200 protein-coding genes, 4 tRNA genes and 5 pseudogenes (2 of these 209 cut by a window edge) are annotated in these 227,414 nt (G+C 68.2%); 87 read left to right on the forward strand and 122 right to left on the reverse strand.

What is annotated here, in order from left to right:
* Positions 1–97, forward strand: the 3' portion of a protein-coding gene (locus tag ISN38_RS02015) for an endonuclease/exonuclease/phosphatase family protein (protein ID WP_241753978.1). The gene continues 806 nt to the left of window position 1, outside the view; only the last 97 of its 903 coding nucleotides appear in the window; its start codon lies beyond the left edge, outside the window; it ends in the stop codon at positions 95–97.
* Between the two features lie 86 nt (positions 98–183).
* Here the strand turns inward: ISN38_RS02015 and ISN38_RS02020 are convergent, their stop codons facing one another.
* Entirely contained in the window at positions 184–795 is a 612-nt protein-coding gene (locus tag ISN38_RS02020) for a superoxide dismutase (protein WP_003467895.1), read from the reverse strand.
* A 334-nt stretch (positions 796–1,129) separates the two neighbouring features.
* On the opposite strand from ISN38_RS02020, the gene ISN38_RS02025 reads away from it, so the two are divergent.
* Together ISN38_RS02025 and ISN38_RS02030 are read left to right on the forward strand one after the other, a co-directional pair.
* Positions 1,130–1,600 carry a guanyl-specific ribonuclease gene (locus ISN38_RS02025; protein WP_206712038.1) on the forward strand — a complete coding sequence of 157 codons (471 nt, stop codon included), beginning with the start codon at positions 1,130–1,132 and terminating at the stop codon, positions 1,598–1,600.
* Complete coding sequence (locus ISN38_RS02030) at positions 1,597–2,097, forward strand: barstar family protein (RefSeq protein ID WP_003467891.1); 501 nt, start codon at positions 1,597–1,599, stop codon at positions 2,095–2,097. The genes ISN38_RS02025 and ISN38_RS02030 overlap by 4 nt, the downstream gene beginning before the upstream one ends.
* A 344-nt stretch (positions 2,098–2,441) precedes the next feature.
* Here ISN38_RS02030 and ISN38_RS02035 read toward each other — a convergent pair whose 3' ends face one another.
* On the reverse strand, positions 2,442–4,328 hold the full coding sequence (locus tag ISN38_RS02035; protein WP_003467889.1) for an ATP-binding cassette domain-containing protein: 1,887 nt from the start codon (positions 4,326–4,328) through the stop codon (positions 2,442–2,444).
* Between the two features lie 132 nt (positions 4,329–4,460).
* Between ISN38_RS02035 and dbpA the strand changes: the two genes are divergently transcribed.
* Entirely contained in the window at positions 4,461–5,837 is a 1,377-nt protein-coding gene (gene dbpA, locus ISN38_RS02040) for an ATP-dependent RNA helicase DbpA (protein ID WP_058364183.1), read from the forward strand.
* A 90-nt stretch (positions 5,838–5,927) separates the two neighbouring features.
* On the opposite strand, the gene ISN38_RS02045 is transcribed toward dbpA, so the two are convergent.
* The 3 genes from ISN38_RS02045 to ISN38_RS02055 form a co-directional block, all read right to left on the reverse strand.
* Complete coding sequence (locus ISN38_RS02045; protein WP_003472070.1) at positions 5,928–6,485, reverse strand: adenine phosphoribosyltransferase; 558 nt, start codon at positions 6,483–6,485, stop codon at positions 5,928–5,930.
* Between the two features lie 80 nt (positions 6,486–6,565).
* Positions 6,566–9,679, reverse strand: coding sequence for an efflux RND transporter permease subunit (locus ISN38_RS02050; protein WP_003472072.1), 3,114 nt, complete (start codon positions 9,677–9,679; stop codon positions 6,566–6,568).
* A 6-nt stretch (positions 9,680–9,685) separates the two neighbouring features.
* On the reverse strand, positions 9,686–10,840 hold the full coding sequence (locus ISN38_RS02055) for an efflux RND transporter periplasmic adaptor subunit (protein WP_003472074.1): 1,155 nt from the start codon (positions 10,838–10,840) through the stop codon (positions 9,686–9,688).
* A 128-nt stretch (positions 10,841–10,968) separates the two neighbouring features.
* Between ISN38_RS02055 and ISN38_RS02060 the strand changes: the two genes are divergently transcribed.
* Positions 10,969–11,607 (forward strand): TetR/AcrR family transcriptional regulator, encoded by a 639-nt coding sequence (locus ISN38_RS02060; RefSeq protein WP_003472077.1) that lies wholly within the window; start codon positions 10,969–10,971, stop codon positions 11,605–11,607.
* 117 nt (positions 11,608–11,724) lie between these two features.
* On the opposite strand, the gene ISN38_RS02065 is transcribed toward ISN38_RS02060, so the two are convergent.
* Positions 11,725–13,278 (reverse strand): protein adenylyltransferase SelO, encoded by a 1,554-nt coding sequence (locus tag ISN38_RS02065; RefSeq protein WP_047324822.1) that lies wholly within the window; start codon positions 13,276–13,278, stop codon positions 11,725–11,727.
* Between the two features lie 221 nt (positions 13,279–13,499).
* On the opposite strand from ISN38_RS02065, the gene ISN38_RS02070 reads away from it, so the two are divergent.
* On the forward strand, positions 13,500–14,396 hold the full coding sequence (locus ISN38_RS02070) for an alpha/beta hydrolase (protein WP_003472081.1): 897 nt from the start codon (positions 13,500–13,502) through the stop codon (positions 14,394–14,396).
* A 47-nt stretch (positions 14,397–14,443) separates the two neighbouring features.
* On the opposite strand, the gene ISN38_RS02075 is transcribed toward ISN38_RS02070, so the two are convergent.
* From ISN38_RS02075 to ISN38_RS02085, 3 genes are all read right to left on the reverse strand, one after another.
* Positions 14,444–15,139 carry a glutathione S-transferase family protein gene (locus ISN38_RS02075; protein WP_047324821.1) on the reverse strand — a complete coding sequence of 232 codons (696 nt, stop codon included), beginning with the start codon at positions 15,137–15,139 and terminating at the stop codon, positions 14,444–14,446.
* A 200-nt stretch (positions 15,140–15,339) separates the two neighbouring features.
* Complete coding sequence (locus tag ISN38_RS02080; RefSeq protein ID WP_003472086.1) at positions 15,340–15,549, reverse strand: cold-shock protein; 210 nt, start codon at positions 15,547–15,549, stop codon at positions 15,340–15,342.
* Positions 15,550–15,980: 431 nt separating this feature from the next.
* Positions 15,981–16,886, reverse strand: coding sequence for a pseudouridine synthase (locus ISN38_RS02085; protein ID WP_047324820.1), 906 nt, complete (start codon positions 16,884–16,886; stop codon positions 15,981–15,983).
* Positions 16,887–16,928: 42 nt separating this feature from the next.
* On the opposite strand from ISN38_RS02085, the gene ISN38_RS02090 reads away from it, so the two are divergent.
* The 3 genes from ISN38_RS02090 (at position 16,929) to ISN38_RS02100 (ending at position 20,947) form a co-directional block, all read left to right on the forward strand.
* Positions 16,929–17,474, forward strand: a complete 546-nt coding sequence (locus ISN38_RS02090; protein WP_003472089.1) for a YaeQ family protein — start codon at positions 16,929–16,931, stop codon at positions 17,472–17,474.
* Positions 17,471–18,667, forward strand: a complete 1,197-nt coding sequence (locus ISN38_RS02095; RefSeq protein WP_003472091.1) for a BaiN/RdsA family NAD(P)/FAD-dependent oxidoreductase — start codon at positions 17,471–17,473, stop codon at positions 18,665–18,667. Before ISN38_RS02090 ends, ISN38_RS02095 begins: the two co-directional genes overlap by 4 nt.
* Positions 18,668–18,874: 207 nt before the next feature.
* A complete protein-coding gene (locus ISN38_RS02100; RefSeq protein WP_206712039.1) occupies positions 18,875–20,947 on the forward strand; it encodes a GGDEF/EAL domain-containing response regulator in 2,073 nt (690 codons plus the stop codon).
* 100 nt (positions 20,948–21,047) lie between these two features.
* Here the strand turns inward: ISN38_RS02100 and htpX are convergent, their stop codons facing one another.
* Complete coding sequence (gene htpX, locus ISN38_RS02105) at positions 21,048–21,932, reverse strand: protease HtpX (protein WP_003472094.1); 885 nt, start codon at positions 21,930–21,932, stop codon at positions 21,048–21,050.
* Positions 21,933–22,035: 103 nt separating this feature from the next.
* Between htpX and gluQRS the strand changes: the two genes are divergently transcribed.
* From gluQRS to phaR, 3 genes are all read left to right on the forward strand, one after another.
* A complete protein-coding gene (gene gluQRS / locus ISN38_RS02110; RefSeq protein ID WP_003472097.1) occupies positions 22,036–22,944 on the forward strand; it encodes a tRNA glutamyl-Q(34) synthetase GluQRS in 909 nt (302 codons plus the stop codon).
* Between the two features lie 58 nt (positions 22,945–23,002).
* Positions 23,003–23,743, forward strand: coding sequence for an acetoacetyl-CoA reductase (phbB, locus tag ISN38_RS02115; protein WP_003472098.1), 741 nt, complete (start codon positions 23,003–23,005; stop codon positions 23,741–23,743).
* Positions 23,744–23,957: 214 nt separating this feature from the next.
* Positions 23,958–24,491, forward strand: coding sequence for a polyhydroxyalkanoate synthesis repressor PhaR (gene phaR, locus ISN38_RS02120; protein ID WP_003472105.1), 534 nt, complete (start codon positions 23,958–23,960; stop codon positions 24,489–24,491).
* Between the two features lie 113 nt (positions 24,492–24,604).
* On the opposite strand, the gene ISN38_RS02125 is transcribed toward phaR, so the two are convergent.
* The 6 genes from ISN38_RS02125 to ISN38_RS02150 all read right to left on the reverse strand — a co-directional run bounded on the left by ISN38_RS02125 (position 24,605) and on the right by ISN38_RS02150 (position 32,199).
* Positions 24,605–25,570 carry a TraB/GumN family protein gene (locus ISN38_RS02125; protein WP_058361271.1) on the reverse strand — a complete coding sequence of 322 codons (966 nt, stop codon included), beginning with the start codon at positions 25,568–25,570 and terminating at the stop codon, positions 24,605–24,607.
* Positions 25,571–25,586: 16 nt separating this feature from the next.
* Positions 25,587–26,513, reverse strand: coding sequence for a DUF1684 domain-containing protein (locus tag ISN38_RS02130; protein WP_206712040.1), 927 nt, complete (start codon positions 26,511–26,513; stop codon positions 25,587–25,589).
* Entirely contained in the window at positions 26,513–28,381 is a 1,869-nt protein-coding gene (mutL, locus tag ISN38_RS02135; RefSeq protein ID WP_003472119.1) for a DNA mismatch repair endonuclease MutL, read from the reverse strand. Before mutL ends, ISN38_RS02130 begins: the two co-directional genes overlap by 1 nt.
* Positions 28,382–28,540: 159 nt before the next feature.
* Positions 28,541–30,163, reverse strand: coding sequence for an N-acetylmuramoyl-L-alanine amidase (locus ISN38_RS02140; protein ID WP_047324816.1), 1,623 nt, complete (start codon positions 30,161–30,163; stop codon positions 28,541–28,543).
* A gap of 81 nt (positions 30,164–30,244) precedes the next feature.
* A complete protein-coding gene (tsaE, locus tag ISN38_RS02145) occupies positions 30,245–30,724 on the reverse strand; it encodes a tRNA (adenosine(37)-N6)-threonylcarbamoyltransferase complex ATPase subunit type 1 TsaE (protein WP_206712041.1) in 480 nt (159 codons plus the stop codon).
* Positions 30,721–32,199, reverse strand: a complete 1,479-nt coding sequence (locus ISN38_RS02150) for a bifunctional ADP-dependent NAD(P)H-hydrate dehydratase/NAD(P)H-hydrate epimerase (RefSeq protein ID WP_047324815.1) — start codon at positions 32,197–32,199, stop codon at positions 30,721–30,723. The genes tsaE and ISN38_RS02150 overlap by 4 nt, the downstream gene beginning before the upstream one ends.
* Positions 32,200–32,222: 23 nt before the next feature.
* On the opposite strand from ISN38_RS02150, the gene queG reads away from it, so the two are divergent.
* The 3 genes from queG to ISN38_RS02165 are packed head-to-tail and all read left to right on the forward strand — an operon-like array spanning position 32,223 to position 35,150.
* Positions 32,223–33,350, forward strand: a complete 1,128-nt coding sequence (gene queG / locus ISN38_RS02155) for a tRNA epoxyqueuosine(34) reductase QueG (RefSeq protein WP_003472129.1) — start codon at positions 32,223–32,225, stop codon at positions 33,348–33,350.
* Between the two features lie 28 nt (positions 33,351–33,378).
* Positions 33,379–34,710, forward strand: a complete 1,332-nt coding sequence (xseA, locus tag ISN38_RS02160; protein ID WP_047324814.1) for an exodeoxyribonuclease VII large subunit — start codon at positions 33,379–33,381, stop codon at positions 34,708–34,710.
* Positions 34,711–34,754: 44 nt separating this feature from the next.
* Entirely contained in the window at positions 34,755–35,150 is a 396-nt protein-coding gene (locus ISN38_RS02165; RefSeq protein WP_003466716.1) for an antitoxin Xre/MbcA/ParS toxin-binding domain-containing protein, read from the forward strand.
* A 38-nt stretch (positions 35,151–35,188) separates the two neighbouring features.
* On the opposite strand, the gene ISN38_RS02170 is transcribed toward ISN38_RS02165, so the two are convergent.
* From ISN38_RS02170 to ISN38_RS02180, 3 genes are all read right to left on the reverse strand, one after another.
* Complete coding sequence (locus tag ISN38_RS02170; protein WP_003466714.1) at positions 35,189–35,731, reverse strand: lipocalin family protein; 543 nt, start codon at positions 35,729–35,731, stop codon at positions 35,189–35,191.
* A gap of 308 nt (positions 35,732–36,039) precedes the next feature.
* Positions 36,040–36,276, reverse strand: a complete 237-nt coding sequence (locus ISN38_RS02175; protein ID WP_230939630.1) for a hypothetical protein — start codon at positions 36,274–36,276, stop codon at positions 36,040–36,042.
* A gap of 391 nt (positions 36,277–36,667) precedes the next feature.
* Positions 36,668–36,743: transfer RNA gene (locus ISN38_RS02180), tRNA-Phe, on the reverse strand.
* 581 nt (positions 36,744–37,324) lie between these two features.
* On the opposite strand from ISN38_RS02180, the gene ISN38_RS02185 reads away from it, so the two are divergent.
* The 6 genes and pseudogenes from ISN38_RS02185 to dxs all read left to right on the forward strand — a co-directional run bounded on the left by ISN38_RS02185 (position 37,325) and on the right by dxs (position 43,590).
* Entirely contained in the window at positions 37,325–37,801 is a 477-nt protein-coding gene (locus tag ISN38_RS02185) for an LEA/WHy family protein (RefSeq protein WP_003466712.1), read from the forward strand.
* 328 nt (positions 37,802–38,129) lie between these two features.
* A complete protein-coding gene (locus ISN38_RS20075; protein WP_003466700.1) occupies positions 38,130–38,333 on the forward strand; it encodes a hypothetical protein in 204 nt (67 codons plus the stop codon).
* A gap of 156 nt (positions 38,334–38,489) precedes the next feature.
* A pseudogene (locus tag ISN38_RS02195) lies at positions 38,490–38,798 on the forward strand (efflux transporter periplasmic adaptor subunit); the annotation flags it as partial.
* 187 nt (positions 38,799–38,985) lie between these two features.
* Entirely contained in the window at positions 38,986–40,770 is a 1,785-nt protein-coding gene (locus tag ISN38_RS02200) for an acyl-CoA dehydrogenase C-terminal domain-containing protein (RefSeq protein WP_058358618.1), read from the forward strand.
* A gap of 102 nt (positions 40,771–40,872) precedes the next feature.
* Positions 40,873–41,538 carry an HNH endonuclease gene (locus ISN38_RS02205; RefSeq protein ID WP_038236856.1) on the forward strand — a complete coding sequence of 222 codons (666 nt, stop codon included), beginning with the start codon at positions 40,873–40,875 and terminating at the stop codon, positions 41,536–41,538.
* Between the two features lie 138 nt (positions 41,539–41,676).
* On the forward strand, positions 41,677–43,590 hold the full coding sequence (gene dxs / locus ISN38_RS02210; RefSeq protein WP_003466688.1) for a 1-deoxy-D-xylulose-5-phosphate synthase: 1,914 nt from the start codon (positions 41,677–41,679) through the stop codon (positions 43,588–43,590).
* 366 nt (positions 43,591–43,956) lie between these two features.
* Here dxs and ISN38_RS02215 read toward each other — a convergent pair whose 3' ends face one another.
* The 25 genes from ISN38_RS02215 to ISN38_RS02335 form a co-directional block, all read right to left on the reverse strand.
* Positions 43,957–44,427: a cupin domain-containing protein gene (locus ISN38_RS02215; protein WP_038236853.1), complete on the reverse strand. Its 471-nt coding sequence runs from the start codon at positions 44,425–44,427 to the stop codon at positions 43,957–43,959.
* A 102-nt stretch (positions 44,428–44,529) separates the two neighbouring features.
* Complete coding sequence (locus ISN38_RS02220; RefSeq protein ID WP_038236850.1) at positions 44,530–45,291, reverse strand: WecB/TagA/CpsF family glycosyltransferase; 762 nt, start codon at positions 45,289–45,291, stop codon at positions 44,530–44,532.
* A complete protein-coding gene (locus tag ISN38_RS02225) occupies positions 45,278–46,069 on the reverse strand; it encodes a polysaccharide pyruvyl transferase family protein (RefSeq protein WP_206712042.1) in 792 nt (263 codons plus the stop codon). The genes ISN38_RS02220 and ISN38_RS02225 overlap by 14 nt, the downstream gene beginning before the upstream one ends.
* A gap of 54 nt (positions 46,070–46,123) precedes the next feature.
* Positions 46,124–47,311, reverse strand: coding sequence for a GumK N-terminal domain-containing glycosyltransferase (locus ISN38_RS02230; RefSeq protein ID WP_003466679.1), 1,188 nt, complete (start codon positions 47,309–47,311; stop codon positions 46,124–46,126).
* Between the two features lie 52 nt (positions 47,312–47,363).
* Positions 47,364–48,869, reverse strand: coding sequence for a lipopolysaccharide biosynthesis protein (locus tag ISN38_RS02235; protein WP_058358620.1), 1,506 nt, complete (start codon positions 48,867–48,869; stop codon positions 47,364–47,366).
* Complete coding sequence (locus ISN38_RS02240) at positions 48,866–49,915, reverse strand: glycosyltransferase (RefSeq protein ID WP_003466677.1); 1,050 nt, start codon at positions 49,913–49,915, stop codon at positions 48,866–48,868. The genes ISN38_RS02235 and ISN38_RS02240 overlap by 4 nt, the downstream gene beginning before the upstream one ends.
* Positions 49,912–51,045, reverse strand: coding sequence for a glycosyltransferase family 4 protein (locus ISN38_RS02245; protein ID WP_003466676.1), 1,134 nt, complete (start codon positions 51,043–51,045; stop codon positions 49,912–49,914). The genes ISN38_RS02240 and ISN38_RS02245 overlap by 4 nt, the downstream gene beginning before the upstream one ends.
* A gap of 43 nt (positions 51,046–51,088) precedes the next feature.
* Positions 51,089–52,186, reverse strand: coding sequence for an acyltransferase family protein (locus ISN38_RS02250; protein ID WP_038236862.1), 1,098 nt, complete (start codon positions 52,184–52,186; stop codon positions 51,089–51,091).
* Positions 52,183–53,439 (reverse strand): hypothetical protein, encoded by a 1,257-nt coding sequence (locus ISN38_RS02255; RefSeq protein WP_038236859.1) that lies wholly within the window; start codon positions 53,437–53,439, stop codon positions 52,183–52,185. The genes ISN38_RS02250 and ISN38_RS02255 overlap by 4 nt, the downstream gene beginning before the upstream one ends.
* Before the next feature lie 241 nt (positions 53,440–53,680).
* Complete coding sequence (locus tag ISN38_RS02260; RefSeq protein WP_003466670.1) at positions 53,681–55,141, reverse strand: undecaprenyl-phosphate glucose phosphotransferase; 1,461 nt, start codon at positions 55,139–55,141, stop codon at positions 53,681–53,683.
* A 314-nt stretch (positions 55,142–55,455) separates the two neighbouring features.
* Positions 55,456–56,883 carry a GumC family protein gene (locus ISN38_RS02265; protein WP_170873947.1) on the reverse strand — a complete coding sequence of 476 codons (1,428 nt, stop codon included), beginning with the start codon at positions 56,881–56,883 and terminating at the stop codon, positions 55,456–55,458.
* Positions 56,865–57,563, reverse strand: a complete 699-nt coding sequence (locus ISN38_RS02270) for a polysaccharide biosynthesis/export family protein (RefSeq protein ID WP_003466665.1) — start codon at positions 57,561–57,563, stop codon at positions 56,865–56,867. The genes ISN38_RS02265 and ISN38_RS02270 overlap by 19 nt, the downstream gene beginning before the upstream one ends.
* Before the next feature lie 606 nt (positions 57,564–58,169).
* Positions 58,170–58,246 (reverse strand) — tRNA-Pro (locus tag ISN38_RS02275).
* A 97-nt stretch (positions 58,247–58,343) separates the two neighbouring features.
* Positions 58,344–58,700: a MerR family transcriptional regulator gene (locus ISN38_RS02280; protein WP_003466663.1), complete on the reverse strand. Its 357-nt coding sequence runs from the start codon at positions 58,698–58,700 to the stop codon at positions 58,344–58,346.
* Entirely contained in the window at positions 58,681–58,980 is a 300-nt protein-coding gene (locus ISN38_RS02285; RefSeq protein WP_003466661.1) for an integration host factor subunit alpha, read from the reverse strand. The genes ISN38_RS02280 and ISN38_RS02285 overlap by 20 nt, the downstream gene beginning before the upstream one ends.
* Positions 58,981–59,001: 21 nt before the next feature.
* Complete coding sequence (gene pheT, locus ISN38_RS02290) at positions 59,002–61,377, reverse strand: phenylalanine--tRNA ligase subunit beta (RefSeq protein ID WP_047324812.1); 2,376 nt, start codon at positions 61,375–61,377, stop codon at positions 59,002–59,004.
* 117 nt (positions 61,378–61,494) lie between these two features.
* On the reverse strand, positions 61,495–62,490 hold the full coding sequence (gene pheS, locus ISN38_RS02295; RefSeq protein ID WP_003466655.1) for a phenylalanine--tRNA ligase subunit alpha: 996 nt from the start codon (positions 62,488–62,490) through the stop codon (positions 61,495–61,497).
* A gap of 206 nt (positions 62,491–62,696) precedes the next feature.
* Entirely contained in the window at positions 62,697–63,056 is a 360-nt protein-coding gene (rplT, locus tag ISN38_RS02300) for a 50S ribosomal protein L20 (RefSeq protein ID WP_047324811.1), read from the reverse strand.
* A 10-nt stretch (positions 63,057–63,066) separates the two neighbouring features.
* Positions 63,067–63,264: a 50S ribosomal protein L35 gene (gene rpmI, locus ISN38_RS02305; protein ID WP_002811096.1), complete on the reverse strand. Its 198-nt coding sequence runs from the start codon at positions 63,262–63,264 to the stop codon at positions 63,067–63,069.
* Between the two features lie 377 nt (positions 63,265–63,641).
* Positions 63,642–64,181 carry a translation initiation factor IF-3 gene (gene infC, locus ISN38_RS02310; RefSeq protein ID WP_080603146.1) on the reverse strand — a complete coding sequence of 180 codons (540 nt, stop codon included), beginning with the start codon at positions 64,179–64,181 and terminating at the stop codon, positions 63,642–63,644.
* A 48-nt stretch (positions 64,182–64,229) separates the two neighbouring features.
* The gene (thrS, locus tag ISN38_RS02315; RefSeq protein WP_003466606.1) at positions 64,230–66,134 is read right to left on the reverse strand and encodes a threonine--tRNA ligase; all 1,905 of its coding nucleotides are present in this window, start codon (positions 66,132–66,134) and stop codon (positions 64,230–64,232) included.
* Between the two features lie 130 nt (positions 66,135–66,264).
* Entirely contained in the window at positions 66,265–66,543 is a 279-nt protein-coding gene (locus ISN38_RS20755; protein ID WP_139115863.1) for a hypothetical protein, read from the reverse strand.
* An 850-nt stretch (positions 66,544–67,393) separates the two neighbouring features.
* The gene (locus tag ISN38_RS02325) at positions 67,394–67,648 is read right to left on the reverse strand and encodes a DUF6587 family protein (RefSeq protein WP_003472006.1); all 255 of its coding nucleotides are present in this window, start codon (positions 67,646–67,648) and stop codon (positions 67,394–67,396) included.
* Between the two features lies 1 nt (position 67,649).
* Positions 67,650–69,509 carry a ferrous iron transporter B gene (gene feoB, locus ISN38_RS02330; protein ID WP_003472009.1) on the reverse strand — a complete coding sequence of 620 codons (1,860 nt, stop codon included), beginning with the start codon at positions 69,507–69,509 and terminating at the stop codon, positions 67,650–67,652.
* Positions 69,506–69,757: a FeoA family protein gene (locus tag ISN38_RS02335; protein ID WP_087960527.1), complete on the reverse strand. Its 252-nt coding sequence runs from the start codon at positions 69,755–69,757 to the stop codon at positions 69,506–69,508. Before ISN38_RS02335 ends, feoB begins: the two co-directional genes overlap by 4 nt.
* Before the next feature lie 125 nt (positions 69,758–69,882).
* On the opposite strand from ISN38_RS02335, the gene ISN38_RS02340 reads away from it, so the two are divergent.
* The 5 genes from ISN38_RS02340 (at position 69,883) to ISN38_RS02360 (ending at position 73,645) form a co-directional block, all read left to right on the forward strand.
* Positions 69,883–70,671 (forward strand): enoyl-CoA hydratase-related protein, encoded by a 789-nt coding sequence (locus tag ISN38_RS02340; protein ID WP_003472015.1) that lies wholly within the window; start codon positions 69,883–69,885, stop codon positions 70,669–70,671.
* Between the two features lie 159 nt (positions 70,672–70,830).
* Positions 70,831–71,724, forward strand: a complete 894-nt coding sequence (locus ISN38_RS02345; RefSeq protein WP_003472017.1) for a hydroxymethylglutaryl-CoA lyase — start codon at positions 70,831–70,833, stop codon at positions 71,722–71,724.
* A 212-nt stretch (positions 71,725–71,936) separates the two neighbouring features.
* Positions 71,937–72,707 carry an SDR family oxidoreductase gene (locus ISN38_RS02350; RefSeq protein WP_003472018.1) on the forward strand — a complete coding sequence of 257 codons (771 nt, stop codon included), beginning with the start codon at positions 71,937–71,939 and terminating at the stop codon, positions 72,705–72,707.
* Positions 72,708–72,810: 103 nt separating this feature from the next.
* Positions 72,811–73,377, forward strand: coding sequence for an elongation factor P-like protein YeiP (gene yeiP, locus ISN38_RS02355; RefSeq protein ID WP_003472019.1), 567 nt, complete (start codon positions 72,811–72,813; stop codon positions 73,375–73,377).
* Positions 73,378–73,381: 4 nt separating this feature from the next.
* Positions 73,382–73,645 (forward strand): hypothetical protein, encoded by a 264-nt coding sequence (locus tag ISN38_RS02360; protein ID WP_003472020.1) that lies wholly within the window; start codon positions 73,382–73,384, stop codon positions 73,643–73,645.
* Positions 73,646–73,988: 343 nt separating this feature from the next.
* Here ISN38_RS02360 and ISN38_RS02365 read toward each other — a convergent pair whose 3' ends face one another.
* The 3 genes from ISN38_RS02365 to ISN38_RS02375 form a co-directional block, all read right to left on the reverse strand.
* On the reverse strand, positions 73,989–75,881 hold the full coding sequence (locus ISN38_RS02365; RefSeq protein WP_051036348.1) for a DUF7844 domain-containing protein: 1,893 nt from the start codon (positions 75,879–75,881) through the stop codon (positions 73,989–73,991).
* A gap of 56 nt (positions 75,882–75,937) precedes the next feature.
* Positions 75,938–76,255, reverse strand: a complete 318-nt coding sequence (locus ISN38_RS02370) for a DUF2388 domain-containing protein (RefSeq protein WP_047324808.1) — start codon at positions 76,253–76,255, stop codon at positions 75,938–75,940.
* A gap of 125 nt (positions 76,256–76,380) precedes the next feature.
* Complete coding sequence (locus tag ISN38_RS02375) at positions 76,381–77,769, reverse strand: FAD-binding oxidoreductase (RefSeq protein ID WP_003472046.1); 1,389 nt, start codon at positions 77,767–77,769, stop codon at positions 76,381–76,383.
* A 299-nt stretch (positions 77,770–78,068) separates the two neighbouring features.
* Between ISN38_RS02375 and serA the strand changes: the two genes are divergently transcribed.
* Positions 78,069–79,310 carry a phosphoglycerate dehydrogenase gene (serA, locus tag ISN38_RS02380; RefSeq protein ID WP_058361482.1) on the forward strand — a complete coding sequence of 414 codons (1,242 nt, stop codon included), beginning with the start codon at positions 78,069–78,071 and terminating at the stop codon, positions 79,308–79,310.
* A gap of 170 nt (positions 79,311–79,480) precedes the next feature.
* On the opposite strand, the gene ISN38_RS02385 is transcribed toward serA, so the two are convergent.
* Positions 79,481–79,762, reverse strand: a complete 282-nt coding sequence (locus ISN38_RS02385) for a hypothetical protein (RefSeq protein WP_087960529.1) — start codon at positions 79,760–79,762, stop codon at positions 79,481–79,483.
* Between the two features lie 116 nt (positions 79,763–79,878).
* On the reverse strand, positions 79,879–80,430 hold the full coding sequence (locus tag ISN38_RS02390) for an NUDIX hydrolase (protein WP_003472053.1): 552 nt from the start codon (positions 80,428–80,430) through the stop codon (positions 79,879–79,881).
* 169 nt (positions 80,431–80,599) lie between these two features.
* Between ISN38_RS02390 and ISN38_RS02395 the strand changes: the two genes are divergently transcribed.
* From ISN38_RS02395 to ISN38_RS02420, 6 genes are all read left to right on the forward strand, one after another.
* Positions 80,600–82,072 carry an amino acid permease gene (locus ISN38_RS02395; protein WP_003472055.1) on the forward strand — a complete coding sequence of 491 codons (1,473 nt, stop codon included), beginning with the start codon at positions 80,600–80,602 and terminating at the stop codon, positions 82,070–82,072.
* A 109-nt stretch (positions 82,073–82,181) separates the two neighbouring features.
* A complete protein-coding gene (locus ISN38_RS02400) occupies positions 82,182–83,618 on the forward strand; it encodes an amino acid permease (protein WP_003472057.1) in 1,437 nt (478 codons plus the stop codon).
* A gap of 9 nt (positions 83,619–83,627) precedes the next feature.
* Positions 83,628–84,269 carry a methylthioribulose 1-phosphate dehydratase gene (locus tag ISN38_RS02405; RefSeq protein WP_003472058.1) on the forward strand — a complete coding sequence of 214 codons (642 nt, stop codon included), beginning with the start codon at positions 83,628–83,630 and terminating at the stop codon, positions 84,267–84,269.
* A gap of 102 nt (positions 84,270–84,371) precedes the next feature.
* Entirely contained in the window at positions 84,372–84,938 is a 567-nt protein-coding gene (locus ISN38_RS02410; RefSeq protein ID WP_003472059.1) for a 1,2-dihydroxy-3-keto-5-methylthiopentene dioxygenase, read from the forward strand.
* Between the two features lie 3 nt (positions 84,939–84,941).
* Complete coding sequence (gene mtnC, locus ISN38_RS02415) at positions 84,942–85,640, forward strand: acireductone synthase (protein WP_003472061.1); 699 nt, start codon at positions 84,942–84,944, stop codon at positions 85,638–85,640.
* A gap of 60 nt (positions 85,641–85,700) precedes the next feature.
* Positions 85,701–86,693: a C13 family peptidase gene (locus tag ISN38_RS02420; RefSeq protein ID WP_047324807.1), complete on the forward strand. Its 993-nt coding sequence runs from the start codon at positions 85,701–85,703 to the stop codon at positions 86,691–86,693.
* An 890-nt stretch (positions 86,694–87,583) separates the two neighbouring features.
* Here ISN38_RS02420 and ISN38_RS02425 read toward each other — a convergent pair.
* The 11 genes from ISN38_RS02425 to hisS all read right to left on the reverse strand — a co-directional run bounded on the left by ISN38_RS02425 (position 87,584) and on the right by hisS (position 98,594).
* Positions 87,584–89,170, reverse strand: a complete 1,587-nt coding sequence (locus tag ISN38_RS02425; protein ID WP_047324806.1) for a calcineurin-like phosphoesterase C-terminal domain-containing protein — start codon at positions 89,168–89,170, stop codon at positions 87,584–87,586.
* A gap of 78 nt (positions 89,171–89,248) precedes the next feature.
* Entirely contained in the window at positions 89,249–89,902 is a 654-nt protein-coding gene (gene hisIE / locus ISN38_RS02430) for a bifunctional phosphoribosyl-AMP cyclohydrolase/phosphoribosyl-ATP diphosphatase HisIE (RefSeq protein WP_003469607.1), read from the reverse strand.
* The gene (gene hisF / locus ISN38_RS02435) at positions 89,892–90,668 is read right to left on the reverse strand and encodes an imidazole glycerol phosphate synthase subunit HisF (protein WP_003469606.1); all 777 of its coding nucleotides are present in this window, start codon (positions 90,666–90,668) and stop codon (positions 89,892–89,894) included. The genes hisIE and hisF overlap by 11 nt, the downstream gene beginning before the upstream one ends.
* Positions 90,662–91,396, reverse strand: a complete 735-nt coding sequence (gene hisA / locus ISN38_RS02440; RefSeq protein ID WP_003469604.1) for a 1-(5-phosphoribosyl)-5-[(5-phosphoribosylamino)methylideneamino]imidazole-4-carboxamide isomerase — start codon at positions 91,394–91,396, stop codon at positions 90,662–90,664. The genes hisF and hisA overlap by 7 nt, the downstream gene beginning before the upstream one ends.
* Complete coding sequence (gene hisH / locus ISN38_RS02445; protein ID WP_003469602.1) at positions 91,393–91,995, reverse strand: imidazole glycerol phosphate synthase subunit HisH; 603 nt, start codon at positions 91,993–91,995, stop codon at positions 91,393–91,395. Before hisH ends, hisA begins: the two co-directional genes overlap by 4 nt.
* Positions 91,996–92,023: 28 nt before the next feature.
* Positions 92,024–93,151 (reverse strand): bifunctional histidinol-phosphatase/imidazoleglycerol-phosphate dehydratase HisB, encoded by a 1,128-nt coding sequence (gene hisB, locus ISN38_RS02450; protein WP_003469600.1) that lies wholly within the window; start codon positions 93,149–93,151, stop codon positions 92,024–92,026.
* Complete coding sequence (gene hisC / locus ISN38_RS02455) at positions 93,148–94,257, reverse strand: histidinol-phosphate transaminase (RefSeq protein ID WP_003469599.1); 1,110 nt, start codon at positions 94,255–94,257, stop codon at positions 93,148–93,150. The genes hisB and hisC overlap by 4 nt, the downstream gene beginning before the upstream one ends.
* The gene (gene hisD, locus ISN38_RS02460; protein WP_058361556.1) at positions 94,254–95,549 is read right to left on the reverse strand and encodes a histidinol dehydrogenase; all 1,296 of its coding nucleotides are present in this window, start codon (positions 95,547–95,549) and stop codon (positions 94,254–94,256) included. The genes hisC and hisD overlap by 4 nt, the downstream gene beginning before the upstream one ends.
* Entirely contained in the window at positions 95,546–96,460 is a 915-nt protein-coding gene (hisG, locus tag ISN38_RS02465) for an ATP phosphoribosyltransferase (RefSeq protein WP_003469596.1), read from the reverse strand. Before hisG ends, hisD begins: the two co-directional genes overlap by 4 nt.
* 9 nt (positions 96,461–96,469) lie before the next feature.
* Entirely contained in the window at positions 96,470–96,796 is a 327-nt protein-coding gene (locus ISN38_RS02470) for a YerC/YecD family TrpR-related protein (RefSeq protein WP_003469594.1), read from the reverse strand.
* Positions 96,797–97,196: 400 nt separating this feature from the next.
* Entirely contained in the window at positions 97,197–98,594 is a 1,398-nt protein-coding gene (hisS, locus tag ISN38_RS02475) for a histidine--tRNA ligase (protein WP_003469592.1), read from the reverse strand.
* A 112-nt stretch (positions 98,595–98,706) separates the two neighbouring features.
* Between hisS and ISN38_RS02480 the strand changes: the two genes are divergently transcribed.
* A complete protein-coding gene (locus ISN38_RS02480) occupies positions 98,707–99,462 on the forward strand; it encodes a Crp/Fnr family transcriptional regulator (protein WP_038238193.1) in 756 nt (251 codons plus the stop codon).
* A 293-nt stretch (positions 99,463–99,755) separates the two neighbouring features.
* Positions 99,756–100,076 carry a hypothetical protein gene (locus tag ISN38_RS02485; protein WP_003469590.1) on the forward strand — a complete coding sequence of 107 codons (321 nt, stop codon included), beginning with the start codon at positions 99,756–99,758 and terminating at the stop codon, positions 100,074–100,076.
* 108 nt (positions 100,077–100,184) lie between these two features.
* Here the strand turns inward: ISN38_RS02485 and thrC are convergent, their stop codons facing one another.
* The 8 genes from thrC to ISN38_RS02520 all read right to left on the reverse strand — a co-directional run bounded on the left by thrC (position 100,185) and on the right by ISN38_RS02520 (position 110,094).
* A complete protein-coding gene (gene thrC, locus ISN38_RS02490; RefSeq protein WP_206712043.1) occupies positions 100,185–101,486 on the reverse strand; it encodes a threonine synthase in 1,302 nt (433 codons plus the stop codon).
* A gap of 513 nt (positions 101,487–101,999) precedes the next feature.
* Positions 102,000–103,637, reverse strand: coding sequence for a tannase/feruloyl esterase family alpha/beta hydrolase (locus tag ISN38_RS02495; RefSeq protein WP_047325580.1), 1,638 nt, complete (start codon positions 103,635–103,637; stop codon positions 102,000–102,002).
* A 214-nt stretch (positions 103,638–103,851) separates the two neighbouring features.
* Positions 103,852–105,108: a lytic murein transglycosylase gene (locus ISN38_RS02500; RefSeq protein ID WP_230811677.1), complete on the reverse strand. Its 1,257-nt coding sequence runs from the start codon at positions 105,106–105,108 to the stop codon at positions 103,852–103,854.
* Between the two features lie 326 nt (positions 105,109–105,434).
* The gene (locus ISN38_RS02505; protein ID WP_399507494.1) at positions 105,435–106,394 is read right to left on the reverse strand and encodes a homoserine kinase; all 960 of its coding nucleotides are present in this window, start codon (positions 106,392–106,394) and stop codon (positions 105,435–105,437) included.
* Between the two features lie 5 nt (positions 106,395–106,399).
* On the reverse strand, positions 106,400–108,907 hold the full coding sequence (gene thrA / locus ISN38_RS02510; protein ID WP_003469585.1) for a bifunctional aspartate kinase/homoserine dehydrogenase I: 2,508 nt from the start codon (positions 108,905–108,907) through the stop codon (positions 106,400–106,402).
* Positions 108,908–108,996: 89 nt separating this feature from the next.
* Positions 108,997–109,131 carry a hypothetical protein gene (locus ISN38_RS20555; protein WP_256045725.1) on the reverse strand — a complete coding sequence of 45 codons (135 nt, stop codon included), beginning with the start codon at positions 109,129–109,131 and terminating at the stop codon, positions 108,997–108,999.
* 238 nt (positions 109,132–109,369) lie between these two features.
* Entirely contained in the window at positions 109,370–109,687 is a 318-nt protein-coding gene (locus ISN38_RS02515; protein ID WP_003469584.1) for a hypothetical protein, read from the reverse strand.
* Between the two features lie 330 nt (positions 109,688–110,017).
* Positions 110,018–110,094 (reverse strand) — tRNA-Arg (locus ISN38_RS02520).
* A gap of 165 nt (positions 110,095–110,259) precedes the next feature.
* Between ISN38_RS02520 and amaB the strand changes: the two genes are divergently transcribed.
* Genes amaB through ISN38_RS02550 form a run of 6 tightly spaced genes read left to right on the forward strand, consistent with a single transcriptional unit; the run spans position 110,260 to position 115,908 of the window.
* Positions 110,260–111,792, forward strand: coding sequence for an L-piperidine-6-carboxylate dehydrogenase (amaB, locus tag ISN38_RS02525; protein WP_003469583.1), 1,533 nt, complete (start codon positions 110,260–110,262; stop codon positions 111,790–111,792).
* Between the two features lie 58 nt (positions 111,793–111,850).
* Entirely contained in the window at positions 111,851–112,132 is a 282-nt protein-coding gene (locus tag ISN38_RS02530) for a DUF4190 domain-containing protein (protein ID WP_003469582.1), read from the forward strand.
* Between the two features lie 4 nt (positions 112,133–112,136).
* Positions 112,137–112,904 carry a class I SAM-dependent methyltransferase gene (locus ISN38_RS02535; protein WP_003469580.1) on the forward strand — a complete coding sequence of 256 codons (768 nt, stop codon included), beginning with the start codon at positions 112,137–112,139 and terminating at the stop codon, positions 112,902–112,904.
* Between the two features lie 9 nt (positions 112,905–112,913).
* On the forward strand, positions 112,914–113,969 hold the full coding sequence (locus ISN38_RS02540; RefSeq protein ID WP_003469576.1) for a quinone-dependent dihydroorotate dehydrogenase: 1,056 nt from the start codon (positions 112,914–112,916) through the stop codon (positions 113,967–113,969).
* Positions 113,966–115,006, forward strand: coding sequence for a UDP-N-acetylmuramate dehydrogenase (murB, locus tag ISN38_RS02545; RefSeq protein ID WP_003469571.1), 1,041 nt, complete (start codon positions 113,966–113,968; stop codon positions 115,004–115,006). The genes ISN38_RS02540 and murB overlap by 4 nt, the downstream gene beginning before the upstream one ends.
* A 32-nt stretch (positions 115,007–115,038) precedes the next feature.
* Positions 115,039–115,908: a DMT family transporter gene (locus tag ISN38_RS02550; protein WP_399507492.1), complete on the forward strand. Its 870-nt coding sequence runs from the start codon at positions 115,039–115,041 to the stop codon at positions 115,906–115,908.
* 407 nt (positions 115,909–116,315) lie between these two features.
* Here ISN38_RS02550 and xopF1 read toward each other — a convergent pair whose 3' ends face one another.
* A complete protein-coding gene (gene xopF1 / locus ISN38_RS02555; protein WP_187829033.1) occupies positions 116,316–118,334 on the reverse strand; it encodes a type III secretion system effector XopF1 in 2,019 nt (672 codons plus the stop codon).
* The gene (gene hap3, locus ISN38_RS02560) at positions 118,331–118,777 is read right to left on the reverse strand and encodes an Hpa3 family type III secretion system protein (RefSeq protein ID WP_038238192.1); all 447 of its coding nucleotides are present in this window, start codon (positions 118,775–118,777) and stop codon (positions 118,331–118,333) included. Before hap3 ends, xopF1 begins: the two co-directional genes overlap by 4 nt.
* Positions 118,778–119,086: 309 nt before the next feature.
* On the opposite strand from hap3, the pseudogene ISN38_RS02565 reads away from it, so the two are divergent.
* Positions 119,087–119,291 (forward strand): annotated as a pseudogene (locus ISN38_RS02565) (transposase); the annotation flags it as partial.
* Between the two features lie 294 nt (positions 119,292–119,585).
* Here ISN38_RS02565 and ISN38_RS02570 read toward each other — a convergent pair.
* Positions 119,586–120,311: a phosphatase PAP2 family protein gene (locus ISN38_RS02570; protein ID WP_206712044.1), complete on the reverse strand. Its 726-nt coding sequence runs from the start codon at positions 120,309–120,311 to the stop codon at positions 119,586–119,588.
* Positions 120,292–121,557 (reverse strand): flavodoxin-dependent (E)-4-hydroxy-3-methylbut-2-enyl-diphosphate synthase, encoded by a 1,266-nt coding sequence (ispG, locus tag ISN38_RS02575; protein WP_003469560.1) that lies wholly within the window; start codon positions 121,555–121,557, stop codon positions 120,292–120,294. Before ispG ends, ISN38_RS02570 begins: the two co-directional genes overlap by 20 nt.
* Before the next feature lie 126 nt (positions 121,558–121,683).
* Here ispG and ISN38_RS02580 point away from each other — a divergent pair, with 126 nt between their 5' ends.
* The 3 genes from ISN38_RS02580 to ISN38_RS02590 all read left to right on the forward strand — a co-directional run bounded on the left by ISN38_RS02580 (position 121,684) and on the right by ISN38_RS02590 (position 125,404).
* Positions 121,684–122,907, forward strand: a complete 1,224-nt coding sequence (locus tag ISN38_RS02580) for an ATP-binding protein (protein WP_047324801.1) — start codon at positions 121,684–121,686, stop codon at positions 122,905–122,907.
* The gene (locus tag ISN38_RS02585) at positions 122,904–123,470 is read left to right on the forward strand and encodes a response regulator transcription factor (protein WP_003469557.1); all 567 of its coding nucleotides are present in this window, start codon (positions 122,904–122,906) and stop codon (positions 123,468–123,470) included. Before ISN38_RS02580 ends, ISN38_RS02585 begins: the two co-directional genes overlap by 4 nt.
* A gap of 143 nt (positions 123,471–123,613) precedes the next feature.
* On the forward strand, positions 123,614–125,404 hold the full coding sequence (locus ISN38_RS02590) for a sensor domain-containing phosphodiesterase (RefSeq protein WP_206712045.1): 1,791 nt from the start codon (positions 123,614–123,616) through the stop codon (positions 125,402–125,404).
* Between the two features lie 63 nt (positions 125,405–125,467).
* Here ISN38_RS02590 and ISN38_RS02595 read toward each other — a convergent pair whose 3' ends face one another.
* Positions 125,468–127,030 carry a sodium/sugar symporter gene (locus ISN38_RS02595; protein WP_003469553.1) on the reverse strand — a complete coding sequence of 521 codons (1,563 nt, stop codon included), beginning with the start codon at positions 127,028–127,030 and terminating at the stop codon, positions 125,468–125,470.
* Positions 127,031–127,262: 232 nt separating this feature from the next.
* Positions 127,263–129,863 (reverse strand): glycoside hydrolase family 3 protein, encoded by a 2,601-nt coding sequence (locus ISN38_RS02600; RefSeq protein ID WP_206712046.1) that lies wholly within the window; start codon positions 129,861–129,863, stop codon positions 127,263–127,265.
* Positions 129,864–130,555: 692 nt separating this feature from the next.
* Here ISN38_RS02600 and ISN38_RS02605 point away from each other — a divergent pair.
* The 16 genes from ISN38_RS02605 to ISN38_RS02680 all read left to right on the forward strand — a co-directional run bounded on the left by ISN38_RS02605 (position 130,556) and on the right by ISN38_RS02680 (position 143,821).
* The gene (locus ISN38_RS02605) at positions 130,556–133,363 is read left to right on the forward strand and encodes a type VI secretion system Vgr family protein (protein ID WP_241753979.1); all 2,808 of its coding nucleotides are present in this window, start codon (positions 130,556–130,558) and stop codon (positions 133,361–133,363) included.
* 1 nt (position 133,364) lies between these two features.
* Positions 133,365–134,333 carry a DUF4123 domain-containing protein gene (locus tag ISN38_RS02610; RefSeq protein ID WP_108085042.1) on the forward strand — a complete coding sequence of 323 codons (969 nt, stop codon included), beginning with the start codon at positions 133,365–133,367 and terminating at the stop codon, positions 134,331–134,333.
* A 60-nt stretch (positions 134,334–134,393) separates the two neighbouring features.
* Entirely contained in the window at positions 134,394–134,864 is a 471-nt protein-coding gene (locus tag ISN38_RS02615) for a DUF3304 domain-containing protein (protein WP_108085043.1), read from the forward strand.
* 1 nt (position 134,865) lies between these two features.
* Entirely contained in the window at positions 134,866–136,584 is a 1,719-nt protein-coding gene (locus ISN38_RS02620) for a T6SS phospholipase effector Tle1-like catalytic domain-containing protein (protein ID WP_146169995.1), read from the forward strand.
* 30 nt (positions 136,585–136,614) lie between these two features.
* Positions 136,615–136,749 carry a hypothetical protein gene (locus tag ISN38_RS20560; protein WP_269844756.1) on the forward strand — a complete coding sequence of 45 codons (135 nt, stop codon included), beginning with the start codon at positions 136,615–136,617 and terminating at the stop codon, positions 136,747–136,749.
* A gap of 14 nt (positions 136,750–136,763) precedes the next feature.
* On the forward strand, positions 136,764–137,720 hold the full coding sequence (locus tag ISN38_RS02630; RefSeq protein ID WP_004426188.1) for a DUF4123 domain-containing protein: 957 nt from the start codon (positions 136,764–136,766) through the stop codon (positions 137,718–137,720).
* The gene (locus ISN38_RS02635) at positions 137,717–138,256 is read left to right on the forward strand and encodes a DUF3304 domain-containing protein (protein WP_108085044.1); all 540 of its coding nucleotides are present in this window, start codon (positions 137,717–137,719) and stop codon (positions 138,254–138,256) included. Before ISN38_RS02630 ends, ISN38_RS02635 begins: the two co-directional genes overlap by 4 nt.
* Positions 138,253–138,408 (forward strand): hypothetical protein, encoded by a 156-nt coding sequence (locus tag ISN38_RS20090; RefSeq protein WP_004426185.1) that lies wholly within the window; start codon positions 138,253–138,255, stop codon positions 138,406–138,408. Before ISN38_RS02635 ends, ISN38_RS20090 begins: the two co-directional genes overlap by 4 nt.
* Positions 138,409–138,479: 71 nt before the next feature.
* Complete coding sequence (locus ISN38_RS02645) at positions 138,480–139,049, forward strand: DUF3304 domain-containing protein (RefSeq protein ID WP_108085045.1); 570 nt, start codon at positions 138,480–138,482, stop codon at positions 139,047–139,049.
* A complete protein-coding gene (locus ISN38_RS02650) occupies positions 139,046–139,198 on the forward strand; it encodes a hypothetical protein (RefSeq protein WP_176717211.1) in 153 nt (50 codons plus the stop codon). The genes ISN38_RS02645 and ISN38_RS02650 overlap by 4 nt, the downstream gene beginning before the upstream one ends.
* 53 nt (positions 139,199–139,251) lie before the next feature.
* Positions 139,252–139,836, forward strand: a complete 585-nt coding sequence (locus tag ISN38_RS02655) for a DUF3304 domain-containing protein (RefSeq protein ID WP_206712048.1) — start codon at positions 139,252–139,254, stop codon at positions 139,834–139,836.
* Positions 139,833–139,985 carry a hypothetical protein gene (locus ISN38_RS02660; protein ID WP_155616952.1) on the forward strand — a complete coding sequence of 51 codons (153 nt, stop codon included), beginning with the start codon at positions 139,833–139,835 and terminating at the stop codon, positions 139,983–139,985. Before ISN38_RS02655 ends, ISN38_RS02660 begins: the two co-directional genes overlap by 4 nt.
* 53 nt (positions 139,986–140,038) lie before the next feature.
* Positions 140,039–140,626 (forward strand): DUF3304 domain-containing protein, encoded by a 588-nt coding sequence (locus ISN38_RS02665; RefSeq protein WP_206712049.1) that lies wholly within the window; start codon positions 140,039–140,041, stop codon positions 140,624–140,626.
* Complete coding sequence (locus ISN38_RS02670) at positions 140,623–140,778, forward strand: hypothetical protein (protein WP_004426180.1); 156 nt, start codon at positions 140,623–140,625, stop codon at positions 140,776–140,778. Before ISN38_RS02665 ends, ISN38_RS02670 begins: the two co-directional genes overlap by 4 nt.
* A 71-nt stretch (positions 140,779–140,849) precedes the next feature.
* The gene (locus ISN38_RS02675; RefSeq protein ID WP_206712050.1) at positions 140,850–141,416 is read left to right on the forward strand and encodes a DUF3304 domain-containing protein; all 567 of its coding nucleotides are present in this window, start codon (positions 140,850–140,852) and stop codon (positions 141,414–141,416) included.
* Positions 141,413–143,821 carry a T6SS phospholipase effector Tle1-like catalytic domain-containing protein gene (locus ISN38_RS02680; protein ID WP_206712051.1) on the forward strand — a complete coding sequence of 803 codons (2,409 nt, stop codon included), beginning with the start codon at positions 141,413–141,415 and terminating at the stop codon, positions 143,819–143,821. The genes ISN38_RS02675 and ISN38_RS02680 overlap by 4 nt, the downstream gene beginning before the upstream one ends.
* A gap of 141 nt (positions 143,822–143,962) precedes the next feature.
* Here ISN38_RS02680 and pgi read toward each other — a convergent pair whose 3' ends face one another.
* The 6 genes from pgi to pcnB form a co-directional block, all read right to left on the reverse strand.
* Positions 143,963–145,477 carry a glucose-6-phosphate isomerase gene (gene pgi / locus ISN38_RS02685; RefSeq protein ID WP_058362526.1) on the reverse strand — a complete coding sequence of 505 codons (1,515 nt, stop codon included), beginning with the start codon at positions 145,475–145,477 and terminating at the stop codon, positions 143,963–143,965.
* Positions 145,474–145,854 carry an aspartate 1-decarboxylase gene (gene panD / locus ISN38_RS02690; protein WP_003470181.1) on the reverse strand — a complete coding sequence of 127 codons (381 nt, stop codon included), beginning with the start codon at positions 145,852–145,854 and terminating at the stop codon, positions 145,474–145,476. Before panD ends, pgi begins: the two co-directional genes overlap by 4 nt.
* A 581-nt stretch (positions 145,855–146,435) precedes the next feature.
* A complete protein-coding gene (panC, locus tag ISN38_RS02695) occupies positions 146,436–147,275 on the reverse strand; it encodes a pantoate--beta-alanine ligase (RefSeq protein ID WP_058364728.1) in 840 nt (279 codons plus the stop codon).
* A complete protein-coding gene (gene panB, locus ISN38_RS02700) occupies positions 147,272–148,090 on the reverse strand; it encodes a 3-methyl-2-oxobutanoate hydroxymethyltransferase (RefSeq protein WP_206712052.1) in 819 nt (272 codons plus the stop codon). Before panB ends, panC begins: the two co-directional genes overlap by 4 nt.
* Before the next feature lie 31 nt (positions 148,091–148,121).
* Positions 148,122–148,634 (reverse strand): 2-amino-4-hydroxy-6-hydroxymethyldihydropteridine diphosphokinase, encoded by a 513-nt coding sequence (gene folK, locus ISN38_RS02705; RefSeq protein ID WP_003470176.1) that lies wholly within the window; start codon positions 148,632–148,634, stop codon positions 148,122–148,124.
* Positions 148,631–149,974, reverse strand: coding sequence for a polynucleotide adenylyltransferase PcnB (gene pcnB, locus ISN38_RS02710; protein WP_003470175.1), 1,344 nt, complete (start codon positions 149,972–149,974; stop codon positions 148,631–148,633). The genes folK and pcnB overlap by 4 nt, the downstream gene beginning before the upstream one ends.
* A 103-nt stretch (positions 149,975–150,077) precedes the next feature.
* Here pcnB and ISN38_RS02715 point away from each other — a divergent pair.
* Positions 150,078–150,152: transfer RNA gene (locus ISN38_RS02715), tRNA-Glu, on the forward strand.
* Positions 150,153–150,233: 81 nt separating this feature from the next.
* On the opposite strand, the gene ISN38_RS02720 is transcribed toward ISN38_RS02715, so the two are convergent.
* From ISN38_RS02720 to ISN38_RS02755, 8 genes and pseudogenes are all read right to left on the reverse strand, one after another.
* The gene (locus ISN38_RS02720) at positions 150,234–150,794 is read right to left on the reverse strand and encodes a gamma carbonic anhydrase family protein (RefSeq protein WP_003470173.1); all 561 of its coding nucleotides are present in this window, start codon (positions 150,792–150,794) and stop codon (positions 150,234–150,236) included.
* Positions 150,791–151,738 carry a GTP cyclohydrolase FolE2 gene (gene folE2, locus ISN38_RS02725; protein ID WP_171815531.1) on the reverse strand — a complete coding sequence of 316 codons (948 nt, stop codon included), beginning with the start codon at positions 151,736–151,738 and terminating at the stop codon, positions 150,791–150,793. The genes ISN38_RS02720 and folE2 overlap by 4 nt, the downstream gene beginning before the upstream one ends.
* 49 nt (positions 151,739–151,787) lie before the next feature.
* Entirely contained in the window at positions 151,788–152,954 is a 1,167-nt protein-coding gene (locus ISN38_RS02730; RefSeq protein ID WP_003470169.1) for an N-acetylmuramoyl-L-alanine amidase, read from the reverse strand.
* Positions 152,955–153,323: 369 nt separating this feature from the next.
* Complete coding sequence (locus ISN38_RS02735) at positions 153,324–154,751, reverse strand: sugar porter family MFS transporter (RefSeq protein ID WP_003470167.1); 1,428 nt, start codon at positions 154,749–154,751, stop codon at positions 153,324–153,326.
* Positions 154,752–154,842: 91 nt separating this feature from the next.
* Positions 154,843–156,183 (reverse strand): xylose isomerase, encoded by a 1,341-nt coding sequence (gene xylA, locus ISN38_RS02740; RefSeq protein WP_003470165.1) that lies wholly within the window; start codon positions 156,181–156,183, stop codon positions 154,843–154,845.
* A 39-nt stretch (positions 156,184–156,222) separates the two neighbouring features.
* On the reverse strand, positions 156,223–157,716 hold the full coding sequence (gene xylB, locus ISN38_RS02745) for a xylulokinase (RefSeq protein ID WP_058358598.1): 1,494 nt from the start codon (positions 157,714–157,716) through the stop codon (positions 156,223–156,225).
* Positions 157,713–159,234 (reverse strand): annotated as a pseudogene (locus ISN38_RS02750) (glycosyl hydrolase family 95 catalytic domain-containing protein); the annotation flags it as partial. The pseudogene ISN38_RS02750 and the gene xylB, both read right to left, overlap by 4 nt.
* A gap of 821 nt (positions 159,235–160,055) precedes the next feature.
* Positions 160,056–162,902: a TonB-dependent receptor gene (locus tag ISN38_RS02755; RefSeq protein ID WP_155617048.1), complete on the reverse strand. Its 2,847-nt coding sequence runs from the start codon at positions 162,900–162,902 to the stop codon at positions 160,056–160,058.
* A 550-nt stretch (positions 162,903–163,452) separates the two neighbouring features.
* On the opposite strand from ISN38_RS02755, the gene ISN38_RS02760 reads away from it, so the two are divergent.
* The gene (locus ISN38_RS02760; protein WP_206712053.1) at positions 163,453–164,364 is read left to right on the forward strand and encodes an IS3 family transposase; all 912 of its coding nucleotides are present in this window, start codon (positions 163,453–163,455) and stop codon (positions 164,362–164,364) included.
* A 301-nt stretch (positions 164,365–164,665) separates the two neighbouring features.
* Here the strand turns inward: ISN38_RS02760 and ISN38_RS02765 are convergent, their stop codons facing one another.
* The 12 genes from ISN38_RS02765 to ISN38_RS02820 all read right to left on the reverse strand — a co-directional run bounded on the left by ISN38_RS02765 (position 164,666) and on the right by ISN38_RS02820 (position 177,276).
* On the reverse strand, positions 164,666–165,913 hold the full coding sequence (locus tag ISN38_RS02765; protein ID WP_003470158.1) for a glutamate-5-semialdehyde dehydrogenase: 1,248 nt from the start codon (positions 165,911–165,913) through the stop codon (positions 164,666–164,668).
* A 176-nt stretch (positions 165,914–166,089) separates the two neighbouring features.
* Complete coding sequence (gene proB / locus ISN38_RS02770) at positions 166,090–167,280, reverse strand: glutamate 5-kinase (protein ID WP_047324794.1); 1,191 nt, start codon at positions 167,278–167,280, stop codon at positions 166,090–166,092.
* 16 nt (positions 167,281–167,296) lie between these two features.
* Entirely contained in the window at positions 167,297–167,554 is a 258-nt protein-coding gene (locus ISN38_RS02775; protein ID WP_047324793.1) for a YciI family protein, read from the reverse strand.
* 88 nt (positions 167,555–167,642) lie between these two features.
* Entirely contained in the window at positions 167,643–168,440 is a 798-nt protein-coding gene (locus ISN38_RS02780; protein ID WP_047324792.1) for a hypothetical protein, read from the reverse strand.
* 51 nt (positions 168,441–168,491) lie between these two features.
* Positions 168,492–169,790: an argininosuccinate lyase gene (gene argH / locus ISN38_RS02785; protein WP_047324791.1), complete on the reverse strand. Its 1,299-nt coding sequence runs from the start codon at positions 169,788–169,790 to the stop codon at positions 168,492–168,494.
* Positions 169,791–169,932: 142 nt separating this feature from the next.
* On the reverse strand, positions 169,933–170,901 hold the full coding sequence (argC, locus tag ISN38_RS02790) for an N-acetyl-gamma-glutamyl-phosphate reductase (RefSeq protein WP_058358595.1): 969 nt from the start codon (positions 170,899–170,901) through the stop codon (positions 169,933–169,935).
* A complete protein-coding gene (locus ISN38_RS02795) occupies positions 170,898–171,509 on the reverse strand; it encodes a GNAT family N-acetyltransferase (RefSeq protein ID WP_038238438.1) in 612 nt (203 codons plus the stop codon). The genes argC and ISN38_RS02795 overlap by 4 nt, the downstream gene beginning before the upstream one ends.
* Positions 171,510–171,514: 5 nt before the next feature.
* Positions 171,515–172,831, reverse strand: coding sequence for an acetylglutamate kinase (locus ISN38_RS02800; RefSeq protein WP_003470142.1), 1,317 nt, complete (start codon positions 172,829–172,831; stop codon positions 171,515–171,517).
* Positions 172,832–172,890: 59 nt separating this feature from the next.
* Complete coding sequence (locus tag ISN38_RS02805) at positions 172,891–173,979, reverse strand: acetylornithine deacetylase (protein WP_003470138.1); 1,089 nt, start codon at positions 173,977–173,979, stop codon at positions 172,891–172,893.
* Positions 173,980–174,096: 117 nt separating this feature from the next.
* Entirely contained in the window at positions 174,097–175,341 is a 1,245-nt protein-coding gene (locus ISN38_RS02810) for an argininosuccinate synthase (protein ID WP_003470135.1), read from the reverse strand.
* Positions 175,342–175,401: 60 nt separating this feature from the next.
* Positions 175,402–176,436, reverse strand: a complete 1,035-nt coding sequence (locus ISN38_RS02815) for an N-acetylornithine carbamoyltransferase (RefSeq protein WP_003470132.1) — start codon at positions 176,434–176,436, stop codon at positions 175,402–175,404.
* A 303-nt stretch (positions 176,437–176,739) separates the two neighbouring features.
* Complete coding sequence (locus ISN38_RS02820) at positions 176,740–177,276, reverse strand: hypothetical protein (RefSeq protein ID WP_003470129.1); 537 nt, start codon at positions 177,274–177,276, stop codon at positions 176,740–176,742.
* 194 nt (positions 177,277–177,470) lie between these two features.
* On the opposite strand from ISN38_RS02820, the gene cysS reads away from it, so the two are divergent.
* The 3 genes and pseudogenes from cysS (at position 177,471) to ISN38_RS02835 (ending at position 180,656) form a co-directional block, all read left to right on the forward strand.
* On the forward strand, positions 177,471–178,880 hold the full coding sequence (gene cysS / locus ISN38_RS02825; RefSeq protein ID WP_003470124.1) for a cysteine--tRNA ligase: 1,410 nt from the start codon (positions 177,471–177,473) through the stop codon (positions 178,878–178,880).
* A 94-nt stretch (positions 178,881–178,974) separates the two neighbouring features.
* Entirely contained in the window at positions 178,975–179,412 is a 438-nt protein-coding gene (locus ISN38_RS02830) for a SufE family protein (RefSeq protein ID WP_003470122.1), read from the forward strand.
* Positions 179,409–180,656: pseudogene (locus ISN38_RS02835) on the forward strand (MFS transporter). Before ISN38_RS02830 ends, ISN38_RS02835 begins: the two are co-directional and overlap by 4 nt.
* A 25-nt stretch (positions 180,657–180,681) precedes the next feature.
* On the opposite strand, the gene ISN38_RS02840 reads toward ISN38_RS02835, so the two are convergent.
* The gene (locus ISN38_RS02840; RefSeq protein WP_003470120.1) at positions 180,682–181,806 is read right to left on the reverse strand and encodes an alpha/beta hydrolase; all 1,125 of its coding nucleotides are present in this window, start codon (positions 181,804–181,806) and stop codon (positions 180,682–180,684) included.
* A 621-nt stretch (positions 181,807–182,427) separates the two neighbouring features.
* Here ISN38_RS02840 and ISN38_RS02845 point away from each other — a divergent pair.
* The 9 genes from ISN38_RS02845 (at position 182,428) to ISN38_RS02885 (ending at position 192,599) form a co-directional block, all read left to right on the forward strand.
* Positions 182,428–183,702, forward strand: coding sequence for a beta-barrel domain-containing protein (locus tag ISN38_RS02845; protein ID WP_003470118.1), 1,275 nt, complete (start codon positions 182,428–182,430; stop codon positions 183,700–183,702).
* Positions 183,699–185,912 (forward strand): peptidase domain-containing ABC transporter, encoded by a 2,214-nt coding sequence (locus ISN38_RS02850; RefSeq protein WP_338402668.1) that lies wholly within the window; start codon positions 183,699–183,701, stop codon positions 185,910–185,912. Before ISN38_RS02845 ends, ISN38_RS02850 begins: the two co-directional genes overlap by 4 nt.
* Positions 185,913–186,031: 119 nt before the next feature.
* On the forward strand, positions 186,032–186,607 hold the full coding sequence (locus ISN38_RS02855; RefSeq protein ID WP_003470112.1) for a 2OG-Fe(II) oxygenase: 576 nt from the start codon (positions 186,032–186,034) through the stop codon (positions 186,605–186,607).
* 26 nt (positions 186,608–186,633) lie between these two features.
* Positions 186,634–187,533, forward strand: coding sequence for an alpha/beta hydrolase family protein (locus ISN38_RS02860; RefSeq protein ID WP_003470107.1), 900 nt, complete (start codon positions 186,634–186,636; stop codon positions 187,531–187,533).
* Positions 187,530–189,230, forward strand: a complete 1,701-nt coding sequence (locus ISN38_RS02865) for an outer membrane protein assembly factor BamB family protein (RefSeq protein ID WP_230811767.1) — start codon at positions 187,530–187,532, stop codon at positions 189,228–189,230. The genes ISN38_RS02860 and ISN38_RS02865 overlap by 4 nt, the downstream gene beginning before the upstream one ends.
* 47 nt (positions 189,231–189,277) lie before the next feature.
* Entirely contained in the window at positions 189,278–190,222 is a 945-nt protein-coding gene (locus ISN38_RS20095) for a hypothetical protein (RefSeq protein WP_241753980.1), read from the forward strand.
* 73 nt (positions 190,223–190,295) lie between these two features.
* Positions 190,296–190,682, forward strand: coding sequence for a hypothetical protein (locus ISN38_RS02875; RefSeq protein ID WP_003470100.1), 387 nt, complete (start codon positions 190,296–190,298; stop codon positions 190,680–190,682).
* A gap of 352 nt (positions 190,683–191,034) precedes the next feature.
* Entirely contained in the window at positions 191,035–191,856 is an 822-nt protein-coding gene (locus ISN38_RS02880) for a hypothetical protein (RefSeq protein WP_206712055.1), read from the forward strand.
* A gap of 68 nt (positions 191,857–191,924) precedes the next feature.
* Complete coding sequence (locus tag ISN38_RS02885; RefSeq protein ID WP_003470093.1) at positions 191,925–192,599, forward strand: hypothetical protein; 675 nt, start codon at positions 191,925–191,927, stop codon at positions 192,597–192,599.
* Between the two features lie 296 nt (positions 192,600–192,895).
* On the opposite strand, the gene dksA is transcribed toward ISN38_RS02885, so the two are convergent.
* Positions 192,896–193,984, reverse strand: coding sequence for an RNA polymerase-binding protein DksA (gene dksA, locus ISN38_RS02890; RefSeq protein ID WP_206712056.1), 1,089 nt, complete (start codon positions 193,982–193,984; stop codon positions 192,896–192,898).
* A gap of 130 nt (positions 193,985–194,114) precedes the next feature.
* On the opposite strand from dksA, the gene yidD reads away from it, so the two are divergent.
* From yidD to ISN38_RS02920, 6 genes are all read left to right on the forward strand, one after another.
* Positions 194,115–194,387, forward strand: a complete 273-nt coding sequence (gene yidD / locus ISN38_RS02895) for a membrane protein insertion efficiency factor YidD (protein ID WP_080627678.1) — start codon at positions 194,115–194,117, stop codon at positions 194,385–194,387.
* On the forward strand, positions 194,388–195,722 hold the full coding sequence (locus tag ISN38_RS02900) for a dihydroorotase (RefSeq protein WP_206712057.1): 1,335 nt from the start codon (positions 194,388–194,390) through the stop codon (positions 195,720–195,722). It abuts the gene before it with no gap.
* Positions 195,722–196,585 (forward strand): M23 family metallopeptidase, encoded by an 864-nt coding sequence (locus ISN38_RS02905; RefSeq protein WP_003470082.1) that lies wholly within the window; start codon positions 195,722–195,724, stop codon positions 196,583–196,585. The genes ISN38_RS02900 and ISN38_RS02905 overlap by 1 nt, the downstream gene beginning before the upstream one ends.
* Before the next feature lie 541 nt (positions 196,586–197,126).
* Positions 197,127–198,308, forward strand: coding sequence for a putative acyl-CoA thioester hydrolase (locus tag ISN38_RS02910; protein ID WP_206712194.1), 1,182 nt, complete (start codon positions 197,127–197,129; stop codon positions 198,306–198,308).
* Positions 198,309–198,407: 99 nt separating this feature from the next.
* A complete protein-coding gene (locus ISN38_RS02915) occupies positions 198,408–200,084 on the forward strand; it encodes a glycoside hydrolase family 28 protein (protein ID WP_003470076.1) in 1,677 nt (558 codons plus the stop codon).
* A gap of 147 nt (positions 200,085–200,231) precedes the next feature.
* The gene (locus tag ISN38_RS02920) at positions 200,232–201,191 is read left to right on the forward strand and encodes a pectinesterase family protein (RefSeq protein WP_058361193.1); all 960 of its coding nucleotides are present in this window, start codon (positions 200,232–200,234) and stop codon (positions 201,189–201,191) included.
* 28 nt (positions 201,192–201,219) lie between these two features.
* Here ISN38_RS02920 and ISN38_RS02925 read toward each other — a convergent pair whose 3' ends face one another.
* The 6 genes from ISN38_RS02925 to efp form a co-directional block, all read right to left on the reverse strand.
* A complete protein-coding gene (locus ISN38_RS02925; protein WP_047324778.1) occupies positions 201,220–201,924 on the reverse strand; it encodes an isoprenoid biosynthesis enzyme family protein in 705 nt (234 codons plus the stop codon).
* A 21-nt stretch (positions 201,925–201,945) separates the two neighbouring features.
* Entirely contained in the window at positions 201,946–202,656 is a 711-nt protein-coding gene (locus tag ISN38_RS02930; RefSeq protein ID WP_058358592.1) for a phosphoglycolate phosphatase, read from the reverse strand.
* The gene (ubiG, locus tag ISN38_RS02935) at positions 202,646–203,383 is read right to left on the reverse strand and encodes a bifunctional 2-polyprenyl-6-hydroxyphenol methylase/3-demethylubiquinol 3-O-methyltransferase UbiG (RefSeq protein ID WP_058361195.1); all 738 of its coding nucleotides are present in this window, start codon (positions 203,381–203,383) and stop codon (positions 202,646–202,648) included. Before ubiG ends, ISN38_RS02930 begins: the two co-directional genes overlap by 11 nt.
* A 52-nt stretch (positions 203,384–203,435) precedes the next feature.
* Positions 203,436–204,770 (reverse strand): TRZ/ATZ family hydrolase, encoded by a 1,335-nt coding sequence (locus tag ISN38_RS02940; protein WP_003466099.1) that lies wholly within the window; start codon positions 204,768–204,770, stop codon positions 203,436–203,438.
* 25 nt (positions 204,771–204,795) lie between these two features.
* Positions 204,796–205,443, reverse strand: a complete 648-nt coding sequence (locus ISN38_RS02945) for a TMEM175 family protein (protein WP_003466098.1) — start codon at positions 205,441–205,443, stop codon at positions 204,796–204,798.
* A 172-nt stretch (positions 205,444–205,615) separates the two neighbouring features.
* A complete protein-coding gene (gene efp, locus ISN38_RS02950; RefSeq protein WP_003466096.1) occupies positions 205,616–206,182 on the reverse strand; it encodes an elongation factor P in 567 nt (188 codons plus the stop codon).
* A 100-nt stretch (positions 206,183–206,282) separates the two neighbouring features.
* On the opposite strand from efp, the gene epmB reads away from it, so the two are divergent.
* Positions 206,283–207,314 (forward strand): EF-P beta-lysylation protein EpmB, encoded by a 1,032-nt coding sequence (gene epmB, locus ISN38_RS02955; RefSeq protein ID WP_003466095.1) that lies wholly within the window; start codon positions 206,283–206,285, stop codon positions 207,312–207,314.
* A 183-nt stretch (positions 207,315–207,497) separates the two neighbouring features.
* Here epmB and ISN38_RS02960 read toward each other — a convergent pair whose 3' ends face one another.
* The 3 genes from ISN38_RS02960 to ISN38_RS02970 form a co-directional block, all read right to left on the reverse strand.
* Positions 207,498–209,642 carry a putative bifunctional diguanylate cyclase/phosphodiesterase gene (locus ISN38_RS02960; protein WP_003466093.1) on the reverse strand — a complete coding sequence of 715 codons (2,145 nt, stop codon included), beginning with the start codon at positions 209,640–209,642 and terminating at the stop codon, positions 207,498–207,500.
* On the reverse strand, positions 209,639–210,529 hold the full coding sequence (locus ISN38_RS02965; protein WP_003466090.1) for a phosphate/phosphite/phosphonate ABC transporter substrate-binding protein: 891 nt from the start codon (positions 210,527–210,529) through the stop codon (positions 209,639–209,641). Before ISN38_RS02965 ends, ISN38_RS02960 begins: the two co-directional genes overlap by 4 nt.
* Positions 210,530–210,756: 227 nt before the next feature.
* Positions 210,757–211,515, reverse strand: a complete 759-nt coding sequence (locus tag ISN38_RS02970; RefSeq protein WP_003466077.1) for an RNA methyltransferase — start codon at positions 211,513–211,515, stop codon at positions 210,757–210,759.
* A 115-nt stretch (positions 211,516–211,630) separates the two neighbouring features.
* Between ISN38_RS02970 and ISN38_RS02975 the strand changes: the two genes are divergently transcribed.
* Positions 211,631–212,458 (forward strand): inositol monophosphatase family protein, encoded by an 828-nt coding sequence (locus ISN38_RS02975; protein ID WP_003466074.1) that lies wholly within the window; start codon positions 211,631–211,633, stop codon positions 212,456–212,458.
* A gap of 228 nt (positions 212,459–212,686) precedes the next feature.
* Here ISN38_RS02975 and secF read toward each other — a convergent pair whose 3' ends face one another.
* The 6 genes from secF to ISN38_RS03005 all read right to left on the reverse strand — a co-directional run bounded on the left by secF (position 212,687) and on the right by ISN38_RS03005 (position 219,121).
* Positions 212,687–213,652 (reverse strand): protein translocase subunit SecF, encoded by a 966-nt coding sequence (secF, locus tag ISN38_RS02980; RefSeq protein ID WP_003466071.1) that lies wholly within the window; start codon positions 213,650–213,652, stop codon positions 212,687–212,689.
* 95 nt (positions 213,653–213,747) lie between these two features.
* On the reverse strand, positions 213,748–215,592 hold the full coding sequence (gene secD, locus ISN38_RS02985) for a protein translocase subunit SecD (protein WP_206712058.1): 1,845 nt from the start codon (positions 215,590–215,592) through the stop codon (positions 213,748–213,750).
* A gap of 56 nt (positions 215,593–215,648) precedes the next feature.
* Positions 215,649–215,993 (reverse strand): preprotein translocase subunit YajC, encoded by a 345-nt coding sequence (gene yajC, locus ISN38_RS02990; protein WP_047324774.1) that lies wholly within the window; start codon positions 215,991–215,993, stop codon positions 215,649–215,651.
* Between the two features lie 287 nt (positions 215,994–216,280).
* Entirely contained in the window at positions 216,281–217,423 is a 1,143-nt protein-coding gene (tgt, locus tag ISN38_RS02995; RefSeq protein ID WP_206712059.1) for a tRNA guanosine(34) transglycosylase Tgt, read from the reverse strand.
* 72 nt (positions 217,424–217,495) lie between these two features.
* On the reverse strand, positions 217,496–218,548 hold the full coding sequence (queA, locus tag ISN38_RS03000) for a tRNA preQ1(34) S-adenosylmethionine ribosyltransferase-isomerase QueA (RefSeq protein WP_003466034.1): 1,053 nt from the start codon (positions 218,546–218,548) through the stop codon (positions 217,496–217,498).
* A gap of 141 nt (positions 218,549–218,689) precedes the next feature.
* Positions 218,690–219,121, reverse strand: coding sequence for an Lrp/AsnC family transcriptional regulator (locus tag ISN38_RS03005; protein WP_003466031.1), 432 nt, complete (start codon positions 219,119–219,121; stop codon positions 218,690–218,692).
* Positions 219,122–219,249: 128 nt separating this feature from the next.
* Here ISN38_RS03005 and ISN38_RS03010 point away from each other — a divergent pair, with 128 nt between their 5' ends.
* From ISN38_RS03010 to upp, 4 genes and pseudogenes are all read left to right on the forward strand, one after another.
* Positions 219,250–220,746, forward strand: coding sequence for an aminotransferase class III-fold pyridoxal phosphate-dependent enzyme (locus tag ISN38_RS03010; protein ID WP_003466030.1), 1,497 nt, complete (start codon positions 219,250–219,252; stop codon positions 220,744–220,746).
* Positions 220,747–220,759: 13 nt separating this feature from the next.
* Positions 220,760–221,059: a hypothetical protein gene (locus ISN38_RS03015; RefSeq protein ID WP_003466029.1), complete on the forward strand. Its 300-nt coding sequence runs from the start codon at positions 220,760–220,762 to the stop codon at positions 221,057–221,059.
* Positions 221,060–221,133: 74 nt separating this feature from the next.
* Positions 221,134–221,295: pseudogene (locus ISN38_RS20100) on the forward strand (alpha/beta hydrolase); the annotation flags it as partial.
* Between the two features lie 62 nt (positions 221,296–221,357).
* Positions 221,358–221,990, forward strand: a complete 633-nt coding sequence (gene upp, locus ISN38_RS03020) for a uracil phosphoribosyltransferase (protein ID WP_047324773.1) — start codon at positions 221,358–221,360, stop codon at positions 221,988–221,990.
* A gap of 19 nt (positions 221,991–222,009) precedes the next feature.
* On the opposite strand, the gene ISN38_RS03025 is transcribed toward upp, so the two are convergent.
* The 5 genes from ISN38_RS03025 to ISN38_RS03045 form a co-directional block, all read right to left on the reverse strand.
* Positions 222,010–223,740 carry a glycoside hydrolase family 9 protein gene (locus ISN38_RS03025; RefSeq protein WP_058358590.1) on the reverse strand — a complete coding sequence of 577 codons (1,731 nt, stop codon included), beginning with the start codon at positions 223,738–223,740 and terminating at the stop codon, positions 222,010–222,012.
* Between the two features lie 53 nt (positions 223,741–223,793).
* Complete coding sequence (locus tag ISN38_RS03030; RefSeq protein ID WP_003466023.1) at positions 223,794–224,702, reverse strand: MBL fold metallo-hydrolase; 909 nt, start codon at positions 224,700–224,702, stop codon at positions 223,794–223,796.
* Between the two features lie 67 nt (positions 224,703–224,769).
* The gene (gene ggt / locus ISN38_RS03035) at positions 224,770–226,512 is read right to left on the reverse strand and encodes a gamma-glutamyltransferase (RefSeq protein WP_038236628.1); all 1,743 of its coding nucleotides are present in this window, start codon (positions 226,510–226,512) and stop codon (positions 224,770–224,772) included.
* On the reverse strand, positions 226,509–226,793 hold the full coding sequence (locus ISN38_RS03040; RefSeq protein ID WP_003466018.1) for a YfhL family 4Fe-4S dicluster ferredoxin: 285 nt from the start codon (positions 226,791–226,793) through the stop codon (positions 226,509–226,511). Before ISN38_RS03040 ends, ggt begins: the two co-directional genes overlap by 4 nt.
* Before the next feature lie 295 nt (positions 226,794–227,088).
* Positions 227,089–227,414: the 3' portion of a hypothetical protein gene (locus ISN38_RS03045; RefSeq protein WP_003466015.1), read on the reverse strand. It continues 169 nt past the right edge of the window; 326 of the gene's 495 nt are visible here — the last part of the coding sequence; its start codon lies off the right edge, out of view; its stop codon occupies positions 227,089–227,091.

Here is a 227,414-nt window from a genome sequence, read left to right on the forward strand (position 1 = left end):
CGCCGCGCGTGGCAGCGACCCGAGCGGCCTGCTGGTGGCGCTGCAACCGCTGGATCCGCTGCCGGTCGAGGCGCTGCCACCGCTGCCGCCGCGCTGACCGCGTGCCTGTCAGGGGCATGCATGTCTGCGAAAAACAAAGGCCGGGCAAGCCCGGCCTTCGGTGCGACAGTGACGCCGCTGCGATCAGGCGATCGCGGCGTGGTAGCGGCGCTCGACTTCGTTCCAGTCCACCACGTTGAAGAACGCGCCGATGTAGTCCGGGCGGCGGTTCTGGTACTTCAGGTAGTAGGCGTGTTCCCACACGTCCAGGCCCAGGATCGGGGTGTTGCCCTCGAACAGCGGGCTGTCCTGGTTGGCAGTGCTTTCGACCACGATCTTCTTGTCCGGAGTCACGCTCAGCCACGCCCAGCCGCTGCCGAAGCGGGTCAGCGCTGCCTTGGTGAAGGCGTCCTTGAACTTGTCGAAACCGCCCAGTTGGCTGTCGATCGCCTTGGCGACCTCGCCGACCGGGGTGCCGCCGGCGTTGGGCGCCATCACCGTCCAGAACAGCGAATGGTTGGCGTGGCCGCCGCCGTTGTTGCGCACAGGACCCTGCAGGTTCTCCGGCAGCGACTTCAGCTTGGACACCAGCGCTTCGACCGGCAGCTCGGCGTACTCGGTGCCTTCCAGTGCGGCGTTGGCGTTGGTGATGTAGGTCTGGTGATGCTTGGTGTAATGGATTTCCATCGTCTGCGCATCGATGTGCGGTTCCAGCGCGTCGTAGGCGTAGGGCAGCGTGGGGAGGGTGTAGGCCATGTAGTTCTCCTGGACGTTCGCCCGCCGGAAGGACGGACGTTGCGTGATCAATGGTAGGGACGACCGGCGACCATACCAAGACCGGCGTTGCGGAAACATCGTCCCATCGCGCAGCGGCCGTGCCGGGCGCCGCCGCGGATCGGCGGCTACGATGCGCCCGCCCCCGGTTAGTCGAATGTGAATCGCGTGTTGCAGCGGCATCGGCAGCGCCGCTGCGATGCCAGGCCAGCGTTGCCGGCGCCTGGTTAAGAGCACGAACAGCCCCACTCGCCCATACTGTGCCGCTGCTGCGCCAGAACGCGGCGTCCGCCGTTCTCGCTGGAGCTCCCCCTCGATGCGCAAGCCCGTGTTACTGATCGTCGCGATCGCGCTGCTCGCCGCCGGGCTGTGGGGCATCCGCGCCTTGCAGCAGCCGCCACATCCGCAGTTCGCGCCGGCGCTCACCAATCCCGCGCCGCTGCCTGCACCGGCACCGCCGCCGGCCGCGGACGCGGACGCGGACGCGGACGACACGCTGCCACCGTTCCTGCCGCCCGAAGCGCGCGCCACCATCGCGCTGATCCAGCGCGGCGGTCCGTTCCCGCATCGCCAGGACGGCAGCGTGTTCGGCAACCGCGAAAACCGGCTGCCGTCACGCCCGCGCGGCTACTATCACGAATACACCGTCGACACGCCGGGGCTGGAGCAACGCGGGACGCGGCGCATCGTCACCGGCGGCGACCCGCCGGACGTCTGGTACTACAGCGACGACCACTACGCCAGTTTCCGCAATTTCAGCATCGCCTCCGGGAGGCCGTCGCCATGAACACTTTCAATTTTTCGCTCAACCTGGCCGAGCCGGCCGCCTCCGGCGTCTACCGCGTCGCCAACAGCGACCTGGACAGCATCGCCGCGCTCGGCCGCGACGCCGGCCTGCGGCTATGCCGGATCGACCTGCAGGGCTGCAGCAGCAAGCCGATGCTGCTGATGCGGCTGGCCGCGCAGCTGGACTTCCCGATCGGCTTCGGCCGCAACTGGGATGCGTTGATGGACGGCCTGCGCGACCTGTCGTGGCTGCCGGCCAAGGGCGGCTACGCGCTGCTGCTGGAAGACGCGGCCGAACTGCAATCGGTGGCGAAGAAGGATTTCGACGTACTGCTGGAACTGCTCGACGACGTGGCCAAGGAATGGGCGCAGGACGGCATCGCTTTCGTCGCCTTCGTCGGCCTGCTGACCGGCGACGAGGCCGAACCCGACGAGCGAACCAGCCAGGCCGATGATCTGGATGAAGACGACGACGAAGAGGAAGCCGCTTCGCGCTGAGCCAACGCCGGCTGCGCCGTCGCGCCGCTGGCGCCTGTTCGACCCTGAAGTCCCGCCCACAGTGCACCCAGCACGCTGGCCTCAAGACCTTTGAGGAGCGGCTTCAGCCGCGACGAACGAAGCGGCGAAGTCGCCGCAACCGGACCGCGTCGGGACCGAAGCTCCTCCCACACTGCACCTAGCCAACTCGGCGCGAGCTCCCTATGGGAGCGACTTCAGTCGCGACGAGCGAAGCCGTGGACTGTCCAACTTCGGACGCTGTCGGGACTGAAGTCCCTCCTACAGTGCGCCAGGCCATCCAATGGCGAGCGTCTGCAGCAGAGAACGCCGCGCCAACCGGGCCGCTAAGCGTCCAGTTCGCTCCAGCGCGCATACGCCGCGTCCAGCTCGGCCTGCGCCTGGGTCAGCGCCTGCGTATGCGCGCTCACCGCCGCCGCATCGCGCTGGTAGAACGAGGACTGCGTCATCGCCGCGGTCAATGCCGCGACCTGCTGCTCCAGGGTCTCGATCCGCGCCGGCAATTGCTCCAGTTCGCGCGCGTCCTTGTAGCTGAGCTTGCGCTTGGCGGCCGGCGCGGCAGCGGCCGCCGCCGGCGCGGTGGCCGCTGCAGTGGCCGAGGCCTTGGCCACCGCCATCGCACTGGCCGGCGGCGCGGCGCGCTGGCGCACCCAGTCGCTGTAGCCGCCGACGTATTCGCCGATGCGGCCGTCGCCTTCCATCACCATGGTCGAAGTCACCACGTTGTCGATGAAGTCGCGATCGTGGCTGACCAGCAGCAAGGTGCCGGTGTAGTCGCCGAGCAGCTCTTCCAGCAGCTCCAGCGTCTCCACATCCAGGTCGTTGGTCGGTTCGTCCATCACCAGCAGGTTCGACGGCTGAGCGAACAACCGCGCCAGCAGCAGGCGGTTGCGCTCGCCGCCGGAAAGGCGGGTGATCGGCGCGCGCGCGCGTTCCGGCGTGAACAGGAAATCCTGCAGATAGCCGTGCACGTGCTTGCGCTTGCCGTTGACCTCGATGAAATCGCGGCCCTCGGCGACGTTCTCGATCGCGCTCCAGTCCTCGCGCAAGGTGGCGCGGTACTGGTCGAAATAGGCCACCTGCAGGTTGGTGCCGGTGCGCACCTCGCCGCTGGCCGGGGTCAGTTCGCCCAGCAGCAGCTTCAGCAGCGTGGTCTTGCCGCTGCCGTTGGGGCCGATCAGGCCGATGCGGTCGCCGCGCAGGATGGTGCTGGAGAAATCGCGCACCATGGTCCGCGCGCCGAAGGCGAAGCTCAACTCCTTGGCCTCGATCACCTTCTTGCCCGAGGACTCGCCCTGCGCCGCCTCCATGCGCACGTTGCCGCCGAGCTCGCGGCGCTGGGTACGCTCGTTGCGCATCGATTCCAGGCGCCGCACGCGGCCTTCGTCGCGGGTGCGGCGCGCCTTGATGCCCTGGCGGATCCACACTTCTTCCTGCGCCAGCATCTTGTCGAAGCGCGCGTTCTCCTGCGCCTGCGCGTTGAGCCGTTCCTCGCGGCGGCGCTCGTAGTTGGCCCAGTCGCCGGGCCAGCTGGTGACCTGGCCGCGGTCGATTTCGACGATGCGCGTGGCCAGGGCACGCAGGAAGCGCCGGTCGTGGGTGACGAACACCACGCTGCCGTTCCAGCCTTTCAGGAACAGTTCCAGCCAGTCGATCGCCTCGATGTCCAGGTGGTTGGTCGGCTCGTCCAGCAGCAGCAGGTCCGGCGCCGAGACCAGCGCGCGCGCCAGCAGCACGCGCCGCTTCATGCCGCCGGACAGCCGCGCGAACTCCGCGTCGCCGTCCAGGTCGAGCCGGGTCAGGGTCTCGTTGACCCGCTGGTCCAGCGCCCAGCCGTTGGCGCCGTCGATCTTGGACTGCACCGCGCCCAGCGCATCGCCGTCGAACTCGGCGGCATGGCTGAGCCGGTGGAACTCGGCCAGCCAGTGGCCGAGCTCGCCCAGGCCATCGGCGACCACGTCGAACACGCTGCCGGCGGCGCCGTGCGGCACCTCCTGCTCCAGCCGCGCGATGCGCACGCCCTGCTGGACGCGGATCTCGCCGTCGTCGGGCTTGAGCTCGCCGGCGATCAGTTTCATCAAGGTCGATTTGCCGGCGCCGTTGCGGCCGATCAGGGCGATACGCTCGCCCGGCTCGATCGACAATTCGGTCTTTTCCAGCAACAAGGGGCCGCCGACGCTGTAGTCGACGTTCTGTAGGGTGATAAGAGGCATGGGGGGAATTGTACGGGACTCGGGACTCGGGACTCGGGACCAAGCGCGCAGACAGCCGCGGTTGGCGCCGCGCATTGCTCTGGATTTGCCGAGTCCCCGGTCCCGAGTCCCCAGTCCCGGCTAAAATGCGCCATGAACGATTTCGACACCCTGTCCCTCTCCCCGGCGCTGGCGCCGGGCATCGACGCGCTCGGCTACACCACGATGACCCCGGTGCAGGCGCAGAGCCTGCCGCCGATCCTGGCCGGCAGCGACGTCATCGTGCAGGCGCCCACCGGCAGCGGCAAGACCGCCGCGTTCGGCCTGGGCCTGCTGCACAAGCTGGATCCGGCGCTGACCCGCGCGCAGGCGCTGGTGCTGTGCCCGACCCGCGAACTGGCCGACCAGGTCGGCAAGCAGCTGCGCAAGCTGGCCACCGGCATTCCAAACATGAAACTGGTGGTGCTGACCGGCGGCATGCCGCTTGGCCCGCAGCTGGCCTCGCTGGAGGCGCACGACCCGCAGGTGGTGGTCGGCACGCCCGGGCGCATCCAGGAACTGGCGCGCAAGCGCGCGCTGCACCTGGGCGGGGTGCGCACGCTGGTACTGGACGAGGGCGACCGCATGCTCGACATGGGCTTCGAAGAGCCGATCCGCGAGATCGCCAGCCGCTGCGACAAGCACCGCCAGAGCCTGCTGTTTTCGGCCACCTTCCCCGATGCGATCCGCACCCTGGCGCGCGAGCTGCTGCACGAACCGGTCGAGGTGACCATCGAAGGCGCCGACAGCGCGCCGGAGATCGAGCAGCAGTTCTTCGAAGTCGATCCGAGCTACCGGCAGAAAGCCGTGGCGGGGCTGCTGCTGCGCTTCACCCCCGAATCCAGCGTGGTGTTCTGCAATACCCGCAAGGAGGTCGATGAAGTGGCCGGCTCGCTGCAGCAGTTCGGCTTCTCGGCGCTGGCGCTGCACGGCGACATGGAACAGCGCGACCGCGACGAGGTGCTGGTGCGCTTCGTCAACCGCAGCTGCAACGTGCTGGTCGCCAGCGACGTGGCGGCGCGCGGACTGGACGTGGAAGACCTGGCCGCGGTGCTCAACTACGAACTGCCGACCGATACCGAAACCTACCGCCACCGCATCGGCCGCACCGCGCGCGCCGGCAAGCGCGGCCTGGCGCTGAGCCTGGTGGCGCCGCGCGAAGTAGCGCGCGCGCAGGCGCTGGAGGCCGAACAGGGCCAGCCGCTGCGCTGGTCGCGCGCACCGCTGGCCACCGCGCGCCCGGCGCAGTTGCCGCAGGCGGCGATGGTCACGCTGCGCATCGACGGCGGCAAGACCGACAAGCTGCGCGCCGGCGACATCCTCGGCGCGCTGACCGGCGACGCCGGCCTGTCGGGCGCGGCGATCGGCAAGATCGCGATCTACGCGACCCGCTCCTACGTCGCCATCGCCCGCGAGCACGCCGGCCGGGCGCTGGGCCAGCTGCAGGCGGGCAAGATCAAGGGCCGCCGGTTCCGGGTCAGCAAGCTGTGACCGCGCTGGCGCAGAAGGACGCGCTGCGACCACTGCTGCCGCCCCTGTGCGCTGGCGGCCGCGCGTGACGGCCGCCGCACCGCGTCGCCCTCAATAGGTCAGCGTCGCCAACAGCGGCACGTCCTCGCTCCAGCGCTCGCGCCCCTGCAGCGCCTGCAGCTCGACCAGCACCACCGCACCGACGATCTCCAGCTGCAGTTGCCGCGCCAGCGCCAACGCCGCGCGCAAGGTGCCGCCAGTGGCGAGCACATCATCGACGACCAGCACCCGCGCGCCGGCCGGCAGCGCGTCGGCGTGCATCTCGATGCGGTCGCTGCCGTATTCCAGCGTGTAGTCCTGGGTCACCGTCCTGCCCGGCAGCTTGCCCGGCTTGCGGATCGGCACGAAACCGGTGCGCAGTTCATGCGCCAGCGCCGCGCCCAGGATGAAGCCGCGCGACTCGATGCCCAGCACCGCGTCCAGCGGCGTGGTGCGCCAGGGACGCGCCATCTCGTCCAGCGCCGAGGCGAAATCCGGGCCGTCGGCCAGCATTGGGGTGATGTCCTTGAACACGATGCCCGGCTTCGGGAAATCGGCGATATCGCGGATGCGCCCGGACCAGTGGGCCGGTGCGTCGCTGGGCCCGCCGCAGCAGGAGGAATCGTTCATCGGCACATCGCAGCGTGGGGAAACGCCCATTTTAGGCGCAATGCGGCCCCGTGCAGCGGCACCGCATGCGCATCAAGCGCCTACCCCGCCGGCGTGTGCACCGCCTGGCCATGCAGCAGGCGCCGCACCAGCACGAAGAACAGCGGCACCAGCAGCACCGCCAATGCGGTGCCGGAGAGCATGCCGCCGATCACGCTGACACCGATCTCGCGGCGGCTGGCCGCGCCGGCGCCGGTGGACAGCGCCAGCGGCAGCACGCCGGCGACGAACGCCAGCGAGGTCATCACGATCGGCCGCAGGCGCAGCCGCGCGCCTTCCAGCGCCGCCTCCAGCAACGGCCGCCCGGCACGTTGCTCGGCCTCGGCGAACTCCACGATCAGGATCGCGTTCTTCGCCGACAGACCGATCGTGGTCAGCAGGCCGACCTGGAAATAGATGTCGTTGACGAAGCCGACCAGGGTGGTCGCGACCACCATACCGAGCACGCCCAGCGGAATCACCAGCAGCACCGCCAGCGGGATCGACCAGCTCTCGTACAGCGCCGCCAGGCACAGGAAAATGAACAGGATCGAGGCGGTGTACAGCCACAGCGTCTGGTTGCTCGACAGCTGCTCCTGGTAGGACAGGCCGCTCCACTGCAGGTCGAAGCCCTTCTGCTTGGCGACCAGTTTCTGCATCCGCTGCATCGCCTCGCCGGAACTGCTGTCGGCCGCCGCGCCGCCCTGGATCTGCGCCGCCGGCAGGCCGTTGAAACGCTGCTGCAGCTGCGGCCCGCGGGTCCAGTGGGTACTGGCGAAACTGGCGAACGGCGCCATCTGCCCGTCCTTGCCACGCACATACCACTGGCCGATGTCTTCCGGCAGCGAGCGGTACGGCGCATCGCCCTGCACATAGACGCGCTTGACCCGGCCGCGATCGACGAAATCGTTGACGTAGCTGCCGCCCCAGGCGGTGGACAAGGTGCCGTTGATGTCGCCCTGCGCCAGGCCCAGCGCGCTGGCCTGGGCCTGGTCGATATCCACCTGCAGCTGCGCCTTGTCGCCCAGGCCGTTGAGCCGCACCGCGGTCAGCTGCGGATCGTCGCCGGCGTCCTGCAGCACCTGCTGCTGCGCCTTGAGCAGGGCCGCGCGGCCGGTGCCGTCGCTGTCGCGGATCCACAGCTCGAAACCGCTGGACTGGCCAAGGCCGCGCACCGCCGGCGGCGACAGCACGCTGACCTTGGCGTCGGCGGTGCCGCGGAAATACGCATTGGCGCGGTCGATGATCGCCTGCGCGGTGTTGTCGCGGTTGCGCTCGCCCCATGGCCGCAGCGCGACGAAGGCCTGGCCGGCGTTCTGCCCGGTGCCGGCGTTGTTGCGGCCGATCACCATGAAGACCGCGGTGATGTTGTGCTTCTCGTGGGCCAGGAAGTAATCGTTGATGCGCCGGCCCAGCGCCTCGGTCCTGGCCAGCGGCGTGCCCTCGGGCGTGGTGAACTGGATCTGCACCTGGCCCTGGTCCTCCACCGGCAGGAAGCCGGTCGGCATGCGCGCGTACAGCGCCGCCATCGCCAGCACGATCAGCACATACAGCACCATCCAGCGCCGCGGCTGCCGCAGCAGCGTGCCGAGCCGACGCTGGTAGGCCTGCTGGCTGCGCTCCACGCCGCGGTTGAACCAGCGGAAGAAGCGTCCGAGCTGGCGCTCCTTTTCCACCGGCTTGAGCAGGGTCGCGCATAGCGCCGGGGTCAGGGTCAGCGCGACCAGCGCCGACAGCGCCATCGCCGAGGCGATGGTGATCGAGAACTGGCGGTAGATGATGCCGGTGGAGCCGCCGAAGAACGCCATCGGCAGGAACACCGCGCCCAGCACCACGGTGATGCCGATCAGCGCGCCGGTGATCTCGCCCATCGATTGCTGGGTCGCCTCGCGCGGCGGCAGATGCTGCTCGTGCATGATCCGCTCGACGTTCTCCACCACCACGATGGCATCGTCCACCAGCAAGCCGATCGCCAGCACCATCGCGAACAGGGTCAGCGTGTTGATGGTGAAGCCGGCCGCGGCGAGGATGCCGAACGTGCCCAGCAGCACCACCGGCACGGTGATCGCCGGGATCAGCGTGGCGCGGCCGTTCTGCAGGAACAGGAACATCACCACCACCACCAGCACGATCGCCTCGATCAGGGTGTGCACCACGCCCTTGATCGAAATCCGCACGAACGGCGTGCTGTCGCGCGGATAGGCGACCTCCATGCCCGGCGGGAAGGTCGGCTTGAGCCGCTCGATGGCGGCACGCACCGCATCGGAGGTGGCCACCGCGTTGGCGCCGGAGGACAGCGTCACCGAGAAGCCGGACGCCGGATGGCCGTTGAGCGTGGCGCTGTTCTGGTAGTTCTCCGCGCCGATCTCCACACGCGCCACGTCGCCCAGGTGCACGCTGGAGCCGTCGGCCTGGGTGGCCAGGATGATGGCGCGGAACTGCTCCGCGGTCCGCAGCCGCGACTGCGCGGTGACCGTGGCGTTGAGCGCCTGCTCGGCGCCGGTCGGCAGCGCGCCCAGTTCGCCGGCGGTGACCTGGGTGTTCTGCGCCTCGATCGCGCTGCGCACGTCGCCGGGCATCAGTTTGTAGGCGTTGAGCTTGTGCGGGTCTAGCCACACGCGCATCGCGTACTGCGCGCCGAACACGTTGATCTCGCCGACGCCGTTGATGCGGCTGATCGGATCCTGCAGGGTGCTGATCAGGTAGTCGGAGATATCGACGTTGTCCAGGCGGTCGGTGCTGTCGTACAGCGCCACCGCCATCAGGCTGTCGCCCTGCGACTTGGCCACGGTCACGCCCTGCTGCTGCACTTCCTGCGGCAACCGGTTGAGCGCCTGGTTGACCGCGTTCTGCACCTGCACCTGGGCGATATCGGGATTGGCGGCCTGGTCGAAGGTGATGCTGATCCGCGCCTGCCCGGACGAGGAACTGGTCGAGGAGAAGTACAGCAGATGATCGATGCCCTTGATCTGCTGCTCGATCACCTGGGTGACGCTGTCCTCCACCGTCTGCGCCGAGGCGCCGTTGTAGGTGGCGGTGACGTTGACCGTGGGCGGGGCGATGTCCGGGTACTGCTCCACCGGCAGGGTGACCACGGCGATGGTGCCGGCGGCCATGATGCAGATCGCCAGCACCCAGGCGAAGATCGGGCGGGCGATGAAGAAGCGCGCGAGCATGCCGGCTCAGCCTTTGCCGGCGGCAGCGGCGGCCGGCTTGACCGTGACCTTGGCGCCGTCGCTGAGTCCCTGCCGGCCTTCCACCACCACCCGCTCGCCGGGCTTGAGCCCGTCGCCCACCAGCCAGCGGTCGCCGACCGCGCGCAGCGTGGTGAACTGGCGCTGGCGCACGATGTTGTCGGCGCCCACCACCCAGGCCTGCGCGTCGCCGCGCGGCGTACGGTCCACCGCCGCCTGCGGCACCAGCAGCGCCTGCTGGCGGATGCCCTGGCCGACGATCGCGCGCACGTACATGCCCGGCAGCAACTGCGCGTCGGGATTGGGAAAGCGTGCGCGCAGGGTCACGCTGCCGGTGGTCTCCTCCACGTCCATGTCGGCGAACTGCAGCGTGCCAGGCAGTGGGTAGTCGCTGCCGTCGGACAGCTTCAGGCGCACGTCGGCGGTCGCCGGCTGCACCCCGCCAGCCGCGATCGCGCGGCGCAGCGCCAGGAACTGGCTGCCGGACTGAGTGATGTCCACGTTCATCGGATCCAGTTGCTGGATCTTGGCGATCGCATCGGCCTGGCTGGCGGTGACCAGCGCGCCAGGGGTCACCCGCGCGCGGCCGATGCGGCCGCTGATCGGCGCCTCCACCGTGGCGAAGCGCAGCTGGGTGCGCGCGGTGTCCAGCGCGGCGCGGTTGGCGTCGCGGCCGGCCAGCGCTTCCTTGTAGGTGGCCTGGGCGTCGTCCACGTCCTGCTGCGCGGCCAGCCGGGTCTTGCCCAGTTCGCGATAACGCTCGGCACGCAGCTTGGCGGTGGCCAGGGTGGCCTCGGCGGTGGCCAGGTTGGCTTGCGCCTCGTTGGCCGCGGCCTGGTACAGGACCGGCTCGATCTGGAACAGCGGCTGCCCGGCACGCACCATCGCGCCCTCTTCGAACAGCCGCTTGCGCAGGATCCCGCCGACCTGCGGGCGCACTTCGGATTCTTGGGAGGCGGCGGTGCGCCCGGCCAGTTCGGCGCTGAGCGGCACGCTTTGCGGCTGCAAGGTCAGCACCCCCACGGTCCTGGCCTGCGCTGGCGGCGCGGTGCGTTCGCCTTTGCAGCCGGCGAGCGTGACGAGGGCGAGGCACAGCAGCAACGACAGCGTGCGGCGGGAACGCTGGACGAAAGGCGCGGACATGCGCTTGATCCTGGGAGCTGAGAGGAGGATCATTTAATTTACTTAAAGACAAATAAATAAGCATGAAGGATCGCACAATCGCCCGCGCGACGCCGCCTCACCCTGTCGCAGCAGCAGCCGAGACAGGCGTGGTTGCGCCGGCCGGCCGCCAGCGCGGGCGTCCGGCGCTGGCGCGGCCGCGGTTGTTGCGCGCCGCGCGCGAACTGCTGCTGGAGCACGGCCTGGAGGTCTCGCTGGAGCAGATCGCGCTGCATGCCGGGCTCACCCGGCAGAGCCTGTACAACCATTTCTCCAGCAAGGCCGACCTGTTGATGCAGGTGTTCGAGGTGCTGAACGAGGAACTGCAGGCGCAGTTGGAGAACATCGGCGATGCGGCCTCGCAGGACCTGCCGCGCACGCTGCAGCAGATCGCGCTGACCGTGCAGACGCACCTGTACGCGCCGTCCTCGCTGCGCCTGCATCGGCTGCTGGTGCAGGCCAGCGCGCAGATGCCGGACCTGCTGCAGTCAATGCACCAGCGCCGCACCGGGCGCCTGCGCCAGCGCCTGAGCGACCTGCTGCAGAGGCTGGATGCGCGCGGTGACGTCAGCGTGGCCTCGCCCATGCTGGCCGCCAGCGCCTTCATCGGCGCGGCGATCGGCTACGCCTACCCCGGCGCGATGCTCAATGGGCAGGCCCCGGATCGCGATAGCCAGCAGGCGCTGGCCGCGGAAGTGGTGGCCACGTTCCTTGCCGCCTGGCGCTATCGCGCAGCTGCGCCGCGCTGACGTCCTGCACGTCGCTTGCGCTGCCCGCGCCGCGCTTTTCACGGCGGGGTTTCAGCCCAGACGCGTTGCCGGCAAGGCGTCGCGGCTGCAGCTCCTGCTACAGCACGTCGCGCCTGGTCAGGAACTGCACGACAGCATCGAACAACCGGCGCGTTCGCGCGCCCAGTCCGGGCGCCGCGCCGCGAACCCCTCGCGTCCCGGCTGCTCGTCGTAGGGCCGGCGCAGCACGTCCAGCAATTCGGCGATGCCGTCGGCGTCGCCCTGCTCGGCCCGGTCGATCGCCTGCTGCGCCAGGTAATTGCGCAGCACGTAGCACGGGTTGGCCGCGCGCATCTTCGCCTCGCGCGCGGCCGCCGGCAGTGGATCGTCTCGCAGCCGCTGCGCGTAGCGCGCCAGCCAGGCCTCGAACGCCGGCGCCTGCGCGGCCAGCTTGGCCGGGTCGTAGAACGCATCGGCCAGGTCCGCCAGCATCGGCAGCTGCGCCGCGCTCAGCCCGCGGAACCATAAGGTCATGTCCACCTCGCCCTGCTGCAGCAACTGCAGCAGGTCCTGCAGCAGCGCCAGGTCGGCCGCGCCGCATTCGGCCAGGCCGAGCTTGGCGGCGGCGCTGTCGCGTTCGGCCTGCGCGTATGTGTCACGGAAACGCGCCAATCCGGCCTGCAGCGGCGCCACGTCGGCGAACAGCGGCGCCAGCGCCTGCGCCAGGCGCGTCAGGTTCCAGTACGCGATCTGCGGCTGGGTGCCGAAACGGTAGCGGCGGCCCTGCGCATCGGTGGTGTTCGGCGTCCAATCCGGATCGTAGTCGTCGATCCAGCCGTAAGGGCCGTAGTCGATGGTCAGCCCCAGGATCGACATGTTGTCGGTGTTCATCACCCCGTGCACGAAGCCGACCCGCATCCACTGCGCGACCATCGCCGCGGTGCGCGCGCAGACCTCGCCGAACCAGTCAGCGTAGCGACTGGCGCCGCACGTGCGCAGCGCGGGGAAATCGCGGTCGATCACGAAGTCGGCCAGTTGCCGCAGCAAGGCCGTGTCGCCGCGCGCGGCAGGCAGTTCGAAACTGCCGAAGCGCACGAACGACGGCGCGACCCGGCACACCACCGCGCCCGGCTCGGCACGCGGATGGCCGTCGTAGAACATGTCGCGCACCACGCGCTCGCCGCTGGCGACCAGGCTCAGCGCGCGCGTGGTCGGCACACCGAGATGGTGCATCGCCTCGCTGCACAGGAATTCGCGGATCGACGAGCGCAGCACCGCGCGGCCGTCGGCGCCGCGCGAATACGGCGTGCGCCCGGCGCCCTTGAGCTGCAGTTCCCAGCGTCGTCCGTCCGCGCCCAGCGCCTCGCCCAGCGCGATCGCGCGGCCGTCGCCGAGCTGCCCGGCCCAATGCCCGAACTGGTGGCCGCCGTAGTTCGCCGCATACGGCCGCATGCCCGGGTAGAGCGCGTTGCCGGCGAAGACCTCGGCGAACTGCGCCGCGAGCACCTCCTGCTCCGAGAAGCCCAGCATCGCCGCGACCTCGCGCGAGTGGGCCAGCAGCTGTGGCGCGGCCACCGGCGTCGGCGCGACCTCCGACCACAGCGCGCCCAATACCTCGCGCAGGCGCGGGCCGCGCTCGGGATCGCCGGGCAATTCGGCGGTAAAACGGTTGTCTAAGCGCAATGGCGGCATATGCGCCAGCTTACAGCCCTCTCCCGTCGGGAGAGGGGTTGGGGTGAGGGTCCGGCGCGAAGCGGCTCGCGGAGCGAAGTACACAAGACTGCGCCTGCAGCCGACACAGCGCATCCGCAGCCTCATCTCCCGCGTAGTTGCCTGCAGGACCGCCACACCATGCACTCGCTGCCGACATGCGCATGCGGCATGCTCCTGCTCCTTTCCCACAGGTACCGCCTATGTCCGAACGTTCGCCGTTGCCGCCGCGCTGGCCGCGCCACCTGCTGGTCGCGCTGTCCTCGCTGCTGGTCTCCGCCTGCAGCAGCGTGTTCTTCGCCGGCCTCAATGCCGGCTCCGGGCGCCACGGGCTGAGCGAGCAGCGCGGCATCGTGTTCGATGCAGCGCACGGCTTGAAGCTAGACGTCTACCGCCCGGCCGCAGCCAACGACGCGCCGGTGGTGGTGTTCTTCCACGGCGGCACCTGGAAGACCGGCAACCGCCAGCAGTACCGCTGGGCCGGCGAAGCGCTGGCGCGGCACGGCGTGGTCGCGATCGTGCCGGATTACCGCAAATACCCGCAGGTGACCCTGGACGGCTTCATGCACGACGCCGCCGCCGCCGTGGCCTGGAGCCAGCGCCATGCCGCTGAGCACGGCGGCGACCCGCAGCGGCTGGTGCTGATGGGACACTCCGCCGGCGCGCACATGGCCGCGCTGCTGGCCAGCGACGGCCGCTGGCTGCAGGCGCAGGGCCTGTCACCGCGGCAGCTATGCGGCCTGGTCGGCCTGGCCGGTCCCTACGACTTCCTGCCGCTGACCGATCCCGACCTGATCGGCATGTTCGGCCGCGACCCGGCACAGCAGCGGCGCTCGCAACCAGTCGCCTTCGTCGATGGCGACGAACCGCCGGCGCTGCTGCTGCACGGCGCCGACGACCGCGTGGTCGAACCGCGCGACAGCCAGTCGTTGCAGGCGGCCTTGCAACGCGCCGGCGTGCCCGCCGAACTGAAGCTCTATCCCGGCGTCGGCCACCTGCACCTGGCGTTGGCGCTACGCAAGGACGATCCGGCGCTGCCGGTCATGGCCGACAGCATCGCCTTCGTGCGCCAGTGCCAGCCACGCATGCCGCCGCCGTGAATCCGGCGCGGCGTGTCGAGCGCCCGCGCCGCGTGCAACGCCCGGCCTCAGCCGGCCTTGACGCTGCCGAGCAGCTCGAACGGCCCGCCCTGCTGCAGCGCGCGCCGGTAGGCCGGGCGCTGCTCGATGCGTTGCACGAAGCCGGCCAGGTTTGGATAGGCCTGCAGCCCGGCGCGTGCGGCCGCAGCCTGCACCGGGAAGCTCATCTGCACGTCGGCGGCGGTGAAGCGCTCGCCGGCGAACCAGCCGGTGGCGGCCAGCTCGCGCTCCATCCAGTCCAGGTGCAGCGTTAGCTGCGGGCCGACGAAGCCGTGCATCGCCTTGTCGACGATGGCGCGGGCGATCGGCCGCGCGAAGAACGGCATCTTCGCCGAACGGATGCGCCCGAACACCAGGCTCATCAGCAGCGGCGGCATCGCCGAGCCTTCGGCGTAATGCATCCAGTAGCGGTAGCGCAGGCGCTCGGGCGCCTCCAGCGGCTGCGGCGAAGGCGACAGCGCGCGCACGGTGTCGTAGCGCTCCACCAGGTAATCGAGGATCGCGCCGGATTCGGCCAACACGTGGCCGTCGTCGGCCAGCACCGGCGACTTGCCCAGCGGATGGATCGCGCGCAGTTCCGGCGGCGCCAGCATGGTCTGCGGGTCGCGCTGGTACTTGACCACCTGGTAGGGCAGCGCCAGTTCCTCCAGCAGCCACAGCACGCGCTGGGAACGGGACTGGTTGAGGTGATGGACGGTGATCATGGCAACGGCTCCGGAGGACGCGTGGCCGGCAATGGTAGCCGTACCCGGCGGCAGGCCGCGCATGCAACGCAGGCGCGGCTACGCCCCGATGCGACCGCGGGCCGATCGTGGCAACCGCGGCTCCACAGCGCACAAATGAAAAACGCCGAAAGCTTGCGCTCCCGGCGTTTTGGCAACCTTGATGCAGCTGGCGTCTAGATTTAGACGGCCTGCACCTGGTCAGCCTGCATGCCCTTCTGGCCCTGGACGGCGACGAACGTCACCTTCTGGCCTTCCTGCAGCGACTTGAAGCCGGTACCCTGGATGGCACGGAAGTGCACGAACAGGTCGGGGCCGCTTTCCGGGGTGATGAAGCCGAAGCCCTTGGCATCGTTGAACCACTTCACGGTACCACACTGACGATCGCTCATTTACTAACTCCTGAAACATTGAATTGAAAAAAATCGCAGCCACCGGGTATCGGGGCCGAGACTGAGTTGCAGGCGTTGGTAAAGCGGAACGATGAAGCGGATCGCGAGATCAACTGCACCAGGCCACGATTCACGGTGACCCTAGCAAACACAGTGGGGCCTACCATACGCGGGTCGTCCGCAAAAAGCGACAATTTTTATGTAGACAAACCGAGATCGCCCACAAAGATGCTGAACCTAGGCCTAAAGTTCGCGGCAGTGCCGTCGATACACCTGCTGCCTTACACAAATCGTGCAACCTCCCTGCCTTGCCGTGCATTTGACTGGATAGGGTGGCGGCGCACGCAATCACTGAAAGTCCCTCTCCCACCGGGAGAAGAGTTGGGGGTGAGGGTCCGGCGCGAAGCGTCTCACGGAGTTGGGGCGCATCGTCACGCCGGCGACCAGGCCAAGGTCTGCGCACTGGCGAAGTGGCGCGCCTGCCCACTGAGCGGATCGTCGAACGCCAGTCCGCACGCCAACAGCTGCAGCACACAGGCGCAGGCGTCATCCCCCTCCGCGCGCAACTGCGGATACAGCGTATCGCCCAGGATCGGCGCACCCAGCGCGGCCATGTGCACACGTAATTGGTGCTTGCGCCCGGTCACCGGCGCCAGCGCATAGCGCCACAGCGGTCCGTCGGGCGCGTCCAGCACCGCGATCCGGGTCAGGCTGTTGGCCTCGCCGTCGGCCTCGGCCATGCGGAAGAACGGCTCGCCGCGCACCAGCCGGCTCGCGCGCACCAGCGGAAACACCTGTCCCGGCAAGGCCGGAGCCAGCGCCTGGTAGGTCTTGGCGATGCGCCGCTCGCGGAACAACGCCTGGTACGCGGCGCGGCTGCCCGGATCGGCCGAGAACAGCACCAGCCCGGCAGTGGCGCGGTCCAGCCGGTGCAGCGGCACCAGCGCCGGATTGCCCAATCGCGCCACCAGCCGCGCCAGCAAGGTCTCGCGCAGATAACGCCCGGACGGAGTGACCGGCAGCCCATGCGGCTTGTCGGCCACCACCAGGTGCGCATCGGCGTGGACGATGCGCTCCACCGCGGCGATCGGCGCCTCGTCGGCAACCTCGCGAAAGTAGCGCACTTCCAGCCCAACCCGGTACGGCAGCGCCGCCGGCAGCGGCTGCCCGCGCGGATCCTGTACCCGGCCGCGATCGCAACGCTCCTGCCACTGCGCCCGCGACACCTGCGGGAAGCGCGCGCACAGCCCGTCCAGCAACGTCGGCCACGGCCCGGGCGGCAGCTGCCAGCGGCTCGGGGCCGGAACCAATGCGGACGGTGGGCGGGGATCGGACATCGCCACGCATTATCATGGCCGCCCTTTGATCCCGGTAGCCGCATGGCCCTCACCGCCACCCTCCGCAAGGCCGAGCTGCAGATTTCCGACATGGACCGCGGCTACTACGCGGCGCATTCGCTGACCCTGGCCCAGCACCCGTCCGAGACCGACCAGCGGCTGATGGCGCGGCTGCTGACCTTCGCCCTGTTCGCCGAGGAACGCCTGCTGTTCGGCAAGGGCCTGAGCAGCGACGACGAGCCGGACCTGTGGCGGATGGACTACACCGGGGCGATCGAGCAATGGATCGAGGTCGGCCAGCCCGACGAATCGCGCATCCGCAAGGCCTGCGGCCGCGCCCGCGAGGTGGTGGTGGTCAACTATGGCGGCCGCCTCGCCGACATCTGGTGGGAGAAGAACGGCTCCGGCCTGCTCAAGCTCAAGCCGCTGCAGGTGCTCGACCTGCCTAGCGACGCGGTCTCGGCGGCGGCCGAACTGATCCAGCGCAGCATGCGCTTCGACGTGGTGATCCAGGACGGCGAAGTGCAGTTGCTCGGCGACGAGGCCAGCGTCACCTTCACCCCGACGGTGCGCAAAGCCGCGGCATGAACGCGCGCGCCGAGCCTCTCCGCGTCGATGTCGCCGTCATCGGCGCCGGCGCCGCCGGGCTGATGTGTGCGCTGACCGCCGGCCGCCGCGGCCGCCGCGTACGGGTGATCGAGCACGCCAACAAGGTCGGCAAGAAGATCCTGATGTCCGGCGGCGGGCGATGCAATTTCACCAACACCGGTACCGGCCCGGGCAATTTCCTGTCTTCCAACCCGCACTTCTGCAAGTCGGCGCTGGCGCGTTACCGCCCGGCCGACTTCGTCGAGATGGTTGAGCGCCACGCCATCGCCTACCACGAGAAGGAACTGGGCCAGCTGTTCTGCGACATCTCCTCCAAGCAGATCGTGCGCATGCTGGTGGACGAATGCGAGGCGGCCGGCGTCAGTATCCAAACCCAATGCGGCGTGCGCGGCGTGGAACGCGGCAGCGAAGGGTTCCGCATCGACAGCGACGACGGCCCGCTGCACGCCACCTCGCTGGTGGTGGCCAGCGGCGGGCTGTCCATCCCCAGCCTGGGCGCCAGCGGCTTCGGCTACGAACTGGCCCGCCAGTTCGGCCACGCGGTGCTGCCGACCCGCGCCGGACTGGTACCGCTGACCCTCAGCGGCAAGCACCAGGAACGGTTGCAGGACCTGTCCGGACTGGCGCTGCCGGTGGAAGCCAGCTGCAACGGCGCCAGCTTCCGCAACTTCATGCTGATCACCCACCGCGGCATCAGCGGCCCGGCGATCCTGCAGATCTCCTCGTACTGGCAGCCGGGCGACGACCTGCGCCTGGACCTGCTGCCCGGGCAGAACGCGGCCGCGTGGCTGCGCGAACAGAAGCGCCTGCGCGGCGCCTCCGAACTGCGCACGGTGCTGGGCGAGGCGCTGCCGCGCCGCTTCGCGCAGCGCCTGTGCGAGGTGTGGTTGCCGGACAAGCCGGTGCGCCAGCTCGACGAACCGCAGTTGCGCGCCGCAGCCGCCTTGCTCGGCGCCTGGCCGCTGGTGGCCAGCGGCACCGAGGGCTACCGCACCGCCGAAGTCACCCTGGGCGGGGTGGACACCAATCAGGTGTCGTCGGCGACGATGGAATCGCGCCAGGTGCCCGGTCTGTACTTCGTCGGCGAGGTGCTGGACGTCAGCGGCTGGCTGGGCGGCTACAACTTCCAGTGGGCCTGGGCCTCGGGGCATGCCGCCGGCTCGGTGGTTTGAGGGCCGGGATGAGCAGCCATTCGGCTGTTGAAAGCGGGGATTCGGGATTGGGGATTCGCACAAGCGCGTTTCGGTGTTTGCACGCCGCCTCGGGGGGCCGCGAACGTTCAGACAAGCCGGCCCCGGGTTTGCGAATCCGCCATCCCTGCACCCCACATGGACGGCACAGTGGGCATCGTGTATTAAACCCCGTCTCAGGGAGGCTTCATGCAAACAGGCAAAGACATCACCCTACGTCTGATGATCATCGACGACAGCGGTGAAAACGCCGAAGCGATCGTCAGCAGCCTGCGCAACAGCGGCATCGCGGTGCGACCGTCGCGCCCGCAGCACGCCGAGGAGCTGGGCGCGATGCTCGCCGCGCAGCCGATCGACCTGGTGCTGAGCGCGCGCTCGCAGACCATCCCCCTGCCGCAGGTGCTGCAGCGGGTAGGCGCCAGCGGCAAGGACATCCCGGTGATCCTGCTCGCCGACAGCATCGACGAGAACGAATGGGTCGAGGCGGTGGCCGGCGGCGCCCGCGCGATCGCCCTGCGCCAGCGCCCCGAGCACCTGCTGTCGGTGCTGCGCAACACCTGGGCCGACCTGCAGGCGCGCCGCGGGCTGCGCCGGATCGAGGCGCAGATGCGCGAGACCGAGCGCCGCTGCGACGCGCTGATCGCCTCCTCGCGCGATCCGATCGCCTACATCCACGAAGGCATGCACATCCGCGCCAACGACGCCTACCTGGAGATGTTCGGCTTCGCCTCGTTCGACGACGTCGAAGGCGTCTCGCTGCTGGACATGGTCGCGCCGCAGCATGTGGAGGAATTCAAGCGATTGCTGAAGTCACTGGGCAAGGGCGAACCGCCGCCGGCGCAGTACCAGGTCGATGCGCGCACCATGGAGGGCGAGAGCTTCCCGGCGACGATGGAGTTCGCCACCGCCAGCTATGAGGGCGAGGCCTGCGTGCAGGTGGTGTTCCGCCGCCGCGAGGAATTCGATCCGGAACTGGCGCGCGAGGTCGAGGACCTGCGCCAGCGCGACCAGGTCACCGGCCTGCTCAACCGCCCGACCTTCATGCTGGCGCTGGAGAACGCGGTGGCCCAGGTCGGCCGTGGCGACGGCCACTACGGCTTCCTACTGGTCGAACCCGACCACTACACGCGGCTGCTGGCCGACATCGGCCTGGACTCGGCCGACGCGCTGGTGGCAGCGCTGGCCCAGCATCTGGCCGCGGCGATCGACGGCGACGTGCAGGCCGCGCGCTTCGGCGAGCACAACTTCGCGCTGCTGCTTCAGGGCGACTACGGCCGTACCGCGGCGCAGGCCGAACACCTGCTCAACGCCTACGCGGCGCACGTGTTCAGCGTCGGCGAGCGCTCGGCCACGGTCACCGTCAGCATCGGCGGCGTGCAGATCGGCGAGAAGATCGCCACCGTCGGCCAGGTCCTGGCCCGCGCCAGCGAGAACGTGCAGGCCACGATCGAACTGGGCGGCAACGCCTGCAAGATCTTCGACCCCGGCGCGGCCGACCGGGTCGAGGAACAGCGCATCCAGCGCTGGGTCCAGCAGCTGCGCGAGGCGCTGGCCGGCGACGGCTTCCTGCTGCACTACCAGCCGGTGCTGAACCTGCAGGGCGAGCCGCACGAACTGTACGAGGCCTACCTGCGCCTGGAGCGCAACGACGAGATCATCGGCCCGACCACCTTCCTCGGCATCGCCGCCGAACATGGACTGATGGCCGAGATCGACCGCTGGGTGGTAGCGCGCGCGATCGCGGTGATCGGCGAGCGCCAGCGTGCCGGCCACGCCACCAGCCTGCTGGTCAATATCAGCCCGGATGCCTTCGCCGATCTGCAGATGGTGGAATTGATCCGGCGCGAATTGGCCGCGCACGGCGTGCCCGGCGAGCGGCTGTGGCTGCAGACGCCGGAAGCCAAGGTGTTCACCCACCTGCGCAACGCGCAGCAGTTCCTGGCCGAGGCCACCGGCCTGGGCTGCAAGGTCGGGCTGGAGCAGTTCGGTTCGGGCCTGGACTCGTTCCAGCTGCTGGCGCACTTCCAGCCCTCGTTCCTGAAACTGGACCGCGGCTTCACCCAGGAGTTGACGCAGACCCGCGAGCACCAGGACAAGATCCGCGAGATCACCGAGCGCGCGCAGTCGGCCGGGATCCGCAGCATCGCCGAGTTCGTCGTCGACGCCACCTCGATGAGCCTGCTGTTCAGCGCCGGCGTGGATTACGTGCAGGGCGAGTTCGTCGGACTGGCCGGGCCGGGGATGACGTTCGATTTTGCTTGAACGTTGCGGGACTCGGGACTCGGAAAAGCGGTTGACTGACGCCGACATGCTGCGGGTGGAAGCGGGTGATGAGCCGCTGCGTTCGGTTCGTGCGGTGGCTTTAGCTCACCGTGGCGCTGTTGTGCGACGCGCGCAGCGTGGCGATGCGCTCGGACAGCGGCGGGTGGCTCATGAACAGCTTGCGCACGCCCTTGCCCAGGCCGCCGGCGATGCCGAACGCCTGTACCTGCGACGGCAGCGTGCTCTGCCCGTGGTTGAGTTCCAGCCGCTGCAGCGCCGCGATCATCTTGTTGCGCCCGGCCAGGCTGGCGCCGCCGGCATCGGCGCGGAACTCGCGGTAGCGCGAGAACCACATCGCGATCATCGTCGCGAACAGGCCGAACACCAGTTCCAGCACCATCACGATGGCGTAGTAGGCCAGGCCGCGGCGGCCGTCGCGGTTGCCGGACAGGTAGCCGTCCACCACCCCGCCGACCACCCGCGCCAGCACGATCACGAAGGTGTTCAGCACGCCCTGCAGCAGCGCCATCGTCACCATATCGCCATTGGCGACATGGCTGATCTCATGGGCCAGCACTGCTTCCGCTTCGTCTTCGGTCATGTTCTGCAGCAGGCCGGTGGACACCGCGACCAGCGCGTTGTTGCGGTTGGCACCAGTGGCGAAGGCGTTGATCTCCGGACCATCGTAGACGGCGACCTCGGGCATGCCGATGCCGGCAGCCTGCGCCTGCCGCCGCACCGTCTCCAGCAGCCAGCGCTCGGTGTGATTGCGCGGCTCGGCGATCACCTGCGCGCCGGTGGCGCGCTTGGCCATGAACTTGGACAGCAGCAGCGACACCAGCGAGCCGCCGAAGCCGAACAGCGCGGCCATCACCAGCAGGCCGCCCATCCGGTTGGGATTGATGCCGAACACGGACATGACAATGCCGGCCAGCACCAGCACCGCCAGATTGGTGATGAGGAACAAGGCGATTCGATTGAACATGTGAGCGTGGACTCCGCACCAGGAAACATGAAGGATTGGTTCGGATCTGCGGCGCGTACAGCTTGAATTCAAGCGCATACCTGACCGACGATTCAGCTTGCCCATGTCCTCGCCTCCCTACCGCGGCCGTTTCGCGCCCTCGCCCACCGGCCCGCTGCATCTGGGCTCGCTGCTCGCCGCCTTCGGCAGCTGGCTGCTGGCGCGGCATGCTGGCGGCGAGTGGCTGCTGCGCATCGAGGACGTGGACCGGCCGCGCAGCGTGCCCGGCGCGGCCGCGCGGCAACTGGCCAGCCTGCGCGCCTGCGGGCTGGAGGCGGACGGGCCGGTCCTGCGCCAAAGCGACCGCGGCGCGGCCTACCAGGCCGCGGCGCAGCGCCTGCTGCAAACCGGCCAGGCGTTCACCTGCAGTTGCAGCCGCAGCGAACTGGCCGCGCAGGGCGGCGCGCATCACCGCTGCGTGGCGGCGCAGACCCGGCCGCAGCCAGCGCTGCGCCTGCGGGTCCCGCCAGGCAGTGCAATCGCGTTTCGCGACGGCGTGCGCGGCGACATCGCACAGGATGTGCATGCCGAGGTCGGCGACTTCGTGCTGCTGCGCGCCGACGGCTGCTGGGCCTATCAGCTGGCGGTGGTGGTGGACGATGCCGCGCAAGGCATCAGCGACGTGGTCCGCGGCGCCGACCTGCTCGACTCCACGCCGCGGCAGATCCTGCTGCAGCGCGCGCTGGGCTTGCCGACGCCGCACTACCTGCACCTGCCGCTGCTGCTCGGCCCGGACGGCCGCAAGCTGTCCAAGTCGCATGCCGCGCTGCCGCTGGACGACGCCGATCCGCTGCCCGCGCTGCGCCTGGCCTGGGCGCTGCTGGGGCAGGCCCCGGCGGCGCTGGCCGGGGCCGGCTCGGTGGCCGCGCTGCTGGCCGCGGCGCTGCGCGCATTCGAGCCGGCAAGGCTGCCGGCGCAGGATCGGACGCTGGCGGATGCGGCCGATATCCCCAGCGACGCCAAGGCTGACTAGAATCGAAGGTTGGGCCGCAGCGGCCCTCCCTTCTTTCTTCCCTATCCGGAGCGAATCCATGACATCACGCGTTGCGCTGGTCACCGGCGGTACCGGCGGCATCGGCACTGCGATCTGCGAGCGGCTGGCCGCGCTGGGCCATCGCGTGGCCAGCAACTACCGCGACGCGGCCAAGGCGCGCGCCTGGCAGCAGCGCATGCGCGAACGCGGCCACGAGATCGCTATCGTCGCCGGCGATGTCGGCTCGCCCGACCACGCACAGGCGCTGGTACAGGAGGTGGAACGGCAGCTCGGCCCGATCGAGGTGCTGATCAACAACGCCGGCATCACCCGCGACACCACCTTCCACAAGATGACCGCCGAGCAGTGGCACGAGGTGATCAACACCAATCTCAACTCGGTGTTCAACGTCACCCGTCCGGTGATCGAAGGCATGCGCAAGCAGCGCTGGGGCCGGGTCATCCAGATCAGTTCGATCAACGGCCTCAAGGGCCAGTACGGCCAGGCCAACTATGCCGCAGCCAAGGCCGGCATGCATGGTTTCACCATTTCCCTGGCGCGCGAGAACGCCGGCTACGGCATCACCGTCAACACGGTATCGCCGGGCTACGTGGCCACCGACATGGTGATGTCGGTGCCGGACGAGGTCCGCGCCAAGATCATCGCCGACATCCCCACCGGGCGCCTGGGCAGGCCGGAAGAGATCGCCTACGCGGTCGCGTTCCTGGTTGCCGAGGAGGCGGCCTGGATCACCGGTTCCAACCTGGACATCAACGGCGGCCACCACATGGGCTGGTAACGGCAGGCGACTGAACCGCTCAGGTCGATGCGCGGCGTGGCCGAGGTAACGCTATCGAAAATGCTGCAGCTGGCGCTGAGTGCTGTGCATTCATGCTGCGCGCCTGCTGCGCAGCATTTTTTTGCCGTTCGGCCCGAGTTCAGGAGCGTGTGGCGGTTGCAAGCCCTGCTGCGCTGCGCCATGCTGCGCGCCTACCGTCAAGAGCGACCGCTTCATGGCTGAGATTCGCATCATCAAGAAGTATCCCAATCGCCGCCTCTACGACACCGAGATTTCCAGCTACATCACCATCGAAGACGTCCGCCAGCTGATCATCGACGGCGAAGAATTCGAAGTCCGCGACGCCAAGACCGGCGAAGACCTCAGCCGCGCGGTATTGCTGCAGATCATCGCCGACCAGGAGCAGGACGGCGAGCCGATGCTGTCCACCCAGTTGCTCAGCCAGATCATCCGGTTCTACGGTGATTCGCTGCAGGGCTTCATGGGCAACTACCTGGAGCGCAGCATGCAGGTGTTCCTGGACCAGCAGCAGCAGTTCCGCCAGCAGATGGGCAACCTGCTCGGGCAGACCCCGTGGACCATGATGAACCAGCTGACCGAGCGCAACATGGAGTTGTGGCAGGAATTCCAGCGCAACCTGGGCACCGGCTTCGGCCGCCCCGCCGCCGGTGGCAGCAGCAAGCCGAGCGAGCCGCCGCCCGCTGCCGGCGCCGCACCGAAGTCGCGCGCGCGCCGAGCCGAGCCGTAAGCCGTAGCGCGCCTGCGCGGCGCGCGCCCTTTGTAGGAGCGGCTTCAGCCGCGACAGGCTCTACGGGTAGATTCTGTCGCGACTGAAGCCGCTCCTACAAAATTGCCGCTACCTCAGCGCGAACGCGGCGCTGGCGACGCCCGGCAGCCGGCACAGATCCGCTCGACCTTGTAGCCGCGCGCGCGCAGCGCCTCGACCACGCCGTCGGGGCCGAGCAGGTGCAAGGCACCGACCACCACAAGCGTGTCGCCCTGGCCGTCGCGCAAGCGCTGCTCCAGCCGCGGCACCCAGGCCTGGTTGCGATCGACGTTGATGCGCTGGTACAGGCGCGGATAGTCGCGCTTCATCTCCATGCCCATGTCCTGCCACAGCAGGCGCTCGTCGCCGCGGCGCCAGGCCACGTACAGGCGCTGAGTCTGCGCCGCGCCCTGCTCGGCATCGTCCAGCGCTTCGATCAGCATTTGCTTCTGCTCCACCGGCTGCATGCCGTCGAGCATCGCGATCTGCGCCTGCGCGGTCTCCAGGCCCTCGGCGGTCTTGCCAGCCTGCGCCGCCATGTCCATGAAATGCCGGTCAAGACCGGCATCGGCCTGCAGCCCCTGCGCCTTCATCTCGGCGATGCTGATGCTCAAGCCGACGAACCACGGTTCGAATCCGCCCATCTGCTCCAGCGGCAGGCCGTGGCCGGCGGCGTAGCGGCGCAGGCGCTGCCAGGTGGCCGCGTCCAGATCGTCCTGCAGGCGCTTGCCATCCTTGCGCTGCGCCGCCTGCAGCATCTGCGCGCCCAACTGCGGCGACTCCACGTCCCGCGGCGACAGCTCGAACAGCAGCCGCGACGACGCAGCGTAGGCCGCATCGACCTCATGCGCCAACGGATAGTCCTGCGGCTTGAGCAGATGGAACGAACCGAGCAGGTACAGCGCGCCGCGCGGCCCGCTGACTTTCCACAGCAGCGGCGTCGGCGGCGCGGGCGTCGCGCTGGGCATTGCCGGCGGCGGCGGCGTGCGCGCCGGCACCGGCGCGGCGGCGAACAGGGTCAGACACAACAGCAGGCTGCGCAGCAGGCGCGGGATCGGCATCATGGGGGCTCTCGGTTCAGTGTGCGGCGTAGGTCTGCTCGCCGGCCTCCACCGCCAGATCCAGCCGGTTCTCGGGCGGCGGCAGCGGACAGGTCGCGAACGGGGTGAACGCGCACGGCGGGTTGTAGGCGCGATTGAAATCCAGCACCACGCTGCCGTCGGCGCTCGGCGCCGGCACATCCAGGAAGCGCCCGGCCGGATAGCTGCCGCGGCCGCTGCTGCGGTCGGCGAACACCACGAACAGCGGCCCCCCGGGTTCGCCGATCGCTTGCAGGCGGAAGCGCCTGCCGTCGCGCTCGAACTCCAGCGCACCGGCGTTGGGCGATGCGGTGGTGACGCCGATGATGTCGACGATCGGCAGGGTCTTGCCCGGCGGGTTGGGCACGAAGCGGCCGCGGATGCGCCAGGAGTCGGCCGTCGGCCAATAGTGCAGCCCGGCGAAGCCGAGCCGGGTCGGCGCATCGGCGTGCTTGACCCGCAGCGCATAGCGCCCGCCACGCTCGATCAGGCTCAGCTTGCCCTTGCCGCCGTCGAAGTCGATCACGCTCGGCGTCGCGTCGTGGTCGCTGTACATGCGCGTGCGCCGCTGCAGCGGCGTGCCGTCCACGCTCAGCGCCGCGCCGGGTTCAGGGGTCAGGAATACCTGTCCGTCCACGCGCGACACCAGCGCCATCCGCGCCGGCCCCACCGCCAGGTGGATGCCGCTGCCGGGGCCGCTGCCGATGTAGTGCTCCTTCAGTTCCAGCCAGTGCAGGCCGACCAGGCTGGTCCAGCCGTCGGCCGCGAGCAGCGCCTGTTTGCGCTGCGCGCGCCAGCGCTGCTCATCGGCCAGGAACGCCTTGTCGGCGACCGCCGGCGCGGCCGGTGCCGGCGCATGCCTGCCGCATGCAGCCAACGCGAGCAGCGCTGCCAGTAGCGCCGCCGCCCTTCCCCGCTTGCCCATCAGCGCCCCCGTAAGAACCAACGATCGATCTCGCCCAGCGTGAAACGCGCCCAGGTCGGACGCCCATGATTGCACTGCCCGGAGCGCTCGGTGGCTTCCATGTCGCGCAGCAGCGCGTTCATTTCCGGCACGGTGAGGCGCCGGTTGGCGCGCACCGCGCCATGGCAGGCCATCGTCGACAGCAGTTCGTCGCGCGCGCCGGCGACGCGGCGGCTGTGGCCGTGTTCGCGCAGGTCGGTCAGCACGTCGCGCAGCAAGGCTTCCGGTTCGGCCTGGGCCAGCAACGCCGGGATGCTGCGCACGTGCAGCGACTGCGGGCCGCTGCGGGTGATCTCGAAACCGAGCGCGGCCAGCGTTTCCGCCTCGCGCTCGGCGGTGTCGGCGTCGCGCTCGCCCACCGCCAGGGTGATCGGCACCAGCAGCGGCTGCGCATGCAGGCCGATGCCGTCGTGCGCGTTCTTCAGCCGCTCGTAGCCGATGCGCTCGTGCGCGGCATGCATGTCCACCACGATCAGGCCTTCGGCGTTCTCGGCCAGGATGTAGATGCCGTGCAGCTGCGCGATGGCATAGCCGAGCGGCGGCACGCCGCTGTCGGCCGAGGTCGCCGGCAGGCCGCCGGCCGCATCCTGGTCCTGCAGCGGCATGCCCGCTGCAGGATCGGCGGCGCCTGCCGGCGCGGCGTACAGCGCAGCGTAGGCGGCCGGCGCCTCGTTGACGCGCAGGCCGAGCGGCGACTGCGCCGGGCGCCATTGCGCGCCATAGCCCTGGCCGCTCGAGCCACCGCTGCCGCTCGGGTTGCCGGACATCGGCAACGCGCCGCCGGCATACCCCAGCGGCGCCGCCTGCGCGGCATCGCCGGCGGTCGGCGTGCTGCCGGCGCGGGTCTGCGCCAGCGCATCCTGCAGCGTGCGATAGACGAAATCGTGGATCAGCCGCGCATCGCGGAAGCGCACCTCGTGCTTGGCCGGATGCACGTTGACATCGACCCGCGCCGGCTCCAGTTCCAGAAACAGCACATAGGCCGGCTGCCGGCCATGGAACAGCACGTCGCCATAGGCCATCTTCACCGCATGCGCCACGCTGCGGTCGCGCACCGAACGGCCGTTGACGTACAGGTACTGCTGGTCGGCACTGGCCCGCGAATAATGCGGATGGGCGATCCAGCCATGCAGGCGCAGCCCGGCGCCGCTGTGGTCCACGCGCAGCGCCTGCCGCGCGAAGTCCTCGCCCAGGGTTTCGCCCAGCCGCGCGTCCGAATACAGGTCGCCCGGCTTGTAGCGCCGCGACGGCTTGCCGTTGTGCGACACGCGCAATTCCACGTCCGGGCGCGCCAGCGCCAGCGAACGCAGCCATTCCTCGATATGGCCGAGTTCGGTGCGCTCGGCGCGCAGGAACTTGCGCCGCGCCGGCACGTTGTAGAACAGCTCGCGCACCTCCACCGTGGTGCCCGGCGCCTGCGCGCGCGGCTGCACCTGCCCGACCTTGCCGCCATCGACCTGCAGCGCGGCGCCGTGCTCGTCGCCGGGACGGCGCGAGGCCAGGGTGAAGCGGCTGACCGAGGCGATCGACGGCAGCGCTTCGCCACGGAACCCGAGCGTGCCGACCGACTCCAGGTCGTCGAGCGAGGCGATCTTGCTGGTCGCGTGCCGCGACACCGCCAGCGGCAGTTCCTCGGGCGGGATGCCGCCGCCATCGTCGCGGATCCGGATCAGGCGCACGCCGCCTTCTTCCAGGTCGATGTCCACCCGGCGCGCGCCGGCATCCAGCGCGTTCTCGACCAGCTCCTTGACCACCGAGGCCGGGCGCTCGACCACTTCGCCGGCGGCGATCTGGTTGATCAGGATCTCGGGCAATTGGCGGATGCTCATGCCGGCTCCCGCCCGCGCAGCGGCGTGCACGCGCAATGCGCGCGCCGCGCGATCGCGCGGAATTCGGAAAAGGGAGAGCAGAAACGGTTACGGGACATCGGCACGGCTCACGGCGCGGACGCCGCCATCGGGTTCAGCCGGCGATGATAGCCGAGCGCCTCAGCGGCTGCCGCCGGCCACGGTGCTGGCCGCTTCGGCCTCGGCCTGCGCGCGCGCCGCGAACAGCGTGCCTGGCGGCGGCTGGCGGGTGAAGAAGGTATTGACCCCGTCCAGCACCGCGCCGGCCAGGCGCCGCTGGTAGCCAGGATCGGTCAGCCGGCGCTCTTCGTCCGGATTGGAGATGAAAGCGGTCTCGACCAGCATCGCCGGCATGTCCGAGGTGCGCAGCACCGCGAAGTTGGCGCGCTCCAGCTCCGGCTTGTGGTTGTTGCCGATCCGCTTGAGCCCGCCCAGTACGTGGCCGGCGGCGTCTTCGGAGGACTTCATGTGGCCGCTCTGGGCCAGGTCCAGCAACACGCTGGCCAGGGTGCTGTCGGTCTTCTGCAGGCGCACGCCGCCGACCAAATCGGCCGCGTTTTCCTTGTCCGCCAGCCAGCGCGCGCGCTGCGAGGAAGCGCCCTTGGTCGACAGCACGTAGACCGAGGAACCGGTCGCGCTGCGGTTCTCGGCGGCGTCGGCGTGGATCGAGATGAAGATATCGGCCCTGGCCGCACGCGCCTTCTGCGCGCGCATCGGCAGCGGGATGAACACGTCGGTATCGCGGGTCATATAGGCCTTCATGCCCGGCGTGGCGTTGATCTGCCGCGCCAGTTCGCGACCGATGGCAAGGGTCACGTCCTTCTCGCGCTTGCCGCTCGGCCCCATCGCGCCGGGATCCTGGCCGCCATGGCCGGGATCGATGGCCACGATCAACGGCCGCATGCCCGGCTTCATCCCCACCCGCGACGGCGCGCTCGGCATCACCGGGCGCGCTTCGGCAGCGGCGGCGACCGCCGCGTCGTCGCTGCTGGCCACGTCGGGCCGATCGGGCATCGGCGCTGGCGCGACGGTGCCCTGCTGCGCCGGCACGGCGGCGCCGACCGACGCGGACGCGGATGCGGTCGGCGCCATCGAGCTAACGGCGCTGGCGGGCGCAGCGGCCGGCGCCGGCACCACGCCCGGGCGAGCCGCCGCGGTCATGGGCGCTGTGTGTACTGGTGTCGGCGGCGGCGGCGCTGCGCGTTGCAGCACCGACGACGTCAGGGCCGCGGTCGCGCGCGCCGCTTCCTGGCGCGGATCGGGCGTCGGCTTGGGTTCGACCGCCACCGCGGCGGGCGCCGCGGATGGCGTCGGCGCGGGCGTGGCCGCGCCATTGCCGGCACTGGCCAGCGGCTTGGCCGACGACGCATCGCCCGGCCACTCGATCACCAGCACCGAACTGCCGGCCACGGTCTGCATCTGCGGCTTGAATGCCACCACCGGGCTGCTCAGGTCGAACACGATGCGCAAGGTGCCCGGGACCGGATGACCGGTGCGCACCGCCGTGACCACGCCGGTGCCCGCAGGCAGCTTCAAGCCCTGCGCGGCAGAGGATTCAGGAAGATCGACGACCAGCCGGTTGGGGTTGGACAGGGTCAGCGTGGTGAAGCCGCCGCTGCCCTGCAGCCGGATCTCGGCACGGGTGCCGGTGGCGCCGTTGCCGACCGACACCGTCTGCACCTGGCCCGCAAACGCCGATTGCGCCGCCAGGCAGCAGCCTGCGGCGATAACGGAACAAGCGAAAAAATGGATCCCCAGGCGCATGGAGGCGATTCAAGCATCACCGGGACATAAACACAAGCGGTTTTCCCTTAATAATCCATAACCTGCCTGCACTTCCTAGTGTCAGCTGGCAGAAAAACCCCGCAAGTCATCGCGTTCGGCCATCCGCGACAACCAGGCCGCGCCCACCGCCGTGCCGGCCTGCAATTGCACTGCGCGCCCCGCGTCACGCAGCGCCAGCGCGACGACCAGGTCGGCCGGCGGCAGCAGATCGCCGCCGCGTTCGGGCCACTCCACCAGCCACAAGGTCGCCGCGGCCTCGTCCAGCCCCAGGAAATCCAGCTCGCCGGCAGCGCCGATGCGGTACAGGTCCATGTGCCAGGCTTCGCCATCGGCCAGCGGATAGCGCTCGACCAGGGTGTAGGTCGGGCTGCGGATCGCACCCTGCACGCCCAGCGCGCGCAGCAGCGCCCGTGCCAGGGTCGATTTGCCGGCCCCCAGATCGCCGTGCAGGTGCACCGTCGCCTGCGCCGGGCGGGTGGCGGCCAACGCCTGGCCGAGGCGCTCGGTGGCGTCGCTCTCTTCCAGGTAGAGCCGCATCATCGCCTTGTTTCCGGATTGGCCAGGTGGCGCAGCGCGGGCAGCAGATCGGAGGGCAGCAGGCCGCGCTGGCCTTCGGCGGCGGCGCGATCGCCTGCCGCCGCATGTAGCAGCGCGCCGACACTGGCCGCCTCGAAGGCGGCCAGGCCTTGCGCGCGCAACGCCGCGATCACCCCGGTCAGCAGATCGCCCATGCCGCCGACCGCCATGCCCGGATTGCCGGCGGCGATGACCCGCGGCACCTGTCCCGGCGCGGCGACGATGCTGCCGGCGCCTTTCAATACCACCACTGCCTGGTAGCGCTTGGCCAGTGTGGCGGCGGCGGCGAAGCGGTCGCGCTGCACCTCGGCGGCGGCAATGCCGAGCAGGCGCCCGGCTTCGCCCGGATGCGGGGTCAGCACCGCGTTCGGCAACACGCGCGGCGCCTGTGCCAGCAGGTTCAGCGCATCGGCGTCGATCACCACCGGCAATTCGGCCGCCAACGCCAGCCGCCATAGTTCCTGCGCCCATCCGTCCTGGCCCAGTCCGGGTCCCAGCGCGAGCACGCTCGCCTTGCGCAACAGCGGCGCCAGCGCGGCGCCGTCCTCGACCGCGTGCGTCATCGCCTCCGGACATCGCGCTAGCAGCGGCGCGACATGCGCGGCGCGGGTCGCCACGCTAACCAGCCCGGCACCGCTACGCAATGCCGCTTCGGCAGTGAGCATGACCGCACCGCCGCTGCCGAGGTTGCCACCGATGCACAGCACATGCCCGGAATCCCCCTTGTGGCTGTCGCGCCGGCGTGGCGCCAGGCGCGCGGCCAGCGCCGCGCTGGTCCAGGCCTGCGCCTGCACCACGCAGCCATCGAACGCAGCGGCCGGCACCTCCAGCGTCGCCAGCGCAGTAGCGCCGACCTTGTTCAGCGCCGCTCCGGTGTGCAAGCCGGCGTGGGCGACGATGAATTGCACAGTCAGCGTCGCCGGCAATACCGCACCGGGCACGCTGCCGTGTTCGGCATCCACGCCGCTGGGCACGTCCAGCGCCAGCACCGGCGCGCCGAGTCCGGCAAGCGCGCCGAGCAAGGCGGCCAGTTCGGCGTCCGGCGCGCGGTTGAGACCGATGCCGAGCAGCGCATCGACGACCACGTCGGCCCCCGCCAGCGCCGCATCGAACACCTCGATGCGGCCGCCGACACCGATGTAGTCGGTGCAGGCGCGCTGCGCCAACGCCGATTGCGGGCCGGACAACTGCAGCACGCGCACGCGGCGCCCGGCGCAGTGCGCGAGCCGTGCCAACACATAGCCGTCGCCGCCGTTGTTGCCGCTGCCGCAGGCCACCAGGATGCGCTGCGCCTGCGGCCAATGCTGCAGCAGCGTCTGCCAGGCGGCTTGGCCGGCGCGCTGCATCAGGGGGTAGCCATCGCCGCCGAGCAAGGCCGTGGCCTGCGCATCGATGCGCCGCGCGGCGGCGGTGTCGTAGAGATCGAACGAGTTGGACATGCGCGAGATTCTATACTTGCGCCATGTCCAGCAACGTCGCCCCCGCCGATCCCCGCACCGCTGCTGCGCGCATCCGTGCGCTGGCGCGCGAGTTCGGCTTCCAGCGCTGCGGCATCGCCGGCATCGAACTGCAACAGGACGAAGCGCATCTGCGCGACTGGCTGGCGCAAGGCCTGTACGGCACGATGCAGTGGATGGCGCAGCACGGCGACAAGCGCGCGCGTCCGGCCGAATTGATTCCAGGCACGCTGCGGGTGATCTCGGTCGGCCTGGACTACGGGCGCAACGACGACGATTCGGCCTGGGAGACATTGCGCGACGGCGAACGCGCCTACGTCGCCCGCTACGCGCTGGGCCGCGACTACCACAAGCTGATGCGCAACCGCCTGCAGAAGCTGGCCGAGCGCATCCAGGCCGAGATCGGCCCGTTCGGCCATCGCGTGTTCGTGGATTCGGCACCGGTGCTGGAGCGCGCCCTGGCGCGCGACGCCGGCCTGGGCTGGATCGGCAAGCACACCTGCCTGATCGACCGCAACGGCGGCTCCTGGTTCTTCCTCGGCGAAATCTACGTCGATCTGCCGCTGCCGATCGATCCGCCGGCCAGCGCGCACTGCGGTACCTGCACGCGTTGCATCGAGGTGTGCCCGACCCAGGCGATCGTCGCCCCGTACCGGCTGGACGCGCGTCGCTGCATCGCCTACCTCACCATCGAGCACGAGGGCGCGATTCCCGAGGAACTGCGCCCGGCGATCGGCAACCGCATCTTCGGCTGCGACGACTGCCAGTTGGTATGCCCCTGGAACAAGTTCGCCAAGCGCAGCGACGAACCCGACTTCCGCGCCCGCAACGCGCTCGACCGGGCCACGCTGGCGCAGCTGTTCGCCTGGGACGAGGACGAGTTCCTGCGCCGCACCGAAGGCAGCGCGATCCGCCGCAGCGGCCACGAGCGTTGGCTGCGCAACCTGGCGGTGGCACTGGGCAATGCGCCGACCACGCCGCAGGTACTGGCCGCGCTCGACGCGCGCGCGCAACATGGCTCGCCGCTGGTGCGCGAGCACGTGCAGTGGGCGCTGGCGCAGCATGCGGACCAAGCGTCCGTGAGCGAGGCCGCATTGCCGCGACCGGCCGCTCACGGCGACGTGCGAGGATAGGCGACCCGCACGCCCACGCACCGCCCGCATGCCCGATCGCGACGACCAGATCCTCAGCCCCAGCCAGCTCAACACGCTGGCGCGCGACCTGCTGGAAAGCGCGTTCCCGCTGGCCTGGGTGGAAGGCGAGCTGGGCAACGTCACCCGGCCCTCGTCCGGCCATCTGTACTTCACTTTGAAGGATGCGCGCGCGCAGGTGCGCTGTGCGCTGTTCAAGCCGAAAAGCCAATGGCTGAAGTTCGTTCCGCGCGAAGGCCTGCGCGTGCTCGCGCGCGGCCGGCTGACCCTGTACGAAGCGCGGGGCGACTACCAACTGGTGCTGGATCACCTGGAGGAAGCCGGCGAAGGCGCGCTGCGCCGCGCGTTCGAGGAACTCAAGGCCAGGCTCGCCGCCGAGGGCCTGTTCGCCAGCGAGCGCAAGCGCGCCCTGCCCGCATTCGTGCGCCGCCTGGCGGTGATCACCTCGCCCAGCGGCGCGGCGGTGCGCGACGTGCTGAGCGTGCTCGGCCGGCGCCTGCCGCTGCTGCAGGTGGATATCCTGCCAAGCCTGGTCCAGGGCGACAGCGCCGCCGCGCAACTCACCTCGCTGCTGCAGCGCGCCGATGCCAGCGGCCGTTACGACGCGATCCTGCTGACCCGCGGCGGCGGCTCGCTGGAAGATCTGTGGGCGTTCAACGACGAACGCCTGGCGCGGGCGATCGCCGCCGCGGCTACGCCGGTGGTGTCGGCGGTCGGCCACGAGACCGACGTGACCCTGGCCGACTTCGCCGCCGATCTGCGCGCGCCGACGCCGTCGGTCGCCGCGGAACTGCTCGCCCCCGACCAGCGCGACCTCGCCGCGCGCCTGCGCGGCCAGCACGCGCGGCTGCTGCAGTGGCAGCAGCACCGCCTGCGCCAGGCGATGCAGCGCGCCGACCGCGCCTTGCTGCGGCTGCAGGCGCAGAGCCCGCAGGCGCAACTGCAATTGCTGAAGCGCCGCCAGCAGGATGCGGCGCGGCGGCTGCTGGCGTTGTGGCGGCAGCAGCACGAACGCCGCGGCGCACGCCTGCGCCATGCCGCCGCAGTGCTGCGCGCGGCACAGCCGCAACGGCGCCTGGCCGCACTGCGCGAGCGCCTGCTCGCGCTCGGCAGGCGCCCGCAGGCGGCGATGGCGCGGCAACTGCAGGCCGACACGCAGCGCCTGCGCGCACTGGCCCGCGCGCTGGAAACGGTCAGCCCGCTGGCCACGGTGACCCGCGGCTACGCGATCCTGACCCGGGTCGACGACGGCACGCTGGTGCGCTCGACCGCGCAGCTCGCGCCCGGCGACCGCCTGCGCGCGCGGGTTGCCGATGGCGAGGTGACGCTGCGTACAGAATGAATGCGGTACACCTACACGCCATCACGCATGGTCACCGCATCCGCATGTCGCCGCCCACCTCCAACGAACAACGTATCAAGGCGGTGCTGCAGGGCATGCGCCGTGCCGAGCGCGCCAGGGCCGGCCAACTGGCGCGCTCGACCAACCTGCTGTCCCTGATCGACGGCGCCACCTACGGCTCCACCGCAGACGCGCAGCGCGTGATCGACTGGCTGGCGCGCGATGCGGACACGCTGGCGCAGTTGCGCAAGGAGCACCTGCTCGATGTCGGCGAGCTGATCTGCCTGGTCTGGAACGGCTGCGGCGGCGACAGTGCCGCGCTGTCGCAGTGGCTCAACAGCAGCCACGCGCAGCTCGGCGGGCATACGCCGCGCCAACTGCTGATGGACGGCGCCAGCGCGCGACTGCTCGATGCGGCCCGCGTCTGCTTCGCCAGTTAGCGGCCCCGCGCCGCGCATGCACGCAGACGGCAGGCGGTTCAGTCCAGCGGCGCAACCACCAACAACCGATCCAGGTCGTAGCCCATCGCCGTTGCCGTGGCCTTGATCTGCTCGAACAGCGCGCGCGGCATCCGCGGCGAACGCGACAGCACCCACAGATACTTGCGGTCCGGCTCGCCGATCAGCACCCACTGATACTCCGGATCCAGCGCGATCACCCAGTAGTCGGCCCACACCAGCGGCACCCAGGCCAGCCAATCCGGCGCGAACCGCACCTGAAGCCGCCCGGGATGGCCCGCCACCCGCCGCGCTACGCCCTCGGCGGCAAGCAGGTCGCCCTTGCCGGTGCGGCAGACATTGCGCACGCCGATCAGCCCGTCCTCGCGCAGCACATAGGCGGCGGTGATGTCGGCGACGCACTTCTTCTGGAACGACACCGGCAGGTGCGCGATTTCGTGCCATTGCCCGGCGTAGCGGCCAAGATCGAACTCGGCGACGGAGCGCACCGGCTGCGTAGCCCGCGCCGGCAGCGCCAGGCACAGCAGGCAGGCCAGCAGCACCGCGATCGATGGATGACGCATGCGAACGGCCCTGCAAAAATTTAGAGAAGACCAGACTTATGCAGCAGCGGCGCGGCGATGTAAAGCGCAGCCTTCGCGCAGGCCTGCGGACAACGGCCGCTGCGGCGGCACGCCATGTCGCACGCGACGGCCAGGCCGTTACGACAGGCCAACACTACGCAAGCAAGGTGCGGATGGCCCATGCCGGGCAAAGCGCGGCGGCAATGCATGCAACGCGGCGCACCCGGCCGCGAGCGCAACAGGCCTCGCCCGGTGCGGCGGCAATCGCCGAAAATGAGCAACCCGCCAGCGTGCCAGGCCGACGCTTGCTAGTTGGACACGTGGGCCACGGCAAGATCCTTGCCCTGGTTGCCGTTGCTGCATTCCACCGGCTCGCGCAGGATGACCTGTTGGGCGACACCGTCGCGCTGCTCTAGGTACACGTTGACCATCACGCACTCGGAGCCGACCTGCTCGATATACGGCGCGCCTGGATTGAGACCGCCCTGATAGGGAGTAGCATCCGGCCTGCTCGCCGTCGGCGCGGCGCTAGCGCCAGCGGCCACAGCCAATGAAAAGGCCAACACACACCCCCGCGTGAAGTTCCTGTGCATTAGCTCACTCCCAGATTAACCATGTGCTAATGATTACGACATCCGCGCCGCATAGTTGAGCGCTACATCCCGACAAAGCCCAAATTCATGCTCTTGTCTACGAACGTGCACACGACCACGGCCGCCAGCGATAGCATGAACAGACCAGCCTGGATGCGGAAATCGGCACACAATGCGGTATCGGCGATGGCCCGTCACAGTTCCGGCATTCCGTTGACGCATGGCGCGCCGGGTGCGACCTGCGTGGCAGCACTGCGGTCATCGCACCACGACGGATCGGTGCAAATTCGGTGCAAGCCAAAAAAGACAAAGGCTCTGCATCGCTGTAGAGCCTTGATAAATATGGTGGCCGAGGACGGAATCGAACCGCCGACACGGGGATTTTCAATCCCCTGCTCTACCAACTGAGCTACTCGGCCACTGCGCAACGCGGCAGTACCGGTGCGGGGACGCGCATCATAGCGATGCGCTCGGGATTGGGCAAGTGTGGCATTGCGGATTCCCCCTACCGGCCGGCATGGCTAGCAGCGACTGCGCCAAGCGGCGGCGCCGCGCATGCTGATGGCGTCCTCGGCGGCCTGGGTCCACGCACGGACACGGATGCCGCTGGCGATGGTCATGGGCCAGGCCGCCGCGGGCCCGGCGACGCAACCAGCGCAGCAGCGTCGTGGCTGCTGCGCCGATGACGTTGTCGGCACAGGCGTCCGATCCGGACACCTGGCCAGCGCCAGCATCGGCGTGTCCCGCGTGCCAGTCGCGTCTCACAGATCCCGGACACCACCGACCCACGGGAAGGCAAGGGGAATGGGGCACGGAGGCCGGGCCGGACACAGCTGCGGCAACGGGTCGCCAGCGACCCGATGCCGCGGCCTGGCTGGACCCGCGCAAACCGCAGCTGCACGGCAGCGCGGGCGCGGATGTCCAGCTGGGCGCCGGCCCCACGCTGGGTACGCTGGCGCCGTAGTATTCTTCGCCGGTCTTCACGTCCTGGAATCCGGTCATGCGTCAGCGGCTTCGCTTCGGCTTGCTCGTGTTGTGCGCTGCACTGCTGGCCGCCTGCGGCGACGGCATGGTGCGCCGCGTGTCCGACCCCGCGGCCAGCCTGCAACAGCTCACCGTCAACATGGACGGCAGCTGGAAAGTGGAACTGCGTCTGCAGAACTACAGCAGCATCACGATGCGCTACGACCGCGTGCGCCTGGACCTGGGCGTGGGCGGCGAAGCCGCCGGGACCCTGCAGCTCGCGCCCGCGATCTCGATCGGACCTGAAACCGCGGACGTGGTCAGCGCCGCGCTGCGCCCGAGTTCGGCTGCCCGCCTCGCCGTCGCCGATGCGCTGGCCGGCCGCCGCAGCCTCGACTACACGCTCAAGGGCAGCATCGACGCCACGCCGGAACAGAAGAAGCAGCGCAAGTTCGAAATCGATACGCGCAATATGCTCAACCCCGCGCCCGGGCTGGACGGCGTCCTGCGCTAGCCTCATCCCACCGCGCCAACGCGGCGCGGTGCTGCCCTCGCTTCGTGCGCCCGCTGTGACCTAGATATGTAATAGATGTCCAACCAGCCATGAGCCGCTTCGCTGCCACCGAGCAACGCCTGGACGTCACCGGCCAGAAGCATCCGGGTTTCCCTCATGCCCGACGTGTTCGTGCACCTCAGCGCCTACACGCAGCACCTGCAGCGCGCCGAACTGACGCAGCTGGAAGCGCTGCTGAAGAAATTGCTGCGCAGCATGGAGGACCCGGCGTGAACGCACACGGCGCCGATGTCGCCGCCACACGCCCGGCACGGCAGCCGCGCCGCGGTTGCGCACGCTGCTGGCCTCCAAGCCGGCGCTGTTCGGTTTCGCCACCGGCACCAATCTGGCCTTCATCTCGATCCTGGCGGTGCAGCCGACACCGAGTTTCAATGCCGTCGCCACCTTCAACAGCGTGGTGCCGCTGCTGCTGGGCACGCTGGCGGTGAGCGTGGCGTTCGTGTTCGTGCCGCCGGTGATCGGCACGCGCTGACATCGCCGGCGCCTGCTGGAGCAACTGCGCCGACAGACCACACTGGGTGCGCGCGCGCCGCTGCCCGGTCTGCATTTGCGACTGGAAAGCGTCAACCGCGATCTGTTCCAGCAGATCGTCGCGCATACCCCGCCGGGCAGCGACGATCTGCGCGACCTGTGGATCTATGGCTATTTCGAGGAAACCAAGCTGCCGCGGGTGCACGTCGGCGACCGCGCCGACATCCGCCTGATGAGCGGCGGGGTGCAGCTGCACGGCAAGGTCGAAGGCATCGCCCGCGGCATTGGCGACAGCGACAACCCGACCAGCGCCTCCCTGCTCGCCGACGTCAGCCCCACCTGCAACTGGATCCGTCTGGCGCAGCGGGTGCCGGTGCGGGTACGCATCGATCCGGCCAGCGTGCCGCCGAATACGATCCTGGGCGCCGGCATGACCGCGACAGTGACGGTAAGTGGGGAGCCGTGATTCAAAGCCGGGATTCGTAATTGGGATTGGGGATTCGTAAAAGCCAACGGCGGGCCTCCGATCCATCCACTCCAAGCGACGGCCGTTACGAATCCCCATTCCCCAATCTCGAATCCCCGCCCCACATCCATACGCCGTAGTATCCTGCACACCTCGGCCGCGCCGCGGCCTCTGTTCGAGCGACCGCATGAGCACCTACCAAGCCCCGCTGACCGACCTGCGCTTCGCGCTGCACGACGTGCTGCAGGTGGAAGCGCTGTTCGCCCGCCTCGGCTATGCCGAGGCCACCACCGACGTGGTCGATGCCGTGCTGGAGGAAGCCGCGCGCTTCACCGGCAGCGTGCTGGCGCCGCTGAACCGGGTCGGCGACGAGCATGGCTGCACGCTGGACACCGCAACTGGCGCCGTCACCACCGCGCCCGGTTTCCGCGAGGCCTACCGGCAGTTCGCCGAGGGCGGCTGGACCGGGCTGACCGCGGCCACCGAGTTCGGCGGCCAGGGCCTGCCGCATACCCTGGGCGTGCCACTCAACGAGATGGTCAACGCGGCCAACCTGGCCTGGGGCAACTTCCCGCTGCTGTCGCATGGCGCGGTCGAGGCGCTGAAGCAGCACGGCGAGGCCTGGCAGCAGGAGGTGTTCCTGAAGCCCTTGGTGGACGGACGCTGGACCGGCACCATGTGCCTGACCGAGCCGCACTGCGGCAGCGACCTGGGCCTGCTCAAGACCCGCGCCGAACCCAATGCCGACGGCAGCTGGTCGGTCAGCGGCACCAAGATTTTCATCACCGCCGGCGAGCACGACTTCACCGACAACATCGTGCACCTGGTGCTGGCGCGGCTGCCGGATGCGCCGGCCGGCGCCAAGGGCATTTCGCTGCTGGTGGTGCCGAAGTTCAAGGTCGCCCGCGACGGCAGCGTCGGCGAGCGCAATGCGGTGCGCTGCGGCTCGCTGGAGCACAAGATGGGTATCCACGGCTCGGCCACCTGCGTGATGCACTTCGATGGTGCCGAGGGCTACCTGGTCGGCCAGCCGCACAAGGGCCTGCAGGCAATGTTTACGATGATGAACACAGCACGGCTCGGCGTCGGCCTCCAGGGCATCGGCCTGTCCGAGCGCGCCTACCAGAACGCCCTGCGCTATGCGCGCGAGCGTCTGCAGTCGCGCTCGCTAACCGGCGCCAAGCTGCCGGACAAGCCGGCCGACCCGATCCTGGTGCACCCGGACGTGCGCCGCATGCTGCTGACGGTGAAGGCGCTGACCGAAGGCAGCCGCCTGCTGGCGCTGCACGCCGCGACCCTGATCGATATCGCCCACCACGCGCAGGATCCGGCCGAGCGCGAGCAGGCCGATGTGCTGGTCAGTTTCCTGACCCCGATCTCCAAGGCCTGCCAGACCGAATGGAGCGTGGAGAACACCTATCACGCGCTGCAGTGCTTCGGCGGCCACGGCTACATCCACGAGCACGGCATGGAGCAGCTGGCGCGCGACGCCCGCATCACCACGCTGTACGAAGGCACCACCGGCATCCAGGCGCTGGACCTGATCGGACGCAAGACCGCGTCCAGCCAGGGCGCGGGGCTGAAGCTGTTCCTGGCGCAGATCGAGGCCTTCGCCGCCGAACATGGGGACAACCCGGCGCTGGCCGAGTTCGTCGGCCCACTGCGTGCGAAGGCCGGCGAATGGGCGGCGCTGACCAAGCGCATCCTGCAGCGCGCCGCCGGCAACGCCGACGAACTGGGCGCGGTCAGCTACGACTATGTGTTCTATTCCGGCTACGTGGTGCTGGCCTACTGGTGGGCGCGCAGCGTCGCCGCGGCGGATGCATCGGCGCACAGCGAGACGTTCAAGCAGTCCAAGCGCGAGACCGCGCGCTTCTACTACGCCAAGCTGCTGCCGCGCACGCTGACCCACGCCGCGGTGATCGAGGCCGGTGCCGAACCGCTGATGGCGATGTCCGACGCGCACTTCTGAGCAGCGCGCGCTGCGCGACCGGCGGCGCAACGCGCCGGTCGCACGGATCGGTCCTGCTTGGATACACAAATCGTCAACAATCGGGTATAAGCTGTTTTCCCGATGGAGACAGACACAACAACGCTTGGTCTGATCGATACCGGAGCCTTTGCCGCTTCGGCCGGCGACGCGTCGTTGCCGCCTCCCCCTGTTCACGCCCATCTGCCTTCGGTGCGACTGCTGTCGCTGGATGCGCATGGCCGGGTACTGGACTGGATCAACTGGCAATCGGCCGCCTGCCTGTATGCGCGCGGCGCGGTGGCCTGGACCCTGGGCGAGCCGTGCATGCACATCCATGGCGGCATGTCGCGCGCCAGCGGCGAGCGCAGCGTGCTGCACCTGCATCCGATCATCGCCGCGCGCGGCCATGCGCGCTCGCGTGCACTCGATCCCACGCCCACCTTGACCAACACCGCGCTGTTCGCCCGCGACGCGCAGCTGTGCCTGTACTGCGGCCAGCAGTTCAGCCGCCCGCACCTGACCCGCGACCATGTCATGCCGGTGTCCAAGGGCGGCCGCGACACCTGGGAGAACGTGGTCACCGCGTGTTTCCACTGCAATTCGCGCAAGGGCAACCGCACCCCGCAGCAGGCCTCGATGCCGCTGCTGGCGGTGCCTTACCGGCCGAGCTGGATCGAGCACCTGATCCTGTCCAACCGCAACATCCTCGCCGACCAGATGTCGTTCCTGAAGGCGCAATTGCCCAAGCGCTCCAAGCTGTCGCTCTGAACCGCACGCCGCCGCGCACTGCGACGGATTGCCGCACCTCCCGTCCAGCCTGGCCCGCGCCCGTGCGCAACTGAATGGGTTGCTTGCCCGTGCCCGGAATGGGGAGGAAAATGGACGGTCCGCTGAACCCGAATCCCGATGATCGACCCCACCCGCTATCCGCGCCTTGCGCGCATCCAGATCCCCGCAGAACTGCGCCGCTTCGAGGAGTCGGAACTGCCGGCGATCGCGGAGGAACTGCGCGCCTACCTGATCGAGTGCGTCGGCAAGAGCGGTGGCCATTTCGGCGCCGGGCTGGGCGTGATCGAACTCACCGTGGCCCTGCACTATCTCTACGACACCCCGGTCGATCGATTGGTGTGGGATGTCGGCCATCAGACCTATCCGCACAAGATCCTGACCGGGCGCCGCGACCAGATCCATTCGGTCAAGCAGGCCGGCGGCGTGGCGCCGTTTCCCAAGCGCGATGAGAGCGAGTACGACACCTTCGGCGTCGGTCATTCCTCCACCTCGATCTCCGCGGCGCTGGGCATGGCCATCGCGCTGCAGCGCGCCGGCGACGAGCGCAAGGTGGTGGCGGTGATCGGCGACGGCGCGATGACCGCCGGCATGGCCTACGAGGCACTGAATCACGCCGGCGGCATGGACCCGGAACCGAACCTGCTGGTGATCCTCAACGACAACCGCATGTCGATCTCCGAAGCGGTCGGCGGGGTCACCAAGATGCTTGGCCGGATGAGCGGCAGCAAGACCCTCAATGCGATCCGCGAGGGCGGCAAGAAGATCCTCGGCGACAAGAAGAACAATCCCACCGCGCGTTTCGTGCGCCGCTGGGAGGAGCACTGGAAAGGCATGTTCGTGCCGTCCACGCTGTTCGAGGAGATGGGCTTCCACTACACCGGGCCGATCGACGGCCACGACCTGCCGGCGCTGATCGGCGCGCTGAAGACCCTGCAGACGTTGAAGGGTGCGCAGTTGCTGCACGTGATCACCACCAAGGGCAAGGGCTACGAGCTGGCCGAGGGCGACCAGATCGGCTACCACGCGGTTGGCCCGTTCGATCCCAGCAAAGGCCTGGTGTCCAAGCCGGGCGCCAAGGCAACGACCTATACCGACGTGTTCGGCGACTGGATCTGCGACATGGCCGCGGCCGAACCGGCGCTGCTGGCGATCACCCCGGCAATGCGCGAAGGCTCGGGCCTGGTGCGCTTCAGCAAGGAATACCCGCAGCGCTACTTCGACGTGGCGATCGCCGAGCAGCATGCGGTGACGCTGGCGGCGGGCATGGCCACGCAGGGCGCCAAGCCGGTGGTGGCGATCTACTCGACCTTCCTGCAACGCGGCTACGACCAGCTGGTGCACGACGTGGCGGTGCAGCAGCTCGATGTGCTGTTCGCGATCGACCGCGGCGGCGTGGTCGGCCCCGACGGCGCCACCCATGCCGGCAACCTGGACCTGAGCTTCCTGCGCTGCGTGCCGCACCTGGTGCTGATGGCCCCGGCCGACGAAGCCGAGTGCCGGCAGATGCTCAGCACCGGCCTGCGTCACGCCGGCCCGGCCGCGGTGCGCTATCCGCGCGGCATCGGTCCCGGCGTGGCGCCCGGCACCGCCCTGGAGACGCTGCCGATCGGCAAGGCGCAACTGCGCGTCCAGGGCGCCACGCTGGCGCTGCTGGCATTCGGATCGACCGTGGCCGCGGCCGAACAGGTCGGCCGCGAGCTGGGCCTGAGCGTGGTCAACATGCGCTTCGTCAAGCCGCTGGATCGCGCGCTGCTGCTCGAGCTTGCGCGCAGCCACGACGGCTTCGTGACCATCGAGGACAACGTGGTGGCCGGCGGCGCCGGCGCCGGCGTGGCCGAACTGCTCAATGCCGAAGGCGTGCTGCGCCCGCTGCTGCACCTGGGACTGCCAGACGCGTTCCAGCACCATGCTAGCCGCGAGCAGTTGCTGGCCGAAGCCGGCATCGACGCCGCCGGCATACGCGCGGCGATCCTGGCGCGCTGGCCGCAACTGGCGGCCGGCGCCAATCCGCCGTGCACCGCGGCCGGCTGAGCGCAATCCGCGTTGGTGGTGCGGCATGTGTGGCGTCGCCGGGCAATCGGCACGCCGCACATCGCGCGCTCAAGGCGCGATCACCTCTTTTGCACGTTGGCGTCGCGGGCCAGATAGCATGCCTTTGGGCAGCGGCGACAGCGTGCCCAGGATCCACGGCATGTGGTCGCCGCGGCGCACCTGCCACAGCCGCCTGGCTGGCGCCCGGTCACCAACACCCGATCCAGGTCGACTACCTGCGCCACTGACGGTACCGCCAACACCAGCAATAGCGCCCCCGATGCCTCTCAACGCGTTCGCCAACGGCATCGCAGCACTCCTCAGCAACATGGCGCGACGCCGCAGATCGCGCGGCGCCAGTGATGTTCAGCCTGCCAGCTTGGGCAGGTATGCGACCAGCGGATCGGTGGCGGGCAGCAATTCGAAGCGTTCCCACAGGAAGCCTGGCGTCACCACGCAGCGCACCAGGCTGTAGTCGTCCAGCGGCCGTGCCGCCTGCCAGCTGCCGGCCGGGATCACCACGGCGGGCAGGCCGCCGCGCTCGCTGGCGTCCATCCGGTAGCGCTGCAGGCCATGCTGCGGATCGAAGCTCAGCAAGTCCAGCGCACCGCCCTCCTCCCATTGCCAGGTTTCGTCGGCATCGATCCGGTGCCAATCGCTGCACTCCCCGCGCACCAGCAGGAAGCGGATCGCAGTGCAGGCCGGGCGCGTGGTGCCCCCGTGCTGGACCTGCAACGCGGAGGTGTGCACGCGCGCATAGCGCCCGCCTTCCGGGTGCGGCAGCAGCGACAGGTCGCGCAGCAAGGTAGCGATGCGAATGGACGATTTCGTAGACATGGCGCATTTTAATGCCTGCCGGCGGGCTTGGGCTAGACCACCGACGCGTTGGCCGTCCCGGCGATCGATACGCGCCGGCGGCCACCGGCTAGCCACGGCTGCCTAGCCCAGGTGCCGGCCGTTGCGCAGGCAGACGCCGAAGAACACCAGCAGGTCCCAGCTATAGCGCTTGAGCAGGCGTCGCGGTTCGCGCAACAGGCGGTACATCCACTCCATGTGCAGCCGGCGCACCCAGGATGGCGCGCGCTGGGCGTTGCCGGACAGGAAATCCAGCAACGCGCCGACCCCGAACAGCAAGCGCGCATCCAGCTGCGCTGCATGCTCGAGGATCCAGCTTTCCTGCAGCGGATTGCCGAACGCCACCAACACCACGTCGGCGCCGCTGGCGTTGATGCGCCCGGCCAGGGCGGCGCCCGCGGCGGCGAACTCGGCATAGCCGTCGCAGGTCCCGACCACGTCCTGGCCCAGCGTCTGCCGCAGCGTCTGCGCAGCGGCCTGGGCCACGCCCGGACGCCCGCCCAGCAGGAAGAAGCGCAGCGGCCGCCGGCTGTGCCGGCACAGGTACGGAATCAGGTCGGTGCCATTGAGGTTGCCGGCGAAGCGGCGGCCATGCACCAGCAGCGCGCCCAGGTCCATACCAATGCCGTCGTTGACGATGCGCACGCCCGGCGCGCGCAGCCGCGCGCGCAGCGCCTGACACTGCACCACGAAGTTGGTGTTGGCGAAGAACACCAGGCGCTGCTCGCCATGCGCCTGCGCCTGGAACAGCGCATCGGCGAACGCCGCTTCGGTGGTGCGTAGGATCGGATAGCCGCCCAGCGCCATCACCTCCCGGGGTTCGGCTTGTGGGTCACCAGAGGTCATGAGGAAAACTGTCCAACAGGCCGCGCTGCACGGCATTCAGATCGAATGGGACATTGCCGCCCAGGGCCAGGCACTCCTCCACGCTGTGGCCGGCATGCCACTGCATGCGCCCGGTGCCGTGGTAATAGTCGTCGTACTTGAACCGATCCTCGCCGTTGCCCCAGTCCAGGTACACCGACGGCACGCCATAGGCTTCGGCCAGGATCAGGCCGTGCAAGGAACTGGAAATCACCAGTTCCGCGGCCAGCAATTGCCGCACGAACCCGGCCGGCTGCCGGTTCGGCAGCACCAGCTGGTGATTGTAGCGCGCATATTTGTCCGACGGCTCGTTGAAGTGCGGCACGATCAGGAACGGCTGCCGCGCGGTCGGCGGCGCCAGCGCTTCGCGCGGGAAGAACAGCGGCATCAGCAGCCCGGGGTCGCCGTAGATCTCCGGCACGTCCAGGCCGCGCTCGCACAGGAAGGCGCGGGTCCTGGGTCCGCGTACGGCGCGCACGTCGAGCGTGCGGAAGGTATGGCGGTCGGCGCGGATCTTGCCGTTGACGCCACTGCCCCACACCGTGTCGCCATCGCTGGCGAAATGCAACACCGAGCCGATCGCGATCAGACGCTTGCGCTTGTCGCGCTTGTCCAGCAGGGTCCGGTCGCGCTGCCCCAGCACGTTGGACACGATGATCTTGGACAGGTGATCGCCCACGTTGATCTCCCCGTTCTTCGGCTTCCACCAGAACAAGGCGCGGCGCTCAGTGTAATCGATCCATTTTTGTAATGCGGACAATGCAAGACCCTCCTGTTGGTGCGCGCATGGCGCTCGACGGCGAATCGGTACTGATCAGGCGGCATCGCCTGCGAAAAGCCGGGTTTCCGGATACGCCGACGGATCCAGGACGCGGTCGGTGGTTTCGGACCAGCTCAGGCATTGGCGGTGGCGCACGTGCGGCGCGTGCAGCGCTTTCCCGATCGCCGCGACGATCGAAGCTTCGTCGCCCGGCGTATAGCCGAAGCGCGACTGGTAGCTGCCCACCACCGCGTTCGGGCACACCGCCGGCAGGCCGAAGAAATCGTACTGCAGCAGCTTCATTGAGCTGTCGGCCAGATACACCGGCACCTGCTCGGAGGCATACGGCGCGATGCCGAAGCGCGCGTGTTTGATGTAGCCGATGGTCTCGGCGTGCTTCATTTCGCCGTACACCACCACGTTGTCGCCGTAGCCCGGCGCGCGGCCCATGCCAGAGCCGATTACGTGGAAAGTCACCTGCGGGAAGGCGCGGCTGGCGACGACGAAGAATTCCGGATCGAACAGCATCGAGCCGACCGCCACCGCATGGATGCCCTCGGCGTACGGCGACGGATCGCCGAGCGTGTCCAGGTTGTGGTCCACCCCATGCCCGACATGGAACACGTTGTGGCGGCTGGAAATCTCCTCGGCCATCGCCGGCGACACCAGCGCGATCACGTCCAGGCTCGGCGCCACGCGCGCGAACTCGCGCTCGATGTAGTCGGCGACGTTGATCGTGCTCAGGCCGTCGGAAGCGCGGTAGACCTTGCGTGCGGTCGGGTTGATGCGTGCCGCCAGTTCGATGAAGGCCACCGCGATGCCGCTTTCGAACACGATCACGTCCGCCTCGCGCATCCAGCGCAGCAGCGTGGCCGGCGGCTTGGCCGCGTACAGCTTGAACATCAGGTCTTCCAGCGGTCGCAGCCAGCGCCGCCGCGTGTTGAACGGGTGCAACGGCGCGCGCCACAGGTAGCACTCCACGCCGTTGTGCTCGACCACGCTGTTGGCGGTGGCGTCCAGCGGTAGCCGCAGGTCGCCCTTGAGCCGCGACAGCAGGCTGTAGCGCAGCGAGAAGAAGCGCGTGGTGCCGCGCTTGGCAAGCTCGTCGGCGATGAAGTGGATATTGGCGCGGCGCGGCGTGCGGTAGTCGTGCGCGGACAGCACCAGATAGCACGGCGGACGTCCGGCAAGGGACGCCGCCGGTGCCGCAGCGAGCGTCGCCGACGCGGAAGAATCGCTCATGCCATCGCTCCTTTGCGGGAAGGGTGTTCGGGGAAAATCGACTGCGCGCACGTCATCGCTTGGCCCTGGCATCGCGCAACAGGGTGCGCATGTTGAGGATCGCCATCACGTCGCGGCGGAATGCCGGCCACAGCGCGAACACCAGCACGCAGCCCAGCGCCATGGCCAAACCGCCCACCGCCAGTTGCTGCCACAGCGAACTGCCGCCCCACTGTTGCGCGGCGAAGTACGCCGCCGCGCCTGCCGCGCCATAGCCGAGGATCGCGCGCAGGGCGTTGTTGAACAACTCCATGGCCGGCACCTGCGGCGCCACCTTGGCGATCCAGATGACCGACAGCGGCCACATCACCAGCAGGCCCAGCGTGTAGCCGATGGTCACGCCCATCACCCCCCAGACCGAGCCGGCGAAGATGCAGACGATCAGCATCACCCGCCCGACCACCGAATACACCAGCTGCTGGCGCATCAGGCCCTGCGCCAGGAACACCCAATAGGTGGCGTAGGACGCGGTCTGGAAGATGCCGCCCAGGGTTAGCACCTGGAACAGCGGCACCGCCGGCCGCCATTGTTCGCCGAGCACCAGCACGATCAGCGGCAACGCCAGTGCGCAGGCGAAGGAGAACAGCGCCACGATCAGGTGCACCATCACCGTCTGCCCGCGCAGCAGGAAGCTGCCGAAGCGCGGCGGGTCGTCCTGCAGCTGCGACAGCACCGGCAGCGCCACCGACGTGGCCGGCGCATTGATCTGGTTCAGCGGCATCATCAGCAGCTGGAACGCGCGGTTGTACAGGCCCAGCGCCTCGGCGCCGATACGGTGGCCGATGATCACCTGGCCGACGTTGCGGCTGGCGTAGCCGAGCAGCTGCGCGGCCATCAGGTTCCAGCCGAAGCTCAGGAACGCGCGCATCGGCGCGTCGCGACGATAGCCGCGCGGCAGCCAACGCGCGCAGACGCCGGCGATGGCCAGGTTGACCAGCGCCTGCACCACCTGTTGCCACACCAGCGCCCAATAGCCGTAGCCGGCCAGGGCCACGCCGACGCCGGCGATCAGGCCCATGACCTGCGCGCCGACATCGCTCAGCGAGACCTGACCGAAGCGCAGCCCGCGGCTGAGATGCGCGCGGTACTGGGTGGTCATGCCATTGAGCAGGAAGGTCACCGCCAGCGCCTGCGAAATGCCCAGCAGCGCCGGCTCGCGATAGAAGCGCGCGATCCACGACGAGGACAGGAACACCACGATCGCCAGCACCAGGCCGATGCCGCTGTTGATCCAGAACAGGTTATCGCGCTGCTCGCGGCTGACGTGCTTGGCCTGGATCGCGGCCGAGGACAGGCCGAAGTCGCGCAGGATCTCGGCCATGCCGACGATCGCGGTGACCATCGCCATCAGGCCATAGTCGTAGGGCGTCAGCAAGCGCGCCAGCAGCACGATGCCACCGAACTGCACCACCATCTTCGCCAGCTGCCCGGCCATGGTCACCGCCGCGCCACCGGCCGCGCGCGCGCCGAGGCTGCGCTGCGGCGGCGTGGCGGAACCTGGGGTTTCGGTCGCGCTCATGCCCGTGCCTCGTTGCGTACGCCGCATGCATCCAGATAGCTGCGGTAATGCTGCAGGCCGATCGCGCACCAGTCACGCCGCGACAGGTCCGGCACCGCGTCGGCGGGCAGGCGCCGTGCCTGCGCCAGCGCGTCGGCCAGTTGCGCCGCATCCAGCTCGCCCTGGTACAACAGCACCCAGCCCGGCCCGACCTCGTCGGCGATCGCCGCATTGGCCGCGCTCCACGGCGCCAGCACCGGCCGCGCCAGCGACAAGGCCAGCAGCAAGGTGCCGGAGTTGTGCATCTGCCGATACGGCAGCACCACCAGCTCGGCCTCGGCGACCTCGCGCGCCAGGACGTCGTCTTCCACATACTGCAGGCGCGCGCTGATCCGCGGATCGGCGGCGCAGGCCTGTTCGACCACGGCGCGGATCTGCGCATCGATCGGATTGCCGGCGATGCGCAGGCTCAGTGCCGGATCGGGCAAGGCCTGCAGCGTCGCGAGCAGGGTTTCCACGCCCTTGTAAGGACGCAGCAGGCCGAAATGCAGCAAACGTCCCGGCACCCGCGGCGGCTGCGGCATCGCCGCGTACCAGTCGCGGTAGTGCCCGTGCAGGATGGTGTCGGTGGCCGGCGCGCGTTCCGGCGTGGTCGCATTGATGCGGATCCAGCGTGCGGTCAGGCGATCGGTCCAGCGCAGCAGCAGGCGCTCGCGCCAGCCCTTGTCCTCGTGCGGCGCCACGTTGTGCAGCGTGCGCACCAGCGGCACCCCGCCGAGCTTGAGCCGTAGCAGCAGCAGCGCCATGCACGCCTGCTTGGCCAGCGTGCCCAAGGCAGTGGGATGCCGCATCATGTATTCCGGCCAGTGCACGTGCAGCACGTCGTAGCGCGACAGCAGCGCCGCGCGCATCGAGAAGAAACGCAACTGCACCTGCTGCGGCAATGCCGCATACAGCTGGGTCAGATAGGGATTGGTGGTCGCGGTCGGCCGTTCGGTCGACAGCAGCACGCTGATCGGCGGACCGGGCACGCGCGCATCGCCGCTGCAACGCGGTTCGCCGCTCATCGCCCCCCCTCCGTCTTGCCCAGTACCGCGCGGTATTCGTCCAGATAGGCGCCGACCACGTGCTCCCAGTCGTAGCGCTGCGCATAGGCCATGGCCGCTTGCCGCTGCGCGGGGAACGTCGTGTCGGTGGCGGCGGCATAGGCGTGTACCGCCGCGGCGGCGCGCTGCGGATCGGCCGGATCCAGCAGCACGCCTTGCGCCGATTCGCGCACCAGGCGCGCGAACGGCGGAATGTCGCTCAGCACCGGCAACAGGCCGGCGCTCATCGCTTCGACCGCGGCCAGGCCGAAGCCTTCGTGACGCGACAGGCACACGAAGTACTGCGCGCTGCCGAGCAGCTGCGCCAGTTCCTCCTGCGACGGCGCCACGCGCAGCTGCACGCGGTCCTGCAGGCCGCGTTCGGCGATCGCCTGCAGCAGATCGGATTGGGTGAAGTCGTATTCGCGCCCGGCCACGATCAGCTGCCAGGCAGGATCCTGCGCCGCCAGCGCGCGCAGCAGGTCCAGCGTTTCCAGCAAGCCCTTGTTGACCGACCAGCGCCCGAAATAGATCAGCGTGCGCCCCGGCGTGGCGCTGCCCTGCCCGGCGAACTTGCTCACGTCCACGCCGTTCTCGATCACCCGCAGGCGCTGCGGCGCGACCACCGCCGAGAACACCTGGCCATCGTTCTCGCTGGTCGCCACGACCCGCGCGTAGGCCCAGGCCGAGGCCCGGGTCAGCGTCTTGAACCACAGCATCTTCAGCCGCGAGGCATAGGTGGTATGGAAGAAACCGCCGTGGGTGGAGACGATCATCGGCGTACCGTGCAGGACCCGGGTCAAGGCCAGGAAGTCGTAGAAGAAATCGATCCCGTGCACGTGCACCAGGTCGGCGCCGCGCAGCGCCGCAAGCACCGTCGGCGCCAGCGGATAGCGCGAGGAACCGCGGAATGGCAGGCGCACGATCGGCACGCCCTGGTAGGCATCGCGCGGCGCGAGCCGCTCCTGCGGCCGGGTAAAGACCCGGTCCAGGGTCACCACTTCGACCTGGTCGCGGCCCTGCTGCAGATGCCGCCGCGCGATATTCAGCACGACCTCTTCCATGCCGCCCACGGACGGATGGAACTGGCGCACCACGTGGACCACCTTCATTGAACACTCCCGTGCGCCAGCGCACCGCATTGCGACGGCGCCATCAGGACGCCTCCGGCCGTGCCGGCTCGCGCCGCACCCCGATCATCCACGGCGCCACGCGCACGATCACCGCGCGCATTGGCACGCTGGCGAGCACCGCGAACACGCTCACCGACACCGCCCAGGCCGGCCCCCAGGCATCGCCGCGGACCAGGCCGGTGCGACTGGCAACGCCGGCCATGACCGAGAACAGCAGCGTATGCGTGCACAGGATCAGCAAGGTATTGCGCCCGATCCACTGCACCCACGCCCACTCCTGCACCAGCCGCGCCGCGCACAGCGCCATCGCGCTGCCGAGCAGGCTAGCGGCCAGGAACCCCAACGGCGAATGGCCGAACTTCATCATGTTCACGTCCACGCGGCCGTTGTTCCAGGCGATCGCGAACCACGCCGCCGCCAGCAGCAACGCCGCCACCGCATTGCCGGTGCGACTGGTCGGCAGCCAGCCGCTGCGCTTGGCCGCAGCCGCGCCGAGCGCGAAGAAGCACAACGACACCGGCAATACATCCAGCGCAAACGGAAGCCGGTAATCCTGGGTCGGGAACCAGATCGCCCAGCCCCAGGCCAGCAGCAGCGACAGCACCGCCAGCACGTCCAGCGACAGGTGCCGGCGCAGGTACAGATAGCCCAGCGTGGTCACGAACAGCGCCGGCAGGAACCACAGCGCCGGCATCACGTACAGCTTGGGTCCGATGCCGCTGACCAGGCCCAGCAGCGGCTCCCACCACGGCCGGTCGCCCCACAGCTGCGCCTTGGAACCGATGTGGCGGGTCAGCATCCAATACGCGTAAGCGACCAGGAAGAACCCCAGGTACGGCAGCAACAGGCTGCGCGCCAGTTTGGTCCAGGTCGCCACGCCCAGCGGCCGCTTGCCGAACGCCTCGCCGACCCAGCCGGACAGCACGAAGAACATGGGCACGTGGAAGCTGTAGGCCAGGATCACATAGGCATGCGGGATGCCCTTGGCATGGCCAAACACCACCAGCAGGATCGCCAGCGCCTTGGCCGCATCGATCCGCGCATCGCGCGTGCCGCGCACGCCGGCGCGGGCCGGCTGCTCGGCCAGCACCGTCTGCACCGCCTGCGTGTGCGCGCTCATGTCGCCACCGCCGCACGCGGCGGCGTGTCGCTTGCCGGCGGCAACGCATCCGGCGCTGCGCGCCTCGGCGCCATCTGCCACAGGCAGCCGCAGACGAACCACCACAGCGCCGCGGTCTTGATCGAGAAGTAGCCGTTGGACACCAGCAGGCTCAGCGCGAAGGCGAAGATCAGCAGGTTCTTGAACAGCTGGCCCTCGATCGTGCGCATCAGCATCGCGAACGAATAGGCGAGCAGGAATGCAAGCACCAGCACCACCGACTGGGAGGAGATGAAATAAGCGATGCCGCTATCGAAGTATTTGTACGGCATGTCGAAATCCAGGCCCAGCCACGACTCGGCAGTCATGTTGCGCATCGAATAGACGGTGAAGAACACCCGCCCCAGCGTGGTGTCCTCGTAGCTCTGGATGCCCGACGCCCACACCATCAGCCACGCGCCCAGCAGCACGCCGAAGAAGATCAGGAACCCCAGGCGCTGGTCCATGCGCAGCAGCAGCGGCGTCAGCGCCACCATCATCACGCAGGTGCCGGCGGCCAAACGCCCGTCCGATGCCACGATCAGGAAGCCGATCATCGCCACCGACACGGCGATGCCCACCGGCCGCATCCAGCGCCAGAAGGTCAGCAGGATCGCGGTGAAGAAGATGATGAAGTTGCCCATCGTCACCGGCTCGATGAACACCGAGGACGCACGCGGCAGGTTGGAAGACGGCAGGAAGTTGCGCGCGCCCGGCCGGGTCGCGCTGACGAACAGGTTGCTGTCCTGGTTCCAGAAACTCGACGCGCTGGCGCCGCGCGCATTGACGAAGTAGCTTTTGGGATTGACCACGTCGCCGTATACATTGGGCAGCGCCAGCTCGAACGCCGCCACCAGCGACACGACCAGCGCCATGCGCAGGAACAGCTTGGGCAGCGAACCGGTATAGGCCGCGCCCAGCACCAGGAACGCGAACGGGATCAGCGCGTCGCGGAAGAACTTGGGATCGATCGACCAGACCAGGAACAGCCGCACGAGCATCAGCACCGCCAGCAGGCCGATGCCGGTGAACACCATCGCCGTGCGCTTGCGGTCCAGCGACCACAGCCCGATCAGGAAACAGGCGCCGTAGATCGCCACTTCCACCACATAGGTCATGGCCGGGCTGACCCGGAACACCTTGGCGTTCACCACCGCGAGCAGGAAGTTGTAGCCGATGGCGAACAGCAGCACCAGCTCGATCAGCAGGTTGTGGCGCTGCTCGCGCAGCGTCATCGGCGGGGCATCGATGGCGGTGTTCAGCACGCGGCACCTCGCTGCGCCACGCGAGGCGCCACACGCTGCGACAACGGCCGCCGCCACGCAGCCAACGCGGCACGCCCCGCGCACACGACACGGCGGCAAACGAACTCGATGGCGCTGCGGCACGCGGCCCAGCCGACGCCGCCGCCGCTGCCGACGACGGGGCAGCGCCGGCAGTGGGGACGGTCGGCGCGATATCGGTACATCGGGCCCATCAGTAGGCTGTCTTCTGCCCGAGCACCTTCACTGCGGTGAGCACGATGATCCGCGTATCCAGCCACAGCGACCAGCGCCGGATGTAGTCCAGATCGTACTGGATGCGCTTCTTCATCGTCCGCAGTTCGGGCGTCTCGCCGCGGAACCCGTTGACCTGGGCCCAGCCGGTGATGCCCGGCTTGACGTAGTGCCGCTGCATGTAATGGTTGATCAGCTTTTCGTAGTGGGTGTTGTGCTGCGCCGCATGCGGCCGCGGCCCCACCACCGACATGCTGCCACCAAGCACGTTGAACAGCTGCGGCAGCTCGTCCAGGCTGCTGCGGCGCAGAAACGCGCCGAACGGCGTGACCCGGCTGTCGCCGCGCTTGGCCTGCACCACCACGTCGTTGGGTTCCTGCTGCACGCGCATCGAGCGGAACTTGTACATGTAGAACTCGCGCCCACCCAGGCCATGGCGGCGCTGGCGGAAGAACACCGGACCTGGCGAACTCAGCTTCACGCCCACCGCGATCGCCAGCATCACCGGCCACAGCATTGCCAGCGCGGCCAGCGCGACCAGCTTGTCCTGCAGCGCCTTGGCGACCACGAAGTAGGTGTTGCGGTCCACCCCGCCTTGGCGCAGGTTGATCACCGGCACGTTGCCGATCTGGTCGCCGGACTGGTTGAGCATACCGAAGTCGAACAGGTCCGGGATCAGCCTGACCTGGATCGGGTAGCGGTCCATCTGCTGCAGCAGTTGCTTGATGTGGTCGCGCTCGCCCAGCGGCAGCGAGATCCACACCTGCTCGACCTCGTTGTTGTTGAGGTAGTCGATCAGCGATTCCGGCGTGCCTGCTCCCAGGCACTGCAGCTTCTTCGGGTGGTCGGCCACTGACAAGTCGTAGTCGCTGCTGAAATAGCCGACCAGCTGCATGCCGACCCACGGATTGCGGCTCAGGTAGTTGTGGATCTTGACCACAGGATGGCGCAGGCCCACCACCACCACGCGCTGCACATCCACGCCTTCCGAGCGCAGGTGGTTCAGCACGCCGCGCACCATGGTGCGCGAGACCAGCAACGTGGCCAGGCTGGTGACGAACCACAGGCCGATCCACAACCGCGAGACCTGCTGCCCGAACTGCACCACGAACGCATGCACCGCGAACAGCGCGAACACGCCGCCGCAGGCCAGGCTCAGCACCATCATTTCGCGCAGCAGGCCGCGTCCGCGCCAGCTGCGGTACAGCGGGAACAACGCAAAGCAGATCACCGCGTACAGCAAGGTGGTACCGATCGCGACCCGATAGGACGCTTCCGGCAGCCAGCTGGAGAACAGCAGGCGGTGGGTCAGCAGCGCGCCCGCGACGATGACCGTCAGATCCGACACGCGTAGCAGGATGTCCGCGGCGGCTGCATATTTGGACAGCAGGCGGGGGGACGATGTCGTATAGGTGGCGCTACTCAGGTCTGCAAGAAGCATGGCGGGATTCCCATCCAAACTCGGTCGGTGGCATGCGGGGGAACATGCGACGTATGCGAGCCTCGATCTCATCTGCCAGTGGACCGCTGCGGTGACTTCCTCACCGACCCCAGGTCCACGGCAGCCCGTGTTAATTCAAGACAAGGACGACTGCGTACAACTGGTCAGGAAAATAATGGAGCACCTCCTTACTTAGCTGAATCACGTATCACCTCGCTGAAGAATTTGCGTAGAAAAAAGACGATGTGCCTGCGTCGTCGCATCCGCCGCGATCGCGATCAAGCCGCATCGCCCCAGGCTGTGCGCCATGCGCTTCATGCCACGGCCGCCGCATTGGCTTCGCGCAGGAAATAGCGGATCAAGGCGATGGCGATGGCCGAGAACAGGCCGAACACGAACGCCAGCGCCAGGTTCAGCAAGATCTTCGGCGAACTCGGCTTGCCCGGCACGTCAGCGCGGTCGATGATCGACACATTGTTGGTGCCCACGTTGCCGGCCACGCCGATCTCCTTGTAGCGCTGCAGCAGCGCGTCGTAGAGCTGGCGGTTGGTGTCGGCTTCGCGCCTGAGCATGTTGTAGCGGATGCTGCGGGTCTGCAGATCCAGCTCGTCGTTCTTCAGGGTAGAGATGCGTTCGGACAACAGGGTCTCCTGCTGCCGCGCCGCTTCGTAATCGTTCTTCAGCGCGCTGCGGATGTTGGCGATCTCGTTACCGATCTGGCGCTTGGTCTCGGCGATCTGGTTCTGCAGGCGCTGCATCTCCGGATAGCCGGGCTGGAAGGTGGCCAGCTTCTGTTGGTAGTCGGCCTCCAGCTTGGCCTGCTCGGTGCGCAGGCCCTGGATCAGCGGGCTGCTGATCACCTGTGGCAAGCCCATGCCGTCGCCGATCCCGGCCTGGCGCCAGGCCGACTCGGCCTTGATCCGCGCATCCTGCGCGGCCGCCAGGCGCACGTTCAATTCGCTCATGTTCTGCGTCGGCAGCGACGGCTTGTCGTCGCCCAGCGACACGATCTGCTCCTTGCTGGAGTAATCGACCGCGTTCTTCTCCGACTCTTCCACCTTGGCGCGCAGTTGCTCCAGACGCTCGGACAGGTACTTGGCGGCGAACGAGGACGCCTGCAGGCGCCGCTCCTGGGTCGAGGCGATGAACATGCGCGCGTAAGTGTTGGACACGCGCGCGGCCAGCACCCGATCCGGCGAATCGAAGTTGATCCGCACCAGCCGCGAATCGCGCACCGGCTCGATCATCAACGCGTCCAGCACCGGACCGACCAGCGCGTTCTCGGCGGCGGCGGCGCGCGCCTGCGGCGACGGCGCGCGGCCATCGCCATTGCCTTGCAGCTTCTCCAGCGCCTCATCGATCAGCGGCTTGAACGTCGGCTCCTGGGTCAGGTGCGCCTCGCGGATCACCGCCCGCGCCAGCGAGCGGCTGCCGAGCAGTTCGTACTGGGTCTGGTAGAAGTCGCGATCCTGCGGCGATTCCACCGGCATCAGGTTCGCCACGTTGGTCACGTTCAAGGACTCGCGCTCGATCTGCAGCACGCTGGTGGCGCGGTACTTGGGGGTCATCAGTAACGTTACCAGCAGCGCCAGCAACACCACCGCCGCGGTGATGCCGACGATCAGCCAGCGCTGCCGGTACAGGGCGTTCCAGTAGTCCAGCAGGCTGATGTCGGCAGGACTAAGCGGCGCGGAAGAAGTACGGGTGTGCATGCTCGAGAGACTCATCGGTATGCCCGCCAGACCATGACGAACGGGGTCAGCTGCACCATGGTGCGCAGCACTACAAGCGCATCGGAGCGATACACCACGACGATGTCGCCGCCGTAGATTTCAGGATCCGGCGAGATGCCCTTCTGGATATCGCGCAAATCGAAACGGGCCAGCATCTTCTGCCCGCCGACGTTGCGGAACACCACCACGTTGCCGCGGCTGGCCACATCGCTGACGCCCTTGCCCAGCGACAACGCCTGCTGCAGGGTCAGTGCCGACCCGGCGATCGGATAGATTCCCGGCTCGCCTACCGCGCCGGTCACGGTGACCCGGTTGCCGGTGAACTCGTTGACCAGCACCGACACCTGCGGGTTCTGCAGATAGCCGTTGCGGTAGCGTTCGGTGATGTCCTTCTGCAATGCGTTGACGCTGAGCCCGGCCGCCTTGATGTCGCCGACCAGCGGCAGCGAGATGCGGCCTTCGTTGTCGACCCGCACCTGGCGCTCGAGGTCGTCGACCTGGAACACCTTGACCGTCAGCAGATCGCCAGGACCCAGCAGATATTCCGGCTGACCCATAGAGCCGGCCAGCGGATCGCCAGGCGGCAGTTCCGTCCGCATCTTCGGCCCGCTGCTGCAGGCGGACAGGAAGACCAGACTGGAAAGGGCCAGGCACCATGCCCAGTTGAACGTACCGGAGAGTTTACCCATGTGCGATGCAGATGCCCTCTGTCGAGTGATTTTGGGAACGCCGCACTCATCTAACCAGACGGCGCTCCATCACCGTTCGGGGCAAGACGATTGCAGTGTCATTTCATGCCCGGGGCGACGGCCCGGAGCAACAGCGAAGCCTCGTGTTGCAGTGCACTATGGCACAGCTATCGGCCCCTACCAAGACATCTTCCGACATTTTTTTGACGCCATACCGCGCGGATTCAACTACATGTCCACGCATTCAGCATGGGCAGCGAAGACGCGTATCAAAATACACGACGTTAACGTGACGCATGTCAAGGCATTGACGGCTCTGTTCTGCAGTTCACTGCCGGATTTCCGTCCCGCTCGCCGGCAGGTTACGCACGCATGACGCCAGCGCCGACGCCTTTGTCTACCCCTTCGTCCGAGCCGCTGCGCGCCCGCTGCCGTGTGGCTGGAAAGGACGCGCAAGAACACCCGGCCGCCATGCCGCGAATACCGGACCCAGGCAACGCCATGCCTGCCGAATCGTGCGCGGGCCTCGGCTGCGCGCCTGCGATCGGGCTGCGCAAACCCCGCAAAACGAAAAAGGCCCATGTCACTGACATGGGCCCTCGAAGATGGTCGGGGTAGCCGGATTCGAACCGACGACCACTAGTCCCCCAGACTAGTGCGCTACCAGGCTGCGCTATACCCCGGTAAAAACATCCGCCGTTGGGCGGTCCCGCCTCGCGGCGAGCTGGCGATTATAGCGGGATTGGGGCGGCCATTCCTAGCAGGTCGCGCCGTTGCCGCTCAGCGCCGCAACAACTGCAGCACTTCTTCCAGTTCCTGCCGCACCTGCTTGATGATCTGGTTGCTCAGCGCCGACTCCTGCTTGGCACCCTCGCCCTCCAGGCGCAAGCGCGCCCCGCCGATCGTATAGCCCTGTTCGTACAGCAGGCTGCGGATCTGCCGCACCATCAGCACGTCGTGGCGCTGGTAGTAGCGACGGTTGCCGCGGCGCTTGACCGGCTCCAGGCTGGGAAATTCGGTTTCCCAGTAGCGCAGCACGTGCGGTTTGACATCGCACAGCTCGCTGACCTCACCGATGGTGAAGTAGCGCTTGGCCGGAATCGGCGGAAGTTCGCGGTTACTGCCCGGGTCCAGCATAAGCCTCCACTCGCTCCTTGAGCTTCTGTCCTGGGCGGAAGGTGACTACCGTCCGCGCCGAAATCGGGATTTCTTCGCCGGTCTTTGGATTGCGACCGGGCCGTTGGTTCTTGCGGCGCAGATCGAAGTTGCCGAAACCGGACAGCTTCACCTGCCGACCCTGCTCCAGCGCATCGCGCAGCACATCGAAGAAAGCATCGACGAATTCCTTGGCCTCGCGCTTGTTCAGCCCGACTTCGTCGAACAACCGTTCGGCCATTTCCGCTTTGGTCAACGCCATTGCCCTGCTATCCCCTACGTCTCAGCCGCGAATCCGCGCATCGTGTTCGCGCGCCAGCACCGCCACTGCATCGGCGACCACCGCCTCCACATCGCAATCCGTCAGAGTGCGCGAGTTGTCCTGCAAAATCAAGCCCATAGCGAGACTCTTGAAACCCGCCTCGACCCCCGGCCCGACGTAGCGATCGAACAGCACCACCTCGCGCAACAGCGGCCCGACCGCGCCGCGCACGCTGCCCACCAGCGCCGACCAGGCCACCGCCTCCGGCACCAGGAACGCCAGGTCGCGGCGCACCGACGGGAATCGCGACAGCTCGGCGGCACGCGGCAGCGCGCGCGCGGCCAGCGGCGCCAGATCCAGTTCGAAGCCGAGCACCTCCACGTCGATCTGCAGCGCCTGCAGCAAGCGCGGATGCAGTTGGCCGATCCAGCCGATCCGCGCGCCGTCGCGGTACACGTCGGCCGACCGGGTCGGATGCGCGAACGGCAGTGCCGACGGATGGTAGTCCAGGCGTGCGCCGGTGGCGCTGGCCAGCGCGTCCAGGTCGCCCTTCAAATCGTGGAAATCGACCTTGCGTGCCGGCAGGCCCCACTGCAACGCGTCGGCGTCGCCGCACACCGCGGCCGCCACGCGCTGCGTCTCGATAGGCGCAGCAGCGGCCACCGCCGCCTCGAACACCTTGCCCAGTTCGAACAGGCGCACCCGCCCAGCCTGGCGGGCGACGTTGCGGCCCAGCGCCGCGACCAGCCCCGGCAACAGCGACGGACGCATCACTGCTAGTTCGGCGCTGAGCGGATTGGCCAGCGCCACGCGCCCGGCATCCAGGCCCCACTGATCCAGCAACGCCGCATCGACGAAGGCGTAGTTGATGGTTTCCAGCATCTCGCGCGCCACCAATTGGCGGCGCACGCTCAGTTCGTCCAGCTGCGTCTCGCTGCCCATGGCGATGCGCGAGGCGCCGCCTGGCAGCGTGGTCGGCAAGCGGTCGTAGCCGTGGATGCGCGCCAGCTCCTCGATCAGGTCCTCTTCCAGGGCGATATCGAAGCGCCGGCTCGGCGCAGTGACCTGCCAGCCATTGGCGGCAACCGCGACCTCCATGCCCAGCGCGCGCAGGATGCGCTCGACCTCGGCGTCGGCGATCTCGATGCCGAGCACGCGCACGATGCGCGCGCGGCGCAGCGCGATCGGCGTCGGCGCCGGCAGGTGCTCGGGCAACTCGGCCTCGACCACCGGACCGGCACGGCCACCAGCCAGTTCCAGCACCAGCCGCGTCGCCAGTTCCAATGCCGGCCGCGGCAGCGCCGGGTCCACGCCGCGCTCGAAACGGTGGCCGGCATCGGTGTGCAGGCCGAGCTTGCGACCGCGGCCCATGATCGCGGCCGGCGCGAAATGCGCGGCCTCCAGGAACACATGCCGGGTCGCATCGGTGACGCGGGTGGCGTGCCCGCCCATCAGGCCGGCCAGGGCGACCACGCGGTCGCCGTCGGTGACGGCCAGGAAGCCGTCGTCGAGCGTCGCGTCGCGGCCGTCGAGCAGCTTCAGCGTCTCGCCGGCACGCGCGCGGCGCACGCCGACCGGGCCGTGCAGCGTGTCCAGATCGAAGGCATGCATCGGCTGGCCCAGTTCCAGCATCACGTACTGAGTGATATCGACCAGCAGCGACACCGGACGCACGCCGCAGCGGCGCAGGCGTTCGGCCATCCACAGCGGCGTCTTCGCCGCCGGGTCGAGATCCTCGACGACGCGCCCGCAGTAGCGCGGCGCATCGGCGCCCGCCTTCAGGCGCACCTCGAGGCAGCGCTCGCTGGCGACAGCGACCGGCGCGGCCGCGAACGGCAGCACTTCGCTGGCGCAGGCCGCGGCCACGTCGTAGGCGATGCCGCGCACGCCGAAGCAATCGGCGCGATTCGGGGTCAGCTTGATCTCGATGCTGGCGTCGGGCAAACCGAGATACTCGCTCAGCGCCTGGCCGATCGGCGCATCGTCGGGCAGCTCGAACAGGCCCGACGCATCGCTGTCCAGGCCCAGCTCCTTGGCCGAGCACAGCATGCCGTTGGACTCCACGCCGCGCAGCTTGGCTGCCTGGATCGCGATGCCGCCTACCTGGGCGCCGACCAGCGCCAGCGGCGCGACCAGCCCGGCGCGCGCATTCGGCGCGCCGCAGACGATCTGCAGCAAGCCACCCTGCCCGGCATCGACCTGGCACACCTGCAGCCGATCGGCTTCCGGGTGCCGCACCGCCTCGACGATGCGCGCCACCACCACCTGCTGCAGCGACTCGCCGAGCGGCGTGACCTCTTCGACCTCGAGACCGATGGCGGTCAGGGTCGCAGCCAATTCATCGCGCGAGGCCTGGGTTGGGACGTGGCTGCGCAGCCAGTTTTCAGAGAATTTCATGAATTTTCCGGGACTCGGGACTCGGGACCCGGGACTGGGATACCAGGACGCGCGGACACGTGGAACGCTGACGCTTCCACGAGTCCCGAGTCCCGAGTCCCGAGTCCCGAACAGAACTCAAGCAAACTGACGCAAGAACCGCACATCGTTCTCGAAGAACGCGCGCAGATCGTTGACGCCATAGCGCAGCATCGCGAAGCGCTCCACGCCCATGCCGAAGGCGAAGCCGGTGTAGCGCTCCGGATCGATGCCGACGCTGCGCAGCACGTTCGGATGCACCATGCCGCAGCCGAGCACTTCCAGCCAGCGGGTGCTGCCATCGGGCTGCTGCCAGGCGATGTCCACTTCCGCGCCGGGTTCGACGAACGGGAAATAGCTGGGACGGAAGCGCATCTCGAAGTCGCGCTCGAAGAACGCGCGCACGAACTCGGACAAGGTGCCCTTAAGGTCGGCGAAGGTGGAATGCTCGTCGACCAGCAGGCCTTCGACCTGGTGGAACATCGGCGAGTGGGTCTGGTCGCTGTCGCTGCGGTAGACCTTGCCGGCGGCGATCATGCGCAGCGGCGGCGCATGCTGCCCCATGTAACGCACCTGCACGCCAGAGGTATGGGTGCGCAGCAGGCGCCCGTCGCCGAAGTAGAAGGTGTCGTGCATCGCCCGCGCCGGATGGTGCGGCGGAAAGTTCAGCGCTTCGAAGTTGTGCCAGTCGTCCTCGATCTCCGGACCGTCGGACAACTCGTAGCCGAGCCGCGCGAAGATCTCGGTGATGCGCTCCAGCGTGCGCGTGACCGGATGCAGCGCGCCGCGCTCGCCGCGCCGGCCCGGCAGGGTCACGTCGATGCGCTCGGCGGCCAGACGCGCATCCAGCGCCGCGCCTTCCAGCAGCGCCCGGCGTGCGGCCAGCGCCGCGGAGACCGCATCGCGCGCCTGGTTGATCGCCTCGCCGGCAAGCTTGCGCTGCTCGGGCGGCAGCGCGCCGAGCTGTTTCAGCTGTGCGGTGATGCTGCCGCTCTTGCCCAGCAGCGCAACGCGCAGCTGCTCCAGCGCTTCGGGACTGGCCGCCGCGGCGATGTCCGCCAGCGCCTGCCCGCTCAGGGATTGGATATCACTCATTCATTAGCACTCGCGCCTCACTTCAGCCGACCACCCCGACCCGGATCCTGCGCTCGGGAGACACCCCGCGACAGGACCGATCCCGCAATCGGGATGCACAAAACGCAAAAAGGGGAAGGACTCGCGCCCTTCCCCTGCATGTTGGCGATGGCTCCCTCGTTGAACACCCGCACATGGATGTGCGGGCTCCTGCGAGGGACTCGCACTTATGCCGCCAGCGCGCCCTTTGCCTTCTCCGCCAAGGCGGCAAAGCCCTGCGCGTCGTGCACGGCGATGTCCGCCAGCACCTTGCGGTCCAGGGTGATGCCAGCCTTGAGCAGGCCATTCATGAAACGGCTGTAGCTCAGGCCGTTGGTGCGGGCCGCCGCATTGATGCGGGTGATCCACAGCGAACGGAACACGCGCTTCTTCTGCTTGCGGCCGATGTAGGCGTACTGCTGCGCCTTGATCACCGCCTGCTTGGCGACGCGGAAAACCTTGCGACGGGCGTTGTAGTAGCCCTTGGCGAGGTTCAGAACTTTCTTGTGACGACGGCGTGCCTGGACGCCACGTTTTACTCGAGCCATGGTTCAGTCCTCAGAGGTAAGGCAGCATACGGTCAAGACGGCCAGCGTCCTCGGCACGAACATGGTTCGTCTGCCGCAGGTTGCGCTTCCGCTTGGTCGCTTTCTTGGTGAGGATATGGCTACGGTTGGCGTGGCCGCACTTGTATTTGCCGGAGGCGGTCTTGCGGAAACGCTTGGCCGCCGCCCGGTTGGTCTTGATCTTGGGCATTGCAATGTCCTTGATGGTGTTTTGTCACTGGTCAGGGCGGTGGCTGCGCCACGCTTTCCGTCCGTGCCCGTACCGGCTTGTAAGCCCTTGATCCTCAAAGAATCAGGGCGGGTCCTATTGCCGCGTTGACGGCAAACCCGATGCACTGGGCCGCGCATTATGCCAGGGCTTGGAATGCCTTGCAAATCATGTATTTCGATCCGGGCGCCTGCGCGTCGGGACTCGGGACTCGGGACTCGAACAGGCTGCGCGATGCGCGGCCACGCGGCAACAGCGCGACGGCGGAGCGCGGCGACGGGACACACGGAGGGAGCCGACAGGCGCCCGTGGCGACCGCGCTCCCGCGCATGGACGGGGGCGCGATCCGGAGCGGCTGGTCAGCGCTTCTTCGGCGCGATCATCATCACCATCTGCCGGCCTTCCAGGCGCGGGCGCGATTCGATGACGATGTCTTCGCCGAGGTCGGCCTCGATCCGCGACGCCATTTGGCGCCCGAGTTCCTGGTGGCTCATCTCGCGGCCACGGAAGCGGATATTGACCTTGACCTTGTCGCCCTCTTCGAGGAAGCGGCGCATGTTGCGGAGCTTGATCTGGTAATCGCCCTCGTCCGTGACCGGACGGAACTTGATTTCCTTGATCTCGACCTGCTTGGTCTTCTTCTTGGCTTCGTTCGCCTTCTTCTGCTGCTCGAACTTGAACTTGCCGAAGTCCATGATCTTGCACACCGGCGGATCGGCCTGCGGCTGGATCTCGACCAGGTCGAGGCCATCCTCTTCTGCCAGCGCCAACGCTTCGTCGCGGGTCAACACGCCGACCATCTCGCCGTCCTTGCCGATCACGCGAACGCGCGGGACACGGATCTCTTGGTTCTTGCGGTTCTGTTTGTTGTCAGGGGTACTGATGTTGCAATCTCCCAGGGGAATCGGACCGACGCGGAAGGAGGCTCCGCCCGCATCGGGGTTGTCTTACGCCAGTTGCTCGGCGCGCAGCCGGTCGGCGAAGGCGGCAACCGACATGGTCCCCAGATCCTCCCCCGATCGCGTGCGGACTGCAATGGCGCCGTTTTCCTTCTCGCGGTCGCCCGCCACCAGCAGATACGGCACCCGCTGCAGCGTGTGTTCGCGAATCTTATAGCCGATTTTTTCGTTCCGCAAATCGGCCTCGATGCGGAACCCTTGATTTGCAAGGAGTTTCCGCACGCTCTCCACATAGTCGGCCTGGGCATCGGTGATGTTCATCAGCATTGCCTGCACCGGCGACAGCCAGGCAGGGAACGCGCCGGCGTGGTGCTCGATCAGGATGCCGATGAACCGCTCCATCGAACCGACGATGGCCCGGTGCAGCATGACCGGGGTTTGGCGCTGGCTCTGCTCGTCCACGTACTCGGCGCCAAGGCGCTCGGGCATGAAGTAGTCGACCTGCATGGTGCCCAGCTGCCAGGTGCGGCCGATCGCATCCTTCAGGTGGTACTCGATCTTGGGCGCGTAGAAGGCGCCCTCGCCCGGCAGCTCCTCCCACTCCACGTTCACCGCGCGCAGCGCGCGGCGTAGCGTCTCCTCGGTGCGATCCCAGAATTCGTCGGTGCCGATACGCTTGTCCGGGCGCAGCGCCAGCTTCACCGAAATGTCGGAGAAACCGAAATCCGCATAGACCTTCAGCGCCTGCAGGTGGAAGGCGGTGACCTCGGCCTCGATCTGCGCTTCGGTGCAGAAGATGTGGCCATCGTCCTGGGTGAAGCCGCGCACGCGCAGGATGCCGTGCAGCGCGCCGGACGGCTCGTTGCGGTGGCAGGCGCCGAACTCGCCGTAGCGGATCGGCAGGTCGCGGTAGCTGTGCAGGCCCTGGTTGAACACCTGGACGTGGCCCGGGCAGTTCATCGGCTTGACCGCGTAAGTGCGCTTCTCCGACTCGGTGAAGAACATGTTGTCCTGGTAGTTGTCCCAGTGGCCGGATTTCTGCCACAGCGACACGTCCAGGATCTGCGGGCAACGCACCTCGCCGTAGCCGCTGGTGCGGTACACATTGCGCATGTACTGCTCGACCACCTGCCAGATCGACCAGCCCTTCGGATGCCAGAACACCAGCCCCGGACCTTCTTCCTGCAGATGGAACAGGCCCTGCTGCTTGCCGATCTTGCGATGGTCGCGCTTGTCCGCTTCCTCCATGCGCAGGATGTAGGCATCCAGCTGCTTCTTGTCGGCCCAGGCGGTGCCGTAGATGCGCTGCAGCTGCTCGTTCTTGGCATCGCCGCGCCAGTAGGCGCCAGAGATGCGGGTCAACTTGAAGGCCTTGAGAAAGCGCGTGTTGGGCACGTGCGGGCCGCGGCACATGTCCACGTATTCCTGGTGGTAGTACAGGCCCATCGCGGTGACGTCGTCGGCCATGTCCTCGATCAGACGCAGCTTGTAGTCCTCGCCACGCTGGCGGAACAGCGCGATTACCTCGGCGCGCGGGGTGACCTTCTTGACCACATCGTAGTCCTGCGCGATCAGCTCCTGCATGCGCTTTTCGATCGCCGCCATGTCCTCGGGGGTGAACGGGCGCTCGCTGTAGATGTCGTAGTAGAAGCCCTCGGCGATGATCGGGCCGATCACCATCTTGACCTCGGGGTACAGCTGCTTGACCGCATGGCCGACCAGATGCGCGCAGGAGTGGCGGATGATCTCCACGCCTTCGGCGTCCTTGGCGGTGACGAGGCGCAGGTTGGCGTCGTGCTCGATGGGGTCGCAGGCGTCGACCAGGCGGCCATCGACCTGGCCGGCGATGGTCGCCTTGGCCAGGCCCGGGCCGATGCACTGGGCCACGTCCATGGGACTGACGGGGTGTTCGAATTCGCGGCGGCTGCCGTCGGGGAGCGTGATCGTGATCATGGGAGTCGGCAAGAAGGAAAGCGAGGCGGGGCGGACGTTTCCCGCCGCGCGTCGGAAGCCGGCGGCGCAAGGCGCGGGATACAAAGAAGGCGCCGCAAGGGCGCCTGCTCGGACAGCCTTGGACGGGGTTTCATGCTGGGGCGATGGTAGTGCTCATGTCGCACGCTCGGCCGGCGTTGCCGCGGGCCACCCGTAGTTCCGCATTCAATAATGACCAAATGGTAACCCATTTGGCGGGATTGTGAAGTCGCACCGTCGGCAACGCCGCAGCCGCAGGTTCCCGAATGCCTCGGCCTACGTGCGACGCAGCCGGACCCGCCATGCCCAGGCCCGAGAACATCCGCGCCCGATCTTTCTCTTTGTCACGCTCTAGATCCCCAGCCGTATTGATCTGGTCGATGATCGTCATCCCCACCTGCATCAACGCCAGGTTCTTGTCGACGGGCTGTCCGAACTCCCCGTCACCGTCTTCACGATCGCGCTGCTCAGACCGCCCGTCGCCCTCCAGTAGAGGCTGGTCTCGTCTCCATGCGGCTTGGCCGCGGACACCATGCCCATCGCCACTGGCCTGGCAAGTCAGCGAAGACGCGCGGTGCCGCGGCGTGGTGCAATACGCGTTTTACGTGCGTCATAGCGCCCAGTCCGCTTGCCGGATCACGCTGCATGTCGCAGCACCTGCATCGCGCGATGTTGGATCAGCCCTGCCCTTGTTCATCATGCGATCGTGGCTGACGCATCCGCAGCGATACCTCTGTGGTGCCTGTGATCGCCGTTTCAACGCAAGCAGTTCGCTACTCAATCACTGGTCGATGGGCGCCACGTCGATGCCTAGGTAAACCATCGAATGCTGCGCCGTTCGGATGCTACGAGAATGGCTGGTGCCTAATACGAAGCCACCTGAAACGGGTCGAGCTGAAGTTGATAGGGCAGCGAGACCAGGTTCATGATCCGTTTCACCACTGGTCAGCTAGTCGAAGATGCACTTGACCTGGTCGGGGGTGAACGCCTGCGAGCCATGGCTCTTCGCGCGCTGCTTCTTCAGCTTCCTGATCGCGCTGGCATGACTGGAGCACTGCGAGGCAGCGGCAGCGTAGAGCACACCATGCCGGCAGACGCTGCGGCGATGCCGCCCCAGGGCGTGTCATCCCTCCCCCGAGCAGCTCGCGCCATTGCCGCGCAGCGTGTTCACGTCAGCGCTGGCACGGCAGCGTACACGCGCAACAATGCCCCTATGGGTTGGGCCTGTCAGGCCGCCAGACTCAATGCCGCTGCGGCGGAGTGGGACCGCAACTGTCGCAACCGCCGCAGGCACCGCCGCCGGCGCTGGCCGCCGGCGCGATCTTCCTGCCCAGCGCCTGCAACCAGGTCGCACGGCCCGGCTTGAGCAAGCGCAGGGCGATCGCACTGCGCAGCGTGCGCGCAGTGCCGGGAAACTGCTTCTTCAGCACCACCCAGGCGCTGAGCAGCACCGCCAGCGCGATCACCAGGTACTGCAGCAGCAGCGACGTGCTCATCTCAGCCGGCGCCCAGCGCCGCCGCAACCTGGTAGGTGAGCAGCGAGGCCAGATACGCCAGCGCGAACAGGTAGAAGGCCGCGAAGCTCATCTGCTTCCACGAGTTGGTCTCGCGCTTGATCGTGGCAAGGGTGGAAATGCACATCGGCGCATAGATGTACCAGACCAGCAGCGACAGCGCGGTGGCCAGCGACCAGCCATTGTGAATCAGCGGCGATAGCGCCTGCGCCGCGGCATCGTCGTCGGCCGCCGACAACGCGTATACCGTCGCCAGCGACGCCACCGCCACCTCGCGCGCGGCCAGGCCGGGGATCAGCGCGATGCAGATCTGCCAGTTGAAGCCCAGTGGCGCGAACACCGTGGTCATCGCGTGGCCGATGCGGCCGGCGAAGCTGTAGTCGATCGCCGGTAGCGTGGCGTTGGCCGGCGCGGCCGGGAACGACAGCAGGAACCACAGCAGGATGGTCAGCGCCAGGATGATGCCGCCGACGCGCTTGAGGAAGATCGCCGCGCGCTCCCACAGGCCCAGCGCCAGGTCGCGCAGGTGCGGCACGCGGTACGAGGGCAGTTCCAGCAGCAACGGATGCTCGCCCTTGTCGCGGCGCCACTTCTTCATCGTCCACGACACCGCCAGCGCGCTGGCGATCGCGGCGAAATACAAGCCGAACAGCACCAGGCCCTGCTGGTTGAACACGGCCCAGACCTGTTTCTGCGGGATGAACGCGCCGATCAGCAGCGCATACACCGGCAACCGCGCCGAGCAGGTCATCAGCGGCGCGACCAGGATCGTGGCCAGACGGTCGCGCGGGTCCTGGATGCTGCGCGTGGACATGATCCCGGGCACCGCGCAGGCGAAGCTGGACAGCAGTGGGATGAACGAGCGCCCCGACAGCCCCGCCGCGGCCATCATGCGGTCGAGCAGGAACGCCGCGCGCGGCAGGTAGCCGGATTCCTCCAGCGCCAGGATGAAGGCGAACAGGATCAGGATCTGCGGCAGGAAGATCACCACCCCGCCGAGGCCGGCGATGATGCCGTCGACCAGCAGGCTATTGAGCGGCCCGGCCGGCAGCGTTGCACCGACCCAGGCGCCGAGCCCCTTGCTGCCGGCATCGATCAGATCCATCACCGGCTTGGCCCAGGCAAACACCGCCTGGAAGATCAGGAACATCACCACCGCCAGGGTCAGCAACCCGGCGACCGGATGCAGCAGCCAGCGGTCCAGCGCGTCGTCGATGCGCGAAGTGCGGCTCGGCATCGATACCGCGGCGGCGAGGATGCGCCGTACCTGCTGGTGGTAGTCGCCCTGCCCTTCGGCCGGCGCCACCGCCGGCGGCAGCGCCGGGGCCATCGCGTCGAGCCGCTCGACCAGGGCTTTGGCGCCGTTGCGGCGCACCGCCACGGTCTCGATCACCGGCACGCCGAGCGCGTCTTCCAGCGCCTGGCGGTCGATCCGGATGCCGCGGCGCTGCGCGGCATCGACCATATTCAGCGCCACCAGCATCGGCTTGCCCAGCTCGCGCAGCTCCAGCGCGAAGCGCAGGTGCAGGCGCAGGTTGGTGGCATCGATCACGCACACCAGCACGTCCGGCGCCGGCTCGCCCGGATAGAAGCCGCGGCACAGGTCGCGGGTGATCGCCTCGTCCAGGCTGGCCGGCTGCAGGCTGTAGGCGCCGGGCAGGTCGAGCACGGCGAAGTCGCGCCCGGACGGCGCGCGGAAGCGGCCTTCCTTGCGCTCGACGGTCACACCGGCGTAATTGGCTACCTTCTGCTTGCTGCCGGTGAGTTGGTTGAACAGCGCGGTCTTGCCGCAGTTCGGATTGCCGACCAGGGCCAGGCGCAGCGGGACCACGTCTGCGCTCATGACTGCATCTCAGCGCTGACGCTGACCTGCACCCGCGCCGCTTCGCTGCGGCGCAGCGCGAAACGCGTATAGCCGACCTGCACCAGCAACGGCTCGCCGCCGACCGGACCGCTGGCCAGCACCTGCACCTGCTCGCCGGCGACGAAACCCAGTTCGCGCAGGCGGCGCGCGATGGCGTCGTTGGGCTGGCGCTCGTGCACGGTCTCCACGGTGGCGGTGCTGCGCAACGGCATATCGGACAACGTCACGGAACGTTCCGTCGATAAGAATGGTTATCAATTGTAGCATCGTCGCATCGCATCATGGCGCGGCCGGCACGGCCCGCTATCATCAGCCGTATGGCTGCCGTTATCCCTTCGCGAGAGAACTGCCGATGAGCGATGCACTGTTGCTGGAGCGCTCAGGCAAGGTCCTGACGCTGCGGCTGAACCGACCCGAGGTACGCAACGCGTTCGACGCCGCGCTGATCGCGCAGCTGACCGAAGCGCTGCACGCGATCGGCGCCGATCCGAAGGTCAAGGTAGTGGTGCTGGCGGGGGCCGGCGCGGCGTTCTCGGCCGGCGCCGACCTGCAATGGATGCGCTCGATGGCGAGCGCCAGCGAGGCGGAGAACATGACCGATGCGCTGGCGCTGGCGCAGCTGATGCGCACCCTGAACGAACTGACCAAGCCGACAGTGGCGCGGGTGCATGGCGCGACCTTCGGCGGCGCGGTCGGGCTGGTCGCCTGCTGCGACATCGCCGTGGCCTCCACCGACGCCCGCTTCGGGCTCAGCGAGAGCCGCCTGGGCCTGTTGCCGGCGGTGATCTCGCCGTATGTGATCGCCGCGATCGGCGCGCGCCAGGCGCGGCGCTGGTTCGCCAGCGCCGAAGCGTTCGATGCGGCCACCGCTACCCAGATCGGCCTGGTGCACCAGACCGTGGCGCCGACCGCGCTGGACGCGGCGGTGCAGCGCCAGGTGGAACTGCTCGGCCAGGCCGGCCCGCTCGCCACCGCCGGCGCCAAGGCGCTGGTGCGCCGGGTCGCCGCAGGCGGCGACAACGCCATGCTGGACCGCGACAACGCCGCGCTGATCGCCCGACTGCGGGTCTCGGCCGAAGGCCAGGAAGGCCTGAGCGCGTTTCTGGACAAACGCGACCCGAACTGGCTGGGATTGTGGTGAGCGCGCTCGACCACATCGGGATGCGCTGGGTCGATCTGGAGCGCAGCTTCGCTTTCCACTCCAAGGAATGCATGTGACCGCCAATTCACCGTTTCCGCCCTGCCCCGCCCGGCCTCTCTTGGCCGCGCCCGCTTGCGCGCCCCGCTGCAGGCGCCGCCGATGAGCGACTTCGTGCGCCTGGTGGAAGTGGGACCGCGCGACGGCCTGCAGAACGAGAAGGCCTGGGTCGCTACCGCCGACAAGATCGAACTGATCGCGCAGCTGTCGCGCACCGGCCTGCGCAGCATCGAGGCGACCAGTTTCGTCAGCCCGAAATGGGTGCCGCAACTGGCCGACGCGGCCGAGGTCTATGCCGGCATCGTGCCGGCGCCGGGCGTGGACTACCCGGTGCTGGTGCCGAACCTGCAGGGCTACGAGCGCGCGGCCGCGGTGGGGGTGCGCGAGGTCGCGGTGTTCACCGCCGCCTCGGAAACCTTCAACCGCACCAACACCAATGCCGGCATCGACGAATCGCTGGCGCGCTTCGCGCCGGTGCTGGCACGCGCGGCGGCCGATGGGGTCAAGGTGCGCGGCTACGTCTCCACCGTGCTCGGTTGCCCCTACCAGGGCGCGGTGCCGCTGGCCGACGTGGTGCGAGTGGCGCGGCAGCTGCACGCCATGGGCTGCTACGAAATCTCGCTGGGCGACACCATCGGCGTCGGCACCCCGGCCAAGGCGCGGGCGATGCTGCGCGCGGTCGCCGCCGAACTGCCGATGGCGGCGCTGGCGGTGCATTTCCACGACACCTACGGCCAGGCCCTGGCCAATATCGCCGCGTGCCTGGAAGAAGGCGTGCGCGTGGTCGATGCGGCGGTATCCGGCGCCGGCGGCTGCCCGTACGCCAAGGGCGCCAGCGGCAACGTGGCCAGCGAGGACGTGGTCTACCTGCTGCACGGCAACGGCGTGGCCACCGGCATCGATCTGCCGGCCCTGGCCGCGACCGGGCGCTGGCTGGCGCAGAAGCTCGGCCGCGCGACCGGCAGCAAGGTCGGCCAGGCGCTGGCGGCGGCGTAACCGCAAGCGACCGGTGCGCCGGCAGCGCTCGGCCGCGCGTGCCCTGCTGCCCCACGCCACCCACCGTGCACGACGGCGACGCATGCACGTCCCGACCTTAGCGACAAAGAACGAAGCCTTCCCGAGAGACGTTCTTCGAGTCTCGAGTCCCGAGTCCCCGGTCCCGACGTCCAGCCAGCTAAACTGCACGCTTCCCTGGAAAGGAGCACCTCATGCAGCTTGCCGATCTCCGCGCGGTGGTCACCGGCGGCGTGTCCGGCCTCGGCCTGGCGGTCGCGCAGCGCATCGTCACCGAGGGCGGCAAGGTCGCGCTGTTCGACCTCAACGACGACAAGGGCGCGGCCGCGGTCGCCGCGCTCGGCGCCGCGCAGGCGCGCTATTTCCGCACCGACGTCAGCGACGAGGCGCAGGTGGCAACGCACCTGAGCGCGGCGCGCGACTTCCTCGGCGGGCTCAACGCCGCGATCAACTGCGCTGGCATCCTCGGCGCCGGCCGCGTGCTCGGCAAGGAGGCGCCGATGGCGCTGGCCACCTTCCAGGACACGGTGATGGTCAACCTGGTCGGCAGCTTCAACGTCGCCAAGGCCGCCGCCGATCTGATGCAGCACAATGCGCCGGGCGAAGACGGCGAGCGCGGCGCGATCGTCAATACCGCCAGCGTCGCCGCTTACGAAGGCCAGATCGGCCAGGCCGCGTATGCCGCCTCCAAGGGCGGCGTGGTGGCGATGACCCTGCCGATGGCGCGCGAACTGGCGCGCTTCGGCATCCGCGTCAACACCATCGCCCCGGGCATCTTCTGGACGCCGATGGTGGACGCCATGCCCGAGGCGGTGCAGCAGTCGCTGGCCGCGTCGATCCCGTTCCCGCCGCGGCTCGGCCGCCCCGAGGAATTCGCCGACACGGTGCTGTTCCTGCTGCGCAACCGCTATCTCAACGGCGAGGTCATCCGCCTCGACGGCGCGGTACGCTTGGCGCCCAAGTAGCGGGGAGTCGGGAATGGGGAATCGCAAAGCGCATCCCTGTCACTGATTCCCGCCCGCCTGCTTGACGCTTTTCCTATTCCACAATCCCGATTCCCAGCCCCCTATGAAAGCCAACGAAATCAAGAAAGGCAACGTCGTCGAGTACAACAACGGCGTCTACCAGATCCGCGACATCGAGCGCAGCTCGCCGCAGGGCCGTGGCGGCAACGTGCGCTTCCGCTTCGTGATGTACAGCGTGCCGGGCGGCAACAAGCTCGATGCCAGCTTCGACGGCGACGACGACCTGCGCGAAGTCGACCTGCTGCGCCGCCAGGCCACTTTTTCGTACAAGGACGGCGAGGCGTTCGTGTTCCTCGACGACGAGGACTACACCCCGTACACCCTCGATGCCGACGTGATCGGCGACGACGCCGGCTACATCACTGAAGGCCTGACCGGCCTCTACGTGCAGGTCATCGACGACCAGCCGGTGGCGGTGCAGTTGCCGCAGAGCGTGACCCTGGAAGTGATCGAAACCCCGCCGGAGCTGAAGGGCGGCACCGCGACCAAGCGGCCGAAGCCGGCCAAGCTCAGCACCGGGCTTGAGATCATGGTGCCGGAATACATCGGCAACGGCGAGCGCGTGCTGGTCAACACCACCACCGGCGAGTTCGCCGGCCGCGCGGACTGAGTCGGTGCGTGCACGGCGCGCGCTCGCGCTGGCCGTGCTGCTGATCCTGCCGGGCTTGGCGGCGGCCACGCCTGCTGCCGCGGAGCAGGCCTGTGCCGGCTGCGCGATCCCGGCGGAGGTGGATCCCGAGCACCACGCCGGCTTCTGCGCGCTGCCGCAGGAGATCCGCGCCTTCGTCGCGCGCCAGGACGTGTGCAGCCACTTCGCCGGCGAAGAAGCCGACGATGCCGCGCGCCGCCGCGCGCTGGAAAAGGCGATGGCGAAGTAGTGCGACGGCAACGAAGCGACCTGGGCCAGGCTGCGCGCGAAGTAGCGGCAGGATCCTGCGCGCCATGCTTGGTTGGATCGCCATGGCGAAGACGTGGGTCGCGATTTGCCGTAATGGCGGCTGGTTGAGCGAGTTGCGCCGATGGTCCTGTCGCGGCTGAAGCCGCTCCTACAGCGGGCAGCCAGCTCTTATAGGAGCAGCTTCAGCCGCGACAGACCGTGCCAGGAATGCATTAGCGTCCGCTGGCGTCAAGATGCCTTTGGTCGCTCTGACATGCCCTGTCGTGACCGGAATCGAATCATCACGCGGCGCGCGTCAGCCTCGAACCACCTTACCAGCGCCGTCATTTCGTGTCCGCAGGCTGCAGCCGCGACGGCGACAGCAACTGCAGCCCCCCACCTTCGCGGTTGAGTTCGCGCAGCCGCGCGCCCAGCGCCGCCAGATTCGCGTCGATCTGCGGCAGTTCCGCGCGCAGCTGTGGCGGCAGCAAGGCGTGCAGGCGCGCCTGCAGCACTGCGCCGTCGCGGCGCAGCGCGTCGATCCGCGGTTGCCCCTGCTGCTGCAGCCAGGCACGCTCCTGCGCTTGCGGCAGCCCATAGCCCGGCTGGCCCTGCAGCAGCGTCGACGGTTGGCTCAACAGGCCTTGCTGCGCCAGCACCGCGCGCACTGCGGCAGCGGCATCCTGGGTCTGGACAGCCGTCGCGTCGGCGACCGTGGTGGCAACACTGGTACCAACATCGACGCCGGAGCCGGCCGCGGCAGGCAGATGCGCCCTGGCTAGATAGCGCCGTTTCAACGCATCGCGACCGCGCTGCTCCTGACGCCGGCGCGCGGCGTTCTCCAGCAACAACAGTGCGGCGCTGGCGCGCAGGTCGCCGCGCTGCAGCCAGGGCGTGCGCTGCGCCGCCGGCAAGTCCAGCCAGGCTTGCGCAGTGCGCGCCGGCAGTGCCAGCTGCGCGCGCGCCACCGCGAACATCGCCGCGTAGTGCGCGCTCGCCGGTGCGAAGTAATAGCCCTGGCGTGTGGCCGCATCCGCATCGTCCAGCACCGCGGTGTCGGCGATGCCGGCGCGGGCCAGGCGCCGCAGCAGCCCGGTGGGGCTGATCCCGGACAAGCGCGCGCCGGCCAGGCGCGGCACGCCGTCGTGCAGCAGCTTGTAGGTTTCCACCGCGCAGTTGTTGCTGAGGAAGTAATAGCGCCCGTCGTAGCTCCAGTGCAGCTGCGCGGCGCGTTCCAGCAGTGCCGCGATCTCCTCAGGCTTCAGCCGCAGCGGAATTGACTGCAGGCCGCGCAGCTGCACCTGGGTGTAGTCGTCCACCACCTGGCGCAGCGGCAGCACGAACAGCCGCGACGGATACGAACCGAGCAGACCGCGCAGGTTGGAGATCTGCACGTCGTCGACGAACGCGCGGAACGACAGCACCTTGTGATACGCCAGGTCCAGGCGGCAATCAGGACCGGGCGCGCGTCCCGGCGCGCAGATCACCAGCCGCAGCATGCTGTGGCCCCAATGGCTCATCGGCTGCGCGTTGCCCTCGGCCAGCAGGTAGTCCACCGCGTAGACCCGCGCCGGATCGACTTGCAGCAGCGCCGCCTCGTCGGCCAGCGGATCCTGCAGGTAGGCCAAGCCGGGCGCGCAGGCCGTCGCCGACGGCGACCAGGCCAGGCGCTGCGCGAAATACCGCGCCAGCGCCGGGCGCCGGCAGGCGTAGTCCGGATCGAGCAGGAAGTGCTCCAGGTTGACCGCGACGAATTCCGCCGGAGACGCCAGTTCGTAGCGGTCCGGACTGCGCTCGCGGAAGGCGTTGCGACCCCGGCGCAGGCCCAGCCGCATCGGGCTGACCTGCCAGCCGGCCAGATCCAGCAGGCGCGGATCCGACGACAGCCGGCCCGCCGCGGAACGATCGTAGAAATGCGCCAGTTCGTGCAGCAGCGCGGCGACCGACGGCCGCCGCGCCGGATCTGCTGCGCCAGCGTCGGCGGCACCGGTGGCGGGCGGCGCCATCCACGCGCGCAGCACGGCCTTGTTCAATAGCAGCTGCCGCGCCTGCGCCCGTCCGTGCACCTGCTCGGGCAGGTCGTCACGCCACTGCAGGGTCGGCGGTGCCGCGATCGCCGCGCTCCAGGCCGGTGGCAGCGTCGGCAGGGTCGCGTCGAGCAGCGCCTGGCTGGCCGCGCGTTCGGGCGCGCTCAATCCGCTCGGATCGACCTGCAACTGCAAGGCCTGCGCCGGCATTGCGCAGGCCAGCCCCAGCAGCGCCAGCCATGCCAGCCGGCGCCGCCGGCGCGGTGTCACAGCGCCAGGATGGCCTGCGCCAGCTGCAGGTCGCTGGCCTGCTGCGCCTGCGGGTTGCGCTCGCGCAGTACGCGCAGCGCCGCTTCCAACTGCGCGCCGCGGAGGCGGCCGGCGCTGGCGACGAAACCAGCCGCGTCGTCGCGCGCCTGCAGCACCAACTTGTCGTTGCCGGAGCTGCTGTCCGAGGACGCCGAACTGCCGGCCGAACCGACCGAGGCCGAGCCGGCGGAACTGCCGGCGAAGCTGGATGCCTGCGCGAACGCCGGGACGGTCAGGATCAACAACAGCGCGCAGCGCGCGGTCACTCGGTTCATCGCATCGGTTCCAGCGGGATCGGGAAAGAGGGGACGGCCGTGGCCGCCTCGGCATAGCCTAGCCGGCCGCCGCCGCGAGCGCGAGCATCGCCGCGGCACCCGTGCCTGCGTGGCCTGCGCACGGCTCAGGGATCGAACAGCTTGCCTGGATTGAGCAGCCCGGCCGGATCGAACACGCGCTTGACCGCGCGCATCAGCGCGATCTCCTCGGCGCTGCGGGTGCTCTCCAGATACGGCTTCTTGACCAGGCCGATGCCGTGTTCGGCGGAGATGCTGCCGCCATGCTCGGCCAGCACCTGCGCCAGCAGCTTGGTGACCTGCTCGCAGGCGGCGATGAAATCGGCGTCGGCGGTGGCGTCGGGCTTGAGCACGTTGATGTGCAGGTTGCCGTCGCCGATATGGCCGAACCAGACCACGTCGAACTGCGGGTAGGCTTGGCCGAGCAGCGCCTGGGTCTGCGCCAGGAACGCCGGCATCGCCGAGATCCGCACCGACACGTCGTTCTTGTATGGCGTGTAGCGCGCCACTGCCTCGGTGATGCCTTCGCGCAGGCGCCACAACTGCGCGGCCTGCGCATCGCTCTGGCTGATCACCCCGTCCAACACCCAGCCCGGCTCCATGCAGGCCTCGAACGCGGCCAGCGCCGCGGCTTCCTGCGCCTCGTCACCGCTGGCGTACTCGGTGACCACGTAGTACGGATAGACCGTGTCGAACGGCGCCTGCGCGCCGTGCGCCAGCACATGCTGCAGCGCGCGGTCGGTGAAGAATTCGAACGCCTCCAGCTGCAGGCGGCTGCGGAACGCGGCGAACACCTGCATCAGCACTTCGAACGAAGGCAGCGCCAGTAGCATCACATTGCTCGGCGGCGGCGGGTCGGTCAGCCGCAGCGTGGCCTCCACGACGATGCCGAGGGTGCCTTCCGAGCCGATCAGCAGTTGGCGGAAATCGTAGCCGCTGGAATTCTTGATCAGTCCGCGGTTGAGTTCGAGCAGCTCGCCGCTGCCGGTCACCACGGTGAGCCCGGCGATCCATTCGCGGGTATTGCCGTAGCGGATCACGCGGATGCCGCCGGCATTGGTGGCGATGTTGCCGCCGATCGAACACGAGCCGCGCGCGGCGAAATCCACCGGATACACCAGCCCGTGCTCGCGCGCCGCGTTATGCACCGCCTCCAGCGGCATGCCGGCCTGCACGGTGAGGGTGCGATCGACCGCATCGAACGCCAGCGCCTTGTTCATCCGCTCCAGGCTCAGCACCAGTTCGCCGTGCGCGGCCACCGCACCACCGGACAGGCCGGTGCGGCCGCCCGACGGCACCACCGCCACCGCGTGGTCGTTGGCCCAGCGCAGCACCGCCTGCACCTCCTGCACCGTGGCCGGCAGCGCGATCGCCAGCGGCGCCGGCGTCCAGCGCCGGGTCCAGTCGCGGCCGTAGTGCTCCAGGTCGGCGGGGTCGGTCTTCAGGCGCAGTCCGGGAACGGCATGCGTAAGGGCGTCCAGGCGCGGGTCGGTCATGGGCTCAGAGGTCGGGGCGAAGGCAAGCGTTCAAGCGTGCCAGCGTTGTGCGGTGGCGTCTAGTTTTGTTCGGGACTCGGGACTCGGGACTCGGAAAAGCGAAGGGCCACCGGCTCGAAGCAAGGACGGCTGTCAGGCGCACGCTCGCTCCGAGTCCCGAGTCCCGAGTCCCGAACAAGATGCAACTGAAACCGTCGCCACTGTTGCATCCGCGCCCTCCCGGCATCCTATTGCGGCGCACCAAAGCGCGGATCCATCTGGCATAGTGACCGCCCCTTTCGCCAGGCCTCGTCGCCGCAATGTCGCCCAAGAAAACCTCGTTTCCGAAGCAGGATATCCGCGTGCTGCTGCTCGAAGGCATCAGCCAGACCGCCATCGACGTGTTCCGCGCCGCCGGCTACTCGCAGATCGAACTGCACGCCAAGTCGCTGCCGGAAGACGAACTGAAGGCGCGCATCGCCGAGGCGCATATCGTCGGCATCCGCTCGCGCAGCCAGCTCAGTGCCGAGGTGCTGGCGCAGGCCAAGCGCCTGATCGCGGTCGGCTGCTTCTGCATCGGCACCAACCAGGTGGACCTGGACGCGGCCGAGCTGGCCGGCATTCCGGTGTTCAATGCGCCCTACTCCAATACCCGCAGCGTCGCCGAGCTGGTCATCGCCGAGGCGATCCTGCTGCTGCGCGGGATTCCGCAGAAGAACGCCGAATGCCACCGCGGCGGCTGGTCGAAGTCGGCCGCCGGCAGCCACGAGACCCGCGGCAAGGTGCTGGGCATCGTCGGCTACGGGCATATCGGCACCCAGGTCGGCGTGCTGGCCGAGTCGCTGGGCATGCAGGTGATCTTCCACGACATCGAAGCCAAGCTGTCGCTGGGCAACGCGCGCGTGGCGACCGACCTGGACGAGCTGCTGGCGCGTTCGGACGTGGTGACCCTGCACGTGCCGGAAACGCCGTCGACCAAGGACATGATCGGCGCGGCGCAGATCGCGCAGATGAAGCCGGGCGCGCACCTGATCAACGCCTCGCGCGGCACCGTGATCGACATCGCCGCGCTGGACGCGGCGCTGCGCTCAGGCCACATCGGCGGCGCGGCGGTGGACGTGTTCCCGGTCGAACCGAAGGGCAACGGCGACGCATTCGAATCGCCGCTGACCGCGCACGACAACGTGATCCTGACCCCGCACGTGGGCGGCAGCACGCTGGAAGCGCAGGACAACATCGGCGTGGAGGTGGCGGCCAAGCTGGTGCGCTACAGCGACAACGGCAGCACCGTGTCGGCGGTGAACTTCCCCGAGGTCACCCTGCCCGAGCACGCCGAGAGCCTGCGTCTGCTGCACATCCACCGCAACGTGCCGGGCGTGCTATCGCAGATCAACGAACTGTTCTCGCGCCACAACGTCAACATCGACGGCCAGTTCCTGCGCACCGACCCCAAGGTCGGCTACGTGGTGATCGACGTCGCCGCCAGCGAGCAACTGGCGGCGGTGCTGAAGGACGAGCTGGGGCAGATCGCGGGAACGGTGCGGACGAGGGTTCTTTACTGAGTGCGGGACTCGGGACTCGGAACAGCGGCGACGCCGGCGAGTCCGTTCTCCGACTGCGATCAGGCTTGGATGGATCGCGGTGACGCAAACGCACGAATGCAACAGAGGCAGGAAACAAGCGTGGAAAAGCAGATCACGCAACCCACGCTTTTCCGAGTCCCGAGTCCCGATCAAGGCTGCAATTCGCCGCGCAACCCCTCGCTCAACAGATAATCGTCGGCCTTCAGGTACCACCGCTCCGGGCCGGTGGTGACGGCCTCCATGTACAGGCCGGCACCGTCCTCGCGCGGCGGGCGCTGCAGGCTGACGATCGTCACGCCATGCGGCGGCCCGCTCAACGCCAGCAGCGCTCGGTGCACGGTGCGCGCCAGTTCGGCCGACGCCATCCGTTCGTCGAGCGGGCGGAACGCCAGGCGGTAGGTGAAGGCAGCAGCGGTGCGGGACATGGGCATGGACAGGTAACGGGCGCCCAAGGGTACCCAATCCCGCAATGCACGCCCAGCCAGCGGCGGATGCTCAGCGCCCGCGCACGCCAGTCAGGCAACGCCCGTCACCCGTCACCCGCGCATCAGCGGCCGCGCTGCGCCAGCCACTTGCCGGCCATGCGCCGCAGCGACGGGTCCAGGTCCGGCTCGGCCAGCAGTTCGGCGATCGGGCGCCAGGCCAGGGCCAGCGACTCGGCGCTGACCGCGAACGCCTCGTCGGCGCCGGCGCGCACCACGTAGCGCGCGTCGAAGTGCCAGTGTCCGGGCACGTCGCTGCGCTCAGGAATCCAGTGCCGGTCCAGGTCGAACAGGGCGCCGTCCTCCAGCGCCAGCCCGGACAGCCCCGATTCCTCCTCGGCTTCCTTCAGTGCCACCCGCGCCAGGTCGCGCTCGCCGTCGGCATGCCCGCCCAGTTGCAGCCAGCGCTGCAGCTTGCGGTGGTGGGTCAGCAGGGTGCGGGTGCCGTCGGCGCTGACCAGCCAGGCCGAACCGGTGAAGTGGCCGTCCAGGCGTGCGCGCACGAACGGGTCCTGCGCATCGTCCAGCACTGCCAGGAATTGCGCGGCAACCTCGGCCTGCTGCGGCCAACGGGTGGCATAGGCGTGCAAATGGCGGCGCAGGGAAAGGTCCGGCATGGGCGGTTCTCGCGATCGGGGCCGGCCATTATCGCCGCCGACGGCGCAGCGCTGCTTGTGGCGGCCGCCCGGCTTTGGCATGGTACGACGCTTGCGTGGCCTGCTTGGGCCTAGCGCACCATCGTTACCGGGGCGAGACCGCTCCGATCGCCACTGGGAAATGCACCGCATGCTGAAGTCTCTGTTGAGGGTCAAGCCGATCGAGCCTGCCGGCCACGTCGATGCCGGCGAACCGTTCGAAGGCAGCCTGGAAGGCGAAGCCACGCTGCAACGGACCCTCACTGCGAAGCATCTGATCATGCTCGGCATCGGCGCGGTGATCGGTGCGGGCATCTTCGTGCTGACCGGTCAGGCCGCAGCCAACCACGCCGGACCGGCGGTGATGCTGTCGTTCGTATTCGCCGGCGTCGCCTGCGCCTTCGCCGGGCTGTGCTACGCCGAGTTCGCGGCGATGATGCCGGTCTCCGGCAGCGCCTACTCCTACTCCTACACCACCCTGGGCGAAGGCGTGGCCTGGTTCATCGGCTGGTGCCTGGTGCTGGAATACCTGTTCGCCGGCTCCAGCGTCGCGGTCGGCTGGTCGGCCTATCTGATCAGTTTCCTCAGCGGCACTCTGGGCCTGCCGTTCCCCGCCGAACTGGCCGGCGCGCCGCTGGTCTGGGACGGCGATGCCTTCGTCGCCTCCGGCAACATCGTCAATCTGCCGGCGGTGCTGATCGTGGTCGCGGTCAGCGCGCTGTGCTACGTCGGCGTCACCCAGTCCGCGTTCGTCAACGCCATCGTGGTGGCGATCAAGGTCGCGGTGATCTGCCTGTTCGTCGGCTTCGGCATTTCCCATATCGATCCGGCCAACTGGCACCCGTTCATCCCCGAGAACACCGGGCCGGGCCAGTTCGGCTGGAGCGGCATCTTCCGCGCCGCCTCGATCGTGTTCTTCTCCTACATCGGGTTCGACGCGGTCTCCACCTCGGCCGGCGAAACCAAGGACCCGCAGCGCAACATGCCGATCGGCATCCTGGTGTCGCTGGCGGTATGCACGGTCATCTACATCATCGTCTGCGCGGTGCTGACCGGCCTGCTGCCCTACACCCAGCTCGGCACCGCCAAGCCGGTGGCCACCGCGCTGGAGCACTACCCGAGCCTGGCCTGGCTGAAGACCGCAGTGGAGATCGGCGCGATCGCCGGCCTGTCCTCGGTGGTGCTGGTGATGCTGATGGCGCAGCCGCGCATCTTCTACACCATGTCCCGCGACGGCCTGCTGCCGAAGCTGTTCGGCAAGGTCCACCGCAAGTTCCACACGCCCTACGTCGGCACCCTCTTCGTCGGCGTGGTGGCCGCGCTGCTGGCCGGCCTGATCCCGTTGGACGTGCTCGGCGAACTGGTGTCGATGGGCACCCTGCTCGCCTTCGCCACGGTCTGCATCGGGGTGATGGTGTTGCGCTTCACCAAGCCCGACCTGGCGCGCCCGTTCCGGGTGCCGCTGGCGATGGTGATCTGCCCGCTCGGCGCACTGGCTTGCCTGTTCCTGTTCCTGCAGGCGTTCCAGGAACACTGGAAGGTGTTCGTCGGCTGGACTGTGATCGGCCTGTTCATCTATTTCGGCTACGGCATCCGCCACAGCCGTCTGGCCACCAAGGCGTAATTGCGCGTCCCTCGCAAAAGCCCGCACGTCCATGTGCGGGTATTCAGATCTCGCGTCCCTCATGCAAGAGCCTGCACCTCCATGTGCGGGGATCAACAGGAACCGCTCCATGTTCAAACAACTCTGGGCCACCAAACATCCCCACGCCGCCCACGAGGACGCCGGCGGCCTGGGCCTGCAGCGTGCGCTCGGTCCCTGGGGCCTGACCGCACTGGGCATCGGCGCGGTGATCGGCGGCGGCATCTTCGTCATCACCGGGCAGGCCGCGGCCAACCACGCCGGGCCGGCGATCATGCTGTCGTTCGTGCTGGCCGCGCTGTGTTGCACGTTCTGCGCGCTGGCCTACGCCGAGTTCGCGGCGATGGTGCCGGTGTCCGGCAGCGCCTACACCTACACCTATGCCACCTTCGGCGAACTGGCGGCCTGGTTCATCGGCTGGATGCTGGTGTTGGAATACGGCGTGTCGTCCTCGGCGGTGGCGGTGAGCTGGACCGGTTATTTCCTGAGCCTGCTCGACCATTTCGGCATTCACCTGCCCGCGGCCCTGGTCAATGCGCCGCTGGACGGCAAGCTGCAGCGCACCGGCGCGATCGCCAACCTGCCCGCCGCCGGCATCGTGCTGCTGCTGACCTGGCTGTGCTACGTCGGCATCCGCAAGTCCTCGGCGATGAACATGGCGATGGTGGCGCTGAAGACCGGGTTGATCCTGCTGGTGGTCGCGGTCGGCTGGAAGTACGTGGACAGCGCCAACTGGCACCCGTTCATCCCGGCCAACGCCGGCCCCGGCAAGTACGGTATGGAAGGCGTGCTGCGCGGCGCGGCGATGGTGTTCTTCGCCTACATCGGCTTCGAGGCGGTGTCGGTGGCGGCGCAGGAATCGCACCGGCCGCAGCGCGATCTGCCGATCGGCATGATCCTGTCGCTGGTGATCTGCACCGTGCTGTACATCGCCATGGCGGCGGTGATGACCGGGCTGGTGCCGTACACCCAGCTCGGCACCGACGAGCCGGTGGTGACCGCGGTGGCCGCGCATCCGCAGCTGGCCTGGCTGCGGCTGGTGGTCGAGGTCGGCGCGCTGATCGGGCTGTCCTCGGTGGTGCTGGTGATGATCATCGGCCAGCCGCGGATCTTCATGATCATCGCCCGCGACGGGCTGCTGCCTCCGCTGTTCACCCGGATCCATCCCAAGTACCGCACCCCGCACATCAACACGGTGATCACCGGCGTCGGCATCGCGCTGCTGGCGGCGCTGTTCCCGCTGGACGTGCTCGGCGAGCTGACCTCGATGGGCACGCTGATCGCCTTCGCCGCGGTCTGCGCCGGGGTGCTGATCCTGCGCCGCACCCAGCCGGACCTGCCGCGCCCGTTCCGCATTCGGTTCGCCTGGCCGATCTGCATCGCCGGCGTACTCAGCTGCCTGGCGCTGCTGTCGGCGATGACCGCGCACAACTGGCTGCTGATGGGCGGCTGGACCGCGCTCGGCCTGCTGATCTATTTCGGCTACGGCTTCCGCCACAGCCGTCTGCGTGCCACACAGGCTCGCTAGAATACGGGCATGAACGCACAGCCCTACGATACCGAACGCCTGCGCACGCTGGCGCAACTGCTGATCGGCAACATCCGCGAACTGGCGGAGGCCGGCTGGACCCCGGCCACCAGCAGCAACTTCTCGCACCGGCTCGACGCCGCGCATGCCGCGATCACCGTGTCCGGCCGCGACAAGGGCCGCCTGGTCGAGGCCGACATCATGGTGGTGGACTTCGACGGCAAAGCCGTCGGCAGCGATCACCGGCCCTCGGCCGAGACCCTGCTGCACACCCAGCTGTATCGCCGCTTCCCGGAGGTCGGCTGCGTGCTGCACACGCATTCGCCGGTGCAGACCATCGCCTCGCGGCTGTACGCCGACGCCGGCCACGTGCGCCTGGAAGGCTACGAATTGCTGAAGGCGCTGCACGGCAACCAGACCCACGAAACCGCGGTGGAGCTGCCGGTGTTCGCCAACACCCAGGACATGACCGTGCTGGCCGCGCAGGTGGACGCGTTGCTGGACCGCACCCCGCTGTGGGGCTACCTGATCGACGGCCACGGCCTATACGCCTGGGGCCGCGACATGGCCGAGGCGCGCCGCCACCTGGAAGCCATCGAGTTTCTGCTGCATTGCGAACTGGAACTGCGCAAGCTGCGCGCGCTGGGCTGAGCCCGGCACGCGACGCGCCTACAGCGTTCCAGCGCCGCAACGGCGGCTTCCCCGCCAGCTGCTACCCTTTTCCTCCCCTCCACGACGCCCTCGCCCGCCACCATGAGCCGACTCCGCATCTTCGCCGAAACCACTCCCGACGCGCTGCTGTTCGACAGCCGCGATGGCGACGCGATCGCCGCCGAGCTGCGCAAGATCGGCGTCACCTTCGAGCGCTGGCAGGCCGACCAGCCGATCGAGGCCGGCGCCACCCCGGAAGCGGTGATGGCCGCCTACAAGAGCGACATCGATCGGCTGGTCGCCACGCACGGTTTCAAGACCGTGGACGTGGTCAGCATCGCCCCGGACCACCCGCAGCGCGAGGAGATGCGCAAGAAGTTCCTCGACGAGCATTTCCACAAGGAGGACGAAGTGCGCTTCTTCGTCGCCGGCTCGGGCCTGTTCACCCTGCACGTGGACGGCAAGGTCTATGAGATCGAATGCGTGCAGAACGATCTGATCGCGGTGCCGGACGGCACCCACCACTGGTTCGACATGGGCCCGGAGCCGCGCTTCATCGCGATCCGCTTCTTCACCGAGCCGGACGGCTGGGTCGGCCATTTCACCGGCACCGACATCGCCCGGCGCTTCCCGCGCTACGAAGCGGCGCTGCGCGGCGAGGCGAACTGAGCGATGGCCAGCCCGCGCGTGATCCTGACCGATATCGAAGGCACCACCAGCAGCATCTCCTTCGTCAAGGATGTGCTGTTCCCCTACGCGCGCCGCGCCCTGCCCGAGTTCGTCCGCACGCACGGTCGGCAGCCGCAGGTCCGCCAGTGGCTGGACGCGGTGGCCAACGAATGCGGCGGCATCTGCAACGACGCGGTGATCGTGGAGACGCTGCAGGGCTGGATCGACCAGGACCGCAAGCATACCGCGCTGAAGGCGCTGCAGGGCATGATCTGGGAGGCCGGCTACCGCGACGCCGACTTCGCCGCGCACATCTACCCCGACGCCGCGCCGGCGCTGCATCGCTGGCATGCCGACGGCCACCCGCTGTACGTGTACTCGTCCGGCTCGGTGCCGGCGCAGAAACTGTTCTTCGGCCATAGCGACGCCGGCGACCTGAGCGGACTGTTGTCCGGCTGGTTCGACACCGAAGTCGGCGCCAAGCGCGACGCGGCCAGCTATGCGCGCATCGCCGAGGCGATCGGGGTGGCGGCCGCGCAGATCGTGTTCTTGTCCGACGTGGTCGCCGAACTCGATGCCGCGCGCGAGGCCGGGCTGGACACGGTGCTGGTCGATCGCCGCGAGGACTATCCCGAACCGCGCCTGGGCGATGCCTGCAACGGGCACCGGCGCGTGGAGAGTTTCGCCGAACTGGCGTTCTGAGTGCCCCGCGGCATCGCCACGCACTGCCGCGTCCTTCCTCCGTCGCATCCGCCGCCGCCCATGCCTTCGTTCCTGCGCAACAGCAGCCTGCCGTACCGCCGCCTGGCCCTGGCCCTGCTGCTGGCGCTGCTGCTGCCGGCTTGCCATGCGGATGCCGGCGCGGCGCAGGCACAGGCCGATGCGCCGGCGCCGGTCGATCCGATCGACCAGGCGCAACTGCGCAAGGCGTTGGCCGCGCTGCAGCCGCAGCGGCCGGGCACGACCGACCTGTACGTGGTCGGCTTCGCCGGCGACGCCAGCGAGGACGTGTTCCGCAACGAAACCCACTACCTGCGCCAGCTGTTCGCGCAGCGCTTCGGCGCGGCGGGGCGCATCGTCACCCTGATCAACCACGCCGACAATCTCGGCGCCCACGCCTACGCGCCGCAGGCCTCGTACGACAACCTGGCCGATACGCTGCAGCGCATCGGCAAGCTGATGGACCGGCGCGAGGACGCGCTGCTGCTGTTCCTGACCAGCCACGGCACCGAGCAGCACGAACTGTATGTGCAGTTCGGCCCCGGCGAGGACGCCGACTACGACACCATCACGCCCAAGGAACTGCGCGGGCTGCTCGACGACGCCGGCATCCGCAACCGGGTGATCGTGCTGTCGGCCTGCTACTCGGGCGGCTTCGTGCCGGCGCTGAAGAGTCCGGACACGCTGATCATCACCGCCGCGCGCCGCGACCGCTCCTCGTTCGGCTGCGGCAACACCGCCAGCGCCACCTATTTCGGCCGCGCCTGGCTGATCGACGCCCTGGCGCGCACCACCGATTTCGTCGAGAGCTATCGCCTGGCCACGGCCGAGATCAGCGCGCGCGAACGGGCGCAAGGCGAAGCGCCGTCGTACCCGCAGCTGTACGTCGGCGCGCGCATCGCGCCGCTGCTGCAGCGCTGGCGCGCGCCGCTGCAGCCGGTCGCGGCGCCGGCGTATCCCTATCCGGAACCGGAGGCGCAAACGCAGACGACAACAGCGCCGGCCACCGCGGCCGACGGCAAGGCCGGACACTAACCAGGCCGGACGAGGCTGCGGATCCGAATGCTGAGGCCGAGGCCGAGACGGCAAGTTGGGTGCGTGGGTGACAGCATGCGACAGGATGACGAGGTGGCTTCGCCCCGACCCTCGCTCCACCCCCTCTCTCCCACGCGGACTTCCTTCGGTCGCCGGAGGGAGCGAGGGGCTTCGGTATGGGCCCTGGGTATCGCCTTGCGCGGCCGCGCCTACCATGTGGGTCGCGCGACGACAGCCGCTCAAGACGATCCGGCGACGCGCGTAGTGCGGCATCGAGCGCATGTCTTTCGTGCGCCGCCTTGCGAGAAGATGCGAGTGAGTCGCGTTCGATCGCCACATCCTGGCGCTCGCTAGACTTGACCCCGCAGCAAGCCCGCCAGCCTCACGCCAGCCAGCTGCGCCCGATCCTTCCGCCCGCTCGCCTTCGCTCGCCAGCCAGGATCATTCGCTTTCGACAGCCTCCCGCGTGGAGGCGTTTTTGTTTTCGGGATTCGGAAATCCACCTGCTGCTCTTGTGTCTTGTGGCCAGCGGTGCCGACAGATCCGCGGGCTCTGAAGGGTTTGCTACTCGCGCTCGTCGCGGCTGATGGCCCGAGGCCAACCAGACTCGCGCCCACAACACTTGCGGCAAGCCAACCGTGGTGCACTGTAGGAGTGGCTTCAGCCACGACCGTTAGCCTGCACAGCCGACCAGGTTGCCGGCGCATCTGTCGCGGCTGAAGCCGCTCCTACAGGAACTTGCGGCCTGTTCGCCGGGTGCACTGCGGGAGGGACTTCAGTCCCGACTGCATGCGTAGCCGGTTGGCCTCCTCGCTCCGTTCGTCGCGGCTGAAGCCGCTCCTTGCATCTGCCAGGAACCTGTTGCATCGACGCGCCGATGCGCGGCCCGCTCAGGGCATCGCGTCCTGCAGGCGATAGCCGGTGCTGGCGCGTTGCTCGCCGCGCCAGCGGTCGAAGGCGCGGACCTCGATGCGGTGCGCGCCGGCACCCAGGTCGGTCGGCAAGGCGCCGCGCCACAGGTGCTGCGACGGGATCGCTTCCGGCGAGCGGTCGTAGCCGCGCAGTGCGTCGGCAGCGTCGTCGCGCGCGTTCTCGGCGAGCAGGTCCGGATCCGGCTGCTGCACGCGCGCCATCGGCTTCCACGCGCCGTCGTCGATGCGGTATTCCACGCGGCTGTCGTCCTCGCCCATGAACACGTTCGCATACACCGCCCAGGCCGGATACGCGCCGCGGCGCAGCACTTTCGGCGCATGCAGAACCATCGGTGCATCGTCGTGGGCACGCGCGGCGTGATAGGCCAGCGCATAGCGGCCATCGCGCTGCACGGTCAGCAGCGCATAGCCGTTGGGGGTGCCGTCGGCCATCGTCGCCGCGGGAATGCCGTCGGCGTCCTTGGCCCCGGACCAGAACGCGCCGCAGGCCGCGCCCACGTTGTATTCGTGCAGCGGCTGCGCGCCGTGCCAGCCATCGCCGGCACCGTGATAGTAGTGGCGCTGGGTATGGCTGTGGCCGCTGAGCACCAGCACCTGCGCGAACGGTTGCAGCAGCGCGAACAGGCGCGCGCGGTCGGCATGGCGGAATGTTTCCTTGCCCGGCGCGGCGTCGAACAGCGGGATGTGCATGCCCAGCACCAGCAACCGCTGCTTCGGCAGCGTGGCCAGGTAGGCCTGCAGGAACGCGAACTGGTCCTCGCGCAGGCCGCCGATGTAATTGGGTTGCTTCTGCGGCTGGTAGACCACGTCGTCGAGGAACACGAAGCTGGCGCCGCCCTCTTCCGCCGCATAGGTATCCGGCCCGTAGACCGCGCGCCAGCTGGACAGCGAGCCGGCATCGTCGGCCGCGTCGAAATTCAGGTCGTGGTTGCCGGGCACGTGGAACCACGGCACGCCGAGCTTGGCGGTCTCGGCGTTCAATGCGGGATACAGCGACAGGTCGTCGCTGACCACGTCGCCCAGGGTGGTGCCCAGGCGCGCACGGGTCTTGCCGAGCAGCGGCGCGACGATGTCGCGCGCGTAGTAGCCGACGTCGGTCGCCGAGGCGGTCTGGGTGTCGGCGAACACCAGCACTTCGGTACTGGCCGCGGCCGGTTGCGCACGCAGCGCGAAATCCCAGCCGTCGCTGGCGCCACTGGTCGGCGCGATGCCCGGGTAATTGAGCTTGGGCGATCCCGCCGGCGCATAGTGCCGCCAGTAGGCCGGCAAGCCGTTGCCGGCGCTGGCGAAGGCGTAGCCGTCGGGCTTGATCACGAACACCGTGCGCCCCGGCTCCACTTCGAGGCGGTAGCGGCCCTGCGCATCGGTGCGCACGATCTGCACGCCGTCGGAGACCTGCACGCCGGCGATACCGCGCTCGCCGGTGCCGCGGCCCGCGTGGCCGTCGCGTTCCTGGTAGACGCTGCCGCTGATCGTGGCGGTCTGTGCCAGCGCAGGCGCAGCGGCGGTCAACAGGCAGAAAAGCACTACGGCGCGCAGCGACATGCGTGAAGTCCGGCATCGAGGGAATGCCGCGATTGTAGCCATCCGCCACGACACGGCGCCGACCGCCGTCGCGCGAACCTACTTGTGCCGCGCTTCCAGCACCGCGACCGCGTCGGCCAGCGCCAGGCCGCGCGCGCGCAGCAGCACGGTCAGGTGGTACAGCAGGTCGGCCGATTCGCCGAGCAACGCTGCATCGTCCTGCGCCACGCCGGCCAATGCAGTCTCCACGCCTTCCTCGCCGACCTTCTGCGCGATGCGCCGCGTGCCCTTCTCGAACAACTGCGTGGTGTAGCTGCCCGGCGGACGCTCGCGTTCGCGCTGTGCGACCAGGCGGTCGAGCGCGCCCAGGAACTGGCCCGGCGCCTGCGGAAAGCAGCTGCTGCGGCCGAGGTGGCAGGTCGGCCCATGCGGGTGCGCGGTGACCAGCAGCGTGTCGCGGTCGCAGTCGGTCTCGATCGCCACCAGCTCCAGGGTGTTGCCCGAGCTTTCGCCCTTGGTCCACAGCCGCTGCTTGCTGCGGCTGTAGAAGGTGACCTTGCCGCTGGCGCGGGTCGCGGCCAACGCTTCGGCATTCATGTAGCCGAGCATCAGCACGCGCAGCGTGGCCGCGTCCTGCACCACCACCGGCAGCAGGCCGTCGCCCTTGCTCCAGTCCAGCGTGCTCCAATCCAAGGTGTCCCCAGCAAACGCCGCATCCGCGGGCGCGGCGGCGGCTTCGTGCTCATGCGCCATCGCGCACCTCGATCTGTCGTTGGCGCAGAAAGCGCTTGAGGTCGGGAATCGGAATCGCGCCGCTGTGGAACACGCTAGCGGCCAGCGCGCCGTCCACGTCGGCCTGTTCGAACACGTCGGCGAAGTGCTGCAGTTCGCCGGCGCCGCCGGAGGCGACCAGCGGCACCTTGCACAGCGCGCGCACCTCGAACAGCTGGGCGATGTCGTAGCCGCGGCGCACGCCGTCGTTGTCCATGCAGTTGAGCACGATCTCGCCGGCGCCCAGCTGCTGCGCCTCCACCACCCAGTCCACGGTGCGCACGCGCAGCGCCTGGGTCTTGTCCGGGTCGCCGGTGAAGCGGCGCACGCGCCACTGGCCGTCGTCCTCGCGGATCGAATCGATGCCCACCACCACGCATTGCACGCCGAACGCTTCGGCCAGTTCGGCGATCAGCGCCGGCCGCTCCAGCGCTGGCGAGTTGATTGAGATCTTGTCGGCGCCGGCATGCAGCACCGCGCGCGCGGTGGCCACGTCGCGGATGCCGCCGGCCACGCAGAACGGGATGTCGATCAGCCGCGCCACGCGCTCGACCCAGGCGTAGTCCACCGAACGCCCTTCCGGGCTGGCGCCGATGTCGTAGAACACCAGTTCGTCGGCGCCCTGGTCGCGGTAGCGCAAGGCCAGCTCGACGATGTCGCCCATGTCGATGTGGTCGCGGAACTTCACGCCCTTGACCACGCGTCCATCGCGCACGTCCAGGCACGGGATGATGCGCCGGCTCAGCATGCCAACGCCTCGTCCAGCGCCAGCCGGCCTTCCAGCAGCGACTTGCCAAGCACTGCGCCGGCGCAGCCGACCTCGCGCGCGGCGCGCACGTCGGCGGCGTCGCGGATGCCGCCGGAGGCCTGCACGTGCACGCCCGGCGCGATCCGGCGCAGGTAGGCGTACAGCTCCAGGTTCGGCCCGGACAGCATGCCGTCGCGGGCGATGTCGGTGCACAGCAGGTGTTTCAGCCCGGCCGCGGCGTACTCGACCGCCAGCGCTTCCAGGGTCAGCGAGGAGGTCTCGGTCCAGCCAAGCACCGGCAGCCGCCACACGCCGTGCGCGTCCTGGCGCGTGTCCAGCGCCACGGTGATGCGTTCGGCGCCGAACTCGGCCAGCCATTTCAGCACCGATTCGCGGTCGCGCACCGCCAGCGAGCCGATCACCACGCGCGCAGCGCCGGCGTCGAGCATGCGCTGCACGTCGGCGCGCGAGCGCACGCCGCCACCGGTCTGCACCTGCAGCCGGGTCTGCGCGCGGATCTGGCTCAGCAGCGGTGCCAGGGTGTAGCCGCCGGCACGCGCCGCGTCCAGGTCCACCAGGTGCATCCAGTCTGCGCCGGCATCGGCGAAGGCCTGCGCGCGCGGCAGCGGATCGTCGCCGTAATGGGTTTCGCGGGCGTAGTCGCCTTGCGCCAGCCGCACCACGCGGCCGTCGCGGATGTCCAACGCGGGATAGACGATGAAGCTCATCGGAAATCGGTCTCGAGGAAGTTGCGCAGGATGCGCGCGCCGGTGCTCGCCGAGCGCTCGGGATGGAACTGCGCGCCGCAGCGGCGGCCGCGCTGCACCACCGCGGTGAACAAGCCGCCATGATCGCAGGCGGCCACGGTGTCGGCAGTGACCGGCGCGGCGTAGCCATGCACGAAGTAGGCGGTGACGGTGTCGGGAAGGCCGTCCAGCAGCGGCGAAGCGCGCATCGGCAGCAGCCGATTCCAGCCCATGTGCGGGACGCGGATGCCCAGCGCCGGCGGCATGTGCCGCACCACGCCGGTCAGCAAGCCCAGGCAATCGACGTCGCCTTCCTCGGAATGCTCGAACAACAGCTGCATGCCCAGGCAGATGCCGATCAGCGGCACCTGCAGCGCGCGCAGCGGCTCGATCAGCCCTTGCTCGCGCAGCCGCGCCATCGCATGCGGCGCGGCGCCGACGCCGGGCAAAATCACCCGGTCCGCGCCCTGCAGACCGGCCGCGTCGCGCACCAGCCTGGCTTCCACGCCCAGGCGCTGCAGCGCGTAGCGCACCGAGCCGAGGTTGGCGCCGCCGGCATCGATCAGGACGATATCGCTCATCGCAGCCTCCCTGCGCAAGCGCCGCGCATCACAGCACGCCTTTGGTCGAAGGCAGCGCGGCACCCTCGCGGCGCAGCGCCTGGCGCAAGGCGCGCGCCAATGCCTTGAAGCAGGCCTCGACCTTGTGGTGGTCGTTGTCGCCGTGCACGCGCAGATGCAGGTTCAGGCCCGACGCGTCGCACAGCGAGCGGAAGAAATGCGGCACCAATTCGGTCGGCAGGTCGCCGACGCGCTCGCGCTTGAACTCGCCTTCGAACACGAAATACGGGCGGCCGCTGAAATCCAGCGCGGCGCTGGCCAGGGTCTCGTCCATCGGCAGGGTGAAGTCGAGGCGCGCGTCGCCGCCGGCGGCCAGCCACGGGCTGTCCGGCGGATCGAAGCCGTAGCGGCCGATGCCGCGCTTGTCGCCCAGCGCCTGGCGCAAGGCCTGGCCCAGCGCCAGGCCGGTGTCCTCGATGGTGTGGTGTTCGTCGATATGCAGGTCGCCCTCGGCGCGCACGTCCAGGGCGAAGCCGCCGTGCTTGCCGATCTGCTCAAGCATATGGTCGAAGAACGGCAGGCCGGTGGCGCAGTGCGGGTCGCGCGCCAGGTCCAGATCGATCTCGACCGCAATCCTGGTTTCCTTGGTGTCGCGCTGCACCCTGGCGCGGCGCGGCGCATCGGCCAGTTCGTGGGCGATGCCGGCCCAGTCCCAGTCGCCGCCGAACTGTTCGGTCTTCAGCTGGAAGCCGCGGATGCGCAGATTCTCGGCGAACTGGACGTCGGTGAGGCGGTCGCCGACCATCGCCGAGCGCGCCCAGTCGATGCTGCGGTCCTGCAGGTACGGCAGCATCAGGCCGATGCCGGGCTTGCGCGTGGGTGCGTTGTCGGCCGGCCAGCTGCAGTCGATCAGCACCTCGCGGAAGGCGATGCCCTGGCTGGCGAAGATCTGCAGCATCAGGTCGTGGGGGCCGTCGAACGCGGCCTGCGGAAAGGCTTCGCTGCCCAGCCCGTCCTGGTTGGTGACGATGACGAACTGGTAGCCGGCGTCGCGCAGCTTGAGCATCGCCGGGATCACGCCCTGCACGAAGCGCAGCTTCTCGTAGGCGTCGATCTGGAAATCGGCCGGCTCCTCGATCAGGGTGCCGTCGCGGTCGACGAACAGGATCGGGGTCATGCCGCCGCCCTCCCCGCTTGCAGCGCGCCGAGCACGCGCTGGTTCTGTTCCGGGGTGCCGAGGGTGAGGCGTAGCGCATCGCCCAGGGTCGGCGCGGCGCGCTGGTCGCGCACCACCACGCCGGCAGCCAGCAGCGCACGGAATGCGCCTTCGGCATCGTCGAAGCGCAGCAGCAGGAAGTTGCCCTGCGAGGGATACACCCGGCGCACGCCGGGCAGCGCGGCCAGCGCGGCGGTCATGCGCTCGCGCTCGCCGCGGATCTCGGCCACGCGCAGCGCGGTCTGGCGCAACGGCTCGGGCTGCAGTGCGGCCAGCGCCAGCTGCGTGCACGGCGCCGGAATCGGGTATGGCGCCTGGCAGCGGCGCAGCACCGCGATCAGCGCCGGATCGGCGATCACGCAGCCGATCCGCGCTGCGGCCAGCGCATGCGCCTTGGACAGCGTGCGCAGCACCGCCAGGTTGGCGTGGCGCGCCAGCAGCGTGCTCGCCGAGGGCACGTCGGAGAATTCGCCATAGGCCTCATCGACCACCAGCAAGGCGCGCCCATGCAGGCGCTCGGCGGCACGTTCGATCTCGGCCAGCGGGATCGCCGCCCCGCTGGGATTGCCGGGCGAACACAGGAACACCAGCTTGGCCATCTGGCTCAGCGCTGCCTCCACCACCGCATCGATGTCGGTGACCAGCCCAGCCGCGTCTTCGCGCAACGGCACTTCGACGATGCGCGCATTCTGCAGCCGCGCGCACACCGCATACATGCCGAATACCGGCGGGGTGATCACGATCGCGTCGCGGCCCGGCTCGCACAGCGCCCGCAGCAGCAGGTCGATGGCCTCGTCGCTGCCGCGGCCGAGCAGCACCTGCTCCGGCGCGCAGGCGTACAGCGACGCCAGCGCCGCACGCAACGCCGGCGGCTGCGGATCCGGATAGCGGCGATTGCCGGCGTCGCGGTCGGCGGGATTGGCCCAGGCCGATTCGTTGGCGTTGAGCCAGATCTCGCCGCGCAGCGCGCTGCTGCGCGCCGAGGAATAGCCGGCGAAGTCGCGCAGGTCGTGACGGACCAGCGCCAGCATCGAGCCCGGCGCCGGTGCTTCGAGCGGCGCGCTCATGCCGCCCTCTCCATCCGCAGCGCCACCGCATTGGCATGCGCGTCCAGGCCCTCGGCACGGGCCATGGTCACCGCGCAGGCGCCGATCGCGGCGATGCCGGCGCGGCTGGCGCTCTGCACGCTGACGAAGTTCTGGAAACTGGCGACGCTGACCCCGCTGTAGGCGCGCGCCGCACCGTTGGTCGGCAGCACGTGATTGGTGCCGCTGCAATAGTCGCCCAGCGCTTCCGGGGTGTAGTCGCCGAGGAACACCGAGCCAGCCGCCTCGACCCGCTCCAGCCAGGCGCGCGGCTCGCGCAGCGCCAGGATCAGGTGCTCGGGCGCGTAACGGTTGCTGATCGCGAACGCGTCCTCGAGCGTGCCGACCTGGATCAGCCGCGACGCGGCCAGCGCCTGGCGCGCGATCGACGCACGCGGCAGCGTCGCCAGCTGGCGCTCGATCTCGTCCTCGACCGCCTCGATCAGCTCGGCGCTGTCGGACAGCAGCAGCACCTGCGAATCCGGGCCATGCTCGGCCTGCGACAGCAGGTCGGCGGCGACGAACGCGGCATCGGCGCCGACGTCGGCGATCACCAGCACCTCGGACGGCCCGGCCGGCATGTCGATCGCCGCTACGCCGGACTGCGCCAGCTGCTGCTTGGCCTCGGTGACGTAGCCGTTGCCCGGACCGAACAGCTTGTCGCAGGACGGCACCGAGGCAGTGCCGAAGCCCATCGCCGCAATCGCCTGCGCGCCGCCCAGCTTGAACACGCGATCCACGCCGGTCAGCGTGGCGGCGACCAGCACCGCCGGATCGGCCGAGCCGTCGGCGCGCGGCGGCGTGCACAGCACCACCTCGCGGCAGCCGGCCAGCGCCGCCGGCACGCACAGCATCAGCGCGGTGGACGGCAGCGGCGCGCTGCCGGCCGGCACGTACAGGCCGACCCGGCCGATCGGCCGGACAACCCGCTCGCAGACCACGCCCGGCGCGGTTTCCACCGCATAGGGTTGGGTCATGCCAGCGCGGTGGAAGGTCTCGATCCGCGCCGCGGCCTGCGCCATCGCCTCGCGCAGCACCGTCGGCACCGCCGCTTCGGCGGCGGCGAACTCGTCGGCGCCGACTTCGAAACGCTGCAGCACCACGCCATCGAAACGCGCGGTGATCTCGCGCAAGGCCGCATCGCCGCGACCGCGCACCTCGTCCAGCAACTGCGCCACCGCAGCGCGGGTCTGCGCGGCCACAGTCTGCGCCGGCCGGGTCAGGGCCTGCGTGCGCGCCTGCGCGTCGAGCGAATTCCAGTCCAGTCGGTTCATGCCAGCGAGCGCTCCACGGTCAACACCATCAGCCCCTGCGCACCGGCACGCTCCAGTTCCTCCATGCGCTGCCAAGTGATCGCGCCATGGCACATGGTCTGCAGCTGCAACGGGCCGTCGCCGTCGCCGGGCAGTTGCACCAGCGGATCGGCGTCGGGCAGCAGCCGGGTCAGTTCGGCGACGTGGTCGCGCGTGGCGCGGAACATCAACAGCTTGCTGTCGCGCAGCTTGAGCACGCCGTCGAGCCGGCGCAGCAGCATCGCCGCCAGCCCGGCGCGGGCGTCGCCCGGCTCGCGCACCGGCCCGGCCAGCACCGCTTCGCTTTCCAGCAGCGTTTCCACCGGCTTGAGCTGGTTGGCGGCCAGGGTCGCGCCGCTGGACACCAGGTCGCAGATCAGGTCGGCGGTGCCCAGGCGCGGCGCGATCTCCACCGAGCCGGACAGCTCCACCACCTGTGCGTCGAGGCCGCGCGCCTGCAGCCAGTCCGCCAACACCGCCGGATAGCTGGTGGCGATGCGTTTGCCCTGCAATTGTTCCGCGCCGGTCCATTCCCAGGTCTCGGGCACCGCCAGCATCAGCCGGCACTGGCCGAAGTTCAGCCCGCGCAGCGCGCGGTGGGCCTCGGGCAAGCCGTTGCGGCGGCGCTCGCCGGCCTGCTCTTCCAACTCGTTGCGGCCGACGATGCCGAAGTCGCAGACGCCGTCGGCGATCAGCCCAGGGATGTCGTCGTCGCGTACCAGCAACAGGTCCACCGGCAGCGATTCGCCGTAGCAGAACAACTTGTCGCGGCTCTCGCGCCAGCTCAGCCCGCAGGCGGCCAGCACCGCCCGCGCCGGCTCGGCCAGGCGGCCGCTCTTCTGGATCGCGATACGCAGCCGGTCACGCGCCGGCGCTGCCAGGGAAGCACTCATCAGGACATCTCAATGGGAATCGGAGGGGCGCGCCGCTTGCCGGCGCAGCGCCGTGGCATAGCCGCCGGCGCCGTATTCCATGGTCCGCGCGACGCGGCCGATGGTGGTGACGCTGACCTGGGTCAGCTCGTGGATTTCGCGGTACGGCACGCCCTTGAGCAGCAGCGGCACCACCCGCCAGCGGTCGGACATCGCCTCCAGCTCGGCCGGCGTGCACAGGTCCTGCAGGAACGCGGCAACCTCCTGCGGCTTGCTCAGGTGGGCCAGGACGCGCGACAGCGCCTTGAACGAGGGGTCGCTGTCGCGATCGGGTTGCGTGGAAGGTCGTTGTTTCATTGCGACAATGTAATAGCGTGTTAGTACATTAGCGCGACTGGACAGGCCGGGTCAAGCCGCGGCGGGCGGGCGTTGCGTGGAGGTGTTCGATCGCTGATGGGCACGAGGCGGCCATGCCTTCTGTCGCGGCTGAAGCCGCTCCTACAAAAGCGCACGCGCCCCCCCTGTAGGAGCGGCTTCAGCCGCGACAGGCACTCACACCCATCGCATAAGGTTCAATGGCGCCGGCACCGCTCCGGTCGCCTGATTGCAGGCGGCGAACGCGCATTGCGCTCATCGTTGCGCGAGCGGCTTCAATAGCGGCAGGCTCTGGTCATCCGCGTCGCGACTGAAGTCGCTCCCACAAGGGACACGCAGCGCGGCCGTCCAGGTTGCGCCACACCCAGCCCTGCATCCCCGCTCAGGGCATGACCTTGGCCTGCTCCAGCTCGACCAGCAGGGTGCTGGCCAGTTCGTCGCGGGCGACCTCGAACTGCTGCTCGCGCACCAGGTCCTTGACCGCGACCACGCCGCGCGCCAGCTCGTCGTCGCCGGCCAGCACCACGAAGCGGATGCCGGCGCGCGCGGCGTACTGGAACTGCTTGCCGACCTTCTTCGGCTCCATCTGCACTTCGGTGTTGATGCCGCCGACGCGCAGGCGCCGGGCGATGTCCAGTGCGTCGTCCAGCTTGGCCTCGTCCATCAGCGCCACCATCGCCTGCACGCTGCTGGAGGCGATGCCGTCGATCAACCCGGCCTCGCGCAGCTGCCAGAACAACCGGGTCAGGCCGATGGAAATGCCCACGCCCGGCAGCCTGGATTTGCTGTAGTGGCTGGCCAGGTCCTCGTAGCGTCCGCCCGAGCAGATCGAGCCGATCTGCGGGTAGTCGGTCAGCAGGGTCTCGTAGACGGTGCCGGTGTAGTAGTCCAGGCCGCGGGCGATGGAGAAGTTCAGGCAGTAGGCGGTTTCCGGCACGCCAAGCGCCTTGACCAGGGCCAGCGCCTCGCGCAGCTCGGCCACGCCCTCGCGCAGCGTGGCGCTGGCCTCGGCCGCCGCGGCCAGCGCATCCAGGCGCGCCAGCGCGTCGTCATGGCCGCTGGAGCGTACCGCGACGAAGGCCAGGATCCGCTCGACCTGCTCGGCCGGGATGTCGAAACCCTCTCCGGCCAGCGTCTCGCGCACGTAGTCGGCGCCGCGCTTGTCGAGCTTGTCGACCTCACGCAGCACCGCCAGCTGGCGCTCGCCCTCGGCCACGCCCAGAATCTCGAAGAAACCGCGCATCAGCTTGCGGTTGTTCAACTGCACCGCGAACGCGCCGATGCCCAGTTCGGCGAACACCGCGTGGATCACCGCCAGCACTTCGGCGTCGTAGCGGATGCTCAACGCGTCCTTGCCGATCACGTCGATGTCGCACTGGTAGAACTCGCGGAAACGGCCTCGCTGGGCACGCTCGCCGCGGTACACGCGCTGCATCTGATAGCGGCGGAACGGGAAGCTCAGTTCATGCTCGTGTTCGGCCACGTAACGCGCCAGCGGCACGGTCAGGTCGAAGCGCAAGGCCAGCTCCGGCAAGCCACCCTCGCCGCTGGCCTCGGCATTGGCCAGCGCGCCGGTGGATTGCACGAAATACACCTGGCGCTCGGTCTCCCCGCCGGACTTGGTCAGCAGCACGTCGGACAGTTCGAACACCGGCGTCTCCACCGGCAGGAACCCGAACCGCTCGTAATTGCGGCGGATGACGTCCAGCATGCGCTGGAACGCGATCTGCTCGCGCGGCAGCAATTCCATGATGCCGGGCGGCGTACGGGGCTTGATCACTTGCAAAACTCCTGCGTCTTGGGGGCAAACAGACGCCAATTCTAGCCGTACTGGGATGCCGGCGATCGTATCGGCGTATCATCCGGGGGTGCCAACTCCGCCCGTCACGCGCATGCACCGGACCGTCCCCGGCTTCGCCATGCCCTATGTCGAAACGGCCGCGGCCCGCGATCCGAACGCGCACGAGTGCCTGCATTGCGCCGTGCGCCACCTGGCGATCTGTTCGGCGCTGGCCTGCGACGAGGTGCAGGCGCTGGAGCGGGTGACGACCTCGCTGGCTTACGCGGCCGGTGCCACCCTGGTCCGCAGCGGCGAGGCGCGGCAGTCGGTCTATACCGTCACCTCCGGCGCACTGCGCCTGGTCCGCACCCTGGCCGACGGCCGCCGCCAGGTGGTCGGCTTCGTGCTGCCGGGCGACTACGTGGGCCTGAGCGAATCGGCGAAATACCGCAACGACCTCGAAGCGATCGCCGACAGCCGCGTGTGCCGGGTTTCGGTTGTGCAGATGCGGCTGCTGCGCACGCAATACCCGCAGCTGGAGCGCAAGCTGTTGCAGCGCGCCTGCCTGGAGCTGGACGCGGCACAGGATGCGGCACTGTCGCTGGCACGCCTGCAGCCGATGGAAAAGCTCGCCGACTTCCTGCTCAAGCTGGCGGCGCGCACCGCCAGCCGAGGCGATCCCGGCAACACGGTGACCTTGATGATGGGCCGCGGCGACATCGCCGACCATCTCGGCCTGACCATGGAAACGGTCAGCCGCAGCTTCACCAAGCTGCGCCAGCAAGGCCTGATCGCGCTGCCGCAGCTGCACGTGGTCGAGATCCGCGACTTCGCCGCCTTGCACCGGCTGGCTTCCGACGAAGCGTGAGCCTGCGACGGCGACGCCGGCGATTTTTTCGCCAGCCCCTGTCCACGCCTTGCACCACCGCGCCCGCAGCGACTTATCCACACCTTTCCAGGGCAACGCTCCACATGCGCTGTGGACAACCCCGCTGCCGAGGCGGCGGCAGGCCGACGCGCCAGCGACGCCCACTGGCGTAGCCGCTGAATGCTTCAGACTGTGGCCGCACCCTACCCCGCGTCCAGGCATAGACTTGCAGCCGCAACACACCTGCGGCGCCGCCGCGGTGCCGGTGGGGGGAACCATACGGGAGTGCAACCATGCTCGTCGCCATCGATATCCTGCACGACACGCGCGCCTGCGTGATGCTGGATCGCGAAAGGGAACTGGACTACTGGAAGGCGCATTTCACCCAGGCTCCGTTCCATCAGCCTGGACATGCCTTCACCGACTACGAGCCGGCGCTGAAGCTTGCCTACGACGCCTACCTGAAGTACCACGGCCAGCGCTTCGAGGACGTGGTGCCGCTGCTGCGCGACGTGTTCCTGCGCGATCACCCGCGCTCGCGCCTGGACTGGCTGCAGGTGCGCAGCGTGGTGCAGGCCGCCTGGCAGCGGATGCAACCGCAGGACCAGGCGTAAGCCTGCACGCCTGAGCGTGCGCGCCGCCATGCCTGGCGAACGCAGGCGGCACCGCGGCATCCCGGGCGGCGGCAGCGCCGCTGCCCCGTCCAATGGCAGCCGCCGGCCTCAGCCGGCCAGCAGACGTGCGCGCAACGCCGCGTAGTCCGGTGCGATCGGCTCGGCCTGCGCCGGCCGCTGCAGCAGAGCCGCCAACGCCGGCGGCACCGGCACCGGCTGGCCGATCAGCGGCTCCACCACTGCCTCGAACTTGGCCGGATGCGCTGTCGCCGCCAACGCCCAATCGCCCGCATCGGCCTCGGCGCCCTCGGCGCGGATCTGCTGCAGCACATGCAATGCGGTGGCGGTATGTGGGCAATGCACCTCGCCGTAGCGGCGGAAGCGCTCGCCGATCAGTTGGCGGATCTGCGCATCGTCCACCGAATAGGACTGGAACTGCGCGCGCAGCGCGGCATCGTCGCCGCGGTACAGCCATCGCAGGCGCTCGAAATTGCTCGGCGCGCCGACGTCCATGGCATTGGCCACAGTAGCCACGCTGGGCTGCGGCGCGTAGTCGGCGCCGGCGAAATAATCCGGCAGCACATGGTTGGCGTTGGTGGCCAGCACGATGCGGCCCAGCGGCACGCCCAGGCCGCGCGCCAGGATCGCCGCCAGCGCATTGCCGAGGTTGCCGGTCGGCACCACCAGGTTCAGCGCCTGCGCATGCGCCGCGTAATGGACCAGTGCGCTGTGCGCGTAATAGCTCATCTGCGGCAGCAGCCGGCCCAGGCTGATGCTGTTGGCCGAACTCAGCGGCGCCTGCGCCTGCAGTTCGACATCGCGCAAAGCCTGCTTCACCAGCGCCTGGCAGTCGTCGAACGAACCAGCCACGCGCAGCGCCTGGATGTTGTCGCCGAAGCAGCCGAGCTGATGCGCCTGGCGCGGCGACACGCGCCCGTCCGGATACAGCACCACCACGCGCAGGCCGGGCTGGCGATGGAAGGCCGCCGCCACCGCCGCACCGGTATCGCCGGAGGTGGCGACCAGGATGGTCAGCGGCGTGGCGGCATCGCGGCGCAGCCGCGTCAGGCAAGCGGCGAGGAAGCGCGCGCCGAAATCCTTGAACGCGGCGGTCGGCCCATGGAACAGCTCCAGCGCGTGGTCGCCGGGCGTGGCCAGCGGCTGCAGCGGCGCGTCGAAGTCGAAGGCCTCGGCGCAGATTGCCGGCAGTTCGGCAGCGAGCGCGTCGCCGTCGAAGAATGGCGCCAACAGGTCCGCTGCGGTTTCAGCCAGATTGGCGCCGGCCCGCAATGCGCGCGCTGGCGGCATGCGCTCGGGAACGTAAAGCCCGCCGTCGGGCGCCAGGCCGGCGGCGATGGCCTGGCTGAGCGTGGCGGCGGGAGCGGCATGACGCGTGGAAATGAAGTTCATCGTTGATCCATGACGGTAAGAATGCGCCCCACCGCCGCCGTTTCGCCCTCGCCTTGCGCGGAGTCGTGCCGGCACCGCGAGCGGGACAACGCGCCTTGGCGAGCGAAGCGCGTGGTTACCCGGCGGCAGTGGGCCGGAGCCGGCGCCGCAACCACTGCCCGAGCGAGGGAAGTGGCGCATGCGCATCGACACCTGCCGGTGGCGAACGTTACCAGATGACGCGCGGTGCGTCCTTTCCAGGACCCGGCGCGGATATCGCACGCCGCTCCTAGCGCCAGCGCTTGCACAGCGACTGGCGACGCCATCGGGGCATGTCCTGCGCACGCAGGATCGTGCATGGCGCTGCGGCGAGCGCAATGTATCCGGCCGCAATGGACCGAGTGGTGACGCGCGTGCGCTGAATTCTCGGCTGGATGGCACACCTATTCGACGCAACGGCGCCGTCGTGCGGCGCCGCCTATCGCCTGTTGTGCCAGACGAACGGCCGCAAGCCCACGCTTGCGACCGCCCGACTTATCGGCCTTGCGCCGCGCCTGGCAACGCCGCGCGCGCAGGCGCAGCACCGTCGAGGTAGGCACCGCGCGGACTGTCCACACAGATGAAGTTCTGCGCATCGTCGGCGCTGCCCTGGCCGATCCATAGCGCCGATTGCGGGTAGTGGCACAGCGGCCGGGTGCGGGCCACGCCCTTGGCCGGGTCGTCATTGACGTATTTTGCCGCGACGATGCGCTCCGGTGCGATGCCTTGCTCGACCCACGCCACCATCGCCGACAACACGTCGTGCTGGCGATCGATGGCCAATGGGGGCGGCCCATAAAGCGCGCCGAAGGCCGACGTGCCGGGTCCGCCGGTGAAGTGGCCCATGCCGGGCACCATGAACAGGCGGAAGAACTGCTGGGTCTGCGCAAGCGCATCCTGGGACCTGGTGATCTGCGGGTTGTCCAGCCATTGCCTGGCCACGACCGATTCGTAATAGCTGATCGCGCCTCGCGGCGGAACCACCGGATCTTCCCAGCCGATATACAGGATCATCTTGCCGCTGCGCGCGCGAAACCCGCTCAGATCCACGGAGGTGGCGTCGATGACGCTGACCAGCGGCTCGCCCATGACCGGCTTGGCTTCGGCGCGCACGACATCGGTATCGAAGTTGACCTGGGTAGGGTCGAACGCGGCGCTGCCGGTATCGAACACCATGTTGGCGAAGAACTGGTTGGCGAGCACCGTATGGCCGCCACCGGGAACGGCGGCGTTGCCGGTGACCCACTGGTCCCATATCCCCGGAGTGGCGACCGCGAACGGCTCTAAACCGTAGTAGATGCGTTCGCCGGTGCGCGGGTTGATCGGGCCGGTAAGGATGGCGGCGAGCGCCTGCAGCTGCGGCGCAGTGAGACAAGCGTCGGTCTCGGCGCCGCTGCACAACAGCACGCGCGGATCGAAGCGGCACCGGCGTGGGTCGTTGACCACGCCGTCGGGCGTGTGGTCCTTCGCATCGCATTGGGCGAGCGCGGCGGCCTGGATCGCCGGCAGCTTGGCCGCCGAGATGGTCGCCGCCGGACTGCCGAACTGGGCGTCCTCCGACCACAGCCAGGAAAACGCGTTGTGCACCCAGGCGCTGGACGGCGCATCGACAATGATGCCATCGAAGGCGCCCGGATAGCGCTGCGCCGCCATCAACGCATCACGGCCACCATTGGAGGCGCCGAAAAAGTACGAATAGCGCGGCGCGCGATGCGTATAGGCGGAAACCAGCGCCTTGCCGTTGGAGATCGTCGCGCCCAGCGCCCGATAGCCCCAGTCGACGATCTTCTGCGGGTGGCCGAGCGCAAAGCTCGCATCGCCGATCGACGCCCGGTGACCGCCGTCGGTGGTCGCGGTCGCATAGCCGCGGCGCAAGGCGAAACCAAGCGAACTGTATTGAATGTTGCCGGCGAAAACGACTGTGCCGACCTGCAGGTAGTTCTGGTTCCAGCCCGCGGACGGAATCCAGACCTCGAACCCGATTTCCGAATCGCTGGCCGGCCGCGACACGCCGACGACGCGACAGAACGCCGGCAGTCCGTCGAGCACGGTACCGTCCGGCGCAGTGAAGCTGCCGGCGGGCACATCGGTAGCGCTGCTGATCGTGGTGGACGGCAGCGGCAGCGCGAGCATGTCGGCGCAGGCGGCCGACGCCGAGGCCGTTGTCAGCAAAGCGCCGGTTGCCGCCAGCGCGCGTAGCAACACAGGTAACCCGTTCAATCGAAACATGCGCAGTTCCTTGGTTGAAAAAACAGCTGCAACGGACCTGCAACCGACGCGCGCAGCGATGAAAGGGATGGCGTGGGTGGATGCCGCAACAGCGCCTGCTGCACTGCGGCGGCCATGCTTATTGGCGCAGGCGCTGCAGCAGCGAGATGCTGGCATATCCGTCCGCTGGCAGATGCAGATCCTGCTGGTAGGCGCGGATGGCGGCACGTGTCATCGACCCCAGCACGCCGTCGGCGGTGCCGGGCGAGTAGCCCTTGGCGGTCAGCCGCTGCTGCAACTCGGTGATCTGCGCGACGCTGCTCAATGGCGGATCATCGGTCGGCCATGCGTGGGCCACGCTGCCAGCGCCCGCATAGCCGTCGGCCAGCAAGCCGATCGCCAGCGCGTAGGCTATGGAGTTGTTGTAGCGCAGGATGCTGCGGAAATTGCGCAGGACCAGAAAGGCCGGACCGCGATAACCGGCAGGCAACACGATGGCGGCTTGCTCCTGGGCGAGCGCGTCGGGAATGGCGAGCGTGGCGCCCATCACCCCGAGGCGTTGCCATTCGGCAACCGACTTCTCGGTCGAAAGGTCCGCCTGGGTGTAATCGAAACTCGCCGGTAGCTGCACTTCCTGGCCCCAGGGCGTGCGCGCGTTCCAGCCGCTACGCTGCAGATAGGAGGCCGTGGACGCCAGCGCATCGGCGCGGGACGTCCAGACGTCGCGCAGATGGTCGTGATCGAAATCGACCGCATAGTCCAGATAGGTGCTTGGAATGAATTGGGTCTGTCCCATGGCGCCGGCCCACGAACCAACCAGCTGGGTGCGTGCGGCGTCCTTGTTTTGCAGGATATGGAGCGCGGCCATCAATTGCGTGGCGCCGTAGTGCATGCGCCGCCCGCTGTAGGCGAGCGTGGCCAGCGAACGAATCACATCGCGGCTGCCGATGTCCTTCCCGTAGCCACTCTCCACGCACCAAATGGCCGCCACGATCCCGGCATCGACGCCATAGGCGCGCTCCACCTCGGGCAGCACCGGTTCGCTGCGCAGCAGTTGCTGGCCCTGCTGGATATTCTCCGCGCTCACGCGCTTGGCCAGATATTCCCAGATGGGGGTGGTGAATTCCGGTTGCGCGATATCCAGCTGGTGCACCGAAGGATCCGGCGTGACGCCGCGGAAGGCGAGATCGAGCGTGCTTTGGTCGATGCCCTGGGCACTGGCATCGCTGCGGAACGTCGCCAGCCATTGCTGGAAATCCGCCTGGGAGGCGGCGTCGGCCGGCGCGCTGGACGTCGCATCTGCGGCAAAACAAGCAGGAGCGGCCGATGCAGATGCAAGCGCAACGACCATCAGCGATGTAGCGAGAATAGTGGAACGCATGGGCTGTATATCCATAAATGGCGTTAATCAGACGCCGCGTGGTGGAGATCAATCGCAGCGTTTACTTTCGAAATGAAACACACCCCCCCTTGGGACCGATCATCGGTCGCCACCGCAGCCGGCGTCGAGCGCAAGAAGCGAACAACCCACCGCGCAAGCGAAGATCCCCGTAGACAGCGCAGCGCTTGCCGCGCCGGCCGATTGGCCGCATCTATGACGGCCATCCAGGAACGATGCCGCCCCGGGAGCGCTGGCGACGGCACCCGATCGGGAAGGCATGGCAGGGCGTTGCCGCGGAGCGCCCCCGCAGCGGCGCAGCGGAACGCCGGCGCGAACGCAAGCTACAGCAACCTGGCGCCCTGGCAATTCAGCGAAGACACCCAGTGCTGGCTGGCGAAACCGGCCGCCGCGAACGCCGCCTGCACCGCCGGCGCGGCCGCTTCCGCCGCTGCGCGCGTCGTGAACCACGCGAAAATACTGGGACCGGCGCCGGAAATGCTCGCGCCCATCGCGCCGGCGTCCAGCGCGGCTTGCTTGGCCGCATCGAAGCCGGCGATCAACGGCGCACGCCGCGGCTCGATCAGCACGTCGCGCAAGCCCGCGCGCACCAGCGCCTCGTCGCCGGCGTGGCAACCCGCCAGCACCAGCGCCAGATTGGAACTCTGCGCCACGAACTCGCCGAGCCGGTAGTCGCCGGCCAGCGCCTCGCGCGCGCGACGTGTCTCCAGTACCGCGTCCGGATGCACCAGCAGACTGTGCCAGGCCGCCGGTACCGGCAGCGGCACCATCCGCTGCAACGTGGACAGCACCAGCCCGCCCAGGAACATCGGGCCGAGGTTATCGCCATGGCGGCTGCCGCTGGCCACCGCCTCGCCCTCCAGCGAATACAGATACAGCTGCTGGCGCGACAACGGCGCGTCCAGCAGCGCATTGGCCGCCACCAGCGCGGCCACGCACGAGGCCGCCGACCCGCCCATGCCGGAACTGAGCGGGATGCCCTTGTCGATCTCGAGTTCGAAACCGAACGGCAGCGCCAGCGCCTCGCGCAAGGCGATCAGCGCCGCGCCGGCGGTGTTGCGCGCGGCCTCCAGCGGCAGTGCCACGGTGGTGCCGCGGATCGCAGCGATGCGTACCTGCGGCGCATCGATGCGACGCACCGTCACCGTGTCGCCGACGCCTTCCACCGCATAGCCGAGCAGGTCGAAGCCCACCGCCACGTTGGCCACCGAAGCCGGCGCGAAGGCGCGTGCCTCGCGCGGCGCGGTGCGGGTATGGGAGTGCGGCGCCGGCGACGTGTACACCTGGCTCACAGCCGCGCGCCCTCGCCCGCCGCCACCCGCAACAGGTCGGCGAACACGCCGGCGGCGGTGACTTCCGGACCGGCGCCGGGACCCTGCACCACCAGCGGATTGTCGCAATAGCGACGGGTGGTGAACTGCACCACGTTGTCGGTCAGGCGCAGGTTGGCGAAGGCATGCTCGGCCGGCAGTTCCACCAGGCCGACGCTGGGCGCGCGCTCCGGGGTCAGCTGCGCCACGTAGCGCAGCACGCAGCCGCGCGCCCTGGCCGCCTGCAGGCGCTGCGCGAACGCCGCGTCCACTTCATGCAGGCCCGCCATGAAATCCTCCACGCTGGCCTGGCGCAGCGCTTCCGGCACCAGGCTCTCCACCGCCACGTCCTCCAGGCTCAACTCGCGCCCGGCCTCGCGCGCCAGGATCACCAGCTTGCGCGCCACGTCGGTGCCGGACAGGTCGTCGCGCGGATCCGGCTCGGTATAGCCCATGCCGCGCGCATCGGTGACCAGCTGCGAGAACGGCACGCTGCCGTCGTACTTGTTGAACAGCCAGGCCAGGGTGCCGGAGAAGATGCCTTCGATCGCGGTGACCACGTCGCCGGTATCGACCAGGTCGCGCAGCGTGGTGATCACTGGCAGGCCGGCGCCGACCGTGGCTTCGTAGCGGAAGCGCGCGCCGCTGCCCGCGGCGGCGGCGCGGATCGCGTGGAAACGCGCCAGCGGCCCGGCCCCGGCCTGCTTGTTCGGGGTGACCACGTGGATGCCGGCGGCGAGCCAGCCGGCGTAACGGTCGGCGACGTCGGCGCTGCCGCTGCAATCGATGATGACCGCATGCGGCAGGTGCGCCGACAGCAGGTGCGCGGTGAACGCGTCCAGGTCGGTGGGCTGCTGGCCGCTGGCGAAGGCCTGCCGCCAGTCGCCGGTGATCGCGCGGGTTTCCAGGCACATCGCGCTGCGCGAGGCGATCGCGCGCAGGCGCAGGTCGAGGTTGGCCTTGGCCAGCAGCTGCGGCTGAGCTGCGCGCAGTTGGTCGAGCAAGGTCTTGCCGACGTTGCCCGGGCCGATCACCCCGACCGAGAAGGTCTGCGGCGACAGCCAGAAGCCGGCATGCGCCGCGCGCAGCGCCTTGGTCGCATGCGCGCTGTCGATCGCCACCGAGATATTGCGCTCCGAGGAACCCTGCGCGATCGCCAGGATGTTGACCTGGGCGCGGCCCAGCGATTCGAACAGGCGCGCGGCCACGCCCGGCTGCCCGGCCATGCCGTCGCCGACCGCGGCCAGCACGCTGATGCCGGTGGTCAGCTGCACGCGCTGTACCTGGCCGAGCACCAGTTCGTGCGCGAACGCCGACAGCAGCGCGTCGCGCGCGCGTTCGCATTCGTTCTGCCGCACCACGCAGCAGATCGAATGTTCAGAAGAGCCCTGCGAGATCATCACCACCGACACCCGCGCATTGCGCAGCGCGGCGAACACGCGCTCGGCGGTGCCAGGCACGCCGATCAGGCCGGTGCCTTCCAGGTTCAGCACCGCCAGGTCCGGGCTCAGGGTAAGACCCTTGATCGGCCCGCTGGTGGCGCTGCTGGCGGTGATGCGGGTGCCCGGGTGTTCGGGCTGGAAGGTGTTGCGGATGATGATCGGCAGGCCGCGCTCGATCGCCGGCGACATGGTCTGCGGATGCACCACCTTGGCGCCGAAATAGGCCAGTTCGCAGGCCTCGTCGTAGCTCAGCGTTTCCAGTTGCACCGCTTCGGGCACCACCCGCGGATCGGCCGACAGCACGCCGTCCACGTCGGTCCAGATATGCAGTTCGTCGGCATCGAACAACGCGGCGAAGATCGCGCCGGAGTAGTCGCTTCCGTTGCGGCCGAGCGTGGTGATGCGCCCGGCGCGGTCGCGGGCGACGAAGCCGGTGACCACGATGCGCTGCTGCGGGTGCTGCGCGCGCCAGTCGGCCAGGCGCGCCGCGCTGGCCTCCCAATCCACGTCCACGCCCAGTTCGCCGCGGTCCACCACCAGCACCTCGCGCGCGTCCAGCACCGCGCACTCCTCGCCCAGCGCGCGCAGGTGCTCGCCGAGCAGTTGCGCCGAATACACCTCGCCCAGGCCCTGCACCCGGTCCAGCACCTCGCGCGGCAACTCGCCGATCACCGCCAGCGCGCCGAGGATGTCTGCCAGGTGCGCGAAGCGCGCATCCAGCCATTCCACCGTGGCGCCGGCATGCTCGCCAAGCAGCGACACCGCCGCGGCGCGGTGCCGCGCGCGGGTCTCGTGCCAGCGCTCGCGCCAGTCGCCGTTCTCGCTGGCGGCCAGTTCGGCCAGCCCGATCAACGCATCGGTGACGCCCTTCATCGCGGAGACCACGGTGATCTGCAGGGTTTCCGGGCGCGCCAGCAGCAGCTGCGCGACATGGCGATAACAGTCGGCGTCGGCCACCGATGTGCCGCCGAACTTGTGGACGGCGGTGCGCGCGGCGAGCGCGGGATCTGCGGTGAGTGCGGAAGCGACAGCGGGGGACGGCATGGGAGACCTCGGAGTAGAGGCCCCGCTCGCATCAGGCCGACGGGTTCCCCCGCAACCTGATCCGGGTGCGGGGCCGTGGGTTTCGAAAGTTACGCGAAAACGACGGGCCGCACCGGGCGAATGGTGTGGATGGTAATACCGGTATTAATGCCCGCGCAGAGCACCGCCGTGCGCCGCAGCGCGGGCGGAAGAACACAGCTGGCAAAGGCGAAGGCGTGGTGCATGGCGGCAAGGGGACATCATGCGCCGGGCTGCTGTCAAGGGCCGCACGCGACCCGGCCGCGAATGCACTGCGGCCGGGTCGATCGGTTGCAAAAGTTACTATCGGCGCGGCACCCGGGATCGCGCGCCATCGGGCGCTGCCGCCGGTGGCGCCGGCACCGCCGCGAGCGCATGGCCAGTGGCCTGGCGCATGCGCCGCGGACGCACGCAGATTCCGCTGCTGCGTGCGCGGCCTGGCGCTCAGTGCTGCGGTTTGTCGGTGGTCGGCTGCTGCTGCGGATCGCTGGTGGGTTGCTGCGGATCGGTGGCCGGCGGCGTGGCGGGCTGTGCGCCCTGGGTTGCGTCGCTGCCCATCGCCGCATCCCCGGTGGTGCCGGCTGCCGGGGGCGTGGCTGCGTCCTGACCGGCGGCCGGGGCGGTGCTGCCATCGGCGGCAGGTGGCGGCGTTGCGGTCTGTTCGTGCGTGGGCTGGTCGCCATCGCGGTGGCAGGCGACCAGGGCGGCCAGAACCGAACCGATCAACGCGACTTTCAACGTCTTGCTCATGTGCTTGCGCATGTGGCTGACTCCTGCTTTGGCATTCGTACGGTGCCGAGTGGGTGCGGCCGCGCTCGGGCGACCGGAGGAACGAGCCCGCATCTGCAATGCCGCCGTCAGGTCGCGTACGCGATCCAGGCCAGCAGCGGCAAGCGCGGCGCAACGAAGGCGTTGCGGCATTGGCGGGCTTGCACAGGCTACGCAATACGGCGCTCAGATCGCGTCGGCATAGGGTGTAGAACGCGTTATCCGCAGTCGCGGCATTTCGCCTGCATCGACGGCGCTGCTGCCGATGGCGCGCGCAGCGAACGTCGGCAGCGAACGCGCCGGCTGCGCGATTGCCACTGTGTGTGGTGACCCCGGCGCGATTCGAACGCACGACCTGTCCCTTAGGAGGGGACCGCTCTATCCAGCTGAGCTACGGGGCCTTGGCCGGCGCATTGTCGCACGATCGTCGCGCTTGCCAAGCCCGGCGCGGCGCGCGGCGGCTGCGGCCGGACCCGCCCGGTCTGCTAAAGTCGGCGGCTAGCCGCGTCCCGCGTCCCACCGCCTGCGGTCGCCTTCCCTGTCGCAACGATTTTCCAGGAGATTCCATGTCCGCTGACCTGCTCAAGGCGCTCGGCCTGACCGCGTCCAATTCCGGCACCTACCTCGGCAACGGCGAATGGTCCACGGCCACCGGCGCCGGCGTGCTGCAGCCGCTGAATCCGTCCAGCAACGCGGTCATCGCCGAGGTGCAGGCGACCACCATGCAGGATTACGAAACCGTGGTCGCCCGCGCGCAGGCCGCGTTCAAGGTCTGGCGCACCACGCCGGCGCCGCGCCGCGGCGAGGCGGTGCGGCTGTGCGGCGATGCGCTGCGCAAGCACAAGGACGCGCTGGGCTCGCTGGTCGCGCTGGAAATGGGCAAGAGCAAGCCCGAAGGCGACGGCGAAGTGCAGGAGATGATCGACATCGCCGATTTCGCGGTCGGCCAGAGCCGCATGCTGTACGGCTACACGCTGCACTCCGAGCGTCCCGGCCACCGCATGTATGAGCAGTACCAGCCGCTGGGCCTGGTCGGCATCATCAGCGCGTTCAACTTCCCGGTCGCGGTGTGGGCGTGGAATGCCTTCCTGGCCGCGATCTGCGGCGACATCTGCCTGTGGAAGCCGTCCAACAAGACCCCGCTGACCGCGATCGCGTCGATGAAGATCTGCAACGCCGCGCTGCGCGATGCCGGCTTCCCGGACATCTTCTTCCTGATCAATGACGCCGGCACCGAACTGGCCGAAACGCTGGTCGAGGACACGCGCATCGCGCTGATCAGCTTCACCGGCTCGACCCAGGTCGGGCGCAACGTCGCCGAGAAGTGCGCGCGGCGCCTGGGCCGCTGCCTGCTGGAGCTGGGCGGCAACAACGCGATCATCCTCGACGAGAGCGCCGACCTGAAGCTGGCGATCCCCGGCATCGTGTTCGGCGCGGTCGGCACCGCCGGCCAGCGCTGCACCACCACGCGCCGGCTGATCGTGCACGCCTCGATCTACGACACCGTGCTGGCGACGCTGCTCAAAGCCTACAAGCAGGTCGAAGGCAAGATCGGCGACCCCACCGACCCGGCCAACCTGATGGGGCCGCTGAACAGCCGCGGTGCGGTCGAGCAGTTCCTGGCCTCGATCGCCAAGGCCAAGGCCGCTGGCGGCACCGTCGAGACCGGCGGCACCGCGCTGGACCGTCCCGGCAACTTCGTGCTGCCGGCGATCGTCACCGGCCTGCACAACAGCGACGAAGTGGTGCAGCACGAGACCTTCGCGCCGATTCTGTACGTGATGAAGTACGACACGCTGGACGAGGCCATCGACATGCAGAACGGCGTGCCGCAGGGCCTGTCCTCGTCGATCTTCACCCAGAACCTGAAGGCGGCGGAGAAGTTTCTGTCGGCGGCCGGCAGCGACTGCGGCATCGCCAACGTCAACATCGGCACCTCGGGTGCGGAGATCGGCGGTGCGTTCGGCGGCGAGAAGGACACCGGCGGCGGCCGCGAATCCGGCTCGGACGCGTGGAAGGTGTACATGCGCCGGCAGACCAACACGATCAACTACTCCGACTCGCTGCCGCTGGCGCAGGGCATCAAGTTCGATCTTTGACACAATGCGCGCGGCGCGCTGCCGCACGCTCCACCCTTGCCTCCAGGAGTCCGGCCCGATGAGCAACGTCCGCGAAACCAATTCCCTCGCCGTGGTCAGCCTGGTCGCCGGCATCCTCGGCTGGACCCTGATGCCGCTGCTCGGCAGCCTCGGTGCGATCATCACCGGACACCTGGCACGCGCAGAGATCCGCCGCCAGCCGCAGCGCTTCCAGGGCGACGGGCTGGCGGTCGGCGGGCTGATCCTGGGCTGGACCGCGGTGATCGTCGCGATCCTGTCGGTGCTGGCGTTCGTGCTGTTCTTCGGCGGGCTGGCCTGGTTCGCCAGCACCCAGGCCTGAGCCGATGGACGCCTCCGCTCCGCGCGAACGCTTCAGCGACCGCGTCGCCGACTACGTCCGCTACCGCCCCAGCTACCCGCCGGCCTTGCTGGACTGGGTGCACGGGGAACTCGGCGTGGCACGCGAGGCGCAGGTCGCCGACATCGGCGCCGGCACCGGCATTTCCACCCGCATGTTCCTGCAGGCCGGGCATCCGGTGCTGGCGGTGGAGCCGAACGCGGCGATGCGCGCCGCCGCCGAGAGCTGGCTGCGCGACGTCCCCGGCTTCGCCGCAGTCGACGGCAGCGCCGAGGCCACCACCCTGCCCGCCGCCAGCGTCGATCTGATCAGCGCCGCGCAGGCCTTCCACTGGTTCGACCTGGACGCGGTACGCCGCGAATGGGCGCGTGTGCTGCGTCCAGGCGGGCTGGCGCTGGTGTACTGGAACTCGCGCCTGCTCGACAGCACGCCGTTCCTGCAGGACTACGAACAATTGCTGCGCGACTACGGCACCGACTACAGCGCGGTGGCCGAGCGTTACCACGACGATGCGACGATGCAGCGCTGGTTCGGCGCCGGGCTGCGCGGCACCGCGCAGTTTCCCAACGTGCAGCAGCTGGACTACGACGGCCTGCGCGGGCGCCTGCTGTCCTCCTCGTATGCGCCGCTGGCCGGGCATCCGCGCCACGAGGCGATGCTGGTCGCGCTGCGCGCGCTGTTCGATCGCCACCAGGTGGATGGCCTGGTCGATGTCCACTACCGTACCCGTGCCTTCGCCGGCACGTTGAACTGAGCTGTGCCCATGTATTCCCTCGCCCGCCCGTTCCTGTTCGCCCTCGACGCCGAACGCGCCCATGCGCTAGGCTTGCGCGCGATCGAGATGGCCTACCGCACCGGCACCAATCCGCTGCTGGCCAAGGCGATCGCGCCGATGCCCACGCGCGCGTTCGGCCTGGAGTTTCCCAACCCGGTCGGGCTGGCCGCGGGCCTGGACAAGAACGGCGAGCACATCGACGCGCTGCTGGCGCTGGGCTTCGGCTTCGTCGAAATCGGCACCATCACCCCGCGCCCGCAGCCGGGCAATCCGAAGCCGCGCATGTTCCGGCTGCCGCGGGAACAGGCGGTGATCAACCGCATGGGCTTCAACAACCTCGGCGTGGACGCGCTGGTGCGCAACGTCGAACGCGCGCGCCGCCGCCGCGGCCTGCTCGGCATCAACATCGGCAAGAACAAGGACACGCCAAACGAGGACGCCGCGTCGGATTACCTGCATTGCCTGGAGAAGGTCTATGCGCTGGCCGACTACGTGACCGTCAACATCTCCTCGCCGAACACCGCCGGCCTGCGCGAGCTGCAGGAGGAACAGGCGCTGCGGCAGCTGGTGTCGCAGCTGCGCGAGGCGCAGGAAGCGCTGGCCGCACGCCATGGCAAGCGCGTGCCGATGCTGGTCAAGGTCGCGCCGGACCTGAGCGACAGCGACATCGACGCGGCGGCGCGGGTGCTGTCGGACCTGCAGGTAGACGGGGTCATCGCCACCAACACCACCATCGCCCGCCCCGGCCTGGAGCACGACGCGCTGGGTGCCGAAGCCGGCGGCCTGTCCGGCGCGCCGCTGTTGGAGCAGTCCACGCTGGTGCTGCGCCGGCTGCGCGCGCGCCTGCCCGAGGCGATCCCGTTGATCGGGGTCGGCGGCATCCTGTCCGGCGCCGATGCGGTGGCGAAGATGGCCGCCGGCGCAGCGCTGGTGCAGTGCTACAGCGGGCTGGTGTTCCGCGGCCCGGCGCTGATCGGCGAATGCGTCGAGGCGATGCGCCGGCGCCGCGAAGCGCCCAGCCGCGGCGCGGTCGCTGCACTATGAGCAACGCCTGGTCGCTGACCGCGAATGCGCCGCTGCAGGCGCTGAACACCTTCCATGTGGCCGCGCAGGCGCCGTGGCTGCTGCAGATCTTCGCCCCCGAGGCACTGCCCGAGGCACTGCTGGCGCCGCAGCTGGCCGGCGCGGCGCTGCTGCCGCTGGGCAGCGGCAGCAACTTGCTGTTCGCAGGCGACGCGCCCGGCGTAGTGCTGGCCTTCGCCAACCGCAGCATCGACACGCTCGAACACCGCGTGGACTACGCCATCGTCCGCGCCGGCGCCGGGGTGGGCTGGCACGAGCTGGTGATGTGGTCGCTGGCGCAGGGCCTGTCGGGCCTGGAGAACCTGGCGCTGATCCCCGGCACGGTCGGCGCCGCGCCGATCCAGAACATCGGCGCCTATGGCGCGCAGGTCGGCGAGTTCGTGCACGTGGTGGAGGCCTACGACCGCGCCGACGCGCGCTTCGTGCGGCTGGACGCGGCCGCCTGCGAGTTCGGCTACCGCGACAGCCTGTTCAAGCGCCAGCCCGACCGTTATCTGATCGCCGCGGTGGAATTCAACCTGCCGCGGCTGCATGCGCTGCGCCTGGACTACGCCGGCATCGGCGAGGAACTGGAGGCGCTCGGCATCGCCATGCCCGGCGCGCCCGACGTGGCGCAGGCGGTGATCAACATCCGCCGCCGCAAGCTGCCCGACCCGGAGGTGCTCGGCAACGCCGGCAGTTTCTTCAAGAATCCGCTGCTGCCGGCCGAACAGGCGCAGGCGCTGCAGCACGCGTACCCGGCGCTGCCGGTATTCCCCGGCGACGGCGAGGACCAGCGCAAGCTGTCGGCGGCATGGCTGATCGAGGCCTGCGGCTGGAAAGGCCACCGCGACGGCGACGCCGGCGTGTCCGCCGCGCACGCGCTGGTGCTGGTCAATCACGGCCAGGCCAGCGGCGCCGAGCTGCTGGCGCTGGCGCGGCGCATTTCCGCCTCGGTGCTGGAGCGCTTCGGCGTGATCCTGGAGCCGGAACCGCGCATCGTCGGCGCGCACTGGTGAACCAGGCCGTCTCATTGCGTGCGGCCGCGCTGATGCTGGGCAGCACGCTGTCGTTCGGATTCATGGTGGTCGCGATCCGGCTGGCCTCCGCGCACCTGTCCACGGTGGAGATCGCCTTCTTCCGCAACCTGTTCGGCCTGCTGTTCCTGCTGCCGATGCTGCTGCGCCCGGGCCAGCCGTTGCCGCGTACCGCGCAGCTGCCGCGCTACCTGCTGCGCACCGCGATCGGCCTGGTGTCGATGCTGGCCGGGTTCTGGGCGATCGGCCACCTGCCGCTGTCGCAGGCGATCGCGCTGTCCTACTCCACGCCGCTGTTCGTGACCCTGGCCGCGGCGTTGTGGCTGGGCGAGAACGTGCGCCTGCGGCGCTGGATGGCGGTGCTGTGCGGCTTCGCCGGCGTGCTGATCATCCTGCGCCCCGGCGCGGCCACGTTCAACGCCGGCACCCTGGTCGCGCTGCTGGCGGCAGTGATGGGCGCGCTGGTGGCGATCCAGATCAAGCAGCTGGCACGGGTGGATGCGGCCAATACTGTGGTGTTCTACACCTACGCGTTCTGGGTGCCGATGTCGCTGCTGCCCGCGCTGTTCGCCTGGACCTGGCCGCAGGGCATCGACTGGCTATGGCTGCTCGCCACCGGCCTGTTCGGCACGCTCGGGCAACTGCTGTGGACGCGGGCGCTGCGCATCGGCGAAGTCTCGGCGCTGACCCCGATCAGCTTCATGCAGCTGCCGTTCGTGGCGCTGCTTGGCTGGTGGCTGTTCGCCGAGGCGATCGCCGCGCATACCCTGCTCGGCGCGAGCATCATCGTCGCCGCCAACGTCTACATCGCGCATCGCGAATCGGTCCTGGCCAAGCGCGCCGCCACGTGCGCGCCGCTGGAAGGGGCAAAACCGGGCGAATAAGGGTGCCGCCACGTCTGCGCAAACACCATCCATGGGCGCACGATCGATTCCATCAGCGCCGATACGGCGCCTGTGCTTGCGTGGCATCGTTGCGTCGCCTGTTGCTGCGGCCGGCACCGCCCGCCTGCGCCATCGAGGTTCCCGCGTCTACACCGCCCCGCATGCGCCAGCGCATGGGCGTCGTGGCCGCGACCAGCCCGTGTCGCAATCTGGCCGCGGCCGCGGCACTCGACATCCTCGTTCACGGCGACGATCGAGCGGCAGTCCACAGTCAACGCCCATCTTTTCGGTGTGTGCCGGATGCCAAGCGCGGTGGTGTCGCCGCTAGCGCGAGAAGCCTGCGTGCAGCCAGGCTGCGACCCGCAAGCGGCCACCCTTCAACCACCTGCAAGCGTCCGGCTGCATGCTCAGGACCTACCGTGTTGCCACTGCCGCAGCTGTTCCTTGTCAGCATAGGCAGTTTTAACCGTCTGCAACTGTGCGATCAACTCGGCGGTCAACGCGGGGTCAAGCAGTCGCTCACCGTCACTGGCCTCTTGCAACATGGCCAGCCGATCAAGTGCATTTTCGACAGCCGCAAGCAAGACCGACGGCGTGCTTTTTTGGTCTTTTAGCTGCTGCAAATCGTCGCGTAATGGGCCAGCGCCAGGGCTGAGCGGCACCGGCACGCCAGCGCCTTCTTCCATCGAGCGCGCAACATCGGCCTCCACTGGCGGCGAAAGCAACGCGATCGTCGTGTCCAGAATCTTGGCGATATCCTGCGGCGTGCACGAAATCGTCCTGTCCTGCTCGGCTACCGCAATGGCACGCTCCTGGTCCAGTCGTGTGGCCTGGGTCGCGTTGGTACCGTTCTTGGCTTTGAACGCATTCCAGACCAGGTCGTTGAAGAACATCTGCGTTCCTTGCTGCAACATCCATGCTGGCGAATTGTCGGCCTCTCCCGGCAGGCTGCCACCGCCATACCCGCCGCGCAGGGTGGACGCGATCAATCTGGTGGCCCCGAGCGAGGCAATATTGGACAGCACGTTGCCGACCATATGACGTCCCAGCACGTCGCGTAGTGCCGTCGTTGCCGCATTGGCCGTGCTGAAGGCCTGACCGGCCAGCGCCATCGCTTCCTTACCGGTCTGCAGAACATAATCGGGAAAATGCACGGCGTCGGACCACGTGGCCGGAGGACGTGTCTTGTCCGGCAATGCCAGGGCGAACAGATTCAAGCGCTGATGCCCACCAAACAGATCGGGAACCGTCACCTGACCAGTGCGCCCCATGACCTTGGCGGCGTCCAGCAGCGCCTTGTGCAAAGCGCCTGCGCCGCCAATGGCGAGCGCGCTCAAGCCGACCTCGGCAGCGGCCGTACGGGTTGCCGGATCGCCTGAGGTGCGCCGGGCGGCGTTAAAGACGCCGCTGATCGATGGCCTAAACAGCATCGTGTCCAGCGCCGTATCGTCAAGTGTGGATTGGCGCTGGGATATCCCCGCACGGAGGTCGTAAGCCTGTGCCGTGAGGTCAGCGCGCGTCGGCGTGCCGTTCTCACCGGGACGCATGAAGCGTTTGCTTCCGTCCGAAGCGATTTCCAACAGGACCGGAGGCGGGTCTGGCACCAGGATTTTGGGGTCGACCGCCTGGAAACGCGGCAGGTTGGCGACCCGGGCACGCCGGTCCATCGAGGGGAGCAACAGCGTATCGCAAGTATACGATCCCATTCCCGATATCACCCCGGCAAGCATCGCCGTACTCACCGGCTCGGATGCGGGAGCGTGACTGCTCTGATAAGCGGCGGCCGCCGAAATTCCGAGTGGCGTGCGCAGTGCGCCAACGAGAAATGATCTGAGACATTCGTAGGCAATGGGCAGCGATGCTTTTTTGCCCAAGGCCTTCATATCCCCGGCAACTTCGTAGGCGGCGTCCGGTCCGAACGCATCGGCACGTTCCTGGAGACGGGCATCGGCCCATTGCAAGTAGCGCGCCTGCAATTCCTCCTGCTCTTTCGAAGGCTCGGCAAACGGGCGCTTCTTCAGATCGGCACGCAGCTGCGCCTTCAGGCGGTCGGTAGTAGCCGAACGACGCTCTGCAGAGGAACCCGGCTCAGCCGAGGGGATGACCATCTGCTGGCCGCCTCGCGGCTGTCCAGCGCGATGGCTGCTGTCCGCGCGCTGAGATGCAGCGTGGGAAGATTCTCCGAATTCTGGGTGCCGCTGTCTCATTTCGGTGGAGGATGCTTCGCCCCCAGTTGGGTTGGCGTTGGTCTTTGCGCGCGCACCCGAGCGCAAACGCGCGCTTGGTGGAGATAGGCCTTCCAATGGCGCGGGGCGCGACGGCTGCGTTGCCGGCACGAAACCATCGCTCTGATGCACTGCGTTGGCATGCCCGGACGACGCACTCGGGATAGACGCTGGAGCGCTGTTCTGGCGTGTGAGCTTCATACGGTCGCTTCCTTAGCGCTGCCGGCCTGTGTGACCAGCGCATCCAAGACGACACGCGCGATGACCTGTCCGCGCTCAAGGGTGGCTGCCACGTCTTCAGGCGTCTGCGCGAGCAACAACGGGCAGATACAGAGCAAGCCGAGATTGGACATCGTCAACCGCCAACCGTATTCGGTCAGCAGTTGCTCCTGTAGCGCCAGCAGTGTCACCACCTCGTCTCCACCCAATTCGCGTGCGGCCAACGGCAGGATCACTTCCGGAAAACCTGCCACACCGTCGTCCTGCACCCGCGTATACACGCGGCACAGCATGCCTGCAGGTCCGAGGACGGTCTCGCCTTCGCGCAGCCGCTGCACCAGCGCATCGGTTAACCCGAGGCGTATGCCGAGGCTGGAAAAAAACGCCGTGCCCATGGAATCGTGATGAGTTTGATCAGACGTCATTGAGATACCTCAAAGTGAGAATTTCGACATGTTTTATGTGTCAACTTGCCCCGCTGGGCAATATTTTGACAGCCATGGACGAACGATCGGGATGACAGCGCGAATCACCGTCGCAGCGCACGAAGCGCGCCGGCGTTACTTTCAAAAACGCATTCGACCAACGCACTCTGATTCGAGAAAAACCAAGAAACTTCGTGGAAGCGATACAGCCTTGGAGCAACCAACAAACCATCTTGCACTACCGAACACAATGGCAAAAATGCCAGCATGGCCCGTCGCGAAGATATTCCGATTGCGCCGTGAAAGCGCATTGAGCCGCTGATTCCGCACGTGAAGCCCTCGTGCCCAAGGGCGATCGGCCGCGCATCAGCGATCAGCAACCCTCAACGCCATCCTCTACGTCACGCGCACCTGCATTGCCCGGGAAGATCTGCCGCTGGAGTTAGGCTATGGCAGTGGCATGATCTGCTGGCGGCGTCTGCGCGACTGGCACGCCGCCGGTGTGTGGAATAGATCGAGCGCGATGATCGGCTGGGGGCGACATCGCTGGGTGGTGGCCTGCGCGACCATCTGTTTTCGTCGTCTTTGGGGTTTGTCAACCGCTCCACGCGTGAGCGCTTGCGCAGGCAATCAGCACTGGCTGGGCGTTTTTCATTTGTCTGCGAGGGAAAGGCCGCTCGATGCGTCAGAAAGGAAGCATGGCGCTGTGACAGCGAGGACTCACACAGGCAGAGTCATCCAGCGCTGCGCGGACCGGTTGCCAACCACAGCATTGCCGAGATGTCGCGGATGGACCACGACCGAAAGCTCACCACGCACCGCAATCGGGCGCCGCGCGCCGAGAGCGCCAGCGCGGCCGCCGTTCGCCTAGGAACAGTAGCAAATACAGCCCGACCACCCACACCAGCGCCGCACACCAGCCGCCGAGGATGTCGGAGGGGTAATGCACGCCCAAGTAGATCCGCGACACGCCGACCAGCAGCGCGAACGTGCCTGCCAGCAGCAGCACCGGCCAGCGCCAGCGGGTGCGCCAGGCCAGCGCGACCAGTACCGCGGCCAGGGTCATCGAGCCCATCGCGTGGCCGCTGGGAAAGCTGAAGGTGTGCTCCGGCGCGATCGACTCCCACAGGCTGGGCCGGTCGCGCTGGAAGAACTGCTTGGCGCTCATGTTCAACAGCGCCGAACCGACGAACGAGAAGCCGGCGAACATCGCCTCGCGCCAGCGCCGCAGGCCCAGCAACAGCAGCACGATCAGCGTGTCCAGCGGGATCACCCCGTACTGGTAGCCGGCCTCGGTGACGACGGTAAAGAACCGGTCCCAGCCCGGCGAGGCCAGGCCGCGCATGCTCCACAGCAACGGTTCGTCGAAGTAGAGGTTCTCCAGTGCGTGGACCTCGTCGGCCAACGCCACGAACACGCCCATCGGCAGCAGCACGCCGGCGAACAGCAGAGCGATGCGCCAGGCGTTGCGGCACAACCAGTGACGCAAGCCGGCGGCTTGCTCGGCCGGGGTTTCACCCGGCGCGGCGGACATACTTGGTCTGGACGTAGTCGTCGATCAGCGCGACGAACTCGTGGGCGATGTTCTCGCCGCGCAGGGTCACCGTCTTTTCGCCATCGACGAACACCGGCGCCGACGGCGCCTCGCCGGTACCCGGCAAGGAAATGCCGATGTTGGCGTGGCGCGATTCGCCCGGCCCGTTGACCACGCAGCCCATCACCGCCAGGGTCATGTTCTCGGCGCCGGGATGGCTCACCTTCCACTCCGGCATCTTCGCGCGGACGTGGTTCTGCACCACCTTGGCCAGTTCCTGGAAGAACTCGGAGGTGGTGCGGCCGCAGCCCGGACAGGCGGTGACCAGCGGGGTGAAGGCGCGCTGGCCGGTGGTCTGCAGCAATTCCTGGGCGACGATCACTTCCTGCGTGCGCGACTGCCCCGGCTCGGGGGTCAGCGAAATGCGGATGGTGTCGCCGATGCCTTCCTGCATCAGCACCGCCAGCGCCGCGCTGGACGCGACGATGCCCTTGCTGCCGATGCCGGCCTCGGTCAGGCCCAGGTGCAGCGCGAAATCCGAGCGCTGCGCCAGGTCGCGGTACACCGCGATCAGTTCCTGCACGCCGCTGACCTTGCAGCTGAGCACGATGCGGTCGCGGCCCAGGCCCAGTTCCACCGCACGTTCGGCCGAATCCAGCGCCGAGCGGATCAGCGCCTCGCGCAGTACCCGGCCGGCGTCCCACGGCGTGTCGCGGCGCGAATTCTCGTCCATCAGCTGCGCCGCCAGCGCCTGGTCCAGCGAGCCCCAGTTGGCGCCGATGCGCACCGGCTTGTCGTACTTCAGCGCGAACTCGATCAGCTGCGCGAACTGGGTGTCCTTCTTCTTGCCGAAACCGACGTTGCCGGGGTTGATCCGGTATTTGGCCAGCATCTCGGCGCAGGCCGGTTCGGCGGCCAGCAGCTGGTGCCCGTTGTAGTGGAAATCGCCGATCAGCGGCACCTCGATGCCCATCATCCGCAGCTTGTCGACGATACGCGGGATCGCCGCGGCCGATTCGGCGTTGTTGACGGTCAGCCGCACCAGCTCCGAGCCGGCGCGCCACAACTCGGCCACCTGCTTGACCGAGGAGGCCACGTCGGCGGTGTCGGTGTTGGTCATCGACTGCACCACGATCGGCTGGCCGCCGCCCACGACGACGCCTCCGACGCGGACCGGCTGGGTGGAACGGCGCGCCCAGGGCGCGGCGTCGCTGGGGGGGGTGGGTCGGCTGACGGCGTCGTACATGCGCGCATTTTAGCGTGTACGGGCGTCCGCGCCCCAGCCCACCGCGCTGCCGGGTTCAGCGGTCCGCCGGACACTGCGACGGTTTGTCGCAGACAGCCGCGTGCGCCAGCGCATACGATGCGGGCCATGACTTCCACCGATGCCTCGTTCCTGCGCACCCTGTGCAGCCTGCGCTGGCTGGCCACCGCCGGGCAGGCGGCGACGATCCTGGTCGCGACCTGGGCGATGCGCCTGCCGCTGCCGCAGCTGCCGCTGTGGTCCGGCGTGGCAGCGTTGACCCTGTTCAACCTGTATGCGCAGCTGCGCCTGCGCCATGCCGACACCGCCGCGCCGGCCACCGCCTTCGGCCACATCCTGGTCGACGTGACCGTCCTGACCTGGATGGTCGGCTGGAGCGGCGGCATCGGCAACGCCTTCGGCTCGCTGTTCCTGGTGCTGATCGCGCTGGCGGCGCTGGCCCTGCCGCTGCGCTGGGCGCTGGCGGTCGCGCTGGCCTGCGTGGCCGGCTACGCGGTCAGTGCGCTGTTCGGGCTGCCGCTGCCGCGCGGCCCGCACCAGGCCCTGGACCTGCAGCGCTGGGGCATGGCCGCCAATTTCCTGCTGTCCACCGTCGTGGTGCTGGTGTTCTCCACCCGCCTGGCGCTGTCGCTGCGCGAACGCGAACGCGAGCTGGCGCTGCTGCGCGAGCGCTTCACCCGCAACGAAGGCATCGTCGCCCTGGCCACCCACGCCGCCTCGGTCGCGCACGAGCTGAACACGCCGCTGGCGACGATGACCCTGCTCACCGACGACATCGTCGAACAGAGCGATCAGCCGGAACTGCGCGAGGACCTGGAAACCCTGCGCGAACTGCTGGTGCAGTGCCGCGAACGGGTGCTGGCGCTGGCCGCGCCGGCGCAGCGCCCCGGCGGCGGCACGGTGGCGCTGGCGCACGTGCTGCACCGGTGGCAACTGGTGCGGCCGACCGTGCAACTGTGCCGCAACGACGACGCGCCGCTGCAACTGCGCCTGGAGAGCGCGATCGGCCACCTGCTGCAGGTGCTGCTGAACAACGCCGCCGATGCCGGCGAACGCGCCGGCCATCCGCAGGTGGACCTGAGCGTGCGGGTCACCGGCAGCGAACTGGTCGGCGAGGTCCGCGACTACGGTGGCGGCTTCGACGCCAACCAGGTCGCCCTGCCGGCCACCCTGTTCCGCAGCGGCAAGCCCGACAGCATGGGCGTTGGCCTGGCGCTGTCGCATGCCACCATCGAACGCCTGGGCGGCGAACTGTGGACCCAACCGGCGCCGGACCACGGCGCACGGGTCGGTTTCCGCCTGCCGCTGCTCGCCCTGGAGACGCCCGCATGAGCATCGACGCCCCGCTGGGCCTGCTGGTCGACGACGACCCGCTGTACCTGCGTACCCTGCAACGCACCCTGGCCCGCCGCGGGCTGGAGACGCTGACCGCCGACAGCGGCGCCGCGGCGCTGGCGCTGGCCACGGCGACGCCGCCGGACTACGCGCTAATCGACCTCAAGCTCGGCGATGAGTCCGGCCTGGCGCTGATCCAGCCATTGCGCGCGATCCGTGCCGACATGCGCATCCTGCTGGTCACCGGCTACGCCAGCATCGCCACCGCGGTGGAGGCGATCAAGCTCGGTGCCGACGACTACCTGCCCAAGCCGGCCACGGTGCAGATGATCCTGCGCGCGCTGAGCCTGGAGGCGGAGCCTGCGGACGAGGACGACGGCATCGATCTGCCGGACGCGATGACGCCGCTGAGCCGCCTGCAGTGGGAACACATCCAGCAGGCCATGCACGAGACCGGCGGCAACGTCTCGGCCGCCGCGCGCCTGCTCGGCATGCACCGCCGCTCGCTGCAGCGCAAGCTGGCCAAGCGCCCCAGTCCGCAGCGCGAGCCGCCGCGCTGAGCAGGCGCGAGCGGCATGTGCGGCAGCGTGATTGCCTCGGCGGCCTCCACATCGCCCTCACTTTCCCGGCCGGAAGGTGTTGGCCGGGCGCGCATGTCGCCGCCAACGGTTCAAGTCGTGCGCCCGCGCGCCGCTAACCCGGCATGACTCCATCCTCTCCGCCATTGCCGCCCGACGAATCGAAGAGGCTGGCCACGCTGCGCCAGCTATGCCTGCTCGATACCCCGCCCGACCGCGTCTTCGACCTGATCACCCAACTGGCCTCACGCACCCTGCGCGCCCCGATCGCGCTGGTCTCGCTGGTCGACGAGCAGCGCCAGTGGTTCAAGTCGCGGGTCGGCCTGGACGCGGCGCAGACGCCGCGCAGCCAGGCCTTCTGCGCGCATGCGATCCACAGCCCGGAGCTGTTGGTGGTCACCGACGCGCGGCAGGATCCGCGCTTTCGCGACAACCCGCTGGTCACCGGGCCGCCGTTCATCCGCTTCTACGCTGGCGCGCCGTTGATGCTGGCCGATGGCACCGGCCTGGGCACGCTGTGCGTGATCGACAACGAACCGCGCAGCGAATTCGATGCGCCGTCGCGGCAGACCCTGCAGCAATTGCGCGACCTGCTGCTGCTGCGGATCGAGACCCTGCGCAACACCGGCTTCGTCGATGCGCTGACCGGCCTGCCCAACCGCAGCGGCTTCAACGAAGACTTGACGATGTGGCTGTCGCTGCAGGCCGTGAACCAGCACGACGCCTGCGTGGCGATCGACGTCTGCGGCACCGAGTACTTCCGCGACATGGTCAAGGCATTGGGCTGGGAATACGCCGAGGGCTACCTGCTGGCCACCCGCGACCGCCTGCTGCAAGCCCTGGACGGGCTGCCGGCCTACCGCATCGATACCAGCAGCTTCGCCTTCGTCGTGCAGGGCAACGACCCCGCGCAGCTGGCATTGCATTGCGAGCGCGTGTGCAGCGCCTTCGCCGAGCCGATCGAGCACCAGGGCATTCCGCACGCCGCAACCCCGTCGCTCGGCGCGGTGAGCCTGGACGGTGCGCTGAGCGCCAACCATACGCTGCGCTCGCTGACCACCGCGGTGGACATAGCGCGCCAGCGCGGCCTGCCGTGGAGCCTGTACGAGCGCAGCCACGACGCCAGCCAGCGCAACGCGTTCCGCATCCTGGCCGCGTTGCCGGAGGCGCTGGACGCACGCGAGCAGTTGAGCCTGCACTACCAGCCGCGGGTCAGCCTGCGCAGCGGCGAATGCGTCGGCGTGGAGGCGCTGCTGCGCTGGCAGCATCCGCTGCTCGGCAATGTCGCGCCCAACGACTTCATCCCGCTTGCGGAAAAAACCGCGCTGATGAGCCGGGTCACCACCTGGGTGCTGCAGGCCGGCATCGCCCAGGCCGCGCTGTGGCAACGGCAAGGGCATCGCTTCAGCGTCTCGCTGAACGTGTCGGCGGTGGATCTGGAACGGGCCGACCTCATCGCCACGCTGCGCGAACTGCTGGCGCAACATGCGCTGGAACCGGGCCGCATCGAAATCGAGTTCACCGAAAGCGCGATGATCCGGCATCCGCAGCGCGTAGCCGAACAGCTGCAGGAGATCAGCGCGATGGGGGTGAAGATCGCCATCGACGATTTCGGCAGCGGCTACAGCAACCTCAGCTACCTCAAGCGCATCCCCGCCAACGCACTGAAGATCGACCAGTCGTTCGTCCGCTCGCTGCCGGACAGCCGCAAGGACTGCATGATCGTGCCGTCGATGATCCGGCTCGGCCACGACTTCGGCCAGCAGGTGGTAGCCGAAGGCATCGAGAGCGAGCAGATCTACGACATGCTGCGCGAATGGGGCTGCGACGAGGGCCAGGGCTACTGGATCGCACGGCCAATGCCGGCGGCAGCGCTGGAGACCTGGCTGGCCACGCCCTGGCGCGACCCCGCCTGAGCGCGCGGGCGAACCCGCCGCGGCCGCAAACGCACGGCCGCTGCGGCCACGCTCAGGCCGCGCTCACCAAAACACCGCGTACAGCGCGATCAGGATCGCGACCACGCCCACCGCCCCGATCTTAAAGCCGAGCGTGGTGGCATAGCCGACGTCGTCGGTGCGGATCAGGTCGCGCGCCTGCGTGGCCGGGGTCAGCAGCGACACCACCACCGCCAGCACCAGCGCCGCCACGAACACCACGCCAATGCGGTCCATGAACGGCAATGCCGGCCAGGCGAACTTGAGCGCGAACGACAGCACCACCGAGCCGATCGCCGCGGTCAGCGCGCCGGCCTCGTTGGCGCGCTTCCAGAACAGGCCGAGCATGAAGATCACCACCACGCCGGGAGTGAAGAAGCCGGTGAATTCCTGGATGAACTGGAAGCCCTGGTCGAAGTTGCCGAGCAGCGGCCGCGCGGTGAGGATGCCGACCAGCACCGACGTCACCGCGGCGATGCGACCCACCCGCACCAGGTGCTTCTGTTCGGTCTGCGGGCGGAACTTGGCGTAGAAGTCCAGGGTGAAGATCGTCGCCACCGAATTGATCTTCGACGCCAGCGAGGCCACGATCGCCGCCACCAGCGCGGCGAACACCAGGCCGAGGATGCCGCTGGGCAGCAGCTGCATCATGGTCGGATAGGCCTGGTCGGGCTTGGCCAGGGCCGGCGCCAGCACCACCGCGGCGATGCCCGGCACCACGATCACCAACGGCATCAGCAGCTTCAGGAACGCGGCGAACACCATGCCCTTCTGCGCCTCGCCGATGTTCTTGGCGGCCAGCGCGCGCTGGATGATGTACTGGTTGAAACCCCAGTAGCTGATGTTCATCACCCACAACCCGCCCAGCAGCACGCTCAGGCCCGGCAGGTCCTTGTAGAACGGGTTGTCCTTGCTCAGGATCATGTGGAAGTGCTCGGGGTGCGCGGTCCACAGGTGCTTGAACCCGGCCAGCACGCCGGCACCGGCACCGATGCGCGACAGGGTCAGCCCGGCCACCAGCAATCCGCCCAGCACCAGCAGGGTGACCTGCACGATGTCGGTCAGCGCCACCGCCTTGAGCCCGCCGTACAACTGGTAGACCAGCGCGAACACGCCGATCAGGGCCAGCGCCAGAGTCTGGTCCATGCCGGTGACCTGGCTCACCGCGATCGAGCCCAGCCACAGGATCGAAGTCAGGTTGACGAACACGTACAGCAGCAGCCAGAACACGGCCATCAGCGTGCGGATCCACTTGCCGTAACGCTGCTCCAGGAACTGCGGCATGGTGTAGATGCCGTTGCGCAGGAAGATCGGCAGGAAGAACTTGCCGACGATCAGCAAGGTCAGCGCCGCCATCCATTCGTAGGACGCGATCGCCAGGCCGATCGCATAGCCGGAACCGGCCATGCCGATGATCTGCTCGGCGGAGATGTTCGCCGCGATCAGCGACGCGCCGATCGCCCACCACGGCAGGGCCTTGCCGGCCAAGAAGTAGTCCTCGGCGCTCTTGCTATGCCCGGCCTTCTCCCGCGATACCCATTGCGCGAGCACGAAGATGCCCGTCAGGTAGACCACTACGATCGCACTATCCAATATCGCCAGACCCACTGCATTTCTCCCACGGGCCGCGGCCCTTTCGCCTGTGTCTCGATGCGCCCATCCGCACAGGACGGGCGTTGTCTTTGTAATGGCCGAGCGCGACCGCGAGCGGTTTGCGCAGCGACTGGCGCTATCCGCCTTCGCCGCAGTCCCGGCATCCCGCCCTGCGCCGCTTGCGTCCGTCTCGGTCGCAGGCGACGCCATCCGGCGACGGTGCCAGTGCACTCTCCTCAGGCGCGCATCAGCGCACCGGGCAATCGACCACGCTCTGCGCGTCGTTGCTGGCGCCCAGCGCGACCCGCGACAGCGACAGATCCAGCGTGCCGTCGCTCTCGATCACCGGCAGCCGCTCCAGCCTGGACACATCGGCGCCGGCGACGCTGAAGCACTTCAACGGCACGCCCAGCGTGCGCCATTCGCCCTTGGGCAGCGCGGCCAGCGCCTTGCCCAGATCGACCTGCGCTGGCGTACAGCCATTACCGCAGGCCACACCGATGCGCGCGCTGCCGCTCGGCGCCGCGTCCACCTTCAAGGTCAGGATCAGCTGCACGTCGCCGTTGCTTTCGCGCGACACGTCCAGCGGCCGGGGCAGCACCAGCGCCATGCCCGCCTTGCCCTTGCCCGACCACTTGAGGCGGCGCGCATCCTCCTGCGCCTTGTGGTCGACCGAAGTCATCCTGAGCGAACCGTCGGCCAGCGCCGCCGGCGTCGTCACCGCCGGCAGATTGGCCTGGCTGGCGCCTTGCAGGATCATGGTGATGCCCGCCGCCGGCTTGCCGCGCTCGAAGTACACCCCGCCCACCGCTTGCGCGCCGGACACACCGGAGACTTCCGACAGCCGGATCAGATCGCCCTTGTCGGCATAACGCAGGCCATAGCCGAACGCGAACTGCGGGTTGTAGTTCTTCTGCCCGACGTTGTTGGCGTACTGGGTCGCGGTGCGCGGCCAGGAGAAGCTGAGCTTGCCGTGGAAATCGTACTGGATGCCGCCGTCCGGCTTGCGCAGCAGCACGTCGGCGATGCCGCCGCCTTCCGACCCCGGCAGCCACGCGGCGACGAAGGCATCGGCGGTATTGATCTCGCGGTTCACCCACAGCGGGCGCCCGCTCAGGAACACCGCCACCACCGGAATGCCCTCGGCCTTGAGCGTCTTGATCAGCTGCAGGTCGCTGTCGTCGCCGGGCTTGTACAGCAGCGTGGCGATATCGCCCTGGAACTCGGCGTACGGGTTCTCGCCGAACACCACCACCGCCACGTCCGGCTTGGTCTGGTACTTGCCGTCGATCGCCAGCTCGGCGCTGCCGCCGGCCGCCGTGACCTGCGCCTGCAGGCCTTCCCAGATGGTGTTGCCGTTCGGGTAGTCGGCGCGCTTGGTGCCGGTGCCCTGCCAGTTCAGCGTCCAGCCGCCGGACTGCTTGCCCATGTCGTTGGCGCCGTCGCCGGCGACCAGCACCTTGCTCTGCGGCTTCAGCGGCAGCAGCTGCTTCTGGTTCTTCAGCAGCACCAGCGACTCGCGCACCGCCTGCCGCGCCACCGCGCGGTGTTCGGGCGCGCCGAGCAGTTCGAACTTGCCGCCGAGCGGGCGCTGCGACGGCTTGCCGGCCTCGAACAGGCCCAGCCGCAACTTGACCCGCAGGATCCGCCGCACCGCATCGTCCAGCCGCGGCATCGGGATCTCGCCCGATTTGACCGCCTGCAACGCGCTCTCGTAATAGCCCTTCCAGCTATCCGGCGCCATCAGCATGTCCACGCCGGCATTGAACGCGGCCGGGCAGTCGTCGTTGCGGCAACCGGGCACCTGGCCATGGCCGTTCCAGTCGCCGACCACGAAGCCGCCGAAATGCATCTGCCCCTTCAGCACGTCGGTCAGCATCGGCGTGTTGCCGTGCATCTTCACCCCATTGAAGCTGTTGAACGAGGCCATCACCGTCTGCGCGCCGGCGGCGATCGCCGGCGGATAGCCGGCGCCGTGGATGTCGCGCAGCTGCTGCTCGCCGACCCGGGTATCGCCCTGGTCCTTGCCGTCGGTGGTGCCGCCGTCGCCGAGGAAATGCTTGACCGAGGCGATCACGTGCGAACCGTCGAGGAAGCCGGGCTGCCCGGGCACGCCCTGCAGGCCTTCGACCACCTTGCCGGCAAAACTGGCGACCACCTCGGGCGATTCGGAATAGCCCTCATAGGTGCGGCCCCAGCGATCGTCCTGCGGCACCGCCACGGTCGGCGCGAAGGTCCACTCCATGCCGGTGGTGCGGGTCTCGGCAGCGGTGACCGCGCCGATCTTGCGCATCAGCTCCGGGTCGCGTGTGGCGCCCAGGCCGATGTTGTGCGGAAACAGCGTGGCGCCGACGATGTTGCTCTGCCCGTGCACCGCATCGATGCCGAAGAGGATCGGGATCGCCAGACCGCCATTGCCCTTGTCCATCGACGCCGCGTAGTAGGCATCGGCCAACTTCAGCCACTCCGCCGGGCTGGCGTCGTACTTGCCGCCGGGATCGGAATTGCCGCCGGCCAGCACCGAGCCGATGTGGTACTTGCGCACGTCGTCCGGGGTCATGCTGGCGATATCGCCCTGCACGATCTGCCCGACCTTCTGCTCTACCGTCATCTGCGCCATCAGCTTGGAAATGCGCGCCTCCAGCGCCGCATCGGCGGCCAGCGGCCAGGCCGGCGACGGCCACAGCTGCGGATGGATCGCCGGCGGCGCGACGGCGACGGCAGTAGCGGCGGCCGCAGCCGATTGGCCAGGGCCGGCCGCGGCCAGCGCCAACAGGCCCAGCGCGGCAGCAGTGACCAGCGCATTGCGAATCGGCGCGGACACGCCGCCAGCGGACTGTTTTTGCAAGATATTCCCTCCCAGGACCGGCGAACGCGCCACACACGGCAACCGCGCTCCCTCCCGAGACGCGCGACCGGAGCCTACGCTTCATTAATTGCCCCGATGCTGTCAACAACGCCGCGAGGTATGCCTGACCCGGCAATGGATATCGGATTGCGCTATAGCGATGGAATACCGACAACGTCGACTTCATGCACGAGGGGCGCGTTCGCAGGCCGCGGCTGCGACGACGGCGGCGAATGTATTTTGCGGCACCGCAACAACCGCTTGCCCTAGGACTGCGCAAACTTCGCCGCGGCAGTGTTATGTAGTGTGCATGGCGCGGCGGCCAAAGAACCGCGAGCCACCATGCAGCCCACCCCCACAACTGGCAGCCCCATCGCACCGATGCCCAGGCCACACTCAAGCCGATCCTGGCCGCCGGCCTGCTCGCCGTAGAACTTGGCCTGTCCTGCTCCGGCACCGGCAAGCTCACGCCAGCCTTCGCGCTTGAAGGGCCACAGGGCGCGTCCGCGTCACCGCGCATCTCGCCCGCGGGCAGGCGCGTGACCCGGGCCGGTCGCCACCTGGACGCATGCCCATCAGCGAGCCCAAGGGGTGGTGACGCCATGACAGATTTGCTAACGTGCGCGCAGGGGTTCAGTCAAGTCAACGCTGGGGAGCGCTGACGGGGAGATTCAGTGATGGATGCACTGACAATGCTAACGACCGCAATAGCACAGTTCGACGATACCCAGCGCCTATACCGCTTGCAGCTGCCTGGCGGGGATGTCCAGGTGGTGGAGCGCTGGAGCGGGTCGGAACGCCTGAGCGAGGGGTTCGTGTGGTGGGTGGACGTGCTGAGCACGCAGGCGGGCTTGCCGCTGGAGGCGTGGCTGGGGCGTCGCGCGACGCTGTACACCCGGCTGGCCGATGGCGGCGAGAGCCCGCGCACGGGGCTGATCCACGAAGCGTACGAACTGGGCAGCGACGGCGGTCTGGCGCGCTACCGGGTAGGCCTGGTGCCGTGGACGTGGTGGCTGTCGCAGGGCCGGCACAGCCGGGTGTTCCAGGAACGCACGCTGGTGCAGATCGTGGAAGCGGTGTTCGCCGACTACGCGCCGATGGCGAGCTGGCAGTGGAGCGAGGAGGTGACCGGGTTCCTGGCCCAGGCGCGGCCGCGCAGCGACTGCGTGCAGTACCGCGAGAGCGACCTGGACTTCGTGCAGCGGCTGCTGGCCGAGGAAGGGCTGGGGTGGCGGCTGCAGGAGGCGGACGCGTCGCCCGGCGGGCACCAGCTGGTGGTGTTCGCCGACAGCGCCGCGCAACCGCAGGACCCCAGTTCGGCGCAGGGCGGCGGGCTGCGCTACCACCGCAGCGACGCCACCGAGGCGGCCGACAGCGTGCTGGCGCTCGGCGCCACCCGGCGGCTGGGCAGCGGCCGGCTGACCGTGCTCAGCGAAGACGTCAAGACGCGTCAGGCGCGCAGCGCGCAACTGCCGCTGCACGGCGGCGGCAGGCAGTCGCTGCGCGAGCTGTACGAGCCGGTGGGGATGGACGCCTTCGCCAGCGCGCAGGAAGCGGACCGCTATGCGGAGTTGATGGCGCAGGCGCAGGAGGCGCAGTGGTCGCCGTGGCAGGGCCGCAGCACGGTGCGCACGCTGCGCGCCGGCACCTGGTTCACGCTGACCCAGTCGCCGCAGCAGGGCCAGGCGCCGCCGGCGCAGCTGCTGCTGACGCGGGTGTGGCATGCGGGCATCAACAACCTGCCGGTGGACGTGCGCGCGGCGGTGCAGGCGCAGTTGGGGGCCGCGCCGGCGTGGCCGGACGCCAGCGCGGTGGCCGCACGCAGCACCTGGGCGCAGGCCGAGGCGGTGGGCTACGGCAACGCCTTCGAGGCGGTGGACCGGCAGCAGCCGTGGCGGCCGGTGCTGGCCGACGGCACCGGGGCGCGGCTGAACCCGCGGCCGACCGCGCCGGGCTACCAGAGCGCCATCGTGGTCGGCGCCGATGGCAGCACCAGCGGCAGCCAGGAGGTCTATGCCGACGCGCTGGGCCGGATCCGGGTCAGGTTCCACTTCCAGCACGCCGCGTCGGCCCCGGCGGCGCAGGACAGCACGTGGCTGCGGGTGGCGCAGCGCTACGCCGGCCCGGGCGTGGGCAGCCAGTTCCTGCCGCGCATCGGCCAGGAAGTGCTGGTGGGCTTCCTGGAGGGGGACATCGACCGTCCGGTGGTGCTGGGCGCGCTGTACAACGGCAAGGGCGAAGCCGGCGTTCCCGCCACCCCCGGCGGCGCCAGCGCCGAGGCCGACACCCGCCTGTATGCCCAGGCCGGCGACGGCCGACCCAGCGCGCAGGGCAACCTGGCCGGCGGCCACGCCCCGGCCTGGCACGGCGCCGGCGGCGGCGCGGACAACCACCGCAACGCCACCGCGCTGTGGGGCGTGCAATCCAAGGAATGGGGCGGCGCTGGCCACAGCCGGCTGGTGTTCGACGACAGCGACCAGCAACTGCGCTTGCAACTGGCCACGACCCAGGCGGCCACGCAACTGAACCTGGGGCACCTGATCCACCAGGCCGACAACTACCGCGGCAGCTTCCGCGGGGAAGGCTTCGAACTGCGCACCGACGCATGGGGCGCGGTGCGCGCCACCTCAGGGTTGTGGCTGAGCAGCTATGCACGCAGCAGCGGCCCGGCCGGCGAGGCGACCCAGCCCAGCGCATTGCTGAGCCAGTTGCAGACGCTGGGCAAGACCTTCTCGCAGGCGGCGGGCACGCACCAGACGGTGAAACTGGCCGCGCACGAAGGGGCAAAGAAGGCGAACCAGTCGCAACTGATCCCCGATCAGGCGCCGCTGCAGGCGTTGCTGACCAGCGTGAAAACCACGGTGCCGGGCACGGCCTACGCCGACGCCAAGGGCGCGGCGGCCGAGCGCAGCGCCAGCCCGGGCGACGGCCGCGTACCGCACACCGGCGATGCGCTGCTGGGCCTGGCCGCACCGGCGGGGATCGGCGTGGTGGCCGGCCAGGGCCTGAGCTGGAGCGTGGGCGAGACGCTGACGCTGGCCAGCGGCGGCGGCAGCGAAGCGGCCATCGCCGGCGACGCGCGCCTGCACAGCGGCCAGGCGATCGGGGTGCTGGCCGCGGCGGTGGACGGCGGGCAAACGCAGGCGCACAGCCTGAGCCTCGTCAGCGGCGAAGGCGAACTGGACGTGCAGGCGCAGTCGGACGAAGTGCGCGTGCAGTCGAAAGAAGGACTGAAGCTGATCAGCGCCAATGCCGAAGTGGAACTGGCGGCAGGCAAGACCATCCACCTGGCGGTGGCCGGCGGCGCCAGCGTGACCATCGAAGGCGGCAACATCACCGTCGCCTGCCCCGGCACCATCACCGTGCAGGCCAGCAAGAAGTCGTTCGTGGGGCCGGTGCAGCAGAACTACAAACTACCGATCCTGCCTCAGGAGGTATGCATCGAGTGCCTGATCAAGCGCGCGGCCCAGCGCGGCGGCTTCGTGAATAAGGGTGCATGACATGATTCTGGAAAGGGATAATACGCAGCCTTCTGAAATAGTCGCGCTATTCGTGACCAGCGATACGAGTGACATAGCAGAAGTCGGATATTGCTACGCATTGATTGATCCCGCACAAGACGGGCAGATTCTTGATGCGCTGCGTCATGCACGCGCCCACTGTTTCCTGGGTGACGCCAGCGCGGTAAGAGAAGTGTCGCCACACCTAGTCGAGCTTCCCAGTGGCACCCATTCATTATCAAGTTGGAATAAATTAATACGTCGCGGCAAAGAAAAACCTTGCGCTTTGCTTTTACGTAGCAATCTAAGCTTCGACCGACTTTTCTCTCATTTTTTGGATTTTCTTGACGTGCAGGTCAATGATTCCACTACGATGCTTCTTGCGTGGTGGGATGCGGCTATTCTAGCGAGCCTACTAGGACAGCCAAATGATAAAACCCTCCATGAAAGGGGCCCGGTTTTTACTGCTCAACAGCGACGCGCATTTGTTGATCCGTTGATCAAAATCGGATATTGGGATCGCACAGGCCAGCTACAAGTAATCAAAGTAAAAGAGCTCGATGAAACTGTGCCGGCCTTATCCTCGGAGTATCTCCGGGATTCCGTATTGCCCCTAAAGTTCTCTGCCGATCAAGTTCGCTTGCTGGTAAAAGCGACTACACCCGATCAAGTATTGCATGAATTAAGGCTAAATCAACCAGGCGTGCTTTCAGATCGAAGCGAATGGGAAAACTATCGGATGACCTGCAATCTCGTCGATGCAGCCCGCAACTACGGTATTGTTGGCTTGCAAGATATGGTTAATTTCACGGGAGCCGGGATGATTTTGGGTGAGGAGTTTTATCTACATCCGAAAATTTCGGGCGAACTTGCAGCTATCCAAGAGAGTAAGCGTTCCTTCTCCGATGTTCTGAAATCGCTGCCCCCAGACCTGCTGTTACAAGCCAAGAAATGGAAGCGCATAGATTGAGGGAATTTCCCATCATAAGTGCATAAAATAATTTATCTCAATCATTAAGGCCGTCAGTTCATGTCAAGCAACCCACGGTTTTTTCGAAAAATAATAAATCACTCATTTTCTTCAATAAAAGAAAAATCAATAAAAATTTCAATTATTTTACTTTCACTTACCGCAGGTGGCTGTATGGCTCGTGAAATGACAGTAAACGTGGTTGTATTTAATTACACATCAAAGCCACTTGCGGAAATGACTGTACAAGGGAAATACGTGGGCGGCTACTTTCAAGAGTATGGAGATGGTGGAACAGGAGGAGGTGTTTTCTGTTGTATTGATGTAAAACAGGGGCCAGCCGAGGTCAAATGGACTTATGGCGGCGAGGAAGGAACGCCAAAGACAGGAATCAATGCGTCATCTTCTGGGGACATTCCTGTACTACGGGGTGATTACAAGTACCTTGGCGTACACATCTACCCTGATGAGAAAGTGGAGTTTACTCTAACGGAAAGTATACCTGCCGAAAGAAGGGAAGGAGAAAATTGAAATGGAAGAACTTCATGACCTCATAGCGTCTCTGACAGCTTCGACCAATGATGTCAGCAAGAATGAACCCAATGCTACACAAGACTGTTATGATCGCCTTAAGATTTCTATTTTTTTTGATGGGACAGGCAATAATCGCGATGCGGATGCAGAGGGCCATAAATGGAGCAATGTTGCAAGACTCTTTGATGCGTCCCGGAGGGAGCCAAATAATGGAATATATTCCTACTATATATCAGGGGTCGGCACCAAGCTAAATCAATCCGAGCCTTGGTGGAAGATCTCTAAATATATTCGCGACACATCATCCGTAGGCGGCGGGGCTGGCATAGGCGTTAATTCGCGCTTGGAAAATGGTGACTTAAGCATGGATAACATGCTTAAGCGCGCCCTAGAGATTGCCACTGAAAAAAAGGGCGGTGAAATTAAATCGATTTATACCAAAAATCAGAGCAATGGATTTCAGCAGCTTAATTTAGCCCTTAGTAATCATCGATTGATAAAGTCGATTGAAGTTTCAATATTTGGATTTTCAAGGGGCGCTGCGCTAGCTAGGGCATTTGTAAATCGATTAATTGGATTTTGCAAAAAAGAAAATGGCACCTTAACTTACCAGACATACCCGATTACATTTAATTTCCTAGGCATTTTCGATACTGTCGCTTCAATGGGCAGGCCAGCAAGAAATGACTTCAAAGAAGTTGATCTATGGCTTCCAAGTGAATTACAGTGCTGCATTCATTACGTCGCCGCGCACGAGCTGAGGTATTCGTTCCCAGTCGATTTGATTCGCCAGGGCACTGGATATCCTTCAAATTGGAAAGAAGATGTTTTCCCGGGTGTGCATTCTGACGTAGGAGGTGGATACGGGGAAGAAGAGCAAGGTCGTTCTAATGAGCTAGCACGTATACCATTAATGAGCATGTACCGCGAGTCACTTATAAATGGGGTTCGACTTTTTAATTGGAACAAAATCTCCAGCGACTCATTATTGAAAAAGAAATTTATTGTGCCGCAACAAGTGCAGAGCCTGTTTGATGAATATATGAAATCTGTTGGGCTGGATGGCCAAAATGGCACAATCGAAAATCGAATTAAAGCGCATATGAAGTTATGGTATACCTATAAGCACGCGGTTAGTAGTGAGGCATCATCCGGAAATGTGACTTATCAGGAGTCGTCCAGGGCATTAAAGTCTAAAATTGAGCAACTCAATTCCAGCATTTCTGGCATTGTACGTAATGGATCGCGTAGTCAGGCTGAGTTGGAACGTGCTCGTCAGCTTGCGAAACAGCGCGATGAAACTCAGGCAAGTTTGGATTCATTGGAGAGTGGGAAATCTCAAATTGACGGTGGTCAATTTACAATCGCTGAAGAAGCAGCTGAGCTTCTCGAAAAACGTAAAAATAATGAGCCTTTGAAAGTTGGCAAGATAGGGGCTTCGGGTCATTACGTATTTGAATCGACTGCTGAGGCATGGATGCTCGATGCTTATTATAGTGCTCCGCCTAAAATAGGAGTAATTACCTTCTTTGACAAACTTGTGCATGACTCCAAGGCGGGATTTCTTGGAGGACACGAGCCATTTGCTTATTTCCGAAATCGCGGTGTGTGGGAGTCAGCCAATCCAAGTCCCGTACTATCAAACTATGAGCAAGAACGCCAAGCTCTACAGAACCAAATCAACATCAAGGGCGTTGATTTCTCTGCATTTCGCTAAAAATCTGCCGCCTGCCCCGGCACCATCACCGTGCAGGCCAGCAAGAAGTCGTTCGTGGGGCCGGTGCAGCGCAGCGCGCCGCTGCCACTGTTCCCGCAGTCGGTCTGCGTGGAATGCATGCTCAAGGCGGCACGTGCCGGCGCGCCGTTCGCCGTTCTCCAATAAGCGCGGCGGCCACCATGAGCAGTTCCATCGACTTCGCCTACGACCGTCCCGATGCCGCGCAACAGCAGGCGCTCGCCGCGGCGATCTGCGCAAGCCATCCATCCTGGGCCGTACTGGATCTGGCGCTGCTCGATGCCACCACGCTGCATCGCCGCATGCAACGCAACCGATGGACGCACTACAACGCCTATGCCGCCTCCAGCTTGGCGGCCTTTGCCGAGCATGCCGTGTGGCTGGTGGCGCTGGACACCGAGCCGGCGGCGCACGCGAAGCAGATAGCAACCCTGCTGAACTGGACGGCCGGCACTCCCGCGCTGAGCTTCCTTTACGGCGTGGCGGAACCGGCACAGCTGCAGGCGCTGGCCGGCTATCTGGCCAAGATCGCCGTGGAAGAGCGCAAGCAGCCGCTGCATTGCCGCTTTGCCGACACCCGCGTGCTGCCCGGCTTGCTGCGCCAGCTGGATGCCGCGCAGCGCAGCCGCGTCCAGCAGGCGATCGAGGACTGGGGCTGGATCGACCGCCATGCCGCCTACGCACGTTGGCAGCCCGCTCCCGGCGGTGTGGCCGCCGATAGCGCCGCGCACCTGCGGCTGAGCGCCGCACAGTTCCGCGCCTTGCGCGCGGCGTCGGACGCCGATGCGATCTTCGTCCTGTTGCTCGAACAGACGCCCAGCCTGGTTCCCGCCGAACGGCGCGGCCAGTTCCACGCCCGGCTGTGCGCCATCCTGGAGACCGCGGACAGTTACCGCGTCCACGATCCGCACAGCCGCCTGCAATTCGTGGTGCTCAGCATGACCTGCGGCGAAGGGTTTCACCGTCTGCATGCCCTTGCCGACACCTGGGCGGGGGTGCAGGCCGGCGAGCACACGCTGGCCGAGCACATGCCGCTGTGGGACAGCAAGGTGTGGGAGCAGCTCGACGCCGACCCGGCGCGGCACGATGGCAGCCCGTTCGGCGAGCAGACCGCATGAGCGCGCACAACAGCCTTCGCAGCGCCTTCGGTTGTGCCGCGCTGGTCGCGCTATTGGTGGCCTGCAAGGCCGAGCCCTCCACAACGGCCGAAGCGAGCATCAGTCCGTACAACCATACCGAGGACTATATTCACCAGCTCTATATCGATGGACAGTGGGGTGGAAACTCGCGCCCGTACGGCGGCGGCGGGAGCTTCGTCTGCTGCGTCACTTATCCACGCCAATGGCACCCTGGCCTGACCGCCAAGGTTCGTTGGACAACATCGAGTGGCATTCCCGGCGGTGACGATCCAACCGAAACCTGGCATGAGAAGGTCGTCCCTATCGAACGCTATGAGAAACCCGGGACGACGCTCAATGTCCACTTTCTGCCGGAAGGGAAGGTGCGGCTATTGATCTGGAACGGCTCGGCCGGATCGAAAGGCTACAAAGGCCCCGATGCACCGGTCAAACCCGAAGGTTGGCCGCCGCTACCGCCGCCACCGACATTGCCGGACGCAAAATCCGAACACACCGATGCGGAGCAGCAGCCATGAGCGACTTCAAACCTGGGTGGTACGCGGTCAAGCGCCTGCAGGATGGCGCGGTGGACAGCTGGTATTTCGAGACGCGGGAGCGGGTGACGCTGACCGCGCGCATGCTGGCAAACGCCGATCATGCCATGCATTCCCGGCCCGTGTCATTGTGACGCGCTCTGGTTCCCCGACTCCTGCACGCAACACGCTGCCGCTGCTTCGCTACAGCAATTACGAGGACACGATGCGACACCATGATGATGACCAAACCCGTAGTAGAAGCAGGTGTGCCGTTGCCCGCCTGCTGATCGCGCTATCGCTGCTCTCGCTATTGGCTGCCTGCAAAGCCGAGCCTTCCACAACGGCCGAAGCGAGCATCAGTCCGTACAACCATACCGAGGACTATATTCACCAGCTCTATATCGACGGCCAATGGGGTGGGAACTCGCGCCCGTACGGCGGCGGGGGGAGCTTCGTCTGCTGCGTCACTTATCCACGCCAATGGCACCCTGGCCTGACCGCCAAAGTTCGTTGGACAACAGCCAGTGGTATTCCCGGCGGGGACGATCCAACCGAAACCTGGCATGAGAAGGTCGTCCCCATCGAACGCTATGAGAAACCCGGGACACGGCTCAACGTCCATTTTCTGCCGGAAGGGAAGGTGCGGCTGCTGATCTGGAACGGCGCGGCCGGATCGAAAGGCTACAAAGGCCCCGATGCACCAGTCAAACCCGATAACTGGCCGCCGCTACCGCCGCCACCGATATTGCCGGAGGCAAAATCCGAACACACCGATGCGGAGCATCAGCCATGAGCGACTTCAAACCTGGGTGGTATGCGGTCAAGCGCCTGCACGATGGCGCGGTGGACAGCTGGTATTTCGAGACGCGGGAGCGGGTGACGCTGACCGCGCGTCTGTGGTCCAACCGCCACCAGATCCTGTACTTCCGTCCCACATATTAGCGGCGCACTCTGGTGCACTGAATTCCTGCAACCAACACACCACTGCTTCGCCAATGCAATACGAGGACATGATGCAACACCACGATAAATACCAAGCTCATAGCAGAAGCTGGCGTACCATTGCCCGCTTGCTGGCCGTGCTGATGCTGCTGTCGCTATTGGTCAGCTGCAAGGCCGAGCCATCCACAACCGCCGAAGCGAGCATCAGTCCGTACAACCATACCGAGGACTATATTCACCAGCTCTATATCGACGGCCAATGGGGTGGGAACTCAAGTCCGTATGGTGGAGGGGGAAGCTTCGTCTGCTGCGTCACTTATCCGCGGCAGTGGCGCCCGGGGCTCACCGCCAAGGTTCGTTGGACGACATCCAGTGGCATTCCCGGCATTCGCAGCGAACCGGTCTGGCATGAGAAGGTCGTCCCCATCGAACGCTATGAGAAACCCGGGACGACGCTCAATGTCCACTTTCTGCCGGAAGGGAAGGTGCGGCTATTGATCTGGAACGGCTCGGCCGGATCGAAAGGCTACAAAGGCCCCGATGCACCGGTCAAACCCGAAGGTTGGCCGCCGCTACCGCCGCCACCGACATTGCCGGACGCAAAATCCGAACACACCGATGCGGAGCACCAGCCATGAGCGACTTCAAACCTGGGTGGTACGCGGTCAAGCGCCTGCAGGATGGCGCGGTGGATAGCTGGTATTTCGAGACGCGGGAGCGGGTGACGCTGACCGCGCGTCTGTGGTCCAACGGCCACCAGATCCTGTACTTCCGTCCCACATATTAGCGGCGCACTCTGGTGCACTGAATTCCTGCAACCAACACACCACTGCTTCGCCAATGCAATACGAGGACATGATGCAACACCACGATAAATACCAAGCTCATAGCAGAAGCTGGCGTACCATTGCCCGCTTGCTGGCCGTGCTGATGCTGCTGTCGCTATTGGTCAGCTGCAAGGCCGAGCCATCCACAACCGCCGAAGCGAGCATCAGTCCGTACAACCATACCGAGGACTATATTCACCAGCTCTATATCGATGGACAGTGGGGCGGGAACTCATATCCATTCGAGGGAGGGGGAAGCTTCGTCTGCTGTGTCACTTATCCACGCCAGTGGCACCCAGGACTGACCGCCAAGGTTCGTTGGACGACATCGAGCGGCATTCCTGGCGGAGATGATGGAACACCAACATGGCACGAGAAGGTCGTCCCCATCGAACGCTATGAGAAACCCGGGACGCGGCTCAATGTTCATTTCCTGCCGGAAGGGAAGGTGCGGCTGCTGATCTGGAACGGCGCGGCCGGATCGAAAGGCTACAAAGGCCCCGATGCACCAGTCAAACCCGATAACTGGCCGCCACTACCGCCGCCACCGATATTGCCGGACGCAAAATCCGAACACACCGATGCGGAGCAACAGCCATGAGCGACTTCAAACCTGGGTGGTATGCGGTCAAGCGTCTGCAGGATGGTGCGGTGGATAACTGGTATTTCGAGACGCGGCAGCGGGTGATCATGACTGCGCGCGTGCTGGCAAACGCCGATCATGCCATGCATTCCCGGCCCGTGTCATTGTGACGCGCTCTGGTTCCACGACTCCTGCACGCAACACGCTGCCGCTGCTTCGCCACAGCAATTACGAGGACACGATGCGACACCATAATGATGACCAAACCCGTAGTAGAAGCAGGTGTGCCGTTGCCCGCCTGCTGGTCGCGCTGATGCTGCTGTCGCTATTGGTCAGCTGCAAGGCCGAGCCCTCCACAACCGCCGAAGCGAGCATCAGTGCCTACAATCATACGGAAGACTACATCCATCAGTTTTATATCGATGGCCAATGGGGCGGGAACTCCCGCCCTTACGGTGGTGGTGGGAAGTTCACTTGCTGCATCACCTATCCGCGTCAATGGCGCCCGGGGCTCACCGCCAAGGTTCGTTGGACGACATCGAGTGGCATTCCCGGCATTCGCAGCGAACCGGTCTGGCACGAGAAGGTCGTCCCCATCGAACGCTATGAGAAACCCGGGACGCGGCTCAATGTCCACTTTCTGCCGGAAGGGAAGGTGCGGCTACTGATCTGGAACGGCGCGGCCGGATCGAAAGGCTACAAAGGCCCCGATGCACCAGTCAAACCCGATAACTGGCCGCCGCTACCGCCGCCACCGACATTGCCGGACGCAAAATCCGAACACACCGATGCGGAGCAGCAGCCATGAGCGACTTCAAACCTGGATGGTATGCGGTCAAGCGTCTGCAGGATGGTGCGGTGGATAGCTGGTATTTCGAAACGCGGCAGCGGGTGACGCTGACCGCGCGCGTATTGCCCAATGGCGACCAGATCCTGCTTTTCCGTCCCACGCCGCAACAGCCCTATCTGTCCAAGACCTGGTCGTCCGCCTACGAATGGTTGCCCACTGCCAAGCCCGGCGACCATTGGGACAACGACAAGTACGGTGCGGCGGCCGACGGCAAGACCGAGTTGCCGGGCAAGTTCTCGCGCAGCCAGCGCAAGCCCAGCGCGCGCGAACTGAGCCAGCGCGCCAGCAAGGCCTGCTTCTCGTCGGTGGACGGCCTGAGCTGTACGCGCGAGATCCATGTGGCGATCTTCTTCGATGGCACCAACAACAATATGGAGCGCGATCGCCCATTGCAGGGGCACTCCAATATCGTCAGTCTCTACGACGCGCACAAGGAAGACAGGGTCGAGTATTTCCGTTATTACGTTCCTGGCGTCGGGACCAAGTTCAAGGAAATCGGCGAGCTCGCCGAGGACGCCACCGGCAAGAGCATGGCCCGTGGCGGCGAGGATCGCATCCATTGGGCTTTGACGCGGCTCTATAACGCAGTCAATACCTCGGTCAACGGCTTCGACTTGCTGGACGAATCAGAAACCAAGGACCTGGTCACCGGGGTGTTCTCCGGCCTGCACACCTGGTACCGGCTCGGCGATGGCAAGATGGAATCGATCTTCCGCAACCTGGACCGGCGCCTGCTCAAGCAGGTGGCCGACAAGCGGCCGACGATTACCCGCCTGCATCTGTCGGTGTTCGGCTTCTCGCGCGGTGCGGCCGAGGCGCGCACCTTCTGCAACTGGCTGGCGCTGGCGACCCGCGGCAAGGTGGGGCCGGCGGAGGTCAATCTGCGCTTCCTCGGCATCTACGACACGGTGGCCTCGGTGCTGCTGGCGGATTCGTCGCCGGTCGGCAGCGGCCTGTTCGACTGGGCCAACAAGACCATGCGCATCCCCGAGGTCGAGGGCGCCGTCCACTACGTGGCCGGGCATGAAATCCGGCGCTCGTTCCCGCTGTCCACCGCGCGTGCTGGCGGCAGCTGGCCGGCGCACGCCAAGGAATACGTCTATCCCGGTGCGCACTCGGATATCGGCGGCGGCTACTCGCCGGGTGACCAGGGCAAGGCACGCGGCGGGCGATCGAGCCTGATGTCGCAGATACCGCTCAACGACATGTACTTCGATGCCAGCAATCGCGGTGTCAAGCTTCGTCCATTGGAGCTGTTGCAGAAAGAAATCCGCAACGACTTCAAAATCGATCCCTCCCTCGAAACCGCCTTCTCCGCCTATCTCGACTGGACGCCCGCCAACGAAAAGGGCGAGAACCTGTCCGGCACCAAGCGCGGGGTGATGGAGAACCGCATGGAGCAGCAGATGCAGCGCTACTGGCGCTGGCGCGCGTCCAAGCGGGACACCGCGCAGTTCCGTGCGATGGCGAGCTACCAGCACGCCACGGCGCAGGACCGCACCGATCTGGAAGAAGGCAATCTGGACTGGCAGGCCGATATCGCGCATGCGCGCACGGCGAGCCAGCCATCGAGTTACACCTTCTACTCGGAAGGCATGTCGCATACGGTGCAGGTGCCGCCCGACCCCAGCAGGACGCAGCGCGATCTGCTGGCGGCGGTTGACGACACCACACCGATTCCGGGCGAGGTGGATCGCTTCTTCGACGACTTCGTGCACGACTCGCATGCCGGTTTCTGGCTGCTCGGCCCGGTCTCGCAGGCGGACAAGAACGCCTTCGCCAACGAGATACGCAAGAAGAACGCACAGCATGCCGCGCCGCTCAAGGCGGCCGATGCCGCCGCCGAACACGGCATGTTCGAAGGTGCGGTGCAGGCGCGCCAGCAGGCCGAACGCTACGCGCTCAACCACTTCGAGCAGCGCGTGCTGGCGCAGAACCCCAAAGCCAGCGACGACGGCAATCCCGCCACCATTCCGCTGATGACCGACAAGGAAGCGGCGGACCTGCGCGCCAGTGCCGGTTTCGATGGATGGATCGTCCGCAATGTGCTGGGCACCGCGACCCGGCGCGAGGCCAATGGCCCCGGACACTACCGCCGCGTGTTCGACCGCGACCACGAAAGGCTCCAGCTCGTGGACGAAGCCGTGTACCAGGGCGGACGCCTCGGCGACGCGGCCAAGGACGGCCTCGACGATGCGGTCGAATCCGCACGGCAGGCGGCCGCCGCCGCCAAGGAGCGCGCGCAGCGCGCGGCCGGCCAGGCGGTGGACAACGCCATCGACGCGGCGGGCAGAGCGGCCCGCGAAGCGCTGGAAAGCGGCTTGAAGAAGATCGTCAATCCCAGCGGGCCGAGCTTGTACTAGCCACCCGACGCGCTGCGCCGGTGGCCGCAATCGGCCACGGCACGGGACCCGCGATCTGCGTGGATGCCGCAGCGTTGCCGCGGGTGCCGAAGACTCCCCCGCCGGACGCATCCGGCCGCAGGCGGATCGAGCGACTGCGACTCAGCCGCGCAAGCGCGCCAGTACCGCGCGCGTCACCGGGTCGGCGACCTCGGTGGTTTCGCCCTGCAGCGCCGGCAGCAGCTGGCTGGCCAGTTGCTTGCCCAGTTCCACGCCGAACTGGTCGAAGGCGTTGATGCCCCAGATCACCGACTGCACGTAGACGCTGTGCTCGTACATCGCGATCAGCGCGCCCAGCGCCTGCGGGGTCAGCGCGTCGAGCAGGATCAGCGTGCTCGGGCGGCCGCCGGGGTAGTCGCGGTGCGGGTCGTCGCTGCCCTGCCCGTTCGCCAGCGCCTCGGTCTGGGCCAGCAGGTTGGCCAGCAGCGCCTGGTGGTTGACCGTGTACGGATCGTCGTTGCGGATGCAGCCGATGAAATCGGCCGGCACGATGCTGGTGCCCTGGTGCAGCGCCTGGAAGAAGCTGTGCTGCACGTCGGTGCCGGCGCCGCCCCACCACACCGGCACGGTATCGGCCCGCACCGGGCTGCCGTCCAGGCGCACGCGCTTGCCCAGGCTCTCCATCACCAGTTGCTGCAGGTAGGCCGGCAGCAGCGCCAGGCGCTGGTCGTAGGTCATCACCGCCTGCGTGGCGTAGCCGAGCACGTTGCGGTTCCACAGCGTGGTCAGCGCATGCAGCACCGCCACGTTGCGCGCCAGCGGCGCGGTCAGCGCGTGTGCGTCGAACTGCGCGGCGCCGGCCAGCAACTGCTCGAAGCCGTCGGCACCGATCGCCAGCGCGATCGGGAAGCCCACCGCCGACCACAGCGAGTAGCGGCCGCCGACCCAGTCCCACATCGGCAGCACGCGGCTGGCGGCGATGTCGAAGGCCTTGGCGGCGCGCTCGGGATTGGCGCTGACCGCGTAAAGGCGCTCGCTGCCGCCGAGCCAGTCGCGCAGGATCTGGCCGTTGAGCAGGGTTTCCTGGGTGCCGAAGGTCTTGGAGATCAGCACGCCGGCGGTGCGCGCCGGATCCAGCGTGGCCAGCGTGCGCTGCATCGCCGCGCCATCGACGTTGGAGACGAAATGCACGCGGAAACGCGCGCCGTCGGCCGGACGCAGCGCGTCGGCGACCAGCCGCGGGCCGAGGTCGGAACCGCCGATGCCGACGCTGACGATGTCGGTGACCTCGGTCTGCGCCAGCGCCTGGATCAGCGCGCGCATGCGCTGCTGCACCTCGCGCGCGCTGGCGTTGGCGTCGGCCGCCACCGGCGCGCCGCTGAGCTCGCCGCGCAGCGCGGTATGCAGTGCGGCGCGGCCTTCGGTGACGTTGACCGTCTCGCCGCGGAACAGGCGCTGGAACGCGCCGGCCACGTTGTGCTCGGCGGCCAGCGCGAGCAGCGCGTCGAGCGCGGCACGGTCGTATGTCTGCCGCGCGAAGTTGAAGTACAACGGCCCGACCTGCAGCGCCAGGTCGTCGACCCGGCCGGGCTCGGCGGCCAGCAGTTCGGGAAGGCGCGCCCCGCGCAAGCGCTGGGCGTGGGCGTGCAGTGCGTCGAAACCGTTGGACTGTGTCATGCGGCCTGCTTCGGGATGCTGTGGTTGGTATGGGTGATCTTGTTGGCGCCGTCCACGTAGACCAGGGTCGGCTGGAAGCGCGCAGCTTCCTCTTCGCTCATGCCGGCGAAGGCGGCGATGATGATCAGGTCGCCGACCTGCACGTGGCGCGCGGCGCCGCCGTTGAGCGAGACGATGCCGCTGCCTTCGTCGGCGCGGATCGCGTAGGTGCTGAAGCGTGCGCCGTTGGTGACGTCCCAGATGTGCACCTGCTCGAACTCGCGGATGCCGGTGGCGTCCAGCAGCAGCCCGTCGATGGCGATCGACCCTTCGTAGTTGAGCTCCGAATGGGTGACGGTGGCGCGGTGGATCTTGGTCTTCAACAGGCTCAGCTGCATGCTTGCGGTACTGCGGTGAGGAAAGGTGCGCAGTTTAGCAGCCGAGGGGTTAAGCGGCAGTGGCAGCAAGGGCTGGCGGTGCGTATGCGACGTTGTCCGGCGTTCGTCTTGGCATGCAGGCCACAGGACATGGCGTGACCGCTTGATGCGGCACTGTGCGCTGCGAGCGACGCCAACCGCGGCCGGCAGAGCGGCGAATCCCGCGGTTGCCGATAGCATCGCGAAGCGCCAGTCCTGACGGCTTCGGACAGCGTCGGGGCTGAAGCCCCTCCCACAGTGCACCAGCCGGCTCGCCGCAAATCCCTGTAGGAGCGGCTTCAGCCGCGACGAACGAAGCGGCAGGCTCGACGGCTACGGACACAGTCGGGGCTGAAGCCCCTCCTACAGTGCACCCAGCCGGCTAGCCGCAAGTCCTGTAGGAGCGGCTTCAGCCGCGACGAACGAAGCGGTGAGCTCGACAGCCCCCCTGTGGGAGCGACTTCAGTCGCGACGCGCGAAGCCAACCGGCGATCCAGCACCCTCGACCGCATTCGGCACATTGCCGGCGCCGACGCCGCGACAGCCGCAATGCGCTGCTGCGCTCAGAACTCCAGATTGTCGATCAGGCGGGTACGGCCCAGCCGCGCGGCGATCAGCGCCACCCGCGGGCCTTCCTGGTCCTGCGGCTCGCTCAGGTCGGGCAGGCGCAGCACGGTGTAATCGACCTCAAAGCCGGCGGCCTGCAGCTGCGCGCTGGCCGCCGCCTCGATCTCGGCACGCGGACGCCCGGCGACATGCCCGTCGCGCATCGCCAGCAGGGTCTGGCGGATCTGCGCCGCGCGCGGCCGCTCCTCGGCCGACAGATACTGGTTGCGCGAACTCATCGCCAGACCGTCGGCCTCGCGTACGATGCCGCCGCCCAGGATCTTGATCGGGAACGCCAGGTCGGCCACCATCTGCCGGATCACCGCCAGCTGCTGGTAGTCCTTCTTGCCGAACGCGGCCAGGTCCGGCTGCACCTGGTTGAACAGACGCGCGACCACGGTGCACACGCCGTCGAAATGCCCCGGACGGCAGGCCCCTTCCAGCACTTCGCTGATCCCCGGCGTGTGCATGCGCAGCGCCAGTTCCACGCCCAGCGGGTACATGCTCTCCACCGTCGGCAGCCACAGCACGTCGCAGCCGGCGCCTTCCAGGCCGCTGGTGTCGGCCTCGGGGGTGCGCGGGTAGCGGGTGAAGTCCTCATTCGGCCCGAACTGGGTCGGGTTGACGAACACGCTGGACACCACCCGGTCGGCATATTGCCGGGCCAGCATCACCAGCGAGAAATGCCCGGCGTGCAGGTTGCCCATGGTCGGCACGAAGGCCACGCGCAGGCCCTGCCGCTTCCAGCCGGAAACGGTGGAGCGCAGCCGCGCCAGGTCGGTGAGGGTGTCGATCATTTGGCGTAGGCGTGTTCGGCGTCGGGGAAGGTGCCGGCACGCACCGCGTCGGCGTAGGCGCGCACCGCGCCGGCGATGGAGCCGCCTTCGGCCAGGAAATCCTTGACGAAGCGCGGCCGCCGGTGGCCGCTGTCCAGGCCCAGGACGTCGTGCAGCACCAGCACCTGGCCGTCGCAGTCGGGACCGGCGCCGATGCCGATGGTGGGAATCCCGATCTCGGCGGTGATGCGCGCGGCCAGCGGCGACGGCACGCATTCCAGCACCAGCAGCGCGGCGCCGGCCGCAGCCGCCGCCTTGGCGTCGGCAAGCAGTTTGGCCGCGGCGGCTTGCTCGCGGCCCTGGATCTTGTAGCCGCCGAAAGTCAGCACCGACTGCGGGGTCAGGCCCAGGTGCGAACACACCGGGATGTCGCGCTCGCTGAGGAAGCGGATCACCTCCAGCTTGTGCCCGGCGCCCTCCAGCTTGACCATCTCCGCGCCGGCCTGCAGCAGCCGGGTCGCCGCGTCCAGCGCGCGCTCGGGGGTGGCGTCGGACTGAAACGGCAGGTCGGCCACCAGCAGCGCGCGCTGCAGCACCCGTGCCACCGCCGCGGTGTGGTAGACGATGTCGTCCACGGTCACCGGCAGGGTCGAGTCGTGGCCCTGCACCACCATGCCCAACGAATCGCCGATCAGGATCAGGTCCACCCCGTTGGCGTCGAACACGCGCGCGAAGCCGGCGTCGTAGGCGGTCAGCATCACCAGCTTCTGCTGGCGGCGCTTGGCCTCGGCCAGGGCGGGAACGGTCCAGGGCTTGCTGTCGGCGTGGCTGCTCATAAGCTCATGCGGTGCGGTGATAAGCCGAACATTATCTACCGATTGCCACGATCCCGTCGGTTTCGATGCGGCCGCTGACGTCACGCACCGTTCCATGGCCGGGAATGGTCGCCTCGGCGGCGATCTCGGCCAGCGGCAGCAAGGCGAAAGCGCGCTGGTGCAGGTGCGGGTGCGGCACCTGCAGCGCGGGCAGGTCGATCACCGCCTCGGCGTACAGCAGCAGGTCCAGATCCAGGGTGCGCGGGCCCCAACGTTCGCCGGGGGTGCGCTGGCGGCCGTGGCGGGCTTCCAGCGCCAGCAGCGCCTGCAGCAGTTCCGGCGCCGGCAAGCCAGTGCTCAGCAGCGCGGCGGCATTGATGAAATCCGGCTGCGCCTGGTTGCCCCAGGCCGGGCTGCGGTACAGCTGCGAGGCGCGCAGCAGGCGTGTGTGCGGCAGCGTGTCCAGGGCGGCGATGGCCGCGCGCAGGGTGGCGACCGCATCGCCGAGGTTGCCACCCAGGCCGATGCAGGCCTGCACCGGCGCGTGACCGAGCGCGGCGCTCACTCGGCCGGTGCGCCGGCATCCGGACGGCGGCGCCGGCGCCGACGGCGCTTGGGGGTTTCCTCGCTGTCGGCCGGGGCCATCGCCACCTCGTCGCCGACGTAGTCGATCTCCGGGTCGAAGCCGCGCGGCGGCGGCGCGTAGCCGGGCTGCTGCTGCAGTTCGCGCCAATAGGCGATGTCGGCCTCGTGCTCGGCCGAGGCCGACTGGCGCAGGATCAGGAAATCGAACGCGGCGCGGAAGCGCGGATGCGACAGCGTGCGCACCACCCGCTTCTTCTGCCGCGAGGTGAAGCGCGACTGCAGCAGCCAGATCTCCTGCATCGGCAGCGAGAAACGCCGCGGCAACGCGACCGTGCTCAGCTGGTGCAGGGTCACCCGGTCGGCGGCGCGACGCTGCGCTTCTTCCAGCTGCATGCCCTGCTTCTGCAGCGCCATCAGCGCGCGGCAGTAGGCCGGCCACAGCAGCAGCGCGAACAGGAACGCCGGCGATACCGGCTCGTCGTTAGCCACCCGCGCATCGGTGTTGCGCAGGCCTTCGATCAGCATTCGCCGCAGCGCGCCGCTGCGGTTGGAATGCAGCGCCGCCGCGCTCTCCGGGAACAGCGCGGCGAGCAGGCCGTAACGCTCCAGGCCCTCGAAGCTGGCCACGCCGTCGCCGGACAGGAACAGCTTCAGCACTTCCTCGAACAGCCGCGCCGGCGCCGCTTCGGCCAACAGCCCGGCCAAGCGCGGGAGCGGCTCGGCGGTATTCGGCTCGATCTCGAAATTCAGCTTGGCGGCCAGGCGCACCGCGCGCAGCATGCGCACCGGGTCTTCGCGATAGCGCTGCTCGGGGTCGCCGATCATGCGCATCAGCCGCGCCTGCACGTCGGCGAAGCCGCCGGTGTAGTCGCGCACCGAGAAATCCTCGATCGCGTAGTACAGCGCGTTGCAGGTGAAGTCGCGGCGCACCGCGTCGTCCTCGATGCTGCCGTAGACGTTGTCGCGGACCAGGCGGCCGTTGTCGAGCTCGCGGTCGCCGCTGCCGTCGTCGACGTTGGCGCGGAACGTGGCCACTTCGATGATCTCGCGGCCGTAGACCACGTGCGCCAGGCGGAAGCGGCGGCCGATCAGGCGGCAGTTGCGGAACAGCTGCTTGACCTGCTCGGGAGTGGCGTCGGTGGCGACGTCGAAGTCCTTGGGCTGCAGCTCGACCAGCAGGTCGCGGACCGCGCCGCCGACCAGATACGCGCCGAAGCCGGCTTCGCGTAGCCGGTACAACACGCGCAACGCATTGGGACTGATGTCCTTGCGCGAGACGTTGTGCTGATCGCGCGGGATCAGCTGCAGGGTGAACGGCACAGGAACTGGCGGATTGATGATGGCGCTTCCGTATCGAGTTGCGGGATTGCCGCAGGGCGGCTAGCCCCATATACTAGCGCCCTGCAATCGATGCGACCAACCTGCTCCCTTCGTCTAATGGTTAGGACGTGGCCCTCTCAAGGCTAAAACAGGGGTTCGAGCCCCCTAGGGAGCACCATCGCCACTTCGCCTGCAGTGAAAACCACAAAAGCCCCGCCTGTGCGGGGCTTTTGCGTTGGCGGCCGGCGCCGCAGCCTGCTCACCACTGGTTGCGCAGGCGCCGGTAGCCTTCGACCAGGCGGTTGTTGGTCGCGGCCACCTCTTCGGAGAATTCGGTGGCCGCCACGCTGACCCGCGCGATCTTGGACAGGTCGGTGCGCGGCCCGATGCGCTCGGTCGAGGGCACGTAGAACCCCGGCGGCAGATCGCAACCGTCGACCACGGCGTTGTGCCGGACCACGCAGCCGTCGCCGACCTCGCAGTTGAACAGCACGCTGTTGAAGCCGATGAACACGCGCTCGCCGACCGTGCACGGCCCATGCACGATGGCGCGGTGCGCGATCGAGGTGCGCGCGCCGATCAGCACCGCCGCGCCGGCTTTGGAATGGATCACCACCCCGTCCTGGATGTTGGCGTAGGCGCCGATGTGGATCGGCTCGATGCCGCCATCGGCGTCGGTCTCGTCGGCGCGGATCACGGCATACGGGCCGATGAACACGTGCGCGGCGACGACGACCCGTCCGCACAGGATGGCGGTGGGATCGACGAATGCGCTCTCGTCGACCACCGGCAGGTCGCCGCGCGGATTGCGGCGGATCATCGGGCGCCCTCGCCCGCCGCGAACGGGTCCGGAGCGCCGGATCCGCCTTCGGGAGCACCGGCCTCGGCCACTGCGTCGTGCGGGTGCAGGCTCTCAAGGTGCCGCACCTGCACCCGCACGTCCTGGTAGCGCGCGCCCAGCGCCTGCTGCAGGCGCCGCGCCGCATCTTCCACGTACATCAGGTTGGCGCCATTGAGGCGGGCGAAGGCCTGTTCGTCGGCGCGCCGCACCGCGGCCTGCACCGGCGTGGCCAGGGCCTGCTCGGCCAGGTCGATCAACGCGCTCAGGTCGAAGCGCAGCGCGCGCGGCGACACCGCCACCTGCAGCGTGGCGATGCTGCGCTGGCTGTGCGCGGTGGCATGGCTGCCATGCTGCAGCAGCCACGCAGCCACGGCCTCGCGCTGCAGCGAGGGCTGCGCGGCATGCTGCTGCAGGAACGCCGCGCTGAGCAATTGCCGCGCCAGCGCCGCCGAGCACGGACAGGTCGAGGAATAGAGCACGTCCACAGCGACCTCCACGCGCACACTGGCGCCGCGCAGCACCGCGTCGATCCGCAGCGGATACGCCTTCCAGCCTGCCAGCCCCTCGCTGCGCAACGCCGGGCTGCGCCGCAGCAGCGACAGGCGCAGCGATATCCGCGCCGCGCTGGAGGCGCAATCGGCATGGCTGTGCACCATCGCGCGCAGCAGCTGCGCCAAGAGCGACGGCGACAGCGGCTGCTGCGCGTAGTCGTCCAGCAGCCGGTACAGCCGCGACATGTGGATGCCCTTGACCTGCACCGCCGGCAGATCGACGTGCAGCGCCGCCTGCGCCGGCAGGGGGTCACTGGCGGCCGCATCGCACAGGCGGATCGGCAAGGCGATGCCGTCCATGCCGACCCATTGCAGCGGCGCGGCGATCGTGGACGGTTCGCTGCTCGCCACGTCGGGCAGCGGCGATTGCATGGGCAGGTGCATTGGATGGGCAAGCATCAGTGGCGGGGAACGCAGCGGCTCAGGCATGCACCGGAAACGCCTGGAAGTAATCGTCGATGCCAAGTTGCAGCGACTGCGCCAGTTCTTCCTGGTGGCGGTCGCTGACCAGACGGCGGCAATCGTCGGCGTTGCTCATGAAGCCGGTCTCGACCAGCAACGACGGAATGTCCGGCGATTTGAGCACCGCGAAGCCGGCCTGGCCGACCTCGCCCTGGTGCAGCCGGGTGATCTGCTGCAGGCGTCCGAGCATGCTCTTGCCGAACTGCAGGCTGGTGGCGATGGTGCCGCTCATCGACAGATCCACCAGCACCTTGGACAGCACCGGGTCCTTCTGCCGCAGGTAGCGCTCGGCGACGTTGCCGTACTGGTCGGCGCTGTTCTCGCTGTCGGCGATCCAGCGCGCCAGCGCCGAGCTGGCGCCGTTCTCCGACAGCGCGTACACCGAGGCGCCCTGCGCGCTGCGGTTCGGCGCGGCATCGGCATGGATCGACACGAACAAATCGGCCTTGCGCTGGTGCGCGATCACCACCCGCTCGTGCAGCGGCACGAAGCGGTCGTCGCTGCGGATCAGCGTCGGCCGGTAGCGCGGGTCGGCCTGCAGCGCCTGGTGCAGCCGCCCGGCCACGCCCATCGCCACGTGCTTCTCGTAAAGGGCGTCGGCGCTCACCGCGCCCGGGTCCTTGCCACCATGGCCGGCGTCGATGGCGACCACGCGCGGCCGCGACGGCGTCGCGATCGACGTGCGCGGCGGCACGACGAGTGCGGCAACGGGCGCGGCAACTGCGGCGTCGACCGGTCCGAGGTCGAGCAACAACCGTGGCGACACCCCCGCATCGGCGTCCCAGTGCGCGCTGGCGGTGACCGGCCGGCGCAGGTCCAGCACGATGCGCAGGCCATCGGCCTGCGCCCCGCTGCGGATCGCGGCGACCACCGCATCGGGCGCCGGCAGCAGGATCGGCGGCGCCGGCGCGGCGATCCCCGGCAGATCGATCACCAGCCGCTCCGGATCGGACAGCGCGAACACCCGGTAGTCCACCGTCGCATCGAGCTGCAGCCGCAACCGCAGGCGCCCGTCATCGGTTTCCAGGCTACCGCCGGTCAGGCGCGGCGCCGACCCGGCGCGCGCCCAGGCCGGCGCCAGCAGCAGTGCCGTGCCGGCCATCCCCAGCCATTCGCGCCGGTTCATGCGTGGTCTCGCCATGACGCGCAGCGGAAATCGCGGACGCAGCCGGAACCGAACCGAAAGACGCAACCGGACACTGCAACGCTCCAAGCCAATAATGTTACTAAGTAACATATCGCGGACGCAGTGCGACCGCCATCCCATGGCGACCGGCAGTCAGCTGGCAGATGGGTGGGAACTTGACAGCACAGGACAGCAGGCGACGTGTGCGCTGCTGCCGGTCAGCGTGGTCGATCTTTCGGACGCGGCCATGGAAGGGACGATGGCGCCACCATGTAACGGCAGGCGATGCCGGACTGCCGGCGATCGCGCCGGACACGGTACAACGTCCGCCGGCGCGACCGCATGGGCCGCGCCGGCAACAGCGAGCGCTTAGCCCTGCATCTGCTCCAGCTCGCGGCCCTTGGTCTCGTACACGTACTTGAGCACGAAGAACACCGAGACGAACGCGGCCACGGTGTAGATGCCGTACGCACCGGCCAGGCCGATGCTGCCGAGCAGGATCGGGAACGACACGGTGATGGCGAAGTTCGAAGTCCACTGCGCCGCGCCCGCCACCGCCAGGCCGGAGCCGCGGATCTGGTTGGGGAACATCTCGCCCAGCATCACCCACATCACCGGACCCCAGGACATGTTGAAGAAGATCACGTAGACGTTGGCCGCGACCAGCGCCAGCCGGCCCATGCCCGGCGACATCGCCAGCTTGCCCGCCGCGTCCAGCGAGGCGCTGGCGAAGGCCAGGGTGACCAGCGCCAGCGACACCGCCATGCCGGCCGAACCGATCCACAGCAGCGGTTTGCGCCCGATCCTGTCGATCAGCAGCACCGTGATCAGGCAGGCGCCGATGCTCAGCGCGCCGGACAGCACGTTGATCAGCAGCGAATCGCTTTCGGAGAAGCCCACCGCCTGCCACAACACTGCGCCGTAGTAGAACACCACGTTGATGCCGACCAGTTGCTGGAACGTGGCCAGGCCGATGCCGATCCACACGATCGGACGCACCTTGCCGGTGACCTTGCTGACCAGGTCCGACAGCTTCGGCTTGTGCTGGTCGGCGGCCAGCGAGGCGGAGATCTCGGTCAGCTTGGCGTTCGCCTCGCGCAGGCCGTAGAGCCGGGTCAGCACCGCGAGCGCATCCTCGCGGCGGCCCTTGACCACCAGATAGCGTGGGCTTTCCGGGATCGCCAGCAACAGCAGCAGGAACAGCAAGGACGGGAACGCCTGCATCCAGAACATCCAGCGCCACGCGGCCTGGCCCAGCCACAGCGGCTCGGTCGAGGCGCTGGCCAGCTTGACCAGCACGTAGTTGCTCAGGAACGCGGTGAACAGGCCGCTGATGATCGCGATCTGCTGCACCGTGGCCAGGCGCCCGCGGTAGCGCGCGGGCGCGACCTCGGCGATGTAGGCCGGCGACATCACGCTGGCCGCGCCGACCGCGAAGCCGCCCATGACCCGGGCGAAAACGAAGAACATCGAACTGTGCGAGGCGCCGGCGCCGAGCGCCGACAGCAGGAACAGCACCGCGGAGATGATCAGCACCGCACGGCGACCGAGGCGGTCGGCCAGCCAGCCAGCGAAGAACGCGCCGAACGCGCAGCCCAGCAGCATCGAGGCGACCTCGAAGCCGGTGCCGGCGGCGCTGGAATGGAAGGTCTGCTTGAGGCCGTCGACGGTGCCGTTGATCACGCCGCTGTCGAAGCCGAACAGGAAGCCGCCGATGGTGGCGACGCAACTGATGAGGATGATAAGACGTGTGTTTTCGCCTGCGCCATGGGCGCGGTCTAGGGATACGCTGGACATTGAGTCACCTGGTGTCGTGCAGAAAGGAAAGCAGCCATCGGGGGATGGACAGCACGGCCGGCGCCAAGGGTGGCGCCGGCCGTCGCGCGCATCAGCGGATCAGATACTGGTTGATCAGGTTCTCGTAGGCTTCCTGACGGCCGCTCACCTGCGCCGGCGCGCCGGCCTTGGCCGCGTGCGCCGCCAGGTCCGCCAGCGTGCTGCGGCCGGCCGCGAACGCCGCGCCGGCGCCGCTGTCGAAGCTGCTGTAACGCTCGGCGCGCCATTGCTCCAGCGGCGAGGACGTCAGCAGCGCATGGGCCACTTCCAGCCCGCGCGCGAACGCGTCCATGCCGCCGATGTGCGCCAGGAACAGGTCCTGCGGATCGGACGACTCGCGCCGCACCTTGGCATCGAAGTTCAGCCCGCCCGGCGCCAGCCCGCCCTGCCGCAGCACCACCAGCATCGCCCCGACCGTGTCGTACAGGTCGGTCGGGAACTGGTCGGTGTCCCAGCCGTTCTGCGGGTTGCCGCGGTTGGCGTCGATGCTGCCGAGCAGGCCCGCATCGGACGCCACCTGCAGGTCGTGCTCGAAGCTGTGACCCGACAGCGTGGCGTGGTTGGCCTCGATGTTGAGCTTGAAGTCCTGGTCCAGCCCATGCTGGCGCAGGAAGCCGATCACCGTGGCGCTGTCGAAGTCGTACTGGTGCTTCATCGGCTCCATCGGCTTGGGCTCGATCAGGAAATTGCCGGTGAAGCCGATGCTGCGCCCGTAGTCGCGGGCGATCGTGAGGAAGCGCGCCATGTTGTCCTGCTCGCGCTTCATCTGCGTGTTGTGCAGGCTGGCATAGCCTTCGCGGCCGCCCCAGAACACGTAGTTCTCGCCGCCCAGCTCGACGGTGGCATCCAGCGCGGCCTTGACCTGCACCGCCGCGCGCGCGACCACGTTGAAGTCCGGATTGGTCGAAGCGCCGTTCATGTAACGCGGATGCGAAAACAGGTTGGCGGTGCCCCACAGCAGCTTGATGCCGGTGTCGGCCTGGCGCTGCTTGGCGATGCCGACCATATGCCGGAGGTTCTTCTCGTACTGGCCCACATCGTCCGCGTCCGGCGCCAGATCGATATCGTGGAAGCAGTAGTACGGCACGCCGAGCTTGGTGAAGAATTCGAACGCCGCATCGGCCTTGGCCTCGGCGCGGCCCAGCGCATCGCTGCCGGCGTCCCACGGATAGGCGCGCGTACCCGGACCGAACGGATCGGCACCGTTGCCGCAGAAGCTGTGCCAGTAGGCGACGGCGAAGCGCAGGTGCTCGGCCATGGTCTTGTCGCCGATGCACTTGTGCGCGTCGTAGACCTTGAATGCCAGCGGATTGTCCGAGGCCTTGCCTTCGAACGCGATGCGGCCGATGCCCGGGAAGTATTCCTTGGCGCCGATGTAGAAGGAGTTGCTCATGAAGACGTCCTGGTGTGCGTTTGCGGGGGAAAAAGTGGGTCAGCCGGCGTAGAGCGGGCCAATGGCGTGCAAGTGTTTCAGGAAGGTCTGGTAGTGCGCCTGGTACTGCGCACCGCGTTGCGGATCCGGCTGCGCGGACAGCGCGGCCTCGTCCTGCTGGTGCTGCAGCACCACCTCGGCCAGGCTGGCCTGGTCGCCCTGCGCATGGCCGTCGGCCCACAGCGCCTGCAGCGCGGCGCCGAACGCGGCGCCCTCGGCCTGCGCCGGCACGTGCACCGGCAAGCCGAACAGGTCGGCGATCAGCTGCCGCCAGCCGGCGCTCTTGCTGCCGCCGCCGGTGACGTAGACCGAGTCGAACGCCAGCCCGGCATCGACGAAGGCATCGAAGCCGTTGCGCAGGCTATAGCTGGCGCCTTCCATCGCCGCGCGGTAGAAATGCGCCGGAGTGGTGTTGTGCAGGTCCATGCCGGTCATGCAGCCACGCGCGGCCGGCAGGTTCGGGGTGCGCTCGCCGTTGAAGAACGGCAACAGCAGCAGCCCGCCAGCGCCGGGTGCGGTGGCGTCGAGCAAGGCCTCGCCCTGCCCGGTCTTGATCCCGAACAGGCGCGAGATGGTCTCGGTGGCCACGGTACAGTTCATCGTGCAGATCAGCGGCAGCCAGCCGCCGCTGGACGAGCAGAACGCGGCCCAACGCGCGGCAGCGTCGACCACCGGCCGATCGGCATACGCGAACAGCGTGCCGGACGTGCCCAGGCTCATCGTCAGCCGTCCCGGCACCACGTTGCCGGTGCCGATCGCGGCCATCATGTTGTCGCCACCGCCGGTAGCCACGCGCACCTCGCGCGGCAACCCCAGGGTCTGCGCCGCCGCGGCGGACAGGGCAAAGGTGGTCTCGGTCGGTACCAGCGGCGGCAGCGCCGCGGCCAGGTCGCGCTGCGGATCGATCGCCTGCAACAGCGGCGCCGACCACTGCCGGCTGCGCACGTCCAGCCAGCCGCTGCCGGAGGCGTCGCCGAACTCGGTGTAGCGCTCGCCGGTGAGCCAGAAATTGACATAGTCGTGCGGCAGCAGCACCGAGGTCATCGCCGCGTAGGCGTCGCTGCGGTGCTTGCGCGTCCACGGCAGCTTGGAGGCGGTGTAGCCGGCCAGGACCGGGTTGCCGGCCAGTTCCACGCAGCGCCGTTCCCCTCCGGCCGCCTGCATGATCTCCTCGCACTCCAGCTGGGTGCTGGTGTCGCACCATAGCTTGACCGGCGCGGTGACCCGCCCTTGCGCATCCACCGGCACGAAGCCGTGCTGCTGCCCGGACACCGAAATCGCCCGCACCTGCGCGCGCTGCTCGGAGCTCAGCGCGGCGAAGCAGGCGACGATGCCGTCGATCCACCACTGCGCCTGCTGCTCGCGGGTGCCGTCGTCGCGGCTGATCAGGTCCAGCGCATGGCCGTGCGTGGCGACCACGCGGCGGCTATCCGCATCGTAGGCGAGCAGCTTGACGCTCTGCGTGCCCACGTCCAGGCCGATGTACAGACTCACTCCCACACCAGCCGATCGTCGTGCAAACCCAGTTCCATCGTCGCTCCAGAAGAAAGGTCGGCGGTCAGGGTCTGCCCGCCGTAAGCCAAAGTGTAGTGCCCGCCGCGCTCGCTGCTAAGTCGCGCGTACTGCAGGCGGCCGTCGCGCCAGGCCAGATCGACGCCGGCCGCGCCGCGCACGCGCAGACCGCGCACCTGCCCCTGCGGCCAGGCCTGCCGCAGCGCCGGCAACAGCCGGATGCTGCCGCCCCAACTCTGCAGCAGCATTTCGGTGATGCCTGCGGTGCCGCCGAAGTTGCCGTCGATCTGGAACGGCGGATGCGCGTCGAACAGATTCGGGTAGGTGCGCTCCGGCGACAGCAGCAGTGCCAGGATACGGTGCGCGTGCTCGCCGTCGTGCAACCGCGCCCACAGATTCAGGCGCCAGCCAAGACCCCAGCCGGTAGCGCTATCACCGCGGCGCTGCAGCGAGCGCGGCGCTGCGGCGGCCAACGCCGGGGTATCGCGCGGGTTGATCTGGCGGGACGGGTGCAGCGCATACAGATGCGAGACGTGGCGATGGTGGAGTTCCGGGGCCTGCATGCCCCAGTCCTGCTGCCACTCCTGCAACTGCCCGGCGCGGCCGATACGGTCCAGCGGCAGCGGCGTGCGCAGCGTCGCCAGGCGCTCGCCGAAGGCCGCGTCCACACCCAGCAAGGCGCCCATTTTGATGCACTGCGCAAAAAGATCGCGCAACAATTGCGCGTCCATCGCCGGTCCGGCGCACAGTGCGGCGCCGAACGGATGCCGGTTCTCCGGCGACAGCGACGGGTTGGTCAGCATCGCCCCGCTCTGCGGATCGCGCACCAGGGTGGCGGCGAAGAACTCGCCCGCGCCCTTGAACAGCGGGTAGATGCGCTGCAGGCAGGCGCGATCGCGGCCATAGTCCCAGCGGCCCCACAGCTGTTGCAGCAGCCACACGCCGCCCATTGGCCACAGGCTCCACTTCACCCCGTCGACCGGCCCGGCCTGGCGCCACAGGTCGGTATTGTTGTGCACCACCCAGCCCGGCGCGACGTACATCGTCTGTGCGGTGTGCGCGCCGGTTTCGGCGAGATCGAACAGCATCGCCTCCAGCGGTTCCACGCATTCGTGCAAGGCATTGGCCTCGCTGGGCCAGTAGTTTCATTTGCGTCCGCGCTCGATGCGGGTGGTCCCGCCGGAGGCGCGCGGCAGCACGCGCAAGGCGAAGCGCAGTCGGCCCTCGATACCGACGAAACCGGCATTGCGCCCGGTCAACAGCAGCGCGCCCTGCTCATGCGTGACCTCGCCCGCCTGTGGACTGTCGATGCCGATGCGCAGCGCGATGCGGGTGGGGTGATCCCAGGACAGGCGCACCACACTGCAGGCGTTCGTGGGCGATGCCGCCCCACACCATCGTGCCGAGCCGGCCATTGCCGACCGGCAGCGCCTCCCCCCACTGCGTGGCCGGGCGCGGGTACCACAGGGTCAGCGCGGCCGGATCTACAGCCGGATCCGGATCCGGCGCACCGGTACCGCATCCGGGCGCCAAGACCCACCGACATCATTGCACGCGCACCGCAACCTCTGCGCCGAAGGGAGCGACAGCTCGATGACGAGGCCGCCACCGATGGCGACCCGGCACCACTGGCAGGTCAGCCACTCGCCCGCCCCGCTCGCCACCACGCACAGCAAGAGCGGCAACAAGCAGAAAAACACGGACGGCGCGCAGCGTGCGACGTAAGCGGCGATGCGCCTGAGATGGCGTGCGCGCCTGCATCCGCAGCACACCGCGCCGGCAATGGCAAGGCAATACGCGGCAGGCTACGGCCGGATGCGCGCAAACGCACCACTGCCGGTTCCGCCAGCACGGAACGTAGCGGGACTGCAACGCCATGAATCCCCCCGCACAGGAAACATGTATTGCTGTTGCGGCGTCAATCTCCATCCGGTCAGGCCAACGTCGATCATGTCCGCAAGCGGGTCCTGCATGGGGCCTTGAGCCACCACACCTTGGTCACGCTGCGACGGGTGGTGGTGACGCGCACCGCGCTCCCGCGGGTCGCTGCTACGCCAGACGCTGCGGCGTCGTGTTGCTGCGCATGAGATGGAATGGAAGCGACCGGAGATCACAGACAGCGACGCGAAGACGCCCCACACCGACACTTGCTCCAGGCCTGAAGTACGCTTCCCACATGCGGAAAGCCAGACTGTCGCTGAGCAGGAGTGGGAAACGTCCGTGCCGTCAATCGGCGAGCGCACATTGAACGGGCGGTCGACGCGTACGGAAACGCGCCCATGCAATCGCCGCATGCGGGCCGGTAACGAGCGCTGCGGACGTTACCAGTTGGCGCGCAACACCAGGGAATAGCGGCGGTCGTTGACGAACCAACTGCGGGTATACAGGTGGTGGTCGACCTCGCCATCGCTATAGGAGGTCGGCCCCATCAATACCTTAGTCATCGAGTTGGTGATGTTATTGGCCTGCACGCCCAGTTGCACGTGCGGCGTGAAACGGTAGAAAAACGATCCGTCCAATTGCCCGAAATCGTCCGCCCAAGCGGGCAGCCTGGTGATCACGTCGCTGGCGGTCAACAGGTAGCGCGATCGCCAGTTGTAGGCCAGGCGAACCGATAGCGGCCCCTTCTCGTAGATCCCGGCCAGGTTGTAGCTACGCCGTGACAATCCATCCAAGGGCAGGCGCACGCCACCGGCGGTGGTGCCGGCGTTGGGATCCGTCGCGCGATGGATCCCGCCGCTGCTGTCGACGAAGGTGAAGTTGGCGTTGACACCGAAGCCGCTCATCCAGCCCGGCAGCGAATCGAAGAACTGGGTGTAGCCGTATTCGAAGCCGCGGATGCGCCCCTTGTCCATGTTATAGGGGCGGGTCACCAGCCACGGCCGCCCATCGTAGACCTCGCTGACGGTCTGGTTGGAGAAGTAATCCTTCACGTCTTTGTAGAACACGGTGGCATACATCATGTCGCTATTGTCGAAGTACCATTCCAGCGCGGTGTCGTACTGGTTGGCCTGCATCGGCTTCAAGTTCGGATTGCCCGAGGTGCCGGTCCATCGCGTCACCACGCCGTCCTGGACCGTCGCAGCGAGCAGCAGATACGCCTGCAGTTGGTCGTAGCCCGGTCGCGCCATCGCCTTCGAGGCAGCGATGCGCCACTGCAGCGCATCGGAGAACTTGAAGCGCATATTGAAACTCGGGAGCACGTTGGTGTAGCTGCCCTGCGCGCTGTTGGCAAAGTACTGGCCGGTGTACTGCTTCCGTAGCGCTTCCGATCCCGTGCTCCCGGAGAGATCGGGAAACTGGCCGTAACCATTGGCTTCGGTCTTGGTCTGCACCACGCGCACGCCGATGTTGCCGTCCACAGGCAGCCCCAGCTGATCCTCGTTGCCGAAGTACAGCGCCGCATACGCAGCCTGAGTGCGCTCGAGCTGGTGGTTGACATCCTTCAAGCGGTAGTTAACCGGCGACCAGCCGGTGCCACGCAGTGCGACGATCTGCTCGATCAGCTTCGTGGTACCGGCATAATCCTTCACCGCAGCGTCGCTGGGGAAATACAACTGTCCGGGTACATTCGCCTTGCCCCGGAACAGGTTCGACAAGGTGTACCACGACGAGGACTCGGTCATGTAATCGGCAAGATCGGCCAGCCCGTTGGCGGCACCGGGGACGGGAGCCGACCTGTCGGAAATCACGCCCCAGTTGTAGCGTGTGTTCTTGTTGGTCTGGTTGTGATCTGTAGCGCGAATGCCGGCGCGAAAACTGCGCAACCAACGGCTGTCGTATGTGTATTCAAGATCGAAGCGCGTGGCCAGTTCACGACCATGGTTTTGCCCAAGATGATCCATCGCCGCTCTCCAGAAATAGTTTGACGGGTCAGCGATGTAGCTGGTATCGGCTATCGTGGCCGCCGGGTACCTGCCGCTCAGATCGACCGTCAGGCCCGGCAGGTAGATCGTGTTGAACAGGGAAAAATCCAACGTGTCGTTGTGGGACTGCACCAACTGCATATCGCCGCGCATACTCAACCTGTCGGTCAGGCGATGGGTGAAGCCCCCAGCCAGATCAGCGGTCGTGGTGGTTTTTTGGGCGTAGCGATTCTGGGTATTGAAGCGCACAATGTCATTGTCGGCACTCTGACCGAGCCACAAGCTCGATCCTGGCTGCCCCCTCAAAAAGCGGCCTTCATCATTATAGGAAAACACTGTTCCCGGCACGGGGCTGATCGCATTGCTCTGATCGTTGAAGACTGCAGCGTGATCCCCCCAGTTCATGTCATAGGCAAACCGCATGTACTGCAGGTAGAGTTCCGTGTCTTCGCTGGGCCGCCACTGGAACGCCCCGGCCAGGCCTTTACGCTTGCGCTCAGACAGCATTTGCCGCCAATCGAGCCCGCCCGGCACATACACTTTGTAAAACTGCGTCCCTGCCAGCAACGCCGGATCGGTACGGCGCACGAACGGCTCCACCTGGATGCCATCGCTGCGCGTGACCATCGACGAGTACGACGCATCCAGCATCAAGCCCATTTCGCCGAGGCCGGTAGCCCAGCGATCACTGAACAGGAACGAGCCGGACGGCTTGGGTGTCTTGCCGAGATCGCCCTCATTGGCGTCTGCGTTGAACGCGATGGTGCGGCCGGGCTGATCGAACGGCATGCGCGTACGCAGGTTGACCGTGCCGCCGAGGCCACCCTCGATGATCTCGGCCGATGGGTTCTTGTACACGTCCACGCCAGCCATCAGTTCGGCCGGCACGTCCTCGAAGCTGAGTCCGCGGCCGCTGGCGGCGCTGAAGCTGTCGCGGCCGTTGAGCTCGCCGCGCACCTGGGTCATGCCGCGGATCATCACGCCGCTGCCTTCGGCGGAGAAATGGTCGGGGTCGTTGCGCGCGATGAAATGATCAATGGTCACACCGCTGACCCGTTGCAGGGTCTCGGTGACGCTGCGGTCGGGCAGCGCGCCGATGTCCTCGGCGCTGACGGAATCGACCACCTGCTCGGCATCGTGCTTGATCGACTGCGACTTGATCAGGCTGGCACGCACGCCGCGCACCTCCACCATGTCCAGATCCACCGGAATGCTGGCATTGCTTGAGGGCGCTGTCTGCGACGACGGCGCCTGCTGTGCATGTACCGGCGCAGCGAGCAATAGACCGATGCTCAAGGTCATGACAGAACCACTTAACGGAGTAAGGCCGCTGGGGTACAGACGGCTTTCTGCCAGTGTGGCTTTTGAAAATGGATGCATTTTGATGAATACCAGAAAGCAAACGGAGTGAACATGGCCGTCGCGCACAACACGCGCATGGCCAAGCGAAAGATCTGCGATGACGCCTGCCGCTCTCGATCTGGAATATGCTTCAGTGCACTTAAATGACAAGGACCCACGAGAACGCACCTGATCGCTGAAGCATAAGACGACATTGCTCAGCTCGGCATGCGCCATCGAACGTTTCGATCATTATCCGAATAACGTATCCCGCCCCTGGGTCGGGATATTGTCTTGTCTACAGATTACGTAGCTGCGGCTAGCAGACGCTCACCATATGCGAAAGGATATCATTGCTTGCGAATGCATCCAGCAACAACATCGCCGCATGTGATAGGCGGCACGGTTGGCAGCATGACCGAATCGGCGCTCCCGCTCCCACCCGACGTACCCCCAATGTTGAGTAGCATGCCGGTTTGGAGTCCAATTCCCTACCTTAAGGAGATTGGACGTGAAGAAGCGTTTTACCGAAGAACAGATTATCGGCTTTCTGCGCGAGGCCGACGCCGGCGTGGCCATCAAGGACCTGTGCCGTCGCCATGGTTTCAGCGAGGCCTCCTATTACCTATGGCGTAGCACCTTCGGCGCGATGAGCGTGCCCGATGCCAAGCGGCTCAAAGATCTGGAGGCAGAGAACGCTGACCGCAATGTCGACCTGCGCCAGCGCATCGTGGCGCTGGCGCACCGGCACAAGCGCTATGGCGTGGGAATGATCTACCTGAAACTGCGGAAGGAAGGGCACATGGAGAACTACAAGCGCGTGGAGCGGCTGTATCAGGAGCAGCAGTTGCAGGTCGGACGTCGCAAGCGCAAGAAGGTGCAGGTCGGCCAGCGCCAGCCATTGCTGCGACCAGCACAGGCCAACCAGGTATGGTCGATGGACTTCGTGTTCGACCGCACTGCCGATGGGCGGGTGATCAAATCGCGGGTGATCGTGGACGACGCCCCCCATGAAACGGTCGCGATCGAGGTGGAACGTGCGATCTGCGGCCATGGTGTGAGCCGCGTCCTGGACCGCTTGGCAATCAGTCGCGGCCTGCCGCAGGTGATTCGTACCGACAACGGCAAGGAGTTCTGCGGCAAGTCCATGGTCGCCTGGGCGCATGCCCGTGGCGTGCAGCTACAGCGGATCCAACCAGGCAAACCGAACCAGAACGCCTACGTTGAATCCTTCAACCGCCGGCTACGCGACGAATGCCTCAACGAACACTGGTTCCCAAACCTGCTGCATGCGCGCACCGAGATCGAGCGCTGGCGACGCGAATACAACGAGGAACAACCCAAAAAGGCAATCGGCGGCATGACGCCCGCTGCTTATGCCCAACATTTCGCAAACACCGATATCATTACCCCTGGACTCTAAACCCAACCGCTACTCAGGGCGGGGGACGTCGGATCCAGGCTAACAGCGCCAGGCCCGCGCTAGTGCGCGGCCGCCCGGGTCAGCGTCGCGCGAAAATCGAATAGCGGCCGGCCAGAGCGTTGAACGGCGAGCATGCCACGTGCCCAACACGCCATGTGCCCAAACAGAGTCTACAACCGCAGCAGAGCTGCCCGAGCGTCACGGCCGCAACGGCGGCGTGTACGCAGTTGGTGGCAAGCTTGCCCCGCAGCATCGCCAACGCCAGCAACGAAGGACCGTTCGCGCCGGACATCGCAGCCTGTCAGTGCCGCACCTGGCCCTCGCCGCGCACCACGAAGCGCTCCACGGTCAGCGCTTCCAGGCCCATCGGGCCGTAGGCGTGCAGGCGCGTTGTGGAGATGCCAATCTCCGCGCCCAGGCCGAGTTCGCCGCCGTCGGAGAAGCGCGAGGAGGCGTTGACCATCACCACCGCCGCGCGCAGCGCATGCACGAATGCTTCGGCGTTGGCCGCATCGGCGGTGGCGATGACTTCGGTGTGGTCCGAGCCGTAGTGGCGGATGTGCGCGATCGCCGCGTCCAGGTCCGGCACCACCCGGATCGCCAGGATCAGGTCGAGGTATTCGGCCGCGTAATCGGCATCGCTGGCCGCGTCGATGTCCGGCAGCAGCGTGCGGCTGGCGTCGTCGCCGCGCAGGGCCACGCCGCGCTGCTGCAGCGCCTGCGCCGCCAGCGGCAGGAAGCGCGCGGCGATATCGGCGTGCACCAGCAGCGTCTCCAGCGAATTGCACGCGGCCGGGCGCGTGGTCTTGCCGTCCACCAGCAGCTTCACCGCCAGCGCCAGGTCCGCCGAGGCGTCCACGAACAGGTGGCAGACGCCCTTGTAGTGCTTGATCACCGGCACCCGCGCGTGCTCGGCGACGAAGCGGATCAGGCCCTCGCCGCCGCGCGGGATCGCCAGGTCGACGATGTCGTTGAGCTGCAGCAGTTCCAGCATGGTCTCGCGGCGCAGGTCTTCCACCAGGGTCAAGGCGTCCTCGCCGATCCCGGCCTCGCGCAACGCGCGCCGCAGCGCGGCGGCGATCGCGGTGTTGGAATGGATCGCCTCCGAGCCGCCACGCAGGATCACCCCGTTGCCGGCCTTGATGCACAGCGCCGCGGCATCGGCGGTGACGTTCGGGCGCGCCTCGTAGATCATCGCGATCACGCCTAACGGCACCCGCACCTTCTGCACGCGGATGCCATTCGGGCGCACGTCGTCGCGGGTGACCTGGCCGACCGGATCGGGCAGCGCTGCCACCTCGCGCAGCGCCGCGGCGACGCCGGCCAGGCGCGTGCCGTCCAGCGCCAGCCGGTCGAGCATGGCGTTGCCGACATTCCTGGCCCGCGCCGCCTCCAGATCGCGCGCATTGGCGGCGAGGATCGCCTCCGCATCCGCTTCCAGCGCCGCCGCCATCGCCTCCAGCAAGGCCTGCTTGGCCGCGGCAGACAATTGCGCCAGCGCCTGCGCGGCGTCGCGGCAGTGCAGGGCTTGGGCTCGGATCGTGCTCATTGATGGTTCCAGTTGGTTCGGGACTCGGGACTCGGGACTCGGGACTCGCAAAAGTCTGCGCGGGCGGTAAGGACTGTCAAGCAGACGAAGCGAAAAACGCCAGACGCGTTCTCGCATTTGCCGAAGGTGCGCGATGCAATGGCGTGTCGGCCTGCGCATGCGCCGACCGGCCACGCTCACACCGAGTCCCGAGTCCCGAGTCCCGAGTCCCGAACAACAACCAGATCGTCGCGGTGAATCACATTCTCTCCATAGCTATACCCCAGGATCGCTTCGATGTCGCGCGAGTGACGGCGGGCGATGCGGCGCACGTCGGCGGCCGAGTACTGGCTGACGCCGCGCGCCAGGCAGCGGTCGCCGGCGGCGTCGCGCAGGCGCACTTTGACCATGTCGCCGCGGCGGAAGTCGCCTTCGGCACCGACCACGCCGCCGGGCAGCAGCGAGGCGCCCTTGTCGGCCAGCGCGGCGGCGGCGCCGGCATCGACCAGGATCGCGCCAGGTTCCACCGGCACCTGGCGCAGCCAGTACTTGCGCGCGGCGAGGCGGGTGCGCGCCGGATGGATGCGGGTGCCGCGCAGGCGGTCCTGGGCCAGGCCGCGCACCACCTCGGCGCTACGGCCGTTGAACAGATAGGTCTCGATGCCGGCGGCGCCGGCCTTGGCCGCGGCCTCCAGCTTGGTACGCATGCCGCCGGTGCCGACGCTGCTGCCGCTGCCGCCGGCCATCGCCAGCACCGCCGCGGTCAGCTCGGGGACGTCGTCCAGCGGCTGCGCGCGCGGGTCGCTGCGCGGATCGGCGGTGTACAGGCCGTCGATGTCGGTGGCGATGAACAGCGCATCGGCATCGACCAGCGCGGCGACGATCGCGGCGAGATTATCGTTGTCGCCGAGCTTGAGTTCGTCCACCGACACGGTGTCGTTCTCGTTGACCACCGGCAGCGCGCCCAGCCGCAACAGCTCGCCCAGCGTGGCGCGCGCGTTGAGGTAGCGGCGGCGGTTGCGCAGGTCGTCGTGGGTCAGCAGCACCTGCGCCACCGGGCGCTCGAAGAAGCGTTGCCACAGCGCGATCAGCTGCGCCTGGCCAAGCGCGGCCAGCGCCTGCCGGGCGGCGATCGCCGCGCCGGCCTCGGCGGCCCGCGGCAGGATCGCGCGTCCGGCAGCGACCGCGCCGGACGACACGATCACCAGTTCGCGCCCGGCCGCAAGGTTGGCCGAGACGAACTGCGCCAGCCCCAGCGCGTAGCGCGGCGACAGCCCGCCACCGCCGTCGGCGGCGAGCAGGCTGCTGCCGACCTTGAGCACCGCGCGCCGCCACGGCGGCAGCGCCTGCTCGACGAACGCCGCTGCGGCAGCGGTGGCGGCGCTCATCGCAGACGCGCCCGGCTCATTGCGCGTTCCATGCATGTACGCTCAGTTCGGACGCATCCTCGATCGCCAGCGGATCCTCGGCGACGATCGCCCGCGCCTGCTCCAGGCTGGCGACGTTCTTCAGCAGATAGGCGCCGCCGCTGCCGTCGCCGAAACCGCCGGCCAGTTCCAGCAGCCCGCGCGCGCGCAATGCGGCGAGAAAATCGCGGTGCGGCTGGACCACCGACGGCGGAAAGTCCGGCTTGCGTATCGCCATCACCAGATACAACGTCATCGTGCTTCTCCTCGATCGACTAGGTCACCACCCGGCCAGCGTGGCCGCGCGCCCTTCCCGCACCATCTGCCAGCGGCCGCTGCCGACACTAGCGCACCACCGCCACGCGTGTCGCCGCGAAATAGCGCAGCAGGCGCCGCATCTTGTCCTGCGCCGCAGCGTCGCCGCCATCGTCGTCCATCCAGCTGGCGTCGGCTTCGGGATGCGGGCCGGTCAGCAGCACCGTGCCGGCGCCATAGCCGTAGCGGGCCATGGCCACGTCGCCGTTGCGGTAGTGGGCGATCGGCAAGTAACCCGACGCGGCCTTGCCGGTGAAATACGGACCGTCCTGATAGTAGAAGCGTTGCAGCGTCCCGTCCCAGCGCACCTCGATCGTATGATCGCCTTCGTCGTCGATGCCCGAGCCCGGGCGCCCGACCTCCGATTGCAGCGCCACATCGACCAGCCCGATCCAGTCGCGGTCGGCCAGATACGCGCCCATGCACAAGCCGAGGAAGCCCTTGCCGCCGCGCACGAACGCCCGGATCGCGCTGGCACCATCGTCGCCGATGGCGGCATAGGCGGCAGCGATGTCCTGCCCGCCGCCGGGCTGGACGTACAGGTCGAATCCGCTCAGCGTGCGCGCGTTCACCTTGAGCGGCTCGCGCTCGCCGACATAGGCGAGTTCGAGCTTCAGACCGGTTCCCCGCAACGCTTTCACCACCATTTCCGAACAACCGCGGCAACCGGCCTTGCCCCGGTACACCGCCACCTTCAGCGCGTCACCGTCTGCCGCTGCCGCATGCGCCGGCAAGGACGGCGCCAGCAGCAGCGGCAACAGCAACGCCGCCAGCACGGCCCATCCAAGGCGCTTGGCTACCTGCGGCAGCGCGGTCGATCGGTTCATGCATCCTCCGTCCGATGAAAACCCGTAAACCCAGCGTGGCAGCGTGCTGCCTCAGCCGGCCAGCGCGTCCCAGCGCGATTGCAATTGCGCCAGACGCAGATCGGCGGCGGCACCGGGCGAGACCCGTGCAGCCAGGCTGCCTTCCGGGGTGCGCCCCTGCCCTGCGCTGTCCGCCGACGCGGCGGCGGCCTGGTAGGCCTCGCGGAACGGCACCCCGGCCAGCGCCGCCTCGACCGCGACGTCGGTGGCGTACATGCCCGTGTCGATCGCCGCGCGCAGCCTGTCCTCGCGCCATTCCAGGTTGGCCAGCAACGCCGGCAGCAGCTCCAGCGCGGCCAGGCCGCGGCCGAAGCCGTGGAAGATCGCGCCCTTGCTGCTCTGCAGGTCGCGGTGGTAGCCGGACGGCAGCGACAGCAGCTGTTCGATCTCGGTGCGCGCGGCGGCCACGCTGGCGTGGGTGGCGCGCATCAGTTCGATCACGTCGGGATTGCGCTTGTTGGGCATGATCGAACTGCCGGTGGTGTACTGCGCCGGCAAGGCGACGAAACCGAACTCGCCGCTGGTGAACAGCGACAGGTCCCAGGCCAGCCGACGCAGGTCCAGGGTCGCGCTGCCCAGCGCTTCCAGCGCGGCCATCTCGAACTTGCCGCGCGACAGCTGTGCGTAGATCGGTGAGACCTGCATGCGCGCGAAGCCGAGTGCGGCGGTAGTGTGCTCGCGGTCGAGTTTCAGATTGACGCCGTAGCCGGCGGCGGTGCCGAGCGGGTTGGCGTCGATCAGGCGCAACGTGTCCTGGGCGCGGATCGCATCGTCGATGAAGGCTTCGGCCCAGCTGGCCCACCACATCCCGGCCGAGGACACCACGGCGCGCTGGATATGGGTGTAGCCCGGCAGCGGCAGCGCCTGCTCGGCCTGCGCGCGGTCCAGCGCGACCTTGGCGATCTCGCGGCTCAGCTGCGCCAGTTGCGCCAGCCGTTCCTTCAGCCATAGGCGGGTGGCGACCAGGATCTGGTCGTTGCGGCTGCGCCCGGTGTGGATCTTGCGGCCGGCATCGCCCAGGCGCTCGGTGAGCCGCGCTTCGATCGCCGAATGGCCGTCCTCGAAGCGCGCGTCGAGCACGAACGCGCCGCTGCGGAAATCCTCGGCCAGGATCGCCAGTTCGCGCTGCAGCCCGGCCAGTTCGTCGGCCGAGAGGATGCCGATGCGCTGCAGGCCTTCGGCATGCGCGCCGCTGGCGGCGATGTCGTGCAGGAAGAACTCGCGGTCCAGGATGACGTCGTCGCCAGCCAGAAATGCCTGGATCTTGGCATCGACGGCAACGCCGGGTTTTTGCCAGAGGAGATTGGTCATTGGGGTTCCTTCGGGACTCGGGACTGGAGACTGGGGACTCGGAAAGCGACTGGCTGTTGTCGTTCGGTTCGCGGGCCGGCCGAAGATGCTTTTGCCCTTATCGGGTCCCGAGTCCCGAGTCCCGAGTCCCGTCCAAATAGCCTCATTGCGTCTGTCCCACCACAGGAATCGACGTCAGTTCGTCCAAGCCCAGCGCCAGGTTGAGATTTTGCATCGCCTGCGTCGCCGCGCCCTTGAGCAGGTTGTCCAGGGTCGCCACGACGACCAGGCGCTTGTTGCCCGGCGCCAGGGTGAAGCCGCCGATCTGCACGCCGTGCTTGCCGGCGATGCGGCTGACCCACGGCGCGGCGTCGAGCACCTCGATCAGCGGTTCGCCGGCGTAGCGCTCGCGGTAGCGGCGCTGGATCGCGTCCAGCGCCAGCGGTTGCTGCAGCCACAGGTTCACGGTCATGCTGATGCCGCGGAAATGCGGCGCCACGTGCGGCATGAATTCCACCGGCACGCCCAACTGCATTGACACTTCGCGCTCGTGCATGTGGTCGGTCAGCGCGTACGGCATCAGGTTGTCGCGCAGCAGCTCGGGGTTGTTCTTGTCCGACGGCGTGGTGCCGGCGCCGGAATAGCCGGACACGCCGAAACACTGCGGCGGGCCGGCCAGCTGGTCGAGCAGCGGCGCGATCGCCAGTTGCATCGCGGTGGCGTAGCAGCCGGGATTGCTGATCCGCTTCTGCCCGGCGTAGCGGCGGCGGGTCAGTTCCGGCAGGCCGTAGTACCAGCCCGGATCGAAGCGGTAATCGGCCGACAGATCGACGACGATGCTCTCGGACGCCGCCGCGTCCAGCGCGGCCACGTAGGGCGCGGCCTTGCCGTTGGGCAGCGCCAGCACCACCGCGTCGGCGCGCTTGGCCGCGACCGCGTCGGCATCCAGGTTCTCGTAGCGCAGCTCGCCCTGGTAGGCGGCGCTGTGCTCGGCCACGCGCTGGCCGGCCAGCTCGCGCGAGGACACGAAGGCCAACTGCAGGTGCGGATGCGCGGCGACCAGCTTGATCAGTTCGGCGCCGGTGTGGCCGCGCGCGCCGACGATGCCGACGCTGTAGATGTTGGAAGTCATGTATGCGAGTCCAGGCGGAACTGCAGGTGGCGTTTCACCCCGGCCCATTCCGTGTCGATGATGGAGAACACCACGGTGTCGCGCGGGGTGCCGTCGGCGTGGCGTTTGTGGTTGCGCAGCACGCCGTCCTGCTTGGCGCCGAGGCGGGCGATGGCGGCGCGCGAGGTGTGGTTGAACCAGCTGGTCTCGAAGCCGACGCTGAGGCAGCGCAAGGTCTCGAACGCGTACTGCAGCAGCATGCGCTTGACCTCGGTATTGACCCCGCTGCGCTGCACCCGCGGCGCATACCAGGTGTAGCCGATCAGCAGCGTCGGCACTTCCGGGTCAAGCCCGTAGCAGCGGGTGCTGCCGACGACTGCGCCGGCCGCGTCGCGCACCACGAACGGCAGCACCCGGCCCTGCGCCTGCGCGTCCAGCGCCGTGGCCACGTAGCCATCGACCTGATCCGCGGCCGGCACGCTGGTGTACCACAGCCGCTCCAGGCCGCTGCCGTGCAGCGCCGCGCGCAAGGCGTCGGCATGCGCATGCTGCAACGGCTCCAGCGACGCATGCCGGCCCTGCAGGCTCGGCACGGCGCGCCACAGCGCAGGCAGCAGGTCCAGGGGCATCGCGCTCAGCCCAGCAAGGTTGGCGTGCGCGTGGCGCAATGCGCCACGCAGTGCTGGATCTGCTCGAAGTTCTCCAGCCCGTACCAGAACACCTTCCACTTCTCCTGCTTGAAGCAGCCGTCGGATTCGGCGTAGTAGAAGATGTTGACCTGGTTGTTGTGGCGCGAGCGCCAGAACAGCTGCGGCGTTTCCTCGCGCATCACGTTCCACACCGCGCGGCCCAGGCCTTCGCCCTGCGCGTCGTCGAGTACCGCGAACTTGTCCAGGTAGGTGTAGCCGTCCTCGTGGGTCAGGATCACCGCGGCGCGGTAGTTCTCGCTAACGTAGGCGCGCAGCAGCCGGGTCTTGTCGAAATACTCCGGCACCAGCGTGCGGCCGAAGCTGGATTCGATCAGCGACTTCAGCCGCTGCGTGTCCAGCTCGCTCCACGCCGTGGCGCGCAGCACCTTCTCGCCGCGCCGCACCAGCGTGCCCGAACCCCTGTGGGTAAACAGTTCCTTGGCCAGGTCGGCCGGGCGCGTGATCGACACCGACGACTCCAGCGGCAGGCGGTCCAGCAGATCCTTGATCTGCTCGATCTTGACCCGCATGCCGCCGTTGATCCACGGCTGCTGCATCAGGTGCGCGTATTCGGTGGACAGGTTGATCGAATCGATCACCTTGCCCTCCGCGTCGAGCAGCCCGCCGGTGCCGGTGAGGAAGATGATCTTGTACGGCTGCAGTTCCTGCACCAGTTCGTTGGCGGCGAAATCGGCGTTGATGTTGAGGATCTGCCCGCTCGGGGTTTCGCCCAGGCTGGTGATCACCGGGATCGAGCCGGCCTGCAGGCTGGCCTCGATCGGCGCCAGATTCACCGCCTTGACCTCGCCGACCAGACCGTAGGTGTCGCGATCCAGGTAGTGCGCTTCGAACACCCCGCCGGTGATCGAGGTGGCGCGTGCGCCGTTCTGCTGCAGCGCTTCGACCAGCTTGAGGTTGGACGCCTGGAACACCTTGCGCACGATCGCCAGCGCTTCAGGCGAGGTCACGCGCAGGCCGTTGACGGTCTGCTTCTCGATGCCGGCGGCCGACAGCTCCGCATCCAGCTGCGGACCGGCGCCGTGCAGCACGATCGGGGTCAACCCGACCTCTTGCAGGAACGACAACGAGGAGGTCAGCGCCTCCAGATCATCGCGCAGCACCGCGCCGCCGACCTTGACCACGGCGAAGCGCTTGGCGTCCAGCTGCGAGAAGCGCTTGAGGTACTGGCTGATCTCCTTGGCGCTGGCCATGCTCGAGAGCAGGCGGACGATGGTCTGGCGGGTTTGCTTGTTGGCGTGCATGGCGGTGATGGCGGTTCCGTGATCCGGGATGGAAGGGCCGTGGCCCCGGCGGCGCGTGCTCAACGCACGCCGTTGATGATGCGGTCCACCGAGCTCGCATAGCGCTGCAACTGCTGCAGCGTTACGAACTCGTCGGCGGTGTGCGCCTGGGCGATGTCGCCCGGGCCGTACACCAGCGCGGTGTAGCCGCCGGCCGAGAACAGCGAGGCCTCGGTCCAGAAGTCCACCGCATTGCCGATCGGCAGATGCAGCGCATCGGCGACGTCGCGCGCGGCCAGGCGCTTGTCCTCGGCATGCGCGATGTCGCCGGAAGGCAGGCTCGGCCCGCGGAAGGTCTCCTCGAACTGCGCCGCGGCCGGATCGGCGAAACCGGCGAAGCTCGCCAGCAGCGCATCCACGTCCATCGACGGCAGCGGCCGGAAGCCGAAGCGCAGCTCCGCGGCCGGCGCGATCATGTTGGCCTTGATCCCGCCCTCGACCCGGCCGATGTTGAAGCGCAAGCCGGTCAGGCCGCCGAAGCGCGCATGCGCCAGCGACTCGACATGGTCCAGGGCCTTGCCGCCCCAGCGCATCGCCTGGTGCAGCGCGCTGGCCGAGGGATCCTGCTTGCCCGACGCATGCCCGGCGCGGCCGGCGAAGCGCATCAGCACCGAACTGATGCCGCGATGCGCCAGCACCGCCTCGCTCATCGTGGGTTCCGCCACCAGCACCGCCTCGTAGGGAATGCGGCGTTGCAGGAACGCAGCGATGCAGCGCGGATCGTTGGCTTCCTCGTCGCTGGAGAACAGGAACGCGGCGTCGCCGTCGCCGGCATTGGCCGCCGCGACCAGCGCCGCGGCCGCACCCTTGATGTCGCACACGCCCAGGCCGATCACCCGGTCCTCGGTGCGGCGCATGCGGTGCGGGTCGGCGCTCCAGTGCGGCGAGTCCGGCACCGTGTCCAGGTGCACGTTGAACAGGTACTTGGGCGTGCCGCGCACCGCGTACAGGCTGACCGCCCCGGCGCCGTGATCGATCACCTCGACCTGGAACCCCGGCAGCTGCGCGCGCAGGTAATCGAAGATGCCATCGGTGCCGATCGCACGCGGCGGATTGCGGGTGTCGAAGGACACCAGCTGGTGCAGGTGATCGAGCGTCTGTTCGAGCATGAATCGAGGATCCTTCAACACTGCATCCGCTCGTCTGAAGCAGAGCCCCCTTCATGTTGAAGGGGGGCGCGCCAACGGCGCGGGGTTTAGGTGGAATGCGCGGGCTCTACGCCCAGGTCAACCGCGGTTGACCTGGGCGTAGAGCGTGGAGCTCATGCCGAACAGCTTGATGAAGCCTTCCGCCTCGGCCACGCCCCAGTCCGCCGACTGCGCGTAGGTCGCCCCCTTGGCGTTGAGCAGGTGCGGCGACTTCACCGCCACCGCATCGACGCGGCCGCCGCGGGTTTCCAGCGTGACTTCGCCGTTGACCTTGGCTTGCGAGGAATCCAGGAACGCCTCCAGATCGGTCTTCAGCGGATCGTGGTAGAAGCCTTCGTAGACCAGCTCCACCCACTTGCGCGCCACGTCCGGCTTGAAGCGGTTCTGCTGCTTGGTCAGCACCGCGTCTTCCAGCGCGCGGTGCGCGGCCAGCAGCGCGATCAGGCCCGGCGCCTCGAACACGATGCGGCCCTTCAGCCCGATCACGGTGTCGCCGGTGTACATGCCGCGGCCCACGCCGTAAGGGGCGAACAGCTTGTTGAGCTTGGCCAGCAGCTTGGCGCCTTCCAGCGGCTTGCCGTCCACCGCCACCGCTTCGCCGTGCTCGAACTTCAGGGTCACCGTCAGTGGCTCGATCGGCCACGCGCTGCGCGGCGCGCACCAGCCGCGGGTGCCCTCGCCCGGCGCTTCCCAGCGGTCGATCTCGCCGCCGGACATGGTCACGCCGAGCAGGTTCTCGTTGATCGTGTAGGCCTTCTGCTTGGCGCGCACGCCGAAGCCGCGTTCTTCCAGATACTTCTGCTCGTAGGCGCGGGTCTGGGTGTGCTCCTTCTGGATCTCGCGGATCGGCGCCACGATTTCGTAATCGCCCAGCGCCTTGACCGCCAGGTCGAAGCGCACCTGGTCGTTGCCCATGCCGGTGCAGCCGTGCGCGATGACCCGGGTGCCCAGCGCGTCGGCGCGCTTGAGCGCGGCATCGACGATCAGGTAGCGGTCGGACACCAGCAGCGGATACTGGCCCTGGTAGCCCTCGCCGGCCCACACGAACGGCTTGACGAAGCCGCTCCAGATCGCCGGGCCGCCATCGACGGTGACGTGGCTGGCCGCGCCCAGTTCGGCGGCACGCTTCTCGATGAAGTCGCGCTCCTCCTCGTCCACCCCGCCGGTATCGGCGAATACCGTGTGCACGGCGTAGCCCTTGGCCTGCAGATAGGGAATGCAGAAGCTGGTATCCAGGCCGCCGGAGAAGGCGAGGACGATGTCCTTGCTGCCGGGACGCGGGACGCGGGACGCGGGACTCGGAGAAGCGGTGGATTGCGACATGGATGAACTCCTGGGGGAATGCTGGATAAGAAAGAAAGACGAAGATGCCCGGCTCGGACTTTACGAGTCCCGCGTCCCGCGTCCCGAGTCCCGCACCAACGCCGCCATCACCGCCTTCTGCACATGCAGCCGGTTCTCGGCCTCGTCGATGGCGATGCAGTTCGGCGAATCCATCACCGCGTCGGTGGCCTTGACGTTGCGGCGCAGCGGCAGGCAGTGCGAGAACACGCCGTTGTTGGTCAGCGCCATCTTGCGCTCGTCGACGATGAAGTGCTGGTACTGGTCGCGGATCGGCTTTTCCGGACCCCAGTTGCCGAAGAACGGCAGCGCGCCCCAGCTCTTGGCGTAGACCACGTCGGCGCCGGCATAGGCGCTGTCGATGTCGTGGCTGACCTGCAGCGAGCCGCCGCTCTCGGCCACGTTCTGCGCCGCCCAGTCCATGTAGCGCTGGTCCAGCACGTAGTCCGGGGTCGGGCACAGCAGGGTCACGTCCATGCCCATGCGGGTGGCGATGGTCAGCGCCGAATTGGCCACCGCGGTGTTCAGCGGCTTGGGATGGTAGGTCCAGGTCAGCACGTACTTCTTGCCGCGCAGGTCCTGGGTGCCGAAATGCTCCTGCAGCGCCAGCGCATGCGCCAGCTCCTGGCACGGGTGGGTGATGGTCTCCATGTTGATCACCGGCACCGGCGAGTACCTGGCGAAGCTCTTCAGCACCAGGTCCTCGCGGTCCTTGGACCAGTCCACGAACTTCGGGAACGCGCGCACCCCGATCAGGTCGACGTAGCGGCCCAGCACCCGCGCCACCTCGGCGATGTGCTCCTCGGTGTCGCCGTCCATCACCGTGCCCAGGTCGAACTCGATCGGCCACGCGTCCTTGCCCGGCTGCAGCACCACCGCATGCCCGCCCAGCTGGAACGCGCCCAGCTCGAAGCTGGTGCGGGTGCGCATCGACGGGTTGAAGAACACCAGCGCGATCGACTTGCCCTTCAGCTCGCTGCCCAGCTTGTTGCGCTTGAACAGCGCGGCCTGGGTCAACAGCGCGTCCAGCTCGGCCCGGCTCCAGTCCTGGGTGTTCAAGAAGTGCTTCAGAGACATCGGTCCATCCTTTGCTGCGTGGAGCCACCGCGGCGGTGGCGTGCGCGGGACGCGCGGTAGTCAGTTCTTTACGGGTGAAACCTTTCCGGGGTATGAAAACGAAAAAACCCAGCCTCGGGCTGGGTTTTTCAGAACGAACGGCACAGCGTTCCGGTTACCCAGCAAGGATGTGGGATTCCGGTCGACGCGCGCGCGACGTCATGCCCGAGGCCATGCGTGCGGCGCTGAGATCGTGCTGGGGCAGATTCGCTTTCATGGGCGCGCATCCTCGCACGCGCATGCCGCAGGCGCAAGCGCGCGCACTCATCGCGGCGGCACCACGACCGCGTCGGGCACGTACGGCGCCACCGACACACGGATGCGCAACCGGTTGCCCGGGTCCTCCGGCAGCCGCGAGCGGTACTTGGTGCCCTTGTAGACGTAGTCCACGTCGTAGGCGATCGGACGGCGGAACTCGCGGCCGACCTCGATGGTGCGGCAATTGCGTCCGCTCGACGGCGCCGGCGCCGGCGCCTCGGCCACCGGTGCGGGCGCATCGTGGCGGCGGCTGAAGATGTCCTTCACGGAATCCATCAACCGGTTCAAGCGGCTATCGTCCTCAGGCTGGGCCGGGACGGGCGCCGGCGCCGGCGCCGGCGTCTGCACCGGATCGCATTGCTGTTCGGTGCGGGTGGCGCGCAGGGTCTGGTACACCGGCTCCACGTTCAGGACCTGCGCGTAGTCGAGCCTGACGTTCTCGATCACCGCCACGCGGTTGCGCGCCTCGTTGTCCTGGGCCCAGGCGGGTACGGCGACGCATGCGAACAGGCCGACCAGCGGCAACAACAGGTTCGGACGCATCGGCACCAGGCTTCGAAGGACAGATCGATCAGTGTAGGCATCGCAGCTTGCGTCGGGCTGAACGCAAGCCCACGCCGCAGCGGCCTACACCGGATTGGGGCGTGCGGCGCCGCACGCCCGGCCTGCCCAGGTACGGATGAGACGCTCCGCGCCGCTGCCGGTAGAATCACAAGGCTTCCCTACGCCCGATGCCGATGAGCCTGCGCCTGCACAACAACCTGACCCGCCGGGTCGACGCCTTCGAGCCCCTCGATCCGGCCGCTGGTCCCACCCTGTACGTGTGCGGCCCCACCGTCTACAACTACGCGCACATCGGCAACGCGCGCGGCCCGGTGGTGTTCGACGTGCTGGCCGCGCTGCTGCGGCGCCGCTACGGCGCGCTGCGCTACGCGCGCAACATCACCGACGTGGACGACAAGATCAACGCCGCCGCGCAGGCGCAAGGCGTGCCGATCGCCACCATCACCGACCGCTTCGCCGCCCTCTACCGGCAGGACATGGCCGCGCTGGGCGTGGCGCCGCCGGACCTGGAACCGGAGGCGACCGCGCACATCCCGCAGATCGTGGCGATGATCGAACGGCTGGTCGGCAGCGGCCACGCCTATGCCGCCGAAGGCCACGTGCTGTTCGCGGTGGCCAGCTTCGCCGGCTACGGCAAGCTGTCGCGGCGCGACCCGGAGGAGATGCTGGCCGGCGCCCGCGTCGAGGTCGCCCCGTACAAGCGCGACCCCGGCGACTTCGTGCTGTGGAAACCGTCCAGCGACGACCTGCCGGGCTGGGATTCGCCGTGGGGCCGCGGCCGCCCCGGCTGGCACATCGAATGCTCGGCGATGGCCGCCGCGCACCTGGGGCCGACCATCGACATCCATGCCGGCGGCGTGGACCTGCAATTCCCGCATCACGAGAACGAGATCGCGCAGAGCGAGTGCGCGCACGGCGGCGCCACCTTCGCCCGGTTCTGGTTGCACAACGGCATGCTCAACTTCAGCGGCGCCAAGATGAGCAAGTCGCTGGGCAACATCGAGACCGTGCACGACCTGATCGCCCGGCATCCGCCGGAGGCGCTGCGCTATGCGTTGTTGAGCGCGCACTACCGGCAACCATTGGATTGGTCCGATGCGCTGATCGAGCAGTGCAAGAACACCCTGGACCGGCTGTACGGCACCTTGCGCGCACTGGACGCGATCCAGGCCAGCGCGTCGATTCCGCAGGCGATCGAGGCCGCGCTGGAAGACGACCTCAACACCCCGCAGGCGCTGGCCGAAATGGCACGGATCGCGACGGTGGCGCGGCAACTGCTCGCGCAGGCCGGCGGCCGCGACGCAGCGCGCGACGCACAGTTGCAAGCGCAATTGCAGCAGGCCAAGTCCGACCTGCTCGGCGCCGGCCTGGCGCTGGGTCTGATGCAGCAGACGCCCGAAGCCTGGTTCAACCGCGGCGTTGGCGACGGCGACGACGCGCGCATCCAGGCGCTGATCGACGCGCGCAGTACCGCCAAGAAGAACCGCGATTTCGACCGCGCCGACGCGATCCGCCAGGAGCTGGCCGACGAAGGCGTGGTGCTGGAAGACACGGCGCAAGGCGTACGCTGGAAGCGCAGCTGAGTCATTGCTTCTCCGCTCGGGCGAGGGTGCGCCCGTACCCTCCCTCCCCTCTCCCGGGGGGAGCCGGGCTTTACCGCTTGATCCTGGATTTGCGATGACCGATACCGATTTCCCGCTGGAACCCACGCCCGCCGATGCCCAGGCCGCCATCGCCGAGGAATTCGGCTTCTTCGGCGATTGGTCCGAGCGTTACCAGTACTTGATCGATCTGGGCCGCAAGCTGCCGGCGTTCCCCGAGGAGTGGAAGACCGAGCAGCACCGCCTGCACGGCTGCCAGTCGATGGTATGGATCGTGCCCGAGGGCGATGCGCAGCGGCTGGTGTTCCATGCGATCAGCGATTCTGCGATCGTCTCCGGATTGATCTATCTGGCGCTGCGGGTCTACTCCGGACGCAGCGCAGCGCAGATCCTGGCCACCGCACCGGACTTCGTCGCCGCGATCGGCCTGGGCAAGCACCTGTCGCCGACCCGCAGCAACGGCCTGGCCGCTATCCTGGGCTTCATCCAGGACAGCGCACGCGCGCATGCATGAGCGCCCCGCCGCCCTCGCCCGCACAGAGCCTGCGCACGCTGCTGGCGCATCCCGGCTTCGCGCTGGTGCTGGCCTACCGCATCTGCACGATGATGTCCTACCAGATCGTCGCGGTCACGGTCGGCTGGCACATCTACGAAATCACCCGCGATCCGTTCTCGCTGGCTTGATCGGACTGGCCGAGATCCTGCCGTTCTTCTGCATCGCGCCGTTCGCCGGCTACCTGGTCGATCATTTGCCGCGGCGCAGGCTGGGCATGCTCGCCAGCCTGGGCGTGATCTCGACCGCGGCGGTGCTGACCGCGCTGACCCACGGCTGGCTACCGGTGCACGGCGTGTGGCCGATCTACGCGGCGATCACGCTGACCGGCGCGGCGCGGGCGTTCCTGTCGCCGGTGTACAACGCGCTGTTCGCGCACGTGCTGCCGCGCGAGGCATATGCGCGCGGCGCCAGCATCGGCAGCGTCGCGTTCCAAACCGGCATGGTGATCGGGCCGGCGCTGGGCGGGGTGCTGGTCGGCTGGGGCGGCAAGGGCCTGTCCTACGGCGTGGCGATGGCGGTGGCCTGCGTGGCGATGCTGGCGCTGGTGCTGCTGCGCGTGACCGAGCCGGTCAATGACGGCCCGTGTGCGCCGATCTTCCGCAGCATCGCCGAGGGCGCGCAGTTCGTGTTGTCCAACCAGATCATGCTCGGGGCGATGGCGCTGGATATGTTCTCGGTGCTGCTCGGCGGCGCGTTGTCGATGCTGCCGGCCTTCATCCACGACATCCTGCATTACGGCCCCGAAGGCCTGGGCATCCTGCGCGGCGCGCCGGCGCTGGGTTCGGTGCTGGCCGGGCTGTGGCTGGCGCGGCGGCCGCTGCAGCGCAATGCCGGCCGCATCCTGCTGCTGGCGGTGGCCGGCTTCGGCCTGTGCACAATCGCCTTCGGCCTGTCGCGGCATTTCTGGCTGTCGGCGGCGATCCTGCTGGTCTACGGTATGTGCGACGGGGTATCGGTGATCGTGCGTTCGACCATCCTGCAGCTGGCCACGCCGGATGCGATGCGCGGGCGGGTGTCCTCGATCAGCGGCATCTCCATCGGCTCGTCGAATGAGCTTGGCGCGTTCTACGACGGCGTCATGGCGCGGCTGGTCGGCCTGGTGCCGGCGGTGGTGATCGGCGGCTGCGTGACCCTGGGCGTGGTCGCGACCACCGCCTGGAGCGCCGAAGCTGCGCAAACTGGACCTGCGCGAACTGCAGTGACGGCGCAGTAGCCGCCGCGTCGCGCTCAGCGCGCCGCGGCGGCGGCGTCCAGGCGCTCGTCGGCGTTCCACGCCGCCGCGCAATCGGGCACGTTCGCCGGCTGGGTCAACCCGCCCTTGCCGGCCAGGAACCGGCAGGTCGCCGCGAACACCGCCGGCACCGCCTTGGAGCGGATCGGCGAGGCCAGCACGTGATTGCCGGCGCCGGCGAAATCCACCGCCTGGCACAACGCCGGCGGTGTGCCCAGTTGCGCGAACATCGCTTGCATCGCTGTCACCGACACGGCCGCGTCCTGATGCTGCGCGTCGCGATAGTAGTAGCCGAGGAACACCGGCACGTGGATCCGCGCATAGGTCGCCGGCAGCATGCCGCCGCGGGTCAGCGCAGCCAGCGCACGGTAGCCATCGACATGAGTGGCGTCGGCCCAGTAGCCGCTATCGACCGGGTTGCGCATGACCGGATCGCCGCCGTTGCGCAACCACAGCAGCAGCTGCGCGCCCCACGGCCACAGCATCGGCTGCAGTTGCTCGCCGTGCTCGCGCACCAGCGGCGACCACAGCACCAGGGCCTGCACCTGTTGCGGGTGCGCGGCCACGGTCTGCAGCGCCAGTGCGCCGCCCATCGAATTGCCGATCACCACCACGCGCCGGCCCAGCACTCGCGCCACCGCCAACGCCTCGGCGGCACCGCCGAGCAGGCGCGGCGCATCGATGCCGCGCAAAGCGTCGGCGGCGACCAGCCCGTGCCCCGGCAAGCGCGGCAGATACAGATTGCAGCCGAAGCTGCGCGCCAGACGCCGATGGGTCGGCGCGCCCTCGCCCTGGCTGGCGGTGAAGCCGTGCAGATAGACCATGGCGCAGTCGCGCCGTCCCGGATGCGCCGGGTCGGCCCAGACGATGCGCGCCTGATTGTCCGCACGCAGGCCGGCAGTGGCCCGTTCGCGCGCGTCCAGCCAGGCCTGCAGCGCGAGCGGATCCTGCGGCACCGCCGGCAACGCGATCTGCGGCAGCGCGGGGCTGACCCGCGGCCCCAGCGCCAGCACCGCCAGCAGCACCAGCAAGAGCAACAGCGGCCAGCGCGCGTAGCGCCAGACGCGGGACCTGCCTGCGCGTGAGGGCTTCGCCGCAGCGGACACCGGCGTGGGGCTCATGCGCACCTGTGCGCAGCCTGCCGCGGATGGCGACGCGCCCGCGGCGAACGGCGCGGCGTGGCTTGCGTAGCGGCCTCGGCGCCAGCAGCACGGACCCAGCATGTCGCGGGAGCGTGCACGACCAGGACGACCACGCGCTGCGGCGGGCAGGAAAGGCGATTGGCGAGCATCGGCAGGCGGCGGCAGCGTGGCCGTTCGCCACGGGTCCAGTCTGCGGCGGGGGCATGACAGGCGCATTTAAACCCGGTCGCGGTCCGGCATGCGCGGCGAGGATGCAACGGCGCAACCTCGCCCTTTTCGGCTTGCGCCTGCGTCGCCGCAGGCAGGTCCGGCGCATTTGTCTACAACACGCGCAGAGCCCGCTCGCGCACGCCCGCCTGCGCTGCAGCGACGTCGATATGCTTGCGTCCCGGGGGCGAACTACGCACGCCGTCTCACTCGCTTGCAGCAGGCGGCGCATGCGCGCGCCATGGCCGGATCGCAGCGCCGCGCTGCCGAAAGGTTCGCGAAAGCCATGCCTGGAACCGTTGCGCCCGGACCAGCGGCAGGGTCCTTAAAGGAACGCCAGGTTCGCCGCTTGCCTGCATTTTCCCGTGCGAAGTTCATACGGAGAGAAGTGAAATGGAAGGTTCGCTTTTTCGCAGCGAGGTGCTGGACGCACCCAGCCAGGCATGGCTGGGGACAGTGCGATTGGCCACGCCGGTCTCGACTCAGGCATGGACGGTCGCCGCGCTGCTCATCGGCGCCGCGATCCTCGCCTGGCTGTTCGCCGGACACTACACGCAGCGCGTCCACGTCACCGGCCTGCTGGTGCCGCGCGCCGGCCTGATCAGCCTGACCGCCAACACCGTCGGCGTGGTCGACCACGTCGCCGCCGCCGAAGGCGATCGCGTCGTCGCCGGGCAGATCCTGGTGTCCCTGTCCGGCGAACACACCAGCAAGGCGCTGGGCAATACTGCGGCCGGCGTCAGCACGCAGCTGCAGCGGCAGGCCGGCAGCCTGCGCCAGGACATCGGCGATGCGCTCACCCTGCGCGACAAGCAGGCCGAGGACAACCGCGCCCAGCAAACCCTGCTGAAGGATCAGCTGGCGCAGATCGACGCGCAGATCGCGATCGAGAAGAAACAGATGGCGCTGGTCCAGGACCTGGTGAACAAGTGGTCCGGGCTGGTGGCCGGCGGCTACATCCCGGCGCTGCAGGTCGAGCAGGAACAATCGGCCCTGCTCGCCGACGAATCGCAATTGCGCTCGCTGCAGCAGCAGCACGCCGGCACGCGCCAACAACTGAGCGCGCTCGACGACCAGTTGACCCAGCTGCCGCTGGCGGTCTCGGCCAAGCTCAACGAACTGCGCCGGCAACTGGCGCAGGTCGAACAGGCGCTGGCCCAGAACGAAGCGACCCGCGCCAGCGAGCTGCGCGCGCCGGCCAGCGGCATCGTGTCCTCGCTGCTGGTCAAGCCCGGCGCGTCCGTGTCGCTCGGGCAGCCACTGCTGGCCATCGTGCCCGACGGTTCGCGGCTGCAGGCGCAGCTGCTGGTGCCCAGCCAGGCGGTCGGCTTCGTGCATCCGGGCGTGGAGGTCACCCTGCACTACCAGGCCTTTCCCTATCAGAAATTCGGCCTGCAGCATGGCGTGGTGCGCAGCGTCTCGCGCAGCGCGCTGATGCCCGGCGAGGTGACCCTGCTGCTCGGCGGCGGCACGCCGCCATCGACCGACTCGCTGTACCTGGCGCGCGTGGATCTCGCCAACCAGAACGTGCAAGCCTACGGGCAGCAGCAGCCGCTGCGCCCGGGCATGGCGCTGGAGGCGGACATGCTGCTGGACCGGCGCCGCATCGTCGAATGGATCTTCGAACCGCTGTACGGCATGGGGCATCGCTGGAGCAGCGGTTCGTGAGCCGCCACGCCGAGGATCGCAGCGCGAACGACGACAGCCTGCATGCCGCTCGCGCGCAGGGCACGCCGCGGCTGCGTTTCTGGCGCGCGCGCGGGCTGCCGAACGTGCTCCAGTCCGAAGCGGCCGAGTGCGGACTCGCCTGCCTGGCGATGATCGCCGGCTACCACGGCCACCATACCGACCTGGCCGCGCTGCGCCGGCGCTTCACCCTGTCGCTGAAAGGCATGACCGCGCGGCGCCTGATCGAAGTGGCGCACGCGCTGGGGCTGCAAAGCCGGCCGCTGCGGCTGGAGATGGACGAACTGGGCCAGTTGCAGACGCCGTGCATGCTGCATTGGGATCTCGACCATTTCGTGGTCCTGCACGAGGTCGGCAGGAACAAGGTCACCCTGCACGATCCGGCCGTGGGCGTGCGCACCCTGCCGCTGGCCGAGGTCGCACGGCATTTCACCGGCGTCGCCATCGAGTTTTCGAAAGGCCCCACGTTCCAGCGCCAGCGCGAAGCGCCGCCGGTCTCGCTGCGCTCGCTCGCCGGCTCGATCCGCGGCCTAGGCCGCGGGCTCGCGCAGATCTTCGGCCTGGCGCTGGTGCTGGAGCTGTTCGCCTTACTCGCGCCGCTGTTCATGCAACTGGTGGTGGACCAGGTCATCGCCGACGGCGACCACGACCTGCTGACCTTCCTCGGGCTCAGCTTCGCCCTGCTGATGGTGCTGGAAACGCTGGTCTCCGCGTTGCGCAGCTGGACGGTGATGTGGCTCAGCACCCACTTCAACCTGGGCTGGACCGGCAACGTGTTCCAGCACCTGATGCGGCTGCCGCACGCCTACTTCGGCGCGCGCCACCTCGGCGACATCGTGTCGCGCTTCGGCGCGATCGACGCGATCCAGCAGACCCTGACCACGCGCTTCGTCGAGATCATGCTCGACGGGCTCATGGCCGGCATCACCCTGGTCGTGCTGTTCGTCTACAGCCCGCTGCTGTCGGCCATCGTGCTGAGCGCCGTGGCCCTGTATGCGGGCCTGCGGCTGCTGTATTTCCGCATCTACCGCGAAGCCAACCTCAGCCAGATCACGGTGACCGCCAAACAGCACAGCCGCTTCCTCGAAGCGGTGCGCGGGGTGCAGACGATCCGCCTGCACAACCAGGAAGCCGAGCAGACCGGGCGCTACCTCAATGCGGCGGCCGACACGCTCAACACCTCGATCGCAGTGCAGCGCCTGGACATGCTGTTCACCGCGCTGCAGGGCCTGGCCACCGGCGCGCAACGGCTGGGCGTGCTGTGGCTGGGCGCGTGGCTGGGGCTGAAGGGCCAGTTCACCGTCGGCATGCTGACCGCGTTCGTCGCCTACGGCGACCAGTTCAGCAGCCGCGTCGCCAGCCTGATCGATTACGCGATCGAACTGCGCATGCTGCGCCTGCAGGCCGAGCGCCTGGCCGACATCGTGCTGACCGCGCCGGAAGCCTACGCCAGCAGCGAGCACGTCGGCCCGCTGCCGGAACCTGGCGTGGCCTTCAACAAGGTCGGCTTTCGCTATGCCGAAGGCGAGCCGTGGATCCTGCGCGAGTGCAGCTTCGCGGTGCGGCCGGGCGAATCGGTCGCCATCGTCGGCCCGTCCGGATGCGGCAAGAGCACCTTGATCCGGCTGCTGCTCGGCCTGCTCGACCCGCAGCAGGGATCGATCGAGATCGGCGGCATCGATCTGCGCCGGCTCGGCAAGTCGCGCTATCGCGCGATGACCGCCAGCGTGATGCAGGACGATCACCTGTTCACCGGTTCGATCGCAGAAAACATCAGTCTGTTCGACGCCCTCGCCACGCCGCAGGACATCGAGGACGCAGCGCGCCTTGCCGGCGTGCACGAGGACATCGTGGCCATGCCCATGGGCTATCACAGCCTGGTCGGCGACATGGGTTCTTCCCTTTCCGGCGGACAGCAGCAGCGCCTGTTCCTGGCCCGCGCGCTGTATCGCCGGCCGCAGATCCTGGTGCTGGACGAAGCCACCAGCCACCTGGACGTCGCCATGGAACGGCGGCTCAACCACGCCATCAAGGCGCTGAACATCACCCGCATCGTCATCGCGCACCGGCCCGAGACCATCGCGCATGCGGACCGTGTCATCGAGTTGTGCGAAGGGGCGGCCGTGACGCGTCCGCTGCCGCGCCACGCGGCTCCCATCGCGGCGACGTCGTCCATCGGAGACGCGCCATGAGACCACGCCGGCTCCTGGCGGGCGTCGGCGACGACGCCGCGCCGCTGCCTCCGCCGGGAACGCGTGGCGCTCGCCCATCCCCGCTCCTTTCGCCCTCCACGAAACCATGAGGTAACGCCGTGTCGTCATCGGAAGCGTCATCCCTGAAGGTCGTCAACAACTTCGTCGACGTGCAGCATCTGCCGGAACTGGCCAGCGGTCGCGGCGGCTGGGCATACGGCGTCTACCCGGGCCTGCTCGGCGACGCGCATCCGTCCTGGCACATCCACCTGTGCGGCAGCCGCAACGCGCAGGACCGGGCCATCCACGACGACGTGCTCAACGCCACGCCGGGGCTGGAATCGCTCAACGACGTGTGGCGGCACATCCGCGAAGAACTGGCGCCCGACTACGGCCTGGTCCGCGCCTATGCCAGCGGCCACACGCACGGACAGGACGGTGCCGCGCATCACTACGCCAAGCCGTCCGACCAGGAGCGGGTCGCCCTGCTCTACACCAGCACCGAATGGAAGGACGGCTGGGCCGGCGAAACCGTGTTCTACGATGCCGCGCGCGAATGCATCTCCATCCGTCCGCGTCCCGGCCGGCTGGTGCTGTTCGACGGGACCATCGTCCGCGCGTCGCGCGCCCCGGCCCGCGATTGCCCGACGCTGTGCACCACCCTCGCGTTCCACATGCGGCGCATCCGCCGCTAGACCAGCACAGCAAGAGACGACTTCCGATGCAGACCACCATGCCACGCAGCGCGCTCGTGGCGGCGCTCCTGGCCTTCGCCGTGGCGCCGCACGCAGCGGCGGCGGACGCTCTCGGCCGCAGCCGCGCCGATCCGGGCGAACCGTTGCGGATCCCGATCGCCGACGACAGCGGACATCCATGGACGCTGCAAGGACGCCTGTGCCGCCCCGAGGGCGTGCATCGCCCACGGCTGGTGGTGATCGCGCACGGCTCGCCGGCGAAAGCCTCGGAGCGGCCGGGCATGACGCTGGAGAGCTGCAGCGGCGAATCCGCGCAATGGTTCCTGCACCGGCACTACGCCGTCGCGCTGGTGCTGCGGCTGGGCTACGGCGCGACCGGCGGCCCATGGACCGAAGGCTACGACGGCTGCGACCGCGCCGACTACGCCAAGGCCGGCCTGGAGACGGCGCGGCAGCTCAAGACGATCGTGGATTTCGTCACCGCCCTGCCCGGCCTCGACCCGGACCGCGCCATCGTCGTCGGCCAGTCCGCTGGCGGCTGGGGCACGCTGGCCTACGACAGCATGCCGCATCCGAACGTCGCGGCCTTCGTCAACATGGCCGGCGGCCGCGGCGGCCACTTCCACGATCGGGCCAACAGCAATTGCGCGCCGGAAAAACTGGTCGAGGCGGCAGGCCGCTTCGGCACGACCGCAAGCACGCCGATGCTGTGGATCTACACCGGCAACGACAGCTTCTTCGACCCGGCGCTGGCCGCCGCGCTGCATCGCGCCTTCGTGCAGGCCGGCGGCCGCGCCGAACTGGTCGCGCCCGCCGCCTACGGCGACGACGGGCATCACCTGTTCTTCGGCCGCCGCGGCTCCGCGATCTGGGGACCGCCGGTCGATGCCTACCTCAAGACGCTGGACGCTGCGGCGTCCCCATGACCTCCCCGACCACCCGCGCAGAGCACACGATGACCATGCAATCGATCCGGGACATCATCCAGACCATCGGCCTGCACACAGCGGCCGAGAACATTCCGCTGATCACCAAGAAGGGTGGCGCGTACACCTGGCTGTTCGACCTGCGCCGGGTGTTCATGCAGCGCGAGGCGCTCGAGCAGATCGCCCACGCGTTCTGGGAGCGCAACGCCAGCCGCGAACCGTTCCAGCTCGGTGGCCTGGAGACGGCGGCGATCCCGCTGCTCACCGCGTTGCTGCTGACCGCGCCGAAAGAGCGCGGCGCGGTCAACGGCTTCATCATCCGCAAGGACCGCAAGACCACAGGCCTGGGCAATGCGATCGAAGGCGAGGTGCTGGACCTGCCGATCGTGCTGGTCGACGACTCGCTCAACTCCGGCAACAGCGCCGAAAAGGCGCGCGCGGTCATCGCCATGGCCGGCCACCCGCTGGGCGAGGTGTTCGTGGTGGTCGATTTCCTGTCCAGGGCCGGCATGCAGTGGCGCAAGACCCACGGCATCGCCGTGCAATCGCTGTTCACCCTGAAGGACTTCGACCTTCCGCCGGACCACAGCACGCCGCACCCCACGCAGGCCTACCGCGAGCTGTGGCGAACGGCGACACCGGGCGGCTTCGCCTATCACGTGGTACCGAAGTCCGCGCCGCTGCTGGTCGGCGACACCATCTTCCGCGGCTGCGACGCGGCGAAAATGCAGGCGTTCTCGGCCGAGACCGGCGGGCTGCTGTGGGAATACCAGGTGACCGGCGCGGCCTATACCAAGAAAGGCATCTGGTCGTGCCCCGCCCATCACGACGGGCGCCTGTACTTTGGCGCCTACAACGGCACCGTCTATTGCCTGGACGCGCAGAGCGGCGAGGAGATCTGGACGCATCCGGACGGCGACTGGATCGGCGCCTCGCCGCTGCTGCTGCCGCAGCACAACCTGCTGTATGTCGGCATCGAGTACGTCCGCCCCTGGGCGCAGGGCAGCCTGGCCGCCTACGACATGGGCACGGGCGAGAAGGTCTGGGAACATCAGGTCGAAAAGCTGCAGCACGGCTCGCCGGGCTATTGGGAAGGCGGCGACCTGGTGATCTGGGGCAGCGCCGATCACGAGACGCTCGCGCTCGAGGCCAAGACCGGCCGCATCGTCTGGCGCTTCCCGACGCGGCGCTCGGTGAAATACGCGCCCGCCGTCGACGAACAGCGCCGGCTGACCGCCTTCGCCTCCTTCGACAAATCGATCTACCTCCTCGACGTGGCCACCGGCGAGAAGCGCGGCGAATGGCAGACCGACGAGATCTGCTACACCACGCCGCTGTTCGCCGGCAACAAGCTGTTCTGCGGCTCCGGCGACCGGCATCTGTACGTCATCGACGTGGACACCATGCAGCTGCTCAAGAAGATCAATCTGCGCGCGCGGGTGTATGCCTCGCCCAAGCGCGTGGGCAATCGCGTCATCGTCGGCAGCAATGGCGGCCGCGTCGTGGAGATCGACATCGACACGCTGGAAACCAAGGGCGTGCTGCAACTGCCGGATGCGGTCACCAACGGCGTCGCGGTCTCGCCGGACGGCCGGCGCATCTTCGTCTCCACCTACATGAACCATCTCTACGCGTTCGAGCGCTTGCGCGAGGCCGGGGAAGACGCGGCCGGCCAGGCGCTTGCCGCGTCGTCGTAGCGCGGCGCGCGCGGCAGGATCGATCCGGACGCGCGGCCAGAAACGGCGTGCCGCCGGATCAGCCGAAGCGAGGACGGTTTTCCCCGCAAACATGTCAAAGGATCAACATGAGAACGCTCGATATCATCGAAATCGACATGGTCGCCGGCGGCACGCGCGCTTCGATCGGCGCGCACCCGTTGTCCACCTCGATCCATCACGCCAAGGCGCACAAGAAAGTGCACCACGCCAAGGCCAAGGCCCATCACCACCACGCGGCGATGCACAAGTCGGCCGCGATGCAGACGGTCGCCGAGTTCGACGCGCCGATCGAGGCCGAAGGCGGTGAAGGTGGCGAGGGTAGCGAGGGAGGCGAAGGTGGTGAGGGAGGTGAAGGTGGCGAGGGAGGCGAAGGCGGCGAAGGCGGTGAAGGCGGCGAAGGCGGCGAAGGCGGCGAAGGCGGCGAAGGTGGCGAAGGTGGCGAGGGTGGCGAGGGTGGCGAGGGTGGCGAAGGCGACGGCGGCGGCGGTTACGACGACGGCAACGATGCGGACGGCAACGGGCCGGCCGATACCAACATAGGCAGCAGCCACCAGACCAGCGATGGCAGGACGGTTTCGATCACCTACCAGAACACGCAGGATGGTTCGAGCAGCGACAATCCGGTCACGTCCAAGATGGCCTCGGCGCTGAACTCGGTGCTCGACAACGACGATGGCGTCAACAGCATCGACATCTCCGCCACGACCAACGGCAGCCACAACCCCAACTCCGCCCACTACACCGGCAACGCCGTCGATATCAACATCATCAACGACGTGCATGTCGGCACCAGCGGCACGGGCTTCGACAACGCGCAGGCGCTGGAGAATGCCGCGATGAGCGATCCCAACGTCAGCTACGTGGAAGGTCCCGCCGGCAATTTCATCAGGTCGAGTCCCACCGCGGACTGGACGGCCGCCAGCCGGGAAAGCGGCGACACGACGCACGTCCATATCAGCGTCTTCAAGTAACCCGGATCCCACTCCCCTCTTCCGGGCCGGAACCGCTCCGGCCCGGAAGACAATCACCTATCGGAGATTCCCCATGAAGTCCTCCTGGCTGCCGCGCATGTGCATGGTGTCGCTTCTCGTCTTCGCCGCGCAAGGGTCGTTGCAGGCGATGCAACCCGCACCCGGCAACGAAGCTCAACAGGCGCTCACCTACGTCCTGAAGAACGACATCGTCCTGGCAAGGACGTTCGGGGAGTGCCCGAACCTGACATTCACCCGCAGCGCGGCAAAGGGAGCCCACACGTTCCTGATCGAGGGCAGCTGCGACATCAAGAACAATCCCGAGGAAGACGCGGACTGTCCCGCCTACCACGTGCACGCGAGCGGGACGATCGACACGCCGTCGCATTGGACCGTCCGCCAGTTGCAGTTGAAGCGGGTGTGTTCCAGCGAGGGAGAGCAGGCGCAACGCCGGATGTGATCGTTCGGCACGCTGCTCATCCTTGCGGAAAGCGCGATTGCCGGAGCCACGCGTGGCACGCGGCACGCAGTGCCGGCTACCACGTCGCGCCGGCCTGCGGCCGCAAGCGACCCTCGGCGTGGCGATGTTCTCCGGTTCCCGGGACGCATCGGCATGGCGATCTGCACGAACCATCTCTACGCGTTCGAGCGTTTGCGCGCAGCCGAGGAGACCACGGCCGGCCGCACGCTTGTCGCGTCGCCGCAGCGCAGCGCGCGCGGCAGGATCGATCCGGGCGTGCGGCCATGCGCCGTGCGGCCGGATCAGCCGAAGCGAGGACGGCTCCTTCCCCGCAACATGTCAAAGGATCTACATGAGAACGCTCGATATCATCGAAATCGATATGGTCGCCGGCGGCACGCGCGCTTCGATCGGCGCGCACCCGCTCTCCAGCTCGATCCATCACGCCAAGGCGCACAAGAAGGCGCACCACGCCAAGGCCAAGACCCACCACCATCACCACGCGGCGATGCACAAGGCGGTGGCGATGCAGACCGCCGCCGAGTTCGACGCGCCGATCGAGGCCGAAGGCGGGGAAGGCGGTGAAGGTGGCGAGGGCGGTGAAGGCGGTGAAGGCGGAGAAGGCGGAGAAGGCGATGGCGGCGAGGGAGATGGCGGCGACGGTGACGGCGACGGCGATGGTGACGGCGGCGATGGCGACGGTGGCGAGGGAGACGGTGGCGCCGGCAGCAACGCCAATCCGGCCACCTCCGCATCGGCCAGCGGCACCACGGTGACCTACACCGCGGCGGACGGCTCCACCCAGCAGGTCACCGGTACCCACCCGAACCGAGACAACAACCCGCTCGACATCCGTTCCGGCAGCTTCGCCGACGACCACGGCTCGCTCGGCAACGATCGCGGCTTCGCGATCTTCTCCAATCCCCAGGCCGGGCTCGACGCCGCAGTGGCCAACATGAACCGGATCAACGACAACAACAACGGCACCGCCACGCTCAGCCAGATCATCGGCACCTGGTCGCCACCGAGCGAGAACCCGACCGCGGAGATGATCACCACCATCACCACCAATTCGGGCCTGAATCCGACCGACCAGTGGAGCTCGTTGACCAGCGCCCAGCAGAGCGCCTTCGTCACGGCCTACGGCCACCGCGAAGGCTGGCACGGCAACTGATTCACCCTGCGGTGAGGCCGGGATGCGCATCCCGGCCTCATTCACCACGACACGCTACGGAGATCCCCATGACACCCCGATCCCTTTCGCTGTTCGGCCTGCTCGCCTTCGGCATGGCCGTCGCGCAGGCCCACGCCGCCGGCAGCGACGCCGCTGCCTGCACGCGCGCGTTGCAGCAGGCCTTCGCCGCCTCCGCCAGCGCGGCCACCCTGCCCGCTCCGTGCACGCGCATCGGCCCGGTCGCGCTGGGCATGCGCAAGCAACAGGTCCTGGCCGCGCTCGGCCAGCCGGACGTCACCCGCGCCGATGCCGCACACCCGCAGACGCTCAGCGTCGTGTACCTGTACCCGCGCGAGCTCAACGCGCAACTGGCGCGCCATCCGCGTCCGGCCGGCACGCTCGTCCACAGCCAGTTGGCCGTGGGCTTCCGCAACGACCGGGTCACCAACCTGATCGCCTTCGCCGATCCGAACGTCCCCTTGCCCTTCGACCTGCTCGGCCAGCCGGCCGGCACCCACATCGACCGCCTGCTCCAGGCGATCGGCGGCCGCCCGCAATGGAACGACAGCCGCGACTACGTGCAGTTCGCCGCCATGCCGCTGGGCGTGGACGTGGATCCGGACACCTCGGCCATCGTCGGGCTGAACATCGCAGCGAGCAAGGCGGACCTGGATAGCTTCGGCCTGCCCGGCCTGCAACTGCTCAAGGACGCGAAGAGCGGCCTGGTCAACGGCGTCCGCTGAATGCCGGCGTCGTCCCCGCGGCGCGCTGAGCGGCGTGCGCCGCAGCGCGGCGTGGGTCCGCCGAGTCGGGATCGGCGGCGTTCGCGAGACCTGCGCACGCGCCATGGCCGACGCACCAGGCGCAGCGGCCGCACATGGCGCGGACGCCATCGCCACCGGGCTGCCGCCCATCGCCGCGGCACCGGCTCGCACGCCTGGCGGCCGGCCGGGCCCGCCGGATCGCCGCGAACGGCCAGAAAGCACAAGGCCCCGCGCGAGCAGGGCCTTGGGCGAACGCAGACGCGGGTGTTGGCGAATCAGTCGCCCTGCTGCTTCTGCAGGTGTTCCCAGCGCTCCTGCGCATCGATGGTGCGCTCGGCGGTCAGACGCGCCTCCAGGCGCTCCAGGCCGATCTCTTCGCCGGTATCCACGCAGTAGCCGTAGTCGCCGGCATCCAGGCGCTTGAGCGTGCTGTCGATCTTGCCGATCAGCTTGCGGTAGCGGTCGCGGGTGCGCAGTTCCAGCGAGTTCTCGGTCTCGCGGGTGGCGCGCTCGGCCTCGTCGCCGATGTCGCGGACTTCGTCGCGCAGGTTCTCGATGGTCTGCTTGGATTCCTCTACCAGGTCGGCACGCCAGTTGAGCAGGCGCTGGCGGAAGTACTCCTGCTGCAGCGTGCTCATGTACTCCTCGTCGCCGGCCGGCTTGTAGCCCTTGGGCAGGATCGGACGACCGGTCGCTTCGTCGGTCTTGTACTCGACCAACTTGTACTTGGCCGGCTTGGCGGGGGTGTTGGACTTGGCGGTCACCGCGACGGCGACCTTGCCGGTCGGCTTGGCGATCGGCGCCTTGGGGGTGGATTCGGATTTGGTGGGGGTTTTCGCGGAGGATTTCGAAACGGACACGGGATTCTTATGTGACGGGGCCGAAGGCGCGGCGGGCTTGGCGGCGACCGGCTTGGAAACCGGTGCAGCGGCGGGCGTGGCGGCCTTGGCTGGGACAGACTTGGCCGGCGCCGGCTTGGTAGCCGGCTTCGGTACGGATGTGGCAACCGCCGGGGCGACCGGGGCGGTGGCCTGCTTTGGCTTTGCGACGGGCGCGACCGGCTTGCCCGCGGGCCTTGCCGGCTTGGCGGCCGGCGAGGCGCTGGATTTGGCGGCGGCGGCCGGCTTGGCGGCCGGCTTGGCCGCGGCTTTCTTGGCGGGCGCAGCGACCGGCTTGGCCACCGGCTTCTTCGCCACGGCCTTGGCGGGCGCCTTCTTCGCCGGCGCCGGCTTGGCCGCCGGCTTGGCCACCGGTTTCTTCAGCGGCTTGGCAGCAGCGGACGCCGTCGCTTTCTTGGCAACGGGCTGGACGGGCTTCTTGGTGGAGGCCTTGACGGCCTTCTTTGCAGGTTTTTTAGCAGCCACGAATCGCTCTTCCTTGGTTTCCCCGGGGCCCGGGAAAGCGGGCCTTTATAGCCTACCCTACCCCCAGCGGCAACCACGCCGTCTACACGCTAATGAACGGCAGGCCGGCGAACGGCGGCCCGTTGCGCAAGTGGCATATCATGGCCGGGTGATCGCCCGTGCTCTCATTGTCTTGCTGCACCTGTATCAGCGCTTCATCAGCCCCCTGCTGGGGCAGCGCTGCCGTTTCGTGCCCAGTTGCTCGGCCTACGCGGTCACCGCCATCGCCCGCTACGGCGCGCTGCGCGGGGGCTGGATGGCCGCCCGCCGCGTCGGCCGCTGCCATCCCTTCCATCCCGGCGGGTTCGACCCGGTGCCCGATCCCGCGGTGCCGCCGGCCTGCCGCTGCCCAGGAAAACACTGAATGTCCTCCTCCACCCTCATCGTCAACGCCCGCCTGGTCAACGAAGGCCACGAAACCCAGGGCGACCTGCGCATCGCCGACGGCCGCATTGCCGCGATCGCCCCGCAGCTGTCCGCCCGCGACGGCGAGACCGTGGTCGACGCCGCCGGGCGCTGGCTGCTGCCCGGCATGATCGACGACCAGGTGCACTTCCGCGAACCCGGCCTGACCCACAAGGGCGACATCGCCAGCGAGTCGGCGGCCGCGGTGGCCGGCGGCCTGACCAGCTTCATGGACATGCCCAACACCAACCCGCCGACCCTGGGCGCGGCCGCACTGCAGGCCAAGTACGACGCCGCCGGCGGCCGCGCCTGGGGCAACTACGGCTTCTATCTGGGCGCCAGCAACGACAACCTGGCCGCGATCCAGACCCTGGACCCGACGACTGCACCGGGGATCAAGGTGTTCATGGGCGCCTCCACCGGCAACATGCTGGTCGACAACCCGCAGACGCTGGACGCGATCTTCCGCGACGCACCGACCCCGATCATCACCCACTGCGAAGACACCCCGACCATCGACGCGACCCTGGCCGCGTTCAAGCAAAAATACGGCGACGCGCTGACCCCGGACATGCATCCGGACATCCGCTCGCGCGAGTCCTGCCTGAAATCCTCGCAGCTGGCGGTATCGCTGGCGAAGAAGCACGGCACACGTCTGCACGTGCTGCACATCTCCACCGCCGACGAACTGGCGCTGTTCGCGACCGGCCCGATCCAGGGCAAGCGCATCACCGCCGAGACCTGCATCCACTTCCTGCGCTTCGACCGCGCCGATTACGCGGCGCTGGGCAACCTGATCAAGTGCAACCCGGCGATCAAGGACGCCAGCGACCGCGAGGCGCTGATCCGCGCGCTGGCCGAGGACGTGATCGACGTGCTCGCCACCGACCACGCGCCGCACACCTGGGAAGAGAAGAGCAAGCCGTATGCGCAGGCGCCGTCGGGCCTGCCGCTGGTGCAGTACGCGCTGGTCGCGGCGCTGGAGCTGGTGCACGAAGGCCGGCTCAGCGTGACCCAGGTGGTGCACAAGTTCGCGCATGCGCCGGCGCTGCTGTTCGACGTGCAGCAGCGCGGCTTCCTGCGCGAGGGTTACCACGCCGACCTGGTGCTGATCGACGACACCGCCTTCACCGTGCGCCGCGAGGACATCCTGTCCAAGTGCGGCTGGTCGCCGTTCGAAGGCCGCACGTTCCGCTCCAAGATCGCCGCGACCTGGGTCAACGGTGAACTGGCCTGGGACGGCACCCGCCTGATCGGCAGCCCGAACGGGCAGCGCCTGGCGTTCGACCGCTGATGCGGCACGCCGCACGTGTGCCGGGCGCCGTGCTGGCGCTGGGCCTGCTGGCGTCGGCGCTGGCGCTGCCGTCGCTACAGGCGCAGACCGGCTCCGTTGCCGGCGCAGACCCGCGCAGCGTGTTCCCCGCCAGCGCCTCGCAGGGCGCGCTGGTGATCGGCAAGGTGGCGCCCGGCAGCCGCGTGCAGTACGCCGGGCGCACACTGCGGGTCAGCGGCTACGGCAGCGTGGTGTTCGGCATCGGCCGCGACGAACGCGGCCCGCTGCGGCTCCTGGTGCAGCGCGCGGACGGCGGCAGCGAAACCATCGACATCGCGGTGACCCCGCGCGACTGGCCGCTGGAACGCGTCAATGGCGTGCCGCCGAAGACGGTCAACCCGCCGCCGGCGATCGCCGAGCGGATCAAGCGCGAACAGGCGCAGGTCACCGCTGCGCGCGACCGCGACGACGACCGCACCGACTTCGCCGCGCCCTTCATCTGGCCGGTGCAGGGCCGCATCAGCGGCCGCTTCGGCAATGCCCGCGTGTACAACGGGCAACCCGGCGCCGGCCACTCCGGCATGGACATCGCCGTGCCCACCGGCACACCGGTCAAGGCGCCGGCGGCCGGCGTGGTCACCTTCGCCGCGCCGGACCTGTACCTGACCGGCGGCACCGTGCTGATCGACCACGGCTACGGGGTCAGCTCCAACTTCCTGCACCTGTCGCGGATCGACGTAAAGGTCGGCGACCGCATCGCCCAGGGCCAGGTGCTCGGCGCGGTCGGCGCCACCGGCCGCGCGACCGGGCCGCATCTGCATTGGGGGATGAATTGGTTCGATGTGCGCATCGATCCTCTGTTGGTGCTGGAGCGGAGCAAGTAACGGGCAGTGCTTTTTTGTGGGAGCGACTTCAGTCGCGACGGGCCTTCCACGTAGCACCCGTCGCGGCTGAAGCCGCTCCTACAGTGCACAAGGCACCTCCCCGAGCGCCTTGTAGGAGCGGCTTCAGCCGCGACAGGCTGCATCCGCCAACGCCCTGTCGCAACCGAGACCAGCATCGCCGCAGCGCCATGGTCAGCCGGCCATGCAGGCGATGCCCACTGTGGTGCGCATCAAGCAATGCCGCACATGGAAAACGCGATTGCGCGCACAGGCAATAGCGCGGGTGCACTTCAAAACACGGAAAAAAGCATTTTTCCCGCGGAAAACGCACAACGGCTGCATCTGCACCCGCTATAACTTCGCGGTAAATATCCTGCAAACACAAAACCTATTACAAAAAAACGCGGCGGGGAGCGCACTCTTGTCGCGCTGCACGAACTTGCAGATGCATTCACTTCGGGCGATCCACAGTGGCCATGCACAGACCCGCGCCAAACGACCGATGCTCGCCGCCATCCTGCTTCGAACGAGAGCAACCTCCATGCATTTCTCCGCTTCGTTGCACGCTTCCGCGCTACTGGCCATCTGCAGCGTCTTCAGCGGTAACGCACAGGCCGTTACCGGGTCCGCCGACCGGCCGCAATTGAGCGCTGCCGACGCCCGGCAGCAGACCGTCTCCAGCTACCTGGCCAAGGCCGGCATGATCGGTGCGCTGGTCACCGACAACTGGGATCCGAGCGCCGGCGTGGCACTGCTGAGCGCGGACTATCGCGTCGCCAGCGATGGCTCCGAAGCGTTCAGGAGCGTCCAGGCCGCCGTGGACAAGGCCGTCGCCGATGGCGGCAAGATGCGCCGCTACATCAGCCTCGCAGCGGGAACCTACAACGAACTGGTGTGCGTACCCGCGGACGCGCCGCCGATCACCCTGTTCGGTCTCGGCAAAACCCGCAGCGAGACGCTGATCAGCTTCGACAACGCCAATCGGACGCCAAAGCCGGTCGGCACGCCCAGCCAGCCCTGCGCCACCAACGCCAAGGCGGCGGTGACCGGCACCTCCGGCAGCGCCACGGTCACGGTCAACGCAGGCGCGTTCCAGGCGCGCAACCTGACCATCGCCAACACCTATATGGAGGGTACCTATGCCGGCACCAATCAGGCGGCGGTCGCCATCAACGTGCGCGGCGACAAGACGGCCTTCGAAGACGTGGCCTTGCTCGGCAACCAGGACACCTTGCTGGTCGGCGCCAGCAACCCCGCGTCGCTGATCCGTGCGTACTTCAAGAATTGCCTGGTGCAGGGCGACGACGACTTCATCTTCGGCCCGGGCATCGCGGTGTTTTCCCACAGCATCATTCGCTACGACGCCAGGCGCACGGGCGGCGATTTTGGCCGCTATCTCTTCGCACCCAGCACCCTGCCCGGCAGCGCCAATGGCTTTCTCGTCATCGAAAGCGTGTTCGACCTGATCGGCGATATCGCCGACAACGCGGTCTATCTGGGCCGCGCCTGGGACCAGAGCGTCCCCGACCTCACCCATTATGTGAACGGCACATCGCCCAATGGCCAGGTGACCATACGCAATTCGCTGCTTGGCGCGCACATCCGCAAGCAAGCGCCATGGAGTATGTCCACCGTCAAGCGCCCTTATTGCAGCGCCGATTGCGCGTACGCCAGCAACCGCTTCTACGAATATGCCAATACCAGCCCCGGCAGCGCCGACTGAATCGCGCCGCCCCGGCCGCGCGGCCGTTCGCGCGGCTGCCGGGGCCGGCATCCGGCGTCTCCATTCCCCTTCCCTCGTCAAACCCGAAGACCCCACCTCATGACCACCGCAAGCGCGATGTCCCGTCTCAACCTCGCCCTGCCGCTGCTGGCGATCGCCTCGCTGCATGCCAACGCAGCCGTGCGCCCGCCTCTCGCCCAGCGCGACGAGGCACCCAACGTCAGTACCGGCTGGGGCACAATCGATCAGCCAACGCTGCCGCAGAACGTGTGCATGACACTGGCGGCGACGCTGCAACCAATCGGCGGTTCGCTCGACGGCGTCGATGCCGACCCGGCCTACTCGGCGCCGGACACGCTGCGCATCCAGGATGCGATCAGCGATTGCCCTGCCGGCAGCGCGGTACAGCTGGTGACCGGCGCCCATGGCGCATCCGGCTTCCTCAGCGGCCCACTGACCCTCAAGAGCGGAGTGACGCTGTGGATCGACCAGGGCGTCACCTTGTTCGGCTCGCGCAATCCGCGCGACTACGATAACGGCCTGGGCACCTGCGGCATCGCCAACACCGACAAGGGCAAATCCTGTAAGCCGCTGATCTACGGCAACGCGATCAGCAACAGCGGCTTGGTCGGCGGCGGCAAGATCGAAGGACGCGGCGGTAGCGTGCTGACCGCAGGCCCGAACGCCGGCAAGCGCAGCTGGTGGGACGTGGCCTACCAGAACGTGAGCCAGGGGCTGGTGCAGCACGCGCCGCGCCTGCTGCAGATCGACAACAGCAAGGATTTCACCCTGTATGCGCTGACCCTGGAGAATTCGCCCAATTTCCATGTGGTCACCGACAACGTCAGCGGCGTGACCGCCTGGGGCATCAAGATCCTCAGCCCGAGCCTGGTCTACACCCGGCCAGGCTACGCTTGCCCGGCCGGCAGCACGCCGGACCAGCGCACGCCCGCCACCTGCTTCACCCCGGAAACGGCCAAGAACACCGACGGTTTCGACCCCGGCCAGTCCAGGAACGTGCTGCTGGCGTATTCCTACATCAGCACCGGCGACGACGACGTGGCCATCAAGGCGCACGCAAGCGCCAAATCCAGTAATCCGTCCACCGACATGGCCTTCGTCAACAACCAGTTCTACTACGGCCATGGCATGTCCTTCGGCAGCGAAACCGATACCGGCATACGCCGCGTCCTGGTGCAGAACCTGAGCATCGACGGCTTCAACAGCAACGACGCGATCAAGGACCCCGCCGCCAACAACGGCCTGCGCATCAAGTCCGACCGTACCCGCGGCGGCCAGGTCTCCGATATCACCTTCGAGAACATCTGCATGCGCAACGTGGCACGCCCGCTGGTGTTCGACGCGTTCTACAGCAAGCCGGCCAATGCCGATCTCGGCAGCGCGTACCCGCGTTTCGACAACATCACGCTGCGCAACGTGCATTCGCTGGGTTCACGCGACTTCGGCGCAGGCCAGTTGAGTTTCTACGGTTACCGCGACGCGAAGCTGTCCTATCCGATCACGCTCGCACTGGACAACGTGGTGCTCGAGGGCGGCGCCATTTCCTTCGCCGCGCCGCACAATGGCGGGCCGAACGCCAATCCGGCGGCCACCCACTTCAGCTTCAGCGGCGGACCGGTCAGCTTCGCCAACCTGCTGGCCCCTTCCACCCAGTACGACGTGCAGTTGCAGGGCCAGCCCGGAACCGGCAAGCCGCTGGACTGCAGCGCGGCATTCGTCACCTACAGCAGCGTACTGGCCGATTCGCCGATCTGATCGCACGCGTCGAGCATGCGCAGCGCCGGCATCCGCACGGGGCTGCGGCATCGCTGTCGCCAGCGCAGATGCGGCTCGCCGCGTCCGCGCTGGCGCAGCGCTCCAGGCGATGGGCGGCACCGCTGCGAACAAGCCGCTGATGTGACGATGGGCGGCGGCAAGCAGACGCGCCCGCCCGGCACCGCGCGCGCAGCGGCGCCATGGGTGTCGGCGTCCTGCAACAGCGCACGCGCCCTGTGCATCCGCACGCAGCGCCTCGCGCAACAGCGTGGCGCTGCGCAACAGCCTACGCCGAGCGCGCGCACTGCCAGCGGCTGTCCTGGGATGCGATTCCGCTGCGGCCGAGCAACCGATCCCATCTTCGGCGACGGCGGCGGCATGGCCAACGCCGCCGACGGCTCCACTCGCTACCGCAGCGTGCAGGCCGCGGTCGGCACCTCCGACAGCGGCACCGTCACCGTGCGCGCGGCGCAGTTCCAGGCGCGCAACCTAGCGATCGTCAACAGCTACGTCGAAGGCACCTACGCCAGCAGCAACCAGTCCGCAGTGGCGCTGGCGCTGCGCGGCGACAAAGCGGTGCTGGAGAACGTAGCGCTCACCGGCAACCAGGACATCTTGCTGGTCAGCGCCGCCAGCGCCAACAAGGTGATCCGAGCGTTCTTCAAGGGCGGCAGCATCGAGGGCGACACCGACTTCATCTTCGGCTCCGGCGTGGCGGTGTTCTCCGGCAGCAGTATCCGCTACACCGCCACGCGCCGCGGCGCCGGCAACGGCGGGGTGATCTTCGCGCCCAGCACCCGCCCCGGCAGCGGCTACGGCTTGCTGGCCGTCGCCAGCAGCTTCGACGCGGTCGGCGGCGCGGCGGCGAACACCGTGTCCCTGGGCCGCGCCTGGGACGAGAGCGTCGGCAGCCTGTCCAACTACGTCAACGGCAGCTCGCCCAACGGCAAGGTGGTGATCCGCGAGTCCAGCCTCGGCGCGCACGTGCGCAAGAGCGCGCCATGGAACGCTTTCACGGTCGGCCGCCCGTATTGCAGCAGCGGCTGCACGCAATCGGTCAACCGCTTCTACGAATACACCAACAGCGGCGCCGGCAGCGCCGACTGAGTTGCGTGACTGGGGCGCGCCGTGGCGCTCAGCCCAGGCCGGCCCACCAGGCGCGCCACAGCGTGGCCATCTGGCTCGGCGGCTTGCGCGCGGCGCGGGCCTGCTGCGCGATCCGCGCACGCGCCAGCGCCGCCAGGATGCGCCGCGGCCGTGGCCCGTGCACGCGCCGCGGCCAGCGTTGCAGCAAGGCCTGCGCCCAGCGCTGCTGTGCCTGCGCCGCGTCGCCGCCACCGCGCAGCGACAACGGCACCGCGGCGATGCCGGCGTCGGCCAGGCGCTGCGCCAGCACCTGCGTGGCCAGCGCCGCCGCCGCGTCGCGCTGGCCCTCGAACACCGCGCATTCGACCTGCGCCGCGGCCAGCGCGAACGCCTCCAGGCGCGCGTAGGCATGCGCCGGATCGGCCGCGGCCGCACGCGAGGCGAGCAGCCCCGGCAAGGCCTCGGCCAGCGCCGCCCAGGGCGCGGCGACCGGCTCCAGCACCCGCCCCAGCGGATGCCGCGAGCGCTGCGCGGCCCAGCTGCGCAATTCCTCGCCCCACCACGCCAGCTTGGCGTCGGCCGGCAGCGGATCGCCGGCGATGTTGAGGATGTCGTCGAATTCCTGCAGCAGCGCGAACCAGGCCACCGCACGCGTGCGCTGCGGCGCCGGCACGAAGGTCTCGGCCACCGTCCATTCCGGCCAGCGGCTGCGCCATTTGTCGAGGAAGGCATCCAGGGCGGAGGTACTGCTCATGCGATCGGAACGTCCGGAAGGTCAGGGAAGCTGCGGCGCGCCGGGCCAGGCGCGCGCATCGAGCAAGTCGGCCGGCGCGGCGACCAGCGCATCGGCGTGCCAGGCCAGCGGATCGTCGCCCTCCAGGCGATATCCCCACAACACCGCCACCGAGGCCATGCCGGCGGCGCGCGCGGCGAGGATGTCGCGCTCGTCGTCGCCGACGTAGACGATCCGCTCCGGCGCCACGCCCAGCCGCTGCGCCGCCACCTGCAACGGCAACGGATGCGGCTTGCGCTCGGCCAGCGTGTCGCCGCCGATCAGCACCGCGCAACGCCGTTCACAGCCCAGTTGCGGCAGGATCAGCCGCGCCAGGTATTCGGGCTTGTTGGTGACGATGCCCCACACGCAGCCTGCATCCTCCAGCCGCTGCAGCAATGCCGCGATACCGTCGAACAACTGCGAATGCCGGCCGATCAGCGTTTCGTACTGGCGCAGGAAATCGGGAATCAACGCATCGTGCGCGGCGGCCGGCAGCTCGGGAAACGCGACGCCCAACATCGCCCGCGAGCCCTTGGACACCACCGGGCGCAGTTGCTCCAGGGTCAGCGCATCACGCCCGCGTTCGGCCAGCAGCGCATTGGCCGCGGCCAGCAGGTCCGGCGCGCTGTCCAGCAGCGTGCCGTCCAGGTCGAACAGCACCGCGCGCGGAAATCCGCCGCACGCCGGCGGTGCCGATTCGCTACTGCCCATTCCCGCTTCCTGGCTTCAGCGCACACGCCAGGTAATTCACCTCGGTGCGCGTGGACAGCCGCGCGCGGTTGCGCCATGGCTCGTAGAGCATGCCGCTGACGTCGTGCAACTGCAGCTCGGCCTGACGCAGCCACGCCGCCAGCTCGGCCGGCTTGATGAAATCCTGGTAGCGGTGGGTGCCGGTGGGCAGCAGCCGCGCCACGTACTCGGCACCGACGATGGCCAGCGCAAACGCGGCCGGGGTGCGGTTGAGCGTGGACAGGAACAGCTGGCCGCCGGGCTTGAGCAGGCGCGCGCAGGCGCGCACGATCGCCGCCGGATCGGGGACGTGTTCGAGCATCTCCATGCAGGTGATCGCATCGAAGCTGCCCGGGCGCTCGGCGGCCAGGTCCTCGACCGATTGCACGCGGTAATCGACCTCCACCCCGGACTCGAGCTGGTGCAGCCGCGCCACCTTGACCAGTTCCGGGGCCAGGTCGATCGCGGTGACCTGCGCGCCCTCCTTGGCCAGCGCCTCGCTGAGCAGGCCACCGCCGCAGCCTACGTCGAGCACGCTGGTGCCGCGCAGCGACAGGCGCTCGGCGACGTAGCGCAGGCGCACCGGGTTAAGCGCGTGCAGCGGTTTCTGCGGGCCGTCGGCGTCCCACCAGCGGGTAGCCAGGGCGCCGAACTTGTCCAGTTCGGCCTGATCGAAGTTGGCGGAGGCGTTGGCAGTGGAAGCGTTCATGGCGGCATCTCGGTTGGGCCGCGCGCGGATCGCGGCACGGCAGGAAAGCAGATCAAGCGTGCACGCTGCGGATGCGTTCGCGCCACTGCCGCGCGTTGGCGACCAGCGCGTCCGTATCCATGTCCACCAGCACGCGCTGTTCGAGCTTGCGCTGGCCGGCGATCCACACGTCGCTGACCTGCTGCCGGCCGGCCGCGTACACCAGCTGCGACAGCACGTTGTGCAGCGGCTGGGTCTCCAGCGCCGACAGGTCCACGCAGATCAGGTCGGCCTGCTTGCCGACCTCGATCGAACCGATCTTCTCGCCGAAGCCCAGCGCGCGCGCGCCGCCCAGCGTGGCCGCGCGCAGCGTGGTCGCCGCATCCAGCGCGGTGGCGTCGTTGGCCACCGCCTTGGCCAGGATCGCCGCGGTGCGGTTCTCGCTGAACATGTCCAGGTCGTTGTTGCTGGCGCAGCCGTCGGTGCCGATCGCCAGGTTCACGCCCGCACGCTGCAGCGCGCAGGCCGGGCAGAAGCCGGAGGCGAGCTTGAGATTGGATTCGGGGCAATGCACCACGCTGACCCCGCGCTCGGCGCACAGGTGGATCTCCGCGTCGGTGAGCTGGGTCATGTGCACTGCGATCAGGCGATCGTTGACCAGTCCGAGCCGGTCCAGCCGCGCCAGCGGGCGCTGGCCGTACTGCTTGAGCGAGTCGGCGATTTCCTGCGCGGTCTCGTGGGTGTGCAGGTGCACCGGCACGTCGAGCTGGTCGGACAGCATCCGCACCCGCTCGAAGTTGGCGTCGTTGACCGTGTACGGCGCGTGCGGGGCGAAGGCGATGCCGATCAGCGGATCGTTGCGCCACTGGTCGTGCACCTCGCAGGCGCGTTCGAAGTATTCGTCGGAGGTCTTGGCCCAGGCGGTCGGGAAATCGATGATCACCGTGCCCACGCGCGCGCGGAAACCGTGCTGCTTGTACACCGCGGCCTGCACGTCGGAGAAGAAGTAGTTCTCGTTGGCGCAGGTGGTGCCGCCGCGCAGCATCTCGGCGATCGCCAACGCGGTGCCGTCGGCGACGAACTCCGGGCCGATCACCGCGGTCTCCACCGGCCAGATGTGCTGCTGCAACCACACCATCAGCGGCAGGTCGTCGGCGATGCCGCGCAACAGCGTCATTGGGTTGTGGGTGTGCGCGTTGACCAGGCCCGGCAGCAGCGCCGCGTCCGGGCGCGACACGGTGCGCGCGGCGGCGAAACGCGCTTGCGCCTCGGCGCGCGGCAACACCGCGACGATCTCGCTGCCGCGCACCGCCACCGCGTGGTCTTCCAGCACCACCGCATGCGGTTCGATCGGGACCACGTAACCGGCTTCGATCAGCAGGTCGCAGGATTCGGGAATGGAGGTCATCGCAAGCGCTCTGGAAAAGGAAAGATCAGGTTGCCGCCTGGGCCTGGTCGATGCGCCGCTGGTACACGCGCATCACCCCCCACTGCAGCACGAACACGGCCACGAAGCCCAGCCGCCCAAGCAGCGGCGCAACCATCGCCAGCGGAATGCACAGCGCGAACACCACCGGCGCGACCGCCACGCGCAGCGTCATCGCTCGCGCCTGCAGCGCGCCCAGCCGCTGCACCAGGCCTTCCTTGCGCACCGCGTAGGCATGCATCAGGTAGGCGGCCGCACCGATCGCGGCCAGATGCGCGCAATACACCGCGAACGCCTCGTGGCTGCCGAAATAGTCCGAATACAGTGCGGTGGAAAACGGCAGCAGGCCGATCAGCAACAGTTGCAGCACGTTGAGCCAGATCAGCCGTTCGTCGAACTGGCGGGTGTGCCGGCACAGCTGCAGATGCGACTTCCAGAACAGCGCGGTGACCAGGAAGCTGACCGCGAACCCGATGAACAGCGGCAGCATGTGCCGCAACGCGGCCAGGATGCCGCCGGCGGCCTCGACCTGGGCATGCCCCGGCACCTTGATCTCCACCGCCAGCAAGGTGATGGCGATAGCGAACACCGCACCGCTGAAGAACACGACCCGGTCGTGCGGGTACTTGGCATCGGCGCTGGCGGCGTGGCTCATGGTCGCGGGAATTCCTGGAAACGGATCGGCCGCGATCGCCGCACGGCGATTCGGCATTGCATCGGCGTGGCGGCCGCACGCGGCGAACCCGTGCGACCTGCTGCCGTTCAGCGCAGCCGCTGCCGGCTGCCAGCGGGCGGCCAGGTGCCGCCCGGCCGCGCCGGCCGTGGGCTTACTTGACGCGCGAGAAATACTCGCCCGAGCGCGTATCGACCTTGATGATTTCGTCCTGGCCGACGAACAGCGGCACCCGCACCACGGCACCGGTTTCCAGCGTGGCCGGCTTGCCGCCGCCGCCGGAGGTGTCGCCGCGCACGCCCGGGTCGGTCTCGACGATCTTCAGTTCGACGAAGTTCGGCGGGGTGACCTGGATCGGGGTGCCGTTCCACAGCGTCACCACGCAATCCTCTTCGCCCTTGATCCACTTGGCGGCGTCGCCGACGCCGGTCTTGTCGGCCTGCACCTGCTCGAAGGTCTCCTGCTGCATGAAGTGCCAGTACTCGCCGTCGGTGTACAGGTACTGCATGTTGGTATCGACCACGTCGGCCGCTTCCAGGCTGTCGGTCGCCTTCATGGTCAGTTCGACCACGCGCCCGGACTTGATGAAGCGGTACTTGATGCGGGTGAAGGCCTGGCCCTTGCCCGGCTTGACGTATTCGGTATCGGTGATGATCGCGGGCTCGCTGTTGACCAGGATCTTCATCCCGTTCTTGACGTCGTTCATGCCGTAGCTGGCCATCTGAAACTCCTCGGGTAAGGCAAACCCGCCGCGTTCGGCGGCCGGCCGGATAGAATGGAAAGCCCCGCCGCACCGGCGGGCACTCGTTTTATGACCGCATATGATAACCGCAGCCCACCGCCCGATGCAGCCGTCCCCGTCCCCCGCCGTCCTGACTGCACCGCGCTGGCAGCAGCTGTGGCGCGATGCCGTGCGCGACCCGCGCGAGTTGCTGGCGTTGCTGGGGCTTGATGCGCAGGCGCTCGGCGTCTCCGAACAGGCTGCGACGCAGTTCGCGCTGCGCGTGCCGCGCGGCTTCGTGGCGCGCATGCGCCATGGCGACCCGCACGATCCGCTGCTGCGCCAGGTGCTGCCGATCGGCGCCGAACTGCGCCGGGTGCCGGGCTTCGCGCTGGACGCGGTGGGCGACGCGGCGGCCAAGAAGGCCGACGGGGTGATCCAGAAATACCGCGGCCGGGCGCTGCTGGTCGCCACCGGCAGCTGCGCGGTGCACTGCCGCTATTGTTTCCGCCGCCACTTCCCGTATGCCGAGGAAACCGCCGCACGCGACGGCTGGCGCGAGGCGGTGGCGGCGATCGCCGCCGACCCGGACATCGACGAGGTGATCCTGTCCGGCGGCGACCCGCTGTCGCTGGCCACCTCCAAGCTGGTCGAGCTGACCGAGGCGCTCGCGGACATTCCGCATCTCAAACGCCTGCGCATCCATAGCCGCTTGCCGGTGGTACTGCCCGAGCGCGTCGATGCGCCGCTGCTTGCCTGGCTGCGCGCACTGCCGTGGCCGGTGGCGTTCGTGATCCACGCCAACCACGCCAACGAATTCGACGCCAGCGTGGATGCCGCGCTGGCGCAGCTGCGTGGCAGCGGAGCGCACCTGCTGAATCAGGCGGTACTGCTGCGCGGGGTCAACGACAGCGTCGCCGCGCTGGCCGCGCTGAGCGAGCGCAGCTTCGCCGCCGGCGTGCTGCCGTACTACCTGCACCAGTTGGATCGGGTCGAGGGCGTAGCCCATTTCGAAGTGGACGACGCCACCGCGCGCGCGCTGCACCAGGCCTTGGCCGCCCGGCTGTCCGGGTATCTGGTGCCGAATCTGGTGCGTGAGATTGCTGGCGATACGGGGAAGCGGGCGCTGTAGGTTTTGTCGGGACTCGGGACCGGGGACCCGGAACAGCGAAAGCCGGAACGCCGGGAACGATGGCGACACCCCATTCCCCTGGCCTTCACCGAATAAAAAGCCGCCATCCGCGCGGCCATTTTTCATTCGGGATCTTGCAGCACGGTGAACCCCGCTCTTCCGAGTCCCGGTCCCGGTCCCGAACTAGACTTGACCGCGCGGCATGCCCTCGCTGGCCAGCAGCTGGCGGAATTCGGCGGCACTGAGCGGGTGGCTGAGCCAGAAGCCCTGCCCCAGTTCGCAGCCGCGCTCGCGCAGCAGTTCGAACTGCACTTCCTGCTCGATGCCCTCGGCGACCACGGTGATGCCCAGCGAATGCGCCATCGCGATGATCGCGGTGGTCAGCGCCAGGTCGTCGGGGTCGCGCTGCAGGTCGGCGACGAAGCTCTTGTCGATCTTGACCCCGTCCACCGGCACCTGGCGCAGGTGGCTCAGGCCGGAGAAGCCGGTGCCGAAGTCGTCCAGCCATACCTTGACCCCGGTGCGGTGCAGTCGCGCCAGCATGCTCGCGGCCTTCAGCTCGTCGCCGATCACCGCGGTCTCGGTCAGCTCCAGGTGCAGCTGCGCCGCCGGCAGCCCGGATTCGCGCAGGCAGTCGGCGACGATTTCCGGCAGGTCGCCGCTGCGCAGCTGCCGCGGCGACACGTTGACCGACACGAACAGGTCGCAACTGCCGTCGAAGCGCTGCCAGTGCGTGGCCTCCAGGCAGGCCGCACGCAGCACCTTGGAGCCGATACTCTCGATCAGCCCGCTCTGCTCGGCCACGTCGATGAACACCGTCGGCGAGATCGTGCCCAGCGCCGGGTGCTGCCAGCGCAGCAGCACCTCCACACCGACCATGCGCCGGTCCACGGTGCGGAAGATCGGCTGGTACACCAGCTTCAGTTCGTCGCGGTCCCAGGCGCCGCGCAACTCGTGCTCCATGTGCAAGCGCCGTTCCACCGCGTAGTCCATCGCGCGGCTGTAGAAACGGTGACAGTTCTTGCCGGCCAGCTTGGCCTGGTACATCGCGATGTCGCCGTTCTTCAGCAGCGCCGACGCGTCCTCGGCATCGCCGGGGTAGACGGTGATGCCGATCGAGGTACCCATGAACACTTCACGGTCCTGGATCCGCAGCGGCTCACGCAGTTCCTGCACCAGACGCTCGGCCAGGCCGGTGGCGGCTTGCACCGCATGCTCGTCCTCGACCAGGATCACGAATTCGTCGCCGCCGAAGCGAGCCAGCAACGCGTCGTGCCCGCCCAACTGTTCCACCGCTAGCTGGATGCGCCGCGCGAACTGCAGCAGCGCCTCGTCGCCGGCCTCGTGGCCGAGGGTGTCGTTGATCCGCTTGAAGTCGTCGATGTCGGCGAACAACAGCGCCAGGCGCCGGTGCGAGGCGCGCGCGGACAGCATGCGGTGGTCCAGCGCCTCGCGGAACGCGAGCCGGTTGGTCAGCCCGGTCAAGGCGTCGGTGTAGGCCATGTGGCGCACGTCGCGGTCGTGGCGCGCGATCGCCTCGCTCATGCGCACGAATGCGCGCAGCAGTTCGCTGACCTCGTCGTGGCGACCGCTGTCGCGGCGCTCCACGACGTAGTCGCCGGCCTCGATCTGGCGCGCGGCCGCGGCCAGCCAGCGCACCGGCGCCACCAGCGTGCGCTGCACGTAGATCGCCACCATCACCGCGGTCAGCGCCAGCGCCGCCAGCAGCAGCAGCAGCCAGCCGAGGTGGCGCTTGCCCAACGCGCCCAGGCGTTCGTCCAGGTTCTCGCCGGCCTTGCGCTCGTAGACCAACGCCCGCGTCCAGGACATGCCCACGCGTACCCCACCCACGCGCTGGTCGCCGATCATGATCGGCATCGACACATCCAGGATCTCGTCGGACTCCTGCGCCAGCAGGCCATTGGCCTTGATCGCCGCATCGGCCATCGGGCCGCGCATGCGCTGGCCGTAGCCGGGCAGATCGTCGCTGCCGTCGTGGATCAGGCGCCCGTCGGCGTCGTACACCAGCACGTAGGCCACCGCCACGTAACCCAGCGCCGCGCGCACCTGGGTGCCGATCGCGTCCAGGTCGGAGTAGTACACGGGATTGGCCAGCGAATCGGACAGCTGCCGTGCCAGGGTTTCGCCGCGGGTGCGCATGCTACGGTCGAACAGGCCATGGATCACGTTGCCGCTGAGCGTGCGCACCTCGTTGTGCATCGCCGCCTGCCGCTCCAGCATCAACGCCAGGATCGCCAGGATCAGCAACGCGGCCACGCCCATCGCCAGCAGGAACCTGGCCTGCAGTCCGAAGCGCAGCCTCTTCATTCCACTTCCAGCTTGACCTGCGCAACGCCGGCACGCAGCTGATCCAGCCGCTTCTGCGAGGCCCGATCGACCGGGTAGAAGCCGGAGGTGCCGAAGAACTTGTGCAGCGCGGCGCTGCCCTGCGGGTCGTCGGCGGCTTCCAGCAACACCTCGCGCAGACGCGCCTCCACCGGCGAGGCCAGGTCGCCGCGGACCATCTCCACCGCACGCGGGAACGGCTCGGTACGGTAGATCACTCTAAAATCGCGGCGTAACGTGGGCGGCACGCGGCGGTCGTCGTCCCAGTCCAGGTTGCTCAGCGCGCCGGCGTCCACCAAGTGCTTGTGCACGTAGGAGGCGATGTTGAGCTCGGAGCGCGCGAACACGTAGCCAACCGTGTTCGCCGAGGCCTGATCCTTCGGCGAGAGCAGTATCTCCGGGTGCAGGTCGTGTTCGAACAGGGTCATCATCGGCACCAGGTAGGCGCTGGTGGACAAGGTGCTCTGCAGCGCCAGGGTCCGTCCCTGCAGGTCGCACAGGGTGTGCAGCGGACCGTCGCGGCGCACGAAGAACACGGTGTGGTACTCGCGCACCCCGCCACGCTCGGTCAGCAGCAACGGCCGCACCCCGCCGCGCTGTTGCAGCGCCATCGCGGTAGCCGCGGTTTCGGTGATCCAGTCGACCCGGCCGCGGCGCAGGTAGCTGCTCATCTGCTGGCTGTCGCGCGCCATCAGGATCTGCCCGGAGGTGATGCCGACATCGCGCATGCGCGGCACCACGTAATCCAGCAATGGTTTCAGTTGCTCGTAATGGGCCTTGGGGTTGTCGCTGATGCGGCCCAGCACCAACACCGACGGGCGCGCGTGCACCACCGAGGGCCAGCAGATCGCCAGCGCCAGCCACACCATGACGACACGCCACCGCGAACTTTGCAAACCACATTCCCCATGTAGACTCCATAAGCCTAGCCGAAAGCGTCAGCTGGCGACAGCTGTGAAGGCGGGGACTCGGGACTGGGGACTCGGGGCGCCCATGGCGCGGCAAGGAAGCGAACGTGCCGTGCACCACAGCAAGCGACCAGCTACCAAAGACTAGGGCTCCTGCTTAGCCGAGTCCCGGATCCCGAGTCCCGAAACTAACTACGCGCCTGTCCGGCCAGCCGCGCCATGCGCTGCGCATCGGACAGGATCCCGCGCAGCAGCCGCACTTCCTGCTCGCTCAGCGCGTTGCGCAGGAACAGCCGGCGCAGCTTGCGCATCGCCGAATCCGGCGCGCGGCCCTTGTGGAAGTCGATATCGTCCAGGGTGTCGGCCAACTGCCCGAACAGGCCTTCCAGCTGCGCATGGCTGGCCGCGGCCTCGCGAAAACCGGGTTCCGGCGCCACTGGCGCGGTGCCCGCGCCGCGCAAGTGCGCCAGGCGCAGCTCATAGGCCAGCACCTGCACCGCAGCGGCCAGGTTGAGCGAGCTAAACGCGGGATCGGAAGGAATGTGCACCGCCGCGTGGCACAGCTGCAGTTCCTCGTTGGTCAGGCCGGTGCGCTCGCGGCCGAACACCAGCGCCACCTCGGCCTGCGCGGCGGCGGTCACCAGGCGCTGCGCGCCGTCCACCGGCAGCAGCTCTTCCAGCGACACCCGCCGGCTGCGCGCGGTGCAGCCGAGCACCAACTGACAATCGGCCACCGCCTCGGCCAGGGTGGCCAGCACCGGCGCCTGCTGCAGTAGGTCCTCGGCGCCGGCCGAGCGCCGGTAGGCGTCCTCGTCGAGCGCGCGCTCCGGCGCCACCAGCACCAGCCGCGCCTGGCCCATGGTCTTCATCGCCCGCGCCGCCGCGCCGATGTTGCCGGGATGCTGGGTACCGACCAGAACGAAGCGGATGCGGGCAGAAGCGGTCATGGCAGGAAGATGCGGAGCGAACGGGGCGTAGATGGTAAACTGCGCGGCCGGCCTTCGCGCCGGACTGTTCTTTTCCTCCGCCAGATCCTTCTCCGCCCTCTCGGGAGCCGTTGCCATGCAAAAACCCGCCGTCACCGTCATGGTCAAGGCCGCCCGCCTCGCCGGCAATGTGCTGCTGCGCCATATCAACCGGCTGGAAGCGCTGAACGTGGTGCAGAAGGACCGCATGGACTACGCCAGCGAAGTCGATGCCGACGCGGAGAAAGTGATCGTCAAGGAACTGCGCCGCGCCTATCCCGATTACGGGGTGATGGGCGAGGAAGGCGGCGTGCAGGGCGGCGGCCGCTACATGTGGGTGATCGATCCGCTCGACGGCACCAGCAACTACCTGCGCGGCTTCCCGCACTACTGCGTGTCGATCGCGCTGGTCGAGAACGGCGAGCCGATCGACGCGGTGATCTTCGATCCGCTGCGCAACGAGCTGTTCACCGCCAGCCGCGGCAACGGCGCGGTACTCAATGACCGCCGCATCCGCGTCAGCGAGCGCAAGGACCTGAGCGGGGCGATGGTCAACACCGGCTTCGCCCCGCGCGAGCGCAAGCGCACCAGCGCCCAGCTCAAGTGCGTGGACGCACTGATGGTGCAGGCCGAGGACATCCGCCGCACCGGCTCGGCCGCGCTGGACCTGGCCTACGTGGCCTGCGGCCGCACCGACGCCTACTTCGAGGCGGGGGTGAAGGCCTGGGACATCGCCGCCGGCGTGCTGCTGGTGCGCGAGGCCGGCGGCCGCATCACCGACTTCAAGGGCGCCACCCCGGGCCGCATCGACGACCGCGGCGTCCCGCAGTACCAGATCGTGGCCGGCAACATCAAGGTCAGCGACGCGCTGCAGAAGCTGATCATCAACACCGGGTATGCGGCGGAGTTCGACGCGAAGTTTTGATTGAGGAGCCGGGACTCGGGACCCGGAAGAACATGAGCCTAGAGCGCGATTGCGACACGTATCCGCCGACAGCCGTTCGAAACAAAAAAGCCGCGCAGATGCGCGGCTTTTTTTGCACTGATTCCCGCCGCAGCGAGAAGCGCTTTTACTGGTCCCTGGTCCCTGGCCCCCGGTCCCGGCTCTTCCGAGTCCCGAGTCCCCAGTCCCCAGTCCCCAGTCCCGGCCCCCTCAGGGCCTCCGCGCCAACGCCTCCACATCCCTGGTCTTGGGCAGCAGGTCCTGCTTGGTCACCTGGAACGGGCCGATCGACAGCAACGGCACCGCCACGATCACCGAGGACACCACCACGATGACCGCGCCGATCATGTGGGTCAGGGCCAGGCCTTCCATCGAGGTGCCGCCGTACAGGTACAGCGCCAGCGCCGACAGGAAGAACATCACCGCGGTGATCACGGTGCGCGACAGGGTCTGGTTGATCGAGCGGTTCAGCACTTCCACCGGTTCCACGCGCAGGCTGCGGAAGTTCTCGCGCACGCGGTCGAACACCACGATGATGTCGTTGATCGCAAAACCCATCACCGACAGCATGCCGGCCAGCACGGTCAGGTCGAATTCGCGGCCGGTGAGCGAAATGTAGGCCACCGTCACCAGCAGGTCGAACAGCGCGGTCAGGCTGGCCACCACCGCGAACTTCCACTCGAAGCGAAACGCGATGTAGATCAGGAAGCCGACCAGCATGAACAGCGTCGCGTACACGCCGTTCAGCGCCAGGTCCTTGCCGACCTGCGGGCCGACGAATTCGCCCGGCTTCACCGTCGCCGGATTTTCCGCCGTGGTCACCGCCTTGCGCACCTGCTCGGCGAGGTTCTTGGTCAGGTCTTCGTTGTTGTGCTCGCCCTGCGGCTGCAGGCGGATCACGATCGCGTTGCCGCTGCCGACGTTCTGCACCTGCGCGTTCTCGAAGCCGGCCGTGGCCAGCTGCTCGCGCACGTGGTCGATGTCCACCGGCTTCTGGAAGCTGGTCTGCACCAGCGCACCGCCGGTGAACTCCAGCGCGTAGTTGAAGCCCTTGCCGAAGATCACCCCGAGCGAGGCCACCGCCAGCACCAGCATCAGCACCAGGGTCGGACGCCGCCAACGCATGAAGTCGATCTTGGTGTCGTTCGGGATCAGATGGAGCGGGAAAATTTTCATGGAGACGTGCTCTTCAATTTTTTAAACGCCGCACAGGGATGTGCAGGCTTTGGCGAGGGACTCGCATGTGTACGGGATATTGCGAGGGACTCGCATCAGATAGCGACGGACTTGAGCTTCTTGCGGCGGCTGTAGATCAGCGTCGCCAGCGCGCGCGACACGGTGATCGCGGTGAACATCGAGGCGAAGATGCCGATGATCATGGTCAGCGCGAAGCCCTTCAGCGGCCCGGTCCCGAACGCGTACAGGGCCACGCCGACGATCAGGCCGGTGAGGTTGGCGTCGAGAATGGTACCGCCCGCCTTCTCGTAACCGGCGGCGATCGCCGATTTCGGCGGTACGCCCAGCCGCAGCTCCTCGCGGATACGCTCGTTGATCAGCACGTTGGCGTCCACCGACAGGCCGACCGATAAGGCCAGGCCGGCGAAGCCGGGCAAGGTCATGGTGGCGCCGAACAGCGACATCACCGAGACCACGATCAGCAGGTTCATCAGCAGCGCCACCGAGGTGATCGCGCCGAACATGCGGTAGTACACGCCGAAGAACACCAGGGTGAACAGGAACGCATAGACCACCGCGGTGACGCCGCGCTCGACGTTCTCCGCGCCCAGGCTCGGGCCGATCACGTATTCCTCGACAAAATCCATCGGCGCGGCCAGCGAACCGGCGCGCAGCAGCTTGGCCAGGTTCTCGGCCTCGACCTTCTCCAGGCCGGTGGTCTGGAAGTTCTTGCCGAACACGCCGGCGATGCGGGTCGGCGCCAGCGCCTCTTCCTTGACCCGCACGCTGCGCACTTCCTTGCCGTCGACCATGCTCACGGTCGGGATGCGCTCGGTGTAGACCACCGACATCAGCTTGCCGGTGTTGGCGCTGGTGTAGTCGAACATGCGCTGGCCGGCGACGTTGTTGAGGGTCACCGACACCGCCGGCAGCCCGTTCTGGTCGTTGCTGACCACCGCGCCGACCATCTGGTCGCCGGACACCAGCACGCGCTTGTTCAGCAGCACCGGGGCGCCGCTGTCGCGCAGGCGGAACACCTTGGCCTCCGGCGGGATGTTGCCGGTGCGCACCGCATCCTCGGCATTGCCTTCGACCACGCCGCGGAACTCCAGCGTGGCGGTGGCGCCGATCATGCGCTTGGCCTCGGCAGTGTCCTGCACGCCGGGCAGCTCGACCACGATGCGGTCCTCGCCCTGGCGCTGGATGATCGGCTCGGCCACGCCCAGCTGGTTGACGCGGTTGCGCAGCGTGGTCAGGTTCTGTTCGATCGCGCCGGCGGCGATCTGCTTGAGCTCGGCGTCGGGCACGCTGACCGCGATGGCCTGCCCGGACACGGCATAGCTCAGCGTCGGCTGCGCCTTGGCCAGCGCGGCACGCGCGGCGTCTGCGTCGGCGCCCTCGCCCAGGCCGACCTGGATGCTGTTGTCGGCACGGCGCTCGACCGAACGGTAGGCGATGCGGTTGTCGCGCAGGGTGGTGCGGATGTCCTCGGCGAAAGCATCCAGGCGCTTGTCCAGCGCCGCCTTCTGGTCCACCTGCAGCGCGAAGTGCACCCCGCCCACCAGGTCCAGGCCCAGCACCATCGGCTTGCCGCCGATCGCCGACAGCCACTGCGGCACGGTCGAGGCCAGGTTCAGCGCCACCGTGTAGTTCTCGCCCACCTGCTGGCGCAGGATGTCGTTGGCGCGGGTCTGCGCCTGCAGGCTCGGCAGGCGCACCATCAGGCTATCGCCCTGCCTGGCCACCGACTTGGGGGTGATCCCGGCCGCCTTGAGGTCGGCGCTGACCCGCTCGCGCAGGGCCTCGTCGAGCTGGCCGCCGCGGCTGGCGGTGATCTGTACCGAAGGGTCCTTCTGGTAGACGTTGGGCAGCGCGTACAACGCGCTGAACGCCAGCACGGTCAGGATGAGGAAATACTTCCAGCGCGGAAACTCGAGCATTGCAGGACCCCGCGCGACGCCACGCCGGCGCCGCGCCTAGCAGTAAGAGAAATGGATCAGGCGGACTTCAGCGTGCCCTTGGGCAGCACGTTGCCGATGGCTGCCTTCTGCACGCGGATGCGCACGTTGTCGGCGATTTCCACAGTGATGAAGTTGTCGCCGATGTCGGTGACCACGCCGGCCACGCCGCCGGAGGTGATGACCTCGTCGCCGCGACCGAGCTTGTCCAGCATCGACTTGTGCTCCTTCTGCCGCTTCATCTGCGGGCGGATCATCACGAAGTACATCACCGCGATCAGAATGATCGGCAGCAGGAACATCTGCATGCCGCCACCGGCGGCAGGAGCGGCGCCGGCGGTCTGCGCCTGGGCCACGGGAATCAGGAGATCGAGCGGGTTCATCGGTGTGTCCTATGGTGTGGGCAGCCCGTCGCCGGGAAAGGCACGGACTGCTGGTTTGTCGCCGGAGGCGGCAAGCAGCCGCCGATTATGCCACGATCTCTCCTTGCCCCTGGTTCGGGCCGCAACGCCTCTCCTCTCCCACCGGGACCGCTGTTCCTTCTGCCACGGGGAGAAGGTGCCGCGCAGCGGCGGATGAGGGTACGGGCGCAGCCTGGTGCACCCAGACTCCGCGAGACGCTGCGCGCCGGACCCTCCCCCAACCCCTCTCCCGGGGGAGAGGGGATTTGTCACTGCTCCGATGGGAGCGGTGTCGCTTCCGCCCCGCGCGCCGCATAGAAGGACCGCCGGAACTGGGCAAAGGTTCCCGCGGCGATCGCCGCGCGCATGTCGGCCATCAGCTTCTGGTAGTACCAGAGGTTGTGCAGGGTGCCCAGCATCGGCGCCAGCATCTCATTGCAACGGTCCAGATGGCGCAGGTAGGCACGGGTATAGCCGCCGCTGCAGGCGTGGCAGCCGCAGCCCGGCTCGATCGGCGCCAGGTCGCGCTCGTAGCGGGCGTTGCGGATGCGTACGGTGCCGAACGCAGTGAAATAGTGGCCGTTGCGCGCGTTGCGGGTCGGCATCACGCAGTCGAACATGTCCACGCCGCGGGCCACGCCCTCGACCAGGTCCTCCGGCCGCCCGACCCCCATCAGGTAGCGCGGGCGGTCGGCAGGCAGCCGCGGATGCAGGTGTTCGAGCATCGCGTTGCGCTCGTGCTCCGGCTCGCCCACCGCCAGCCCGCCGATCGCGTAGCCGTCGAAGCCGATCGCCTGCAGGCCCTCGATCGAGCGCGTGCGTAGGTCGGCATGCACGCCGCCCTGGACGATGCCGAACAGCGCCGCGTCGTTGCTCAAGGCATCGTGCGCATCGCGCGAGCGCTGCGCCCAGCGCAGGCTCAGCTCCATCGAGCGGCGCGCGACGTCCTCGGTGGCGGGGTACGGGGTGCATTCGTCGAAGATCATCACGATGTCCGAGTGGAGCACCCTCTGGATCCGCATGCTCTCCTCCGGCCCCAGGAACACCTTGGCGCCGTCGGTCGGCGAGGCGAAGGTCACGCCCTGCTCGCTGATCTTGCGCCGGTGCGCCAGCGAGAACACCTGGAAACCGCCCGAATCGGTCAGGATCGGCCCGTCCCAGCGGGCGAAGCCGTGCAGCCCGCCGTGGTCGCCGATCACGTCCAGGCCCGGCCGCAGGTACAGGTGTAAGGTATTGCCGAGGATGATCTGCGCGCCCAGCGCCTTGATCTGCTCGGGCAGCACGCCCTTGACCGAGCCGTAGGTGCCGACCGGCATGAACGCGGGGGTTTCCACCGTGCCGCGCGGGAAGGTCAGGCGCCCGCGACGCGCGGCGCCGTCGGTGGTATCGAGCTGGAACTGCAATCGGGACATGGAGAGGCCGGGAATGGAGAATCGGGAATCGGAAATGGAAACGACAACGGACCGAGCAACGGCTTCTGGCTTTTACGACGCCCCATTCCCCATTCCCGATTCCCCGCCCCACAACAACATCGCATCGCCGTAGCTGAAGAAGCGGTAGCGCTGTTCGATCGCATGCCGATACGCGTCGAAGATGCGCTCGCGGCCGGCGAAAGCCGAGACCATCATCAGCAGCGTGCTCTCCGGCAGGTGGAAGTTGGTGACCATCGCATCGACGCTGCGGATGCGGTAGCCGGGCAGGATGAAGATCTGCGTCTCGCCGGCGAACGGATGCAGCTCGCCATCCTTGGAGGCGCTTTCCAGCGCGCGCACCACCGTGGTCCCGACCGCGATCACGCGGCCGCCGGCGGCGCGCGTGCGCCGCACCTGCTCGACCAGGCTGGCGCCGACGTTGAGCCATTCGAGGTGCATCACGTGCTGGGCGAGCGCCTCCACCCGCACCGGCTGGAAGGTGCCGGCGCCCACGTGCAGGGTGACATGGCCGACGCTCACGCCGCGCGCCTGCAGCGCCTCCAGCAACGGCGCATCGAAATGCAGGCCGGCGGTCGGCGCGGCGACCGCACCGGCCTGGCGCGCGAACACGGTCTGGTAGCGCTCGCGGTCGTCCAGCCCGGGCTCGCGGCGGATGTACGGCGGCAACGGCAGGCGTCCGGCCTGCTGCAGCCACGCCTCCAGGGTGTCGGGCACGTGGAATTCCAGCACGTAGAACTCGCCGTCGCGGTCCAGCACCTCGGCCTCGCCGCCGGCATCCAGGGCGATGCGCGCACCGGCCTTGGGCGACTTGCTCACGCCCAGCTGCGCGCGCGCGCGCTGGCCGCCGAGCAGGCGCTCGATCAGGATCTCAACGCGCCCGCCACTGCGCTTGTGCCCGAAGAGCCGGGCCGGGATCACCCGGGTATCGTTGAACACCAGCAGATCGCCCGGCTGCAGCAGGTCGGGCAGATCGCGCACTTGGCGGTCGGCGAACGGCCCTGGCGCCGGCGGCACCAGCAGCAGGCGGCTGGCGGAACGTTCGGCAAGCGGCGCCTGGGCGATCAGTTCCTCGGGCAGCTCGTAGCGGAAATCGGACTTCTTCAAGGCCGGCGCATCACAGTACGGGTGGCCGGCCATTGTAGCCGGCCGGGAATGGGGAATCGGGAATCGCAAGAGCGGCATCCTGCGCTCCTGCAGCCGTCCGCTTTTGCGATTCCCAACTCCCCATTCCCGATTCCCGGCCCCTCACCGCTCGAACTTGGTCGAAAGAATGATCGACGACGTCGTCCGCTCCACCCCATCCACCGCGCCGATGCGGTCGGTCAGCACGTCCATGTCGTTGACGCCCGGCACCACGCCTAACGCGATCAGGTCGTAGGAGCCGCTGACCGAATGCAGTATGCGGACCTCGTCGATCTCGCGCAGCGCCTTGACCACCGAGGTCATCTTCTTCGGCAGCACGGTGATCAGGATGTGCGCGCGGAGGTGGCCTTGCTCGAAGTCGTCACGGGTGCGCACGGTGTAACCGCAGATCACCCCCTCGCGCTCCAGCCGCTCGATCCGGCTCTGCACGGTGGTGCGCGACAGGCCAAGCTTGCGCGCGATCTGCGCGGTGGAGGCGCGCGCGTCCTCGCGCAGCAGCGAGAGCAGGCGTTCGTCGGAGGGGGTGATCTTCATGCGCGGCCGGATTTCGTCGAATCGACGAAATTATCCGATTTCCTGCACAAATCAACTCTGCCAACCGACGATCCGGTCCTGATAATAGAAAGCCTATCGCTAAACGCCCCGCCTCCAGGAGATCCCGCATGTCCGTACTCGGCCCCCTCGCCCCGCTGCGCGCCCATGCCGGCGAACGCCTGACCGCCGGCCTGGACGATGCCAGCATCGAACGTCTGGCCGCCTCGCACCCGCAGCTGGGCGCCGCGATCGACGCCGCCGCGGCGGACCATGCGCGCCTGTCCACGGAGTTCGCCGAGCTGCTCGAACTGGACGAGATCGAGCAGATCCGCACTCTGCAGGCCGGCTTCGTCAACTTCTACGCCGACGACGCGGTGACCCCATACGTGGCGCTGGCCGCACGCGGGCCATGGGTGGTCACGCTGAAGGGCGCGGTGCTGTACGACGCCGGCGGCTACGGCATGCTCGGCTTCGGCCACACCCCGGACGCGGTGCTGGAAGCGATGGCGCGGCCGCAGGCGATGGCCAACGTGATGACCCCGAGCCTGGCGCAGCTGCGCTTCGAGCGCGCGCTGCGCGCCGAGATCGGCCAAAGCCGCGGCGGCTGTCCGTACAGCAAGTTCATGTGCCTCAACTCCGGCTCCGAAGCGGTCGGCCTGGCCGCGCGCATCGCCGACATCAACGCCAAGCTGCAGACCGACCCCGGCGCGCGCCATGCCGGCGCCCGGATCAAGCGCATCGTGGTCAAGGGCAGTTTCCACGGCCGCACCGACCGGCCGGGGCTGTATTCTGATTCCAGCCGCAAGGCCTACGTGCAGCACCTGGCCAGCTATCGCGGCGAGGATTCGGTGATCGCGATCGCGCCCTACGACGTGGAGGCCTTGCGCCGCGCGTTCGCCGACGCCGAGCGGCACGGCTGCTTCGTCGAGGCGGTGTTCCTGGAGCCGGTGATGGGCGAAGGCGACCCGGGCCGCGCGCTGCCGCCGGCGTTCTATGCCGCCGCGCGCGAGTTGACCCGCGCCCACGGCAGCCTGCTGCTGGTCGATTCGATCCAGGCCGGGCTGCGCGCGCACGGTGTGCTGTCGGTGGTGGACTACCCCGGCTTCGAACAGCTCGACGCGCCGGACATGGAAACCTATTCCAAGGCGCTCAATGCCGCGCAGTACCCACTGTCGGTGCTGGCGGTGACCGAGCATGCCGCGCAGCTGTACCGCAGGGGCACCTACGGCAACACCATGACCAGCAACCCGCGCGCGCTGGACGTAGCCAGCGCCACGCTGGCGCAGCTGACCCCGCAGGTGCGCGCCAACATCCGCGCGCGCGGCGCCGAGGCGGTGCAGAAACTTGAGAAGCTCAAGAGCGAGCTCGGCGGGCTGATCACCCAGGTGCAGGGCACCGGCCTGCTGTTCTCCTGCGCGCTAGCCCCGCAGTTCAAGTGCTACGGCGCCGGATCCACCGAGGAATGGCTGCGCCAGCACGGGGTCAACGTGATCCACGGCGGCGAGAACTCGCTGCGCTTCACCCCGCATTTCGCGATGGACAGCGACGAGCTGGATCTGTTGGTTGGCTTGATCGGCCGCGCGCTGCGCGAGGGTCCGCGCCTGGCGCAGGCCGCAGCCGCCTGAGGCCGGCCGGCGCATGCTGCAGGACCTGGCCGAGGCGATCGCCCGGCAGCTGTTCGAACGCGTTCTGCAGTTGTTCGGCTACGGGAGTGGCTGCCTGGCATGGCCGGTGCTGTCGCTGGGCTGGATCCGCGCCAAGGCCCGCCGCGACCGGCCACCGCGTCGGCCCGGGCAGCGCCGCCACGGCCGACCGCTGTTCTACTGCACTGCCAGCGGCAGCCTGGTCGCCAGCGACGATGCCGTGAGGGTCTTGGGACTGGCGTGCTGGGCGCTGCTGGCGCTGGCAGGGTTCCTGCTCTACCGCCTGGCGCGGTGAGTCGCGCTGGCGCGGCTGCATCCGGTCGATTCGACCACCACCCTCGCTGGCAACCAGCCTTCCTTCTGGTCGGGATCGGCGTGCCGGGCTTCTCGGCGCGCGGGCACCTGGTGGCGGCGATCGGCACGCGTTTCGAGTGCCGCCTCTACCCCGCCATCGACGCGGCGGACCGGCAGAGCTGCCGGCCGGATTTCGCGCCTCCGGCTGGTTCCGGTGGCCAGCACTCGTGGCTGCACGCAACTGGCGGCGCTCGCGGCGGCTGCGGCACACTGTGCGCATCCCCCGTGCGAGTGCGCCCATGAAGATCGTCGAAGTCCGCCATCCGCTGGTGCAGCACAAGATCGGCCTGCTGCGCGATGCCGCGCTGAGCACCAAGGGCTTCCGCGAACTGGTCACCGAACTGGGTACCCTGCTCGGCTACGAGGCCACCGCCGACCTGGAGACGGAAACGCACACCATGGAGGGCTGGGCCGGCCCCACCCAGGTACAACGCATCGCCGGCGCCAAGATCACCCTGGTGCCGATCCTGCGCGCGGGGCTGGGCATGCTGCCCGGCGTGCTGGCGCTGATTCCGACGGCGCGGGTCAGCGTGGTCGGCCTGCAGCGCGACGAGGAGACCTTGCAGCCGGTGCCCTACTTCGAGCGCCTCACCGGCCGCCTGGAAGAACGCGACGCACTGATCCTGGACCCGATGCTGGCCACCGGCGGCACCCTGATCGCCACCGTGGACATGCTCAAGCGCGCCGGCGCGCGGCGGATCAAGGGCATCTTCCTGGTCGCCGCGCCGGAAGGGCTGCAGGCGCTGGAAGCGGCGCATCCGGACGTGGAGGTCTACACCGCCGCGATCGACGACCACCTCAACGACAAGGGCTACATCCTGCCCGGCCTCGGCGACGCCGGCGACCGCATCTTCGGTACGCGGGTCGCCTGAGCCGCAGCTCCGCGTGACCTCAGCGCTGCAGGTTCTGCAGCGCCGCGCTCACGTACACCAGCGGCGCGTTCCAGTTGATCGCCACTTCGTTGCTGGCGTAGCTGCACTCCTGGTCCAGGTAGGACAGCGCCGGCAGGGACGAGGCGTAGGCGTGCTTGCACACCCTGGCATCCTGCTGGCCCGGTTGCGGACCGCCGACCAGCAGGCCCGGCACCGGCAGGGCGACGCCATCGGCGATGGAGATGCGATGGTGGATGTGCAGCGGCGAGCGTGCGCCGATGCCGGTCACGAACGACATGCCCAGCGGATTGCGTCCGAGCACGTAGTCCAGTTGCGACTGCGCGGCCTGCAGATACTGCGGCTTGTGCTCCAGCTGATACGCCTGCAACAGCAGCACCGCCTGGTTCAGCGCGTTGCCGTTGCTGCCCCAGTGGAAGTCGCCCGGGGTCATCGCCAGCTTCCACGCCGAATCCTGCCAGGCGCGCAGCAGTTGCGCGGCCACGCCGTCGATCTCGTGGGCGATGCGCGCCTGGTCGGCATGCGCAGTCAGCCGCGCGCGGTGCTGCGCCAGCGACATCCAGGCCAGCCCACCCACTGAGCCCCAGCTCGGCACGCTCGCAGGCACATTGCGCGCCATCGCCGCGTCGTAGAAGGCATCCTCACCCGTGGCCAGGTATAGCTCGGTCGCCGCCCAGGCGAACTCGTCGTCGAGCTTGTCGTCGGCGTAGCCGCCGGTGTGCACATCCGCCGGCTGCCGGTAGACCGCATCCGGATTCGCCTGCGCCCAGGCCCAGGCGCTGCGCGACGCCTGCAGCATGCGTTTGGACACACCGCCGAAGCGGTCGTCGAACGGCGCGTAGATGCGGCTGGCCTGGGCCATCACCGCGGCGAAGTCGAGCGTGGCCGCGGTGCTCTTCTGCACCACGTAACGCGGCGCGCGCGCCTGGTCGGGCATCTGCATGCCGCCGAAGTCCAGGTTGGTCAGCTTGTGGTACACGCCGCCGTCGCCCGGATCCTGCATCGCCAGCAGCCACTGCAGGTTCCAGTCGACCTCGCGCAAGATGTCCGGCACGCCGCCGCCGCTGTCCGGGATACCTTCCTTTTGCGCGGCGAAGTAAGCCGGAAACTGCTCGTAGGCAGCCAGCAGCGTGTAGACGGTGATGCCGGAATTGACCACATACTTGTTGTAGTCGCCGGCGTCGTACCAGCCCTTCGGCGCGGAGATCACGGTGCCGGCCGGGCGCCCGGGCGAGGCCGCCGACGCGTGGACCAGGACATGCGTATCCGGATGCCCTTCGGCGCGCGCGTGGCGGCCGGCGTACTCGCCGGGCAGCGCGGTGCTGGCACGGTTGTAGTAATAGGCCTTCAGCGCCGCGCGCGCCACCGCGTCGTAGGCGTCGGCAGCGATGGCGAAGCTGTCCGACGGCGGCAGCCCGTCCACCCGCAAGCGGTAGTGGCCCGCCGCGCGCAACGCGGAGAAGTCGGCGATGCGCACCGTCTGCTGCGCCGGCGCCCATGTCGCCGCCGGCCCCAGCGTGCCGCGCAGCACCACCTTGCCCGAATCGGCGCGTTCGACCGCGAAGGCCTCGCCATGGCCATCGGGCACCACCGCGAGCTTGCTGGCGGCCGGCAGGTAGCCGACCTGGTTGAGCCGGATCGGCGACATGGCGGCATCCTCGGAACGCGAGGCGCAGCCAGCGACGACCAGGCAGGCGAAAAGCAGGCAACGCAAAGCGGCAGGCAGGTTCATGGGCCGATACTGGCTGGCCGCGATGACGGCTGCAAGCTCCGCGCCAAGGTCTTTCAGCCGCCAGCCGGGATGCCGGCGGCCAGCACGCGCGCCTGCAGTGCCGGCAACGCATGCGTGGTGACGAAACGGCCCTTGCCATCGCGCGCCAGCTGCGCCAGCGCGCAGTCCGGATCGTGGGTAAAGAACAGATGCACGTTGCGCGCCAGCGCGTCTTCCAGGAATGCGCGCTTTTCGTCGATCAGCAGTTCGGCGTTGCGGTCGTAGCCCATGGTGATCGGCACATGCACCCAGGAGCGCCCCGGGATCAGATCGGCGCAGAACGCGACGCCGCCATGCGCCTGGCCATCGGCCTGCTGCGCGCCGACGATCTCGGCCAGCATCAGCCCGGGGGTATGCCCGTCGCTGAAACGGAAGCGCACCGCCTCGCCCAGCGTACGCGAATAGTGGCCGTCGACCAGCTCCAGGCGGCCGCTGGCCTCGAGCAGGCCGGGCAATTCGGGAATGAAGCTGGCGCGGTCGCGCGGATGCGGCTGCAGCGCGCGCTGCCAGTGCGCCGCACCGACCAGGAAGCGCGCATTCGGGAACAGCAGTTCCGGCGCCGCGCCCTCGCGCCATGGCGCCAACAGCCCGCCGGCATGGTCGAAGTGCAGATGGCTCAGCACCACCACGTCGATATCGGGATGCGCGACACCGGCCTCGCGCAACGAATCCAGCAGCACATGGCGCTCTTCCTGGATCCCGTAGCGCTCGCGCAGCGCCGGTGCGAAGAACGCGCCGACGCCGGTCTCGAACAATACCGTCTTGCCGGCCAGCGGGCGCGCCAGCAGCGCGCGGCAGGCCAGCGCGATGCGGTTGCCGTCGTCGGGCGCGGCCCAGTGCTGCCACATCGCCTTGGGCGCGTTGCCGAACATCGCGCCGCCGTCAAGTTTCTGCGAATTGCCTTGGATGGACCAGAGTTTCATTTTCTCAGGACTCGGGACTCGGGACTCGGGACTCGGGAGTGGGGAGTGGGGACAGCGCCGCCGCGACTTACCGCAGCGGCGCCGCCAGTTGCACCCCGGCCTTGCCGACCTCGTTGCGCGGATCGCTGCCGCCGCTGAGCACATTGTTGCGCTTGTCCCACTCCACGGTCTGCAGGTTGCCCCACACGTGGCTGGAACCGCGCCCGCCCTCGGCGCTGTCGCCGGGCAGCTTGAGCGCGTGGCCCAGCGCCTGCAGGCCCTGCACGGTGGCCGCGTCGAAGGTGCCGGTCTCGGCCTCGATCACGTCCGGCAACCACTGGTGGTGGTAGCGCGGCAGCGCGGCGACCTGTTGCGCGCTGAGGCCGTCGTCGTAGCCGAGGATGCCGAGCAGCACCATGGTGATGATGCGGCTGCCGCCCGGGGTGCCGAGCACGATCGTCCTGTCGGCGTTCTCCATGAAGGTCGGCGTCATCGAGCTGAGCGGGCGCTTGCCCGGCTTGGGCGCATTCGCAGCGTAGCCCATCACCCCGAACACGTTGGGCGTGCCGGGCTTGAGCGCGAAGTCGTCCATCTCGTCGTTGAGCAGCATGCCGGTGCCCTTGGGGATCAGCCCGGAGCCGAACAGCAGGTTCACGGTCTGGGTCGCGCCGACGCGGTTGCCCTCGCCGTCGATGATCGAGAAATGCGTGGTCTCGTCGTCTTCCAGCGGGGTCGGCTGGCCCGACAGCAGGTCGCTGGGCGTGGCCTTCTCCGGGTTGATGGTCGAACGCAGGCCCACCGCGTAGTCCTTGCTCAGCAGCACGCGTTGCGGCACCGCGGTGAAATCCGGATCGCCGAGGAAGAAGGTGCGGTCGCGGTAGGCGCGGCGCATCGCTTCCACCACCAGATGGGTGCGGTGCACCGGGTCCATCGCCTTCAGGTCGTAGCCTTCCAGGATCTGCAGCATGCTGGCCAGGGCGATGCCGCCGGAGGACGGCGGCGGCGCGGTGGTGATGGTCCAGCCCTTGTAGTCGAAGCGGATCGGCGTGCGCTGCTTGACCGTGTAGCCGGCCAGTTCCTCGGCGGTCCAGTGGCCGCCGGCCTGCCTGACCCCGGCCAGCAGCTTGTTGGCGGTGGCGCCGCGGTAGAAGCCGTCGAAGCCCTTGGCGCCCAGCAACTGCAAGGTATTGGCCAGTTCCGGCTGCTTGAACAGGTCGCCTTCGGCGATCGGCTTGCCGTTGCGCAGATACACCTCGCGGGTGCCGGGATAGCGCTCCATCACCTCGCGCCGCGACTGGTAGCCCTGAGCCATGCGCCGGTATACCAGGAAGCCGTTGCGGGCGATGCGGATCGCCGGCGCCAGCGACTGCTGCAGCGGCAGCTTGCCGTGCTGGGTCGCCAGCTCCACCAGCGCCGCCGGCAGGCCGGGAATGCCGGCCGACCACGGGCCGTTGACCGAGCGGTCGCGGTCCAGTGCGCCCTTGGCGTCCAGGAACTTGTCGGCGGTCGCCGATTCCGGCGCGACTTCGCGCGCGTCCAGCATCACGTCCTTGCCGGTCCTGGCGTCGTGCAACAGGAAGAAGCCGCCGCCGCCCAGGCCGGAACTGATCGGCTCGACCACCGCCAGCGTCGAGGACACCGCCACCGCCGCGTCGAACGCATTGCCGCCCTCACGCAGGATTTGCAGGCCGGCATCGGTGGCCAGGCGGTGTCCGCTGGCGACGGCCGCACCGGGCGGATGCGCGGCGACGGTGGCGCTCGGCGCCTCGGCCCACGCCGGCGGCGTCAGAACCAGCGCGAGCAACAGGACACGGCGGACGAGAGTTCTCATGCGGCGGGGGGCTCCTGTGGGTACAACTCGGGATGATCGCGCTGCAACTGCAGCAGCTTGGCCAGCAACTGGTCGTGGCTCTCCGGGATCGCCGGATCCGGATCGATGCACTCGACCGGGCACACCACCACGCACTGCGGCTCGTCGAAATGGCCGACGCATTCGGTACAGCGGGCCGGATCGATCACATAGATCGTCTCGCCCATCGCGATGGCCTGATTCGGACAGGCCGGCTCGCAGACGTCGCAGTTGACGCACAGCTCGTTGATCTTGAGGGACATTTCACTGGATTCGGCGCTAACCGGGGCATCTTACCGGATCGCGCGGCGCGCTCTCGCGAAGGCGCGACGCGCAAGCGCAACGCAGCGTCGCCTGGCATGGCGGAGGCTGCGCGCGCATGCCGCGGCAGCTAAAAGCCGCAGCTTCGAAAATAGCTGGATTGGTCTCGCCAGGCAGTCGGCGATCCCACACGCGACTGACCTTGCGTCAGCGCATCGGTGGCCGCCGCAGATGGCCGCCACGCCCGTCCGACAGGCGGCGTGGCCGGCGCGCCCGGGCAGGCGCGCCGGCGATGCATCACTTCGCTTCGACGAAGATGTACTCGGCGCCGGTCGGCTGGATCACCGCCTGCACGCGGGCGTTATCGGCGGCGCTGCCGATGTAGACCACGCGCACGCCCTTCATCGTGTTCGGCTCGACCTTGGCGAAGGCGGAGGCGATCAGGTCGGCCATCTTGGCCGAGGCCGAGGAGCCGAACGCCAGCATATTGCCCGGCTGGATGCCGCGGCCGATGGCGGTGGTGGCGCTTTCGACCTGGCGATCGTACTTGGCCTGGAAATCCGCATCCGACTCCGGCGGCAGGTAGTACAGGAACGGGCTGTTGCTGATGTTGCCCATGTTCT

Source organism: Xanthomonas translucens pv. undulosa (genome assembly GCF_017301775.1).
GTDB lineage: Bacteria > Pseudomonadota > Gammaproteobacteria > Xanthomonadales > Xanthomonadaceae > Xanthomonas_A > Xanthomonas_A translucens.

Bases quoted from the DNA above. Each gene is read 5' to 3' on its own strand.
- ISN38_RS02655 (WP_206712048.1), top strand. From the start codon at position 139,252: ATGCAATACGAGGACATGATGCAACACCACGATAAATACCAAGCTCAT.
- ISN38_RS02140 (WP_047324816.1), bottom strand. From the start codon at position 30,163: ATGCGCCTGGGGATCCATTTTTTCGCTTGTTCCGTTATCGCCGCAGGC.
- ISN38_RS02100 (WP_206712039.1), top strand. From the start codon at position 18,875: ATGCAAACAGGCAAAGACATCACCCTACGTCTGATGATCATCGACGAC.
- ISN38_RS02410 (WP_003472059.1), top strand. From the start codon at position 84,372: ATGAGCCGACTCCGCATCTTCGCCGAAACCACTCCCGACGCGCTGCTG.
- rplT (WP_047324811.1), bottom strand. From the start codon at position 63,056: ATGGCTCGAGTAAAACGTGGCGTCCAGGCACGCCGTCGTCACAAGAAA.
- ISN38_RS02255 (WP_038236859.1), bottom strand. From the start codon at position 53,439: ATGACGCTGCGCGAGCAGCGCCACAACCTGCTGATCGAGCTGGTGCTG.
- ISN38_RS02515 (WP_003469584.1), bottom strand. From the start codon at position 109,687: ATGCGCAAGCACATGAGCAAGACGTTGAAAGTCGCGTTGATCGGTTCG.
- epmB (WP_003466095.1), top strand. From the start codon at position 206,283: ATGATAACCGCAGCCCACCGCCCGATGCAGCCGTCCCCGTCCCCCGCC.
- ISN38_RS02720 (WP_003470173.1), bottom strand. From the start codon at position 150,794: ATGATCCGCCGCAATCCGCGCGGCGACCTGCCGGTGGTCGACGAGAGC.
- ISN38_RS02070 (WP_003472081.1), top strand. From the start codon at position 13,500: ATGTCCGAACGTTCGCCGTTGCCGCCGCGCTGGCCGCGCCACCTGCTG.
- ISN38_RS02615 (WP_108085043.1), top strand. From the start codon at position 134,394: ATGTCAAGCAACCCACGGTTTTTTCGAAAAATAATAAATCACTCATTT.
- ISN38_RS02925 (WP_047324778.1), bottom strand. From the start codon at position 201,924: ATGAGCAGTACCTCCGCCCTGGATGCCTTCCTCGACAAATGGCGCAGC.
- queG (WP_003472129.1), top strand. From the start codon at position 32,223: ATGTCCAGCAACGTCGCCCCCGCCGATCCCCGCACCGCTGCTGCGCGC.
- ISN38_RS02580 (WP_047324801.1), top strand. From the start codon at position 121,684: ATGACTTCCACCGATGCCTCGTTCCTGCGCACCCTGTGCAGCCTGCGC.
- ISN38_RS02910 (WP_206712194.1), top strand. From the start codon at position 197,127: ATGCATTTCTCCGCTTCGTTGCACGCTTCCGCGCTACTGGCCATCTGC.
- ISN38_RS02765 (WP_003470158.1), bottom strand. From the start codon at position 165,913: ATGAGCACGATCCGAGCCCAAGCCCTGCACTGCCGCGACGCCGCGCAG.
- pgi (WP_058362526.1), bottom strand. From the start codon at position 145,477: ATGACACAGTCCAACGGTTTCGACGCACTGCACGCCCACGCCCAGCGC.
- mtnC (WP_003472061.1), top strand. From the start codon at position 84,942: ATGGCCAGCCCGCGCGTGATCCTGACCGATATCGAAGGCACCACCAGC.
- ISN38_RS02905 (WP_003470082.1), top strand. From the start codon at position 195,722: ATGCGGCACGCCGCACGTGTGCCGGGCGCCGTGCTGGCGCTGGGCCTG.
- ISN38_RS02570 (WP_206712044.1), bottom strand. From the start codon at position 120,311: ATGTCCGCCGCGCCGGGTGAAACCCCGGCCGAGCAAGCCGCCGGCTTG.
- ISN38_RS02550 (WP_399507492.1), top strand. From the start codon at position 115,039: ATGCTGGGCAGCACGCTGTCGTTCGGATTCATGGTGGTCGCGATCCGG.
- ISN38_RS02840 (WP_003470120.1), bottom strand. From the start codon at position 181,806: ATGAGCCCCACGCCGGTGTCCGCTGCGGCGAAGCCCTCACGCGCAGGC.
- ISN38_RS02270 (WP_003466665.1), bottom strand. From the start codon at position 57,563: ATGGGTAAACTCTCCGGTACGTTCAACTGGGCATGGTGCCTGGCCCTT.
- ISN38_RS02365 (WP_051036348.1), bottom strand. From the start codon at position 75,881: ATGCCGGCGCAGGCCTTGCAGTTGCAGGTCGATCCGAGCGGATTGAGC.
- ISN38_RS02080 (WP_003472086.1), bottom strand. From the start codon at position 15,549: ATGAGCGATCGTCAGTGTGGTACCGTGAAGTGGTTCAACGATGCCAAG.
- ISN38_RS02845 (WP_003470118.1), top strand. From the start codon at position 182,428: ATGGAAGGTTCGCTTTTTCGCAGCGAGGTGCTGGACGCACCCAGCCAG.
- ISN38_RS02780 (WP_047324792.1), bottom strand. From the start codon at position 168,440: ATGAACCGATCGACCGCGCTGCCGCAGGTAGCCAAGCGCCTTGGATGG.
- proB (WP_047324794.1), bottom strand. From the start codon at position 167,280: ATGAGCGCCGCCACCGCTGCCGCAGCGGCGTTCGTCGAGCAGGCGCTG.
- pheT (WP_047324812.1), bottom strand. From the start codon at position 61,377: ATGAAATTCTCTGAAAACTGGCTGCGCAGCCACGTCCCAACCCAGGCC.
- ISN38_RS02480 (WP_038238193.1), top strand. From the start codon at position 98,707: ATGCACCGGACCGTCCCCGGCTTCGCCATGCCCTATGTCGAAACGGCC.
- ISN38_RS02645 (WP_108085045.1), top strand. From the start codon at position 138,480: ATGCGACACCATGATGATGACCAAACCCGTAGTAGAAGCAGGTGTGCC.
- argH (WP_047324791.1), bottom strand. From the start codon at position 169,790: ATGACCAATCTCCTCTGGCAAAAACCCGGCGTTGCCGTCGATGCCAAG.
- ISN38_RS02130 (WP_206712040.1), bottom strand. From the start codon at position 26,513: ATGGGCAAGCGGGGAAGGGCGGCGGCGCTACTGGCAGCGCTGCTCGCG.
- ISN38_RS02240 (WP_003466677.1), bottom strand. From the start codon at position 49,915: ATGAGCGGCGAACCGCGTTGCAGCGGCGATGCGCGCGTGCCCGGTCCG.
- tgt (WP_206712059.1), bottom strand. From the start codon at position 217,423: ATGTCCCGATTGCAGTTCCAGCTCGATACCACCGACGGCGCCGCGCGT.
- xopF1 (WP_187829033.1), bottom strand. From the start codon at position 118,334: ATGAAGCTCACACGCCAGAACAGCGCTCCAGCGTCTATCCCGAGTGCG.
- ubiG (WP_058361195.1), bottom strand. From the start codon at position 203,383: ATGAACGCTTCCACTGCCAACGCCTCCGCCAACTTCGATCAGGCCGAA.
- ISN38_RS02865 (WP_230811767.1), top strand. From the start codon at position 187,530: ATGACCTCCCCGACCACCCGCGCAGAGCACACGATGACCATGCAATCG.
- ISN38_RS02975 (WP_003466074.1), top strand. From the start codon at position 211,631: ATGCAAAAACCCGCCGTCACCGTCATGGTCAAGGCCGCCCGCCTCGCC.
- ISN38_RS02245 (WP_003466676.1), bottom strand. From the start codon at position 51,045: ATGAAGGTGGTCCACGTGGTGCGCCAGTTCCATCCGTCCGTGGGCGGC.
- ISN38_RS02400 (WP_003472057.1), top strand. From the start codon at position 82,182: ATGTTCAAACAACTCTGGGCCACCAAACATCCCCACGCCGCCCACGAG.
- ISN38_RS02075 (WP_047324821.1), bottom strand. From the start codon at position 15,139: ATGATCACCGTCCATCACCTCAACCAGTCCCGTTCCCAGCGCGTGCTG.
- argC (WP_058358595.1), bottom strand. From the start codon at position 170,901: ATGACTTCCAACATCTACAGCGTCGGCATCGTCGGCGCGCGCGGCCAC.
- dxs (WP_003466688.1), top strand. From the start codon at position 41,677: ATGATCGACCCCACCCGCTATCCGCGCCTTGCGCGCATCCAGATCCCC.
- ISN38_RS02585 (WP_003469557.1), top strand. From the start codon at position 122,904: ATGAGCATCGACGCCCCGCTGGGCCTGCTGGTCGACGACGACCCGCTG.
- ISN38_RS02420 (WP_047324807.1), top strand. From the start codon at position 85,701: ATGCCTTCGTTCCTGCGCAACAGCAGCCTGCCGTACCGCCGCCTGGCC.
- feoB (WP_003472009.1), bottom strand. From the start codon at position 69,509: ATGAGCGCAGACGTGGTCCCGCTGCGCCTGGCCCTGGTCGGCAATCCG.
- yeiP (WP_003472019.1), top strand. From the start codon at position 72,811: ATGAAAGCCAACGAAATCAAGAAAGGCAACGTCGTCGAGTACAACAAC.
- ISN38_RS02920 (WP_058361193.1), top strand. From the start codon at position 200,232: ATGGGCGGCGGCAAGCAGACGCGCCCGCCCGGCACCGCGCGCGCAGCG.
- ISN38_RS02205 (WP_038236856.1), top strand. From the start codon at position 40,873: ATGGAGACAGACACAACAACGCTTGGTCTGATCGATACCGGAGCCTTT.
- ISN38_RS02375 (WP_003472046.1), bottom strand. From the start codon at position 77,769: ATGACCGACCCGCGCCTGGACGCCCTTACGCATGCCGTTCCCGGACTG.
- murB (WP_003469571.1), top strand. From the start codon at position 113,966: ATGAGCAACGCCTGGTCGCTGACCGCGAATGCGCCGCTGCAGGCGCTG.
- ISN38_RS02880 (WP_206712055.1), top strand. From the start codon at position 191,035: ATGAGAACGCTCGATATCATCGAAATCGATATGGTCGCCGGCGGCACG.
- ISN38_RS02200 (WP_058358618.1), top strand. From the start codon at position 38,986: ATGAGCACCTACCAAGCCCCGCTGACCGACCTGCGCTTCGCGCTGCAC.
- ISN38_RS02345 (WP_003472017.1), top strand. From the start codon at position 70,831: ATGAGCGACTTCGTGCGCCTGGTGGAAGTGGGACCGCGCGACGGCCTG.
- ISN38_RS02390 (WP_003472053.1), bottom strand. From the start codon at position 80,430: ATGCCGGACCTTTCCCTGCGCCGCCATTTGCACGCCTATGCCACCCGT.
- ISN38_RS02775 (WP_047324793.1), bottom strand. From the start codon at position 167,554: ATGACGTTGTATCTGGTGATGGCGATACGCAAGCCGGACTTTCCGCCG.
- ISN38_RS02730 (WP_003470169.1), bottom strand. From the start codon at position 152,954: ATGAACCGGCGCGAATGGCTGGGGATGGCCGGCACGGCACTGCTGCTG.
- hisB (WP_003469600.1), bottom strand. From the start codon at position 93,151: ATGACCCCGATCCTGTTCGTCGACCGCGACGGCACCCTGATCGAGGAG.
- ISN38_RS02805 (WP_003470138.1), bottom strand. From the start codon at position 173,979: ATGCTCGAACAGACGCTCGATCACCTGCACCAGCTGGTGTCCTTCGAC.
- thrA (WP_003469585.1), bottom strand. From the start codon at position 108,907: ATGCCGTCCCCCGCTGTCGCTTCCGCACTCACCGCAGATCCCGCGCTC.
- secF (WP_003466071.1), bottom strand. From the start codon at position 213,652: ATGAAAATTTTCCCGCTCCATCTGATCCCGAACGACACCAAGATCGAC.
- ISN38_RS02425 (WP_047324806.1), bottom strand. From the start codon at position 89,170: ATGTCGCTGCGCGCCGTAGTGCTTTTCTGCCTGTTGACCGCCGCTGCG.
- ISN38_RS02930 (WP_058358592.1), bottom strand. From the start codon at position 202,656: ATGGGCAGTAGCGAATCGGCACCGCCGGCGTGCGGCGGATTTCCGCGC.
- xylA (WP_003470165.1), bottom strand. From the start codon at position 156,183: ATGAGCAACTCCTTCTACATCGGCGCCAAGGAATACTTCCCGGGCATC.
- ISN38_RS03015 (WP_003466029.1), top strand. From the start codon at position 220,760: ATGCTGCAGGACCTGGCCGAGGCGATCGCCCGGCAGCTGTTCGAACGC.
- hisC (WP_003469599.1), bottom strand. From the start codon at position 94,257: ATGAGCGCGCCGCTCGAAGCACCGGCGCCGGGCTCGATGCTGGCGCTG.
- ISN38_RS02095 (WP_003472091.1), top strand. From the start codon at position 17,471: ATGAACGCGCGCGCCGAGCCTCTCCGCGTCGATGTCGCCGTCATCGGC.
- ISN38_RS02940 (WP_003466099.1), bottom strand. From the start codon at position 204,770: ATGACCTCCATTCCCGAATCCTGCGACCTGCTGATCGAAGCCGGTTAC.
- ISN38_RS02900 (WP_206712057.1), top strand. From the start codon at position 194,388: ATGTCCTCCTCCACCCTCATCGTCAACGCCCGCCTGGTCAACGAAGGC.
- ISN38_RS02185 (WP_003466712.1), top strand. From the start codon at position 37,325: ATGCGTCAGCGGCTTCGCTTCGGCTTGCTCGTGTTGTGCGCTGCACTG.
- ISN38_RS02650 (WP_176717211.1), top strand. From the start codon at position 139,046: ATGAGCGACTTCAAACCTGGGTGGTATGCGGTCAAGCGCCTGCACGAT.
- ISN38_RS02945 (WP_003466098.1), bottom strand. From the start codon at position 205,443: ATGAGCCACGCCGCCAGCGCCGATGCCAAGTACCCGCACGACCGGGTC.
- ISN38_RS02325 (WP_003472006.1), bottom strand. From the start codon at position 67,648: ATGAGCACGTCGCTGCTGCTGCAGTACCTGGTGATCGCGCTGGCGGTG.
- ISN38_RS02250 (WP_038236862.1), bottom strand. From the start codon at position 52,186: ATGAGCGCGCACACGCAGGCGGTGCAGACGGTGCTGGCCGAGCAGCCG.
- ISN38_RS02960 (WP_003466093.1), bottom strand. From the start codon at position 209,642: ATGAAGAGGCTGCGCTTCGGACTGCAGGCCAGGTTCCTGCTGGCGATG.
- yajC (WP_047324774.1), bottom strand. From the start codon at position 215,993: ATGAACCCGCTCGATCTCCTGATTCCCGTGGCCCAGGCGCAGACCGCC.
- folE2 (WP_171815531.1), bottom strand. From the start codon at position 151,738: ATGCAATCGCCGCTGCCCGACGTGGCGAGCAGCGAACCGTCCACGATC.
- ISN38_RS02610 (WP_108085042.1), top strand. From the start codon at position 133,365: ATGATTCTGGAAAGGGATAATACGCAGCCTTCTGAAATAGTCGCGCTA.
- ISN38_RS02085 (WP_047324820.1), bottom strand. From the start codon at position 16,886: ATGTCCGATCCCCGCCCACCGTCCGCATTGGTTCCGGCCCCGAGCCGC.
- panB (WP_206712052.1), bottom strand. From the start codon at position 148,090: ATGAGCAGCCACGCCGACAGCAAGCCCTGGACCGTTCCCGCCCTGGCC.
- pheS (WP_003466655.1), bottom strand. From the start codon at position 62,490: ATGAGTGATATCCAATCCCTGAGCGGGCAGGCGCTGGCGGACATCGCC.
- ISN38_RS02860 (WP_003470107.1), top strand. From the start codon at position 186,634: ATGCAGACCACCATGCCACGCAGCGCGCTCGTGGCGGCGCTCCTGGCC.
- ISN38_RS02260 (WP_003466670.1), bottom strand. From the start codon at position 55,141: ATGCTTCTTGCAGACCTGAGTAGCGCCACCTATACGACATCGTCCCCC.
- ISN38_RS02590 (WP_206712045.1), top strand. From the start codon at position 123,614: ATGACTCCATCCTCTCCGCCATTGCCGCCCGACGAATCGAAGAGGCTG.
- hisF (WP_003469606.1), bottom strand. From the start codon at position 90,668: ATGCTGAGCCGGCGCATCATCCCGTGCCTGGACGTGCGCGATGGACGC.
- ISN38_RS02385 (WP_087960529.1), bottom strand. From the start codon at position 79,762: ATGCCCATGTCCCGCACCGCTGCTGCCTTCACCTACCGCCTGGCGTTC.
- ISN38_RS02630 (WP_004426188.1), top strand. From the start codon at position 136,764: ATGAGCAGTTCCATCGACTTCGCCTACGACCGTCCCGATGCCGCGCAA.
- ISN38_RS03010 (WP_003466030.1), top strand. From the start codon at position 219,250: ATGTCCGTACTCGGCCCCCTCGCCCCGCTGCGCGCCCATGCCGGCGAA.
- ISN38_RS02680 (WP_206712051.1), top strand. From the start codon at position 141,413: ATGAGCGACTTCAAACCTGGATGGTATGCGGTCAAGCGTCTGCAGGAT.
- ISN38_RS02820 (WP_003470129.1), bottom strand. From the start codon at position 177,276: ATGCGTCCGAACCTGTTGTTGCCGCTGGTCGGCCTGTTCGCATGCGTC.
- ISN38_RS02485 (WP_003469590.1), top strand. From the start codon at position 99,756: ATGCTCGTCGCCATCGATATCCTGCACGACACGCGCGCCTGCGTGATG.
- cysS (WP_003470124.1), top strand. From the start codon at position 177,471: ATGAGCCTGCGCCTGCACAACAACCTGACCCGCCGGGTCGACGCCTTC.
- ISN38_RS02605 (WP_241753979.1), top strand. From the start codon at position 130,556: ATGCTAACGACCGCAATAGCACAGTTCGACGATACCCAGCGCCTATAC.
- ISN38_RS02030 (WP_003467891.1), top strand. From the start codon at position 1,597: ATGAACACTTTCAATTTTTCGCTCAACCTGGCCGAGCCGGCCGCCTCC.
- ISN38_RS02230 (WP_003466679.1), bottom strand. From the start codon at position 47,311: ATGAGCGATTCTTCCGCGTCGGCGACGCTCGCTGCGGCACCGGCGGCG.
- ISN38_RS02405 (WP_003472058.1), top strand. From the start codon at position 83,628: ATGAACGCACAGCCCTACGATACCGAACGCCTGCGCACGCTGGCGCAA.
- ISN38_RS02670 (WP_004426180.1), top strand. From the start codon at position 140,623: ATGAGCGACTTCAAACCTGGGTGGTATGCGGTCAAGCGTCTGCAGGAT.
- ISN38_RS02350 (WP_003472018.1), top strand. From the start codon at position 71,937: ATGCAGCTTGCCGATCTCCGCGCGGTGGTCACCGGCGGCGTGTCCGGC.
- tsaE (WP_206712041.1), bottom strand. From the start codon at position 30,724: ATGATGCGGCTCTACCTGGAAGAGAGCGACGCCACCGAGCGCCTCGGC.
- ISN38_RS02165 (WP_003466716.1), top strand. From the start codon at position 34,755: ATGTCGCCGCCCACCTCCAACGAACAACGTATCAAGGCGGTGCTGCAG.
- hisD (WP_058361556.1), bottom strand. From the start codon at position 95,549: ATGAACCGACTGGACTGGAATTCGCTCGACGCGCAGGCGCGCACGCAG.
- ISN38_RS02665 (WP_206712049.1), top strand. From the start codon at position 140,039: ATGCAATACGAGGACATGATGCAACACCACGATAAATACCAAGCTCAT.
- ISN38_RS02045 (WP_003472070.1), bottom strand. From the start codon at position 6,485: ATGAACGATTCCTCCTGCTGCGGCGGGCCCAGCGACGCACCGGCCCAC.
- thrC (WP_206712043.1), bottom strand. From the start codon at position 101,486: ATGAACTTCATTTCCACGCGTCATGCCGCTCCCGCCGCCACGCTCAGC.
- ISN38_RS02915 (WP_003470076.1), top strand. From the start codon at position 198,408: ATGACCACCGCAAGCGCGATGTCCCGTCTCAACCTCGCCCTGCCGCTG.
- efp (WP_003466096.1), bottom strand. From the start codon at position 206,182: ATGGCCAGCTACGGCATGAACGACGTCAAGAACGGGATGAAGATCCTG.
- ISN38_RS02800 (WP_003470142.1), bottom strand. From the start codon at position 172,831: ATGCACGCCAACAAGCAAACCCGCCAGACCATCGTCCGCCTGCTCTCG.
- ISN38_RS02215 (WP_038236853.1), bottom strand. From the start codon at position 44,427: ATGTCTACGAAATCGTCCATTCGCATCGCTACCTTGCTGCGCGACCTG.
- ISN38_RS02795 (WP_038238438.1), bottom strand. From the start codon at position 171,509: ATGCCCCTGGACCTGCTGCCTGCGCTGTGGCGCGCCGTGCCGAGCCTG.
- panC (WP_058364728.1), bottom strand. From the start codon at position 147,275: ATGATCGACACCCTCACCGACCTGGCGCGGCTGCGCTCCACCGTTTCC.
- ISN38_RS03025 (WP_058358590.1), bottom strand. From the start codon at position 223,740: ATGAACCTGCCTGCCGCTTTGCGTTGCCTGCTTTTCGCCTGCCTGGTC.
- ISN38_RS02810 (WP_003470135.1), bottom strand. From the start codon at position 175,341: ATGTCGCAATCCACCGCTTCTCCGAGTCCCGCGTCCCGCGTCCCGCGT.
- phbB (WP_003472098.1), top strand. From the start codon at position 23,003: ATGACATCACGCGTTGCGCTGGTCACCGGCGGTACCGGCGGCATCGGC.
- ISN38_RS02285 (WP_003466661.1), bottom strand. From the start codon at position 58,980: ATGGCGTTGACCAAAGCGGAAATGGCCGAACGGTTGTTCGACGAAGTC.
- phaR (WP_003472105.1), top strand. From the start codon at position 23,958: ATGGCTGAGATTCGCATCATCAAGAAGTATCCCAATCGCCGCCTCTAC.
- ISN38_RS02495 (WP_047325580.1), bottom strand. From the start codon at position 103,637: ATGCTCGCGCTGCCGCTGCCGTCCACCACGATCAGCAGCGCTACCGAT.
- mutL (WP_003472119.1), bottom strand. From the start codon at position 28,381: ATGAGCATCCGCCAATTGCCCGAGATCCTGATCAACCAGATCGCCGCC.
- ISN38_RS02885 (WP_003470093.1), top strand. From the start codon at position 191,925: ATGACACCCCGATCCCTTTCGCTGTTCGGCCTGCTCGCCTTCGGCATG.
- ISN38_RS02020 (WP_003467895.1), bottom strand. From the start codon at position 795: ATGGCCTACACCCTCCCCACGCTGCCCTACGCCTACGACGCGCTGGAA.
- ISN38_RS02065 (WP_047324822.1), bottom strand. From the start codon at position 13,278: ATGCCGCCATTGCGCTTAGACAACCGTTTTACCGCCGAATTGCCCGGC.
- dbpA (WP_058364183.1), top strand. From the start codon at position 4,461: ATGAACGATTTCGACACCCTGTCCCTCTCCCCGGCGCTGGCGCCGGGC.
- ISN38_RS02815 (WP_003470132.1), bottom strand. From the start codon at position 176,436: ATGTCTCTGAAGCACTTCTTGAACACCCAGGACTGGAGCCGGGCCGAG.
- ISN38_RS02535 (WP_003469580.1), top strand. From the start codon at position 112,137: ATGGACGCCTCCGCTCCGCGCGAACGCTTCAGCGACCGCGTCGCCGAC.
- ISN38_RS02280 (WP_003466663.1), bottom strand. From the start codon at position 58,700: ATGCTGGACCCGGGCAGTAACCGCGAACTTCCGCCGATTCCGGCCAAG.
- htpX (WP_003472094.1), bottom strand. From the start codon at position 21,932: ATGTTCAATCGAATCGCCTTGTTCCTCATCACCAATCTGGCGGTGCTG.
- ISN38_RS02620 (WP_146169995.1), top strand. From the start codon at position 134,866: ATGGAAGAACTTCATGACCTCATAGCGTCTCTGACAGCTTCGACCAAT.
- ISN38_RS02090 (WP_003472089.1), top strand. From the start codon at position 16,929: ATGGCCCTCACCGCCACCCTCCGCAAGGCCGAGCTGCAGATTTCCGAC.
- hisH (WP_003469602.1), bottom strand. From the start codon at position 91,995: ATGAGCGATATCGTCCTGATCGATGCCGGCGGCGCCAACCTCGGCTCG.
- ISN38_RS02675 (WP_206712050.1), top strand. From the start codon at position 140,850: ATGCGACACCATAATGATGACCAAACCCGTAGTAGAAGCAGGTGTGCC.
- gluQRS (WP_003472097.1), top strand. From the start codon at position 22,036: ATGTCCTCGCCTCCCTACCGCGGCCGTTTCGCGCCCTCGCCCACCGGC.
- ISN38_RS02055 (WP_003472074.1), bottom strand. From the start codon at position 10,840: ATGTCCGCGCCTTTCGTCCAGCGTTCCCGCCGCACGCTGTCGTTGCTG.
- ISN38_RS02755 (WP_155617048.1), bottom strand. From the start codon at position 162,902: ATGACCTTGAGCATCGGTCTATTGCTCGCTGCGCCGGTACATGCACAG.
- ISN38_RS02340 (WP_003472015.1), top strand. From the start codon at position 69,883: ATGAGCGATGCACTGTTGCTGGAGCGCTCAGGCAAGGTCCTGACGCTG.
- ISN38_RS02530 (WP_003469582.1), top strand. From the start codon at position 111,851: ATGAGCAACGTCCGCGAAACCAATTCCCTCGCCGTGGTCAGCCTGGTC.
- ISN38_RS02470 (WP_003469594.1), bottom strand. From the start codon at position 96,796: ATGAAACAACGACCTTCCACGCAACCCGATCGCGACAGCGACCCCTCG.
- serA (WP_058361482.1), top strand. From the start codon at position 78,069: ATGTCGCCCAAGAAAACCTCGTTTCCGAAGCAGGATATCCGCGTGCTG.
- ISN38_RS02970 (WP_003466077.1), bottom strand. From the start codon at position 211,515: ATGACCGCTTCTGCCCGCATCCGCTTCGTTCTGGTCGGTACCCAGCAT.
- upp (WP_047324773.1), top strand. From the start codon at position 221,358: ATGAAGATCGTCGAAGTCCGCCATCCGCTGGTGCAGCACAAGATCGGC.
- ggt (WP_038236628.1), bottom strand. From the start codon at position 226,512: ATGAGAACTCTCGTCCGCCGTGTCCTGTTGCTCGCGCTGGTTCTGACG.
- ISN38_RS02125 (WP_058361271.1), bottom strand. From the start codon at position 25,570: ATGCCGATCCCGCGCCTGCTGCGCAGCCTGCTGTTGTGTCTGACCCTG.
- ISN38_RS02235 (WP_058358620.1), bottom strand. From the start codon at position 48,869: ATGAGCGCGACCGAAACCCCAGGTTCCGCCACGCCGCCGCAGCGCAGC.
- ISN38_RS02035 (WP_003467889.1), bottom strand. From the start codon at position 4,328: ATGCCTCTTATCACCCTACAGAACGTCGACTACAGCGTCGGCGGCCCC.
- ISN38_RS02050 (WP_003472072.1), bottom strand. From the start codon at position 9,679: ATGCTCGCGCGCTTCTTCATCGCCCGCCCGATCTTCGCCTGGGTGCTG.
- ISN38_RS02965 (WP_003466090.1), bottom strand. From the start codon at position 210,529: ATGGTGTGGCTGGCGCTGGCGATCTGCTGGCCCTCGGTGGTGCACGCG.
- ISN38_RS02635 (WP_108085044.1), top strand. From the start codon at position 137,717: ATGAGCGCGCACAACAGCCTTCGCAGCGCCTTCGGTTGTGCCGCGCTG.
- ISN38_RS02735 (WP_003470167.1), bottom strand. From the start codon at position 154,751: ATGTCCAGCGTATCCCTAGACCGCGCCCATGGCGCAGGCGAAAACACA.
- ISN38_RS02875 (WP_003470100.1), top strand. From the start codon at position 190,296: ATGAAGTCCTCCTGGCTGCCGCGCATGTGCATGGTGTCGCTTCTCGTC.
- ISN38_RS20755 (WP_139115863.1), bottom strand. From the start codon at position 66,543: ATGACGATCATCGACCAGATCAATACGGCTGGGGATCTAGAGCGTGAC.
- ISN38_RS02660 (WP_155616952.1), top strand. From the start codon at position 139,833: ATGAGCGACTTCAAACCTGGGTGGTACGCGGTCAAGCGCCTGCAGGAT.
- ISN38_RS02500 (WP_230811677.1), bottom strand. From the start codon at position 105,108: ATGGATATACAGCCCATGCGTTCCACTATTCTCGCTACATCGCTGATG.
- hisIE (WP_003469607.1), bottom strand. From the start codon at position 89,902: ATGGCGCATGAGCACGAAGCCGCCGCCGCGCCCGCGGATGCGGCGTTT.
- rpmI (WP_002811096.1), bottom strand. From the start codon at position 63,264: ATGCCCAAGATCAAGACCAACCGGGCGGCGGCCAAGCGTTTCCGCAAG.
- ispG (WP_003469560.1), bottom strand. From the start codon at position 121,557: ATGTACGACGCCGTCAGCCGACCCACCCCCCCCAGCGACGCCGCGCCC.
- xseA (WP_047324814.1), top strand. From the start codon at position 33,379: ATGCCCGATCGCGACGACCAGATCCTCAGCCCCAGCCAGCTCAACACG.
- amaB (WP_003469583.1), top strand. From the start codon at position 110,260: ATGTCCGCTGACCTGCTCAAGGCGCTCGGCCTGACCGCGTCCAATTCC.
- secD (WP_206712058.1), bottom strand. From the start codon at position 215,592: ATGCTCGAGTTTCCGCGCTGGAAGTATTTCCTCATCCTGACCGTGCTG.
- ISN38_RS03005 (WP_003466031.1), bottom strand. From the start codon at position 219,121: ATGAAGATCACCCCCTCCGACGAACGCCTGCTCTCGCTGCTGCGCGAG.
- ISN38_RS03040 (WP_003466018.1), bottom strand. From the start codon at position 226,793: ATGTCCCTCAAGATCAACGAGCTGTGCGTCAACTGCGACGTCTGCGAG.
- ISN38_RS20090 (WP_004426185.1), top strand. From the start codon at position 138,253: ATGAGCGACTTCAAACCTGGGTGGTACGCGGTCAAGCGCCTGCAGGAT.
- thrS (WP_003466606.1), bottom strand. From the start codon at position 66,134: ATGATCACGATCACGCTCCCCGACGGCAGCCGCCGCGAATTCGAACAC.
- hisG (WP_003469596.1), bottom strand. From the start codon at position 96,460: ATGAGTGCTTCCCTGGCAGCGCCGGCGCGTGACCGGCTGCGTATCGCG.
- ISN38_RS02830 (WP_003470122.1), top strand. From the start codon at position 178,975: ATGACCGATACCGATTTCCCGCTGGAACCCACGCCCGCCGATGCCCAG.
- hisA (WP_003469604.1), bottom strand. From the start codon at position 91,396: ATGAGCTTCATCGTCTATCCCGCGTTGGACATCCGCGACGGCCGCGTG.
- hap3 (WP_038238192.1), bottom strand. From the start codon at position 118,777: ATGACGTCTGATCAAACTCATCACGATTCCATGGGCACGGCGTTTTTT.
- ISN38_RS02370 (WP_047324808.1), bottom strand. From the start codon at position 76,255: ATGAACCGAGTGACCGCGCGCTGCGCGCTGTTGTTGATCCTGACCGTC.
- ISN38_RS02220 (WP_038236850.1), bottom strand. From the start codon at position 45,291: ATGACCTCTGGTGACCCACAAGCCGAACCCCGGGAGGTGATGGCGCTG.
- ISN38_RS02395 (WP_003472055.1), top strand. From the start codon at position 80,600: ATGCTGAAGTCTCTGTTGAGGGTCAAGCCGATCGAGCCTGCCGGCCAC.
- ISN38_RS20555 (WP_256045725.1), bottom strand. From the start codon at position 109,131: ATGCACCACGCCTTCGCCTTTGCCAGCTGTGTTCTTCCGCCCGCGCTG.
- ISN38_RS03030 (WP_003466023.1), bottom strand. From the start codon at position 224,702: ATGAAACTCTGGTCCATCCAAGGCAATTCGCAGAAACTTGACGGCGGC.
- panD (WP_003470181.1), bottom strand. From the start codon at position 145,854: ATGCAGCTGAGCCTGTTGAAGACCAAGATCCACCGCGCCACCGTCACC.
- ISN38_RS02025 (WP_206712038.1), top strand. From the start codon at position 1,130: ATGCGCAAGCCCGTGTTACTGATCGTCGCGATCGCGCTGCTCGCCGCC.
- ISN38_RS02170 (WP_003466714.1), bottom strand. From the start codon at position 35,731: ATGCGTCATCCATCGATCGCGGTGCTGCTGGCCTGCCTGCTGTGCCTG.
- ISN38_RS02540 (WP_003469576.1), top strand. From the start codon at position 112,914: ATGTATTCCCTCGCCCGCCCGTTCCTGTTCGCCCTCGACGCCGAACGC.
- ISN38_RS02150 (WP_047324815.1), bottom strand. From the start codon at position 32,199: ATGTCCAACTCGTTCGATCTCTACGACACCGCCGCCGCGCGGCGCATC.